203 protein-coding genes and 2 tRNA genes (1 of these 205 only partly in view) are annotated in these 199,890 nt (G+C 43.5%); 56 read left to right on the forward strand and 149 right to left on the reverse strand.

The annotated features are described in order from the left end of the window. Window positions 1–306, reverse strand: the beginning of a protein-coding gene (locus tag ABD128_RS02410) for a DUF2238 domain-containing protein (protein WP_343985980.1). The gene continues 393 nt to the left of window position 1, outside the view; only the first 306 of its 699 coding nucleotides appear in the window; it begins with the start codon at window positions 304–306; its stop codon lies beyond the left edge, outside the window. Between the two features lie 135 nt (window positions 307–441). Here ABD128_RS02410 and ABD128_RS02415 point away from each other — a divergent pair, with 135 nt between their 5' ends. Continuing rightward, window positions 442–1,173: a Z-ring associated ZapG family protein gene (locus tag ABD128_RS02415; RefSeq protein WP_343985984.1), complete on the forward strand. Its 732-nt coding sequence runs from the start codon at window positions 442–444 to the stop codon at window positions 1,171–1,173. A 106-nt stretch (window positions 1,174–1,279) separates the two neighbouring features. Further along, window positions 1,280–2,473 carry a S1C family serine protease gene (locus ABD128_RS02420; protein WP_343985987.1) on the forward strand — a complete coding sequence of 398 codons (1,194 nt, stop codon included), beginning with the start codon at window positions 1,280–1,282 and terminating at the stop codon, window positions 2,471–2,473. 102 nt (window positions 2,474–2,575) lie between these two features. On the opposite strand, the gene murA is transcribed toward ABD128_RS02420, so the two are convergent. Then, window positions 2,576–3,835, reverse strand: coding sequence for a UDP-N-acetylglucosamine 1-carboxyvinyltransferase (gene murA / locus ABD128_RS02425; RefSeq protein ID WP_343985990.1), 1,260 nt, complete (start codon window positions 3,833–3,835; stop codon window positions 2,576–2,578). Between the two features lie 28 nt (window positions 3,836–3,863). Then, window positions 3,864–4,109 carry a BolA family protein gene (locus tag ABD128_RS02430; protein WP_110201136.1) on the reverse strand — a complete coding sequence of 82 codons (246 nt, stop codon included), beginning with the start codon at window positions 4,107–4,109 and terminating at the stop codon, window positions 3,864–3,866. Window positions 4,110–4,515: 406 nt separating this feature from the next. On the opposite strand from ABD128_RS02430, the gene ABD128_RS02435 reads away from it, so the two are divergent. From ABD128_RS02435 to mgtE, 10 genes are all read left to right on the forward strand, one after another. Continuing rightward, a complete protein-coding gene (locus ABD128_RS02435; protein WP_343985993.1) occupies window positions 4,516–5,505 on the forward strand; it encodes a calcium/sodium antiporter in 990 nt (329 codons plus the stop codon). A gap of 42 nt (window positions 5,506–5,547) precedes the next feature. Then, window positions 5,548–6,528 (forward strand): KpsF/GutQ family sugar-phosphate isomerase, encoded by a 981-nt coding sequence (locus ABD128_RS02440; RefSeq protein ID WP_343985996.1) that lies wholly within the window; start codon window positions 5,548–5,550, stop codon window positions 6,526–6,528. Window position 6,529: 1 nt separating this feature from the next. Next, on the forward strand, window positions 6,530–7,069 hold the full coding sequence (gene kdsC / locus ABD128_RS02445; protein WP_343985999.1) for a 3-deoxy-manno-octulosonate-8-phosphatase KdsC: 540 nt from the start codon (window positions 6,530–6,532) through the stop codon (window positions 7,067–7,069). Next, on the forward strand, window positions 7,069–7,623 hold the full coding sequence (lptC, locus tag ABD128_RS02450) for an LPS export ABC transporter periplasmic protein LptC (protein WP_343986001.1): 555 nt from the start codon (window positions 7,069–7,071) through the stop codon (window positions 7,621–7,623). The genes kdsC and lptC overlap by 1 nt, the downstream gene beginning before the upstream one ends. Further along, the gene (locus ABD128_RS02455; protein ID WP_343986003.1) at window positions 7,620–8,465 is read left to right on the forward strand and encodes an LptA/OstA family protein; all 846 of its coding nucleotides are present in this window, start codon (window positions 7,620–7,622) and stop codon (window positions 8,463–8,465) included. The genes lptC and ABD128_RS02455 overlap by 4 nt, the downstream gene beginning before the upstream one ends. Further along, window positions 8,465–9,190, forward strand: coding sequence for an LPS export ABC transporter ATP-binding protein (gene lptB / locus ABD128_RS02460; protein WP_343986005.1), 726 nt, complete (start codon window positions 8,465–8,467; stop codon window positions 9,188–9,190). Before ABD128_RS02455 ends, lptB begins: the two co-directional genes overlap by 1 nt. Before the next feature lie 408 nt (window positions 9,191–9,598). Continuing rightward, window positions 9,599–9,886 (forward strand): ribosome hibernation promoting factor, encoded by a 288-nt coding sequence (hpf, locus tag ABD128_RS02465; protein ID WP_343986008.1) that lies wholly within the window; start codon window positions 9,599–9,601, stop codon window positions 9,884–9,886. Between the two features lie 240 nt (window positions 9,887–10,126). Next, window positions 10,127–10,639 carry a PTS sugar transporter subunit IIA gene (locus ABD128_RS02470; RefSeq protein WP_343986011.1) on the forward strand — a complete coding sequence of 171 codons (513 nt, stop codon included), beginning with the start codon at window positions 10,127–10,129 and terminating at the stop codon, window positions 10,637–10,639. After that, window positions 10,636–11,484: an RNase adapter RapZ gene (gene rapZ / locus ABD128_RS02475; RefSeq protein WP_343986013.1), complete on the forward strand. Its 849-nt coding sequence runs from the start codon at window positions 10,636–10,638 to the stop codon at window positions 11,482–11,484. The genes ABD128_RS02470 and rapZ overlap by 4 nt, the downstream gene beginning before the upstream one ends. A gap of 170 nt (window positions 11,485–11,654) precedes the next feature. Continuing rightward, window positions 11,655–13,034 carry a magnesium transporter gene (gene mgtE, locus ABD128_RS02480; protein WP_343986016.1) on the forward strand — a complete coding sequence of 460 codons (1,380 nt, stop codon included), beginning with the start codon at window positions 11,655–11,657 and terminating at the stop codon, window positions 13,032–13,034. Between the two features lie 61 nt (window positions 13,035–13,095). Here the strand turns inward: mgtE and pmbA are convergent, their stop codons facing one another. Then, a complete protein-coding gene (gene pmbA, locus ABD128_RS02485; protein ID WP_343986019.1) occupies window positions 13,096–14,466 on the reverse strand; it encodes a metalloprotease PmbA in 1,371 nt (456 codons plus the stop codon). A 168-nt stretch (window positions 14,467–14,634) separates the two neighbouring features. Between pmbA and yjgA the strand changes: the two genes are divergently transcribed. Then, window positions 14,635–15,153 (forward strand): ribosome biogenesis factor YjgA, encoded by a 519-nt coding sequence (gene yjgA, locus ABD128_RS02490; protein ID WP_343986022.1) that lies wholly within the window; start codon window positions 14,635–14,637, stop codon window positions 15,151–15,153. A 2-nt stretch (window positions 15,154–15,155) separates the two neighbouring features. Here the strand turns inward: yjgA and tldD are convergent, their stop codons facing one another. From tldD to hemA, 11 genes are all read right to left on the reverse strand, one after another. Continuing rightward, on the reverse strand, window positions 15,156–16,598 hold the full coding sequence (tldD, locus tag ABD128_RS02495; RefSeq protein WP_343986025.1) for a metalloprotease TldD: 1,443 nt from the start codon (window positions 16,596–16,598) through the stop codon (window positions 15,156–15,158). Between the two features lie 20 nt (window positions 16,599–16,618). After that, on the reverse strand, window positions 16,619–17,437 hold the full coding sequence (locus ABD128_RS02500) for a carbon-nitrogen hydrolase family protein (protein WP_343986028.1): 819 nt from the start codon (window positions 17,435–17,437) through the stop codon (window positions 16,619–16,621). Then, window positions 17,437–21,387 carry a YhdP family protein gene (locus tag ABD128_RS02505; RefSeq protein ID WP_343986031.1) on the reverse strand — a complete coding sequence of 1,317 codons (3,951 nt, stop codon included), beginning with the start codon at window positions 21,385–21,387 and terminating at the stop codon, window positions 17,437–17,439. Before ABD128_RS02505 ends, ABD128_RS02500 begins: the two co-directional genes overlap by 1 nt. Window positions 21,388–21,414: 27 nt before the next feature. Further along, window positions 21,415–22,908: a ribonuclease G gene (rng, locus tag ABD128_RS02510; RefSeq protein ID WP_343986034.1), complete on the reverse strand. Its 1,494-nt coding sequence runs from the start codon at window positions 22,906–22,908 to the stop codon at window positions 21,415–21,417. A gap of 14 nt (window positions 22,909–22,922) precedes the next feature. Continuing rightward, on the reverse strand, window positions 22,923–23,516 hold the full coding sequence (locus ABD128_RS02515; protein ID WP_343986037.1) for a Maf family protein: 594 nt from the start codon (window positions 23,514–23,516) through the stop codon (window positions 22,923–22,925). A 9-nt stretch (window positions 23,517–23,525) separates the two neighbouring features. Further along, on the reverse strand, window positions 23,526–24,014 hold the full coding sequence (gene mreD / locus ABD128_RS02520; RefSeq protein WP_343986041.1) for a rod shape-determining protein MreD: 489 nt from the start codon (window positions 24,012–24,014) through the stop codon (window positions 23,526–23,528). Further along, window positions 24,004–24,900 (reverse strand): rod shape-determining protein MreC, encoded by an 897-nt coding sequence (gene mreC, locus ABD128_RS02525; protein ID WP_343986559.1) that lies wholly within the window; start codon window positions 24,898–24,900, stop codon window positions 24,004–24,006. The genes mreD and mreC overlap by 11 nt, the downstream gene beginning before the upstream one ends. Window positions 24,901–25,045: 145 nt before the next feature. Continuing rightward, window positions 25,046–26,089, reverse strand: a complete 1,044-nt coding sequence (locus tag ABD128_RS02530; protein ID WP_110201155.1) for a rod shape-determining protein — start codon at window positions 26,087–26,089, stop codon at window positions 25,046–25,048. 251 nt (window positions 26,090–26,340) lie between these two features. Next, a complete protein-coding gene (gene prmC / locus ABD128_RS02535) occupies window positions 26,341–27,207 on the reverse strand; it encodes a peptide chain release factor N(5)-glutamine methyltransferase (RefSeq protein ID WP_343986047.1) in 867 nt (288 codons plus the stop codon). 62 nt (window positions 27,208–27,269) lie between these two features. Beyond that, the gene (gene prfA / locus ABD128_RS02540) at window positions 27,270–28,358 is read right to left on the reverse strand and encodes a peptide chain release factor 1 (RefSeq protein ID WP_343986562.1); all 1,089 of its coding nucleotides are present in this window, start codon (window positions 28,356–28,358) and stop codon (window positions 27,270–27,272) included. Between the two features lie 86 nt (window positions 28,359–28,444). Next, complete coding sequence (gene hemA / locus ABD128_RS02545; RefSeq protein WP_343986050.1) at window positions 28,445–29,713, reverse strand: glutamyl-tRNA reductase; 1,269 nt, start codon at window positions 29,711–29,713, stop codon at window positions 28,445–28,447. Window positions 29,714–29,991: 278 nt separating this feature from the next. On the opposite strand from hemA, the gene ABD128_RS02550 reads away from it, so the two are divergent. The 9 genes from ABD128_RS02550 (at window position 29,992) to ABD128_RS02590 (ending at window position 37,562) form a co-directional block, all read left to right on the forward strand. Beyond that, a complete protein-coding gene (locus ABD128_RS02550; RefSeq protein WP_343986053.1) occupies window positions 29,992–31,953 on the forward strand; it encodes a tetratricopeptide repeat protein in 1,962 nt (653 codons plus the stop codon). Between the two features lie 88 nt (window positions 31,954–32,041). Continuing rightward, window positions 32,042–32,740, forward strand: a complete 699-nt coding sequence (gene lolB, locus ABD128_RS02555) for a lipoprotein insertase outer membrane protein LolB (RefSeq protein WP_343986055.1) — start codon at window positions 32,042–32,044, stop codon at window positions 32,738–32,740. Window positions 32,741–32,743: 3 nt separating this feature from the next. Continuing rightward, complete coding sequence (ispE, locus tag ABD128_RS02560; protein WP_343986059.1) at window positions 32,744–33,616, forward strand: 4-(cytidine 5'-diphospho)-2-C-methyl-D-erythritol kinase; 873 nt, start codon at window positions 32,744–32,746, stop codon at window positions 33,614–33,616. A 13-nt stretch (window positions 33,617–33,629) separates the two neighbouring features. Beyond that, a tRNA-Gln gene (locus ABD128_RS02565) sits at window positions 33,630–33,704 on the forward strand. 66 nt (window positions 33,705–33,770) lie between these two features. Further along, window positions 33,771–34,718, forward strand: a complete 948-nt coding sequence (locus tag ABD128_RS02570; protein WP_343986062.1) for a ribose-phosphate pyrophosphokinase — start codon at window positions 33,771–33,773, stop codon at window positions 34,716–34,718. A gap of 239 nt (window positions 34,719–34,957) precedes the next feature. After that, the gene (locus tag ABD128_RS02575) at window positions 34,958–35,641 is read left to right on the forward strand and encodes a 50S ribosomal protein L25/general stress protein Ctc (RefSeq protein WP_343986065.1); all 684 of its coding nucleotides are present in this window, start codon (window positions 34,958–34,960) and stop codon (window positions 35,639–35,641) included. A 38-nt stretch (window positions 35,642–35,679) separates the two neighbouring features. Continuing rightward, window positions 35,680–36,273 (forward strand): aminoacyl-tRNA hydrolase, encoded by a 594-nt coding sequence (gene pth / locus ABD128_RS02580; protein WP_343986068.1) that lies wholly within the window; start codon window positions 35,680–35,682, stop codon window positions 36,271–36,273. Between the two features lie 26 nt (window positions 36,274–36,299). After that, a complete protein-coding gene (gene ychF, locus ABD128_RS02585) occupies window positions 36,300–37,391 on the forward strand; it encodes a redox-regulated ATPase YchF (protein WP_110201164.1) in 1,092 nt (363 codons plus the stop codon). A 94-nt stretch (window positions 37,392–37,485) separates the two neighbouring features. Continuing rightward, a tRNA-Met gene (locus tag ABD128_RS02590) sits at window positions 37,486–37,562 on the forward strand. A gap of 457 nt (window positions 37,563–38,019) precedes the next feature. Here the strand turns inward: ABD128_RS02590 and ABD128_RS02595 are convergent. The 5 genes from ABD128_RS02595 to ABD128_RS02615 all read right to left on the reverse strand — a co-directional run bounded on the left by ABD128_RS02595 (window position 38,020) and on the right by ABD128_RS02615 (window position 41,973). After that, complete coding sequence (locus ABD128_RS02595) at window positions 38,020–38,826, reverse strand: hypothetical protein (protein ID WP_343986071.1); 807 nt, start codon at window positions 38,824–38,826, stop codon at window positions 38,020–38,022. 9 nt (window positions 38,827–38,835) lie between these two features. Next, window positions 38,836–39,348, reverse strand: a complete 513-nt coding sequence (locus ABD128_RS02600; RefSeq protein WP_343986075.1) for a hypothetical protein — start codon at window positions 39,346–39,348, stop codon at window positions 38,836–38,838. Window positions 39,349–39,351: 3 nt separating this feature from the next. Then, window positions 39,352–39,663: a helix-turn-helix domain-containing protein gene (locus ABD128_RS02605; protein WP_343986078.1), complete on the reverse strand. Its 312-nt coding sequence runs from the start codon at window positions 39,661–39,663 to the stop codon at window positions 39,352–39,354. A 129-nt stretch (window positions 39,664–39,792) separates the two neighbouring features. Further along, a complete protein-coding gene (locus ABD128_RS02610) occupies window positions 39,793–40,599 on the reverse strand; it encodes a hypothetical protein (protein WP_343986081.1) in 807 nt (268 codons plus the stop codon). A 108-nt stretch (window positions 40,600–40,707) separates the two neighbouring features. After that, window positions 40,708–41,973, reverse strand: coding sequence for a tyrosine-type recombinase/integrase (locus tag ABD128_RS02615; RefSeq protein WP_343986084.1), 1,266 nt, complete (start codon window positions 41,971–41,973; stop codon window positions 40,708–40,710). A gap of 573 nt (window positions 41,974–42,546) precedes the next feature. Between ABD128_RS02615 and dcm the strand changes: the two genes are divergently transcribed. Further along, window positions 42,547–43,851, forward strand: coding sequence for a DNA (cytosine-5-)-methyltransferase (gene dcm, locus ABD128_RS02620; RefSeq protein WP_343986087.1), 1,305 nt, complete (start codon window positions 42,547–42,549; stop codon window positions 43,849–43,851). Window positions 43,852–43,951: 100 nt separating this feature from the next. Further along, window positions 43,952–45,343 carry an MvaI/BcnI family restriction endonuclease gene (locus ABD128_RS02625; protein ID WP_343986091.1) on the forward strand — a complete coding sequence of 464 codons (1,392 nt, stop codon included), beginning with the start codon at window positions 43,952–43,954 and terminating at the stop codon, window positions 45,341–45,343. Between the two features lie 12 nt (window positions 45,344–45,355). On the opposite strand, the gene ABD128_RS02630 is transcribed toward ABD128_RS02625, so the two are convergent. The 11 genes from ABD128_RS02630 to ABD128_RS02680 all read right to left on the reverse strand — a co-directional run bounded on the left by ABD128_RS02630 (window position 45,356) and on the right by ABD128_RS02680 (window position 58,460). After that, entirely contained in the window at window positions 45,356–46,969 is a 1,614-nt protein-coding gene (locus ABD128_RS02630) for a TIGR04141 family sporadically distributed protein (RefSeq protein ID WP_343986094.1), read from the reverse strand. A 126-nt stretch (window positions 46,970–47,095) separates the two neighbouring features. Continuing rightward, on the reverse strand, window positions 47,096–48,076 hold the full coding sequence (locus tag ABD128_RS02635) for an AAA family ATPase (protein ID WP_343986097.1): 981 nt from the start codon (window positions 48,074–48,076) through the stop codon (window positions 47,096–47,098). Next, window positions 48,066–48,272, reverse strand: coding sequence for a helix-turn-helix domain-containing protein (locus tag ABD128_RS02640; protein WP_343986099.1), 207 nt, complete (start codon window positions 48,270–48,272; stop codon window positions 48,066–48,068). Before ABD128_RS02640 ends, ABD128_RS02635 begins: the two co-directional genes overlap by 11 nt. Window positions 48,273–48,370: 98 nt before the next feature. Continuing rightward, a complete protein-coding gene (locus ABD128_RS02645) occupies window positions 48,371–49,093 on the reverse strand; it encodes a hypothetical protein (protein ID WP_343986102.1) in 723 nt (240 codons plus the stop codon). 13 nt (window positions 49,094–49,106) lie between these two features. Continuing rightward, window positions 49,107–50,348 (reverse strand): phage integrase, encoded by a 1,242-nt coding sequence (locus tag ABD128_RS02650; protein WP_343986105.1) that lies wholly within the window; start codon window positions 50,346–50,348, stop codon window positions 49,107–49,109. A 990-nt stretch (window positions 50,349–51,338) separates the two neighbouring features. Continuing rightward, entirely contained in the window at window positions 51,339–51,992 is a 654-nt protein-coding gene (locus ABD128_RS02655; RefSeq protein WP_343986108.1) for an SOS response-associated peptidase family protein, read from the reverse strand. Between the two features lie 218 nt (window positions 51,993–52,210). Further along, entirely contained in the window at window positions 52,211–52,576 is a 366-nt protein-coding gene (locus ABD128_RS02660) for a YbaN family protein (RefSeq protein ID WP_343986111.1), read from the reverse strand. A 178-nt stretch (window positions 52,577–52,754) separates the two neighbouring features. Then, on the reverse strand, window positions 52,755–54,137 hold the full coding sequence (dbpA, locus tag ABD128_RS02665; RefSeq protein ID WP_343986115.1) for an ATP-dependent RNA helicase DbpA: 1,383 nt from the start codon (window positions 54,135–54,137) through the stop codon (window positions 52,755–52,757). A gap of 238 nt (window positions 54,138–54,375) precedes the next feature. Continuing rightward, window positions 54,376–55,227 carry a hypothetical protein gene (locus tag ABD128_RS02670; protein WP_343986118.1) on the reverse strand — a complete coding sequence of 284 codons (852 nt, stop codon included), beginning with the start codon at window positions 55,225–55,227 and terminating at the stop codon, window positions 54,376–54,378. 200 nt (window positions 55,228–55,427) lie between these two features. Further along, window positions 55,428–56,669 (reverse strand): bifunctional alpha/beta hydrolase/OsmC family protein, encoded by a 1,242-nt coding sequence (locus tag ABD128_RS02675; protein ID WP_343986122.1) that lies wholly within the window; start codon window positions 56,667–56,669, stop codon window positions 55,428–55,430. 78 nt (window positions 56,670–56,747) lie between these two features. Beyond that, the gene (locus tag ABD128_RS02680; RefSeq protein WP_343986125.1) at window positions 56,748–58,460 is read right to left on the reverse strand and encodes a DUF3592 domain-containing protein; all 1,713 of its coding nucleotides are present in this window, start codon (window positions 58,458–58,460) and stop codon (window positions 56,748–56,750) included. A gap of 204 nt (window positions 58,461–58,664) precedes the next feature. Between ABD128_RS02680 and fabV the strand changes: the two genes are divergently transcribed. After that, window positions 58,665–59,846 carry an enoyl-ACP reductase FabV gene (gene fabV, locus ABD128_RS02685; protein ID WP_343986129.1) on the forward strand — a complete coding sequence of 394 codons (1,182 nt, stop codon included), beginning with the start codon at window positions 58,665–58,667 and terminating at the stop codon, window positions 59,844–59,846. Between the two features lie 439 nt (window positions 59,847–60,285). Here fabV and ABD128_RS02690 read toward each other — a convergent pair whose 3' ends face one another. The 5 genes from ABD128_RS02690 to mpl form a co-directional block, all read right to left on the reverse strand. Then, entirely contained in the window at window positions 60,286–60,891 is a 606-nt protein-coding gene (locus ABD128_RS02690; RefSeq protein WP_343986132.1) for an LON peptidase substrate-binding domain-containing protein, read from the reverse strand. Then, window positions 60,884–61,645: an ABC transporter permease gene (locus tag ABD128_RS02695; RefSeq protein WP_343986135.1), complete on the reverse strand. Its 762-nt coding sequence runs from the start codon at window positions 61,643–61,645 to the stop codon at window positions 60,884–60,886. Before ABD128_RS02695 ends, ABD128_RS02690 begins: the two co-directional genes overlap by 8 nt. Continuing rightward, window positions 61,642–62,577: an ABC transporter ATP-binding protein gene (locus tag ABD128_RS02700; RefSeq protein ID WP_343986138.1), complete on the reverse strand. Its 936-nt coding sequence runs from the start codon at window positions 62,575–62,577 to the stop codon at window positions 61,642–61,644. The genes ABD128_RS02695 and ABD128_RS02700 overlap by 4 nt, the downstream gene beginning before the upstream one ends. Before the next feature lie 136 nt (window positions 62,578–62,713). After that, window positions 62,714–63,337 (reverse strand): flavin prenyltransferase UbiX, encoded by a 624-nt coding sequence (locus tag ABD128_RS02705; protein WP_343986141.1) that lies wholly within the window; start codon window positions 63,335–63,337, stop codon window positions 62,714–62,716. Window positions 63,338–63,339: 2 nt separating this feature from the next. Next, window positions 63,340–64,689 carry a UDP-N-acetylmuramate:L-alanyl-gamma-D-glutamyl-meso-diaminopimelate ligase gene (mpl, locus tag ABD128_RS02710; RefSeq protein ID WP_343986144.1) on the reverse strand — a complete coding sequence of 450 codons (1,350 nt, stop codon included), beginning with the start codon at window positions 64,687–64,689 and terminating at the stop codon, window positions 63,340–63,342. 464 nt (window positions 64,690–65,153) lie between these two features. On the opposite strand from mpl, the gene ABD128_RS02715 reads away from it, so the two are divergent. Then, window positions 65,154–66,419 carry a 6-phosphofructokinase gene (locus tag ABD128_RS02715; protein ID WP_343986147.1) on the forward strand — a complete coding sequence of 422 codons (1,266 nt, stop codon included), beginning with the start codon at window positions 65,154–65,156 and terminating at the stop codon, window positions 66,417–66,419. Window positions 66,420–66,501: 82 nt separating this feature from the next. Here ABD128_RS02715 and ABD128_RS02720 read toward each other — a convergent pair whose 3' ends face one another. Further along, the gene (locus ABD128_RS02720) at window positions 66,502–67,125 is read right to left on the reverse strand and encodes an energy transducer TonB (protein ID WP_343986150.1); all 624 of its coding nucleotides are present in this window, start codon (window positions 67,123–67,125) and stop codon (window positions 66,502–66,504) included. Between the two features lie 137 nt (window positions 67,126–67,262). Here ABD128_RS02720 and ABD128_RS02725 point away from each other — a divergent pair, with 137 nt between their 5' ends. Continuing rightward, entirely contained in the window at window positions 67,263–68,729 is a 1,467-nt protein-coding gene (locus ABD128_RS02725) for a rhomboid family intramembrane serine protease (protein ID WP_343986153.1), read from the forward strand. 45 nt (window positions 68,730–68,774) lie between these two features. Here the strand turns inward: ABD128_RS02725 and ABD128_RS02730 are convergent, their stop codons facing one another. Next, a complete protein-coding gene (locus ABD128_RS02730) occupies window positions 68,775–69,830 on the reverse strand; it encodes a hypothetical protein (protein WP_343986155.1) in 1,056 nt (351 codons plus the stop codon). A gap of 555 nt (window positions 69,831–70,385) precedes the next feature. Then, window positions 70,386–72,386: a sodium-translocating pyrophosphatase gene (locus tag ABD128_RS02735; RefSeq protein WP_343986157.1), complete on the reverse strand. Its 2,001-nt coding sequence runs from the start codon at window positions 72,384–72,386 to the stop codon at window positions 70,386–70,388. A gap of 204 nt (window positions 72,387–72,590) precedes the next feature. Here ABD128_RS02735 and ppa point away from each other — a divergent pair, with 204 nt between their 5' ends. Continuing rightward, on the forward strand, window positions 72,591–73,121 hold the full coding sequence (gene ppa / locus ABD128_RS02740) for an inorganic diphosphatase (RefSeq protein ID WP_343986159.1): 531 nt from the start codon (window positions 72,591–72,593) through the stop codon (window positions 73,119–73,121). A gap of 90 nt (window positions 73,122–73,211) precedes the next feature. Here ppa and ABD128_RS02745 read toward each other — a convergent pair whose 3' ends face one another. The 4 genes from ABD128_RS02745 to ABD128_RS02760 form a co-directional block, all read right to left on the reverse strand. Beyond that, window positions 73,212–73,733 (reverse strand): hypothetical protein, encoded by a 522-nt coding sequence (locus tag ABD128_RS02745; protein ID WP_343986161.1) that lies wholly within the window; start codon window positions 73,731–73,733, stop codon window positions 73,212–73,214. Window positions 73,734–73,749: 16 nt separating this feature from the next. Continuing rightward, window positions 73,750–74,292, reverse strand: a complete 543-nt coding sequence (locus ABD128_RS02750; protein ID WP_343986163.1) for an RNA polymerase sigma factor — start codon at window positions 74,290–74,292, stop codon at window positions 73,750–73,752. A 410-nt stretch (window positions 74,293–74,702) separates the two neighbouring features. Further along, window positions 74,703–75,710: a DUF2333 family protein gene (locus ABD128_RS02755; protein ID WP_343986166.1), complete on the reverse strand. Its 1,008-nt coding sequence runs from the start codon at window positions 75,708–75,710 to the stop codon at window positions 74,703–74,705. Window positions 75,711–75,738: 28 nt separating this feature from the next. Beyond that, window positions 75,739–76,245: a copper chaperone PCu(A)C gene (locus tag ABD128_RS02760; RefSeq protein WP_343986169.1), complete on the reverse strand. Its 507-nt coding sequence runs from the start codon at window positions 76,243–76,245 to the stop codon at window positions 75,739–75,741. A gap of 20 nt (window positions 76,246–76,265) precedes the next feature. Here ABD128_RS02760 and ABD128_RS02765 point away from each other — a divergent pair, with 20 nt between their 5' ends. Then, window positions 76,266–76,949, forward strand: coding sequence for a fumarylacetoacetate hydrolase family protein (locus ABD128_RS02765; RefSeq protein ID WP_343986173.1), 684 nt, complete (start codon window positions 76,266–76,268; stop codon window positions 76,947–76,949). 6 nt (window positions 76,950–76,955) lie between these two features. Here ABD128_RS02765 and ABD128_RS02770 read toward each other — a convergent pair whose 3' ends face one another. The 6 genes from ABD128_RS02770 to dusA all read right to left on the reverse strand — a co-directional run bounded on the left by ABD128_RS02770 (window position 76,956) and on the right by dusA (window position 84,798). After that, the gene (locus tag ABD128_RS02770; protein ID WP_343986176.1) at window positions 76,956–77,852 is read right to left on the reverse strand and encodes an MBL fold metallo-hydrolase; all 897 of its coding nucleotides are present in this window, start codon (window positions 77,850–77,852) and stop codon (window positions 76,956–76,958) included. A gap of 134 nt (window positions 77,853–77,986) precedes the next feature. After that, window positions 77,987–79,111 (reverse strand): phospholipase A, encoded by a 1,125-nt coding sequence (locus ABD128_RS02775; RefSeq protein WP_343986179.1) that lies wholly within the window; start codon window positions 79,109–79,111, stop codon window positions 77,987–77,989. Between the two features lie 116 nt (window positions 79,112–79,227). Then, window positions 79,228–82,083: a M16 family metallopeptidase gene (locus ABD128_RS02780; protein WP_343986182.1), complete on the reverse strand. Its 2,856-nt coding sequence runs from the start codon at window positions 82,081–82,083 to the stop codon at window positions 79,228–79,230. A gap of 147 nt (window positions 82,084–82,230) precedes the next feature. Beyond that, entirely contained in the window at window positions 82,231–82,767 is a 537-nt protein-coding gene (locus ABD128_RS02785; RefSeq protein WP_343986185.1) for an SRPBCC family protein, read from the reverse strand. Window positions 82,768–82,849: 82 nt separating this feature from the next. Beyond that, window positions 82,850–83,812: a PIN domain-containing protein gene (locus ABD128_RS02790; protein WP_343986189.1), complete on the reverse strand. Its 963-nt coding sequence runs from the start codon at window positions 83,810–83,812 to the stop codon at window positions 82,850–82,852. A 14-nt stretch (window positions 83,813–83,826) separates the two neighbouring features. Continuing rightward, window positions 83,827–84,798, reverse strand: coding sequence for a tRNA dihydrouridine(20/20a) synthase DusA (gene dusA, locus ABD128_RS02795; protein ID WP_343986192.1), 972 nt, complete (start codon window positions 84,796–84,798; stop codon window positions 83,827–83,829). A gap of 136 nt (window positions 84,799–84,934) precedes the next feature. On the opposite strand from dusA, the gene ABD128_RS02800 reads away from it, so the two are divergent. Next, window positions 84,935–85,492: a DUF2799 domain-containing protein gene (locus ABD128_RS02800; RefSeq protein ID WP_343986194.1), complete on the forward strand. Its 558-nt coding sequence runs from the start codon at window positions 84,935–84,937 to the stop codon at window positions 85,490–85,492. A gap of 70 nt (window positions 85,493–85,562) precedes the next feature. On the opposite strand, the gene htpX is transcribed toward ABD128_RS02800, so the two are convergent. The 4 genes from htpX to dnaB all read right to left on the reverse strand — a co-directional run bounded on the left by htpX (window position 85,563) and on the right by dnaB (window position 89,606). Next, window positions 85,563–86,459, reverse strand: a complete 897-nt coding sequence (gene htpX, locus ABD128_RS02805) for a protease HtpX (protein ID WP_343986197.1) — start codon at window positions 86,457–86,459, stop codon at window positions 85,563–85,565. A 243-nt stretch (window positions 86,460–86,702) separates the two neighbouring features. Continuing rightward, the gene (locus ABD128_RS02810) at window positions 86,703–87,116 is read right to left on the reverse strand and encodes a secondary thiamine-phosphate synthase enzyme YjbQ (RefSeq protein ID WP_343986200.1); all 414 of its coding nucleotides are present in this window, start codon (window positions 87,114–87,116) and stop codon (window positions 86,703–86,705) included. After that, window positions 87,116–88,198, reverse strand: a complete 1,083-nt coding sequence (alr, locus tag ABD128_RS02815) for an alanine racemase (protein WP_343986202.1) — start codon at window positions 88,196–88,198, stop codon at window positions 87,116–87,118. Before alr ends, ABD128_RS02810 begins: the two co-directional genes overlap by 1 nt. 16 nt (window positions 88,199–88,214) lie before the next feature. Next, window positions 88,215–89,606 (reverse strand): replicative DNA helicase, encoded by a 1,392-nt coding sequence (dnaB, locus tag ABD128_RS02820; RefSeq protein ID WP_343986204.1) that lies wholly within the window; start codon window positions 89,604–89,606, stop codon window positions 88,215–88,217. A gap of 262 nt (window positions 89,607–89,868) precedes the next feature. Between dnaB and ABD128_RS02825 the strand changes: the two genes are divergently transcribed. After that, window positions 89,869–90,264, forward strand: coding sequence for a thiol-disulfide oxidoreductase DCC family protein (locus ABD128_RS02825; RefSeq protein ID WP_343986206.1), 396 nt, complete (start codon window positions 89,869–89,871; stop codon window positions 90,262–90,264). Window positions 90,265–90,368: 104 nt separating this feature from the next. Next, a complete protein-coding gene (locus ABD128_RS02830; RefSeq protein ID WP_343986209.1) occupies window positions 90,369–91,175 on the forward strand; it encodes a hypothetical protein in 807 nt (268 codons plus the stop codon). A gap of 590 nt (window positions 91,176–91,765) precedes the next feature. Here ABD128_RS02830 and rplI read toward each other — a convergent pair. The 4 genes from rplI to asnC all read right to left on the reverse strand — a co-directional run bounded on the left by rplI (window position 91,766) and on the right by asnC (window position 93,571). Next, window positions 91,766–92,230: a 50S ribosomal protein L9 gene (gene rplI / locus ABD128_RS02835; RefSeq protein ID WP_343986211.1), complete on the reverse strand. Its 465-nt coding sequence runs from the start codon at window positions 92,228–92,230 to the stop codon at window positions 91,766–91,768. 24 nt (window positions 92,231–92,254) lie between these two features. Beyond that, entirely contained in the window at window positions 92,255–92,482 is a 228-nt protein-coding gene (gene rpsR / locus ABD128_RS02840) for a 30S ribosomal protein S18 (RefSeq protein ID WP_068993015.1), read from the reverse strand. Window positions 92,483–92,496: 14 nt separating this feature from the next. Further along, the gene (gene rpsF / locus ABD128_RS02845; protein WP_110201203.1) at window positions 92,497–92,892 is read right to left on the reverse strand and encodes a 30S ribosomal protein S6; all 396 of its coding nucleotides are present in this window, start codon (window positions 92,890–92,892) and stop codon (window positions 92,497–92,499) included. A gap of 211 nt (window positions 92,893–93,103) precedes the next feature. Then, entirely contained in the window at window positions 93,104–93,571 is a 468-nt protein-coding gene (asnC, locus tag ABD128_RS02850) for a transcriptional regulator AsnC (protein WP_343986221.1), read from the reverse strand. A 161-nt stretch (window positions 93,572–93,732) separates the two neighbouring features. On the opposite strand from asnC, the gene asnA reads away from it, so the two are divergent. After that, a complete protein-coding gene (gene asnA, locus ABD128_RS02855; RefSeq protein WP_343986224.1) occupies window positions 93,733–94,725 on the forward strand; it encodes an aspartate--ammonia ligase in 993 nt (330 codons plus the stop codon). A 69-nt stretch (window positions 94,726–94,794) separates the two neighbouring features. On the opposite strand, the gene ABD128_RS02860 is transcribed toward asnA, so the two are convergent. Further along, a complete protein-coding gene (locus ABD128_RS02860) occupies window positions 94,795–95,490 on the reverse strand; it encodes a hypothetical protein (protein ID WP_343986227.1) in 696 nt (231 codons plus the stop codon). A 125-nt stretch (window positions 95,491–95,615) separates the two neighbouring features. Between ABD128_RS02860 and ABD128_RS02865 the strand changes: the two genes are divergently transcribed. The 4 genes from ABD128_RS02865 to ABD128_RS02880 are packed head-to-tail and all read left to right on the forward strand — an operon-like array spanning window position 95,616 to window position 99,222. After that, entirely contained in the window at window positions 95,616–96,833 is a 1,218-nt protein-coding gene (locus ABD128_RS02865; RefSeq protein ID WP_343986231.1) for an Nramp family divalent metal transporter, read from the forward strand. 7 nt (window positions 96,834–96,840) lie between these two features. After that, a complete protein-coding gene (gene pxpA / locus ABD128_RS02870; RefSeq protein WP_343986235.1) occupies window positions 96,841–97,602 on the forward strand; it encodes a 5-oxoprolinase subunit PxpA in 762 nt (253 codons plus the stop codon). Then, complete coding sequence (pxpB, locus tag ABD128_RS02875) at window positions 97,602–98,282, forward strand: 5-oxoprolinase subunit PxpB (protein ID WP_343986238.1); 681 nt, start codon at window positions 97,602–97,604, stop codon at window positions 98,280–98,282. Before pxpA ends, pxpB begins: the two co-directional genes overlap by 1 nt. After that, window positions 98,272–99,222, forward strand: coding sequence for a 5-oxoprolinase subunit C family protein (locus ABD128_RS02880; protein ID WP_343986241.1), 951 nt, complete (start codon window positions 98,272–98,274; stop codon window positions 99,220–99,222). Before pxpB ends, ABD128_RS02880 begins: the two co-directional genes overlap by 11 nt. A gap of 166 nt (window positions 99,223–99,388) precedes the next feature. Here ABD128_RS02880 and rlmB read toward each other — a convergent pair whose 3' ends face one another. The 3 genes from rlmB to ABD128_RS02895 all read right to left on the reverse strand — a co-directional run bounded on the left by rlmB (window position 99,389) and on the right by ABD128_RS02895 (window position 102,980). Beyond that, window positions 99,389–100,129: a 23S rRNA (guanosine(2251)-2'-O)-methyltransferase RlmB gene (rlmB, locus tag ABD128_RS02885; RefSeq protein WP_343986244.1), complete on the reverse strand. Its 741-nt coding sequence runs from the start codon at window positions 100,127–100,129 to the stop codon at window positions 99,389–99,391. A 23-nt stretch (window positions 100,130–100,152) separates the two neighbouring features. After that, complete coding sequence (gene rnr / locus ABD128_RS02890) at window positions 100,153–102,570, reverse strand: ribonuclease R (RefSeq protein ID WP_343986246.1); 2,418 nt, start codon at window positions 102,568–102,570, stop codon at window positions 100,153–100,155. A gap of 137 nt (window positions 102,571–102,707) precedes the next feature. Next, a complete protein-coding gene (locus ABD128_RS02895; protein ID WP_343986566.1) occupies window positions 102,708–102,980 on the reverse strand; it encodes a hypothetical protein in 273 nt (90 codons plus the stop codon). 161 nt (window positions 102,981–103,141) lie between these two features. Here ABD128_RS02895 and hldE point away from each other — a divergent pair, with 161 nt between their 5' ends. Further along, window positions 103,142–104,563: a bifunctional D-glycero-beta-D-manno-heptose-7-phosphate kinase/D-glycero-beta-D-manno-heptose 1-phosphate adenylyltransferase HldE gene (hldE, locus tag ABD128_RS02900; RefSeq protein WP_343986249.1), complete on the forward strand. Its 1,422-nt coding sequence runs from the start codon at window positions 103,142–103,144 to the stop codon at window positions 104,561–104,563. Window positions 104,564–104,618: 55 nt separating this feature from the next. On the opposite strand, the gene ABD128_RS02905 is transcribed toward hldE, so the two are convergent. The 16 genes from ABD128_RS02905 to ABD128_RS02980 form a co-directional block, all read right to left on the reverse strand. Beyond that, window positions 104,619–105,215 (reverse strand): Yip1 family protein, encoded by a 597-nt coding sequence (locus tag ABD128_RS02905; RefSeq protein ID WP_343986252.1) that lies wholly within the window; start codon window positions 105,213–105,215, stop codon window positions 104,619–104,621. A 610-nt stretch (window positions 105,216–105,825) separates the two neighbouring features. Beyond that, a complete protein-coding gene (locus ABD128_RS02910) occupies window positions 105,826–106,521 on the reverse strand; it encodes a sulfite exporter TauE/SafE family protein (protein WP_343986255.1) in 696 nt (231 codons plus the stop codon). Then, window positions 106,514–106,768 carry a cbb3-type cytochrome oxidase assembly protein CcoS gene (gene ccoS, locus ABD128_RS02915; RefSeq protein WP_343986258.1) on the reverse strand — a complete coding sequence of 85 codons (255 nt, stop codon included), beginning with the start codon at window positions 106,766–106,768 and terminating at the stop codon, window positions 106,514–106,516. Before ccoS ends, ABD128_RS02910 begins: the two co-directional genes overlap by 8 nt. A 2-nt stretch (window positions 106,769–106,770) precedes the next feature. Beyond that, complete coding sequence (locus ABD128_RS02920) at window positions 106,771–109,179, reverse strand: heavy metal translocating P-type ATPase (protein ID WP_343986261.1); 2,409 nt, start codon at window positions 109,177–109,179, stop codon at window positions 106,771–106,773. Continuing rightward, window positions 109,180–109,671 (reverse strand): FixH family protein, encoded by a 492-nt coding sequence (locus ABD128_RS02925; protein WP_343986264.1) that lies wholly within the window; start codon window positions 109,669–109,671, stop codon window positions 109,180–109,182. Next, the gene (gene ccoG / locus ABD128_RS02930; protein ID WP_343986266.1) at window positions 109,672–111,087 is read right to left on the reverse strand and encodes a cytochrome c oxidase accessory protein CcoG; all 1,416 of its coding nucleotides are present in this window, start codon (window positions 111,085–111,087) and stop codon (window positions 109,672–109,674) included. Window positions 111,088–111,126: 39 nt separating this feature from the next. Then, window positions 111,127–112,038 (reverse strand): cytochrome-c oxidase, cbb3-type subunit III, encoded by a 912-nt coding sequence (ccoP, locus tag ABD128_RS02935; RefSeq protein WP_343986268.1) that lies wholly within the window; start codon window positions 112,036–112,038, stop codon window positions 111,127–111,129. Then, the gene (locus ABD128_RS02940; protein WP_343986271.1) at window positions 112,031–112,198 is read right to left on the reverse strand and encodes a cbb3-type cytochrome oxidase subunit 3; all 168 of its coding nucleotides are present in this window, start codon (window positions 112,196–112,198) and stop codon (window positions 112,031–112,033) included. Before ABD128_RS02940 ends, ccoP begins: the two co-directional genes overlap by 8 nt. Window positions 112,199–112,206: 8 nt before the next feature. Continuing rightward, window positions 112,207–112,833 carry a cytochrome-c oxidase, cbb3-type subunit II gene (gene ccoO, locus ABD128_RS02945; RefSeq protein WP_343986274.1) on the reverse strand — a complete coding sequence of 209 codons (627 nt, stop codon included), beginning with the start codon at window positions 112,831–112,833 and terminating at the stop codon, window positions 112,207–112,209. Window positions 112,834–112,842: 9 nt separating this feature from the next. Then, a complete protein-coding gene (gene ccoN, locus ABD128_RS02950) occupies window positions 112,843–114,273 on the reverse strand; it encodes a cytochrome-c oxidase, cbb3-type subunit I (RefSeq protein ID WP_343986276.1) in 1,431 nt (476 codons plus the stop codon). Window positions 114,274–114,537: 264 nt separating this feature from the next. Continuing rightward, window positions 114,538–115,842, reverse strand: a complete 1,305-nt coding sequence (gene argH, locus ABD128_RS02955; protein ID WP_343986279.1) for an argininosuccinate lyase — start codon at window positions 115,840–115,842, stop codon at window positions 114,538–114,540. 9 nt (window positions 115,843–115,851) lie between these two features. Beyond that, on the reverse strand, window positions 115,852–116,796 hold the full coding sequence (gene argC, locus ABD128_RS02960) for an N-acetyl-gamma-glutamyl-phosphate reductase (RefSeq protein ID WP_343986282.1): 945 nt from the start codon (window positions 116,794–116,796) through the stop codon (window positions 115,852–115,854). Beyond that, entirely contained in the window at window positions 116,793–118,115 is a 1,323-nt protein-coding gene (locus ABD128_RS02965; protein WP_343986285.1) for an acetylglutamate kinase, read from the reverse strand. The genes argC and ABD128_RS02965 overlap by 4 nt, the downstream gene beginning before the upstream one ends. Next, window positions 118,108–119,217, reverse strand: a complete 1,110-nt coding sequence (locus ABD128_RS02970; RefSeq protein ID WP_343986287.1) for an acetylornithine deacetylase — start codon at window positions 119,215–119,217, stop codon at window positions 118,108–118,110. The genes ABD128_RS02965 and ABD128_RS02970 overlap by 8 nt, the downstream gene beginning before the upstream one ends. Beyond that, entirely contained in the window at window positions 119,214–120,425 is a 1,212-nt protein-coding gene (locus ABD128_RS02975) for an argininosuccinate synthase (RefSeq protein ID WP_343986290.1), read from the reverse strand. The genes ABD128_RS02970 and ABD128_RS02975 overlap by 4 nt, the downstream gene beginning before the upstream one ends. A 10-nt stretch (window positions 120,426–120,435) precedes the next feature. After that, window positions 120,436–121,443 carry an N-acetylornithine carbamoyltransferase gene (locus ABD128_RS02980; RefSeq protein ID WP_343986569.1) on the reverse strand — a complete coding sequence of 336 codons (1,008 nt, stop codon included), beginning with the start codon at window positions 121,441–121,443 and terminating at the stop codon, window positions 120,436–120,438. 525 nt (window positions 121,444–121,968) lie between these two features. On the opposite strand from ABD128_RS02980, the gene ABD128_RS02985 reads away from it, so the two are divergent. Both ABD128_RS02985 and efpL read left to right on the forward strand, forming a co-directional pair. Next, entirely contained in the window at window positions 121,969–123,471 is a 1,503-nt protein-coding gene (locus ABD128_RS02985; RefSeq protein ID WP_343986293.1) for a S10 family peptidase, read from the forward strand. Between the two features lie 289 nt (window positions 123,472–123,760). Continuing rightward, window positions 123,761–124,330 carry an elongation factor P-like protein EfpL gene (efpL, locus tag ABD128_RS02990; protein ID WP_343986295.1) on the forward strand — a complete coding sequence of 190 codons (570 nt, stop codon included), beginning with the start codon at window positions 123,761–123,763 and terminating at the stop codon, window positions 124,328–124,330. A gap of 43 nt (window positions 124,331–124,373) precedes the next feature. Here the strand turns inward: efpL and ABD128_RS02995 are convergent, their stop codons facing one another. From ABD128_RS02995 to orn, 14 genes are all read right to left on the reverse strand, one after another. Beyond that, complete coding sequence (locus ABD128_RS02995) at window positions 124,374–125,816, reverse strand: catalase (protein WP_343986572.1); 1,443 nt, start codon at window positions 125,814–125,816, stop codon at window positions 124,374–124,376. A gap of 226 nt (window positions 125,817–126,042) precedes the next feature. Then, the gene (locus ABD128_RS03000) at window positions 126,043–126,306 is read right to left on the reverse strand and encodes a DUF1653 domain-containing protein (protein WP_343986298.1); all 264 of its coding nucleotides are present in this window, start codon (window positions 126,304–126,306) and stop codon (window positions 126,043–126,045) included. A gap of 141 nt (window positions 126,307–126,447) precedes the next feature. Next, a complete protein-coding gene (locus ABD128_RS03005) occupies window positions 126,448–127,749 on the reverse strand; it encodes an adenylosuccinate synthase (protein WP_343986301.1) in 1,302 nt (433 codons plus the stop codon). Between the two features lie 208 nt (window positions 127,750–127,957). Then, complete coding sequence (locus tag ABD128_RS03010; protein ID WP_343986303.1) at window positions 127,958–128,146, reverse strand: DUF2065 domain-containing protein; 189 nt, start codon at window positions 128,144–128,146, stop codon at window positions 127,958–127,960. A gap of 75 nt (window positions 128,147–128,221) precedes the next feature. After that, window positions 128,222–129,109 carry a protease modulator HflC gene (hflC, locus tag ABD128_RS03015; RefSeq protein ID WP_343986306.1) on the reverse strand — a complete coding sequence of 296 codons (888 nt, stop codon included), beginning with the start codon at window positions 129,107–129,109 and terminating at the stop codon, window positions 128,222–128,224. Between the two features lie 11 nt (window positions 129,110–129,120). Continuing rightward, window positions 129,121–130,167 (reverse strand): FtsH protease activity modulator HflK, encoded by a 1,047-nt coding sequence (gene hflK / locus ABD128_RS03020; RefSeq protein ID WP_343986308.1) that lies wholly within the window; start codon window positions 130,165–130,167, stop codon window positions 129,121–129,123. Between the two features lie 95 nt (window positions 130,168–130,262). Next, the gene (gene hflX / locus ABD128_RS03025) at window positions 130,263–131,552 is read right to left on the reverse strand and encodes a ribosome rescue GTPase HflX (protein WP_343986310.1); all 1,290 of its coding nucleotides are present in this window, start codon (window positions 131,550–131,552) and stop codon (window positions 130,263–130,265) included. Window positions 131,553–131,668: 116 nt separating this feature from the next. Then, a complete protein-coding gene (hfq, locus tag ABD128_RS03030) occupies window positions 131,669–132,019 on the reverse strand; it encodes an RNA chaperone Hfq (RefSeq protein WP_425545668.1) in 351 nt (116 codons plus the stop codon). A gap of 178 nt (window positions 132,020–132,197) precedes the next feature. Then, a complete protein-coding gene (miaA, locus tag ABD128_RS03035) occupies window positions 132,198–133,103 on the reverse strand; it encodes a tRNA (adenosine(37)-N6)-dimethylallyltransferase MiaA (protein WP_343986575.1) in 906 nt (301 codons plus the stop codon). A 55-nt stretch (window positions 133,104–133,158) separates the two neighbouring features. Beyond that, window positions 133,159–134,976: a DNA mismatch repair endonuclease MutL gene (gene mutL, locus ABD128_RS03040; protein WP_343986313.1), complete on the reverse strand. Its 1,818-nt coding sequence runs from the start codon at window positions 134,974–134,976 to the stop codon at window positions 133,159–133,161. An 88-nt stretch (window positions 134,977–135,064) separates the two neighbouring features. Continuing rightward, window positions 135,065–136,393, reverse strand: coding sequence for an N-acetylmuramoyl-L-alanine amidase (locus tag ABD128_RS03045; RefSeq protein WP_343986316.1), 1,329 nt, complete (start codon window positions 136,391–136,393; stop codon window positions 135,065–135,067). Window positions 136,394–136,454: 61 nt separating this feature from the next. Then, complete coding sequence (gene tsaE / locus ABD128_RS03050) at window positions 136,455–136,949, reverse strand: tRNA (adenosine(37)-N6)-threonylcarbamoyltransferase complex ATPase subunit type 1 TsaE (RefSeq protein ID WP_343986319.1); 495 nt, start codon at window positions 136,947–136,949, stop codon at window positions 136,455–136,457. 40 nt (window positions 136,950–136,989) lie between these two features. Beyond that, window positions 136,990–138,588: an NAD(P)H-hydrate dehydratase gene (locus ABD128_RS03055; RefSeq protein ID WP_343986323.1), complete on the reverse strand. Its 1,599-nt coding sequence runs from the start codon at window positions 138,586–138,588 to the stop codon at window positions 136,990–136,992. Between the two features lie 8 nt (window positions 138,589–138,596). After that, a complete protein-coding gene (orn, locus tag ABD128_RS03060; RefSeq protein WP_343986326.1) occupies window positions 138,597–139,166 on the reverse strand; it encodes an oligoribonuclease in 570 nt (189 codons plus the stop codon). A gap of 117 nt (window positions 139,167–139,283) precedes the next feature. Between orn and ABD128_RS03065 the strand changes: the two genes are divergently transcribed. The 6 genes from ABD128_RS03065 to ABD128_RS03090 all read left to right on the forward strand — a co-directional run bounded on the left by ABD128_RS03065 (window position 139,284) and on the right by ABD128_RS03090 (window position 144,595). Continuing rightward, window positions 139,284–139,667, forward strand: coding sequence for a 4a-hydroxytetrahydrobiopterin dehydratase (locus tag ABD128_RS03065; protein WP_343986328.1), 384 nt, complete (start codon window positions 139,284–139,286; stop codon window positions 139,665–139,667). A gap of 34 nt (window positions 139,668–139,701) precedes the next feature. Then, entirely contained in the window at window positions 139,702–140,757 is a 1,056-nt protein-coding gene (rsgA, locus tag ABD128_RS03070) for a small ribosomal subunit biogenesis GTPase RsgA (RefSeq protein WP_343986331.1), read from the forward strand. A 312-nt stretch (window positions 140,758–141,069) separates the two neighbouring features. Next, entirely contained in the window at window positions 141,070–141,921 is an 852-nt protein-coding gene (asd, locus tag ABD128_RS03075; protein ID WP_343986334.1) for an archaetidylserine decarboxylase, read from the forward strand. Window positions 141,922–141,980: 59 nt separating this feature from the next. Beyond that, the gene (locus ABD128_RS03080; protein WP_343986336.1) at window positions 141,981–142,520 is read left to right on the forward strand and encodes a cytochrome b; all 540 of its coding nucleotides are present in this window, start codon (window positions 141,981–141,983) and stop codon (window positions 142,518–142,520) included. 190 nt (window positions 142,521–142,710) lie between these two features. Next, on the forward strand, window positions 142,711–144,063 hold the full coding sequence (locus tag ABD128_RS03085; protein ID WP_343986339.1) for a sigma-54-dependent transcriptional regulator: 1,353 nt from the start codon (window positions 142,711–142,713) through the stop codon (window positions 144,061–144,063). Window positions 144,064–144,217: 154 nt separating this feature from the next. Beyond that, window positions 144,218–144,595, forward strand: a complete 378-nt coding sequence (locus ABD128_RS03090; protein WP_343986341.1) for an MGMT family protein — start codon at window positions 144,218–144,220, stop codon at window positions 144,593–144,595. Window positions 144,596–144,610: 15 nt separating this feature from the next. Here ABD128_RS03090 and ABD128_RS03095 read toward each other — a convergent pair whose 3' ends face one another. The 3 genes from ABD128_RS03095 to ABD128_RS03105 form a co-directional block, all read right to left on the reverse strand. Beyond that, on the reverse strand, window positions 144,611–144,964 hold the full coding sequence (locus tag ABD128_RS03095) for a TraR/DksA family transcriptional regulator (protein ID WP_343986343.1): 354 nt from the start codon (window positions 144,962–144,964) through the stop codon (window positions 144,611–144,613). A 20-nt stretch (window positions 144,965–144,984) separates the two neighbouring features. Further along, window positions 144,985–145,323 (reverse strand): YqcC family protein, encoded by a 339-nt coding sequence (locus ABD128_RS03100; RefSeq protein WP_343986344.1) that lies wholly within the window; start codon window positions 145,321–145,323, stop codon window positions 144,985–144,987. Between the two features lie 163 nt (window positions 145,324–145,486). Beyond that, a complete protein-coding gene (locus tag ABD128_RS03105; protein WP_343986346.1) occupies window positions 145,487–147,712 on the reverse strand; it encodes a TonB-dependent receptor family protein in 2,226 nt (741 codons plus the stop codon). A 316-nt stretch (window positions 147,713–148,028) separates the two neighbouring features. On the opposite strand from ABD128_RS03105, the gene ABD128_RS03110 reads away from it, so the two are divergent. Then, complete coding sequence (locus tag ABD128_RS03110; protein ID WP_343986349.1) at window positions 148,029–148,235, forward strand: hypothetical protein; 207 nt, start codon at window positions 148,029–148,031, stop codon at window positions 148,233–148,235. 11 nt (window positions 148,236–148,246) lie between these two features. Continuing rightward, complete coding sequence (gene greB / locus ABD128_RS03115; RefSeq protein ID WP_343986351.1) at window positions 148,247–148,732, forward strand: transcription elongation factor GreB; 486 nt, start codon at window positions 148,247–148,249, stop codon at window positions 148,730–148,732. Window positions 148,733–148,760: 28 nt separating this feature from the next. On the opposite strand, the gene ABD128_RS03120 is transcribed toward greB, so the two are convergent. The 4 genes from ABD128_RS03120 to uup all read right to left on the reverse strand — a co-directional run bounded on the left by ABD128_RS03120 (window position 148,761) and on the right by uup (window position 152,791). After that, entirely contained in the window at window positions 148,761–149,804 is a 1,044-nt protein-coding gene (locus ABD128_RS03120; RefSeq protein ID WP_343986354.1) for a lipid A deacylase LpxR family protein, read from the reverse strand. A gap of 19 nt (window positions 149,805–149,823) precedes the next feature. Further along, the gene (locus tag ABD128_RS03125; RefSeq protein WP_343986357.1) at window positions 149,824–150,225 is read right to left on the reverse strand and encodes a hypothetical protein; all 402 of its coding nucleotides are present in this window, start codon (window positions 150,223–150,225) and stop codon (window positions 149,824–149,826) included. Between the two features lie 12 nt (window positions 150,226–150,237). Continuing rightward, window positions 150,238–150,819 (reverse strand): DNA endonuclease SmrA, encoded by a 582-nt coding sequence (gene smrA, locus ABD128_RS03130; RefSeq protein ID WP_343986360.1) that lies wholly within the window; start codon window positions 150,817–150,819, stop codon window positions 150,238–150,240. A 79-nt stretch (window positions 150,820–150,898) separates the two neighbouring features. Further along, the gene (gene uup / locus ABD128_RS03135) at window positions 150,899–152,791 is read right to left on the reverse strand and encodes an ATP-binding cassette ATPase Uup (RefSeq protein ID WP_343986364.1); all 1,893 of its coding nucleotides are present in this window, start codon (window positions 152,789–152,791) and stop codon (window positions 150,899–150,901) included. Window positions 152,792–152,894: 103 nt separating this feature from the next. On the opposite strand from uup, the gene ABD128_RS03140 reads away from it, so the two are divergent. Beyond that, a complete protein-coding gene (locus ABD128_RS03140) occupies window positions 152,895–153,473 on the forward strand; it encodes a class I SAM-dependent methyltransferase (protein WP_343986368.1) in 579 nt (192 codons plus the stop codon). An 83-nt stretch (window positions 153,474–153,556) separates the two neighbouring features. Here ABD128_RS03140 and ABD128_RS03145 read toward each other — a convergent pair whose 3' ends face one another. The 7 genes from ABD128_RS03145 to ABD128_RS03175 all read right to left on the reverse strand — a co-directional run bounded on the left by ABD128_RS03145 (window position 153,557) and on the right by ABD128_RS03175 (window position 162,016). Beyond that, window positions 153,557–154,324 carry a DUF4097 family beta strand repeat-containing protein gene (locus ABD128_RS03145; RefSeq protein ID WP_343986371.1) on the reverse strand — a complete coding sequence of 256 codons (768 nt, stop codon included), beginning with the start codon at window positions 154,322–154,324 and terminating at the stop codon, window positions 153,557–153,559. 64 nt (window positions 154,325–154,388) lie between these two features. Beyond that, window positions 154,389–156,239: an AsmA family protein gene (locus tag ABD128_RS03150; RefSeq protein WP_343986374.1), complete on the reverse strand. Its 1,851-nt coding sequence runs from the start codon at window positions 156,237–156,239 to the stop codon at window positions 154,389–154,391. A 426-nt stretch (window positions 156,240–156,665) separates the two neighbouring features. After that, entirely contained in the window at window positions 156,666–158,348 is a 1,683-nt protein-coding gene (locus ABD128_RS03155) for a glutamine--tRNA ligase/YqeY domain fusion protein (RefSeq protein WP_343986377.1), read from the reverse strand. A 165-nt stretch (window positions 158,349–158,513) separates the two neighbouring features. After that, complete coding sequence (locus ABD128_RS03160) at window positions 158,514–159,083, reverse strand: PqiC family protein (protein ID WP_343986380.1); 570 nt, start codon at window positions 159,081–159,083, stop codon at window positions 158,514–158,516. Beyond that, complete coding sequence (locus ABD128_RS03165) at window positions 159,080–160,051, reverse strand: MlaD family protein (RefSeq protein ID WP_343986383.1); 972 nt, start codon at window positions 160,049–160,051, stop codon at window positions 159,080–159,082. Before ABD128_RS03165 ends, ABD128_RS03160 begins: the two co-directional genes overlap by 4 nt. A gap of 46 nt (window positions 160,052–160,097) precedes the next feature. Then, window positions 160,098–160,895 carry an ABC transporter ATP-binding protein gene (locus tag ABD128_RS03170; RefSeq protein ID WP_343986386.1) on the reverse strand — a complete coding sequence of 266 codons (798 nt, stop codon included), beginning with the start codon at window positions 160,893–160,895 and terminating at the stop codon, window positions 160,098–160,100. A gap of 2 nt (window positions 160,896–160,897) precedes the next feature. Further along, window positions 160,898–162,016 carry an MlaE family ABC transporter permease gene (locus ABD128_RS03175; RefSeq protein ID WP_343986388.1) on the reverse strand — a complete coding sequence of 373 codons (1,119 nt, stop codon included), beginning with the start codon at window positions 162,014–162,016 and terminating at the stop codon, window positions 160,898–160,900. A gap of 182 nt (window positions 162,017–162,198) precedes the next feature. On the opposite strand from ABD128_RS03175, the gene xseB reads away from it, so the two are divergent. Genes xseB through dxs form a run of 3 tightly spaced genes read left to right on the forward strand, consistent with a single transcriptional unit; the run spans window position 162,199 to window position 165,219 of the window. Beyond that, on the forward strand, window positions 162,199–162,447 hold the full coding sequence (gene xseB / locus ABD128_RS03180; protein WP_343986391.1) for an exodeoxyribonuclease VII small subunit: 249 nt from the start codon (window positions 162,199–162,201) through the stop codon (window positions 162,445–162,447). Between the two features lie 8 nt (window positions 162,448–162,455). After that, window positions 162,456–163,346 (forward strand): (2E,6E)-farnesyl diphosphate synthase, encoded by an 891-nt coding sequence (gene ispA, locus ABD128_RS03185; RefSeq protein ID WP_343986394.1) that lies wholly within the window; start codon window positions 162,456–162,458, stop codon window positions 163,344–163,346. Window positions 163,347–163,362: 16 nt separating this feature from the next. Then, window positions 163,363–165,219 (forward strand): 1-deoxy-D-xylulose-5-phosphate synthase, encoded by a 1,857-nt coding sequence (dxs, locus tag ABD128_RS03190; RefSeq protein WP_343986397.1) that lies wholly within the window; start codon window positions 163,363–163,365, stop codon window positions 165,217–165,219. 634 nt (window positions 165,220–165,853) lie between these two features. Here dxs and ABD128_RS03195 read toward each other — a convergent pair. The 10 genes from ABD128_RS03195 to ABD128_RS03240 all read right to left on the reverse strand — a co-directional run bounded on the left by ABD128_RS03195 (window position 165,854) and on the right by ABD128_RS03240 (window position 173,845). Beyond that, the gene (locus tag ABD128_RS03195) at window positions 165,854–166,351 is read right to left on the reverse strand and encodes a phosphatidylglycerophosphatase A family protein (protein WP_343986400.1); all 498 of its coding nucleotides are present in this window, start codon (window positions 166,349–166,351) and stop codon (window positions 165,854–165,856) included. A 17-nt stretch (window positions 166,352–166,368) separates the two neighbouring features. Beyond that, on the reverse strand, window positions 166,369–167,397 hold the full coding sequence (gene thiL / locus ABD128_RS03200) for a thiamine-phosphate kinase (RefSeq protein WP_343986403.1): 1,029 nt from the start codon (window positions 167,395–167,397) through the stop codon (window positions 166,369–166,371). Window positions 167,398–167,422: 25 nt separating this feature from the next. Further along, window positions 167,423–167,851, reverse strand: coding sequence for a transcription antitermination factor NusB (gene nusB, locus ABD128_RS03205; protein ID WP_110201272.1), 429 nt, complete (start codon window positions 167,849–167,851; stop codon window positions 167,423–167,425). Window positions 167,852–167,884: 33 nt separating this feature from the next. Further along, on the reverse strand, window positions 167,885–168,361 hold the full coding sequence (ribH, locus tag ABD128_RS03210) for a 6,7-dimethyl-8-ribityllumazine synthase (protein WP_110201273.1): 477 nt from the start codon (window positions 168,359–168,361) through the stop codon (window positions 167,885–167,887). Between the two features lie 115 nt (window positions 168,362–168,476). Continuing rightward, window positions 168,477–169,595: a bifunctional 3,4-dihydroxy-2-butanone-4-phosphate synthase/GTP cyclohydrolase II gene (gene ribBA, locus ABD128_RS03215; protein ID WP_343986408.1), complete on the reverse strand. Its 1,119-nt coding sequence runs from the start codon at window positions 169,593–169,595 to the stop codon at window positions 168,477–168,479. 9 nt (window positions 169,596–169,604) lie between these two features. Continuing rightward, window positions 169,605–170,207, reverse strand: coding sequence for a riboflavin synthase (locus ABD128_RS03220; RefSeq protein WP_343986411.1), 603 nt, complete (start codon window positions 170,205–170,207; stop codon window positions 169,605–169,607). Window positions 170,208–170,210: 3 nt separating this feature from the next. Then, the gene (gene ribD / locus ABD128_RS03225) at window positions 170,211–171,341 is read right to left on the reverse strand and encodes a bifunctional diaminohydroxyphosphoribosylaminopyrimidine deaminase/5-amino-6-(5-phosphoribosylamino)uracil reductase RibD (RefSeq protein ID WP_343986414.1); all 1,131 of its coding nucleotides are present in this window, start codon (window positions 171,339–171,341) and stop codon (window positions 170,211–170,213) included. Window positions 171,342–171,377: 36 nt separating this feature from the next. Then, window positions 171,378–171,833, reverse strand: coding sequence for a transcriptional regulator NrdR (gene nrdR / locus ABD128_RS03230; protein WP_110201277.1), 456 nt, complete (start codon window positions 171,831–171,833; stop codon window positions 171,378–171,380). A gap of 23 nt (window positions 171,834–171,856) precedes the next feature. Further along, a complete protein-coding gene (glyA, locus tag ABD128_RS03235; RefSeq protein WP_343986418.1) occupies window positions 171,857–173,107 on the reverse strand; it encodes a serine hydroxymethyltransferase in 1,251 nt (416 codons plus the stop codon). A 135-nt stretch (window positions 173,108–173,242) separates the two neighbouring features. Then, entirely contained in the window at window positions 173,243–173,845 is a 603-nt protein-coding gene (locus ABD128_RS03240) for a transglycosylase SLT domain-containing protein (RefSeq protein ID WP_343986421.1), read from the reverse strand. A 193-nt stretch (window positions 173,846–174,038) separates the two neighbouring features. On the opposite strand from ABD128_RS03240, the gene ABD128_RS03245 reads away from it, so the two are divergent. Beyond that, a complete protein-coding gene (locus tag ABD128_RS03245; RefSeq protein WP_343986424.1) occupies window positions 174,039–174,593 on the forward strand; it encodes a response regulator in 555 nt (184 codons plus the stop codon). Between the two features lie 2 nt (window positions 174,594–174,595). On the opposite strand, the gene ABD128_RS03250 is transcribed toward ABD128_RS03245, so the two are convergent. Next, window positions 174,596–175,546: a cation diffusion facilitator family transporter gene (locus tag ABD128_RS03250; protein ID WP_343986427.1), complete on the reverse strand. Its 951-nt coding sequence runs from the start codon at window positions 175,544–175,546 to the stop codon at window positions 174,596–174,598. A 132-nt stretch (window positions 175,547–175,678) separates the two neighbouring features. On the opposite strand from ABD128_RS03250, the gene ABD128_RS03255 reads away from it, so the two are divergent. From ABD128_RS03255 to ABD128_RS03265, 3 genes are all read left to right on the forward strand, one after another. Next, the gene (locus ABD128_RS03255) at window positions 175,679–176,047 is read left to right on the forward strand and encodes a YkvA family protein (protein ID WP_343986429.1); all 369 of its coding nucleotides are present in this window, start codon (window positions 175,679–175,681) and stop codon (window positions 176,045–176,047) included. Between the two features lie 32 nt (window positions 176,048–176,079). Then, window positions 176,080–176,727 carry a class I SAM-dependent methyltransferase gene (locus tag ABD128_RS03260; RefSeq protein WP_343986432.1) on the forward strand — a complete coding sequence of 216 codons (648 nt, stop codon included), beginning with the start codon at window positions 176,080–176,082 and terminating at the stop codon, window positions 176,725–176,727. A 76-nt stretch (window positions 176,728–176,803) separates the two neighbouring features. Next, entirely contained in the window at window positions 176,804–176,965 is a 162-nt protein-coding gene (locus ABD128_RS03265) for a DUF3149 domain-containing protein (protein WP_343986435.1), read from the forward strand. A gap of 46 nt (window positions 176,966–177,011) precedes the next feature. Here the strand turns inward: ABD128_RS03265 and rplQ are convergent, their stop codons facing one another. The 33 genes from rplQ to ABD128_RS03430 all read right to left on the reverse strand — a co-directional run bounded on the left by rplQ (window position 177,012) and on the right by ABD128_RS03430 (window position 199,412). Continuing rightward, entirely contained in the window at window positions 177,012–177,413 is a 402-nt protein-coding gene (rplQ, locus tag ABD128_RS03270) for a 50S ribosomal protein L17 (protein ID WP_343986438.1), read from the reverse strand. Between the two features lie 210 nt (window positions 177,414–177,623). Continuing rightward, entirely contained in the window at window positions 177,624–178,604 is a 981-nt protein-coding gene (locus ABD128_RS03275) for a DNA-directed RNA polymerase subunit alpha (protein ID WP_343986441.1), read from the reverse strand. A gap of 24 nt (window positions 178,605–178,628) precedes the next feature. Further along, on the reverse strand, window positions 178,629–179,249 hold the full coding sequence (gene rpsD / locus ABD128_RS03280) for a 30S ribosomal protein S4 (protein WP_343986445.1): 621 nt from the start codon (window positions 179,247–179,249) through the stop codon (window positions 178,629–178,631). A gap of 18 nt (window positions 179,250–179,267) precedes the next feature. After that, on the reverse strand, window positions 179,268–179,657 hold the full coding sequence (rpsK, locus tag ABD128_RS03285; RefSeq protein WP_110201288.1) for a 30S ribosomal protein S11: 390 nt from the start codon (window positions 179,655–179,657) through the stop codon (window positions 179,268–179,270). A 14-nt stretch (window positions 179,658–179,671) separates the two neighbouring features. Beyond that, the gene (gene rpsM, locus ABD128_RS03290; protein WP_110201289.1) at window positions 179,672–180,028 is read right to left on the reverse strand and encodes a 30S ribosomal protein S13; all 357 of its coding nucleotides are present in this window, start codon (window positions 180,026–180,028) and stop codon (window positions 179,672–179,674) included. A gap of 87 nt (window positions 180,029–180,115) precedes the next feature. After that, entirely contained in the window at window positions 180,116–180,229 is a 114-nt protein-coding gene (gene rpmJ, locus ABD128_RS03295) for a 50S ribosomal protein L36 (protein ID WP_046561862.1), read from the reverse strand. A gap of 17 nt (window positions 180,230–180,246) precedes the next feature. After that, on the reverse strand, window positions 180,247–181,578 hold the full coding sequence (gene secY, locus ABD128_RS03300; RefSeq protein WP_343986453.1) for a preprotein translocase subunit SecY: 1,332 nt from the start codon (window positions 181,576–181,578) through the stop codon (window positions 180,247–180,249). Next, on the reverse strand, window positions 181,578–182,015 hold the full coding sequence (rplO, locus tag ABD128_RS03305) for a 50S ribosomal protein L15 (protein ID WP_343986456.1): 438 nt from the start codon (window positions 182,013–182,015) through the stop codon (window positions 181,578–181,580). The genes secY and rplO overlap by 1 nt, the downstream gene beginning before the upstream one ends. A gap of 4 nt (window positions 182,016–182,019) precedes the next feature. Beyond that, complete coding sequence (rpmD, locus tag ABD128_RS03310; protein ID WP_110201292.1) at window positions 182,020–182,202, reverse strand: 50S ribosomal protein L30; 183 nt, start codon at window positions 182,200–182,202, stop codon at window positions 182,020–182,022. A gap of 4 nt (window positions 182,203–182,206) precedes the next feature. Next, window positions 182,207–182,710 carry a 30S ribosomal protein S5 gene (rpsE, locus tag ABD128_RS03315; protein WP_110201293.1) on the reverse strand — a complete coding sequence of 168 codons (504 nt, stop codon included), beginning with the start codon at window positions 182,708–182,710 and terminating at the stop codon, window positions 182,207–182,209. Between the two features lie 10 nt (window positions 182,711–182,720). Beyond that, complete coding sequence (gene rplR, locus ABD128_RS03320; protein WP_343986459.1) at window positions 182,721–183,074, reverse strand: 50S ribosomal protein L18; 354 nt, start codon at window positions 183,072–183,074, stop codon at window positions 182,721–182,723. Between the two features lie 12 nt (window positions 183,075–183,086). After that, window positions 183,087–183,617, reverse strand: a complete 531-nt coding sequence (gene rplF, locus ABD128_RS03325) for a 50S ribosomal protein L6 (protein ID WP_343986462.1) — start codon at window positions 183,615–183,617, stop codon at window positions 183,087–183,089. A gap of 13 nt (window positions 183,618–183,630) precedes the next feature. Beyond that, the gene (gene rpsH / locus ABD128_RS03330) at window positions 183,631–184,023 is read right to left on the reverse strand and encodes a 30S ribosomal protein S8 (protein WP_343986465.1); all 393 of its coding nucleotides are present in this window, start codon (window positions 184,021–184,023) and stop codon (window positions 183,631–183,633) included. 18 nt (window positions 184,024–184,041) lie between these two features. Beyond that, window positions 184,042–184,347 carry a 30S ribosomal protein S14 gene (gene rpsN / locus ABD128_RS03335; RefSeq protein ID WP_110201297.1) on the reverse strand — a complete coding sequence of 102 codons (306 nt, stop codon included), beginning with the start codon at window positions 184,345–184,347 and terminating at the stop codon, window positions 184,042–184,044. Window positions 184,348–184,357: 10 nt separating this feature from the next. Further along, window positions 184,358–184,897, reverse strand: coding sequence for a 50S ribosomal protein L5 (gene rplE, locus ABD128_RS03340; protein WP_343986578.1), 540 nt, complete (start codon window positions 184,895–184,897; stop codon window positions 184,358–184,360). 24 nt (window positions 184,898–184,921) lie between these two features. Further along, window positions 184,922–185,239, reverse strand: a complete 318-nt coding sequence (gene rplX, locus ABD128_RS03345) for a 50S ribosomal protein L24 (protein WP_110201299.1) — start codon at window positions 185,237–185,239, stop codon at window positions 184,922–184,924. Between the two features lie 14 nt (window positions 185,240–185,253). Beyond that, on the reverse strand, window positions 185,254–185,622 hold the full coding sequence (gene rplN / locus ABD128_RS03350; RefSeq protein ID WP_110201300.1) for a 50S ribosomal protein L14: 369 nt from the start codon (window positions 185,620–185,622) through the stop codon (window positions 185,254–185,256). Between the two features lie 110 nt (window positions 185,623–185,732). Further along, window positions 185,733–185,990 carry a 30S ribosomal protein S17 gene (gene rpsQ, locus ABD128_RS03355; protein ID WP_343986471.1) on the reverse strand — a complete coding sequence of 86 codons (258 nt, stop codon included), beginning with the start codon at window positions 185,988–185,990 and terminating at the stop codon, window positions 185,733–185,735. After that, window positions 185,990–186,181 (reverse strand): 50S ribosomal protein L29, encoded by a 192-nt coding sequence (rpmC, locus tag ABD128_RS03360; RefSeq protein WP_110201302.1) that lies wholly within the window; start codon window positions 186,179–186,181, stop codon window positions 185,990–185,992. The genes rpsQ and rpmC overlap by 1 nt, the downstream gene beginning before the upstream one ends. Continuing rightward, window positions 186,181–186,588, reverse strand: a complete 408-nt coding sequence (gene rplP / locus ABD128_RS03365; protein WP_110201303.1) for a 50S ribosomal protein L16 — start codon at window positions 186,586–186,588, stop codon at window positions 186,181–186,183. The genes rpmC and rplP overlap by 1 nt, the downstream gene beginning before the upstream one ends. Window positions 186,589–186,599: 11 nt before the next feature. Further along, window positions 186,600–187,301, reverse strand: coding sequence for a 30S ribosomal protein S3 (gene rpsC, locus ABD128_RS03370; protein WP_110201304.1), 702 nt, complete (start codon window positions 187,299–187,301; stop codon window positions 186,600–186,602). A 9-nt stretch (window positions 187,302–187,310) separates the two neighbouring features. After that, the gene (gene rplV / locus ABD128_RS03375; RefSeq protein WP_343986476.1) at window positions 187,311–187,643 is read right to left on the reverse strand and encodes a 50S ribosomal protein L22; all 333 of its coding nucleotides are present in this window, start codon (window positions 187,641–187,643) and stop codon (window positions 187,311–187,313) included. Window positions 187,644–187,658: 15 nt separating this feature from the next. Continuing rightward, window positions 187,659–187,937, reverse strand: coding sequence for a 30S ribosomal protein S19 (rpsS, locus tag ABD128_RS03380; RefSeq protein ID WP_046561879.1), 279 nt, complete (start codon window positions 187,935–187,937; stop codon window positions 187,659–187,661). An 11-nt stretch (window positions 187,938–187,948) separates the two neighbouring features. Beyond that, entirely contained in the window at window positions 187,949–188,776 is an 828-nt protein-coding gene (gene rplB, locus ABD128_RS03385; RefSeq protein ID WP_343986484.1) for a 50S ribosomal protein L2, read from the reverse strand. A gap of 15 nt (window positions 188,777–188,791) precedes the next feature. Then, window positions 188,792–189,088 (reverse strand): 50S ribosomal protein L23, encoded by a 297-nt coding sequence (gene rplW / locus ABD128_RS03390; RefSeq protein WP_343986487.1) that lies wholly within the window; start codon window positions 189,086–189,088, stop codon window positions 188,792–188,794. Then, window positions 189,085–189,687, reverse strand: coding sequence for a 50S ribosomal protein L4 (gene rplD / locus ABD128_RS03395; protein WP_110201308.1), 603 nt, complete (start codon window positions 189,685–189,687; stop codon window positions 189,085–189,087). Before rplD ends, rplW begins: the two co-directional genes overlap by 4 nt. Before the next feature lie 17 nt (window positions 189,688–189,704). Beyond that, window positions 189,705–190,337, reverse strand: a complete 633-nt coding sequence (gene rplC, locus ABD128_RS03400; RefSeq protein WP_343986491.1) for a 50S ribosomal protein L3 — start codon at window positions 190,335–190,337, stop codon at window positions 189,705–189,707. Between the two features lie 49 nt (window positions 190,338–190,386). Further along, on the reverse strand, window positions 190,387–190,698 hold the full coding sequence (gene rpsJ / locus ABD128_RS03405) for a 30S ribosomal protein S10 (protein WP_046561884.1): 312 nt from the start codon (window positions 190,696–190,698) through the stop codon (window positions 190,387–190,389). Between the two features lie 289 nt (window positions 190,699–190,987). Then, window positions 190,988–191,275, reverse strand: coding sequence for a GNAT family N-acetyltransferase (locus ABD128_RS03410; protein ID WP_343986496.1), 288 nt, complete (start codon window positions 191,273–191,275; stop codon window positions 190,988–190,990). Between the two features lie 117 nt (window positions 191,276–191,392). Continuing rightward, on the reverse strand, window positions 191,393–191,923 hold the full coding sequence (gene msrA, locus ABD128_RS03415) for a peptide-methionine (S)-S-oxide reductase MsrA (RefSeq protein WP_343986499.1): 531 nt from the start codon (window positions 191,921–191,923) through the stop codon (window positions 191,393–191,395). 163 nt (window positions 191,924–192,086) lie between these two features. Continuing rightward, window positions 192,087–193,424 (reverse strand): DUF1501 domain-containing protein, encoded by a 1,338-nt coding sequence (locus tag ABD128_RS03420; RefSeq protein ID WP_343986501.1) that lies wholly within the window; start codon window positions 193,422–193,424, stop codon window positions 192,087–192,089. A 10-nt stretch (window positions 193,425–193,434) separates the two neighbouring features. Continuing rightward, window positions 193,435–195,117, reverse strand: coding sequence for a DUF1800 domain-containing protein (locus tag ABD128_RS03425; protein ID WP_343986504.1), 1,683 nt, complete (start codon window positions 195,115–195,117; stop codon window positions 193,435–193,437). A 161-nt stretch (window positions 195,118–195,278) separates the two neighbouring features. After that, the gene (locus ABD128_RS03430; RefSeq protein ID WP_343986508.1) at window positions 195,279–199,412 is read right to left on the reverse strand and encodes a thrombospondin type 3 repeat-containing protein; all 4,134 of its coding nucleotides are present in this window, start codon (window positions 199,410–199,412) and stop codon (window positions 195,279–195,281) included. Window positions 199,413–199,890 lie beyond the last annotated feature (478 nt).

The following is a 199,890-nucleotide window of genomic DNA, read 5'->3' on the forward strand; positions in this document are numbered from 1 at the left end:
CTCCCAACCAAACCAGCTATTTAGTTCAGAGCCAAACACAGCTTTGGTCCATGCGTTATAGGGCACATTGGCGTAGGTATAATGAGATCCTATTTCATGCAGGCAAAGAAAAATAAAAATACAGCTGTATGAAATTTTCGACAAAGGAAAGAATTTGTAGGTCGAGACTAGTCCTATGACAAACAGTATTGTCAGAACATTCTCAAGCGCCCAGTCTGCCCTGTCGTGAGGGTCTATGGCGCATATAACAAAAACAATAGTAAAAAGAATTCCTAGTATCGTGAAAAAACGTGCGTTAGGCGTCATTATTCTACTCGTACTTTGTCTTAGAATTTGTGTATCATAAGCGTAAAGTATCAAGGCCTGCAATGAAGCGTTTTATATTTTATATAACCGCATTTTCTTGCAGCATGCATTAATTCGTATACAAGGAAATTTTGAATGTCAGCAGTTCTTAGCATCATTCTTATCGTTCTAGCTGCCGTTGTTGCCTTTTTTATAGGGCGTTGGCATGGTTTATCAACTGGCTCGAAGGAGCTCACCCAAGAGCTGGAGTCAAAGGACAAAGAGCTCAATGAGCTTAAATCGGGCGTCAATGAACACTTTGACGAAACAGCAAGACTTTTCTCTAATCTGACTGAAGAATATAAAACCCTTTATCAGCACCTCGCGACCGGCGCAAATAAATTATCCGACAAAGACTTTAAACTTAAACTATCAGCCCCTGTTGGGGCGGCCGGTCTTTCTGCTGATATTAGTCAGTCTTCGAGTGAGGTAAGCGGTTCGAATGTTTTGGATGCTGAAGAACATTTAACTACGGCTAAACTAACAACAGAAGATCGCACACCGAACCACGAGGAAGAAAGCTTTATCCGTGACAGGGATGAGTCTTTAGAAGCTACAACAGAAGAAGATAACTCAGACTTAAATCACGATAAAGAAGTTACAGCAGACAAAAGTCAGTCTGTAGTAAAAGAAACGGCTCAAGCAGATCTCGATATCGAAGTCTCACCACCGAAAGATTGGGCTGAAGATGATATCGATGAAAATTATCATCCGAACGAACCGCATATTGCACAGTCTGAATTCGCAGATCTGGCAAGCGAAGAACCAGAGGCTCCGTCAGCACCAGGCTATGAGCCCAAAGAAAGCGAGCCAGATAACAAAAAATAAGCACTAAAAAGCGTGTTGGTTTAACACCGCAGGTGGCGCCCTAGCGTGTCTCGAAGGTTAAGACATCGCCACCTACTCCGCTCTAACTTAAGGCATAGAATAAACAATGAAACTACTGCAATTTATAGGCTTCATCATTAAATACCTATTAATAGGCTTGGGAATAGCAGCCCTATTTATCGTTTTCTTGCCTGAAAAGTTTTCCAAGGATAAAAGCCCTGCCGAGCATACTGCATATCAGTCACAGCTCACGCAAAAAGCTAGTTCAAAAGTCCTAAACGGCTTAAAAACAAGCTATGCAGATATGTTGGCAGAGACTGCACCCGCTGTTGTTAGTATTAAGGTTCGCTCTAAGGTGTTTTCACTAGAAAGTGGTGCTTGCGCTGATCTGGAAGCCCGCCCACCCGACACTAACGCTTGTGCCGTGCTCTCCGACGGCTCTGGTGTCATTATTGATAAACAAGGACATATCGTTACGAATGCGCATGTATTGGACAAGGCCGACACCGTCATCGTTGAGTTAAAAAGTGGCGCACAACTGAAAGCCAATATAGTCGGTGGCGATATTGAGTCAGACATTGCTTTATTAAAAGTAGATGTCGAGACGCCTCATTTTTTACCGCTACCTGAAAACGATCAAAGTCGAGTTGGCGATCTAGTATTCGCCATTGGTACGCCTAATTTAGGCTTCCATCAAACCGTAACTCAGGGCATCATCAGCGCGAAATTCTTTACTCGCGTTGCGCACTATATCCAAACTGACGCAGCGCTGCGTCCAGGTAACTCTGGAGGCGCTTTAGTCAATGCCTACGGCGAGCTCATTGGGATTACCTCACTCAGCACTTTAAGCAACCAAGGTGAAAAACTGTATCAAAGCTACGCCGTATCGGCTAATAACGTTCGCCACATTGTTGAGCAAATAAACAAACACGGCCAAGTCCATCGCGGCTGGCTTGGTTTAAGTGGCGACATGACCATTAACCTAAACTCCATTAGTTACGAGTTAGGACTCACTGCCGAGCAAAGGCAAGAATTACAAAGCCGTATTAACCAGCTACCTTTTGGCAAAGGCGTTGTGGTCACTGCAGTTGCCGCTCAAGGTCCAGCCGAGCAAGCAGGTTTAAAGCCCCTAGATATCATCACCGAAGTGAATAACAAACCGATTTATAACGCGGTAGACCTCACCTCAGCAATATGGAATCTAGAACCAGGTGCAGAAGTCACGGTTAATTATATGCGAGACGGTACTAAACATAGTCAAACCGTCACACTGGGGAAAAGAGGCTCTGTTTCTCCATAACTCGGTCAATGTTGCAAGCTGGTTGAGTTATCAGTTATTACAAAAAAGGCGCTGAACCTGAGGTTAGCGCCTTTAATTCATAACCGTTTTATAATAGCAAAACTAGCCAACTCGTTTAATCGATGCTCCGAGGTTTTGCAGCTTTTCTTCAATAGTTTCATAGCCGCGGTCAATATGATATATCCGGTCTACCAGAGTCTCACCATCCGCCACTAAACCAGAAAGCACAAGGCTTGCAGAGGCCCTCAAGTCAGTTGCCATAACCTGTGCACCCGATAGTTTTTCAACGCCGTGACAAATCGCAGTATTACCTTCGATATCGATGTCAGCACCCATACGCTGCATTTCCAGCACGTGCATAAAACGGTTTTCAAAGATAGTTTCAGTAATAATCCCAGTACCTTCAGCCACCGAGTTCAAGGCACAAAACTGAGCCTGCATATCGGTTGGGAACGCTGGGTAAGGAGCCGTTTTAATGTTTACCGCTTTTGGGCGCTGCCCTTTCATGTCTAGCTCAATCCAGTCGTCGCCAGTTTTGATTTCCGCTCCAGCTTCTTCTAACTTCGCCAAAACAGAGTCTAATAACGTCGGATCCGTATTTTTACACAAGACACGACCACGAGTAATCGCGGCGGCCACTAAATAAGTACCCGTTTCGATGCGATCCGGCTGTACGTTATGCTGGCCTCCATGTAATTTCTCGACGCCTTCAATGGTGATAACAGAAGTACCACCACCACTAATCTTCGCGCCCATTGAGTTGAGGAAATTCACTAGGTCGACAACTTCTGGCTCACGCGCTGCGTTTTCGATAGTAGTCACACCGTCAGCTAAAGTCGCTGCCATGATCAAGTTTTCAGTTGCGCCAACACTGATGGTGTCCATAAAGATTTTAGCGCCTTTTAAGCGACCATTAACTTTAGCCTTAACGTAACCCGCTTCTACCTCAATCTCAGCCCCCATTTCACGCATACCTTCAATATGCAGGTTCACAGGACGTGCGCCGATGGCACAGCCGCCCGGCAAAGAAACCACCGCCTGACCATATCGTGCAATTAATGGCCCAAGCACTAAAATTGAAGCACGCATGGTTTTAACTAAGTCGTACGGCGCTTCGTGGCTATGAATATTTGAAGCATCAATATCAACGTTAAATTTATCGTCGATCGTCAGCTGCGCTCCAAGTCGCCCTAGCAACTCCAACGTCGTTGTCACGTCATTCAAGTGTGGCAAGTTTCCGATGGAAGTCACACCATCAACCAATAAGCTGCCCATCAAGATTGGAAGCGCTGCATTTTTTGCGCCTGAAATTTTTACTGAACCATCTAGTGGACCAGCGTCTTTGATTAATAATTTATCCATCAGTAAACCTTAAATTATTGTGCTAGTCTTAGACAAAAAGCTTGGCTTTTTCCCACTCTTGCGGCGTATAAGCTTTAATAGTTAAAGCATGGATATCACCGCTGGCAATGTGTTCGTTCACTGCAGCGTAAACCATCTGCTGCTTTTTAACTGCACGCAGTCCTTCGAATTGCTCACTAACCACGATGACTTGAAAGTGACTGCCGTCGCCATCAACGCGTAGTTCGGTGGTATTAATTTCTTGCTCAATTAGTTTTTTAATATCTTCTATCATTGGATTTCTTAAAGTTGCTGATTGTGACTGATTAACCCACAGTATGGCCCCTGACTTTGACAAATTAAAGCCCGAAGTTGTCCTGAGAATTATCAAATGTGACTGTAAAGTGCCCAGATTTTACCTTAAATCCATGAATTACACACTAGGAGTAACCACATTTATCAAAACCAGTTGCCACTTGCATCATCCCTGGTGGTCAATAATACTATCAATTATAGGGATTTAGGGGCTCACAGCGACTGTAACTAGGGCATGACAAGCCTTTTGTGCCCCTGTACAATGGCGCGCTCAAATTTAAAGTTTCTGAGCAATTCATAAGCAAAGCTTCGTTACACTTTGCCGCTGTTTTTCAACAGCTTAGTAACCCTATAATCGTTAATAGAATAGAGCATTTAAGGTCCTCATGTTAGAACATATTGCCTACATAATTATTGGTACCACCCTCTTGATGTGGAGTGCAGATCGCTTTACCGACGGCGCGGCTGCAATTGCCCGAAACTTTGGCGTTTCACGATTAATCGTTGGCCTCACTATTGTTGCAATAGGCTCCTCAGCCCCTGAAATCTTTGTTTCGATTCTAGACTCCTTCAAGACGTGTGCGCCGGATAAACCCGAATGTGGCCCAGAAGTTGCCATCGGTAACGCCCTAGGTTCCAATATCACCAACATTGCCCTAGTGCTTGGTATTACAGCCTTAGTACGACCGTTAATGATAAATTCCGGGTTATTAAAGCGAGAGATCCCTATCCTCTTTTTAAGTTCGGCCGTCGTATTCTTGTTCTTTTGGGATCTTCGACTTAGCCATATCGAAGGCTTCATTCTATTAACAGGTCTCATTCTGTATTTCTTCTGGTTGGTACATGTCGGCATTCAGTCCCGAAAAGAACATGACCCGATGGTCGATGAGATGATCGAGGAGCTGCCAGAGGGGATGCCTAGTGGAAAAGCAATTTTCTGGGTAATTATTGGTCTCTTATTACTAGTCGGAAGTTCTAAGCTGTTAATCGAAGGTGCTAGTGGTATCGCCTTAGCATTTGGCGTTTCCGAGACAGTGATCGGCCTTACTATCGTTGCATTAGGCACCAGCTTACCCGAGCTTGGAGCTTCGGTGGCCAGTGTATTAAAAAATGAGCATGAAATTGCTATCGGTAACGTTATCGGCTCGAATATTTTCAACTTACTCGGCGTGTTAGGGATCCCTGCCGCCATTGCGGCTCCAGTTATTGAGAAAGATATTCTCCATATTGATTACCCATTGATGTTAGGTCTTATCATTGCCATGGCCATTATGGCTTATGGTTTTAGAGGCCCCGGTAAAATCAACCGCATTGAAGGCGCTATTTTAGTTGCTGTCTTCCTAGGGTATTATATAGTTCGGTTCTTTGTGCTTTAGTCACAAAAAACTGATAATAAGCATAGAGTTAGGGAGCTTAATTTGAGTCACACTTCTATTCAGCAACGCTATCTTGAAAGCGCTGAGCGCGTGATCAACATAGAAAGCCAAGCGATTAATCAGCTAAAAAAGCAGCTCGACGATACTTTTATCGCAGCTTGTGATCGCCTAATGGGATGCCAAGGCAAAGTCGTCATTATTGGTATGGGCAAGTCTGGCCACATTGGCGGCAAAATGGCGGCAACATTAGCCAGCACCGGTACCCCAGCCTTTTTTGTTCACCCTGCCGAAGCTAGCCATGGTGATTTGGGAATGATTGAAGAACGCGATGTGGTGATAGCGCTGTCTAACTCTGGCGAAACCCACGAAGTAACGTCTCTTATCCCTGTGATCAAGCGCCGCGCCATTCCGCTAATTAGTATCACCAGCAACCCTAACTCCAGTTTAGCCAAAGCCAGTGAAATACATATCACCGTCAAAGTCGCGCAAGAAGCATGCCCACATAACTTAGCGCCTACCGCCTCAACCACTGCCGTTTTAGCACTTGGCGATGCCATTGCGGTGAGCCTACTCGAAGCTAAAGGTTTCACACCTGACGACTTTGCTTTGTCGCACCCTGGCGGAAGTTTAGGCAAAAAGCTGCTGCTTCAAGTAGAAGATTTGATGCACACTGCCGAGAACTTCCCAGCGGTAACTCCAGAAACGTCGGTTAAAGACGCGTTGCTCGAGATGACCGACAAGCGCTTAGGGATGACCGCGGTGCTCAACCAAGATAAGTACTTACTTGGAATTTTCACCGACGGTGATTTACGTCGTGCTTTCGAGAAAGGCATTAAAGTCGACACGCCGATTCAAGACGTTATGACAACCGGATGCAAAACCATCTCAGCTGATGCCTTAGCCGTTGATGCCGTTGGCCTGATGGAACAAAACAGCATTACCTGCTTAATCGTTGTTGATGAAAAGAATAAACCTTTAGGTGCGGTTCACATGCACGATTTATTAAAAGCAGGAGTGGTTTAATATGAGCAAACCACAATATTCGCAAGAGTTAACCCGAAAGGCACGCGAGATTAAACTAGTCATTTGCGATGTCGATGGTGTCTTAAGTAATGGTCAAGTCATTATCGGCAATCAGGGTGAAGAACTCAAAACCTTCAACATTAAAGATGGTTTTGGTCTAAAAAGCCTCATGCAACACAAGATTGAAGTTGCCATTATTACCGGCCGACGCTCAGAAATTGTCGAGAAACGATGCCGTGAATTATCGATCAAGCATATTTATCAAGGCCAAGTGGATAAAAATGCAGCCTATGAAGAGCTCTGTGATAAGTTAGCCTTAGAGCCAAGCGAAGTCTGCCATATTGGCGATGATCTCCCTGACTTACCGTTAATGCGCCGTTCAGGCCTAGGTGTTACAGTAGCGGATGGGCACTGGTTTGTGCGCAAAAATGCAGATTGGACGACGCAGTGTAATGGTGGTTTTGGCGCCGTTCGCGAAGTTACTGACTTGATTCTTGATAGCAAGGGCTTGCTAGAAAAGCACCTTCAGGAGTACACCTAATGACCTTTTTGAAAGGCCGTCACATTTTATGGTTACTAGTACCAGCTACCTTTGTGGTCGCCTTTCTGTGGGACAAATCCGTTGAGCAAAAGCCAGACTTTATTCAAGCGGACAATAACCCCGACTATTATTTGGTCAACACCTCTACCCTTGAATTTGATGTACAGGGTCAGCGCACGCGCAAGTTTACCAGTGAGAAAACTTCTCACTTCAATGACTTAATGATAACGCGTCTGCAAGCACCTAAGTTTGAAATGATTTCCACCGAAAAGCCTTGGCAAATCACAGCCGATACGGCGACAAACAATGAGCTCAGCGAGCAGTTAGAGCTGGCCGGCAATGTGGAAATCAAACTAACCCCAAAAAGCCAAAATCCGAGCATGACCTTAACCATGCCAAAGCTCAAAGTCGATTTCACGACCCAAACCGCTTTTACCGACACTACTGTTGAATTGAACAATGGTATTTTTCGTCAAACGGCCAAAGGCATGAATGCGGACTTGCGCAATAACACTATTGAATTTAAATCTCAGGTCGTTTCTGAAGAACTATGAAGATACTAAAACTTATTCCTACATTGTTAGTTAGTTCACTGCTAGCCACCTCTTTCACAGCTCAAGCAGCACAGTTTGAAAAGTCACGCCTTAAAGCAGAAAGCTCTTATTTAGACGCTTCTCAGGAAACGACAACCGTTGTTTATGAAAACAACGTGGTTTATGAGCACGGTCAAATGACTATTCATGCGGATAAATTGATAAAGCGTGGCGAAGACGCAGGCACTATCACTGCTCAGGGAAACCCTGTAAAAATACACTACGTTGATGCTCTAGGCGAAACAACGGATATTGAAGCGCCGAGCATTAATTACGAGCAAAAAACTGGTGAGCTGGCGGCTGATGGCGATATTCAAATCGTGCAAAGCTCACAGCAAGATACATTAACGCTAATTGGTAACAAACTAAGAGCCAATCAGCGTATTACTGATGGGTTTAGCTTTGTCTTAACAGGCAATCCAACGCGGTTTATTCTAAAGCAACCGAATCAGGCTGAAATTACTGCGGTCGCCGATACTTTGCGCTCAAACGGTAAAGATCGAAAAACTCAACTAGTCGGCTCCGTCAACTTAAGTCAAGGCTCTTCAAACACTTCCGCAGCACTACTCACTTATGATGGGGCTACTAAGCGCATATCTGCAGACCAAAGTTCTGACGGCTCTCAACAAGTAGTCACAGAGTTTTTCTGGCAAGATGAACCTCAGCCTGAGAAAACAGAAACCGAAAAAGCATTAGAGCAAGACTCTACTGTCGACGGTAAAACTATAGAAAATACAATAGAGTTAGACAAAGAGATCCTAAATGAGACTGAGGACTCTATCCACCCAGAGGACGACCAGTAATGAGTTCTCTAGAAGCAAAAAATTTAGCTAAAAGCTATAAAACACGAAAAGTTGTTGAAAGCGTCTCGCTAAAAGTTGACCAAGGCTCTATTGTTGGCCTTCTTGGTCCAAATGGTGCGGGTAAAACCACCTCTTTTTACATGATTGTCGGCTTGGTACCGTCGGATGCGGGGCAAATCCTACTCGCTGACGAAGATATCACTGGAGCAGCAATGCACGCTAGAGCTCAAAAAGGGATTGGTTACTTACCCCAGGAGGCTTCAATCTTCCGCAAGCTTTCTGTGCAAGACAACATTATGGCTATTTTGCAGCTCCGAAAAGACTTGAGTGATGAACAAAAGGAAGAAAAACTCGACCAGCTATTAGCTGAGTTTCATATCGAACACATTCGCCTTAGCCTTGGCATGAGCTTGTCGGGTGGCGAGCGTCGTCGTGTAGAAATCGCCAGAGCGCTCGCGAATGACCCTAAGTTTATCTTACTGGACGAACCTTTTGCCGGGGTTGATCCGATTTCCGTGATAGAGATAAAAAGCATCATTATGCAACTCAAAGAGCGCGGGCTGGGTGTTTTAATCACCGACCACAATGTTCGCGAAACACTGGATGTCTGTGAGCACGCCTATATCGTTGATAGTGGCAATATTATCGCCGATGGTAACCCTGAAACCATCCTTGAAAACCCAGTTGTAAGGCAAAGATACCTAGGCGAACACTTCAGAATGTGACTCTAATCATTGAAATTCAAGAGCCAGTCCCCAAGTTAAGAATAAGCCTTGCAAGATCTCTAATCTCAAGGTAACTTGGTAGTTAAAGGGCAATATAAGGAAAAGACTGGCTTACGTGATTAGAACAAAACGCCTCAAATTCAATCCCCTTAATATTTGGTTAAATTCAAAACAACCATCATTGCTGAACCCATTTGTTTCTTTTTATCAGCAATTACCAGCCCTTTTGCAACTCTGTAGTCTCCAACTCTCCCAAGGAGGTGAATTATCGCATCGAATCAAATCCACTATAAACAAGTTTTCTTTAGCGAGCGTGGAACCTTCCCACGACCGACTATGTAGTCGTCTGATCTGTTCAGAAGATTACCAAAATCAACTATTAATCTAATTATAGAAGGAAAGTTTATTATGCAAATCAATCTAACTGGGCGTCATTTAGAAATCACAGAACCATTAAAACAATTTGTGGATGAGAAATTTTCAAAGCTAGAAAGACACTTTGAGCAAATCAATAATGTTTACGTAGTCCTAAGCGTTGAAAAAATCCGCCAAATTGCTGAAGCAACCGTCCATCTTAATGGCGCTGAAATATTTGCCAACAGCGAATCAGAAGATATGTATGCAGCGATTGATTTATTAATTGATAAATTAGACAGACAGGTCATCAAGCATAAGGAAAAATTGACTCGTCACTAAACACCCCAACTCTTATCCTTAGTCTTGACTGTATTGATAGAGTCGTTACAAGATACAAAAAATGTTAGAGTTAATTCACTCAAAATAGCTAGTAACTGTCTATGAGTGAGAATATTTAAGCCTCAACCAAAATTGTTGGGGCTTTTTTTCGCCAAGCGTTGTTATAATATTTGATAAACAACCCCATTGGTCACGAATAATACTGCGGAGCTGAAATATAATTCCCAGCAGAGATATATTATGAGCGAACAACAAAGCAAGACAATGCACATACTGGATACGCTAGCTCCCGAACGTTGCAAGCTTGGACTAGAAGCAACTAGCCGAAAAAAAGCGTTGCAATTAGTCGCCAATGAATTCAGTCAAAGCCACCCAGAGATAAACTCTTTTGAAATCCTGCAAGCTTTAACTGAACGCGAACAGCTAGGTAGCACAGCCATTGGTAACGGTATCGCCCTTCCTCACGCTCGACTCGAGTCCTGCAAAGAGCCAATCGCTCTACTCATTTCGCTACAGGAAGGTGTCGACTTTTTCGCTTCTGATAAAGAAAATGTGGATATTATTTTCGCACTTATTGTGCCCTATGAACTCGACTTTAGAGACCTCAAGGGAATTGAGCTTGTTAAAGCAGCTTTTGGAAATAAAACATTATGCGCTCAAATCAGAAATGCTCACAATAACGAAGCATTATTTGATATCATTGAAAATGCGCTTAAAGAATTCAGCAATAAAGGTAAGGAAGAAACTTCGTGAAGCTAGTTATAGTAAGTGGTCGTTCGGGTTCGGGAAAATCAGTTGTTTTAAAAGCACTTGAAGACGCCGGTTATTACTGCATTGACAACTTACCTCTAGGCCTGACTTTAAATGTGATTAATGATCATATCTTAAATAACGAACTCATAGCAATCAGCGTCGATGCCCGAAATCCTAGGGATTTAGAAAAGTTCTCCGAAGAAATGGAGAAAATTAAAAAAGCGACTCCTCACGCTAGCATTCTCTTTCTAGATGCTGACGAGAATATTTTATTAAAACGCTTTAGTGAAACCCGTCGTCGTCATCCGCTTACCAATCAAGGCTACTCGCTACGTGACGCCATCCACGAAGAAAACAAACTATTAGCGCCTGTTCGTGGTTTAGCGGATCTGGTTATCAACACTTCAGAACTAACGCCACATGAGTTACGCGAAAGAGTACGTGATCGTGTTAGTAGCAATAAAGCTCCACAGATGGATATCCGCCTTGTATCTTTTGGTTTTAAGCATGGCGCCCCAAAAGACGCGGATTTTGTTTTTGATGTTAGATGCCTACCAAACCCATACTGGGTTGAAGAACTTCGCGACTTCACGGGTAAAGATCAGGAAATTGCGGACTATTTATCATCAAGTTCACTGGTTATGGAGTACACCTGGCAACTACAAGTCTTCTTAACCACTTGGATTCCAGAGTTTAGCAAACAAGACCGCAGTTACTTTACATGCGCCATCGGTTGCACAGGGGGGCGACACCGTTCGGTTTACATGGTGGAAACCTTAGGACGCTATTTAAAGAATCATTACCCGAACATTTCCGTAGAACACAGTAGACTCAACAAGCTTTAAACGTTGCGCAGAAAAGCACCATATCTGCGCATCGAAGTTAGCACTCTTTAAGCGCTAAAAAGCCTATATTTACTGGCTTTATCAGCAATCTTCGGCCCAGATTTACAAGTTGCCTAGGTTATATAGCTGCGATAGAATAAGCAATAAAATCAATCACTAACAGGATAGCTATGGCTGAAAACCTAAACAACCAGACTCGTCAAGAGCAGCTACAGCTACTAAACTCCGCGCTTGATAGCGGACATTTAATTCCTGTTAGAAACCTCTTAGAAGAACTTCACTCAGCAGATATCGCGCATCTCCTGGAATCAACGCCACCTCGCGTACGTAATGTCATTTGGCAGCTACTTGATAAAGAGCGCGAGGGTGATGTACTGCAACATCTGAACGATGAAATACGTCAAAACTTCATCGAGAACATGCAGCCACAAGAGCTTGCTAATGCACTAGCAGACTTAGATACGGATGATGTTGTTGATATCTTAGGAGACCTTTCCAACAACGTCAGTAACCAAGTCTTGCGCTTGTTGGACGAGCAAAACCGCGCACTTATTGAGCACGCTCTAACTTATCCTGAAGATACTGCCGGCGGTCTGATGAACATAGATACCATCATGATTCGTCCACGAGTATCGGTCGAGGTTGTTTTACGCTATTTGCGCATACGTGGCAGTATGCCTCCCAATACCGACCACCTGTACGTGGTCAACTCTCGCGATGTTTTGATTGGCTCGGTACCTATCAGTTCGATTCTAACCTGTGATCCCGAAACCTCGATCACACAAATCGTCGATGAAGAAATGTTTACTATTCCTGTCGATATGTCTGATACGGAAGTTGCGCAGATTTTCGAGCGGCATGATTTAGTTTCAGCTCCTGTGCTTGATGAAGAAGGCCGCTTGCTTGGACGTATTACGATTGATGACGTGGTAGACGTTATCCGTGAAGAAGCGGATCATTCGTTACTATCTATGGCTGGTCTTGATGAGCTGGAAGATACCTTCGGTCCTGTTTTAGTGACTGCACGCAAAAGAGCTATTTGGTTAGGGATAAACCTATTAACGGTCATTCTAGCGGCTTTAGTCATTGGTCTGTTTGAAAGCACCATTGGAAAAGTGACCCTGTTGGCGGTATTGCTGCCCATCGTTCCAAGCATGGGAGGGATTGCCGGTACTCAGACTTTAACCTTGGTTATTCGAGGGATGTCGCTGGGCCATATTAGTGATGGTAACCAATCTTACTTACTGAAAAAGGAACTTGCGGTCAGTGTCATCAACGGCGTACTTTGGGCGGTAGTAATATCGTCTTTAGTCTATGCCTTTGCTTATTATAAGGGCACAGACATTAACCACTTTCACCTTGCCATTACTATCGGTGGCGCCATGTTGTTTAATTTAGTGACAGGCGTTTTGAGCGGTGCCAGCATCCCTCTAATCCTTAAGAAGTTAAACATAGACCCAGCCATTGCTGGTGGCGTTGTCTTAACCACAGTCACGGACGTAGCTGGTTTCTTCGCACTTCTTGGACTAGCGACCTATTTCTTTGGCTAGTTACAGGCAAAGTGACAAGAGCATGTGACAAGAGCTTGTCTCGCCACATGACTCAAAAACTTTATCGAGCAATCGTCATCTGTTCAATCGCAACTGAGCCCGTCAAAATACTCGAGCGATGGTCAATGTCATCACCCATGGCAACGATGGATTGAAACATCTGCTCTAAGTTTCCAGCAATTGTAAGTTCTTGAACATAGTGTTTAATTTCACCATTTTCAAACCAGAAACCACTGGCCCCACGAGAATAGTTACCGGTAACGATATTCACTCCCTGCCCCATAACCTCTGTCACCAATAAACCAGTTCCTAATTCTTTCAGGATCTCATCCAGAGCTTTTGTCGCTGAATTAATAATGATGTTATGGATTCCGCCGGCATTACCGGTAGTTTCTAGACCCAGTCGTCTTGCCGAATATCCACTCAAAAAATAACCTTCTAGAACACCTTTGTCGACAATAGTTCGTTGTTGAGTGGCGACGCCATCACTATCGAAGTTTGAGCTACCTAGGCCTTTTAATAAAAAAGGATCTTCGGCGATACTAACCCCTTGAGGCAATATCTGATGACCAAGTTTATCCAGCATAAACGAAGAGCGTTGGTATATTGCGCCCCCTTTCAACGCTCCAAGAAGGTGTGACCAAAGCCCGCGCGCCACCTCAGGGCTGAATACCACAGGATAGTTTCCTGATGGGCAAGAGCCTTGGGTTAGTTTTCTTTTTATACGTTTAGACGCTTCTGCCCCCACTTCTTGTGGCGACAATAAATCGCTATATTCTCGCCCTAAGGTGTAATACCCATCCCTTAACATCCCTTTATCGGTTTGCCCGATTAAAACATTGGATAAACTGTATCGGGTCGTACGATTCATGCCCATAAAGCCATGGCTGTTGGCATAGCATGACAAGGACCTGTGGCTGTAGAAGTTTGCGCCTTCTGACTGTTTAACGTGTTCTGCCTGCAGTGCAGTAGATTCAGCGGCTTTAGCCACCTCCAGCATATCTTCGACAGTGAGGTCATCAGGGTGATCTAGCGACAAGTCTTTAAAGTCTTTAGCCATTCGCTCTTTTTCAACTAAACCAGAGTAAGGGTCTGGCTCAGTGTGTTTAGCAATATTGCAAGCTGCCTCCAAGCCTTGTAGCGCAGCAGTTTCAGTCAAATCGTTAATAGACACTGTGCCTTTTGATTGATTGAAATAGACGTTAATGCCTAAGTGACTGTCTTGGTTAAACTCCAGCGTCTCGAGTTCGCCATTGCGAACTTCAAGGCTATTACCGATGGTGTTATAGCTCCAGACCTCAGCTTGATTTGCACCTGCTTTCGAAGCGGACTCTAACACCCTCTGAGCAATGGTTTGCATCAGTTTAGAGGTTTGCTCTTGCTGTTTAGCGATCTGCGTTAACGTTAGCTGGTTACTATTAACTTTCGACAATCCTAACTCCATCTTTACCGTTTAATCTTGACTCATTATAAAAGCCTTTAAGCATGATAAGAACCGTGTTTCAAGATTTATTTTAAGGAACAAAACTACCACTAACTTTATGAAAGCGTTATCATAGCGATAACTTGTGTCCATTATTGTAACTTTAGTAGCTAACTTATGACTGACAACATTGAGCATCATGAAGACCTAAATGAGAAGTCGAAATCTCGAGTTAAGAAGGAATTGCTTGAGTTAACGGCTTTGGGTGACAAGCTAGCTAAACTACCGAAGCAGCAGTGGGACAAGCTTCCTATTTCAGACACACTGAAGCATGCTCTCAAAGAAGTGTCTAAAATCAATCACCACATTGGTTTAAAGCGTCATATTAAATACATCGGAAAACTTCTGCGTAATGAAAATATCGAATCAATTGAGCAGCAATTGGTCATCGATAATCAGCAACATACGCTAGAAGTACAACGAGAAAAGCTTTGTGAACATTGGCGCAATCGCCTCCTAGATGAAGGCGACAAGGGGGTGTTTGAACTATTAGAAGTAGCCTCGAACCTAGACCGCCAACACTTGCGTCAATTAGTCCGTAACGCTATAAAAGAGCAAGAGCTTAACAAACCACCGAAATACCAGCGTGAATTGTTCCGCTACTTGCGTGATAACGCCGAGTTTTCAAACAGCTAAGACTACCCTGCTTGGGTTCCACCCACGGTCAGTTGATCGACTTTTAAGGTAGGCTGGCCCACACACACCGGAACGCTTTGCCCGTCTTTACCACAAACCCCAATTCCGGGGTCCAGTTGCGAATCATTACCGACCATACTGACATACTTCAATACTTCTGGGCCATTTCCAGCTAAGGTTGCGCCTTTAATCGGTGCTGTTAATTTGCCGTCCTCGATTAAATAAGCTTCGCTCGCACTAAAGACGAAATTACCCGATGTGATATCCACCTGACCACCTGCAAAATTAGGCGCATAAATCCCTTTTTTGACGCTAGCAATGATTTCCTCAGGGTTTGACTGTCCAGCTAACATCAGCGTATTAGTCATGCGTGGCATAGGTAAGTGTGCATAAGACTCGCGACGACCATTGCCTGTTGCTTGCTGCCCCATCAATCGCGCATTGTGTTTGTCTTGCATATAACCTTTTAATACGCCATTTTCGATCAAGACCGTAGACTGAGTAAGGGTTCCTTCATCATCCACATTTAAAGAGCCGCGCTGCCCTTCTAAAGTGCCATCATCCACCACCGTACAGAGTTCCGATGCCACCTTTTCACCGATTCGACCAGCATAAGCTGAGGAGCCCTTACGATTGAAGTCACCTTCTAAACCATGACCAATCGCTTCATGCAATAACACACCCGGCCAACCATTACCTAAAACCACAGGCATGGTACCAGCTGGGGCTTCGACTGCTTCAAGATTGACCACCGCTTGATGCACCGCTTGTGATGCTAAGCTTTCGAGGTCTAAGCTCATTAAGTGCTGCCAATCATATCGTCCGCCCATTCCGGCGCTACCTCGTTCACGGCGCCCTTGATGCTCTGCTACCACAGTGACATTTAAGCGAATCATCGGTCGAATATCAGCGGCTAAAGTGCCATCAATCGCCGCCACAAGCATGTGTTCATCGGCCGCCGACAGGCTGACCATTACTTGCTTCACCTTTTCATCCATTTGCCTAGCTTTAGCATCTAACTGGCGAAGCAAGGCAATCTTAAGTGACGGCTCAACATCACCCAAAACCGTATGTTCGGTATACAAGCTATGACTTGGTACTATTTGATTAAAGCTCACCGCTTTAGACTGGCCCGCACGACTAATGCTAGTAGCGGCTGCCAGTGCATTATTGAGTGCCGTTGATTCAAATTGATTGGCGTAGGCAAAGCCTGTTTTTTCGCCATCAATACTGCGAATACCCAAGCCTTTATTTAGGTTGAAACTCGCGTCTTTGACCAAGCCATCTTCAAGTTGCCAGTATTCCATGACCACTTCTTGCAAAAATATATCGGCATAATCCTGCTGATAACGACTAATAGACTCTATAGCCTGTGAAATAGTCGCCACTGACAAGTCTGACTCTCTAAATAAATGTTGTTCTACGCGATCAATAATAGTTGTCATTAGTTACCTAAATAAATGCATTAAAGCCGTCTGTGAGTGTGCACAGGGAAGCGCTTTTTAATGGTGTCAATTTGCCCAATTTCCAATGTTTGATTAATATAGCCCTCTTCATCACCAAGCGCCCCAAGTACGTCAGCCCAAGGACCTACAAACATGCTATGGCCAAAGGTTTTCCGCTTATTATCATGTACCCCTGTTTGATTAGCAGCTACCATAAAACAAAGGTTTTCTACGGCTCTTGCCTGTAGTAACAGCTGCCAATGAACCTCACCCGTTTTTAAGGTAAACGCTGATGGCGCTAAGATAACATTTACGGACTCAGCTTGATACTTTCTATAAAGTTCGGGGAACCTTAAGTCGTAGCAAACCGAAAGTCCAAACTTAATCCCACGATAATCGAAAGACCTTGTCTGATAACCAGCTAGCGTGTTATCAGACTCTGAGTAGACTTCATCGTCTTTCACCGCTACGTCAAACATATGAATCTTATCGTAATAAGTGATCAGCTCGCCTTGCTCATCCCAAACATAACATCGGGCAAAAGGTCTATCTGCCACACTAGACTGGATAGCTATGGTGCCACCAACTAGCGCGACTCTGTATTCTTTAGCGACTCGTTGCATCCATGATTGAATCGGCCCTTCTAAATGAGGCTCTACAAAGTCCAGCTTCTGCCCATTGTACTTTTCCATCAAAGCAAAAGTTTCCGGCAAAACGACCATCTCTGCGCCGTCGCTTACGGATTGCGCAATCAATTTCTCTGCCTTCTTTAGGTTGTCCTCAACAACACTTGAGGAAGACATCTGAATTAAGCCTATATTGATACTTTTATTCGCCATTATTTCTCACCACTATCTTTAGTCGTGTCTTCTTGCTGTGGCTCTTCAGCAGTAACCTTCCTATTAGCATCTGAGTTAGTCTCATCAGTCTCTTCAAGTTTCATTTCTTGTGGCTCTCTCTCTGACCCAGTCTTGGGTTCAACCTCAGGCTCAGACTCAGGCTCAGATTCATTCTGTACTTCTTCCTCATCCACCTCAGGAAGCGCCACTTCTTTAGACTTCTTGTTTAACTCGATAACCGTTGGGTTACTTAAGTCACCGCTAATTTTGTATTCAATACTAACCACAACATCAATTACTGGCTCAAACAACTTATTAACAAGCAGCATAATTAAGCCGGTAGTAGGCTCAATAGCCCACCCAGCTAATAGTGGTAAGCTTGAGCCAAGCTTTGGTACCACTGTAACATTTTGGTTAACGGTATTTTTAACAAGGTTGGTTCTTCCCTTTACCTTTACATCGGCAGCAGTACCATTAATGAAAACGTTCTCACTATAAACAACCCCATTCTTTATGGTAAACACACCCTTTATCTTGTCATAGAAAAAACCGTCTTCAAAAAGGTCGCTGAAATCCAACGATAATCGACGTCGAATACTCTGTAGTGAGAATAGGCTGAAAACTCTTGCCTGACGGTCACTCAGCTCTTTGACCGAGCCTTCACCAGTTTCCAAATCAATCGAGCCGCTTATATTCGCAATACTAATATCATGAAAACCTCCAGGCCATTCTAAGGATGCGCTACCCGTAGCATTGGTATCCTTTAAACCGTCGCCGAAGCCCCATCGTTTGAGTAAAGATCCGGTATCTAAGGTTTCAAAATTAATCTCTACCTGACTTTTATCCCCTTGCCAACGACCTTCTAAATAAGCTTTGAGCTGTCCTTCAATTTGGCTGTCACCTTGAACCAGCACCGTTCCGTTATCTAATTTTGAAACCAGCGTTAACTTACCCGTATCAATCCCATTAATTTTGCAGGCCAAGCATTCAACCTGCCAGTTATCGAGCGAAGACTTTTCAATATTAACCTCGGAATCAGAAAGCTGGCTAAAATCGTTTAATTCAATATCCAGTTTTTCTACGGTTACGTGTTTTCGGCCATCTTTATGAATCGTTAAGTTACCAAACCCTTCATTCGCTTTTACATTAAAACGTACGCTGTCATCTGCCAACAACGAGTCACTTAACTCCACATCGTGTAACGATTGGCCTGCAATCGTGAAAAGAGCTGTTTTGATAGAAATATGATCGATCCATTTAGGCCAAAAGAAAGTTCCGCCCTTTTTAACTTGCAAACTATTGAGCCATTCATTGCTGTGAATCTCAGCAAAAAAACCTTTAATCGCAACCCCGTTATTAGGAACTTCAATGCTGTGAGTCGCTAAGTCTCCTAAAGCAATAACCCCATTAATATTATCGGGTGAGTTAACGTCAAAGCTAAGTTGAGCTGAAACAGTATCACGGTAGATCGTTCTTGCGTGAATCCGGTTATTGTTACGGTATAAAGTCGATAAGAAAGAGCTTTGGCTTTCTTTTGTCTTACTAAACCAGGAAGGCCCTTTAATGGCAGTCCCCTTCAAGTCACTACGTATAATTAATGACTCAGAGCCCTCACTATCTTGACGATAGTGCAGGTTAACCTTACTTTTACCATCAACATTAATAGGCAGCTGCATATCAAATGAAGTCATAGCCATAGCCAAATCAAAGTCTGAAATTGCATCAATATTGACTAAATCATCGCCTTTCCCGTAGTCACCAACCGCTATATCAATGGTTACTGGACTTTTCCATAGCTCCCCTTCTAAACCCTTACCAAAAGCTCCTTGTTCTGTATAGCTCAGTTTCCCTCTCAGCGAGTTTAGATTCAATCCATAAGAATCTAACTGGACACTTTCACCATTGAATAGCACAGAACCACTAACAACTGCATCGCTGCCCTCGTTTAAAGGAACCTCAAGCCTAAGCTGATGCTTCAAGTTGCCAGTGAAAGTAAGGTCTAGTAATGCAGGTCCTAACCACTCTTGAAGTGGCGAGTTTAAAAAGACAAAGTTATATAACTCATAGCCAACTCTATTTTCAATATCGAGTGTTAAAGAAGTATCATCCGTAAACACCGAGTCAATGACGCCGCTAGCTTGACCGATATCGTGTCCTTTTATTTGCCCTTTATCAGAAGATAAAAAGAGCTGGTTATTTTTAAAGTGAGCTATAGCGGTAAGTTGGTCTACTTGAGGCCAATCAGGATCAAACTTCAGACTCGTATCCACTACGTTGGCTCTTAGATCAAATACACCCGAGGTGTCCTCGTAGGGGAATGCTTCGAAACCACCTCGCCAGACTAGTCTTGCAAATTCAACCTTTCCTTTTAGCAAAGATTGATCCAGATATTCTAGAGCGTTTTGACTCATTGTGGTTCTGGGCCAATACTTTTCTAAAGCCGCAATATCCACTTGCTTCGTTTCACCATACACTGAGAGAACAGCATCATCTTCCTCAAGCTGAACACTTCCATGAATCACAACTTGAGCTTCTTTATTTTTCAGTGAAAATTCATCAATTTTGATTAATGGTTTGTCTTCCACACTGACCCAAGTATTAAGAGAAAAATCATCAATAGGGATATCGCCTTTGAACACAGTTGGCCAAGACAACTGTGACTCTGTAGACTTTGCTTTTAAACGCCAACCAGAGTCTTCTTCTTGAATTTGAATGCTATTCATCAATAGCTCAGGACCGTAGGAGCTAGCAACTGTCGTAAAGTTACCAATCTCAGCACTGCCACTAATTGGGATTACCTTTGCATCCTTTTGAACAGCGCGGATATCCAGTGATACTAACTCTCCATCCGGCTGTACTTCTGAAAATATATCCCTAAGCTCTGAAGGAATAAAAGGCGATGACAGAGTGACAAAATAACCTATCGGCGTATTTTCTGCCTCAAGCGACCACTCTATGGACTGGTCATCTCCAACCTCTCTCACAGCTTTAAAAAAACTATCGAATTCTAAAAGCTGATCATCCGCAGTTCGCTCAGCCACATAAAATCTGTCGCTTGAAAAAATAGCCGTATTGTCAGTCTTGTGATAATTAATTTCCGCGTCTAATCGCGCCACTTTGGAGTTTGAGCTTTCTGCTTTAAATATGAGTCTCCCCGAAATGGGCTCCTTACCCTCATACTCAAGCCAAAACTCAGAATCCGCAATTTCAACAGGAATGTCTTCCGGTAACTTTAGAAATATCGCACTGTCCAGCACGTCAAAATCACGTAACAAACCATAAATTTTGAGCTCACTGTCCTCACTAAACGGCATTCCTTCGGACTCAATGATCAACTTGGTTTGTGAAGAAAAGTCGCTCTGAAAGTCTAAAACCAGCTGTCTCTGTTCCTTGAGTTTTTCAAAACTTACAGTACTAAACTGTATTTTCCTGACTAAGTCATTTCTTGCGACACTAACAGTGAGTCCATTAACATCAATACGTTCTTGATTAATAAATTCAGGGTGACGCTTAAGCAATAAATCAATATCAAGTGACCAAGAGTCAGTGCTTTTGGAAGGGGCTGGAATTCTAATTTTAGCATTCGCACTGTTCAGCTCTATCGACTCAGCAACAACATATCCTTTAATCAAACTTTCCCAAAAATTTAGAACTACCCTTGTACTATCAGAACTGTAACTCATTGAGCCATCGGACTGTTTCCATGAAGCATCCTTGAGGAAGACCTTTGGTTTAAATTCCGACCAATCGACTTCGAGCTCTGAATAATCAAAGGTACCGCCAAACTGCCCTTCAACTAAGGCAACCATTTCCTGCTTATCTTCAGTCCAATAAGGAAGCGATAGCTTTACAATAGAAAGTAGGACGACGAAAATAATGACCAGCACTGACACCAGCCACAAAAAGCTGGTTAATAAACGTCTCAGAATGCGAGTCAAACGTTTAGTCATTCAATTACCAGGTTACCTATAAACACCTTACATCAAAACCACATCAAACTGCTCTGGCGAATACAAACTTTCAACCTGCAACTTGATCGGTTTATCAATAGCCACCTCGAGATCTCCTAGGCTACTTGCTTCTTCATCTAACAAGCAATCCACCACTTCTTGACTCGCAAGGACTAGGAACTTTTGTGCATCGTAGGTGTTCGCTGCGCGACTTAATTCGCGAAATATTTCGTAACAGACAGTGACGGCGGTTTTGACATAGCCACGGCCATTGCACTGTTGGCAAGGCTCACACAATAAACGCTCTAAACTTTCGCGAGAGCGCTTTCGAGTCATTTCCACAAGTCCTAAAGCTGAGACCTCAGTAATCTGTGTTTTGACATGATCCTTTTCAAGAATCCGCTCCAAAGTTCGTAGCACTTGTCGTTTATGCTCTTCCTCTTTCATATCGATAAAATCAACAATGATAATGCCACCTAGGTTACGCAGTCTTAATTGCCGAGCCAAAGCTGTGGCTGCTTCAAGGTTTGTTCTAAAAATGGTTTCTTCGAGATTTTTATGGCCAACAAAAGCCCCCGTATTCACATCAACCGTGGTCATAGCTTCGGTTTGATCAATGATTAAATAGCCGCCGGACTTTAACGGGACTTTGCGCTCTAACGCACGTTTAATTTCTTCTTCGACGTTGTACAAATCGAAAATGGGACGCTCGCCTTGATACAACTCAATACGGCTCAGCATCTCCGGCAAAAACTCTTTAACAAAGGCTTGTACTCTTTCTAGCGCGGCTTGGTTATCGATTCGAACTCGCTCTACATCGTCTTCAAAGATGTCTCGCATGATGCGTAGCTCAAGCCCCAAATCATTATGTATTAAACCTGGTGCTTTAACCTGTTTAGACTTTTCCGTAATTCCGCGCCAGAGCTTTGCTAAAAAAAGAGCATCTCGAACAAGCTCTTTTTCTGTCGCCCCTTCAGCCGCGGTTCGAACGATAAATCCATTATCGAGCTCTTCATGATCTTCCAGTAATTCTTTGAGCCGAATGCGCTCGACTTGATCATCGATACGCTGCGAGACGCCAACGTGCTCAGTATCTGGCATCAATACTAAGTAACGCGATGGAATCGTGATATGGGTCGTCAGTCTGGCCCCTTTGCTCCCAATAGGGTCTTTAATGACTTGGACAATAATCTTTTGACCTTCGTGTAAAACCGACGTGATATCCGTTTCTTGTGACTGTTGCTTATCAAGAAGTTTCGAGCCCTCTATCGCTTGCTTACTTCCCTCATCTTTTTCCGTGACAATATCTGCAAGGTGTAAGAATGCTGCTTTTTCGTGGCCAATATCGACAAATGCAGCCTGCATGCCTGGCATCACGCGCTTTACAACACCTTTGTAAATATTGCTAACGATACCGCGGTTTTCAGTCCTTTCAATATGCACTTCCTGCAGCACACCATTCTCCACGATAGAAGCACGTGTTTCCTGAGGCGTTACGTTTATTAATATTTCATCGCGCATATTGATTAAGCTCCTTATACTAGCGCATGCTTAATACTGGCTTGCTCTAACAGTTGGCGAGTTTCATATAAAGGCAAGCCCACTACATTTGTATAGCTACCATTAATTGTTGTAATTAAACTCCCGCCTAACCCTTGAATGGCATAAGCGCCAGCTTTGCCCATAGGCTCTTTAGTACGACAATAGTTTTGAATAATGGTTTTACTAAGATTGGAAAAGGTAACTTCGGTTTTTACGGTAGTTTGCCACAGCTGCTCACCATGGGTGATAACCACACTCGAATAAACATGATGGGTTTGCCCACTTAAGCGCTCTAACAGTTGCTCGGCATGCTGAAGGTCATCCGGCTTACCGAGCGGCTGCCCCTGATGAACAACCGTTGTATCTGCGCCCAACACCGGCAGTTTTTCAGCATACTCACTAGACTCCATCGCCGATAACGCTTTCCCACGCGCTACTCTCTCTACATACTCTTTAGCGGACTCGCCTGCTAGTTGAGTTTCATCAAAATGATTCGCTATCTGAATAAAGTCCACGCCCAGTTGCGTCAATATTTCCTGGCGCCGTGGCGAACCTGAAGCTAAGTAAATGGTTGTGTGCTGTGACATACAAAGCCCTTAGTTAACTTTAAAATAACGTCGAATATCGCGCAAAAGGATAAATAGCCATGGCCATAGAATGGCGTTGATTGCGGCCGAAAGCCAATAGCTCAAGTCGCTTTCAGGACTTCCTGTCACTCGTGATAGCCACAGAACTAGAGCTAAATACAGTAAGCTCAAACCGCCCATGGTTAATGCCTGTTTCCAGATTGGATAAATACGAATCCGTAAATAATTTAGCTGCAAAACAAAGACCAGTAAGCACAAACTGAAGCTGTGCAACCCCAGCGTTGTGCCAATTAAAGCATCAAAAATCAGTCCCCATAAAAAAGCCCACAGCAAGCCGATGCGATGCGGTAATGCCACGACCCAATAAGCCATGACTAAAAAAAGCCAGTCAGGCCTAAAAGGATGCCACGATTCAGGCAATGGTATAACCGTCAGGATAAGGGCTATGATGAAACTGAGGATGATGACCCAGGTTCCGCGTTTACCTTTAGCTTGCATCGGAACCTCCTACTGCCTCTTTTTTATTGTCAGGTGCTTCGGTGCTAGGCTTAGCTTTCGCTTTTGTAGGATCATGATACGGCCATAATAAAAGCACATGATTAGCGCGATTAATATTAGCCGTAGGCTCTGCCAAAATCTCAGCATAAGGCTGTGCCGATTGACGCGTGACCGAAATCACTTTCGCCACTGGGTAACCATCGGGAAATTTCTGTCCAAGCCCCGAGCTTAATAAAACATCACCTTCATTGATATCAATAGTGTTCGGTAAGTGACGTAAATACAACAACTGCCCATTACCTTGGGCAATCGCGCGAACGCCATTACGATCCACACGAACCGGGATGGCGTGCTTTTGGTCGTTCAATAAAATCATGCGAGATGTCGTAGTCGAGACCTCGACAATTTGCCCCATAATCCCTTCCGCATCAACCACTGGCTGCCCCACAAACACGTCGTCCATGCTGCCCTTGTTGAGTAACAGTTCATTGGCAAACAAACTGCTATCAATATTCAGCACCTCAGCAATCACACGCTTTCCGCGTAAAGTTCGCGAAGAACCTAGTAACGAGCGCAGTCGAGCGTTTTCTGACTCGAGTCCGATTAAACGTTGGTTTTGTGCTTTGAGAATCAACAGCTCATCTTTTAACTGACGGTTTTCTGCCAATAGGTCGTTACGGCTCACAATATTGTTGTCAGCCCACGAAGCAATTTCGTTTGGAATGTTAGCAAGATAGTAAATTGGGGCTAGCGCGGTGGAAACACCTTTACGAGCACTGCTTAAGTAGTCGTAACGATAATCAAGTACCATCAATAGGGATGCGACTAACAGACTCAAGATGAGCTGAAGTACTAAAGAAGGGCCTCGAGTGAATAGATTTTTAATAGCCTACTCCTCCCGCAAGAGTATTGTTTTTATGATGTAACACAAACAAGTTGTAGTTTAGCAGTATTTCGAGCTGTCATACAAAAATCGGGCAATCTAAGTGCCCGATTTTAATGGACTTTTTTAAAGTCCTTAATCTTTAAAGCTAGTCGTCTGAGAACAAATCGCCGCCGTGTTCATCAATAGTTTCTAGAACTTTACCACCACCACGCGCAACACACGTTAACGGATCTTCAGCAACAATGACTGGCAAGCCCGTTTCTTCCATCAGCAATCTATCCACATCACGGATAAGCGCTCCACCACCCGTTAACACCATACCGCGCTCTGAAATATCAGCAGCCAGTTCTGGTGGAGACTGTTCAAGAACAGCTTTCACCGCACGAACAATACCGTGAAGAGGGTTTTGAAGAGCTTCTAAAATTTCATTGCTGTTAATAGTGAAGCTTCTAGGAATACCTTCCGCTAAGTTGCGGCCACGAACGTCTAATTCGCGAACTTCAGTTCCTGGGTAAGCCGTACCGATTTCGTGCTTAATGCGCTCGGCCGTTGCTTCACCAATGATAGTACCGTAATTACGACGAATGTATTCGATGATAGCTTCATCAAAACGGTCACCACCAATACGCACAGAATCTGAGTAAACCACGCCGTTCAATGACAAGATTGCGATTTCAGTAGTACCACCGCCGATATCCACGACCATAGAACCACGCGCTTCATTAACAGGCAAACCAGCACCAACAGCAGCAGCCACCGGCTCTTCGATTAAGTACACATCGCGCGCACCAGCCCCTAAGGCTGATTCTTTAATCGCACGGCGCTCAACCTGAGTTGAGCCACAAGGCACACAAACCAAAACTCGCGGGCTTGGACGGAAGAACGTATTGTCATGAACTTTTCGAATGAAGTGTTGCAACATTTTCTCAGTCACTTCAAAGTCAGCGATAACACCGTCCTTCATTGGACGGATTGCAACGATGCTGCCAGGCGTTCTACCCAACATTTTTTTCGCAGCCTCTCCGACCGCAGCGATAGATTTAGCTCCGCCTGAGCGATCTTGTCGAATAGCGACAACTGAAGGTTCATCAAGAACGATCCCTTGGTCACGAACATAAATCAAAGTATTTGCCGTACCTAAGTCGATCGATAGGTCGGTAGAAAAAAGGCCACGTAATTTATTAAACATCGGAGGAGGTTTCCCGCTAAAAACTTGTTTTACTCAAATTTCATTAAAATAATTGTCAATCTAAAAGGGCTAAACGCCAGCAACGACAAGGCTTTTGAGAATTTTCTCAATCGCGTTACTCTAACAATACTACTTAGTCTCGGCAAGCTTAAAAACGAATGATGGGAAAGTTTTTCCTAAGATTGCCGACTTAGCGCTAATTTTAGCACTTTGCCTATTAAAAGACCTGATTTATTTGATTTAGTTCAGCTTTACTTTGGAGCCTTTATGCCTACGGTAACCCGCTCCAAACCTGCATAATCCGCTAGAGTCACAACATCTTTAAACCTATGCTGTTGCATTATGTCGCGTACAGCTCGCCCTTGCTCAAAGCCATGCTCAAAAATTAGCCAGCCACTCGGCTTTAAGTGCTGCTGCGCTTGCTCTGTAATTTCCACAATATCGGCTAGCCCATTGTCGCCAGCCACTAGTGCACCGATTGGCTCAAAGGTTAAACCCTTTAAGTGCTCATCATTGGCATCAATGTATGGTGGGTTACTCACAATCATATCGATCTTACCCGACCAATCTCGAAGCCAATGACCCCGCTGAAAGCTGACATTACTTATTTTCAGTTGCTGACGATTATCTTCGGCGACACTCAGCGCTTGTTCGCTGATATCGAGCCCCGTTACTTTAGCCTGTGGACGCTCTGAAGCGAGGGCTAAGGCTATGGCGCCTGAACCAGTACCGAGATCAAAAATTTGATAAACTTCATCCGCAGGAATTTTACTCAAAGCGAACTCAACCAGGTGCTCTGTTTCAGGGCGAGGGATTAAGGTTGCTGGAGTGACCTTTAGCGTAAATGTCCAAAAGTCCTGTTTTCCCACTAAATAAGCCACCGGCTCACCCGCTTTACGGCGCATGATTAATCCTTTGAAGATGTCTAATTCAGTTGGGGATAGTGTTTTCTCAGGCCAGGTTTTCAGCCAAGTGCGATTTTTGTCCAGAGTATCTGCAAGCAGTATTTCGGCATCAAGCTTGGGGGTATCAATTATCTTCGAATTTGAGTTTTCAAGCTCTAAGACTTCGAGCTCCGAGATAGACCATGATAATGCTTCTTGAACTGTCTTACTCACAGTCTCTGACCTTTATTGAAATGAATAAGGCTTAGCCTCGAAGCTAAGCCCCAAAATTGGCTTTACGATTGACCAGAAAGTGCCGCTAATTGATCCGCTTGATGCTCCTGAACCAATGGCTCTAAAATTTGATCAATATCGCCTTCCATAATCTCGTCTAACTTATACAAAGTTAAGTTGATGCGATGGTCAGTCATACGCCCCTGTGGGTAGTTGTAAGTACGAATTCGATCCGAGCGATCGCCCGTTCCAACAAGGTTTCGACGCATTTCCGTCTGCTCAGACTGATGTTTCGCTTCTTCGGCCGCTTGTAGTCGCGACTGTAATACAGACATCGCTTTAGCGCGGTTTTTGTGCTGCGATCGCTCGTCCTGGCACTCTACCACTACGCCCGTCGGCAAGTGCGTAATACGGATTGCTGAGTCAGTTTTGTTGACGTGCTGACCACCCGCACCCGAAGCACGGAAAGTATCGACTTTTAAGTCCGCTGGATTAATATCAATCGCATCGATCTCATCGGCTTCCGGCATCACTGCAACGGTACAAGCTGAGGTATGAATTCGACCTTGCGACTCAGTATCAGGCACTCGCTGTACACGGTGCGCGCCCGATTCAAACTTTAGGTGTGAATAAACCATGTCGCCCACAATGCGTAGAATGATTTCTTTATAACCGCCATGATCGCCTTGGCTTTCGCTGATCACCTCAACCTGCCAACGCTTCTTTTCCGCGTATTTACTGTACATGCGGAATAAATCACCAGCGAATATAGCGGCTTCGTCACCACCAGTACCCGCACGAATCTCCAAGAAGGTATTCTTTTCGTCGTTTGGATCACGCGGCAACAGTAATTTTTGTAGCTCGATTTCTAGGCTTTCGATTGTCGCTTTCGCTTCTTTAAGCTCTTCTTGCGCCATCTCACGCATATCAGGATCATCGTCCTTCAGCATTTCCTCTGCATTTTGCAGGTTCTTTACCGCTTCTTGATACTGCTGGAAGGCTTTTACCACTTCTTCGAGCTGTGAGTATTCTTTTGATAAATCACGGAATTTATTTTGATCAGAAATAATTTCTGGATCGCCCAACAAAGCCTCAAGCTCTTCGTGGCGATCAACCAAACCTTCTAGTTTTTGACTGACAGAATCCTGCAACATGCTATTTCTTAATTCCTGTTGTGGTTAAACAAGTCGTTAGCGACATGGGATAAAACTGCTGAATAAGCCTAATGTAAGCTTACTTAATCATCGGATGCTTTATCAAGCTGAAACAGTTCACGAGTAATCTCGTGTCTATCCAGCTCTTCATCATCCTCACGCAACCAGACTAAAGGTTGGTGTAAAAACTTTTTGGTCAAACGATGCGAAAAGTGCTCTAACACGGCTTCCACATCATTACCATTCTTCAATTGCGCCTTAGCTCTTTCCAGTTCGGCCTGAGCGATGGCACCGTGCATTTGGTGTAATTCACGCACTGTATCATGTTTTTGGCGGCCCGCGTGCCACTTTTCAAAGTCGCCCACAAACTCTTGCAAAATCACGATAGCTTCTTCTGCTGCCTCTTGGCGTGCCTGGAGATTCTCCTGAATCACCCCCTCTAAATCATCAACAGAATAGAGGTAAACGTCATCGAGCTTGGCGACCGAACTTTCGATATCGCGCGGAACCGCAAGATCCACCATAAACATACTTTTACGACGGCGCGCTTTTAACGCAGTTTCAACCATACCCTTTCCGATAATCGGCAACATACTGCCGGTTGAACTGACCACAATATCGGCTTGTGGTAAATAGTGTGGGATAGCGTCTAAACCGACCGCCTTACCACCGAAATCATCAGCCAGCTTGTGCGCATTCGCTAAAGTGCGGTTGGCCATAATCATTTGCTTAACGCCGCTTTGCTCTAGATGGCGCGCAGCTAACTCGATGGTCTCGCCGGCGCCAACGAACAATACCGTAAGCTCACTAAAGTCTGAAAAAATATGACGCGCCAAGGTAACTGCGGCATAAGCCACTGAGACAGGGTTAGAACCAATCTCAGTCTCATGGCGCACCCTTTTTGCCGCCGCAAAGGTCTTTTGGAATAAGCGCTCCATGACCTGATTCACGGTCCCGGCACGTCGAGCTTTTTGGTAACAAGCTTTTAGCTGGCCGAGAATCTGAGGCTCACCTAACACCATTGAATCCAAACCGCTCGCGACCTTCATCAGGTGCCCAACGGCATCAGCGCCCTGGTGGCAGTAAACTGCCTGCTCCAACTCTTCGCCAACACCTTTTTTAGCTTCTAACCATTGCAGAAGCTTGGCTTTCAGCTCTTCGTGCTGCTTCGACTCGTTGGAGACATAAAATTCAACGCGGTTACATGTTGATAGCAAGGCTACTTCAGAGTCTTCGGTGTTTTCTTTAACTTCCGCCATGATTTGACCTAACTCATGATCAGCAAAAGCAACCTTCTCACGGATGGATAAAGATGCTGTTTTATGGTTAATTCCTAGAACAATCAAAGACATAAGTTAGGCAAAGCTATTAAAATAGGTCACTCAAAAAAGACACAATTCTGCCGAGGCAGGTAGATGGCGCGAATTATAACACTGCTTCAGTGTGTCCGCTAATCATAAAAATTCGTTAAAACTCAGCATTTCAACTGTACTGTTAAAATATTCCTGATACTCTTGAGCTAGCACTTAATTTAAGTACCTCATGAAGCACTTTATTGAAATACTTTGTGGAGTGCTTTCACAAAATGTTTATAGGAATATTTTATACTATACGGATGAATAGAAGTTTCTTGTTAAGAATCCTAATCGTTTCAACCTGCTGTTTATTGCTTGCCGCTTGCGCCACCAACCAGCCAAAAACCGTTGAAACAGCCCCAGAATCCAGTGCCCCAAAGCCACAGGAGCATCCTTCTGTTGCCAAGTTATCGGTCGAGGAACGCAGCCAGCTCTATTTCAGTATTTTGCTGGCAGATATCGCTAATAAGCAAAAACTCTATGACGTCGCACAAAGTAATTTCTTCTATGCCGCGGAACAAACAGGGAGCAAACAGCTATCCGCCAAAGCCGCCATGGTAGCTTTAATCGAGCGCGACTATGTCACAGCACTAGATGCAACTTCGTTGTGGCTTGAAGCCGATAATAAGGATAAAAACGCCTATAAAGTCGCCCTTGTCGCCAGTCTTGCACAAAATGAAATTGATGACGCCAAAGTTTATTTAGAACAACTAATGCCACTCTTGCCTGCTCATCAAGACGAAAAACTGTATGAAATTATCCAAATGGCGAGCTTTCAGGAAGAAGCCGACTTCATCAGCCTATTCGAAGTTTTGAATGAATCCCCAAGCTCACCTTATATCGCCACGGCAGAAGCCTATTTACGTTTAAAGTCAGCAACCCCAGAAAAACAATACGACCGAATTCAAAGTCTGCTCGATTATTCACTCGATAAAAAGCCAAACTTCCTTTCTGCCATAGAGCTTAAAGGTGAGGCGTATGCTTTACATTCCAACGACAAACGCGCAGCCTATCTAAGCTCCATTATCGACCAGAAGATTCTTGATACGGAACAAACTTACAAGTTAGGTGAATTACTTTATACACAGAAAAACTACCCCGCAGCGCTAAAAGCCTTAAAACAAGTGCAAGCGAAGCGCCTCAATGATGAACAAACCCAATTCCTTATCGCCAGTAGCCATTACGCATTGGACAACTTTAAAAAAGCCAACCACGGCTTTTGGCAATTAGCTCAGCAAAACTACAAAAAAGAAATCACCAGTTATTATTGCGCTGACTCAGCAGCACGCATCAACAAATTAGCCCTAGCCTACAGTTGCTACGAAATGGTGCCTGAGGGTCGCTATTATATGACCGCGCGAACTGAGTTAGCCCAACTTTATGCTGAAAATAACTTGATGCAACAGGCCATCAACACGCTACGCCATGCCCAGCGTAAGGTTGGCTTAAACGATAGACAGCGCCTGCTTGAGTTTGAAATTAATATGCTGACGCAGACTGGCGACTATCAGCAAGCGGATCGCCGTATCCAATCGGCGCTACAAGTCAGCCCTGATAAGCCGTTCCTTTACTACTTAAAGCTACAGCTTTTAAATCAAACGCAGTCTGTTCAAGAGTTCAGGCAGTCGGTTGAAGAGCTTAGCAATAATGTCACCAACTCACAGTTACGCACTGACATCATCATTATCGGCACCCACTTTTTGCAAAAGCGCAATAGCCACCTAATCGCCTACCAGCTTCTAGAGTCTGCAGTCGAGCAAACCCCAGATAATATTGATCTGCTGTACAACAAAGCATTAGCTGCAGAGCCTTTAGAGTACTACAGCTCGATGGAGCGAGATTTGCGCCAAGTGCTGAAGCTAGATCCAGAGCATTCTCACGCCCAAAATTCGCTAGGCTATACCTTAGCTGATCTCAACCGCTCGCTCGATGAGGCCAAAGCGCTCATCGAAAGCGCGTATGAGAAAGAGCCGAACAATGTGGCGATTCAAGATTCTTTAGGCTGGGTGCATTATCGCTTGGGCAACTACGAAGAAGCCCTAAAATACCTCAAAATGGCTTATGAGCAACAGGAAAGCCCAGAAATCGCTTCGCACCTAGGCGAAGTCTTGTGGACCATGAATTTACAAAGCCAAGCGATACAAGTTTGGCAAAAAGCCTTGCGAATGAACCCAAATAACCAGTATATTTTGCGCACGCTTCGACGTTTTCCCGAAGCAAACATACTCAACCCTTGATTCATCAGTTTCAAAGTTCGGCACAGCCAAACGCGAGCCATTAACTGCGAACGACTGAACAACCATCTACCAACGGCCGATGCAAAGCATGAATGTAAAAACAATAAAAACCATCCTTATCGCGAGTTGCACCGTACTATTCTTAAGCGCCTGTCAAACTGCTCCTGTAAAACAACAAACCACAGTGTGGGATGATCCTTTATGGCAAAAGCACTACAAGCTTTTAAAAACCTTCGAGTCACACCAACTCAAAGGCCGAATCGGCATCACTCATCCCGAAGACAGCTTCTCTTCTAACTTCCTTTGGCGCCAACAGGCACCAAGCGACTTCACTTTTCGGATGTATGGTGCTTTTGGCCAAACTTACATGATTTTAAAGGTGGAACCACACCTCAGTTCTTTGTCCACTGGCGATGATGAGCACTACCAAGGCACCGATGCGCGCCAACTGCTATATAGCGTTTCAGGTTGGGACATTCCAGTCGTACTGATGCAAGACTGGATTAAAGGTCTACCCACTGGAATCAATAAAAGCGATTTATTAATTAACGCCGATGGCACCTTGCAACAAATCAAATACCTCGACTATGTGGTCGATTATGTGCGCTACGAGGAAGCTGAATTAATGCTTGGCGATAAAGCATTTGTCCTAATGATGCCGAAAAAAATACGAATCGTGCAAACAAACGGTGAGCAAGGCGACAATAAAATCATCCTATCGATTCGCTCATGGGATATTATCTCAGCAGAAACACACTCCTCAAAAGCAAACCCTAGCGAGGAATAACGGATGAGCTTTAATCATGCTACAGGCGCTTTAAATAGCGAAGGCTATAGCTTTTGGCCCGCTCCTGCGAAATTAAATCTAGAACTACGGATCTTGGGTCGACGTGATGATGGTTACCATGAATTACAAACATTGTTTCAATTATTGGACTATGGCGATGAGATCTGGATAAAACCGAACGATTCGGGTGAAGTGACGCTCCAGTCCGAGTATGACGAAGTGCCGAGTGACGATAACCTTATCATTAAAGCCGCTCGATCTTTAGAACCTTATAAGCAAGATCACCAAGGCGCCGACATAAAACTAGAAAAAAAATTACCATCGGGCGCTGGTCTTGGCGGCGGCAGCTCAGACGCAGCGACAACGCTAGTTGCATTGAATAATTTATGGTCGCTTGGCCTACAAAACGAGCAACTTTGCGAGATTGGCAAAAGCTTAGGCGCCGATGTACCTGTTTTCGTCAATGGCAAGACCGCTTGGGCGGAAGGTATTGGTGAAATTTTAAGCGCCACCGAATTGCCCGAAAAGCACTATTTAATCGTCTATCCTGATGTAAAAATAAACACTTCGAAAATTTTTTCACATAGGGCGTTGACAAGAGACAATAAACCGATTAAATTACGCGCCACTCGCACAGAGGCAAGTTTAGAACTTGGTTACAACGCCTTCGAGCCTCTTGTCGCAGAGCTCTATCCAGAAGTACGGGAAGCCCTTGAGTTTCTTGGAGAATTTGGAAAAGCGACGCTGACAGGAACCGGAAGTTGTGTGTTCTTAACCTTTGACAATGAGCGAGAAGTCCGTAAAATAGCGGCACTGTGCAAGCAGCGCTGGCTAACCTTGACAGCAAGAGGTATTAATACTTCTCCGCTGATTTGAGGTACTACATTGCAGGGGTATCGCCAAGCGGTAAGGCAGCGGCTTTTGATGCCGCCATTCGTTGGTTCAAATCCAGCTACCCCTGCCATTTTTTCTTTACGCTTTAACATCAACTCTCTGCTTGTGAATTTGGGGCAAAACACAGGGCTTTCCGATGTCAGATTTAATGCTTTTCAGTGGCAACGCCACTCCTGATCTCGCTCAACGCATCTCTACCTACTTAAAAGTACCTCTAGGAAAAATCCACACGTCTAGCTTTAGCGATGGCGAATGTAATGTTGAGATCCTAGAAAATGTTCGTGGTAAAGACGTTTTCATTATTCAATCAACCTGTGCGCCTACCAATGACAACTTAATGGAGTTGATCATTATGGCCGACGCGCTAAAGCGTGCGTCAGCAAAGCGTATTACAGCGGTTGTTCCTTACTTTGGTTACGCACGTCAAGATCGTCGAGTACGTTCAGCGCGTGTACCAATCAGTGCAAAAGTTGTCGCCGACATGATTAGTGGTGTTGGTTTTGACCGCGTGTTAACCGTAGATTTACACGCCGATCAGATCCAGGGCTTCTTCAATATTCCGGTAGATAATGTCTACGCAACGCCAGTTCTTCTCGACCATATCGCATCTCAGTCAGGCAAAAACCTTATGGTTGTTTCGCCAGACGTGGGCGGTGTTGTACGCGCAAGAGCTATCGCTAAGCGTTTAGATGATGCTGATTTAGCGATTATCGATAAACGTCGCCCTCGTGCTAACGAAGTTGGCGTGATGAATATTATCGGTGACGTAGCTGGCCGTGATTGTGTCATCGTCGATGACATGGTTGATACTGCTGGCACACTTTGCCAAGCAGCCCAAGCGCTGAAAGACAATGGTGCAACAAGCGTATCTGCATACGCCACTCACCCAGTCTTATCAGGCAAAGCTATCGACAATTTGAACAACTCAAACTTAGATGCATTGGTCGTGACCAACACGATTCCTCTAAATGAAGACGCAGCTTCGTGCAGCCGCATCGAACTGCTCGACTTAGCGCCATTATTGGGTGAGTCTATTCGTCGTGTAAACACTGAAGAATCAATATCGACTATGTTTTTAGATTAAGCCTTAATTTTTAAGCGCTGAATCAAAATTCGCAAAATCCCGCTTTTTAAAGGCGGGATTTTTGTATATATCCCTAGAAACCGTGAATATTCACCGAAAAAGCCCGAAATGCTAGTAATTATTTGGAATTAAGCTAGCTTCTTAGTTCTTCAATACGGTATAATTCGCGTCCAAAATTTTGTGGTTAAGCTTGGTCGCAAGGCTTAGCCTTTTACTTACTCAACTTGTGGAGAAACACAATGAGCGATTTTACGTTAAAAGCTGAATTACGCAGCGACATAGGGAAAGGTGCGAGCCGCCGCCTACGTCGTCTTGCAGACAAAATCCCTGCCATCGTATATGGCGGTAAAGAAGAAGCTAAGTCGATCACTTTAGATCACGATGAAATCAACAACATGTTGGACGATGAAGCAGCATATTCATCAATCATCAACTTAGACATTGAAGGTGAAACTGAAGAAGTTCTAATTACAGACCTACAGCGTCACCCGTTCAAACTTAAGTTAATGCACGTTGATTTCAAACGAATCGTTCGTGGTGAAGATATGTTGGCTAACATTCCTCTACACTTAATCAACGAAGACAAAGCACCTGGTAAGAAATCTGGTGGCGTTGTGACTCAACCATTAACAGTTGTTGAGATCTCATGTCGTCCAAGTAAGCTTCCAGAGTACATCGAAGTTGACCTAAGCAGCTTAGAAATTGGTGAATCAGTACACTTAAGCGATCTTAAATTACCAGAAGGCGTTCAAATTGCTGCCTTCATGCACGGTGACATCGAAGAGCACGACCAAGCTGTAGCGAACATGTTACCGCCAACGGTTGAAGAGTCTGACGATGAAGTTGAAGCTGACGAAACTGAAGTACCAGCTAGCGAGCAAAAAGCTGACGCAGGCGATTCAGAGGAAAAGAACGAAGATTAATTCTTCGTTCAAACCGAAAGCTTTAGTTAGACTACATAATGTCTAGCATCAAGTTAATTGTGGGCCTGGCCAATCCAGGCTCACAATATCAAGATACCCGTCATAATGCTGGTGCCTGGTACGTTGAAGAACTCGCCCGCGCCTACAATATCCCCTTCAAAGTCGAAAATAAGTTCCATGGCCTTTTTGCCAAGGGATTAATAGGCTCTGAAGAGATCAAATTACTGATCCCCTCCACTTTTATGAACCTTAGCGGCAAAGCGATTCAAGCAGTTGCTAACTTTTATAAAATTGCTCCAGAAGAAATCCTAGTAGCTCATGATGAGCTCGATATCGCTCCTGGAACATTAAAGCTCAAAAAAGGTGGCGGACACGGCGGTCATAACGGACTGCGCGACACCATCAGTAAACTGGGTAACAATAAAGAATTTATACGCTTACGCGTCGGCATAGGCCACCCTGGCCACAAAAGCCAAGTCACTGGCTATGTCCTCGGCAAACCGAGCCCCGACGACCGTAACGCCATCAATTTAGCTATTGATGAAGCCGTACGCGAAACCCCAACCTTATTAAACGGTGACTGGGATCTCGCAGTACAAAGACTACACAGCGTAAAAACTGGCGCTGAATAAACCAATCAATCGTAGAGAGAAGTAACATGGCACTAAATTGTGGAATCGTGGGCTTGCCCAACGTTGGAAAATCAACATTGTTCAATGCACTAACAGATGCTGGAATCGATGCTGCCAACTACCCTTTCTGTACTATTGAACCGAATACTGGCGTTGTGCCAATCCCAGACCCGCGCCTTGACGCTTTGTCTGCTATCGTAAAGCCTGAAAAAGTATTACCAGCGACTATGGAATTCGTTGATATCGCAGGCCTAGTAGCTGGCGCATCTAAAGGCGAAGGTCTAGGTAACAAGTTCCTAGCCAACATTCGTGAAACTCACGCCATTGCCCATGTTGTTCGCTGTTTCGACAACGATGACGTAGTACACGTTGATGGCAAAGTTGATCCTTTGGCGGATATCGAAACCATTAACACCGAATTAGCGCTAGCTGACCTTGAGTCAGTCGAAAAGCGTATTCTAAAGACGGCCAAAGTCGCTAAAAGCGGCGATAAAACGGCTAAAGAAGAGTTAGCCGTGCTAGAGAAAGCCAAAGCTTGTCTCGACGAAGGTAAGGCGCTCAGAAGTTTAGATCTTGATGCGGATGAGATGAAAGTGATGCGTCGCTTCCAGCTAATCACCATCAAACCAACCATGTACATCGCCAACGTTAGCGAAGATGGTTTTGAAAACAACCCGCTTCTCGACCAAGTACGTGAGTTCGCCAAAGAAGAAGGCGCTGAGGTAGTTCCTATCTGCGCTTCTATTGAGTCTGAAATCGCCGCCCTAGACGACGAAGACAAAGCCGATTTCCTAGAAGACCTTGGGCAAGACGAACCAGGCCTAAACCGCGTAATCCGCGCCGGTTATAATCTTCTAGACCTACAAACCTACTTTACTGCAGGCGTCAAAGAAGTTCGCGCATGGCAGGTTAAAGTGGGCGCCACAGCACCACAAGCCGCCGGCGTCATCCACACAGACTTCGAAAAAGGCTTTATCCGTGCCGAAGTTGTTGCTTATGACGACTACATCGCTGGCAACGGCGAAGCAGGCGCCAAAGAAGCCGGTAAATGGCGTTTAGAAGGAAAAGAATACATCGTAAAAGACGGCGATGTCATGCACTTCCGCTTCAACGTATAAGAGAAATAAAGAAAGGCGAGTATTTTCCATTATTTTCACCCGAAAGGCTTGACATAATGGCCCGAAATCACGAAAATACGCGCCACTGAATTAAGGCTATGTAGCTCAGCTGGTTAGAGCACAGCATTCATAATGCTGGGGTCGGTGGTTCAAGTCCACCCATAGCTACCATATTTTGCTATATATATTAAAGGGTTACGAAAGTAGCCCTTTTTTATTGCCTGTGCAAAATGTCTCGGGCAATGGTGGGGCAATGGTTTGGGATCGAAATACCGCCCTATAAGGCTTCCCCCACAGTCTAAATATACTTTTTTATAGTCGGGAAGTTACAAAGGTAAACACTCAGGGTTATCAAAGGGTTCTCTTTCTCGCGCGTACTTGTCCCTAAAGTCTTTTAAGAACTGTAAAAACACTTTGTAATGAATAAGAAGTGATGTTCATACCCTTGGGGTTATCTTGCACCTTTTTTATATGTAAGAAAACACACACTAGTAAGGAAACGGTAAGGGTTCTGCTCTCGCGCGCACTTGTCGCAAAAGTCAGTATTTTAAAATTTTGAGGATAAAACAATTACTATATGGGCGCGCTCTAGGATTTAAGGCCGTAAGGTTTGAACCCTACCCCCTACCTATTCCATCGAGTCCATACCGAATTGTTCCCAGTCTTCTAACCATTCATCATTTGACTGTTTTTGCGGTGACTTCTTAGTGGTAGTAATAGATATAGAATCATTACCCTTATTACCGCATTCCCTTATTACCTTATTACCGTACTTACTGTTGCCCGTACTTTGGTTTGCCTGTACGCCTTGCTCTGTGTGGTTTTCGTCTATTTCCTTATGCGTTGGTCTTATGCGTTCCTTATGCGTTGCTTGTGCGTTGTTTATGCGTTCCTTATGCGTATGACAATCATTAAAACACTCTTTGATTTCTATATAGCTAAGGTCTACTGGCTTAAGGCTCTTTGAGTCTAATCGTTCGCCCTTAGTGTAACTGCCAGTAAGGATAACTTTTTTCAGATTTCCCATACGTTCCCAAAACCTTGTTAAACTTGCTGGTCTTGGTAAATAGCACCGCTTCCAAAACTTGTAGAACTCTGAATTTTCAGAAACGTTAAAATGTCCGTTTGGCAACCGCTCCCCTTTCTTGCCTTTCTTAGAGTTTCTCTGGCGTACAATATTTGCATTAAATATTGCATATGCTCCCTGCTCTGATAGCGATCTATTAAACTGCAAAGTCACCCCCTTGTATTTCCCTTGGTAAGCCCCTGCGCTATATGATTGATATATTAGCAACTCTGTACTTGTTACAGTTGCGATTTCAAATAGTAAAGCATCCTTATCAATGCTCTGCACCACCTCGGGCGATATGTTTAACCGCCCGTCCAAGATCTCTACCTTATGGCCGTCACTGAATAGCTTAGCTAGTTCCTCCATCGATTAGACCTATACCAGCTCAGCACCTAGCGGAACGCTAAATACACAATAAAGTGCTTTTATGGGTTTATTGTATAGCTGTGACGCTTTAGTGATTGCCTCAGTCTTGTTATTGGCAACCAAGCAAGCTCTACTTCCATCGTTAGCAGATAGAGTATAAATGCTAGGCTTAGCTAACCTGTCACCACCAAGGATTACTGCTTTATATTTTTCTATAGAATAGCTAGATAGATTGCTTAGGTAGTCTCTTACTACCTCTTTAAGCTGTTTATCCGTTATTCCATATGCTCTAGGCCATTCTGGGCGCTGTTTCCATTCCTTCTTTAAGTGGTGGCAAATAGCCTCGCCTTGTAAGTGACTTCTGCGCTCATAATCAGGATCGAGTGGGCAAATATTAGCTTTGCAACTTCTAAAGCGGTCGCAAGTGGTAGCGCAACGCTTAAACTTTGTAGTAATATGATCTTGGTTTGTATATGGGATGGCGCTGTCTATGGTGGGCGCGCCTTTCTTTTTTATATCCATGCCTTACACCTCCCCAGTATGTTGGAAAGTGTGCTTTTCAATATATGCCTTAATATCAGACAAACGATAAAAGCAACGTCTCCCCGACTTAACAAACGGCAAGCCTCGGCCTACACAAGCCCAGTACGAAAGGGTTGGTTCTTTTAAACCAAGTAATACAGCTGTGACTGCTCTAGTCGCTAAAGCATCGGGATATTGATCGGCTAAAGTTATTAGCTTGGATAGTTGCCCAGCAAGCTCGGCTGGGATTTCCTTATAAGTTGTTCGCGCGTGGTGAAGTAATGCGCTTTCATTAAGTTTATTGTCTGTATACATTGATATGACCTCATAGCGATTAACGTAATGAGTTCAGTCTATGTATAATTTCAGCTTAATATAATGGGGTTATTTAGACTATATTCACTATATTTGCCCGTGGGTAAATTCCTTAATTTTTTTATATTTTCACCCACCTTTTTTAAAGCACTCCTTCCACTCAGGCACGAAGTTTTTAACCTTATATCTTATGCTTTCTTTGTCGAACTCCTTTCCAAAGTAAATAGATGAAATTATCGCTACTTGATTATAAAAGGGTTGTCCGTAAGTAATGCAAAAGCTACGGGTAATTGTTCTAATAAAAAAAAGCTCTTCCGCATCCACAGCATTAGGACTCGATATTATGCTTTTCTCATTCATGAGTTCTTCTAATTTTTTATTATAGTGTTTCAAACTATTAAGGAGGCTGTAACTTTCGATAGATAACACTACATTAGCTAAATCACTCCCCCTTCCGTGTACCAAGTAACTAAGGCTTGCGTCTGTGTTAGTTAAGCTTTCCTCATCTAAATTAATTAAGCTTTTATACTCCGAAATTTTATTTATAATTTTTTGAGGCATTTCCTCAATTAGGTTCTGGTCTATATCTAAATTATCAATTATTGATAATAAGGTGTTTACCGCTATTTGAGCTTTCTCTAATTTTTTCCTCTTCTCGTTTTGGGTCAAACGGTTGTAAGCTTTATTAAAGTTTGTGGCTTTATCTAGTGCTATTAGGAATATATTTATATATAAAAATGCCCCCCCCATAACTGACCTATCCATCATTAAACACGGATGTAATTCACTAGCTTTATCTAACAGTGTTCGCCAAACCGCCTCCATATCTGGATGTGTAAATAACTCTTTATAAGGCTTCTTTTGTAGTGAATACTCCAAGAACCTGATATTAGAATCATCTAACTGTGATAAGGGGTTTGAACTTTTAAACTGCAACTTCTTCCCGAACAAAACACCGCCTCCTGTGCTTTCGCCTTATTAAGAATAATCAGCCAACCTATAGGCTCTAGGCTTTCGGGAGCTACCCTAGGCTGATTAAATTAGTTACTTAACCTTTCTCGCTGTTTCTAAACTCACCACCTGCGCGGTTTCTTTAATCTCTGCCAACTTTAGGATCTTATCGTTGACCCTTTGCAATGGCTCTCTTAACCGTTCAACTTCCCAAATGATATAACCGCCTGTTACGTCTTGCTCTGGTATCTTGTGGTTTACCATGCGCTTAATGGCATAAGGTGATAGCTCTAGGCTTTCCGCTACACTAATAAACGTCCTGCGTAAGTCGTGAATAGTAAAATAAAGGTCTGATAATGCTCTAATCCTTTCGACTGCCTTTTTAGGCTCTTGTAGGCTCACACCACCTCGCCCTTCAAAAACAAAGTCATTAGAGCGGTTCTGATAACGCTTTTCTAATAGCTGATACACATAATCAGTAATCGGTAAAATATGCGTCTGCCTATTCTTGGTTTGCTCAATCGTGATCGTGCGACCTTTAAAGTCCACGTTTGACCACTCAAGATTAGATGCTTCTCTACGCCTTAGCCCTGTCATTAAAACAAAGCGCAAGTAATCGGCTATGGTGGTGGGTTGTACGCCCCCTTGGGTTGTTCTTGTCTGTTCAAATAACTCAAGAGCGTTAAACCAAGGCTTTAGCTCATAGTTTTTAAGTACGCCCTGCCTTCTCTGTTCTTTGTGCCATTTCTTAGCGTGGGATAGCTTGCGTGTGGGGTTAAAAGGAAATACTGGGTTTCCGTCCTTATCTTCCCATTCATCACGGGCAAAATTAAATAAAGCTCTAACTAATCTAAAAGTGTTGTTACCTGCAACTGGGTATTTTTTGCTGATTTCATTAAACCGCTTGTTTACCATGTTAGTGGTAATATCCCCCAAGGGTTTAGCCTTCCAGTCTGATAGCCAGTTTTCCAATATTGCCCGATAGCTTTTGCGAGTATTCTCAGAAAACCTCTGGTTATCTCTGCTATCAATGTAAGCATTTAAACATTGCTCAAGGGTTGTTTTCTTAACCTCTGCTATTTCTTCTTTTTTGTTAGGGTCTATGCCCTTGTGTAAATCAGCTGTGACTTTTTGCGCTTCTTCCTGCGCCTGTTTAACTGTCATAGAAGGAAAGCGCCCGATAGTAACAAACTTATTACCACCGTCCTTCCACATGATAACGACAAAACTTTTATGACCTGTTGGAGTTACCCTAACGGCTAGATTAGTAACTTTTGTGTCCCAATATAAAACACGCCCTTTTTCTGGAGCTTCCAGCTCTGCAATTCGTGATTGATTAAACTTAATTTCGCGCTTCATGGCTTTATATCCTCAGCCTTTGTTACTGTCCCTTGTGACCTCGGGCAACGCTCGGGCAATGGTGGGGCAATGGTTTTAGATATAATCCCATATAACTCAATATAGTTCAAATACGGGTTAAATCATTATATTTCAGCTACTTATATAAGGTTATAGATTTCAGCAAAACTCAACAAAACTCAAATCCTAAAATTCATAATGCTGGGGTCGGTGGTTCAAGTCCACCCATAGCTACCATATATATCAAAGGGTTACGTCATTTTTCGTAACCCTTTTTTATTGCTTAAAAAAACGTAAGTCCACCGTAAGTCCAACGTAGATTAATAAAACACCTCTTTTTTTATACTTATCTCTTCCATAAATACCTGTTTAGAGGTTAGATAAAGTATATTTTTGGCCTAAATACTTTTCATATTCAAAGTGGCAATTTTAAGATAGAAATATATATATTCCCTTCATTCATTTTGCTGGTCATGATTAAAAATTTATAACTAAAAGTCTTAGCATTCTCAAATTGACATAAAGGGACAAAAGTGTGACTATAGGTCACAAATATGTTCCTTTTTTAAGACCATGCTAGATATAAAAGATTCCGAGCTTCTCACTAGAGTTGCTTCTATATATTCACAACAAAAAATCGCAGACACAATTAGTCACCCTAGAGAGGTTGTTAACCGCTGGTTGAAAGAGTCATCAAAAGGGCACAAAGATAACTGGCTTACTTTCGAAGAAAGAGTTTCCCTCGAATCACTTCTACCCAGTAAACCTGATAAAGATGAGTATGATTTTACTTTTATAGATTTATTTGCGGGTATAGGTGGTATAAGAAGAGGCTTTGAAAAAGTAGGAGGTAAGTGCGTCTTCACTAGTGAATACGATAAATACGCTGTAAAAACCTACCTAGCGAATTTTTACTGTGATCACGATGTGCATGGAGATATACGGGAAATCACTCAACCAAATGGCCTAAGTGAGAAACAAATACCAAACTATATAAATAAGAAAGTACCAAACCATGACGTTCTACTTGCAGGGTTTCCCTGCCAACCATTTTCAATTGCAGGAGTGTCTAAGAAGAACTCCCTTGGTCGGTCTCATGGCTTTGAAGATGAAACACAAGGCACTTTGTTTTTTGATGTTGCTAGAATAATCAAAGTTAAAAAGCCGGCCGCGATATTACTCGAAAATGTTAAAAACTTAAAAACGCATGATCGTGGTAAAACATTTAAAGTAATCACTAATGCCCTTCATGAGTTAGGCTATAGGATTGTAGATCTAGAGTATGAAGGGAAAGCTGATCCCAAAATAATTAATGGTAAACATTTTGTTCCTCAAAATAGAGAAAGAATTGTAATTGTCGCATTTAGAAAAGATCTCAAAGTAAGTACAGGATTAACTTTAACCGAAATAAAAAAGTATTACCCTACTAAAGCACCAAAGGTTGGCGATATACTAGAACCCAAAAGCAGTATAGATCCAAAGTATACTCTTACTCCCAAACTTTGGGAGTATTTACAAGGTTATGCAAAGAAGCATAAAAAAGCAGGAAATGGGTTTGGTTTCGGAAAAGTAACTGAAAAAGACCTCTCCACACGCACATTATCTGCCCGTTATTATAAAGATGGGTCAGAAATACTTGTAGACCAAGGTAAGGGAAAAAGACCGAGAAGACTTACCCCTAAAGAATGTGCCCGCCTGATGGGATTCGACTTGCCGGGTGAGTCAAAATTTGTAATTCCTGTTTCAGACACTCAAGCCTATAAGCAGTTTGGTAATAGTGTAGTGTGCCCTGTATTCGAAGCCGTAGCAAAACTAATGAAGCCATACATAATAGAAGCCGTCACGAATAAAAATTACAGGAAAGAGCTAGCTGCTTAACTGTCACAACTAGTAATTTAGGTGAGTTTAGTACTTAACAGAGGTTATGCAGTCCAGTAAGATAGAGAACTGAAATCACAGAAAATGGGGATTATAAGTCATGCCGAAAGGGACTTTCGATACAAGTAGAGCAAAAGAGCTGACATTTTCCGAGCTAATAAAGATATTTAAACACAACCGGTGCAATGAAATCTATTTAAAAGAGTTAGCCCCAAATGACAATAGCAAAAACCAACCTTACTTTGGAGCACATCTCACTGATATACCTTTTATCCCTACAGATGAACTAGAGTCATCCATCTCAAAGTCAAAGAAAACCTCTAACCTTAAAAGAAAGATCAAATACCAAGCAAAGATAAAACTTTTATGGCTCGATGCTGAAGGAAAGCATTACCCTGCTCCGCATTCGAAGTTAATATACTATCCTCAATACCCAGAAATTAGATTTTCAGGTTTCTTAAAAGGTTCATCTGTAGATGCAAGCTACTGGATGGATCCAAAGAAAGAAGGAAGAAGTAGAGGACGCTGGCTAATTCTAGGCATACAAGATACAGGTAACGTACTAGCATACTTAGTAACACCAAATTGTAATTTATCTTCTGAGCTTAGTAAGAGAAAGTTTACCGAGATTACAAGCGTATTTAAAGTAGTTCAAAACTCCACTCCAAAAGCAAATACTTCAAATAAAGAATTACTTCTGGCTGAACTAAAAGCAATACATGAAAAGGGATGGATCCAAGGTCAAAGAATATATCCAAGTGGAAAAGTTTTGCCTTATTCAGCACTAAATGGGGGAGGCTATACTCTTGAAGCCGAATTAGGTATATCACCTAACGGCATAGCGGAACCAGACTATTTAGGTTGGGAAATAAAACAGTATGGTGTAACTAGATTCCCAAGGATAGGAGCAAAACCAACTACTTTGTTAACACCTGAACCAAATGGCGGTATTTACAACACAGAAGGAGTAATAGCATTTATGACAAAGTATGGTTATAAAGATAAGTCCGGGATCAAAGACCGCTTTAACTTTGGAGGTAAGCATATTATAGGGGTTCCAAATAAAACTACAAAACTTACAATGCTACTTGATGGTTTCGATAAAGATAAAAATGAAATAACAAATCCTGATGGAAAAATAATGCTTGTTAAGGGTCGTAAAAATGTAGCAAGTTGGAGCTTCCCCAAGATATTAAATCACTGGAAAACAAAGCACTCAAAAACAGTCTTTATCCCCTGTTTACGTCGAAGCTCTTCAGACGGAAAATATCAATATCAGTTTGGCAATCAAGTTCAAATGGGTACAGGGACTGATTTTCTGTTGTTATTAAATAGCTTGACTAATGGTAGCGTCTATTATGACCCAGGCATTAAACTAGAAAATGCATCTTCAAAGCCTAAAGTTAAAAGGCGCAACCAGTTTAGAATATTACATAGGAAGATTAATAACCTATATAACACATTTGAAGATATAGATGTACAAAAGTATTAGGGTATACTCCTTTTACTTCTTAGCTGTTTTTTTATTTTTTTGTTTCTTTGCCTTATACTTTTTCTTTTCAATTTCTTGTTCATTTATATCTATTGTAGAAAGTGCTACATTAAACCCTAAAGTTTTCAATTTTTTATGAGCATTCTTTAATGAAACTTTTGAGAAAAAAGGAAGCTCAGAAGGTAACTTTTTCTTCGTAGCAATTGCAAAAACTACAGTATAGTTCGAAGGGTTAGGCCTATCCTGATAATTCTTCAGCTTTATTCTCTTAGGGAGTTTTTCATTTAACTTTTTCCTATAATCTATATCGGCAATAAATGCTTCAGAAGCTACGAACCCCTGTGCAAAAAGGTGGCTTAATGTGCTTGAGGAGCTGTAATACTTTACATGTATAAACTCATTCCCATCCTTCACAAGATCGCAATGTTCAACCTTATCGTAACTCCCCCCTATTGGAATGGTTTTCTTATCCATATTTTCAATAAATTCATATTGTCTCGCTACATGTGAATTAAATTTTGCTTCTTCACTTTCTGCATATATAGGAAATTTGAACCCATAATGAACAATGTTAGTATTTAAATACTTATTTACTTTTGATACAAAGTTATTGTTTACTTTATACCAGTCTGAATTTCTTAGTATATAGTTATTACCTTTATATTTTATCTCTGTATAAACACACCTAAAAAGAGACCAAGACTTTATTTTCTCATAGTCACCATTGTTTACATTGATAGTCCCTTTTTTTAAATCTTCTAAATTTATCTTGCCTCCTTTATAGCTAACAAATTCCTCAAGTTTTAAAACTTCATACCTAGCTGTTTTATCTCTCATATCAAAAGAATACAACTTAGTATCCCAGTCAGTAACTTCCGGTTCTCCCAGAAAAATAGAGTCATATTGTTTATTTCTTAGTTTTATATTTAACTCCTCTTCGATTTCTTCTATTTCCTTTTTATCCCTAACTTTATTTACATTTTCAATCCAGCTAAATTCATCAGGAACCTTTATATTGTATTGCTCGAATACAGTTTCTAATATCTCATTTAAATCATTTAATTCGAACTTTAGACTAAGACTTAACGAGTCTTTGCCCGCAATATAGCTTCCTAAACGTTTAATCTTCGAAGTGCCGCCAACTGCATAGACCATGTCCATTTCTGAGTCTAAATCTAAATTATAAATATCAACCTCTTTCATACTTTGTGTTCTTGAGTTAAGCGGATTATGATCATAGCTTGCCTTATCTAGGCTTCTTAGTTTATTAGGAACAACTGTGTTTAATGTGACCTTTAAACCAAAATCCCTTTCGATTGCCCACTCCCGAATTAAATGAAAGCCGGTGCCAAACGAAAGAATGAAAATCCGTCCCTCAACCTTACAAAGGAAAACTGCTCCTAAAGTCTCAGTAAAATGAAATGTGTTTTTGTTTGTTTTTGAATTAAATATTTCTGTCCACATAGGTAGGTTTGATTGTGTCCGTTTTTTTACAAACAAACTTCCTTTTGAACTATTACCGTAAGTAATGACTTGCTCTTTTTGTGCTTTATGAATATTTAAAATTTCTTTTGGTGCTTTATAGTCATTCTTTACTAAATAAATTGATAATTTATGGGTTTTCACAAAGTGCTCCTGCCTTTCTTTTTATTCCATCCACTTGAATAATGTATATCACGTCACATTTTTTTACAACAGTACATTTAATGCACAGTTGCATTGTTTCATTCTATACAAGTGAAACTCTGAAACTTAATCTAACTTCCCTTTAGCTTTTAAATACTGCATTCTCCTACTCATTGTTGATTTACTAATACCAAGTTGCTCAGCTATTTCTGTTTGATTTAGTCCTTCGCTGTGTAGCTTCTTAATTTTTCCTAAAACTACATCTTCTTTTCTTTCCCATTTCCACTGATAGCCTACTTTATCCTCTATAGCCAATCTAGCTTCAATTGGTTCTGCATCATCACCACTGAAGCCTCTGGCTTTCTCAAAGTGAACTTCAAACCGTGCTCCATCAGACTGTTTATAATCATCTGGGTGCTTTAGTGCTATAACCGTATCTAATGTGTCTTCTCTTTTGCTTGTACCACGTTGTCCCCCAGACTTCCCTGAATGATGCACAAACAATACTGACCTACCCTCAGCTCTTAGTCTTAACGCCCACGCTTCAGTTATTCTCCAACTTTCAGACTCGTTCTCATTACCAGTACGACAAAGCGTTGAAATGTTATCAACAACAACTAGATCTACATCTGTAAAATGCTTTAGCCGTGCTAATGAGCAAGGGTCTGATAGATCAGGCATTGCCCCACTCTGCTCATCTGGTGTCATTATCCGTAAGTTATCACCCGGTATTGACCCGGTGCGTTTTTGTATTTGTTTTAGCCTTGTTTGTAAGTCAGCAGAAGGCATTTCCCCATCAATATATAAAACTTTAACTGGTTTAGGTGCTTTCCAACCTAAGAACTCGCCACCTGTAGCTAATGCCACAGCTACTTCTAATGCAAAGTGTGTTTTACCCACCCCCCTTGGTGCATAAACCATTGCTAAACCTTGTCTTGGTAGCCATGGTGCTAATAGTAACTCTCTAGGTGGGATCTTCTTTCTTAGGAATTCACCGATCTTTGAGACTTTAAAAGCAGGTGCAATATCATGCTCAGCTTTTTCCCAATTGCCATCAAACTCTTCTGCTTCTCGGTTTGTATTAGGGATATGTTGATTAGGCATCATAACCTCCCTGAACCGTTTGATTATCAAGAAAGGTTGATAAGTCTTTGCTTCTATAGCGTATATATCGCCCTACTTTGATATAAGGCAATGGGTAACGATTCTCACAACGCCAAACCGCTAAAGTGTGTTCAGTAACACCCAAGATTTCAGAAACCTGTTTAGGGGTTAATAATGATTCTGATGAACTTTGATTCATGGTAAATACTCCGTTAATTAATTTAATGAACGGAGTAAAGGCTAATAAAATCCCTCTATAAATGTGCGACAGTAAACTTTTACGATCAGATCGTAAAATTACTGTATATTCTTCATAGCTTCCCTGAGTAACCTTTTAATGGTTTCTGGCTCGAAAGGTATATTCCCATCAGGCCACCACTGTATACTGTTTTCTTCAATAACTTTAGCAACGCTTGATGCACTAAAGTTTTTACCGTACTTGCAATCATCTGGATAGCTTATCAAAGCGCTAATAGCAGCTTTATATAAAACTTCTCTAGCTAACGCATTATTTTCAGCGTTCTTATGTGGTTTATTAGTATTGTTCTTACCTTTAGGTTTAGATAACCCTTTAGTGTTCTTCAAAGCTTCGATTAACCCTTTAGCTTTTAATAACCCTTTAGTGTCAGCCCATTTAAAGAACTCTTTGGTGTTAACCCTCCATAACCCTTTTCTTTTGTATCCATTAATAACCTTTAGGCTCGCATAGCGATCAGCTTCAATTAGTTCTAATATTTCTCCTGAATAGTACTCTTTTTGTAATGATTGCCAATCAGGTGGGTAAATACCATGTAATAAAGGCAACGCTTCTGTCATGACCATTAAAGTATCTTTCTTAAAGAATGACTCTGTTAACCTTACGAACTCATCAGAGTTATTTTCATAGGTTTGCAGGTTTTGTCTCGCAATACTCTCACTCCTTTCACTTTGTACTTCCGACAACTTCATTAAACTGTCTAAGAAGCCACCGCCTTCCTCTGCTATTTTCATAACCTTTTCATAATCACTGTCACTTTTCATTGTCCGCTCCTATTTAACCTAATGTTGCTACCGCATCAGCCCTGTGCTCTGGTGCTAGGTGTGCGTATCTTAATGTTGTATTCATGTCAGCATGACCGCATAGCTCTCGTACTGTATTGAGCGGTACGCCATTCATTACCAGTTTTGAGGAAAAGTCATGCCTCATGTCATGCCATCTAAAGTTAGGTATCTCTGCTTGCTTTAGTATGGAAGCCCATGACTTTTTAACGTTTGTTAATTTCGTGCCGTTATGGGATGGAAATACTAAAGCATTACTTTTATCGCATTGCTCATGCCATGCCTTTAATGCGGTGTATGCGGTATTATTAAGCGGTATGTGACGGGTTCTACTAGACTTAGCATTCTCTGCTCTTACGGTTAAAACCCGGTTATTCATGTCTACGTCATGCCATGTTAAAGCGAATAGCTCACCGCGTCTTAACCCGGTCTTAAGCGATAAAATAATCATTGGAGTCATTCGATCCCCATAAGCATGGGGTGTTAGATCGGGTAACAAGGGGTAGTTTCTTTGTTTACGCCATTCGTTACCCCTTTGACGCTCTTCTTTTAATGCGGTATCCCGGTCACTAAGTACCCTATATAACCGGGTTTCTTCACCGGGTGATAGATACCGTACTAATGGGGTAGTACCCGTTTTTAATGCCTTAAGCTTTTGTAAGGGATGCTCAGAGATAACTTCCCATTCAACTGCTTTAGTCAGCAAACCTCTAAGAGAAGCGACTTGTCTATTAACTGTGGTCGGCTTGATGCCATCGCCCAAACGATCTTTACGCCATGCCTCAACCCTTCTTACAGTTATCTCTTCTAACGGGGTATTCATGAAGCAAGCAAAACGCGAACGGATTAAGGACATAGTGCCTTTACCGTATTTATGGTGGGTTAATATCCAAGGCTCATACAGTTCATCAATAAACGCACCAAGCCTTCTATTTTTTGTAGCTTCGGCTTCCTTTCTTTGCTTAACCTTTTCACTCTGAACATCAATCCCTTTCATGATGTCTGAGTATCTTTGTTGAGCAACCGATCTGGCATTGGCTGGAGTCATGTTATCGACTGTACCAAGCCTAATTCTTCTTCTAAGGTTTTGTGAGTTTCTATAGGTAAAGTAATAGCTCTTTTTGCCAGTTGGTTGAACCCTAACTAACAGCCCTGTCATCTCATCATCATGCACTTCATAAGGACGGGGTTTTGGCTCTAATTCTTCTACTAATGCCTTGGTTATCCGTTTTTTCACCGTTTTTAAACATTTCGTAAGTCCACCGTAAGTCCAATATAGATGAATTTAGCTGAATAAAAGATGAACACCCATGAAACAAGACATCTTTATAAGATGTTGTTTTAATTGGTTTTATAGCGATTTATAAAGAAATTAGATTGATTGAATTTCATACGAATTCATGGCCAGATCGCTTTCATAATGCTGGGGTCGGTGGTTCAAGTCCACCCATAGCTACCATATTAAAAAAGGCTTACAGAGCAATCTGTAAGCCTTTTTTAATTTGTTGTGAACTCTGTAAGTTCCTACTGAGTTCAATTCATTAGCTCTTATCCTAAGCCTTAAATAAATGTACTCTGACCCCATTTATTTTTCGTTCCGCAGACACTTCCTTCAGTCGCCTTCTAGAAGTGCTGTAATCAAAAGAGCCTCGAAGTCGCTATTACTTCTTTGAGGCTGCACTTGCTCTATCTGATTTAGGGAAAGATCAAATAACAGATGCGCCGATAGAAACAACCAGCCCGAACACAAAATGTATAAGTCTAGGTACCTTCATTTTGGGGTCATCTGGCTCCATACTCTTGCCAACCACATAAGCGGGCATTGTTTTTTTCATTATAAACAAATAGACCCACTTATACCCATAAAGAAATAGAACAAAAGTACAAAGCCAACTTAGAGGGCTTGTAAAACTAGAAAACATAAAGCGGCCCAAAAGATAAAAACTAATCGCTAAAGTTAGTCCAATCCAAAACTTCATTTATTTTCCTCCTCATTAATATCGGTCGCTTTTAATGCCCCCTGTGCATTAACTTCGGTCGCAACACCTACTTGTTCAGATACATTTTTTGTTGCTTTATTAGCTTTAGTAACCTTTTGTACGGCCTCACCAAGCATCCCTGGCAATAATGTTAATCCAGCCTCTTCATATTCGCCATAAATTATGTTGTCAAGTGCTAATAAACCATCAATTGCTGCTGCAAATTAATGGGGTCAGAGTACATTTTCTTAGTCTGCTTTAATTCTAAGCGCTTCGCCATCAGCTTCTAAGTTGCCCCAGCCTTTTATTTTTACGGCTTCGAAATCCTGTTGTATTTTTGGTTGCATGAGGTCTGTGAAGGCGTCGGTATTTTTAAAGTCTGGGTCTAGCCACATCTCTAAGTCTTTTTCAGACAACATTAATGGCATGGCTTTTTTGTGGATAGTTGCTAGTTTTTTGTGTGGCGGGATTGTGATCATGGAAGCTGAATAGACTGGATTTTCGGGGTCGCCCCATTGTTTAAAGAGGCCACCAAAATAGATAGGGCTTTCGTCGGCAGGTTTTAGTAGGTGGTAAACCTTATTCATTCCTTCGACAAAACCACTCGCGGGAATAATGCAGCGGGTTTCTCGGTAAGCTTTGGTATAAGATCGTTTAAAACCTTCTCCTTCGTACCAGCGACTATTAAAGGATGTATATCTGCTTGGTTTCCATTGGCCGTCTTTTTGTTCGAGCAGGAATTGCCACATCGCTTTTGTAATCTGGTTGCCCTGCTCGCTGGCATGAATAATCTGGATTGGGTGGTAGCATCGGAAGTTCCCAAGCTCTAGCGGAACCTGTAAATCCAAAGTCTTTTCGATTTTTTTAGCAGGCTTTTTACAAAGCTCTACGAATCCACACATAGCACCACCAATTAGTTTGATTGATTACAGATTAGCAAACAGTGCGGTGACTATAAAGTGGTTCGCAGTAGGCAACTTAGGGTTATAAATCGTATTTTAGAGATCGCGGCGGTCGTTACACTCCCTCGCGAAGACGATCGGTTTTGAGGCTCTTTGTTATTTCCACTCGAGGAAACCACACTTATCGTTTTTAATAGACGCGGAAAGAGACCTCTAACTCAAGCTGTCGGTCTGGTGACGATGTAAATCCCTACGCCTAGGAATAACGCACCAAGCGATATGATGAGTATGGGTGGGGATTGTTTTATGAGTAGGATGCACCAGCTTAGTGTCATCATAATGCAAGCGAGCCATTTTCCGAGTTTTGGGATGGCTTTGTGGGTGCGCCATGCGACTAGCGGTGGGCCGAGCTTTTTGTGGTTTATTAGCCAAGCTTCTAGGCGTGGCGAGCTTTTACTGGCGGCCCAGAGTGTGATGATTAAAAATGGTGTGGTTGGGAGTAGTGGCAGAAATACTCCAACGATGCCAAGGGCCAGCGTGATGATGGCTATGAGGATATAGAGGCAGTGTTGGAGTGATAACATGGTTGTTGTAATTGTGCTGTTCGTTTTTCTTAAAAAGGGGAAGCTTTGTCACATTTCTATAGAGATCGCCACGTTCGCTTATCTCCCTCGGCAATTGCTCCTGCATTGCTGGGGCTACCCTTGGGTACTAACTCCTGCATCCATGCAGTCGTCGCGATGACGCGAAATGTTTAATCAGCTAGATTTTTCTAGCTCTAAATTTCTTACCCTTCATTTTCCCATTATTCAATAGTTGTAGGGCTGGTTCTAAAATATCGTTTTTTACGGCGACGTAAGCCCAGCTGTTGGCGACTTGAATCTTGCCAACGTCACTACCTTCGATGCGGTAATCCGCAGTTAGAGCTCCTAGGATATCACCTGGACGTAGCTTTTGCTTCTTTCCACCATCAATCTGGATGGTGGACATTGGAGCTTTATAAGTTGGTTCTTTAAGCAGCTTAGTGTCTGGGAGTGCGATTGGCTCAATATCTTGCTCAAGATATTCGGCGAGACGATTCACTTTGTGCTTTTCTTTGCCGATAACAATCGAGCAGGCATGGCCTTTGTTACCCGCACGGCCCGTTCGGCCAATACGGTGAACGTGGATTTCTGGGTCGCTGGCGATATGGTAGTTAATCACTAAGTCGAGCGCGTCGATGTCTAAACCACGAGCGGCGACGTCGGTCGCTACCATGACCGTTACACTGTTGTTGGTGAAACGAACTAGCGCTTGGTCACGTTCCTTTTGGTCAAGGTCACCATGCAGTGCCAATACGCTAAAGCCATTGCTTTTTAGGTATTGGGTCAGGTCTTTTACATGGCGCTTGGTGTTACAGAAAATCACCGCTGAATCTGGGCGGTGTTTCAACAGTAATAAACGAACCGCGACATCACGTTCGCATTCGTCGCTGATGCGGTAGAAGTCTTGGGCGATTGTCGAGCCGGTGTGCTGCTCTTTAATTTTTACTGTCACTGGCTCAACCATAATATGGTCAGCCATCGACTGGATTTCTTTGGGGTATGTTGCGCTAAATAGCATGGTCTGGCGTGCGCGAGGCACTTCCGCCACGATTGCTTCCATCGCATCTTCAAAGCCCATGTCTAGCATTCTATCGGCTTCATCCAGCACCAAAGTCGAGACTTGGTCGAGCTCTAGCGTTTGCTTTTCAAGATGGTCCATAATACGGCCCGGCGTACCGACCACAATATGCGCACCATATTTTAGCGAGTCAGCCTGTGGGCGTAGCGGCGTTCCACCGCATAGCGTTAGGATTTTCACGTTCGCAATCGGGCGCGCTAAACGTCGAATTTCTTCCGCCACCTGCTCGGCGAGTTCACGAGTAGGACACATCACCATTGACTGTACGGCAAAGTTCTTAGGCTCAAGTTTCTGCAAAATACCTAAGCCAAACACGGCTGTTTTACCCGAGCCTGTTTTGGCCTGGGCGATAACGTCTTTCCCATCCAGCACGTGTGGCAAGGCTTCAGCCTGAATCGGCGTCATCCCCTCGAAACCTAAATCTGCCAGGTTAGCGATTAGCTCTTGTTGTAAGTTGAGCGTTGAGAATGCGGTGTGACTCATGATGAAATCCTAGTGGTTTTGGTGCAATTTGAAGCAGTTTACTGCTGAATAGAATGTTTGAGAGCGAGATCTTCGATCTGGGTGAATTATATACAGCTCGGGAGTTATGTAAAAGCGATATCTTCTTATCATAGGTATTAGGTTAAGCACCACCTAGAAGTAGTGCGCATAAAAAAGCCGCACTAAAGTACGGCTTTCCGGTTTACTCAACTTTCTTAAGCTTTCTCCAACAGAGGCTCTACTGCGCTTGGTTGGCAAGCCATCTGGTGTATGTCCAACCACTTTTCTGTTGGCCATCGATTTCAAAGCTTATTTTAATTTTCTCAAAAGGAAATTCAGCTTCGTTATTAGCAAACTTTCTCTTGGCATCAATCGTGTATTCGCCAAGCTCTTCGATAGTTACGGTAACCGCTGAACTCGATTTATTAGTTGAGCATTTTCCACTATTTAATAACTCTGACACCTCAGAATCATTGTTTTTTCCTCTTAGCAATATATCCAGGCTCGTTACATGAAGCGGTGTTTTACAGCTCACAAATACGTTGTTAGGTTTAACGCTAAGTTTCTCGCCAATCAACTTATCGAATTGCGGATCGTAAGATAGGCCTAGCCATCTCGGGTTGTCGCTCATGACCCAGCCTCTGTCAGTATTAACTAAGTCATCGAAAAGTACTCGGTATTGCTTTTCATTCATCTCTACGTGTAGGTAAATATCGGCGCCTTCGATGCCTTTGGTTTCTTTAGCATTAACCTCAACCTTTACTAAAGAAGCATTTTCCCAGCCACCGTGCATTTTTCCATAAGAAAGAATATCACCAACGCTCTTGGTCACTTTACGTTTCGTTTTCTTAACTTGCTTTTCTACTTCTGATGGTGTTGGACTTTTCGAGGTGGCTTTAGCTTCGTTCGTTTTAGAGATTAACCAGTAATAATCGTCTTCATTTATGCTCAAGTTTGTAATCGAGTCTTTATCGCCACTTTGCAGTTTCTCGAAAAGATCTTTACCTAAAGACTCAGGGTCTTCAGTACCGCCACATGCCACTAGCAATGTTGAAATTATAGTTGCGCAAAAAAGTGTTTTCAGTTTCATAGGTTCCCCGATGATGTGAAGTTAAAAGTCGCTGTTATTAATAAATTATTATTTATGTTTATGATTGGCTGGCAGAATTATTGTTTTAGACCAGTTATCACGTCAGTTTTACACCAACGAGAATATATAGATTATTGATTAATATCAATTTTTTATTAGCCCTGTCGCTAATTTTCTTTAAGAGAACTCTCTTTATAAGATCACTCTCCTTTAAGATCATTCTCCTTTAGTTCAGTCTCGATAATCGTTTCGCTATGGAGTGTTTTATGTACGGGGCATAAATCTGCAATTTCTAGCATCCTTTGACGCTGCTCTTCGGTAATATCAGCTTCGATAATAATACTGCGGTGAAATTTATCTATTTTCCCACTTCTCTCCTTCCCTTCTTTATCCTCGCACTGTTCGCAGTCTTCGGCATGTACTTTGTCATGGTGAACATTCACTATCACTTTTGACACGTCCAGTTTTTTGCGACGGGCATACATATTTAGAGTCATCGCTGTGCAGGTTCCAAGCGCCGTAGACAAAAAGTCATAGGGGCTTGGGCCAAGGTTAGTACCGCCTACTTTCACAGGTTCGTCTGCTAGCAGTTGATGACCATTAGCGTTAATACGATTCAGGAAGCCTTCGCTGGTTTGAGCCGCCACCACCACATTATCCTTTGCTTCCGGTACCCTAGGTTCTTCTTTAACATCAATATAGCGAGTAGCCCATCGAGCGAGCACATGCCCCGCATACATCGAGTCTTCGGTTTTGCTTACTAGATGATCGGCTTTATCGAGCGTAATAAAGCTTTTAGGGTGTAGCGCTTTTTTATAAATAATTTCTGCTTCTTTAATCGGCACTGTGTCGTCGATTGGCGAATGCATCACCATTAAGGCTTTGTGCAAGCCGTGGATATCGATAGAGTGTTTACGCACATCATCAACGAAATCTTGTTTAAAGGTAAAAGGACGCCCCGCCAATTTAATCGTGGCTTCACCCTGCTCTTCTAAGGTTTTCAGTTCAGGCTCAAGCTGGTGTAAAACGTGCTCAGGAGTCGATGGCGAACCAATAGTAGCGACAGCTTTTGCTGAAGGGATTTCTTTGGCTGCAGCTAAAATCGCAGTCCCTCCAAGCGAGTGCCCGACGATAATTTGTGGCGCTTCGTGCTCTTCGCTGAGGTAATTTGCCGCGTCAATCAGATCATTGACGTTTGTGGTAAAGCTAGTATCCGCGAACTCGCCTTTACTCGCGCCAAGCCCCGTAAAGTCAAAACGTAAGGTAGCGATCCCTTCGTCTGCTAGGGCGTTGGCGATATTGACCGCGGAGTTAATGTTTTTGGTGCAGGTGAAGCAATGAGCAAATAAGGCATAAGCCTTAGTCACTTTATTGTCAGGCAGGTGTAGTACTCCCGATAACTCAAAGTCTTGTCGTGTTTTAAAAGTTACTTTCTTCTGCATTACAATGCTCCTCTTCGCTCATTATCATGAACCTCGCTACGAACCGAAGTCTAAGCTAATATAAACTGAGCTAAATTTTTAACGATAGCCAATATCGGACTTTAACTGTGCTATAAAATCATCCACATCATTCGAGTTTAACAAGTGTTTGGCGATGACTTCTTTTTTACCAGCGGTCGTTTTCACCGCCACATGATAGTAACGCTTATCCCCTGAACTCATGTTGCTGTCTCTAACAATATCGTCTATTTCAGCGATGTTAAATCGATAGGTCTTTGGAATTATGGCGCCTTTGCGGCAGTGCAAAACTCCTGAACTGGTGATAATTCGGCTTCTAAATAACATCACGTTCACACCAATCAGTAACACCAAAAGCCCAATTCCGCCAAACGCAATAAGGAATAGCCAGCTGGTGTCCGCGATAAATATCCCCACGCCAATTGACGTGAATATCAATCCAAATAGAAACGTCGCTATGCCTAGTCCTTTATGCCTAAAAGGCTTGAAATAATACTCTTTGCCATAGTTGTTATAGCTTTCGACGATGCCCAGATAGCGCCAGTCGCCACCCTTCGCGGTTTCTTGCGAGTCGTCGGCATGACTAAAGAGATCTTCTGTAAGTGGCTCATCGTCGAGTCTATGCGCCACCACAAACGCGGGAAGCTCAATCATTAACTTCAGATCAGGGCCTTTCTGCTTTTGCTCAACTTTTAATACCCACTCAATTTTATTACTGGGGTTTTTATCGCTGGATTCAGGTAGTCCCTCGGGGATATTGACATTAAAGTCTACTCGGTATTCATTCTGCTGAGTCTGCTTGGCTTGTAAACGCTGATCGTCCTGCCAAATGATCGTGGTCGTGGTTCGAGTTTCTTTGCCGGTACGGCGTCTGACGACCCTCTGACAGCTCAGGGTCAGCATCACTTCTTGCTGTGAAATATCGCTATTAATAATGACGGAGCCCGAGCTTTTACCGCCAATGGCGAGCGGAGTCTGCTGTAACTCTACTTTCGATTCGCCGTATTTTTTATCACGCAAATAATAAAGCACGGCAACGCCAATCATAATAAGTCCCACTAAAGTGAATAAAAACACCAGCAGTTTTAATGGCTCTCTAAGTAGGTTTCCTTCATGGATGACGGCGATGGTTGCGGGTAACGAGATTAGATTCCAGATAACGGCAAAGAAAGCTATAAACTTGAAGGCGTTTTTAGTTGTGTTCTTAAAATATTGTCCTTGCCACTCTTTGCGCCATAACCAAGGCTCTTCAGGGTGAGACTCTTTTAAAGCCCCAACTTCTTGTAAAGCTTTCGCTCCCCAACGAGACCACAACATGATGCCTAAGCCGACACCACCAAACACAAACAAAAAGATCGACTGAAACCCTAGCATGCCCCAGCGCATGGTTCGATCGAGCACGCTCTCGCTCGGCTCGTTAGGATTAACATACGCCGTCACACTTTGATGATTGTTTCTCGCGCGCTGTAATTTCCGATGTAAATCTTTCTGATACGAGCCAATATTATCAGTCCCAGGGTAGAAGTTAATTTGGTTAGACTGATGGGTGTTACCTTGATACAGGTATTGGTAAGAACCTTTTACGCCATAAGAAGTGCTGTTATCGCCAGTCGATGTCACTAGCTCCAGACTAGTAATTTTGGCATCGACCGGTTGCCAACTTTGCGCCCGCCATACATCATAGCTGGACAATAAGCCCCAGATAAATATCCCCAGACCGGCCAAGAAAAAAACACCACCAAAAACCGTTAAACAGCCCGCCCCATTCTTCATGATTGTTCTTCTTTAGATATTTGTTAATAAAGTACCAGAGTTTTAGCCGAGCAACAATTTTGATGAGTCATATAAGCTTTCTTCACTTGCTACTCATCTTATAAATGATTTGGGGTATAAAACCTAGCAAGCCAGCTGGTAGTACCCCTTTCCATTAAAAAAGCGTTACAATAGCGCCATATTTTAGTTTGGAGTTGTATTTTTATGATTATTAAGCCAAAAGTGCGTGGTTTTGTTTGTACTACGTCACACCCACAGGGTTGTATCGCTCACGTTAATGAGCAGATTGAATACGTTAAGAATAATAAGCCTGAAATTACGTCAGATAGCCCTAAGAATGTATTGGTGATTGGTTCTTCGACGGGTTACGGCCTAGCGTCGCGTATCGTGTCTGCGTTCGGTTATGGCGCTAAAACGCTTGGTTTATTCTTCGAGAAAGAAGCGACAGAGAACAAAACAGGTACTGCGGGTTGGTATAACAACCGTGGTTTCGAGCTTGCGGCGAACGAAGCTGGGCTTTGGCATAAGTCGATCAATGGCGATGCTTTCTCACACCAAGCGAAAGAAGACGCCATCAAAATCATCAAAGAAGAAATGGGTATGATCGATTTAGTGGTGTACTCACTAGCTTCTCCACGCCGCCAAGACCCTGAGACTGGCGAAGTTTATAAATCGGTTCTTAAACCTATTGGCGAAGCGGTGACTGAAAAAACACTAAACACTGATAAAGGCTTGGTTCACGATATTTCAATCGATCCTGCGACTGATGAAGATATTCAGAACACGATTAAGGTTATGGGCGGCGAAGACTGGGAGCTTTGGATGAAAGCCCTAGACGAAGCTGGAGTTTTAGCTGATGGCGTTAAAACCACGGCTTACACCTACATCGGTAAGAAGCTGACATGGCCTATTTATGGTCACGCAACGATCGGCAAAGCAAAAGAAGATCTAGATCGTGCGTCACACGCGATCCACGAGAAGCTTCAAGAGAAATACAACGGCAGCGCCAACGTGTCAGTATTGAAGGCTGTTGTGACTCAAGCGAGTTCTGCAATCCCAGTAATGCCACTGTATATTTCATTACTGTATAAGGTGATGAAGGATAATGGCGTGCACGAAGGTCCTATCGAGCAGATTCGTGAGCTTATCGTTGAGCAAATGTATGGCGATAGCGCGGTATATGACGATACTCGCCGTTTCCGCGTGGACTTGAAAGAGCTTGATGACAAGATTCAAGAGGAAGTTGAGCGCCTTTGGGAAATCGCCTCAACCGAGAACATTAACGAGATCTCAGACTATAAAGGCTATCAGCATGAGTTCTTCAAGCTGTTCGGCTTTGAAGTTGATGGTGTTGATTACGATAAAGAAACCAGTCCTATCGTTTAACTGCTCCTCATAAAGGCTTCGATTTTAAGGCACCCTCAGGGTGCCTTTTTCTTTACAGTAGTTATATTAAAACATTGACTAAAAACTAAACAAGCCATATTTGCATTAATTATACTTATCACAAGAAAGAGAATGCAGATATGAATTTAAGCCTAAGTCAGCATTGCATTAACTGTCAGTTTTCTTTACATTCTTTTATAAAACAACCACTTCCAAACGTGCATTTGTTAACATTTTACAATTTCCCCTCTAGCAAAATGTGATTATCAACGTTAATCTATAGTCATTGTTTGTTAATCATTGTCTTCCCCAAGATTCAAACGATTACTTAGATAGGTTTATCAATGCGCAAGCCATTAGCCCACCACACGGTGGGCTCTTTTTTTGTCTCAATAAATATTCGCAGACCCTTCCTACACAGAACTTCGTTCTATCGGCTTTACTTTAACCAGGCCAACATTTGATACAACATCGCTATTCGGGTTTTAAGATCGCTCTCTTCTAGAACAGCTTGTTTCTGGGATTCATTAACAGGAAGAAACTCCGTCAGTCGTTCGACTACAAAGTCCATACACTGCCAACGCTCGGGGGAGTTGAGGATTTCAACTTGAGGATGCTGAGTCAAATCTTCGAGCAAGTTAATGAGTTCATTTTGCTCGCCGCCAATTAAAGACTCTTCGAGATTGTCGATAAAAGAGACGTTTGCACTAATCAGCTGATCCGGCAAATTCGTTTGACTGTTGATAATAAAACGTTGTCGCCCTATACAAGTAATTAACAAGATTCCATCTTGTTTTTGATCGAAGTCGACAATTTCAACATAAGTCCCTAGCTTGAAGGGAGTCGCCGCCATCCCTGTTTCATTGCCTTTTTTAATAAGGCAAACGCCAAATCCTTGATTATTAGATAGTTGCCTAGCAATCATGTCCAGATAGCGTTGTTCGAATATTTGTAATCGAAGCACGCTATCCGGAAATACTACACGCTGCAGTGGGAATATAGGGAGCACATTATTGTTGCTCTGTGGTTGCTGAGTGCTATGCACGCAAACCGATTCCTCGGTTTAGTAGGTACATAGCAAAGCTAGTCAATATAGCAATGAATACCAAAATAATAGCGAATGCAATTCCGATCTGGATATCTGATTTGCCTAAGAAGCCGTAACGGAAAGCGTTCACCATATAGATAATTGGGTTTAGCTTTGAGACGCCTTGCCAGAATTCAGGTAGCAGACTAATCGAGTAAAAGACACCGCCAAGATAGGTTAATGGCGTTAAGATGAAGGTTGGTACAATTGCCACATCATCAAACTTTTTCGCGAACACCGCGTTAATCAAGCCGCCGATGGCGAATAAGACTGAGGTCAGTAACACCACACTAATCACTACCCAAAAATTGTGGATCTGGAGATCAACAAAGAAGGACGCCACAATAGTGACAATTAAACCAGTGAATAGACCGCGTAGCACACCACCACCGACATAACCCGCCAAAATAACCCAGTTAGACACGGGTGATACCATCATTTCTTCTATCGAGCGTTGGTATTTCGAGCTAAAGAATGATGACACTACGTTACCGTAAGAGTTGGTGATAACCGACATCATGATTAGGCCTGGAACGATATATTCCATATAGCCAAATCCGTCCATCTGGCCGACTCTTGAGCCAATCAAATTACCGAAGATGACGAAATATAAGGTCATTGTGATGGCTGGTGGCAACAATGTTTGCGTCCAAATGCGAGTCCAGCGAGTAATTTCTTTTATAACAATGGTTTGAAATGCGACTAAATTCATGACTTAGCCTCCCCGTGTGGATTTTCGACCAGACGCACAAATAACTCCTCAAGTCGGTTGGCTTTATTTCGCATACTTAGCACCGTAATACCGTGCTTACTTAATTCTTGAAAGACGCCATTAACACCGTCGCCTTTGTGCACATCTACTTCAATACAGGTTTCATCGCGAACACGAACAGCATAACCATTAATCTCAGGCATCGTCGCTGGAAGCCCAGTAGTATCCAATACAAAGGTTTCTACATCGAGCTTAGACAACAATTCTTTCATGCTAGTATTTTCAGCAATTTCACCATGATTGATAATGGCGATATTACGACACAAACTTTCCGCTTCTTCGAGGTAGTGCGTAGTTAAAACAATAGTTGTTTTCTTCTCGCGATTGAGCTCTTGCATGAACTCCCACATTGAACGACGTAACTCAATATCGACTCCAGCCGTCGGCTCGTCCAGAATTAACAGTTTCGGCTCGTGAATCAAGCCACGAGCAATCATCAAGCGACGTTTCATACCGCCTGATAATTCACGCGACTGAGCGTCTCGCTTATCCCAAAGCCCTAATTGTTCAAGCAATGGCTGTGCGCGTTTCTTAGCTTCTTTACGCGAGATTCCGTAGTAGCCGGCCTGTTGCACAATAATCTGCTCAACCCCTTCAAACATATTGAAGTTAAACTCTTGTGGCACGAGGCCTAACTGCGTTTTAGCAGCAGCTAAATTTTTATCAATGTCATGCCCAAAGACCTCAACTTGTCCTGAGCTTTTATTTACCAATGAGCAGATGATGCCAATAGCTGTGGACTTACCCGCACCATTAGGCCCCAGTAGCGCAAAAAAATCACCCTGTTCAACTTCAAGGTTAATGCCCTTTAAAGCCTGGGTTCCATTATCATAGGTCTTATATAAGTCTTTGATCGATAATGCTTTTGTCATTTAGTTACCGTGTTTGTTTTATTGTCCTCCTGAATTATGACCGAAGGGAATACCTTCAGGTAATCCAGAAGCTCTTTAAAAATAAATCTCATACCAGAAAAGATCCTGAGTCAAGCTCAGGATGACAGCGAGGCTATCAATTTCCGCTATAACCCCAACGATGACCGAGACTATGCTCGATATTGAGGTGATCAAGAATTCGAGCCACCATAAAGTCTACCAAGTCCTCTATCGTTTTCGGCGCGTTATAAAAGCCGGGCGAAGCAGACATAATGGTAACACCCATTCGCGATAAACGAGTCATATTCTCTAAATGTATCGTGTTATACGGCGTTTCACGCGGGACTAAAATCAGTTGTCCACGCTCCTTCATCACCACGTCGGCTGCGCGCTCGATTAGATTGTCTGAAGCGCCGTTAGCTATCGCGCTTAAGGTGCCAGTACTGCAAGGACACACAATCATTTGCTTCGGCGCACTCGAGCCGCTAGCGACTGGAGACATCCAATTATCATTAGAGAACGCGACTATTTTTCCCGGCTCAATCGACAACTGCTCACACAATTCTTGCTCGATCACACTTGGCGATTTGTTGACCTTAATCTCGCATTCGGTCGCTAACACCACTCGCGCAGCGCCAGACAGCATCAGGTAGACTTTCTCATAATGCTTAGTCAGTTCTTGCAACAGTTTTAGCGCATAGGGCGCGCCTGAGGCACCTGTTATCGCTAAGGTAATTGCCTGTTTTTGATAATTGCTCATGGTTAAGCGAGTTGCTCCAATAACTTGTCGTGAATTCCGCCAAAGCCGCCATTGCTCATGACGAGTATTTGGTCACCTGATTGTACCATTTTTGCGGTTGCTTGCAGAATCGCGTCAACGTCTTCTAATATTTGGACGCTGCTCAGTCTTTCAAGCTGCTCTTTGGGGAATTGCCAGTCGAACTCTGCGGGCTTATGGATAAGAACCTTATCTGCTTCTTTTAGCGTGGGAAGCAAGGTGTCTTTATGAATGCCCGAACGCATAGTCGCCGAGCGTAAATCTAAGATCGCAATAATTGTTTTGTCGCCAACCTTTTTCCTAAAACCGGCTAGAGTCGTTTCGATAGCGGTGGGGTGATGCGCAAAATCATCATAAACTGCCACACCGCCCGCTTCGCCCTTAAGCTCCATACGACGTTTTACATTACGAAACTCGGACAGTGCATCGCAGCAATGGTGCGCTGGAACACCTGCATGACGCGCCGCCGCGATAGACGCTAGGCCATTGATGACGTTGTGCATGCCAATTAATTCCCAGTTTACTTCGCCTTGCTTTTGCTGTGCGAAAAACACTTCGAAATGGCTGCCATCGTCTTTAAGTAGCTTAAACTGCCAGCCATCCTCAGGCCCAATCAGCTCCTTCTGCGACCAAAAGCCCATCTCAACTACTTGTTGCAAATAGGTTTCTTCCTGCGGATAAATCACTAAGCCGTTGCCTGGAACAATTCGGAGGAGATGATGAAACTGAGTTTTTATCGCTTCGATGTCTTTGAAAATATCCGCATGATCAAACTCAAGATTGTTCATGATAAGAGTGCGCGGACGGTAATGCACAAACTTAGAGCGCTTGTCGAAAAAGGCTGTATCGTATTCATCAGCCTCAACCACGAAGAATGGTGATTCGGTCATACGCGCCGACAAGCCAAAGTTCTCAGGGATGCCACCGATTAAGAAACCCGGGTTAAGATTAGAATACTCCAAGACCCAAGCGGTCATACTCGATGTGGTGGTTTTACCATGAGTACCTGACGCTGCTAATACCCACTTATCTTTAAGGATATTTTCAGATAACCACTGTGGCCCTGAGCGATAATTAAGTCCTTGCTCAAGTACATATTCTACAGAAGGGTTTCCACGCGACATGGCGTTTCCCACCACCACACAATCGGTGTGCTCGGGGATATGCTTTGGGTCAAAGCCTTGAATCAACTCAATGCCCTGCTCCTCAAGCTGGGTACTCATCGGCGGGTAGACGTTTTGGTCGCTACCGCTGACCGAAATTCCCTGCTGTTTCGCCAGCAGCGCGATGCCACCCATAAAGGTGCCACAGATACCGAGAATGTGAATATGCATGGGTAATTATGAATTCTCTGATGATACTTTGTCGACAATCATAAGCTAAGCGTCTTTTTTCGTCATCTTTTCAAGAAAGAAATCTCAAAATACGGTAAGATTGGCACAAATTCTTCCTAATACTGGCACTTAGCTCAGAATTAGTTATGCTTGGGTAACGACGCTTTTCGCTCTCCAGCGAGTTACTTTCTCTTAAATGGCTAAGAGAAAGTAACCAAAGAGAAGTCCACCCCGATATTGAGGTTATTCTTTGAATAACTTCCTTCGTAAATCATAAGTCATTTAACGTACCGTGAAATACAGCCCATCCCTGGTCTGAATTTCACTATTTGAATCATCCAAGATTCAAATTACTATGACTGATGAGTTACTCAGCTCAATATAAGGGGAAATAGGTAGTTATCTGCAACATTGCAAAATAAATTAACTCAATTAGTAATCAAAAAGTTACAGGGTAAAAATTTATGCCTAGAAAAAAATATAACGCGTTTTATGCCCAATCTGGTGGCGTAACTGCGGTAATTAACGCGACTGCTTGCGGTGTGATTGAAACTGCTCGCAAATCAAAGAACATCAATAAAGTTTACGCTGGTCGTAACGGTATTATTGGTGCTTTGCGTGAGGAGCTTATTGATACCAGCAAGGAGTCGAAAAAAGACATCGCTGCATTGAAATATACCCCTTCTGGCGCTTTCGGATCTTGTCGCTACAAGTTGAAAAGCCTTGAAGAGAACAAGGCTGAGTACGAGCGTTTAATCGAAGTATTTAAAGCACACGATATTCGCTACTTCTTCTATAATGGTGGCGGCGATTCGCAAGACACAGCCAACAAAGTCTCACAGCTTGGCGAGAAGATGGGTTACCCCATCACTTGTATCGGTATTCCGAAAACTGTCGATAACGACTTACCGATTACCGACAATAGCCCAGGCTTCGGCTCGGTCGCTAAATACGTTGCAGTGTCGATTCGCGAAGCGGCGTTCGACGTAAGATCGATGGCGGAAAGCTCGACCAAAGTCTTTGTAATGGAAGTGATGGGGCGTCATGCGGGCTGGATTGCGGCCGCTGGTGGTTTAGCTTGTGAAAAAGAAGGCGATGCGCCACACATTATTCTGTTCCCTGAAATTGCGTTCAACAAAGAAAAATTCTTGAAGAAAGTTCAAAGCACAGTGAAGAAACACGGCTATTGCGCGATTGTTGTTTCTGAAGGTGCGGCCTATAAAGACGGGACTTTCTTGGCCGACGCTGGAACCGTCGATGCCTTCGGCCACAAGCAATTAGGTGGCGTGGCTCCTGTTGTGGCTAACATGATCAAAGAAGAGTTGGGTTATAAATACCACTGGGCAGTGTGTGATTACTTACAACGTGCCGCTCGTCATATCGCTTCTGAGACAGACGTTGAACAAGCCTACGCTGTGGGTCAGGCCGCAGTAGAGTTTGCTGACGCTGGAAAGAACGCGGTCATGCCGACTATCGTTCGTAAAAACACTAAAAAGTATAGCTGGACGATTGGCGAAGCGAAGCTCGAAGACGTAGCTAACGTCGAAAAGATGATGCCTCGCAAATACATCACGCGTAATGGCTTTGGTATTACCGAAGAGTGTCGCGAGTATTTACAGCCACTGATTGTTGGTGAGTCTTACCCGTCGTATAAAAACGGCTTGCCACAATACGTGGAGCTTAAAAACGAGCTAATCAAGAAAAAGGTTAAAACCAAGTTCGAGATTTAATCGTTTCATTTGTTAAAAATAAAGGCCTCAACAGAGGCCTTTATTATTTCCTTAAAATTAACAGTTTAATTCCAATCTTCAATCAGTTCTGCTCCATATTGAACTCAATCTTTACCGTCTGCCCAGCGCTTGCAATAGGCTGGCCATTGGTCATGGCGGGCTTGAACTTCCACTTTTTTAGGGCTCGCACAGCTTCTCTATCGAAAACCCGCTTAGGCTCAGAGTTTAGAACCGCTATATTCGATAAGGTACCACTGGTATCAACGTCGTACTTCAGCAAAACCCAACCTTCCAAGCCTTTTTGTTGTGCTGAAACCGGATAATTAGGTTGCGTGCGATACAACGGCATGGCCTCTGATTCTTGGGTGAAAGCCATTTGCGGTAATTCACCAAAACCTCGTGGTAAGGAGGTTTCAACCACAGGGTCTACTGATGACCACTCCTCGATAACCGAATCAATTTCCGAGGTCTCGATAACCTCCCCTGATGACTCAGGCGACGGCTCTATCGCTGGCGGCTTGGGTGGCTCAACCTTTGACGGTTCGGGCTCAGGCTTGTCTTTTGGTAGTGTCACTGTGTCTATGATTACCACTGGAGGCTCGTCTACAACAGCCCGTTTTTCATCTTTAATTAACAAGCTCATCAAAAACAGTAACCCTGCAGTCACCACCAAAGCACTCACTACCGATATAATCATTCTCATCATATTACCCCTTTTATTGTTTTCTCAGTGATATAAACGCGGCACTAAAGAAAAGGGGTTAAAATTATTATGATTGCTTTATAATCAGAATAATTACAGCTCAAACATCATAATAACGATTGAAGGACTGATCACTTACTATGCTTTTACTACCTGCTGAAAATGCTATTTCAAAAACCAACCCGCCCTATTTAACGGTGTTATTAATATTGGCGAATATCATTGCCTTTGTGGCATTTCAGAGTAACGATAATCAAGCCTTTGCCGATGCAGGCGACTATTACGTAGAAGCTGAGTTATTGAATACAGAAAGGCAGGCTTTCGAGAATTACGCCCAAAAACATCGGTTAGAGCTATATCAGTCCATCCATAACAATCAGCTTCTTCCAGACGAATACCTCATACAGATCATTCTGGCGGATAAACACTTTACTCATTACATCACAACCCTTAGCAGCTACTCGCTCGAATGGCGTCAGAAGCGCGATAAAGTAAACGATACCTTGGACGAGACATCCATTTACAGTTACGCGTTCTACCCCTCGGACCCCAGTATTTTCACAGCTTTTACTCACATGTTTATGCATGGCGGAATCGATCACTTAATCGGTAATATGCTGTTTTTGTTTCTCTTTGGGTTTAATTTAGAGTTATTGCTCGGTCGTGGAAAAACCTTGAGCTTATACTTTGTTTCGGGACTCGCTGCGGTTACGTTTTTTGCTCTTACCACCACGGATAAATACGTTCCGCTCGTTGGTGCTTCTGGTGCTATAGCTGGGCTGATGGGCGGTTTCTGCGGCTGGTATGGCTTACGTAATATTCGCTATTTTTATTGGTTTTTTGTGATTTTTGACTATATCAAACTGCCCGCTGCTCTAGTCTTCGTCTACTTCTTGGCAAAGGAGTATATTATGTCCAATATTAGCGATGATAATGTGGCTTACATGGCACACTTTGGTGGACTTGTGGCGGGTTTTATCTGCGCTTTAATTTTCAAATATCTACTAAAGCCCCAACAGCTTGCCATTGTTAACGGTAGCGAACCTGAGCAAGAGCGATACAATCCTACTCGCGCTAAGTATGAAGAAGCGTGCTTGGCTTTCCAGCAGTTAGACTTTGAGAAGGCACGGTTATTGTTTTTACAGCTTATCGAGAAAGATCCGACGCAGATTGATTATTACACCCAACTCTTTGCGCTAGAGAAAATCAGTCCAGACTCACATCAGTTTGAAACCTTGTGTAACTTGATATTGTTACGTTCGCTTAATGATGACCGCTTTAGTCAGTTAGCCGAAAAAGTAATTGATGAAATCGTAGCTAACGGCAAGGGCTTGAAACGATTACCAGCGGATACCTTAATCGACTACGCCACTAATTTGGTTAAAAAGGGCAAGTTACACCAAGCCAAACCCATCATTAACTTCGTCGCTAAGTACTACGACTTTAATGAAAAGACACCAAAGCTATTGTTTAAGTTTGGCCTCGGTTGTGAACAAACTGGTGATCATCATACCTATAAAAAAGTGTTTACCTATTTAGGCAAAAAGCATTCAGGGACTTTTATTGGTGATGAGGCGCAAAAAGCTTTAAGCAAACCTGATGCTTAAAGCTTTTCCGCAATATAAGTAAATGGATATGACCTGCTTTTGGCTCTAAGCCGAAGGCAGCTTCTGTTGCATCGACTGACAAACCTGGCGCAGCTGTTCTGCTTCTTTTTGATGCCCACCACGAGGATACTTGCTCAGTAGTTTGTTGAGCATTTGAAGCGCTGAGTTATCGTTATTCATGACCTCAGATTCAAATCGTGCTCGCGCCAACATAAGCCAAGGTAAGTTAACGTCGGTTTGAAGCTTTTCATTAATGGCGCTTAGCTTATTAACATCTTCTTCGTAACGCTTGTGCTTCATATGGTTAATCAGCACAGTTCTAGCTCCTGCGTTCGTCGGCTTAAAGCGTGCTTCAAAGCCAATGATTTCGAGGTAGAGCCTTAGCGCGTCGCCGCCAATAGCAGCTAGCTTAGGGTTTTTATAATAATTGTTCGCGGCTTTGACAACGCCAACAGGATTGCGTCGCACTATGTTTAATCTGACCAATCTCTCGAGGGCTTTGACTGTATGCGCTTTGTCATTGGCTAAATCGTATAAAACATCCTCTGCGTCCTCGAAGCGCCCTTCCTGAATATAAACATCCGCTTTGGCCATTAACCTCTTCACGACTCCGGTGTCATCATTTTCAAGCAAGTTTTCGGCATCGATGCCATAACCAAGTTCAGTATGATATTGGAAGGCAACGTAACCGAACATGCTGAATTTTACGATATAAAAATACGCCAAAACGCCGAACAGTAACGGGTAGGCGATAGCTTGAGGCAGCCAGAAGTGAAGCTGATCTTGTGCGAACTCGAGCCCAAGATCGATCAAAAATGAAAAGCCAAAAAGCAAAAGGTATGGCCAACCCACAGCTCGAATACAGCTTGCAATCCTTGCCGGGTTTAGCGCTGAGCTGACGTGTTTTTCCATAGCTAACACTATCAGCATGGCCGGTGAGCAGAATGATAGAATAGCTATATACGGTAAGATAAATCCACCACCGAAGATAAGGTAGCCGATATAACCGAGTCCAATTAACTCTATATATAATAAAATCACCTTGAAGGTCATCGAGTCGGAATTGAAGACCAGAGCTTCATCGTAACTCGGGGCACTCATGTTACCCCGAGCACCTCGTGTTAATACCGTGAACACATAACCTATCCCTATTGAGTATAATGCTAATAAAAGGAGAAGCTGGATCATGACTAACGGTATAAAATCCGTTATCAGTCCGATAACAAACGCAATTCCCATATAGGTTAACAAGAACTTAGAGGCATTTTCTTGCCAAGGGTATTTATTAAATTCAGAAAGCTTGTTCCAGAAAGGTGTTACTTTATCACTTACGCCATAAGACTCGAGATGAGTGCGGCACAAGAGGCAGCGGGGGGCTATTTCCCTTGGGTTAATATCACAACAATTTACGCAAAACGATATGTCGCACTGATGGCAATACCACTGTGCTTTATCCTGTGTATGGTACTTACAATTCATTCCCTGTTCCTGTAATTTTTTGGTTACTGTATTAATAATAATCTCGATACTTTAGCAAAATTAGCCTAGGTTGAGAATCACAGGAAAGCCTCTAATTGAAAGTACCTTATAGAGGTAGGGTCAGATGTTAAGCATTGAGCTAGGTTCCGCCGCTGGAGCGGCAGAACCCAGACACTTTTAAAGTAGTGGTGCAATCACTAAAGACACGATCGCCATCACATTAATCAAGATATTCATGGATGGACCAGAGGTGTCTTTAAATGGATCACCGACGGTATCACCAACCACCGTTGCCGAGTGAGCTTCGGAACCTTTACCACCATGATGACCTTTCTCCACATACTTTTTGGCGTTATCCCAAGCACCACCAGCGTTCGCCATCATCAGTGCTAAAGCAACCGCACTGATTAAAGCCCCACCGAGCATACCGCCAAGCGCCTCAGCGCCTAACAAAAAGCCAACTAGAGGTGGCGCTGATACTCCGATTACACCTGGCAGCACCATCTTTTTCAAAGCCGCCGTGGTCGCGATATCAATACATTTTGTCGTATCCGGCTCTGCGTTACCTTCCAACAATCCAGGTATTTCGCGGAACTGCCTGCGAATTTCATGGATCATGGCGAAAGCTGCATCGCCCACCGCAGTCATGGTAATCGCTGCAATCAAAAACGGAATAACACAACCGATAAACAGTCCCATCAGAACCGTGGGGTCACCTAGGTGCAACACAAAGTCTTCGACGCGATGTGCCTGTAACGTTTCTACAAAAGCTGCAATAATCGCTAAAGCTGCCAACGCAGCAGCACCAATGGCAAAACCTTTTCCAATCGCAGCGGTGGTATTGCCTAGTTCATCAAGCGAGTCAGTAATCTTACGCGTATCTTCCCCAAGGCCACCCATTTCCGCGATGCCGCCCGCGTTGTCAGCTACTGGGCCATAAGCATCGATAGCCATAGTGATACCAACAGTCGCTAGCATGCCAACAGCCGCTATGCCAACGCCGTACAAGCCCGCTAATTCTGTGGATAGGTAGATTATTGCAGCAATCGTTAATATCGGTAACACCACCGACTGCATGCCCACCGAAAGCCCCGTGATCATAACTGTTGCGGCCCCTGTTTCGCCCGATTTAGCTATTTTGCGTACAGGTTTTGACGAGGTGTAATACTCAGTGACCAAGCCAATAACGATGCCACCAACAGCTCCACACAGAACTGCGAGCCAAACATTAACTGAGATACTCATTGAGCTCAGCAAGAAATAGCCTGCAATCATGAACAAGATTGCTGAGCCTATGGTTCCTACTCTCAAGGCAACTTCGGGGCTTTTGTTCGACATCATCTTAACCATGACAATGCCAATGATAGAGCAGATAAGCCCTACCGAAGCTAAAGCCAATGGCGCTGCCATTAAAGCATTTTTGCTACCCAAATCCGTACTGACTAAAGTCGCGGCAATAGCAATCGAGGCGATCATCGAACCACAATAGGATTCGAAGATATCCGAACCCATACCAGCAACGTCGCCCACATTATCACCGACATTGTCCGCAATAACGCCAGGGTTTCGCGGGTCATCCTCTGGAATTCCCGCTTCGATTTTGCCGACTAAATCCGCCCCAACGTCTGCTGACTTGGTGAAAATACCGCCACCGACACGGCTAAATAAAGCCACGCTTGAAGCGCCCATACCAAAACCATGGATATAGTGAGCACTGGTGGGATCAGAGCCAAAGTACCAATAGAGAGAGCCAAGCCCGATCAGGCCTAGCGAAGCAACGCAAAGCCCCATAATCGAGCCACCAAAGAAAGCAACACTCAGCGCTTCCGCTGCACCTTTGCTGTGTGCCGCTGTCGTGGTTCGTACATTTGCCTTGGTTGCGGTGTACATACCGATATAACCCGCTAAAGCGGATGAAATAGCGCCTACGGCAAAAGCGAGAGCTGTATTATGCCCCAGCGGAGAAAACCATAAGATAATAAGCAAAATGCCCGCAAAAATTGCGAGCATTTTGTATTCACGGTGCATAAAGGTCATGGCACCTGAGTGGATAGCGTCTGATATCTTTTTAATCGCACTATCACCTTCTGGATACTTCTTTACCACGCCATAGATAATAAACGCGATAATTAATCCCAGCACTCCTAGCGCTGGTGGCAGATATAACATCTCTTGCATAAAGCCCCCATTTACTTTTATCTCATTGAAAGTTATATAAATTTTTTTCTTAGTGTCTTCAGTCTATAGCAGTTTTATTGATTGTACAATTTGTATACAACATGATTGTCTACTAACCAATTTATTTTGTCTCCAAAGACGGCTATAATACGCGCCCTCTAGGGCTACTGCCCCAACGCACTAACACGCATAAAAGGTAAAGTAATGAGTTTGGATAACGTACCTGCTGGTAAAAACGTCCCAGAAGAAATTAATGTAATTATCGAGATCCCTGCGCACAGCGATCCTATTAAATATGAAGTGGACAAGGAAACGGGCGCTGTATTTGTTGATCGCTTTATGGCGACTTGTATGCACTACCCAACCAACTATGGTTATGTAAACCAAACTTTGTCTGCCGACGGCGACCCTGTGGACGTATTGGTGCCAACACCATTCCCACTAATTCCTGGTTGTGTCATTCCATGCCGCCCAGTTGGTGTTTTGAAGATGACTGACGAGTCTGGTGAAGACGCTAAAGTTGTGGCCATCCCTACTGGCAAGTTAAGCACTATGTACCAAGGAATCCACGACGTTAAAGAGCTTCCTGAGTTGCTTCTTAATCAGATCGAGCACTTCTTCCAGCATTACAAAGATCTTGAACCTGGTAAGTGGGTTAAGATTGCTGGTTGGGAAGGCGCTGAGTCTGCCAAGAAAGAAATTCTAGACAGCATTGAAATGTTTAAAAACAGCTAATTCTTTAGCTTAATATTTCAGCTTTGAAATAGCCCGCGACATTTGATGTTACGGGCTTTTTTGTTACTGTGAGTTATGGACCTTAGTTGGCTATACCACTAACTGACGCAGTAAGTGTCGCTCCTTTTGGTATAGCCAGAATAAGCGCTCTTGAATCTGTTCGCTTTGAGGCTGCTTAACCAGCGCTTTCCGATAATCTTGTTGCGCTTGGCGTAGACTTTTCAATGAATCGAGTGTTTCAACGGATACCATTTGTTCACCGTGCTTAATCTGATATCCCAGTCGAGCATAAAAGTAAGCATTCGCTTGCTGCAAACTACCGATGGTTAATAAATAGGAGTTAGGTGTTTTCGTTTGTTCTTTGACAGTTTTAACGATAACCGCTTTATCATCTAAATTATTGCCCTGCTCTAAATATAACGGCGACAAAGCAGCAACTAGCACGGCACAAGCAGCCACAGCATAAGTCCACCGCTGCTGTTTCTTCTTGGCTTGCTTCTGAGGCTGTCTTTCTGATTCAATAGCCTGTTCAATCTGTGACCAGCGATCTGGCGCTTTCGCCTCGCTAGGCAATTGATTAAGCTGATTTAATAAGTCGTTATCATTACTCATAAATACCTGCTTGTTGTTATTCTAACAACTCTCTCATCAATCCGCGCGCACGGTTAAGATGCGCCTTACTGGTACCAGCAGCTATGCCTAGCTGTTGGCCAATTTCCTGATGCGTCATCCCCATCAGATCGTGTAACACTAAGACATGTCTCGCCTGTGACGGTAATTGCACTATGGTCTTTTCTAGATCCATCTGGGAAGCTGTGTGAGTCGCTGCTAGACTTTGCTCAAACTCACGCTCCCAATCATGATCATGTACTAAATCTAAACTGTTTTTGCGTTTATCAGCGAGCACTGTATTCACAGCAATTCGATGCAGCCATGTTGAAAATTGGCTATCACCCTTAAACGATGATAGCGCCTGCCAGGCTTTTATAAATGTTTCCTGCATGAAATCTTCGGCATGCCCCTTGCACCCTGACATCCTTAAACACAAGAGAAAAATATGATTGGCGTGATGACGGTATAAACTTTCAAACGCACTAACCGAACCTCCTTGGGCTCTTTTAACAAGCTCAAGAATCGATTCTGGTTCTAAAGATTTAGCGTTTACTGCCAACAATATGCTTACTGCGCGGTGTTTTATTATTAGATGATGATTGCAGTAAAAGGGTTTAAACGCAAAGCAAAAAAAAGCCTCGCTATGGAAGCGAGGCAAAAAAGAGTCATTTCTAAAAAATTAGGGGAAGAACATGACTCAATTAGCGTCCATGCCAACTACTATTCAAACTAACTAGGAATAACTAAAACTATCTATGGACTAACTATAACTATGTTGACGTGAAGTTTTTGTCAACTGCCACAAAGGCCATAAATTCAATAGGTTAGGTATGCTATTGTGGTCTTGGATAATAAAAAAACCGGAATAGGATTTGGGTACCTTGGTATTATCGGCTTTTAGCTAAAGAAAGTTAAATTGATTAAGTTGATACCCATGATAGAGGTTACCTATCATGGGTACTGACTTTATTAGCCGCGCTTTAGAAGCTCAATCAGATCGATTATGGCTGCATTCGCGCGCGAGATATAAGAAGACATCACTAGCGAGTGGTTGGCAAGAAAGCCAAACTCGCTACCGTTTACAATCATCGGACTCCAAATCGTCTCTTGAGTCGCTTCCAGCTCCATGATGATTTGTCGGAATGAGGTGAGTGCATTTTTATCACGTAGCACACGTTCGAAGTCTTTTTCAGCTGCTTTTAAGAATTGAATCAAGGCCCATGTAGAGCCGCGAGCTTCCCAGAACACATCATCTATCTCCATCCATGGTGTTTTCACCGTGACAAACTGTGCTTGGCCGGTAGACTGTTCAGCAGATGGATCGTTCGCTAAGTCAGTATTCATGCGAGTTCGTCCAACGCTAGCGCTTAATCGCTGCGATAAGCCACCGAGTCGCTTACTCACTAAATAGAGCCACGAACGCAAGTTGTCCGCGCGTGCATAGAATTGAGTTTCAGTATCGGCTGGGTCCATCAAGCGATCACGATAATCCCGTAACAAATCCACGCCTTTTTGATACTCGCGTTCAGCTCTTGGGAACATCCACTTTCTATGATGAATATTAAACGCTGGTTCGGCGAACTTTAGAGCTTTATCTTCAAGTGATTGTGACTGTGAGCGGCTAATATCGTTTCTTAAGACCTGCACTATGTCACGAATTTGCACCAGAGCACCGAACTCATAGGACGGCATATTATCCATAAACACACTCGGTGGCATAATATCGTTGCTTAAGTAACCACCACTCTTGTTGAGCAAGCTTTCAGCCACGCGAGCTACAGTTTCAACCGTGACATAGCCCACTGGCGGCTCGCCTGAGTATTCTTGAATTAATACATCAGGGTCCACTGGATCTGGTTCCGAGCTCCAGATAAAGGTAAACACTAGCATTAAAATTGAAAGTAGCACGAATGCAGTGGCGAACCAGGCCCACTTTTTACGCTTTTTCGTTGCTTCTGGTTGTGCGTCAAAATTCATAATTTGTTCCTAAACCTTTCGATTTATACTACTGATTAGCATCGCGCACTTGGGCGGTAACATCAAGTGACGGTTGGTTATCAAAATGTAACCTGATGTTGTAACTTTTTGCATTGTCCGACATATCCAACCCCATAATCATAATGTGCTTAGCACCGGGCTCAAATACCGCGTCTTCCTCGATTACCACACGGTCCAGATGTTCCATTTTTGCCATACCATCGACAACCTTGCTTTCGTGCATCATAACGTGACGTGCCTTCTCCATGCTCACATCAGTTAAAGTCACTGCCTGTCCTGTATGATTTTTTATAATCATAAATGCTGCCGTATTACTCACCCCTGGTGGCATTTTTCGAACCCAAGCATCGCTAACCTCGATACCTTCTTTCGGCAACGGCTGTTCACAAGCCATTAAAATCAGCCCCAACAATACAACCGTAACTAACTTGTTCAAAACAGTTAAAATACCCAAGCGATTCATAATAATTCCATTGGCAAATTGCTTTAAAGTCGTTATTGTACGTTGAACCATAAGCAAACTCTATGCCTGTCATGACAACACTATTTCCAGAACCCAAGTCACCTCTTATTCCAATTCTAGGTAGCGAGCTGTCGTTCCCTGTGCGTCGAGTCTACTGTGTGGGTCGAAACTATGCTGCTCATGCGCAAGAAATGGGTCATGACGAACGCGAGCTGCCCTTTTTTTTCTCAAAGCCAGCAGACAGTTTGGTGGTAGAGCCTAAGTCTTTACCCTACCCACCTATGACTTCCGAATTGCACCATGAGGTTGAACTGGTCATCGCCATCAATAAAGAATTGATAGAAGCCGATGAACATCAGGCCGCCGATGGTATTTACGGTTATGCGCTCGGTATCGATTTAACTAAACGCGATATGCAAGCCGAAGCAAAACAAAAGGGTCGCCCTTGGGATTTGGCTAAAGGCTTTGACCAATCCGCCCCAATCTCTTCAATTCAACCAATAGCCAGTTTGGATGAAATCAATAATGGCGAAATCCGCTTGTCAGTAAACCAAGAGCTTAAACAAGAAGGCCAGCTCAGCGACATGATATGGTCACCAGCAGAAGTAATAGCGGAGCTTTCGAAGCATGTAACTTTAAGAGCAGGGGATTTAATCTTTACAGGCACTCCATCAGGAGTAGGCGTAGTGGAGCGCGGTGATAAAATCGAGGCAACACTCAATCAAGAGCTTAACCTCGACTTTTATATCGAATAAGAACCGCTACAGGCTTTTATAAATAAAGGTGACGATCTGATCGGGCTTGATAAATGCTTGCCCATTGTCTTGATCAAATTTCGCGCTTGGCTTCGCTTCGATAGTTTCCTTTAAACTCTTGCCCTGCTTTTTTAACTGAGCAACGGCATTTCGAAGCTCAGTTAGCATCGCTAAATACTGAGTCATATCAGCTTTGCTTGCCATTGGACCGTGACCTGGAATAATTTGCGTCTTATCATCAGCCAACGACAATCCTTTCTCCAGTGCGGCAAGATAGCCATCAATGGTACCGCCACTATCGGTGTCGATAAACGGATAGCCAATATTGAAATAGGTGTCGCCCATATGCAATACATTATCTTTGGCAAAGTAAATAATCGCATCACCATCAGTGTGTGCATTAGCCACATGATAAACACGCATTTCGTCGCCGTTGAGGTGCAGGCTGAGCTCGCTATCGAATGTAATAACCGGTAGAGCCTCTTTAGGCGAAGCTTCTACCTCTCGTCCAAAAAACGTCATAACCTGTTTGCTGTTCATTCTTTTACGAACGTTATCGTGAGCAACGATGGTAGCACCAGCTTTGCCAAAGTTCTCATTGCCACCAGTGTGGTCGCCGTGCCAATGGGTATTGATCACAAACTTGACCGGTTGCTGTGTAATATCATCAATAGCCTTGTTAATTTTTTCAGTTAAAGGCGCATATTGGTCATCGATAATGTAAACACCATCCTCTCCTACGGATAAACCAATATTCCCACCTTGACCAAACAGGACGAATAAACCGTCGGATAACTGCGTGGTTTTAATGGTGACTTCCGCTTGCTGGTTACTATGGGCCATTAAGCTAGGAGCGGATATTACCAATAGAATCCCTATAGCAATGGATAATAACTTATTCATAATCTTGACAACCTCTAAAAATACCTTTTGTCTAAACTACCACAGCTCACATATTAACCATAATTCAAGTTCACTTTTCCATAAAAAAAAGCGCCATAGCGGCGCTTTCGAATAACTTTTTGAGGACTCGTATTTTATAACCAATCCGTCAACACGAAGCCAACGCCAAGTCGGTTTACTCGTCTGTCGTAATCAATCAAACTTTCACCATAGCCATTAAAATACTGCACATAACCTCTCAACTTGCCTTCATCATCCAGAGGGAAGGTCCAATCAAACTGGAATGCACCTTTATTATCGCTACGAAGGTTGTTACGCAATAAAATTCCGAAGTTATGTTGGTCCCACTGGTAAGCTGAATACAGCTCAAAGTAGCCCATGTAATCATCGATATCAGGGTTATCATCACCATCAGGATCTAAGGGGTCATCCTTTCGCTCCTCAGGAATTCGCCACCAAGGTTTAAACGCCAATACCCAGCGATCTTGCTCAAACGCAAACTCTGTATAGATACGGTTCCAGCTTCGTGAGCCTAGGCCTGAGCGACCGTTCGACTGATGCGACACGCCCAACGAGAAGTAGGGAACCTGCCAGCCACCAAGCTTCCAATCAGTAGCCCAAGCCGCGAAAATTTCAGGCTCATGATTGGTTTCTCTGAATGGGCTGGAAACATCTTTGTTATAAGCCTGCCAGTAGGACTGTCCTGTATATGCGAAGAACAAGGAACTGTTATCACCGAATGGTTTCTCCCAAAATGGTGTTTTAAAACTGACCTGAAACTTTGCTTCAATATTGTCTACCTGGCGCTCGTCACCGGAAGTCTCTAGACTGTCTTGGTTCGGCGAATTGTTGAAAGTCACAGGTAATAAATAATTCGGTTTATGTGGAATAATTGCAAACCGGTTATCCCTAACTCGATACTCCATGCGAAGGCGTTTTTTGAGTAATGCCGAACCTTCTTTAGCGTCCTCAGCATTGTCGCCCTTTTCACTCGCCACAGTTTTATTATCTTCGTTAGTGAACAACAGCTCTTTGCTTGGTCGGTAAATCGCTAGATTACTCAGTGACTCACAATACTTTTTAATATCCCCAATAGTGGTATTGTCATCGGCAATCTCTATACGTTGCAACACACACTGATCATAGTCCATTTTTTCTTCTTCAGCGTCGGTTTCCGCTGCCAAGACTGCGCTTGAAAATAATGCTAATGACATAAAGGCCGATATAGAGCAAAGCTTTGCTAGGTAACTGTGGCTCATAATGAAAGATCCTGATGTTGTTTCGCCAAATTGTAGCAAAAAGAAGCGATTGTGCTATGGCGGATATAAAAAAAGGCCAATAAAGGCCCTTTTCTTTCGCTTTTTTACAATTAGACTTAAAGTCGGTTCGCTTCCGCGTCAACTTCAATAATGTCATAACCTAACTTTTCTAAGCTTGGTAGCACTGATTTTTTGTCACCGACCACCACGATAATCATCTCATCAAGCTTTAAGTGCTCTTGAGCAAGTTGATTTAACTCGTCAAGCTCAATTGATTGCAGTATATCGTTTTGCTCTTCAACAAAATCCTCGTCAAGGTCGTAAGTCATAATACGGCCAAGAAAACCTAGCTTTTGACGTGGTGTTTCATAGTCACGCGCATCACGCTGCCCTAAAGAGTTTTTCATGAAGGTCAACTCAGCTTCAGTCATACCGCTGTTGCTATACGTCTTTATCTCTTTTAAGAACTCGATAATAGACTTATCTGTAACGTCCGTTCTTACGCCCGCTGATGCTGTAAATGAACCATAGTTTTCATTACCGCTAAAGCCAGAACGCGCACCATAGGTATAGCCTTTATCTTCACGTAAGTTGATATTAATACGGCTATTGAAAGCACCACCTAAGTTATAATTCATTAAGCCAGCTCGGAAATACTCACCCGTAGCGTCATACGGTAGCGATCGCTTACCGATACGAATTTCAGACTGAGCGGCGCCTGGCTTATCAACAAAGTAAATAGCCTTTTGCAACTCTGGAAATGGCTTTAACTCAGTTTGCTCAACATCATCACCCTGCCAGGAGCTGAAGCGCTTTAACTTAGTGCTAAGCTCCGACTCATCCAAATCGGACACTGCCACAATAGAAGCAACTTCTGGTGAATAATAATCATTATAGAATTTCTTCACATCATCAAGCGTAATGTTGTTTACAGACTCGATAGTGCCTGAGTCGGCATATGCAAAAGCGTTATCCGCACCAAACAGTAACTTTCTATATACGTTTGAAGCGACTACTGATGGCTGTTTTGCCGCGCTTTTAATGCCTTCAATAGTTTGCTCTTTAACGCGCTTAAAGTCTGCTGGATCAAACTTAGGCTCACGAAGCTTCTCGTTAGCGATTTGTAACGTTTTGTCTAAGTTTTCAGTTAAACTTGAGATGGTTAACTGAGTATAAGTATCGCCCGAAGAGATCGACACTGAGCTACCTAGTTTCTGTAAGATGTTACTTAACTCTTCGTTCGAGTAATTCTTCGTCGATTCATTCAACATGCTGGCCGTCATACTCGCTAAGCCAAGCTTATTCAGAGGATCGTTAGATGAACCCGTTTTGATTCTCAAGCTAATCGCTGTGGTAGGTGTTTCTGTGTTAACAGCACTTAACACATCAATACCATTAGACAGTTCTGTACGCCAAATTTCTGGGACCTTGATCGTAGGATTATCGCCAGCTTTCGGCATAACACTTCGGTCGAAGTCATCTTTAGCAACGCGAATGTCCAAATCAGCTTCAGTCACTTCTTTGTACTTAGGGATTTTGCGCGGGTTTGGAGTCCAAGTATCTTTATGCGCCACCATACCTTTTTGACCTTTTGGTACAACGCTCATGATAACAGCGTGCTGACCTTTAAGGTATTGCTCATAAACACGCATCACGTCTTCTTCAGTCACGTTTTCATAACGCTCTAACTCTTTCTGAATCAGGTTCGGGTCGTTTTCAAAGGTCTGATTCGCCGCTAGCTGTGACACTTTGCCTGAAACGCTTTGTAAGCCGTAAATTAGTCGTGATTTGATGCTTGCTTTAACACGCTCGATATCATCAGCTTTTACACCGCGTTGCTCGAACTCCTTGAAGCTATCACGAATAATAGACTCGATATCCGACAAACCTTTACCCGACATAGGGTTAGGTAGCGCCAATAATACAAACTCACAGGCAAGCTCACGACAGCCGTGGCTCACACGGCTTTGAACCGCTATGCCTACTTTATCTAGGTTCTTGTATAGCAATGAAGTTCTGCCTTGACCAAGGATAGAAGCCAACACATCCAATGGCGCTTCGTCTTCATGGCGAGCATAAACTGTTGGGTATGCCATATAGAGTAACGGCAAAGAAACGTTATCTTCTAAAGAGATATAACGGTCTTCGTCTAAAGTTACGTCTACAGGTGTTGGGTCTTTGACTTCTGGACCACGTGGAATTGAGCCAAAGTACTTTTTGACCCAAGCTAGCGTCTGCTCTTCATCGATATCACCACCGATCGTAAGCGTTGCGTTGTTAGGACCATACCAGCGTAGGAAGAACTTTTTCACATCGTTAACATTTGCGCGATTTAGATCTTCCATATAACCAATCACAGGCCATGAATACGGATGACCTTCTGGATAAAGAGCTTCAGCAACCCGCTCGCCTAAGCGACCATAAGGACGGTTATCGACACGTTGACCACGTTCGTTTTTAACGGTTTCGCGCTGAACTTCAAACTTCTTTTGAGTGACCGCATCCAATAAAAAGCCCATGCGATCAGCTTCTAACCACAACATTTTTTCTAGTTGGTTTGATGGAGCTGTTTCGAAGTAGTTAGTACGATCTGAGTTAGTGGTACCGTTTAGAGTACCGCCAGCTTCAGAAATAATTTTGAAATGCTGTTCATCAGCAACGTTCTCCGAACCTTGGAACATCATATGTTCAAAGAAATGCGCAAAACCTGACTTGCCAATTTCTTCACGACCAGAGCCGACGTGATAAGTAACATCCACATGAACAAGAGGGTCACTCTTATCTTCATGCAAAATTACCGTTAAGCCATTCTCTAGCTCAAATTTTTTGTAAGGAATAACCAGTTGATCCGGTTGTTGTTCAACGGTCTCCAATAAGTTGATTCCATCCGCTACCGCTGAGTCTGTTGATGGTGACGACGCACATCCCACAAGACCCGCGACGACTAGCGCGCTGATTGTCTGTTTAAACATTCTTATTCTCCTCCTAAGTGGTCAACTCATTATACAGATTGATTGTGAAAATAAAGGCAAATACATAAATTGAAACATTTTCAATCAAACCGTTACAGACACAAAAAAGCCCTGTCTTATTGCAGGGCTAAGCTATTGTTTCTAATGTTATTTCTCAATTTCAGATTTTAAAGACTCTAGACCTTCTTCATAAGATGGCCCAAGCATGCTATCCATCATGAGTCCAAAATATCGTCCGATGATATTATCACCAAAGTCAGCATCAAAATTCCATGTAACTTTTGTCTTTTGGGCGCCTAATTCTTCCAGTTCGAAAGACGCATATCCAGGGTTTGGGTCTTCACCAAAAAACAGTTCATATTTCACAAATGACGGGTACTTGCTTTCAATAATCTTTTGCGAGCCACTCCCCACCTGTGAGTCTTCACTGTCCCAAGACATCATGGCACCTACGCCTGAATCAGGGCCGGAATACTCGTATTTCGCTTCAGGGTCTAGTTTGTACCAAGGCGACCAACTGTTGTAATCCTCAAAAGAATTCACTTGCTGAAACACCTTATCCTGCGAGGCATTTATAACTATTGAGCGCTCCACATGGACCATTTTTGGTAAGAAAAAGCCAACAATCACTAGCGCTATCGCTAGCACGGCAATGACGATTAAGAAGTTTTTTAGAAATTTCATAGCTCTCCCCAATGAGCAATTAAGACTCGTTTACTTTAGACTAAAACAATGCAAATGTGCAAGAAATAACCAGTTTAGGGTTTTAGCCGTCGCAGAGCCTTCTTTTATCCTTAACGTGTTGCTCAAGGTGAGGTGGGAATTTGTCTGGGAAGATCGGTAAGCCCAACCTTTCTCTTTTATCTTGCCAATAACCAAAGAGTCGCCCCTTAATCTTACTAGCTTCTTGCTCAATAGACTCTAACTCCTGTTGCGGATAGTCCCTGAGAAACTGCTGTATAAGTTCCTCTCTGTCATCAGCAAACAGAAAGCCTTGCATAACTTCGGCATCATTAATAAAAACCTGCATTAATAGCGCTTCATAGGCCATATTTAGCGATAAAGCTAACTTGGTATTTTCAAGATTCGCTTCGCGGGACATTTGACGCTTCAAGATATGGTGACTTAATAATTGCAACTCGATTAAACCTCCGAGCTTTCCTTGAATAGCTGAATCAACTAAATACCCAGTTCCCTGCTCTAACATAGGTAAATTAAGCTGATGGTTATTTATCCGTTCCTTACGCTCTTCCTGTGTTAAAGTTTCAGCGCGATTTAACTCATTAAAGTAAATTCCGAAGCCTCCCTTCCAAATCAACTCGCTGCCATAATGGAACATAGCATCAGCATCACCCGCATCGGCGTAAGACTTAACAGCATCCAAGGGCATCTGCTGATAATGATGCTCCCCCATCATTTCCCCCATGGAAAGATAAAAAGACTCATATATGTCACTAATTTCTTGCCAGTGTGGATGTTTTTGGTATCGCGTATGACAATCGAGCTGAGGCTCTTCACTAACTTCGTTGGCTGACTTTGTAGCTACTGCTTCTGAACGATTTATCGTTCTTTCGCCTTTTATGCGCAGAGTCGCTTCGGCATCTTGCTTAATTCTTTCTTCACTTTGAGCTTTAGACGCGATAGCAGTAGCTCCAGGCTCCTTGCTAAAGTAAACCCAAGCCGCCATCGATAATAAAATTGTTAGTATTATAATCAGTCCTTTTTTCATCCTTGCTTCTCTTTTTATCTAAATAAATTTAAAGCCTCTTCTATAACCTCATGCCCAGCACCTTTTTTATAAGCATTTTCGCTTAAGTATCTACGCCATAATTTACCCTTAGGTTGGGCATGAAAGAGGCCAAGAATATGGCGTGTCATATGGCCAAGATATACGTCTTGTTCCAGTTGGCTTTTCACATAGTCGCAATATTCTTCGGCGACTTCAATGCGACTGGGAATATCGTAATTTTGATCATAAAAACGGTTATCCACTTCAGCCAGGAAGTAAGGATTATGGTAAGCCTCGCGTCCGATCATGGCACCATCTAAATGTTGCATATGGTCATCCACCTGATCTAGCGTAGTCACGCCGCCATTAACGATAATTTCTAAATCAGGGAAATCTTTTTTAATTTGATAGGCGACGTCGTATTTTAGAGGTGGGATCTCGCGGTTTTCTTTCGGACTTAAACCACTCAGCCAGGCTTTGCGCGCATGAATAATAAAGGTTTTCACGCCTGCTTGTTTTACGGTATCGACAAACTGATACAGGTGCTCATAGGAGTCCATATCATCGATACCAATTCGAGTTTTGACGGTGGTTGGGATGTTAACCACGTCTGACATAGCCGCCATACAGTCCGCCACTAGCTGTGGCTCCGCCATCAGACAAGCTCCGAAACGACCATTTTGCACCCTATCGCTGGGGCAGCCGACGTTAAGGTTAATCTCGTCATAGCCATAGTCTTCGCAAATTTTTGCGCAATGAGCTAAATCTTTAGGATCACTACCACCAAGCTGAATGGCTACCGGATGCTCTTCTTGGTTGTACCTTAGATGACGCTCTTCACCACCATGGATAATAGCGCCTGTCGTTATCATCTCGGTATAAAGAACAGCATGCTTAGTAATACAGCGCATGAAGCGTCTTTGATGACGGTCGGTCCAATCAAGCATGGGGGCAATACAAATTTTACGGTCGACTGGTTGGCTCATAATGTTTAATATTGGCAATAATTGGGCGGTATTATATGATCCTTTGCCCTCAGACCCTAATTTCAGTTTCTATTCATAGAACTCTGGTATAAAACCTTTGTGTGGGTGTTCATTTCAATAAGAAAACAGGACTACAATGAAAACAATTATAACTTTAGGTAGCTTTGCGTTACTGACTTTATTATCAGGCTGTGCCACCCTTTCCGAAACTGAGTGTGCATCGGGAAACTGGGAACAAATTGGGTATAAAGATGGCAAGTCAGGTCGTGATTCAGACTATATTATTAAGCATGAATCATCTTGTATCGAATACGGTGTCCAACTCGACCGCGAGACTTATGAAGCAGGACGCCAACAAGGACTTGCACGTTACTGTACTGCTGACAATGGTTTCGGTCGAGGCACTCGAGGTAGCTCACCAAACCTAAGTTGCGGCTCGCAACAGTTTCCAGTCTATTTTGATGGTTACAGCCAGGGCTTAATGTCACGCCTTGAGCGACTTGAGCTGGACCTAGATGAAGCCTACAAAGAGCATGAAATTTTAACGGAAGTATTGCGACGCGTAAAAGACGAGCAGGAAAAAGATAGAATTGAGTTAGAGCTCGAAGGCGTGGACAAAGACATCGACTCTTTGCAGCGACAAATCAGTCAAACTAATGATTTAATTCATCGTTACCAAAGTTATGACAGTTAGGTCGTAGGCACTTAATAAAAACGGGGCATCAGCCCCGTTTTTTTTATACTCAACTTTTGTGCTTATGCCATTACTTATTACGAAGAGCTGCAATACGAGCGTCCAGCGGAGGGTGCGACATAAACAAGTGACCAAACTTTTCTTGGAAAGAGCCTGTTCGACCATTCTTTAAACCAAAGGCAGTAAAGGTTTCACCCATATCAGATGGCATATCGTACTCGGCCTTCAGCTTTTCCAAAGCGCCAATCATAGCGGCTGAACCTGCTAACTGTGCACCGGCTTCGTCGGCTCTGAACTCACGGCGTCGCGAAAACCACATTACCACCATGCTCGCTAAAATCGTCAGAATAATCTGCGCCACCATGACCGAAATGAAATAACCAATACCATGGCCTTGCTCGTTCTTTAGAATAACGCGATCAACGAAGTGACCAATGATTCGCGAGAAGAACAATACAAATGTGTTCACCACGCCCTGAATTAAGGTCAAAGTCACCATATCGCCATTAGCTACGTGGCCCAATTCGTGGGCTAGTACCGCACGGACTTCGTCGCGATTCATGCGCTGCAATAAACCTTCACTAACAGCGACTAACGATTTATTTTTATTCCAACCTGTCGCAAAAGCATTCGACTGTGGTGATGGGAAGATCCCCAACTCTGGCATACCAACACCCGCGTCTTTGGCTAATGTTTCAACAGTATTAACTAACCATTGTTCGGTTTCATTTCGAGGCTGGTCGATCATTCTGACGTGCATAAATTTCTTCGCCATCCACTTAGAGGCAAACAATGAAATTAATGAACCCGCAAAGCCGATAACAGCACACCAAATAAGTAACGCCGTTAAATTCAGATCGACGCCGTTTTGCGCCATGATGCTGTCAAAGCCAAAGAAGCTAAGGACAGTACCTGCTAATAATAAAATTGCAAAGTTGGTTAATAAGAACAAACCAATTCTTAACATCGAAATCTCCAGTAATAAGAACAATTAACTGTATTAATTATGGGGGCTTTGGGGGTAGATACAAGTGAAATTAAAGAGTAACGATCGTGAATTTGTAAATATTCGTGTCGAAACTAAATAAGGTAATGAAAAATCAATAACTTAATAAGCCAGTAGAAGCCTAGAATCACGACGATAGAAATAATAACTGCACTCCAGTTTTTGTGCGTTTTTTTCATAGGAAATATTCAATCTTCCAACATCTCAAGAGCTGAGATGAAGTATCACCGAACGCCTATGGCTCTGATGACGGTGCTCCCAGAGATAAAGCCCCTGCCAAGTCCCAAGCGCCAGTCGGCCATCCACAATAGGGATACTTAATGAAACGTTGGTGAGAATTGCCTTGATATGCGCAGGCATATCATCAGGGCCTTCCATTGTATGGGTGTAAAGTGGGTCGTTTTCTGGAACTAAGCGATTGAGCCAGTTCTCTAAATCCGTTTTAGCACTTGGATCGGCATTTTCCTGTATAATCAGGCTACAAGAAGTGTGTCTGACGAATAGGTGACAGATGCCAGTTTCGACTGCCTGCTCACTAACCCAGGTTTCTGCTTCACGAGTAAATTCATACAATCCCTGTCCATGAGTCGTAAGTGATAATGTTTTCTGCTTGGACATTAGTGCTCTCCACGGTAGACAAAATGAACGCGCCCAGTTACGCCACAACTTAAGGTATATGGAATAGTTCCAGCATGCTTTGCTACGATTTCAGCAGGCAACTCCTTCCCCCATAGCACAACTCTATCACCAATTTTTTCGTTATGATTAGGCCCTAACTCTACCGCTAACATATCCATAGAAACGCGCCCAACCAAAGGAACCGTGCGGCCATTGACCCAAACCGGTGTGCCATTTTCAGCATTTCGCGGATAGCCATCGCCATAACCTATAGCGACTAGTGCAATCACAGTATCTCTTTCCGCAAACCAGTGGCGCCCATAGCCTGTAGAATCACCTTTCTTAAGGTGTTTAATCGCCATGATTTGTGACTCTAGATTCATCACTGGCTTTAAACCGTAATCTGCTCCGATGGTATTGATCATTGGCGAGCAACCATAAAGAATTAAGCCAGGTCGCACCCAATCAAAATGCGCACTTTTCGCTTCTAGAATACCTGCTGAATTAGCCATCGAGCGCTCCACAACTAAGTGCTTGGTGCTTTCTAGGAAGGTTTGTATTTGCTCTGAAGTAAAAGGATCTTCAACATCATCCGCACTCGCGAAATGTGACATCAATCGAACTGGCTTATTGATACACTCAACTTCTGATAAGTCTTTTTCAATTTGCGGTAGTTCATCAACCTTGAACCCCAATCGATTCATGCCCGAGTCGACTTTAAGCCAAATGTTGATTTTTTTATCCGCCTTAAGTCGCTTTAAAGCATCGATTTGCGGGCGATGATGCACCACCAAGTGCAAATCGTTTTCTACAATTTTAGGTAGTTCTTTTTCTTCAAAGAAACCTTCGAGCAACAAGATAGGCTGCTCGATTCCAGCCTCGCGAAGCGTGTAAGCCTCTAATGGCGTGGCGACGGCAAACATCTCAGCATCAGGAAGCGCTTTCGCGATTTGCGCCAAACCATGACCATAAGCATCTGCTTTGACCACTGCAATGACACGACTGCCAGAAGCTTTTTGCTGAACGGTTTTGAAATTATGGCGCAGTGCATCGAGGTCGATGACGGCTTTCGTTGGGCGCATACGTTAAACCCTAACCTTAAAAGCCTTCACCCATAGCCTCATAATCGTTATGAGCTAAGTTATCAAAGCGTGAATATTGCCCTTGGAAACTAAGCTCAACCGATCCGATTGGACCGTTACGCTGTTTACCAATTTTAATTTCAGCAATCCCCTTACGCTCTGTTTCTGGGTTATAAACCTCATCACGGTAGATAAAGAGAATCAGATCCGCATCCTGCTCAATCGCACCCGACTCACGCAGATCCGACATTACAGGACGACGGTCACTTCGTTGCTCCAAGGAGCGGTTAAGCTGTGATAATGCGATGACAGGAACTTCGAGCTCTTTCGCAAGCGCCTTTAGAGATCGTGAAATTTCACTCACCTCAAGAGTACGGTTATCGCTCATGCCAGGAACCTGCATCAGCTGCAAGTAATCCACCATAATTAACGCAACTCCACCATGCTCTCTCGCCACGCGTCGAGCACGTGAACGCATTTCTGCTGGCGACAAACCAGCAGTATCATCAATCATTAATTTGGTGTGGTTTTTTAGCTGTAAAACGCCACTGTTAAACTTATCCCAATCTTCTTTCGATTGGATTTGGCCACCACGGATCTTGTTTTGCTCAAGGCGACCTAAAGATGAAATCGAACGCATAATAATCGATTCACTCGGCATCTCAAGACTGAATACCAACACCGGAAGGTCACTGGCCAAAGCCGCGTTTTCCACAATATTCATAGCGAACGTGGTTTTACCCATCGACGGACGCGCTGCGATAATGACTAAGTCCGCTTTTTGCAAACCCGATGTCATATTATCTAGATCAGTGAAGCCCGTCGAAAGACCGGTAACACCGCCCTTGGTTTTTTGGATTTCCTCAATACGCTCAATGGTGGACTTAAGAATATCTTCGACTTTACTTGGCCCTTCGCCACTGGTTTCGCGTGACTCAGCAATCGCAAAAACTTTACGCTCTGCCAAATCCAACAGTTCCGCTAAGCCACGACCTTGCGGATTAAAACTGGCATCAGCGATTTCATTCGACGCGGAGATCAACTGCCTCATAATCGCCTTTTCGCGGACAATCTCAGCATAAGCGCGAATATTAGCTACAGTTGGCGTATTTTGAGCCAGCTCACCAAGGTAAGCTAAACCAATATCTGTATCGCCCATCTGCTCCAAATGCTCAGATAGCGTAATAACATCCATCGGCTTCGCCATATTGGCAAGCTCAGCCATCGCCTTAAAGATTTCACGATGATTTTTAACGTAAAAGTCCGTAGACAGCAGGATCTCCTCGACCTTTTCCCATTGGTCATTATCAATCATAACGCCGCCAAGCACTGACTGCTCAGCTTCGATTGAATGCGGAGGAACTTTTAAGTCTTTGATTCTCTTGTCAGATTGTTGCGCTGATAGCATGGTTTGCTTCTATTATTAAAATGGGTGGTCAATCAATACGAGTAAAGCCAATTTGCCTACTCAAAACTATTCTATATAGTAACAGTTTTTAGGCAATACAATAAGTCTGTGGATAAGTTCTGGATAAGTTCTGGATAAGTCTAAGCCATTGATAAAGCGAGCCTAAACTCTATTTATTCCTAGTTACTTATCGCCAATACTAACATTTCCCCATCATTTAATTAATTTTTTCCGTTGCTTATTTTTCAGCTATGATAGAGCCATGAATTCAGTAATTCTTTTCGATGGCGAATGCGTTTTATGCTCAAAGTGGGTACCGTTTGTGATCAAACGTGATCCTAACGCCTACTTCAAGTTCTGCTCCGTTCAGTCCCCGAAAGGACAAGAGCTTTTAAAGTCTACAGGGATGCCCACAACAGTTTACCAGACCATGGTCTTACTCAAAAATGGCACCCCCTTCTACCGCTCGGAAGCCTTCTTTGAAGTTATAAAAGACCTGAACAAACCGTGGCCTTGGCTTCGCGTATTAAGGTTTTTTCCATTAAAACTTAGAGACTGGGTTTATAACCGAATAGCTCTTAACCGTTACAAGCTTTTTGGGAAGTATGATTACTGTATGATTCCGACAGAGGATATTTCAGATAGGTTTATAGAATAAGGGTTTACTTCCAAGTCCATTGACAATAATAAAGTAACTCATAAATAATACTATCTATCAATCTTGCCATAGCCCACTATCATAAACACAAATAAGGGATTATTATGAAACCGCTCTTCTTAATACTTTGTATCTTTTTAACTTCTTGCTCTACCACGTCGCAAAAAAGCTCTGAACTTAACTCAGCCTCTAGTAGTAAATTATCCATGTTCTACACCCCAGAAGATCTCTTTAAGAAAGAGTTTATAGAGAACACAGGGAGACTCATTTGGATAAAAGATTCCCTAGCCTGGCAAGCCACTGACATACTCATTGACGCTGTTGATATAAGCCAAATAAAAAATGGTAGGGGTTGGATTGTTCATTTAGATAAGCCTAAAGCACCGACAGTATCTTTCTACCAAGATATAGAAGGCAAATTACATGTAATTGCTGATGTGATTTTTGACAAAAACTTTCAAAACCCTACTTTACAGTTAGCACCTGACAGAAATATCTCTCTGCAAGAACAAAGCATGGTAACAGCATTAACAACTGTTAGGGCCAGCATAAAGGAGGCTTGCTCACCAACCCTCAATTCAGTGGTTTTGCCAATGGAAAATGGATGGCAGGTTTATATTTTAAGCTCGACTAAGGAGCCTGGTGTGATACCCGTTGGTGGTCATAAACAGTATATAACTTCAGCTGATGGTAAGGTTATTTTATCTGACGAAGCGTACAGTAAAAGCTGTATTAAGTTAAAAGCCCCTGCCGATTCAAAAGGGGTAATGCTCACTCATATCGTTTCTGACTTCCCTGCACCAACCCATGTTTTTCACAACCTTCAAACTGGATTAACTTTTTATGTTAAAACCGAACGGGGTATTTGGAAAATCCACGAAGGCATTATTTCTCTTTTAGAAGAAAGCTAATACACATAAGAGTATTGTACACTTCCAAAAACTCCGTCATTGCGAGAAGTGCGAAGCGCGACGTGGCAATCTATTGATAAGTATTGAGATTTGAGATTGCCGCGCTCACGATGTTCGCTCGCAAAGACGAGCCTTCTGGTTTATAAGCAAAATCAAAGCGAGTCCGCAAAAATTCCGTCATTGCGAGGAGTGCGAAGCACGACGTGGCAATCTATTGAAAAGTCTTGAGCTTAGAGATTGCCGCGCTCACGATGTTCGCTCGCAAAGACGAGCCTTCTGGTTTGTAAGTAAAACCAAAACAAGTCCACAAAAATTCCGTCATTGTAAGGAGTGCGAAACACGACGTGGCAATCTTTGAAAAGTCTTGAGATTAGAGATTGCCGCGCTCACGATGTTCGCTCGCAAAGATGAGCCTTCTGGGTTATAAGTAAAATCAAGGCGAGGAAAATACTCAATGAATGCACTATGAACTAGAAGTACATGAGCACGTTCGAAATGAGTTTTAACAAAGTATTGGCGACTATCAAACGCTAGACACAAAAAAGGCACCCTAAGGTGCCTTTTTTGAAACTCTTTAACTTAATTCAGAATTAAGCTTGAGCTTCGTCGTATTCGCCAACAACAACAACTTTGATGCTAGCTTCAACTTCTGGGTGTAAATGTAGTTCAAAGTTGTACTCGCCTGTTTGACGGATAGCGCCTTCTGGCATACGTACTTCTTTCTTTTCTAATTCAACACCTTGAGCAACAACCGCTTCTGCGATGTCTGATGTACCTACTGAACCGAAAAGTTTACCTTCGTCACCAGCATTTGCTGTGATAGTAACTTCTAGGCCAGCTAGTTTGTCAGCACGTGCTTGAGCAGCAGCTAGAACTTCAGCAGCTTTCGCTTCTAATTCTGCACGACGCTCTTCGAAGTGTTTGATGTTTTCTTTTGTCGCAGGAACTGCTTTACCAGTAGGGATAAGGAAGTTACGACCGTAGCCAGCTGCTACAGTAACCGTATCACCTAAATCACCAAGGTTGCGACGTTTTTCAAGTAAAATGACGTTCATCGTTATACCCTCTCAAAATGCCGCTTATTCGTGGCTATCAGTGTATGGCAAAAGAGCCAAGAAGCGCGCACGCTTTACAGCGCTAGCTAATTGACGTTGGTATTTTGCGCTAGTACCGGTAATACGGCTAGGAACAATTTTACCAGTTTCTGTGATGTAATTTTTTAGCATAGCTGTATCTTTATAATCGATCTCAGTTATACCTTCAGCCGAGAAACGGCAGAACTTACGACGACGGTTAAAACGTGCCATGATATGTCTCCTTATTACTCAGCCGCAGCTTCAGTTGATTCTTCTTTCTTAGCTTCTTCTTTAGCTGGCTTTTCGTCACGAGCAGGTGCTTCGTCTTTCTTAGCCATTGGAGAAGCTTCAGTGATGGCTTCTTTACGACGCATTACCATGTTACGTAACACGGCATCGTTGTAACGGAAAGCATCTTCTAATTCTTCGATAACTTCGCCATTCGCTTCAACATTCATAAGAACGTAGTGAGCTTTGTGAAGTTTATTGATAGGGTATGCAAGCTGACGACGGCCCCAGTCTTCTAGACGGTGAACTGTGCCTTCTGCATCAGTGATCATCTTGCTGTAACGCTCGATCATGCCTGGAACTTGATCAGACTGATCTGGGTGCACCAAGAATACGATTTCGTAGTGTCTCATTTAAAGTCTCCTTTCGGTTTCCAGCCACCTATAGCCCGTCTTTGAAGTGGAACTATAAGCAACAAGGAGTAAACCTGATTGTCATAAAACTTGGCCAGAGATTGACCAAGGGCGCGTATTTTAAGGATTTCATGGCTAAAGATCAACCAATTTAGGCGCTAATACACTGACTCATAGGCTATTTGGTAGATAAAGTGCATAAAAGTATCCATCACACCAATAAACCGTCGATATCCCTGTAAATTGGATTTTGCAGGGATATTAAAGTCTCGGTCGAGCGAACTTGCTCGATGGATTGAAGTTTATTGATCAGTATATGCTGAAAGCGGTCGATATCCGGCGCAACGACCTTTAACAAAACACTATACTGCCCTGTGGTGTAGTATGCCTCTATGACTTCGGGTATCTGAATTATCTGTTCTTTTACTGGCTGATAATCCCTTGCCGATTTCAAGAAAACACCAACAAAACAGCAGACATCATAGCCAAGCGCCTTAGGCTCAATCTTAACTTTTGTCCCTTGAATAACGCCAGCTTGTCGCATTTTCTCGATTCTGACATGGATAGTCCCTGCGCTAACGCCTAAACTTTCTGCAATTTTGGCATAGGGAGTACGTGCTTCTTGTAATAATTGAGCCAGAATCTTTTTATCCAAATTATCGATCTCATAATTTTTCATGAGAATCCTTCCTGAAATTATTCATACGGTAAAAATTATTATGCTTTTTTAGATTTAATATAGCAATAGAGCTTTATTGTTAGACGGATATAGAAATATCTATCAGTTAAATATAAAAATACTAATTAATAAGTATTAATCTATCGAATTAAGGACCAACTATGAAAAAGCTACCAAAAGAGGCCTTTATCCAGGATCAGAAGTTGATTCAACAGGCGAAGTCGTTCTTCTTAGAGAAGTTATGTCAGGAGTTATCGCTGCTTGAAGTTCAGGCTCCGATCCTTACCTTTCAGGGCGATGGCATCCAAGACGATCTCAACGGTGTTGAGAAGCCGGTAGCTGTACAAAGCCAGACACTGTCCCGTCCGCTAGAGATAGTACAGTCCTTAGCTAAGTGGAAACGTCAATTATTGGCTCGAAGTGATTTTGATATCGGCACAGGGATCGTCACTCAAATGCGTGCGATTCGACCTGATGAAGAAGCTCTTACTGAACGCCATTCCCTGTACGTAGATCAGTGGGACTGGGAAAAAGTCATGAGTACCGATGAAGCGTCATTGGACTACCTCAAAGAAACGGTAGAGACATTATATAAAGCTATGAGGGCAACGGATCAGCTTGTCGCTAGCGCAATGCAACGAGAGCCACTCTTACCAGCAGAGATCACTTTCATCCAGTCAGAGGAATTGATGAAACAATACCCTGATCTGTCACCGAGTCAGCGTGAGTATAGAGCCTGTAAAGAATATGGAGCTGTTTTTATCATTGGAATTGGCGGTGAACTTAGTGATGGCACCATTCACGACGGACGTGCCCCTGATTATGATGATTGGAGCAGCCCAGCGGAAGATGGTTATTATGGATTAAACGGTGACATATTAGTCTGGAACCCCGTATTAGAAGATGCTTTTGAACTGTCATCCATGGGTATTCGAGTATCACCTGAAGTTATGCTGCAACAGCTACAAATACGCAATTGCGAGCATCGCCTCAACTATCTGTGGCATCAGCAACTAATGGCTGGTCACTTGCCACAAACCATCGGTGGCGGTATTGGCCAGTCTCGACTGATGATGTTTTTATTGCAAAAAGCGCATATTGGGCAGGTCCAATTCAGTGTTTGGCCAGAAGAGCTGGAAATACCAGTTTTATAATATGCCTATATCTCGTGTCCCTTGCTGTTCACTTCAAGCGCTAACAGCAAGGGACGTTACATATATAAACTAGCTTTCTTCTTGCGGACGCACAATATAGATATGAACCTCTTTAGAGTCGCCCATATTATCCGACATAGTGGAGTATTTAGTGTAGTCAGTTTTTCTTAAAGCAGATGAGATGCTGAAGAATGCATTGACTTTATGACCCGTACCTTCGTGCAATGGCGTCACTGACATGCGACAAATCGTTGTCTTACACTCCACACCATTAAAACTCATCTCTGATAAAAGTTTAGAGTTGTTAACAATTGCGGCTAACTCTTCTTGAGCTTTATAAGACCAGTCCCCGTCGACTGCTTGCTCTTTAAAGGTCTCTATAACCGAATTTCTTTCTGCTATGGCTTTCTTGGCCTCTTCTTCAGATGGCCCGATAGAAGGCGTTTTTTTGGATTTATTTTCTGAGGCTATTTGATGCTCATTATTCATGGCAACAAGCTCTTCTAACTCTTCAATTCTCGCTTGTTGACTGGAGTTGATTGCTCTCAAGTTATTAATCTTAGCTTCCAGTTCAGACAGTTGCGACTCAAACTGCATAGTCTTGTCGTGGTCGTCTTCCGCACTCTTTGCGACAGGAGGTTTACTTATCTCGACGGCTGACGGAGTTAAAGTTTTAGGCTTATTGTTCAACTGTTTTTGGTCAAAAAATTGATAAACATTTAAACCAATAGACAGAAGCAGAGCTATGGCGAGGACCTTTTTCATTGCAAATTCCTTGTTTTATATTTTTTCCGAAACTAGTTATATCGAATCTTTTGCCCCTAGACAAGCCATTGCGGTATAAAGCTTTTCCCTGTAGTCTCATAAAAAAATATTAACCCTACACGTCTATGAAACTACCTAAAATCTCCATCGGCCCAGCGGCATTAGTCGCTGCTGCATTTATTGGACCTGGAACCGTCACCGTTGCCACTAAAGCGGGGGCTAACTTCGGCTTTAGCTTGCTCTGGGCTTTATTATTCTCGATTCTGGCCACCATGATTCTGCAAGAGATGACCGCAAGGCTTGGCGTCATCGGACAAAAAGGGTTGGGTCAGTCTATTCGTGAATTAATAAAGAACCCTGCCTTAAAAGCACTTTCCATTATATTAGTGGTTAGCGCCATCATCATCGGAAATGCCGCTTATGAAGGCGGCAATATTGCAGGCGCAACACTTGGTGTGGAAGTGGTCTGGGACTATCCGGATATTGCAGGAATCGATTTAGCCGCCCTGACTATTGGTGTTATTGCGTTCTTCGTACTCTTAACTGGAAGCTATCGCTTAATCGAAAAGGTGTTAATCGCCGTAGTTTTATTAATGAGCATTGCCTTTCTCGTCACCTTTGTCTTAACCAAACCTGACTTAGGTGAGTTGTTTGAAGGATTATTGGTGCCAAGCCTTCCCGACTCTGCAACCTTAACCGTGATTGCTTTAATCGGTACGACGGTAGTTCCTTATAATTTGTTTTTGCACTCCTCTAGCGCCAAGAAAAAGTGGAAAACCGTCGCTGACCTCAAAAAAGCTCGCCAAGATATTTATGTCTCGATTCCGCTTGGTGGATTAATTTCCATCGCTATAGTTTCTACCGCTGCCAGCGCTTTCTTCGGCAGCCAATTGGAAATTAATAGCGCAGCAGATATGGCGAAAAGTATTGAGCCTGCATTTGGCGAATTAGCACAATACATGATTGCGTTAGGATTATTTGCTTCGGGGATTTCTTCGGCGATCACAGCCCCATTAGCTTCGGCTTATGCATTAACGGGTTTGTTAAACATCCCAGAAGACCTTAGAAGTTATAAGTTCCGTGCTATCTGGATGATCATTTTAGTGGTTGGTGTAGCCGTGGCATCTTTAGGCTTAAAACCTGTTTCAGTCATTTGGTTTGCCCAAGTGGCTAACGGTTTATTGTTGCCGATCATTGCAAGCTTTTTGTTGTGGGCCATGAACCAAAACTTTTTAGGCCAACATAAAAACAATCTATGGCAAAACTTGTTAGGCATCTTGGTTGTTATCGTCTCGTTTGTTCTAGGCGCTAAGAGTCTACTCTCTGCCTTTAAGTTGTTATAATAGGTTTATGATTAGAAGCATTGATATTAATTGTGATCTTGGTGAAAGCACTAATCCAGAAGATTGGGCTCGTGATGCTGAGATTATGCCTTACATATCCTCCTGCAATATTGCTTGTGGCGGTCATGAAGGAAACCAAGCGAGCGTCAATGCTTCAATCAAAAATGCTATGTCTCATAACTTAGCGATTGGTGCGCACCCCTCCTACCCGGATAAAGAAAATTTTGGTCGAAAGTCCATGAGCCTTAGTGATCACAATTTACGAAAAACCTTACAACAGCAAATTGCCTTAGTAACTGATAGCTGTAATAGACACGGTATCAAGCTTAACCACGTCAAACCTCACGGTGCTCTGTACAATGATGCAGCTGTGAATGAATCTCTGGCTATGATATTTGCCGAAGTCGTGGCGCAAGTGTCAGGAAATATAAAGCTGATGGGCTTAGCCGATTCGGCCATGAAGGAAGCTGCTAACAAGGTTGGCATTGATTTCATCAATGAGGGTTTTATGGATCGCAATTACCAAGAGAATAAAACTTTAGTGTCTCGCACGGAGTCTGAAGCGTTACATAGCACTCTTGAAGAAAGTTTGCAGCAAGCCTTAAACTTTGCTCAAGGAAAGCCAATTTATACACCATCGGGGCAGTTACTCAGCATCAAGGTCGACTCAATTTGTCTGCATGGCGATAACCCAGACGCCGTCTCTATTGCTAAGCAACTGCAACAACGCCTCAAGGATAATCAGATACAGGTTCGTTCTGGAATATAATGTTTGATTTTAGCGTCAATCTAAACAGCGACAACTCTTTGATCATAGAGTTTTCAGGCGATATTAGCCTTGAATTGACGCGTTTTATATTAGGCTGTAAACAAAGTATTGAACAATCCCACCCTAACGGCTTTATTGAAGCTGTTCCTGCTTACAACTCTTTGTTAGTAATATTTAATCCATTGGGGTGGAAACCACAGCAAACTATACAGAGTATAGAAAAGTCACTCAGATCGACTAAAGCAGTAGGCGCTACTGATGCTAAGAAGCATGTCATCCCAGTATGTTACGACGCTTCTTTAGCGCCTGATCTAGAATACGTTGCGAACAAAACCAGTCTCTCCGTTGAGGAAGTCATCCAGCTTCACACAGCCAGTGAATACCCTGTCTACATGCTTGGGTTTCTACCCGGTTTTTTGTATCTCGGTGGGCTTAACCCTAAGCTGCACTGCGCTCGACGAGATGACCCTCGAGCCAAAGTTGAAGCAGGCTCAGTGGCGATTGGTGGCGAACAAACGGGGATTTACCCTATCGACAGCCCTGGCGGTTGGAATATTATTGGTAAAACCCCCATGAGGATATTCAACATCACTAAGAAAAACCCTGCGATTGCCAAGCCTCTAGATACCATACAGTTCACTTCTATCAGCCTTGATGAGTTTAATAGCTATGAGCATTAGAGTGTTAAAAGCTGGCGTTTTAAGTACCATCCAAGATCTGGGGCGGCCAAACTATCTAGAATACGGTGTTTCTAGAAATGGCGCTCTCGATGAATACAGTCATCAAATTGCCAACTGGCTTGTGGGTAATCCAAAATCGAATGCGACCATAGAAGTTACTCAAGTTGGGCCATCTTTAGAGTTCACTGAAGACCATACCGTCGCTGTCGCAGGCGCTAGTTTCAAGCTCACTCTTAACGATTCACCCTGCCCCATGAACACAACTTTGCACCTCAAAGCTGGCGACGTATTAACATTTGGAAAACTCTTATCTGGGGCTAGAGCATATATAGCCATAGCAGGTGAGGTGAACTTAACATCGGTGATGGGTAGTTTATCGACCAACTTACTCGCTGGCTTTGGTGGCTATAAGGGCCGAGCACTAGAGGATGGTGACGAAATAAAAATTAATCGAAAGCCATTCGATGAAACCCGAGTAACGCCTAAAGAGCTTTCTGTCGAGCACCACCATAGTCTACAGCAACATCATTTTGTGGTGCGGTTTACTCAAGGTAAGGAATATGAACTATTAACAGGGTCAAGTAAACAGTCCTTGGTTGAAAACGACTATAGCGTGAGCGGCTATAGCAACCGGATGGCGATCAAGCTTGAGTCTGACAAGGACGCCCTTCATCTATCCCAAGAGCTCTCGATGACCACAGCGCCTATCGTTTCAGGAACTGTACAACTTCCACCGAGTGGCCATCCAATCGTCATTCTAGCCGACGGACAAACCACCGGTGGCTACCCAAGAGTTGGGCAAGTCATTAGCGCCGACTTAAGCTTGCTGGCTCAACTAAAAGCTAATGATACGTTATCTTTTTACCCGGTAACTGTAGAAGAAGCTTTAACTGCCTTATCCAAAAAGAACAGCTATTTCGACTCAGTTCTCAATAACTAAAAACTAATGAGTGTTATTTAAAAAGATTTCGACCTGCCCGCTACTATCATTGATATTAAAGATAGAGCGCATATCGGATAACGCTTTATTATCCGACTTCACAATAGGTAAGCATTTAGTCCTAACGATGCAACTAACAATCCTAAAAGAACCTTCTGATTCATTCTTATTTCTGTCTCTGTCTTACAGCTTCAAACAGTGTAACACCCGTTGCTACCGAAACGTTCAAACTAGAAACTTCACCCGCCATTGGGATCTTAATCAGGAAGTCACAATTTTCGCGAGTTAAGCGACGCATGCCATCGCCTTCAGCGCCCATGACGATAGCTAATCCACCTTTCAGGTTAGCTTGATAGATATCCTGCTCCGCTTCACCGGCAGTACCCGCAATCCAGATATTGCGTTCTTGTAACTGCTTCATGGTGCGAGATAAATTTGTAACTGGAATAAATGGCACTGATTCTGCAGCACCGCAAGCGACTTTGCGTACTACGTCAGTAATACTGGCAGCGTTATCCTTTGGCGCTATGACTATATGAACACCCGCGGCATCGGCACTACGCAAACAAGCGCCAAGATTATGAGGGTCAGTCACACCATCTAAAATTAAGATCAAAGGATCTGTTTCCAAGGCATCAAGAATGTCTGGGATGTGTTTCTCATGAAATTGTTTTTCTTTTAACTTACTACATTCAGCAATCACCCCTTGGTGACGCTGCTTCGTCATATCATCCAGCTCTTCTCGATCTTTTTGGATCACTTGAATATTTTTAGATTGAGCCAGTTTAACTAACTTATGAGCACGCTGATCATGACGATTTCGCTGCACAAATAATCGTTGCACACTATCGCTGTTTCTTTTTAGCAACACTTCAACGGCATGAACGCCATACACTAATTCAGACATATAAACCTTTCAATATTGGTTAATTAACCGCGGTTATTCTTACCACTTTTACCGCGTTTTTTCTTTACGTTTTTTGAGCCTTTACTTGCTGCTCCCTTTGAGCGACCTGGTTTAGCTCCGGTTTTACCTTTAGGCTTCCCATCTTTATTCGAGGCTGACTTTTTAGACCTTTCTTTATTAGAAAGAGAGCCTGAACGTTTAGCCTTAGAATAAAGCTTTCTGCGTTCCGAACCTTTAACTTCTTCACGCTTCACTTTTTCGCGCTCAAGCAATTCAAAGTCAATGTTGCGCTGTTCAAGATCAACTTTCACGACTTTGATTTTTACTCGGTCGCCGACTCTAAAGCTTTGTCCTTTGCGTTCCCCAATTAAGCGCATCTTAGTCGCATCGAAGTGATAATAATCATCACCAAGTTCGCTAATATGGATCAAGCCTTCAACAAAAAGCTCATCCAATGCAACGAAAATACCGAAGCTGGTGACAGTCGCCACTGTACCCCAATACTCTTCGCCAACACGGGTCAACATATATTCGCACTTCAACCAGTCGACGACATCTCTCGTGGCCATATCGGCGCGGCGCTCAGTCATAGAGCAGTGTTCTGCGTATGCGACTAACTCTTGGGTTGTATAGGCTTTACCGCTTTCCGTACCAGTGACCTTATTCTTTTGTAAAAGCTCTTTGATAATACGGTGCACTAACAAGTCAGAATAACGCCTAATCGGCGAAGTAAAGTGAGTATAGGAATCAAACGCTAAACCAAAGTGCCCTTCATTTTGCGGACTGTATACTGCCTGCATCATCGAGCGCAACATCATGGTTTGGATTAACTCGTAGTCAGGACGCTCTTTAATTGCATCGTGCAACTCGCGATAATCTTGTGGCTCAGGTTTGTCACCACCGAACAAGAAGATCCCAAGCTCCCCCAGGAAAGCTCTAAACTTTTCTAAGCGCTCCTCTGATGGTCCTTCGTGGATCCTGTAAATGCCGGCCAAATCACTTTTTTCAATAAATTCAGCCGCCGCAACGTTAGCGCAAATCATACACTCTTCAATAATCTTGTGAGCATCATTTCGCGTACGCCCGACAATGTTCTCAATCTTGCGGTTTTCGTCGAAGATAATTTGTGTTTCGGTAGTTTCAAACTCAATAGCACCACGTTTGTTTTTCAGTGCTAAGCGGGCTTTGAATAAGTCATACAACTCTTCAAGCTCTTTTACGCGTGGGGCGTATTCTTTTCTTAAAGCCTCATCGCCATCCAAAATCGCCCACACTTTTTCATAGGTAAAGCGAGCATGTGAATGCATAACTGCGGGATAAAAATCTGTGTCCGTAACATTACCTAAAGAGTCCAAGTCGAGTTCAGCAACCATGCATAAACGATCGACGTCTGGGTTTAACGAACACAGGCCATTGGATAATATTTCAGGCAACATCGGAACAACATACTCTGGGAAGTACACTGAGTTACCCCGCTCAATCGCTTCTTTATCTAACGCTGAGCCCGGTTGAACATAATGACTCACGTCAGCAATCGCCACCCAAAGCTTCCAGCCACCGCCATTCTGCTTTTCACAATAGACAGCATCATCGAAGTCTCTAGCATCAGCGCCATCAATAGTAACTAGTGGTAATTGTCTTAAATCTACACGACCTTCCCAGTCTTTCTGAGTTACTTCAACAGGAAGTTCAGTCACTTCATTCGTGACTTCCTCTGGCCATTCGTGCGGAATTTGATGATTTCGGATCGCAATCTCAATCTCCATACCGGCGGACAAGTGGTCACCTAAGACCTCTTTAATAATGCCGTGAGCATGACGATTCTTTTTAGGGCGTTGTACAATTTCAGCGACTACTACCTGACCAATTTCAGCGCCAAGCGTGTCATCAGGAGAAATAATCAGATCATGTAAAATACGAGGATCATCAGAAGCTACAAATAACAGTCCGCTTTCTTCGAACAGGCGCCCGACGATGTGATTGGTTGAGCCATCTAATATCTCAACAATGCTGGCTTCGGTGCGACCACGTTTATCAATTTTCTTAACTCGCGCCAAAACTTTATCACCATGAAATACACTATGCATTTCGCGGGGTGAGATATACCAGTCGTCACCACCTTCCTCTAAAGCCAAATATCCGTAGCCATCTCTGTGGGCTAATATTTTACCGCGCACAAGATCTGTCGCGTCGACTAAACAATATTTACCCTTACGGTTGCAGATTAGTTGTCCATCGCGCTCCATTGCGTTTAAACGCTTATCAAGGGCTCTTTTTTGTTCTGGTTCGGTAATTTTGGATTGTTTCGCAATGGTATCAAAAGAGACAGGCTCTCCGGCCTTTTCCAGTACTGACAAAATAAACTGTCGACTGGCGATTGGGTTTTCATAACGTTGTGCTTCTAATTCTGCTTGTGGATCTTTATGGGTTTTCTTTGGCATATATTCTTCCTAATTTTTTGATATTGTATCTATTAACGTCCCCGCTGACCAAGTCTAATTGGAATTAAACTGATTATAAGACAAAAAAGCGACCCTGAGGCCGCCTTTACTTGTAATTTAACGACATTTTAACGTTATTAACCTTTTTTCGATTCCCGAATGTAAAATCTGGCTTTTTCAGCATTCTCTACACAGGCATCATAACTTTCAAAAGTCTGATTGGTTTTTGCCGCGGTTAGTAGGCTTGCCGCTTTAGTGTAATTCACTGTTCCAGCGAAACCTTCGCTTTTGGCAAAATTCAACTCTTTATAGGCGGTATCGACGGCCTGTCGGCATTGTTCCGCACTATACCCTTTTCTTGCTCCAGCACATGCTGTTAATACTAAAGTAGCAATAACAACTGTCATCATAATCATTAAATTTTTCACTTTAGCTCTCCTTTATGTCACTTGATGAACAAGAGTTTACCTGAAAGCCTTTGAAATTTAACAAAGTATCTCTCAACTCTTACATCAAATAGGGTAACGCGATATGATTAATATATCCTTAATATAGGCCGTTGAGATACATTTTGAATCTAACTCTTCCAAAATTTAACAATTCCAGCGTTTTAGTTATTGGCGATATTATGCTCGATCGCTACTGGTATGGTGATACAGGTCGTATTTCACCAGAAGCACCAGTGCCCGTGGTTAATGTGAATAATACTGAAGATCGCGCTGGTGGCGCGGGGAACGTGGCTTTGAACATAGCCATTCTCGGGTGCGATGTCACACTGTGCGGCATCACTGGTGATGATGAAGCAGCACAAAGCCTTGAAGAAATACTGCAACACCAGAAGGTTCGTTGTCACTTCGAAAAACGTACACACCAACAGACTATTACCAAACTCAGAGTGATGAGCCGAAGTCAGCAACTGCTCAGAGCTGACTTTGAAAAAGACTTTTCACTGACTAACGGCTTAGACATCACACACATCAGTAAGCTCATTGAGCAACACGATGTGGTGGTTCTTTCTGATTATGGCAAGGGCACATTGGCCGATCCACAACCTATTATTCAGGCGGCACTTGTTGCAGGTAAACCTGTTATTGTCGATCCAAAGGGTTCGGACTTTACAAAATACCGTCAGGCGACCTTAATCACACCGAATCAGTCCGAGTTCGAAGCGATTGCTGGGAAGCCTGGGTCTGAAGAATCGTTCTTAGAGCTTGCTAAGAAAACTCGTAAGTCACTCAATATCGACAGTTTATTAGTTACACGTTCCGAAAAAGGAATGGCGTTATTTAGCGCTAATCAAGAGCCATACTTACAACCGACACAAGCTCGTGAAGTCTATGACGTCACTGGTGCCGGTGATACTGTAGTAGCAACACTGGCGGGAGCTATGGCAGCTGGTGCGACACTGCAAGAAGCCGTACAAGTGGCTAACTTGGCCGCTGGCGTGGTTGTCGGCAAGCTCGGAACCGCAACCGTGACCACCCAAGAGTTAAGCTATGCCATGTTACAGCAACAACCACTTGAGCAAGGCGTTCTTAGCGAACTGCAATTAATCGAGTTAATAAGACAAGCAAAAGCTTCCGGTGATAAAATTGTAATGACTAATGGTTGTTTCGATATTCTTCACTCTGGTCATGTATCCTATTTAAAGCAAGCAGCGAAACTCGGTGATCGTTTAATTGTCGCCGTTAATAGCGATGAATCGGTTAAGCGACTTAAAGGTCGCAGCCGACCGATTAACCCTAGCGATCAGCGCATGACAGTTCTAGCGGAATTGGCAAGCGTCGATTGGGTCGTTGAATTCACCGAAGACACGCCACAGCGATTGATTGAAGCTCTTGCTCCTGATGTCTTAGTCAAGGGCGGTGATTATAAAGTCGAAGAAATTGCTGGCTCAGAAAGTGTCCTAGCAAATGGCGGAGACGTTATTATTTTAGATTTTATTGACGGCGTTTCCACCACTAAAATTATTGATAAGAGTAAAAACTCCTAATCTAAAAACGCCTCCACTGGTTTGCCAGCAGAGGCGTTACTTTATGTGCTCTATTTTAGCGAGTAAACATCGGGCCAACACCATTCGCCCAGAACAATACGCTGATTGCCATACCGCCAACGACTAGCACTAGGCCTACTGTGATAATTGAATTTGAGAAGAAAAACGCTTTATCTTCGTCAATATCCATCATAATTGGCGTTCCAAGAAATAGAAGTCGAACGGAATACGCAATGGCAAGTAAAGTTAATAGTAAATCCATCCAAAGTAATGGATAAGCACTAAACACACTAACAAGGAATAAGGGAATACACGAATAACTGACTAGCGCAAAACAATCAGCCAAACTTGCTTTAGAGCCATAAGTTTTGGCCATCCAATGAATAAATCGTGAATAGACGTAAGCAGCGACTAAAATAGCGATATAAGCTACTATTGCGATGCCTAGTGCGCTCTCCCAAGTGAGTTTGACTGGTGGCTCATCAGCAATTCTCCAACCACTATAAACAGCACCAATAAAGCCAAAAAATGGCGGTAACAGCGCCATTACTAATAAAAGCCTAAAGTAAACCTGAGGAATCGTGAAATTTCTCTTTTTTATGTTTTGCCATGTTTTCACTGGGTTGTACAACATATTAAATCTATTTTTCATTCTGCTTCCTCTTTATATTTGGTAGCTACAGCACGCCCCCACAGCTTACTTAACCGCCATAACTTCATTCATTAATTCTTTTTCTACTTAAAAACAAATCCTTTCTAGCATCGTTAACAATCGGTTTTATCTTTATCACTAATGTTGCGCAGCTATTAACGTTAAAAAATTGAGTTCGGGAATACTCAGCAAAGCCCAAAGCTCCCCTTTCAGCACATCACTTAGAATATCTTATTCGACAACAGTATATCTCTTAGATTTAATAATTTAAATAGGTTCTGGATTAATGTTTTAGTATATTTTCGTCACCGAATGATGGTGTTATTTAATGCTGCATTCCTTCTAAATACTCTGATATTGGATAAGTATAGAGTGCTCTTTGGACGCTTTTATTTATAGGAGGTTATTGATTCTTATGAGAAATAAAGAAAGCTAAAGGTATATCCAGGATATAGTGTGATGTGATTTATGATTTAGTTATTATCCGGTAACTTTTCGCTAGCAAGCATTTATAAAACTGTGGCCTAGCTTTAAAAAATGACATGCCTACTCCAGAGAGCTAAGCTATATCTTGCAGCTAAAAATTAACGACTTAGCTGTTAATTTATCTCTAATGATGATGGTGTTGGTTTGCTCCACCTTCGCTTGGTGGGGTTAGAGTTGAGTGAATTTGGTATGAGCCCCAGGCGATAAATATGAGACCGATACTAGTTCTTAGCCAAGGCTTTTTAAACCACTGCAACAAGTGCTTGGCAAAGACCCCTGTTATATACAGCGCTGGCAAGGTGCCTAAGCCAAAAGCCAGCATTGTAACGACACCGTTAATAGCACTACCGCTTGCTGCAGAAACCGCAAGGGCACTGTAAACCAAGCCACAGGGCAATAGTCCCCATAACAATCCGATCGAAGCGGCTTGAGAAAAATTACGAATGGGTAAAAACTTCTTTTGCACAGGTACCACATATTTCCACAGCTTACCGCCCTGCTTTTCAAGCACTGTCAGTAGGCTCCATCGCCCCATTAAATACAGCCCCATCATGATAAGTAGAACTGAAGCAGCGATCATTAATACTGGAAAATCTGTCCAGCGACTCATAACGTCGCCTAGAGCACCTGCTATGCCGCCAAGTATGGCGTAGCTGCATACTCGAAATAGCTGATAGACTAGCGATAAAGTTGCTTGTCGCGATGGTTCACAGCCTGAACTCAAAGCAACGGTAAGGCCACCACACATTCCCATACAGTGTGCGCTCCCTAATAAGCCCATGATAAAAGCTGGTAACCAAATAACGGTTAGCTCAGTCATCTTGTATATCCTTTTGCTTTCCTGCTACTTGCTCATCTTGACCAACTTCTGAGTCTTTTTCAGACTGCTCTTCACTAGATTGCTCACCATTAGTTTTTGCTTCACTAGACTCGGTATCAAATAAAATACGGTGCGCTTCTTTGTCCAAATCAGAATATTGATCTGAGTTGACCGCCCAAAAGAAAATCGCAATAGCGACCACTAATAGGAATATGGAAATTGGAATAAGTAAATATAAAGCATCCAAATTTATTCTTTTAACCTCAGAGAGTTAACTACCACCACCACAGAGCTTAGTGACATACCAATAGCCGCAATATAGGGAGGGATAAAGCCCATTGCCGCTAGCGGTATCATTGAAAAATTATACCCCAAGGACCAGCCAAGGTTTTGTTTGATGACCCTGTGAGTCTTTTTAGCTCGTGCTAAAGCGAACTCAATATTCTTTAAATCGTCAGCCATCAAATAGCAGTCCGCCGAGGTTCGAGTAATATCTGCCGAAGCGGCCATAGCAACCGAAGCATTTGCAGCTGCCATAATCGGAGCGTCATTCACACCATCGCCAACTACTAGGACTTTTTTCTGCTGGTCTTGTAGCTGCTGAATATAGGCAAGCTTGTCTTCTGGTTTCACATCGTTAAGCCAATCTTTAAAGGCAATCTTCTCAGCTAGGGTCTGTACTTGGCTAGAAGGATCACCACTTAACAGGTGCAGTTTGTAGCCTTTTGCGGTTAAGTTCCGACAAACTTCGGCGGCCTCCTCGCGCAGGGTGTCGCTCAAAGTGACTCTAGCTATAACCTTAGAGTCTTCTGTTAAATATAACGCATCAGGATCATCGCCACATTGTTCTAACAGCTGTTGGCTGGCTGCATTTTGTGAATTCCCAAAGTAATAGCTTTTGCCTAATCTACTACCTTCAACACCTTTAAAAGGTAAAAAGTTGACGCTATCCATTTCTATATCAGGAGAATGATACTTAGCAAACGCTTTAGCAATAGGATGTTCAGAGCGGTGCTCAAGAGCAGCAATCAAGGCTAACACCGTTTCTTTGTTATGGTCAGAGTAAACATCAATCGAATCCACTGAGAGCTTACCTAGGGTTAAAGTCCCCGTCTTATCAAAAACTATATCAGTGACTTCGTTCGTACTCTGTAGGAAATCTTGGCCTTTGATTAAGATATTATTTTTATTAAAAGAAAGAATTGAGCACGTCATGGCCACAGGCGTGGCTAATGACAAAGCACAAGGGCAACTCACCACTAAGACTGAAAGCGTGATCCAAAGCGCATCATCAGATCCAACGCTTATCCAATAAGCCGCGACCAACGAAGCGATACATAAGATAGCAAGTACAAAATATCGAGCAATCTTATCAGCTAGCAAGCCGATCTTGGGTTTATCCAATAAAGCTGCTTCTTGTAAGCGCAATAACTTATCCCAGTAACTACCTTTATCGCTGGCCGTTGCTTTCATTAAAAACGGTTGGTGATGATTTATGCTTCCGGCTAAGACTTGTTGCCCTTTGCCAAGAGTAGCAGGCATAAATTCGCCATTCAGCATCGAAACATCCAGTTCCGCGGTGTCAGAAACTAAGGTTCCATCTACTGCAACCTGCTTACCTGCTCTAACTAACAGTAAGTCCCCTTCCTGCACCAATGTTGTTGTAATGGCGCGGTAGCTATCCGTGTCTGGCTCGTATTTTTCGGCATAATTAATTTTATTAACATTACCCTTATAAACGCGCTCACTCACTCTTTGGCGGACTCTAAATTCGATATAACGGCCAATCAGCAGGAAAAAGATAAACATGGTCACCGAGTCGAAATAAACTTCACCCGAGTGTGTCAACAGCGCCCACATACTCGCTGAATAAGCTACGATTAAAGCTATGGTAATTGGCACATCCATATTTAACTGACGATTCTTCAATGCTGCGAATGCACTCGAGTAGAAAGGATAACCCGAGTACAGTAACACCGGTGTCGACACTAGAAAACTGACACTGCGCATGAGCCATTGGAAGTCACTGCTCATGCCACTGAAGGCACCAAGATACAGCGCTACTGCAAACATCATCACCTGCATCATGCCTAAGCCAGCTAGGCCTAAACGCTTCAGCCACTGTTTCTGGGTCTGCTTTTGCTTAAGTAATACTTCTTCTTGTTTGTAGGGAGTCGCCGAATAGCCCATCTTATGCGCTTGCTTAAGAATTCGGCTTAGCTTAATGCTTTCTGGATTCCAGCTGAGGCTGATAACTTGAGCCGATACGTTCACTTGAATCGATATCACGCCTTTTAAGCGGCTTAAGGTTCTTTCTAATAACCAGGCACAGGCACTGCATCGGATTTGATCGGCGTAGAGTAAAATATTGTTATTATTATCGGTTTTACTGACGATAAATTCTTGTTGAACATCATTCTGATCAAAGGCTTGTAGTTCATGCTCAAGATCAACGATAGCTTCTGGTTTTTCACCTGATTCGGTTCTAAATTTATAATAGTCTTCGAGGCTGTTTTGAACGATCATGTCAGCAACAGCTAAACAGCCCTCACAACAAAAGGCTCTTTCTTCGCCAGAAACTCGTAATGTCTTGTCGAACCCTTTAGGTATTGGAAGTTCGCAATGAAAACAAGTTTCCGACTTATAACTTTGCTTCATTTAATAACCTAAGGTCACCTCTAAACTACTCGGCAAGGTTACTTTTCTTTCTACTTCCCATTGCTTTTGGTAAGGGTGCAAGTTAATAAACCATTTCCCCGATATGTCATGGTTTAGTTCTGAGTAATATTTTCCTGAGGCATCTTGCTTAAGGGCTAAACTAAAGTCTTTAGTCTTTAAAGTCGCATGCTGGAAATTCAAAAACAAACTGTCTTTGATTTCTGAATCTGCGGTAACTTCAACGGTAACTCGATTATTATCGAATGACAATGTCGCCGACACTCCAAGCTCTTTAGCTTTCTGTTTTTTAGCCAGTGATTCGTTAATGGCTAAACCATCCTTGTAATAATCATCGACCACCATGCTGTCAGTGGTATTGCTAGCAATGATTAAGAGCGAAGTACCAGTAATAACCGAAGTTAGTGGGATAGCTATAACAAACCAGGGCCAAAATTGCTTGTACCATGGTTTTTCTTTTTCAACGTTTGACACTTATCGTCTCCGCTTACGCTGCACTGGGCCAATAAATTTTGCGTCTTGGACGACTTTTATTGACTCATTATCAACGGCTTGTAATGTAAAGTTCACTTCAAAGCTCGAGTCTTTTAGATAGTATGGATCTAAAGCCACTCGAACCGGAACTTCTCTTATCCCCTCGGAAGGTAAGCTAACCTGCTTAGGTCCTTGATACACTAAGTTTTCATTGCCGTTAACATTAATCGTATAAGTATGAGCGACTTGATCCTTATTAAGGATACGTAACTTATAAATATTTACGATATAACCTTCAGAGTTGGTCACATACAGTCGGTTTCTATCTTTGATTATGTCAAGTTCTAGCGGTGTTCTGAACCAAACCGACAAGATAAACAGTGTAGTAATAGCAAGTAAAGCAATACCATAGCCAATGGTTTTAGGTCTGAACAACCTCAACTTACCGCCGGCGTCATGATTATCTGAGGTATATCGAATGAGATTCTTTTCATACCCCATCTTCTCCATGACATCATCACACGCATCGATACAGGCCGCACAGGCAATACATTCGTATTGCAAACCATCGCGAATATCAATCCCGGTAGGACAAACATGGACACACTGCATACAGTCAATACAGTCACCAAGCCCCTCGGCTTGATACTCTTCCTTGCTCATGTCTTTTTTACGACCGCCTCTTTGCTCACCACGTTTTTCATCGTAAGCAATAATTAGCGTGTCTTTGTCGAACATGGCGCTTTGGAAGCGCGCGTAAGGGCACATATAGATACAGACCTGCTCACGTAGCATGCCCGCGTTACCCCAAGTGGCAAAGCTATAGAATAGGATCCAGAACCACTCCCAACCACTAAATGATAGTGTTTGTAGAGAGTCCGTTAGTTCTTTTATAGGAGTGAAGTAACCAACAAAGGTGAAGCCTGTGAATAATGCAAACACTATCCACAGTAAATGCTTGGTAGCTCGGAGTCGAACCTTCCTAAAGCTCCAAGGTTCCTTCTCCAGTTTTACCTGCTTATTGCGATCACCCTCGACTAAGCGCTCCATCCAGATAAAGGCTTCGGTCCAGACCGTTTGAGGACAGGCATAACCACACCATAAACGTCCTGCAACAGCGGTAAAGAAAAATAATGCAAGTGCGGCAATGATCAGCAACATCGCAAGATAAATAAAGTCCTGCGGCCAGTAGGTCAATCCAAATATTTGGAATTTACGGGCAGGCAGATCGAATAATACCGCTTGCTGATCATTCCATGTAACCCAGGGTAATACGTAATAAAGTCCTAACAACAACCAAACCGATAATACTCTAAGAGTATTAAAGGTACCCGATACTTTTTTCGGGAAAATCTTTTTACGCTTTTCGTAGAGATCTTTTTCATCTCCAATAACGTAAAAATTATCGTCAGACATTATATCACCCTAAGTTACAACTACTTACACGTCTTAAGCTTATTGTTCGTCTTTAGACTCTTCATCTTGCGACAAACTGTATACATAAGCTGCTACTAGATGGATTTTATCTTTTCCAAGAATATCTTTATGCTTCGGCATATTAGCGTTCACACCATAGCGGATAGTATCTTTAATCATGGTTATCGAACCGCCATGCAACCAGATATCGTCTTTCAAGTTTGGTGCGCCTAACTCTTGATTACCGCTAAGGTCATTGCTATGACACACTTGGCAGTAGGTCTGGTAAACTTCTTTACCCTCTTCCACCAAGTCTTTGCGGTAGGTTCTTTCAACTTCGTTTTCACTTAAAACATAGTGCAAGACAGCTGATAGCTTCTGCTCGCCAAGAGTTTCACCCCAAGCAGGCATCGCTCCGTTACGACCTTCAGTGATCGAATAGATGATGTCTTCAGGAGTACCGCCATAAATCCAGTCGTTGTCGGTCAAATCTGGGAAACCAATACCGCCACGAGCATCAGCACCGTGACAGCCGAAACATGTATTCGAAAAAATAGACTGCCCCATGGCCAAGGCTTCTGGCTCTTGTTGCAAACTTTCGATACTCATCGCTGAGTACTTCTTAAATAGTGGCAAATACTTTTCGTCAGCTTTTGCCATCTCTTCTTCATACTGGCTGATTTTCGACCATCCCAACACACCTTGGAATTTACCCAAGCCAGGATATAAAATCAGATACACAATCGAGAATACAATCGTGATGTAAAACATCACCAGCCACCAACGTGGCATTGGTTTATCGTATTCTTCGATGCCATCATAAACATGGCCAGTTGTTTCGTTTTCTTCGGCGCTTGCCTTTTTCTTACGCGTAAAATGCAGTAAAAGAGCACAGCCAATAATATTTATCGCAATTATCGCGATAATATAGCCACTCCAAAAATCACTCATCACGCTTCACCTCTTGCTTTTTATCTGAATGATGGCTATCTAATGCCATTTTGGCCGCATCGTCATATTGTTTTTTTCTTTTTCGAGAAAAAATCCATACACAAAGCCCAACAAACAATATCAATAATAAAACTGTTAGGATGCCTCTAAATAGACTCATATCCATCGTTACTCACCCGAATTTTGCGCATCAACTGTTGCGTGCTCGTGTCCTAACGACTGCAAATACTCAATTAGAGCATCAATTTCTAAAGTTCCTTTTACTTGCTCTTCTGCAGACGCAATCTGCTCATCGGTATAAGGAACACCTAGTTTTTGTAGTGTTCTCATTTTCGCTGCGGTTTTCTCACCCGTCAGCTCTCGTTCTGCCAGCCAAGGGAAACCTGGCATGTTTGACTCAGGTACTGGCTCACGAGGGTCTACCAAGTGACGGTAATGCCAATCGTCTGAATAACGACCACCAACACGCGCCAAATCTGGTCCTGTACGCTTTGAGCCCCATAAGAATGGACGCTCATAAACGTCTTCACCAGCTACAGAATAGTGACCATAACGCTCCGTTTCAGCACGGAAAGGTCTTACCATCTGCGTGTGACAAACGTGACAACCTTCGCGAATATAAATGTCGCGACCTTCTAACTGAACCGGCGTGTATGGCTTTAAGGTAGCCATCGGCTCAGTAGTATCTTTCATAAAGAATAGAGGCACGATTTCAGCCAGACCACCGAAGCTAATAGCAACGATGATCAGGATACCCATCAAACCAATATTTTTTTCTACCGTTTCATGCTTCATTACTAACTCCTAATGACCTGGCTGTGGGATTTTAGTGTCAGCCTTACCCGGGTTCTTGATTGTTTTGAAGACGTTATACGCCATAACAAACATACCAGCTAAGAAGAGGAATCCACCGAATAAACGGATTCCATAATACGGATAAGTTGCTTCAAGAGCCTGCACAAAGGTGTAAGTCAAAGTACCGTCAGAGTTAGTTGCTCTCCACATTAACCCCTGAGTTACCCCTGCAATCCACATCGCAGCAATATATAAAACCACACCAATTGTTGATAACCAGAAGTGTACATTGATCAAGCTAATGCTGTGCATTTTCGCTTTACCGAACAATGACGGAATCATGGAGTAAAGAGCACCAATTGAAACCATAGCTACCCAGCCCAGGGCTCCGGCGTGTACGTGACCAATAGTCCAGTCAGTGTTATGCGATAAAGCGTTAACGGTCTTAATCGCCATCATCGGTCCTTCAAAGGTCGACATACCGTAGAAAGATAGAGATACGATTAAGAATTTAATAATTGGGTCGGTACGAAGCTTATGCCAAGCACCTGAAAGCGTCATGATACCGTTAATCATACCACCCCAAGAAGGCGCTAATAAGATGATCGAGAAGACCATACCTGCTGACTGAGCCCAGTCAGGAAGCGAGCTGTAGTGAAGATGGTGAGGACCAGCCCACATATAAATGGCAATCAGAGCCCAAAAGTGAACGATCGATAAACGATAAGAGTAAACTGGGCGCTCAGCCTGCTTCGGTACGAAGTAATACATAATACCCAAGAAGCCAGCTGTTAAGTAGAATCCTACAGCGTTATGTCCATACCACCACTGAACCATTGCATCGATAGCGCCAGCGTAAGCTGAGTAAGACTTAAAGCTTGTCCAATCGATTGGTAAGGCAGCGCTGTTTACAATGTGTAAGATAGCAATGGTGATAATAAAGGCACCATAGAACCAGTTAGCCACATATATATGTGCCACTTTCCTTTTTACGATGGTGCCGAAGAAGACCCATGCATAAGCAATCCAAACAATGGCAATAAGGATATCGATTGGCCATTCAAGCTCAGCATATTCTTTAGTAGAAGTCAGCCCCATTGGTAAGGTTATGATTGCCGCGATAATAACGGCCTGCCATCCCCAAAAAACAAAAGCTGCAAGCTTGTCACTAATCAACCTAGCATAACTGGTTCGTTGAACCACATAGAACGATGTCCCCATCAGGACACAGCCACCAAAGGCAAAAATTACTGCGTTGGTATGTAAGGGTCTTAAACGACCGAAACTCAACCAAGCAGTGTCAAAGTTCAATGCAGGGAACATCAGCTGCGCAGCGATCCAGACGCCTAACGCCATACCAACGATACCCCAAACTACAGACATTACGGCAAATTGCCTAATGACCTTGTAGTTATAATTGTGCTCTTTTAATTCACTCATTGATCTCACCTTAAATAAGAGACTTCACACGCTAAAATTTTAACCATGCATCATATGCAAACAGTGCTAAAGATACTTGATCTGAGTCAAGCTTTCCATAAATTCAGCTAAACTTTTTAAGTTTTTCCATCCCACCTATAAAAGACGCGATAAAAAGGATGTTCAGCCGAATTGAAACTTATCAGACCACCATTTGGCATTAGTTTTTTTAATTAGAAATATGCTTGACAAATTTTTCTGTTTTGGTCTAACAAAGCAGAATAATCAAAGTGCACCAAGCCGTCCTTCTATTTCACTCAAAAACAAGTTTCCAGTAGCCCCTGGAGACACTCTCTCTTTAAGTGAGTCGATGGCTTTTCTACTTTCTAATTCTTGGTAATTATACTTAATATGACGATAGGCGTCTCTAAATACCATGTCATCTTCAATCACAAGCTCTACAGCCTTATCTGTCGCGAACATAGAAGCATCTACTGAAGCCTCGCATTTGCTCACATTTATCACTAAGGATTTCAGTAATGACGGGACTAACTGCAAACACTGAAGCGCAGAAGAAACCCCTCGTAATAAAGCACCTTTGGTGCTTTGTAAATCACGCTGATAGCCACTGGGTAAGGAAAGTAAGGATTCTATTTCGTTGTAAGCACCCACTAACCTAGAGTACTCTGCTCGCATTAGCTCGATAGCATCGGGGTTGTGTTTATTCGGCATAATGGAAGAGCCTGTGCAGAAATCATCACCCACCTTCACAAAGTCATACTCAGCTGTAGAAAATAGGCTCAAATCCCAGGCCATACGACGAATATCGAGTAAGGCGCTTTTAAAGCTGCTCAAAACTTGCAGTTCAATTTTTCCACGGCTATTCTGAGCATAAATCGGGTTAACTTGCTTGCGATTAAATCCAAGCGCTTTAGTCGTATAATCTCGATCCAGCCTTAAGTTCACACCATATCCTGCGGCAGTTCCAAGAGGGTTACTGTTGATTAGCTCACAGGTGCTCTTAGCGGCATAAGCGTTATCACAAAACGATTCCGAAAATGAAGCGAACCACATGCCCCAACTTGAAACAACGGCTCTTTGCAGGTGAGTATAGCCCGGCAATATATCAAGCTCGTGCTTTCTTGCCAGCGCCAGGCAGGTTTCGGCAATCTGCTGGCTAGAATTTGCCAGTTCGTTTAGCGCCTCACGGCAATAAAGCCGCGTCGCCACAGCCACCTGATCGTTTCTGCTACGCCCCGTATGAATTTTTTTGCCGGTTTCACCGAGCTCGTTTGTCAAAAACCATTCTATCGCCGAATGGCAATCTTCGAATCGACTATCGAGCACAAAGTCACCGCTCTGAAACTGCTTAGTTATCTTATCTAGTGCCACAGTGATTTTTGCTAACTCTTCACCGCTAATGACACCGATCCGTTGCAAACCCTGCACATGAGCCAAACTTGCTTGTATGTCATATAGCATTAGTTCTCGGTCGAGAATAACATCCCCTCCCGACATAAACTGTGTGATTTTTTTCTGTAACTCAGTTTGAGCTATCGTTTGCTCTTTGCTCCATAATGGTTGCGTCATAGTAAGCGCCTACTGTGTGGATAAGCCTTCGAGCTGAGGCAACTCAAAGACAAGGTTAATGTTTTGCACAGCTTGCGAAGCTGCACCTTTTAATAAGTTATCAAGCGTACACGTCAATGCTAAATGCGAACCATCTTCCGACAAGGCTAAACCGCCCAGCACCGCACCATATTCGTTGGTAACTTGTGAGATCTGTGGTGGATTGACTTGGAACTGGATAAATTCGCTGTCTTTATAGAATTTCGAGTAGCGAGCCTCTAGGTCAGGGGTGACATCATCAAGACTGACTTGCTTTTTTAGGGGTATATGCGCAGTTAAGCATATACCCCTAAAAAACTGGGCAACATGAGGAGAAAATTTAATATCTAGTCCCAAGTGATGCGTTACTTCTTGCTCATGCAAGTGGTTCGCTAAGCTATAGGGCATGATATTGTCTTGTAGCAACTTCAGGTTATTTTTATCTGAGGGTGCTGTACCTGCACCACTATAGCCCGAAATACCAAAGCAGCTGACACGCCCATCAACCAAATCTTGTACAGGCGCCACACACAGCTGCACCGCTGTGGCATAACATCCTGGATTGCTGATACGTTTTGTTATTTTGTGTGAGTACACTTCAGGAAGCCCGTAATGCCACTGCGGATCAAAACGATGGTCTGCGCTAAGATCGATGATAGTCGTGGATATGGACTCATCATCAATAAGGTCGACGAAACTTTGCGCCAACCCATTCGGTAAGGCTAAGATCACCAAATCGGGGGACAACGCGATGACTTCTTTTGGGCTCAGGTTTTGATAGTAAAGCTCAGACTTTATGTACTGACTGACTCGCTGACCATCCAGCTCACGAGAACTCGCGGCTATTAAGTCCAACTTAGAGTGCCTCGATAAAATGCTGATAAGCTCAGCTCCAACATAACCCCGCGCTCCAATTAAAACCGTTTTAATGCTCATGCCACACACTCCTGAACCACTGTTTTCGGCTTAGTCGATGCATACTCAACACACTGCTCGATTTGTGCATAATCTTTAATGCCAACCCAATACACCTTCCATTCACCGCTTCTAACAAAGCCATCCGCAACATTGGAGTAAAATTTATTAATGGGATTATCGAGAACTGCACGCCAAAATATCTTGGGATTCTTCCTAATGACCTTCTCCCACAAAGCCTTCCCTATTCCTGCACCTTTAGCATCATCACTGACTACAAATTTATCCAAATAATGCGCGCACTTAGAATGTGTTAGAACCACAGCTGCGCGGTAACACTCAGTCACATACACTTTATAAAGCTCGATCTCATCGAAGTAATTATCATCGAGCTGCTTATGAAACGATGACTCAATAAGGCACTTTAATTTAGAGGTATCCACATCTAACCAAGAAGAAGCCTCCAAGACTTTTTCTCCCATATTGACCAAAGTTCCAGAGCCTTTATCGGTAAACAACTCTTTTGCCAGATGTTCTGGTTTGGTTATCGACACCGAAGTCGCCGATGGCATCGACTCTAGAATTTCCTTAATTTTTTCGAGTTTTAGTTTCATGCCCGAATGAACCCAAGGCTGTTTCATTAAATGCTGATAATCATTAACGATACTGATATTCGGCATAATGGCCCCGCTATCATCGAGTACGCCGCCGGTTTCCGTTAAGAAAATTATTTTGTAGTGTTCTATTGCTTTAGCCAAACTGAAGGTGGCCGAATCAGCATTAACATTAACAATCTGACCTTGAGCCGTTTCACCTAGCGGGCTCACCACAGGAACCCTGCCCTTTCTAATGGTTTTTAATAGCTGCTCGCTATCGACAGCAGTAATAGTGCCGACCAAACCTAACGTATTTTCATGCTGTAATTCACACTCGAAAATTCCCGAATAAAAAGGTGTAGCATCAACACCTGCTTCTTTTAGTTGCGAGGTTAAATTATGATTCTCGCCAATAAAAACGTCTCTCGCCGCTTTTAATACTTCGGGGCTTGTCACTCGTTGGCCGTCTATAAAAACGGGCTTTATCGATTTGTGCTGTAAGCGCTGAGTTAGCTGTGGTCCGGCGCCATGAACAATAATAGGTGTTAGCCCAACTTGTTTGAGGAAAGTTAGCGATGCTACAAGCTTTGGCATTTCTTCTTGCACAATTTTCCCGCCAACTTTTATCACCGCAAACTTTAAACCCTGCTCCGAAGAAAACCGTTTTAAATACTTCCTGATCTGAGTTTCGCTATCGATTACTGTAAGTAACTTATAGACGGTGTCTTTGACTGAGTTAGCCATGATTTAAAATCCTCCAATAGGTAGCCAAAACCGCTTCCAGCTGATCAATGGCAACCCACTCATTAGGCGTATGAGCTTGCTGTATTGAGCCGGGGCCAAAAACTAGTGCTGAGAAACCGGCTTCCGAGAAAAGTGCAGCCTCTGTCCAAAAGTTCACAGCACCTCCCAATGGCAACTCTAACTCCATAGCCAACTGTTTATTCTTCTCATAACCATTTTTTGTAGGTAATGCAGGCGCTTTAAAACCAACCGCCACTTGCTCCAGACTAAGTCCAGAATGATCAAGCAGGTCGTCTAAAGTCCCCTCAACATCACAGCCAGGCAAAGGTCTAAGGCCAAACTTAACCTCTGTGTTTGGAGCAATAATATTAGGCTTAATACCGCCCTCAAGCTTACCAATGTTGAAACAAGTGCCGTTTAGATCCTCGAAGCTTTCGCTTAGTTGAGACTTAGCCCAATCAATCGCTTTATACATCCACTGGGCAGCTTGGTGGTTACTGTTTTCTGATAAGGCGCGGGGCTCAGAGCTATGGCCGCTTTCTGCAGAAAAAATTGCAGTAGCGGTTATTATTCCACGGTGCGCTAAAACAGCTTTTGCTTGAGTGGGCTCGGCTACGATGATTCCTTTATAAGCGTGCTCTTTTTCTAAAAAAGAGCGTATACATAAACTGTTACCGTGCTCTTCGTCCGACGAAAAAAGAACTGCATAATCTTCGACACCATTTTCGATACACGCCAACATACAGGCGGCCGCGCCTTTAATATCGCAAGCCCCTAAGCCGTATAACTTATTATCGTTTTCTATTAGCGTAAAAGGATCTGAGTTCCAACCATCGGTTACTGGAACCGTATCAATGTGGTAGTTGAATAAATATTGAGGTTGGCCTTTGGTTGCCAATACATTAATGGAGCCATCGCCATAATTCATTACCTCAACAGTTGCACTCGGTAGCTGACTCTGTAGGTACTCGATAATCCCTGAGGCCTTAATGTTCCTTGGAGGATTGCTGGTATCAAAACTGACCAAAGCGGTTAAATGTTTTTTAACCTGCTGCACTGTTGGCGCCGATAATCCCTGGGTTTTATTGAAAGCAACAGTCATGAAGCACCTCCTTTGGCCTGGTGAACGCTCGACCAAGTGGCAGTGCTCTGCCCAAATAGTTTTATAAAGCCTGTCGCTTCTTCTATACCCCAGTCCGCTTTCTGTGCGTACTCAACATCTTTATTGATAATCAGGTTAGAACTAATAACGGACACGGCCTCTATGTGACCAGGTGAAAGCTTGAGCTCAACCAAGCCACTGACATTCTGCTGTGTGTTTTGAAGGAACTCTTGAATATTGCTAGTGAGCGGGTCGAAATAAAAGCCTTGATACACAAGGTCAACCCACTTTTTGCTTAAGATAGGCTTGAAATGATTTTGCTGCTGCGTCAGCACAACTTCTTCTAAGGCTTTGTGTGCAACAAATAATCCTTTTAAAGCCGGCGCCTCGAAAACAATCCGTCCTTTTAAACCAATTATGGTATCGCCAGTATAAATGCCTCGACCAATTCCGTAGTCGCCTAGCAGGCTATTCAACTGCTGCATGGCACTTACGCCTTCAACCGATTCACCGTTAAGTTTCACTAGCTCGCCTTGGGCAAACTCTAGACTTATTGTTTCAGAAGCTTTACTGACCTGATGCGGCTGTTTCGTAATAATGTAAGTGTTATCTTCTGGCGCTTGCCACTTATCAATCGCACCACCAGAAACAGTAACGCCTAATAGATTTTCATTGACGCTATACTGTTTATGAACCGCTGAAACTTGATGTCCTTTTTCATTGAGGTAATCAATCTCATATTGTCTGACGTCTGTGACATTCTTTTGAATGTCACGAATTGGTGAGAGTATCTGTAAATCACTTAACGCCTTTATCGACAGATCAAAACGAACTTGATCATTGCCCATGCCAGTACAACCATGGGCAACGTATTGGGTTTTAAGTTTCTTGCACAGCTGAACGGCTTCTTTCGCAATTAAATACCGATCGGCGCATAACACTGGGTATTGATCTTGATATAAGCTCCCACCCCAAACCAAAGGCTTGATGATGGAGTCCCACAACTCTTTTTGCCCATCGACAGTCCAATGTTTTGTCGCGCCTAATGTCATCGCGGTTTGTTCTATGTCGTTGATACTTTTAGTGCTGACGCCACCGGTATTTACAAATAGAGTATGCACTTCAAATCCTTGATCCAACAAATAAGGCACGCAAAAACTCGTATCCAAGCCACCTGAAAATGCTAAAACTACTTTTTCTTTACTCACAACTTTCACCTTAAGAATGATTAATTAATGTATTCATCATGGATTTCTGCACATGCAGACGATTTTCGGCTTCTTGAATCGCAATGCAGTTTTTCGAATCGACCACGCCGTCTGTCGCTTTGATATTTCGTCTCAGCGGTAAGCAGTGGCTAAACAATGCATTATTGGTTTTTGCCATCTTGGTTTCGTCAACCATGAAGTGTTTGTATTGATCTCTGATAGGCTTTTCCTTCTGCCACTGCCCAAAATATGGCAGGGCTCCCCAACTTTTGGCATAAACAACATCAGCCCCTTCATAAGCACTGTCGATATCATGGGAAATCGTCAGTTTGTTTCCGTGTTGTGCGCTGTAGCTCTGCCCTAGCTGCATGTAATGCTCATCCAATAAATAGTCTTCATTCGGGCAAAGCACAGTCACGTCCATGCCAAACTTAGTGGCAATCATTAAAGACGAGTTTGCCACCGCGTTATTCAAGGGCTTTGGATGATAGGTCCAAGTGAGTAGATATTTCTTACCCTTTAGGTCACCAAGATTTTCTTGTAGCGCCATGATATGCGCCAACTCTTGACAAGGGTGGGTAATGGTTTCCATGTTAACCACTGGCACAGTCGAGAACTGGGCGAGACTTTTAATCAACAAATCCTGACGATCGTCTTGCCAGTTTTTAAATTTCGGGAACGCTCTTACCGCAATCAGATCACAGTACGCAGAAAGTACCTGAGCGACTTCTTTGATATGCTCCTCGGCTTCACCATCCATCACAGAGCCAAGCTCAAACTCAATTGGCCAAGCGTCTTTACCCGGCTGTAACACCACCGCCTGACCACCAAGTTGATGTACCCCAAGCTCAAAGCTAGTGCGGGTTCGTAGCGAAGGGTTAAAAAATAATAATGCTACTGATTTATTCTTAAGCAGTGGCTGAAATTTGTTTTGCTTCAGTTCCACAGCAAAGTCGATCATTTCTTGTAAAGCACTTTGCGACCAATGCTCGGTACTTAAAAAATGTTTCATGGCAATTCCTGTTAGTCATGCCATCGGAGGGGAAATTTTAGACGTGCATAAAAAAACCCAGCCGATGGCTGGGTTTTAAATTCTGTTGTGTGACGATTATTTGGACAACACGATGCTCTTCCCAGCCGATTGAATGCGGCTGCGACGTCGCTGCTGTACTGTAGCAACTTGTGCTGAATGTAAGTTTGTTACTAATATCATTTCTGTGTAAGCCTAAGTATTTACTTAATCGTCATAAGTGGTCTTAAGGGACCTTTTCGCTAGAAAGCTCTGCAAATCTACACCTAAAAATTATCGCTGTAAATATAATTCTGACAGTCTTTTGAATTCTTTTTTGAGGTTTCAGTAAGGCTCAAAACTCTAGTTTTCGCTAAGTAACTGATCTTGCTTGCTATAACCGTATGACCGTGCCCACTTTTACATCTTGTTACGATTTCAATCACCACCAGGCTCCTTCTAACTTTGTTATCTCTGATGAACTTGGTAGTCTTACCTTTTATTGCACGATTATGTATGTTTTGGGGAGACACCATGAAACAGCTTGCTTACTCTGCGCTACTTGCAGTGAGTCTAACTTTTAGCCAAATCACTTTGGCTGATGAGAAAAAAGAAACAACACCAAATCCTTATCCTGAAGAAAAAACAGTGGTCACTGAACACACCTCTAAAATTGGTGGAAAAACCATTAAGTACACCGCGACTACCGGTAACTCCTTTGTTTATAATGATAAAAATGAAGTTATCGGTTCGATTTTCTTCACTGCTTACACCAAAAAGGGCGCCGATCCGAAAAAACGCCCCGTAACTTTTACCTACAACGGTGGCCCCGGCTCTTCCTCAGTCTGGTTGCACATGGGCGCTTTAGGTCCAAAGCGTGTGGTTATGGATAAAGAAGGCTTTGCCTTAAAGCCACCTTTTGAATACATCGACAACGAATACTCCATTTTAGATCTCACCGATATTGTCTTTATTGACCCAGTGGGTACTGGTTACAGCCGCTCGCACGACAAAGGTACTGACAAGGACTTCCACGGCGTTTGGGAAGATATCAGCACCATTTCTGAGTTTATTCGTCTTTATATGACGCGAAATGATCGTTGGAGCTCTCCAAAGTTTCTAGCGGGTGAAAGTTATGGTACGACTCGTTCGGCGGGTATCGCTTACCACATGGGCCGGAAGCACGGTGTTTACTTTAACGGTGTGATGCTTATTTCAAGCGTGCTCGACTTCCGCCTTGATGATTTTAGTGATCGCAACGGCATTCTAGCCCCAGTCACTATGTTGCCAAGCTATACCGCCGCCGCTTGGTATCACAACAAGCTTAAAGCGCCTTTAAGCAATGACTTAGAAAACTCCATCGAGCAGGCTAAAGAGTTCGCCATGAACGACTATGCTTTGGCCTTACTACAAGGTGATAACCTAGAACCTCGTCGTAAACTAGCCATCGCTGAGCGGGTGGCAGACTTTACAGGCCTTTCAGTCGACTTAGTGCTAGAGAAAAACCTGCGTATTAGCTTGAATGATTTTTTACATAACGTGAAACGTAAAGAAGGTGAAACAATTGGTCGCTTAGACAGCCGCTTCACCACGCCAGAATTAGACGCCATGAATAAGCCTGGCTACCGCGATCCAAGCTATATGGCGATTCATGGTACCTACACCGAAACTTTGATGACCTATCTATCTAAAGAGCTGAACTACAAGTCTGACTTGCCTTACTATATTTTAGGCGGCAATGTTAAAAGCTGGAATTACGACGAGTTTAACCATCAAAGCAACGATATCAGCGACAAGCTCACAAGCGCTATGTTACGCAACCCTGATATGCAAGTTTACGTTGGTAACGGCTATTACGACTTCGCCACACCATTCTTTGCCACAGAATACACCTTCTCACACATGGGCCTACCGAAAGAACTTAAAGACAATGTCCATATGTCTTACTACGAGTCAGGCCACATGATGTATGTCCGTGAGCAAGACTTGATAAAGTTGAAGAAAGACTTAGCGCAGTTTTTTGAGAAGTCGCTCTAGTCTTGGGCTCTTTATCTCCCCCTTGGAGTCAGCCGAAGCCATTATAAAATCATAGAGCAAATTAGGCAGGGATGCCTAATTTAGTCAAAACGAAATAGGATGTTTCGTTTGACGGCTCGTCTTGATTTTTATTGGCAAGGGTAATCCGCAGGATCTGACGACGGGGTAGCCTTCTTTTGGTTACTTTTCTTGGCTACGCAAGAAAAGTAACAACTAAATACTACTACTTTCCAATACTCGACCAAGCCTTTACAATAAAGTCAATTTAAAAAATACAGAGACCATTCCAATGGCAAAAGCTAGTGATATCAAAAGAAACATGGCCGTTGAGCATAACGGTAAATTATTAGTGGTGAAGAATATCGAAGTCAGCAGTCCAAGCGCTCGTGGCGCAGCGACTTTGTATAAAATGCGTTTTACTGATGTGCAGGCGGGCTCTAAAGTGGAGCACACTTTTAAAGGTGACGATCAGCTTACTTTGGTTGACCTAAGCAAGCATCCTGCGACCTATTCTTATGAGGAAGGCGATACAGTTATCTTCATGGATAGCGAAGATTACAGCCAATACACCTTTAACCGCGAAGACATTGAAGAAGAGTTACTGTTTATAACTGAGGATATTCAAGACTTAAAAGTCGTTACTGCTGACGATAAAGTGGTTGGCTTGGAGCTTCCTCAGTCGGTCGAAATGGTCATTAAACAAACCGATCCTTCGATTAAAGGTGCTTCGGCGACCGCTCGAACCAAACCCGCAGAATTCGATACAGGTTTAATTATTCAAGTTCCCGAATATATTTCGACTGGAGAAAAGGTAAAAATAAATGTCGATGAAAAGAAGTTTATGAGTCGAGCGGATTAGTAAACAATAGGGCTAGATTTACTAGCCCTTTTTTGTATTTAGATTAAGTCTTAACCTTTTCCAAGTCTACACCCATGGCTTTTGCCACGCCTTCACCGTAAGCCGGATCAGCTTTGTAGCAGTTTTGCGCATGGCGAACTTTAATGTGCTCTTCCGCGCCGTCGATTGCACGAGTTGTATTCTCAAACAAGACTTGCTGTTGCTCTTTCGACATTAAGCGGAACAAGTCGCCTGGCTGGCTGTAGTAATCGTCGTCATCTTCACGGAAATCCCAGTTTTTAGCATCGCCGTTAATTTTTAATGGTGGCTCGGCAAAGTCTGGTTGCTCTTCCCATAAACCATAGCTGTTCGGGTTATAAGCTTTGGTTGCGCCATAGTTGCCGTCCGTGCGCATAGCGCCATCACGATGATAACTGTTTACTGGACACTTCGGCTGATTCACTGGAATATGTGCATTATTCACGCCTAGACGATAACGCTGTGCGTCACCATAAGAGAATAATCGACCTTGCAGCATTTTATCAGGTGAGAAGCCGATACCAGGTACAACATGCGCAGGGTTAAAGGCAGCTTGCTCCACTTCTGCAAAATAGTTTTCTGGGTTACGATTTAGCTCTAGTACACCCACATCGATAAGTGGGTAATCACCATGTGGCCACACTTTACTTAGGTCAAACGGATGAATGTGATACTTTTCGGCATCTTCTTCGGGCATGATCTGAACCCGCATTTTCCACTGTGGGAAATCGCCATTATCAATACTCTCGAGTAAATCTTTTTGGTGCGATTCACGATCCTTTCCGATCAGCTCTTCAGCTTCTTGATCCGTTAGGTTTTCAATCCCTTGTTGAGTCTCAAAGTGGAACTTAACCCAATAACGTTTGTTGTCTGGGCTTATGAAACTAAAGGTGTGGCTACCGAAGCCGTGCATATGGCGATAGCTTTTCGGGATACCTCGGTCACTCATGACGATAGTCACTTGATGCAGTGCTTCGGGAAGCAAGGTCCAGAAGTCCCAGTTAGTATTGGCCGAGCGCATGTTAGTGCGCGGATCACGTTTAACCGCGTGGTTTAGATCTGGGAATTTTAGTGGGTCGCGTAAAAAGAAGACCGGAGTGTTATTGCCCACCAGGTCCCAGTTGCCTTGTTCGGTATAAAACTTAATGGCGAAACCTCGAATATCACGCTCAGCATCCGCCGCACCGCGCTCACCGGCAACCGTCGAAAAACGTACGAAAACATCTGTTTTCTTGCCGACTGCTGAGAAAATTTTGGCTTTTGTGTATTTGGTAATGTCATGAGTAACGGTAAAAGTTCCATAAGCACCAGAGCCTTTGGCATGCATCCTACGCTCTGGAATTACCTCGCGGTCGAAGTGTGCCATTTTCTCTAAAAACCATGCGTCTTGTAATAATAGTGGTCCTCTTGGCCCGGCGGTCATCGAATTCTGATTATCTACAACCGGCGCTCCATTGCTTTGCGTCATAAAAGGGCAGCCAGTTTTTTTATCATCTTTGCTCATTAGTCGGTACTCTTCTGTTATAAGCCATATTTTCTATGGACAACGCCATGGACATTCCCATGGCTGTCTTACTCTATTACCTACTCTAACAACAAACTAACGATAGTTATATTATTTAATTATCATGATAACGATATAAATAATTAATCATTGAAGCGATATCCTTTATTCCAATCTATTCAAGCCACCACTAACTGCCGCCTAAATACTGAAATCGTTTGATGGTTTGTCCATCCCTAACAATCTCCTCATCAAACATCTCAAATGGTCGAGCCCAGAGGCCATACTCACCATATAAGGCTCTATAAACCACCAACCACTCCCCTGTTTCAGTATGTTTCGCTAGATTCAGAACTTCATATCGCTGCCCTTTAAAATGCTTGTAAACCCCTAACTTTAACCTATTACCTTCTTCATCATGTTTCTTTTCTTTGCTTTTACATTCGTCGTTCATAGTTCTCTTCTTTTCTTTTATTAACAACTAGCTCATTCACACTCTTACGCCCTATCATTAGTAAGTAGATAATACGAGCTTAACAGGCACAAAAAAAGCGACTCGAAAGTCGCTTTAAATGTCTTGCTGTTAGAGCCAGTATTAAGCTTCGAAAGGATGACGCTTAATAATAGTCTCTACTCGATCTGGGCCTGTAGAGATAATATCCACCGGTACGCCAACTAGCTCTTCAACTTTAGCAATAAAGTCGATCGCATTTTTAGGTAACTCTTCTAGCGACTGAACGCCAAAAGTCGTTTCGCTCCAACCTGGGAGCTCTATATACTCAGCAACCAGCTTTTCGTAATCATCTGCACCGTTTGGCGTGTTAACTAATTCACCACGCACCGGGCAGTTATACTTTACCGCAATCTTTACAGTATCTAAACCATCAAGCACATCAAGTTTTGTCATGCAAAGACCAGAAACACTGTTGATATCCACTGCGCGTTTTAAAGCTACCGCGTCTAACCAACCGCAACGTCGAGCTCGCCCTGTAGTCGCGCCAAATTCATTACCACGCTTCGCTAACCCAGCGCCAACATCATCAAACAATTCCGTTGGGAAAGGACCACCACCGACACGAGTAGTGTAAGCTTTTGTGATTCCTAATACATAATCGATATGGCGAGGTCCAACACCTGCCCCTGTCGCTACACCACCTGCCGTCGTATTTGACGAAGTCACGTAGGGGTAAGTACCGTGGTCAATATCAAGAAGCGTACCTTGGGCACCTTCAAACATAATCTTCTGACCATCACGACGCATATCCGCCAAAATTGCTGGAACGTCTGCGATCATTGGTTTTAACCACTCAGCGTATTCTTTACACAATGCCAAGGTTTCATCGATATCGATGGCTTCTGCCTTGTAGTACTGTGTCAAAGTAAAGTTATGCAACTCCATAACTTCACGCAATTTTTCTTCAAAATGCTCTTCATCGAATAAGTCTTCTACGCGTAAGCCGCGGCGTGAAACCTTATCTTCATAAGCAGGGCCAATGCCACGACCAGTAGTACCAATTTTCTTTTCTGGATCGCGTGCCGCTTCACGAGCAACGTCAAGCGCTACGTGGTAAGGCAGGATTAATGGGCAAGCTGCGCTGATTCGTAAACGTTCTTCAACCGGAACACCACGCTCTTTTAGCATGTCCATCTCTTTCTTTAATGCATCAGGAGCAAGCACCACACCGTTACCGATGTAACACATCACGTCATCATTCAAAATACCTGATGGAATTAAGTGGAGTACGGTTTTTTCTCCGTGAATCACTAATGTATGACCGGCATTATGACCGCCTTGGTAGCGCACCACGGCACCAGCCTTCTCAGTCAATAAATCAACAATCTTACCTTTACCTTCGTCACCCCATTGGGTGCCTAAAACCACAACACTTTGTGCCATTACTAAACTCTTACCCTACTTTTGTAGATGAATAGTTAGTTGTCCTAACACGGACACCAAACCGCGCATTTTACCTTTATCTCTAACGAAAATCCCCCTTTTTTTCTAAAAAAGGTCAAATTTCCATCACTTGTTTTTAATGCTCAATATTTGCCACTAGATATCAATAAGTTAGTTAAAATCATTAACTCTAGCTGAGGACTCTTTCCTACTCGATAACAAGAAAAACCCAGACTAGCCCTACTATCATCATCACCAGACCAACAGCACGTAACTGCCCATCCGATCGACTCGCCATATCACTGACCATCTTTTTCCAAGATTTTGGTGCAAGGGTCGGCAATAACCCCTCAAGGACTAACACCAAACCTAAGGCTATTAACCATTCTTGAGACATTTATCTTTCCCGTTATTCTAAAAAACCACCAATAAAAAAAGGCCAGCTATGCTGGCCTTAGTCCTAATCGAGAGACTAGTTACTACCTTCTGCGTCTTTAAAATATTTAAAGAACTCGCTATCTGGCTTAATCACTAAGATATCACCTGAATCTTTAAAGGATTCACGATACGCATCTAAGCTACGTAAGAACGAATAAAATTCAGGATTCTTATTGTACGTTTCCGCGTAAATTTTAGCTGCTTGGGCATCCGCTTGACCACGGATTTCACGCGCTTCACGGTCAGCTTCCGCCAATATGCGCTGAACTTCCGCATCCGTTTGAGCGATGATAATACGCTTTTCCTTCTCACCTTCCGAGCGATGCTCGTTGGCAACACGTAAACGCTCAGTACGCATACGGTTATAAATCGACTCACTCACCTCAGTTGGTAAGTTAATAGTCTTAACACGAATATCAATAACTTCAATACCCAGCTCAGGCGCTCTCTTTTTCACCTCTTCCAAGGTTAGCCCCATCACTTCTTCACGCTCACCTGAAACCACCTGGGTTCTAGTACGACGACCGAATTCTTCACGTAAAGTGTTCTCTACGGTGTTATCCAATAGACGTTCTGCAGCACGGAAGTTGGCGTTGGTTTTGCGGTAGAATTTATCAAAGTTAGAGACTTTCCACTTAATGTAGCTGTCTACGATTAAGTCTTTCTGCTCTGACGTTGAGATTCTATCGGCTTCACCATCAAACGTTTGAATACGCTTATCCATGATGATGGCTTTGTCAGCAACCGGCCAACGGAAATGTAAGCCACGGCCGTATATTTTGGCTGTGCCGTCATCGTTTTTCTTAACGTCACCAAACTGTAGAACAATCGCCGTTTCCCACTCTTTGACTTTAAAGGTACAAGTCCAGAATACGGCAAGGGCGACCACTATGATCACTAAAATACTGATTAATTTATTCATCGTTAGCCCCCTTATTGATTATTAGTTTTAGACTGTGAAGACTTTGCATTATTGCGCTGCATAATCTTATCCAGCGGAATGTACGTCATGTTGTTACCACCATCAGTATCCAGTATCACTTTAGATGTTTTACTCAATACTTGCTCAAGTGTTTCTAAATAAAGACGCTTGCGAGTCACTTCAGGGGCAGCATTATACTCAGGCAACAATTCTTTGAATCGCGCTACCTCACCGTGAGCTTTTTCTGTGATTCGAGACTTGTATGCATTTGCTTTTTGAATGGCTTTTTGCGCATCACCTTCCGCTAATGGAATCTGCTTACTGCGGTATGCTTCACCCTGATCTTGGTAAGCTTGCTGATCTTCTTCCGCTTTAATCGCATCATCAAAAGCTGGCTTAACCGACGGTGGTACATCGACGTTACCGATTAAGTTTACACGGAACACTTCAATACCCGTTTGGTATGGCTCAAGGATAGAGTTTAACTCTTTCGCCACATTTGAACGAACCAATTGCTTACCATCGGTACGCGCATCACGCAGGTTAGTATGGCCAATTACTTGACGCAAAGCAGCTTCAGTCGCATGTTTTAATGTTTCTACGGGGTCTTCTACGTTAAATTGGAACGCCATAGCGTCACCCACACGATATTGAACTTTAACCTTAACCGTCGCCACGTTATCGTCTTGCGTCAGCATCAAGCCTTCTATCTCGATATCTTTAATGCTTTCAACGTCAACAAAGTAAACCTGTTGAATCGGTGCAAAAGCAAAGTGTAGGCCCGCCGTATCGGTACGCGTATGCTCACCAAAGGTTAACACTAACGCTTGTTCTTTTTCGTTTACGATATAAGCAGACTTGAATAAATAGACTGCAATGACGATCAACAATCCAAGGATAATGCCGATACTACCGCCACCACCTTTATTGCCACCACCAAAAATGCTGCTCACTTTTTTGCCAGCTTTTTTGATCATTTCGTCGATGTCATTGTTATTGTTTGGGCGCTTTTTGCCCCATGGGTCTTGATTGTTATTACCCGGTTCATTCCAGGCCATAGACACTTCTCCAATTACGTTTAATGTTAATCACAAATAAAACAAGGGCTTAGTAGCCCTAGTTATTCGTTCTTTGATATTCTTTGCTTATAATATCATGAACTAAGAACAAACTGTTCCAAATCTTTTTCCAACTGCCGTCCTAATCGAACCCAGTCTGCTTGCTCTAGCCGAATCTCTAGAAGCATGTCACCATTATCAGCAACATCTTCTTTTTCAATAGCTTGCAATTCATACAGCAACCCTCTCAAACGGCCTTCTTGTGGCGGCAACTGTAGTCTTGCAGAGAATTGCTTTTCCTCTGCTAGCTCTTCTAGCGCTTCGAGCAGTAAATCAATTCCTTGCTCTTTTACTGCCGACGTCCACACGCGAATCGGTATACCTCCATCATCACGCTCAATACGTGGCACAGCGCCCTCTATCATATCAATTTTGTTGTAGACTTCTAAAGTACGGATTTCGTTAGCGCCAATATCCGTGAGAACCTCGACTACTTGCTCGATATTTTCATCGCGGCGTTCACTGGCCGCATCAATTACGTGCAGTAAAATATCAGCTTCTACAGATTCTTCTAAGGTTGCACGGAAAGCTGCGACAAGCTCATGCGGCAGATGCCGAATAAAGCCCACTGTGTCAGCCAAAATCACGTCACTACCTTGTGGCAGAGCCAGCCGACGCAAGGTTGGATCTAGCGTAGCGAACAGCTTATCTTCCGCCAAAACCTTAGACTCGGTTAATAAATTAAATAGGGTCGACTTCCCTGCGTTGGTATAACCTACGATTGAAACGGTTTTAATATTTGCTCTTTTACGTGAACGACGTCCTTGCTCGCGCTGACGCCCTACTTTATCAAGACGTTTCTCAATATGCTTAATTCGATCACGAACCAGTCGTCTATCGGTTTCCAGCTGGGTTTCACCAGGTCCGCGCATACCAATACCACCTTTTTGACGCTCAAGGTGAGTCCAACCTCTGACTAAGCGTGTTGATAAGTGGCGCAGTTGTGCTAATTCAACCTGAAGTTTCCCTTCGAATGTAAAAGCTCGCTGGGCAAAAATATCAAGAATAAGACCAATGCGATCAATCACCCGACATTTGGCAACTTTCTCAATATTACGCTCTTGCGACGGTGCGAGATTGTGATTAAAAATAATGACGTTAGCGTCTGTTGCTTGTTTGGCACTCTGAATTTCTTCAATTTTGCCTTTACCAATAAAATACTTGGGATCAGGAGAATGACGTTTAGCCGTAATGATATCCATCACATCTAAACCAGCGGAGCGCGCTAACTCAACAAACTCGTGTAAATCTTCTTGATTTGATTCTTGATCGAAATCGATATGAACCAAGATGGCGGAATCACCACCACTATGACGGTCAAACAATAGGCAACCTCAAAATTTCGGCAGACTTTATGAAATGAATAGTGTAGACCGACCCGCTGAAATAAACCAGCGAGTCGATAATTTGGATCTTAACTGATGATCAAAGCTTGTGTGGTTTACAGTCCACCCATAGGGCCACCGGTGTAACCACCGCCGCTACCGCTAGACATAGGACCACCCATACCACCGCTTGGACCGCCAATACCCCCTTGGCCACCCTGATCGTCACGTTGACCACCATTTTCATTCTGGTAATGTCCGCGAACGTTACGGATTGGTACCACTGTCGATATTGCGTGCTTATAAACCATCTGGCTAACAGTGTTCTTTAGTAAAATCACAAACTGATCGAATGATTCGATTTGGCCTTGCAATTTAATACCGTTAACTAGATAAATCGATACAGGTACTTTCTCACGTCTCAGTGCGTTTAAGAAAGGGTCTTGTAATGATTGCCCTTTTGACATTTCACTCTCCCGTCATTATTAATTTATGTTTATTGGATTAGCTTTTTTTATGCAAACAACGCTTTTAAAGCCAACTCTTTTTAGTACTACTACAAATCGTTTTTGGAACAAATTCCAAAGTAAAGTGTACATGAATTAATCAGGCAGATCGAGATATATCAATAGGATATGCCGTTATTTAACTCATTTTTAACAATTGCGTCACGTCTTGATATATCTTAGATTCCCCGTCTTCAGAGTTAATCCAGTGCAAATCTGACCAGCTCCTTAACCATGTAAACTGACGTTTCGCTAATTGTCTAGTGGCTATAATTCCCCGCTCTACCGCTTCCTCTAAAGTCAATTCACCCTCTAAATATTGCCACATTTGTCGATAACCAACGGAACGAATAGCGGGTAGATCGCTATTTAAGTCGCCACGTTGATATAAGGCTTTGACTTCATTAAGCAACCCTTGTTCCATCATTATTTGGAACCGCTTCTCAATTCGAGCATGTAAAAAAGCTCTATCATTGGGAGCTATGGCTATTTGCGTGACATCATAAGGAAACTCTTCTTGCTTTTGTTCTTGGTGCAATACTGATAGTGGCTTACCAGTAATGTAGTAAACCTCTAGCGCCCGCAGGGTTCTTTGTGGATCATTTTCATGGATACGATGAGCCGACTCCGGATCAACGTCCATTAACTCCTTATGGAGACTTGCTAGACCTTCTTCATTTAAACGTGTTTGTAATTGTTGTCGTATCGACGGATCAGAGTCAGGCAAATTATTCATGCCTTCTAGTAGCGCTTTATAATAAAGCATAGTTCCGCCGACCAGTAGTGGAGTCCTACCCTTAGCGGTAATATCCGCCATTTCAGCTAATGCATCTTCGCGGAACTGCGCCGCAGAATACGGCTCCGATGGGTCACAAATATCAATTAATCGGTGTGGCGCAAGGTTTAGCTCTGCAGCTGAAGGCTTGGCCGAACCTATGTTTAATCCTTTATAAACCATCGCTGAATCGACGCTGATGATGTCACATTGATGCTCTTGTACCAGGCGAATTGCAAGATCTGTCTTGCCGGAGGCGGTTGGGCCCATGATAAATATGGCTTTAGGTTTAGTATTTGTTGAAGATGGCAAGCTGTTTACCTTGTTAATGCTGCGTGTTAGCTGAGTGTAATTGAGTTTGAGAAAATGTATCTGAGGCTTGCTTAGTCATGAGCCAGCTGGCCAAATCGGACTCAGACAGTTTTTGACAGAATTTCGACTCTTTCCAATTTTGTGGGTTTAATAAATCTAGCCACGACTGATTTGAATCAGGCCACCAATGAACACTTAGCTTTTCTAATAATAACCTCTGTAATTCTTGCAGTGAAATGCTGTGCGAAACACTGGCCGTAGCGTACAGCACATCTTGGGCCAGTTGTTTAATGTTAATGTGCAATAGCGATGCTGGAACTTGACGTAATGCCACCGATTTTGGGCCGGTAACATTCAAATCGAATCCAAGTTTATTCCAAAGCTCTAAGTACCTTTCTGACACCGCTTCAACAGGGATTCCTAATCGTTCGGGAATCAATAGAGGCTTTCGTTTTAAAGTCTCTTTGCCCCACTCTTGCTGCAAAAGCTGTGCGCTGTAATCAAGCCAGAAGCCTTTAATATCAAGTAATAATACGCCTGAATCGATTGGCTGCAACAAGAAACGCTCAGACACCAGGATGTATTGGCCTTCTTGATTATTTGTATTTCTGCTTCCAGGTTTAGGCGCATAAGAGCTGTAGTGACGCTCGCGCTGAACCTGTGTTCTCGAAACTGAAGGAGTCTCTTGTTCAACCGCTACTCCTGCCTCAAAGCGCGGATGATAATACTTATCTTTAGATTGATCTTTAAAAGAATTATTTTGCGGAATATAGGCTCGTTCAACTTCTTCGACCTGTAATAATTCATCAGCAAGCAAAGTCTCGGCTTGTGGCTCTAAAGCCTCAGCCACAGCACGAGAAATAAAGTCATGCACTTGACGCGCGTCAGAAAAGCGCACTTCATGTTTGGTAGGGTGAACATTAACATCCACCTTTTCGGGGTCGAGCTCTAAATACAGCACATAAGCCGGCACACGACCCGCGGGCAACAATTCTTGGTAGGCCTGTTTAATTGCATGGTTTAACGTTCTATCACGAACGGCTCGGCCATTGACAAAGACGTATTGGCTAAAACTTGAGTTTTGGTGATGCTCAGGGCTCGACAGCCAGCCCCATATTCGTAAGCTATCAATTGAGGTATCCAGATACAGTGCTTGGCGTAAAAAGTTATTACTTACTATCGCACCAATTCTCTGTTTCTGCTGCTCTTCGGACTTTGCCGCAGGAATGCGCTTAGTGACCTTTCCATTGTGCTTTAAGGTAAAAGCAACGCTTGGCGAAGCGAGAGCTACACGCTTCATGGTTTCTTCGATGTGCACATATTCCGTCCGCTCTGCTCGCAAGAACTTGCGACGAGCTGGCGTGTTAAAAAATAAATCTCGGACTTCAACAATGGTGCCCGCTGGCATGGGTCTAGGCTGAATCTCTACAGCCATGTCGTGACCTTGAGCGATAGCTGACCAGCCAGCACTGTCATCACTGGCTGCTTGAGCCTTGGAGCTTAATGTCAGTTTCGCGACAGAGCTGATACTGGCCAAGGCTTCTCCACGGAAGCCTAAGGTATGAATTGCTTTCAAATCTTCAGTTTGAGTAATTTTACTGGTCGCGTGGCGCGCTAAAGCGAGCTCTAATTGCTCACGTTCAATACCATGGCCATCGTCTGTAATACGAATTAATCGCGCACCACCGCGCTCAATATCCACCTGAATTCGCTTGGCCCCAGCGTCAATTGCATTTTCTAGCAACTCTTTCACCACTGAGGACGGTCGCTCGACGACCTCGCCGGCAGCAATCTGGTTCGCTAATAATGGGGAAAGCTTTTTAATATGCATATCAATCACTCAGGACAATACTGTTTGGATACAAACCAAACTTAAGGTCGAACGCAGTAACTATCGACTCATTAACGATGATGAATCATTAGTTTGGAATAACAAGTTTCTGCCCGATCCGCACCGTATTTGAATTCATTTTATTTACTTTTTTAATTTCGTTAACACTTGTATTAAAGCGTTTAGCGACTTTAATGAGGCTATCACCTCGTTTCACATGGTAAATATTTTTACGGTATAGATTTGCAAACTTAGTACCATCTGGAGCGTGACTCTTAAAATACTCAACAATCCCATCTTTCACCGATGTAGCTAGCTTCTTACGGTATTGGCTGGTTTTTAAGAGCCGTTCCTCGGTCGGATTGGAAATAAAGCCTGACTCCACCAAAATTGATGGAATATCAGGATTTTTAAGGACTAATAACGAGTTCTCTTCCACATGGTTTTTGTGCATTTTCGGGGCCACACGTTTCATTGCAGAGTGCACTTTTTTTCCAACTTTGAAGCTTTCTGCAATTGAACTTTCCATCTGCAAGTCCAGCAGAACCGAACGCACCGAGTTGTCATACTCAGATAACACAACGGTACTATCAACACCGCCTAACAATTCAGACTTTTCTTCTTGTAGCTTCATCCACCGCGCGACTTCTGACTTAGCTCCGTATAGGTTTAAAACCCAGACCGAAGCACCTCTAGCCTTAGGGCTTTTAAAACCATCAGCATGAACCGACACGAATAAGTCGGCTCGATTTTTGCGAGCAATATCGGTTCTTTTACGATGCGGAATATAATAATCGCCAGTTCGCACCATAACCGCTTTAAGGCCATCCTCTGCGTTAATCGCATCGACTAACTCTTTAGAAAGCTTTAGCACAATATCTTTTTCTCGAGTTCCGCTAGGCCCTAGGGCTCCTGGGTCTTCTCCACCATGTCCGGCGTCGACAGCAATCACGATATCGCGATTCGAACCAACGGCTGACTCGGGTGGCTTAATCGCTTCGCGTTTTTCGTTCAACAAATCAATGACAAGACGGTCACTGTACTCTTGATAAGGTTTTAGGGAGAAACTTTTAGGCTCGGCACTTTTGTTTAAATCCAGAACCAGTCGCAAAACCCCTTCTCTTGGTGGTTTGCTTTGACGGACTCGTTTAACCAAGTCACTTTTAATTTCAAGTTGGTTTAAGTCAACAGAAACCCGAGAATCGGGGATATCGACGACAATACGATCAGGATTTTTAAGGACAGATAGCTCATGCTCGACAGGAGAGGTTAAATCAAAAACCACACGGGTCGATTCTGGAGATTGCCAAAACCTCATGCTTTTGATGACGGCAGCCTGTGCTGCAAAACTGGACATCAATACTGTGGCACAAAAGGTTGTGGCGAATAATGTTTTCGTCAGATGCTTTTTTATCATTGTCACTTTGCAGTTACGACTCCATTTGATTTTGGCACAAGTTCACGTAGTTTGGCTAGTTTTAGCCGATTATTTGCCGAATTTTTTGTGCAATTTCTTGCCCCAGTGCTTTATCGGTAAATATAAAGTCTGCTTTACGCCCCAAGCCTTTATATTCTAATTCAATCACAAGGTCAGCAGAGGGTATCATTCCAGCGCCTTTATCAGGCCACTCAAAGATTAATAAGGTGTCGTCTTCGTGATACTCTCGAATGCCAATATACTCAAGTTCCTCGGGGTCCGCTAGGCGATATAAATCAAAGTGATAGACGTTTTTATGTTGTAGTTGATACGGCTCAACCAAGGTATAGGTAGGACTTTTGACTGCACCTTGGTGACCCAGGCCTTGTAAAACGCCACGCACAAAAGTGGTTTTACCCGCACCTAAATCGCCATAAAGGTAGATCACGAATGACGACGGCAATAATTTAGAGAGAGCAAGCCCTAAGGCAACGGTTTCGCTTTCATCGTCCAGCAAGAAACTCAGCTTCGGTTGTTCATCTGTTTTGTTTTCCACTTAAGATTCCCAGTTTTTATCTAACATTCTTTTCTTCGTATTAATTGATGACTTGATCCAATTGATTAACCAATATCGAGCAACCCTCTATGACTTCGCTCGCGGTTACGCCACGGCGACGATTCGCAGCAACGCTAAGCGCAGCTTCATAATGAATTTCCGTCGCCAGCAATGCCGCATCCCAAGGCTTCGCCCCTTGGGCAATAAAGCTGGTGATTAAGCCAGTTAAAGCATCGCCTAATCCGGCGGTCATCATGGCAGGATGGGCACCGGCGAGAACAAGAGCTTGCTCGCCATCACTAATCACCGTGCCTGCGCCTTTTAAGACACAGATAGCACTATATTTTTTTGCCAATGTTTGAGCAACTTTAATGCGATTTTGCGTGACATAAGCTGTATCTACGCTTAACTGAGGTTCGATGCGACCTGTCGAAAACACATCTTCTTCTTGCGCGTTTAGTAGACGACACGCTTCACCCGCATGTGGCGTCAATACGCTTTGTACCGGCAATGGCACTGACGTATATTTAGCCAGCCAGTATAAACCGTCGGCGTCCAAAACACATGGAATATCAGTCGCTTGCAGTTTGGTAATCACATCTAAGAAGATTTGTTCCGCGGTCGAATCTCGCCCTAAGCCAGGGCCAAAGCCAACTGCCTGATAGCGACTCAGATCTGCCAGCTCTTGAAAGTCTGAATGGCTATTGTAACCGCGCCACATGATTTCTGGACACACGCTTAAGCCAGCAGCTTGCTGAGAATGGTGGATCCAGCCAGAAACCATCCCTGCACCAGACTTCAAAGCAGCGCTAGCGGCCAAAATGACTGCACCGCCCAAGTGCGCACCGCCGCCGATTAATAGCGCATGCCCACAATCAAACTTAGAACCTACGTCATGTCGAGTAGGAAGCTTCTCTTTGAGCTGCTGTAGGTTACAGCCATAAGCTTCAGGCTCTTCCCCGAAACTTAAGGCATGGCGCACGCCCAAGGTTTCGAGTATAAGTTCGCCTTGGTACTGCAAAGCCTGATTTAAACGCTGGCCGGTTTTCAAAGCCACAAAGCTAACCGTTGCATCGGCTTGAAATACTGTATCTTTACCATTTTTAGTCGAACAAAGCCCACTATCGGCATAAATACCGGTGGGGATATCAAGCGCTAGTTTAGGCCTTGATAACTGGTTTAGTCGTTCAAGAATTTGGCAATACTCGTCCTTTAATGCGCCTTTTACGCCAGTTCCAAGCAGAGCATCGACCACTAAGTCTGCGCTAGATAAGTCCGTATCAAGCGCTTGTTCAAGGCCAAGGATGTCGAACCTTTGATGCGAATCTTTTTTTATCGAGAGCAACTCTTGCCACGCTTTTTCCGGGTCACCCCTAAATTCTCTGTAGGGCTTTATAGCAACCAACGTCACGTCAAAGCCTGCCAACAGCGCATGCCTTGCTACAACAAGCCCATCCCCTGCGTTATTGCCAGCGCCAGTAGCAATCAGCCAGTGACCCGCTTGTGGCCACAGTCGTCTCGCTTGCTCAAAAGCACTGGCGCCCGCGCGCTGCATTAATTCATACAGCTCAATACCCTCTTGCTTTGCGAAATTTCGCTCAATCTTTTTTATGCTATCAACAGAAAATAAGGGCTGCATAGGTTTCTTTAGTCCGACTCAGCACTTGATTCAGTTAGATCAATAAAGTGCTCACGATAGTAGGCACATTCCGCGATCGACTCGCGAATATCGTCCAGCGCTAAGTGAGTCGCACTTTTTGTAAAGCCAGGAAGAATACTAGGTTTCCAGCGACGCGCCAGTTCTTTTAACGTGCTAACGTCAACATGGCGGTAATGGAAATAACGCTCTAGCTCTGGCATATGCTTCACCATAAAGCGGCGATCTTGGCAGATTGTATTGCCACACATCGGAGATTTACCTTCTGGCACCCAGTCTTTAAGAAACTCGATGGTGAGCCTTGAAGCCTCAGCTTCGTCAACGGTGCTGTCTTTAACGCGCTGAGTAAGTCCTGACTTACCGTGCTGTACCACGCACCACTCGTTCATGCTCTCTAGAGTCTCGTCATCTTGGTGAATCGCGATAACCGGCCCTTCCGCCAAAATATTCAAATCTTTATCGGTAACAATGGTGGCGATTTCGATGACTTTATCGGTTTCAGGATCCAACCCCGTCATTTCAAGATCGACCCAAATTAAATTATCTGCACTTTGTGCCACAAAACACTCCTGTTATATTGAGTTTTGCTAAAAATATGCTGCTAGTTACGTTATTATAGACAATAATTTAAACACATGTGGCGCTGGCCACAAACTTTAACGATTTTTGGAGTAATTATGGAGCAGGTAGCATCAATGCAACTTTCGACTCAACAGTGCGTACATAACGACGATTCAAAAAAGCCATTGGATAACGACACTCGCGATTCTTTGTTAAAAGAGCAGCTTCCAGAGTGGCACTATGATGCTGAAAAAGGCGAAGTATCACGAAAGTTTAAGTTTAAAAATTACTACCACACCATGGCATTTGTAAACGCTGTAGCTTGGATCGCTAACAAACAAGCACATCACCCTGATTTAGAGGTGAGCTATGGTCATTGCTTAGTGCGTTACACCACTCATGATGCTGGTAACAGCTTATGCTTAAACGATCTGATTTGTGCCGCGCACATCGACGCCTTAGACAATAATGGCTCGTTTGGCCCGAACTTACAAGATTAAACGTTAGTCGCACAACCACAGAAAAGGTCAAACTTTGGGAAAGAAACGCAAGCAAACTCCTCAAAAGAGCAAACAAAGAAAAAGAAGCTTTGCTAAGAACAGTCCAGTTAAAACTGAGACTCCCTCAATAGCGACAGATTCGAGCAAGCCGACTTCAATCGAGCCGGCACCAATAGAGAGAGACAGCCTCGGTCCTGAAGAGCATGGCATAGTCATTAGTCGTTTTGGACAGCAAGTCGATATCGCCGATCAAGACTTCAATACCATTCGATGCTTTTTGAGACGCGCCAAAGAAGTGCCTGTGGTTGGCGACAAAGCCACTTTCCAGCGACAAGATAAACTCAATACTGGCGTACTGGTGCGTTTTGAGGAACGTAAATCCCTACTGAAGCGCCCAACCCCGCATCACGGAATTAAACCTGTCGCTGCCAATATCGATCTTATCGCGCTCCTACTAGCGCCCGAGCTTGGCTTTTCCGAAATGCTGCTCGATCGCTACTTGGTGGCGGCCGAATCCAGCAATATTCCAGTTTGGCTGATTTTTAATAAGTGGGACTTGCTTGATGAGCAAGAAAAAGACGAGATCCAGAAGCGCCTGCAGACCTACAAAGACATCGGCTACCCGATATACTTTATCAGCGCCAAACATGGTCACAAAGTAGAACAGCTAGTTGAAGATCTTCGCGGAAAGCAGTTGTTATTAGCGGGGCAATCTGGTGTTGGTAAATCAACCTTAATTAAATATCTATTCCCAGATTTAGACGTAGCCACCGCCGATATTTCGGAAAATTCAGGTTTAGGAACTCACACCACAACCGCCTCGCGTTTATACCGCTTAGATCAAGAAACCTTTCTTGTCGACTCGCCGGGAGTTCGTGAGTTTGGCCTGTGGCATCTTGAAGACCATGACATCCAACAAGGTTTTATCGAGATCTATAAAATTGCCGAGAACTGTAAATTTAGAGATTGTAAGCACATCAAAGAGCCTGGCTGCGCTGTGCTTGAAGCGGCGAAAAATGGTGAGATAGCGCCATCACGCATGAAAAACTATCACCACCTTATTCAGAATTACGATCAGCAGTTCAGTTAGACGTAACCTATTGAGTACGCTTTCCCTGCCCCCTTAAAGTTAGCCGCAATGAAATGAATTTATAGTGTAAATTAGGCAGGACAGCCTAATTTAGTCAAAACGAAACAGGACGTTTCGTTTGACGGCACGTCATAAATTAATGAATAAGGGAAGCCCGAAGGGCCTAACGTCATGGGGCGTCTTTTCTTTTCGCCCTTTTCTTTGGACGAGCAAAGAAAAGGGCGAAAAGACTACCCGTAGTCTGAATACAATATTTAAGTTACAATTCAATCAATTAAAGTAACCACTACCATAGTAACGGTCAAAACCAACATGGCTGATAAATTAAAAGTCTTATTACAGTACCTTATCCCGCAGCACGGCTTGTCTTTATTGATGGGCAAAATCGCGGAGAGCAAAAACGCCACTATTAAAAACACTTTCGCTAAGTGGTTTATTAAGAAATACGGCATTGATATGAGCATTGCCGAGCGTGAAAACCCTGAAGACTATGAAACCTTCAACGATTTTTTTACGCGCAGTCTTAAACCTGACGTGCGCCCGATTACCGAAGGCGATGAGGTTATTGTTAATCCAGCCGATGGTAAAGTGAGCCAGCTTGGTCCTATTGAGCAAGGTTTTATTTTCCAAGCGAAAGGCCATCGTTACAGCGCAAAGACTCTACTTGGCGGCGATGCAGAGTTAGCAAAGCCTTTTGAAGATGGCGAATTCGCGACCATTTATTTATCACCGAAAGATTACCACCGTGTTCACATGCCGATGACGGGTAAGCTTACTAAAATGCTACATGTGCCGGGTAAACTGTTTAGCGTAAACCCTTTGACGGCGCGAAATGTACCAAACCTATTTGCTCGTAATGAGCGTGTCGTGGCCATGTTCGATACTGAAGCCGGCCCTATGGCCATGGTGCTCGTCGGCGCGACCATTGTTGGTAGTATTGAAACCGTTTGGGAAGGCACAATCACGCCACCGACTCGCGACGATATCAAAGTTTGGGATTACAACGACAAGGATATTCAGTTAGAAAAAGGTGCTGAGATGGGTCGTTTTAAGCTTGGCTCAACGGTTATTTTACTGTTCCCTAAAGACTCGATTGAGTGGGAAGCCAACATGAAAGCTTACGCGCCAACGATTATGGGAACGCCTTTGGCACAAAAGAAGTAAAGTTTATAAGGCGCAATAAATACTAGCGCTTTTTAACTCAAGCAATCGGAGTCGGGACTATGGCCTCAAACACTAACAAGTACACATTGCTGATGCGAATTCTGCATTGGCTTATTGCGCTTTTAATTCTCGGCATGATTGCTGTCGGCTGGTATATGGCAGGGCTCCCTGACGAAGACCCAATCAAATATGATATCTATCCAATCCATAAGTCAATCGGCATCAGCTTATTAGGCCTAATTGTACTGCGCCTATTGGTGCGCTTCTTCAGCCCTATTCCGAAATTACCCAGCGAGTTATCTGGCTGGGAGAAAGTACTCACTAAGGTGACACACTTTTTACTATATCTCCTGATGCTTCTTGTCCCTATTTCTGGTTACTTAATGTCTGACTTTGCCGGTTTTCCTGTGGAGTGGTTTGGTATAGAAGTGCCTGGGTTTGTCCCCGATAACATGGATAACTCAGAAAAAGCTCTTTCAGCGCATGGGATCTTGCCCTACATTTTGCTCGGCCTCGTAGTGCTTCATATCTTAGGCTCTCTCAAACACCGCTTCATTGATAAAAACAAAAACACTGACGTGTTAAGCCGTATCTTGTAACGAAAAGCCTATAACTTCTGTTAATTGGTGTACAAGTGTCAATAACTTATACACTTAATCTATACACAAATGCTTAAAGCTGTGGCATGATTTAAACAAAGGATCGTTTTATATACTAAGAGTCCGTTAATTAATTTCTCTAATTAACGCATAAAGGCTCTAGATGGATTTGTGAACAGGAGGGGCCGCAGTGAATCAATTACTGGAGCCTAGCGGACAGGCTCGCGCGACATTAATCCTCAACTATGGGGATGTTTCGACTAGACTACAGCAAAAGCTCAAAGCGAGAGGTTGGTGTGCTTACATCGCATCCAACTTGAAAGAATTTAAAAAACTGTTTAAGCAACACCGATTTGAAGTCGTTATTATCTACTTCGATAAAGAGCAAATCCCAGACTCATCAGAATTAGAAACCCTTTCCACTTTAAATATTATTACAAAGTGGATAGCGATAGTCCCTTCAGAACACTGGCTAGAAACTCATCCAAGTATATTATTCAGTCATCTGTTTTATGATTATCATCGCCAACCTCTTCGCTACGACCATTTATTAGCAACTATTGGACACGCCTTTGGTATGGCTCATCTACAAAGCCAAAAGCTTAAGCATTACAAAGTACAAAATAACCAAGATGATCTTATCGGCCACTCAAAAGAAACCGAAAGGCTTAGAAACAGAATATTAGGTTTGTCGAAAGAATCCTCAGCAGTGCTTATTAGCGGAGAGTGCGGTACTGGAAAAACATTTATTAGTCGTTTACTGCACAAGAGTTCGCTAGCTTCAGCTGGCCCCTTTTACAGTATCAGTTGCGGAGCTGCTTCAGAAGCATTGCTTAACTCCGAGCTGTTTGGGCACGAAGAAGGGAGCCTTTATCCTAATTGTGATGCAAAAGTAGGTAAGATCGCTCAGTGCCACCAAGGCTCTTTACTTTTAAAAGATATTGAGGAGCTGCCACTGTCACTTCAACCGAGCCTGGCTCAATATCTAGAGCAACAAATCTTTTTTCCCCTCGGCTCAACTATAGCCACGAGCAGTAACTGTCGCATTTTAGTGAGCAGTAGTAGCGATTTGCGTCAGCTTGTTCAGAAAAATCTCTTCAGCGAAGAGCTATATAGTGCCTTATCAACCACTACGATTGAAGTTCCCACCCTAAGTGAACGCCATCAAGACATAAAACCCCTCGCACAATATTTCTTAGCCCACTTCTGCGACGAAAATGAACAAAAAAAATTCACCCAAAGCGCTCTAGAAGCGATGCAGCAATATCATTGGCCGGGGAATGTTAGAGAACTCACGAATCGAATTCGACGCGCTATCATCTTAGCCGATGACGACATTATCAATGAAAGGCATTTGGAGTTACCCAATGATAACCACCTCCATAACCTAACGCTTAAAGATGCACGCGATAAGGTAGAGAAAGATATTGTTGTCAGAACCATTGCACAGGCAGGCTACAATCACTCTAAAGCCGCGAAAGATTTGGGGATCTCAAGAACAAGTCTTTATCGCCTGATATCAAAGCACGAGATCCTTTTATAATGAATACAGACGACTCACAATGGTAGCCAATAGGCAATATGAAAAGTCTCATGCTATATCATTAACGCTAGCAGTAAGCTTGGTAAAGAAGTACATCGTAAAACCCGTTATACTTAACGCATTAAAATGTTAACTCAAAGCTTTAGGATTTATCATGAATAGCGATATGGATAAATTTCGACAACAAGTCTATTACTGGGTCAACAAGATCCCAAAAGGCAAAGTCACTAGCTACGGTTACATAGCAAAATTAGCAGGTTACCCTAGACATGCTAGGCACGTCAGCAAAGCTCTCGGCTCGGCACCAGACAGGAAAAATCTGCCTTGGCAAAGAGTCATCGGTTCTAACGGAAAAATCGCTTTCTCACCAGACAGCGACCATTATGCCATCCAGCAATCTTTGCTCGAAAAAGAAGGGGTCAAGGTTAGAAAAGGTAAGGTAGATTTAAAACAGTACGCCTGGGAACACCCACTGCAAGAGGTTAACCCCAAGCCATCTAAAGGCATCAATGCCGAAGAGTTTTTCCGTTAATTCAGTCAGTGATTTTTACTGTTGCCTTTCAAAAATAGCCTGACAGTCCAAACACAACTCTATTTCAGGAGCTATTTCTAAGCGAGCCTCCTTGATGTCTTCACCGCACTCAGAGCAGTGACCAAACTCATCGCGCTCGATACGCTTCAAGGCTCTACGTACGGCAAGCAAGCGTTTTTCATCACGCAGATGGGCAGCACTAATCATCGCTTGTTGCTGCATCGCATCGCCTCGAGTCACTCGCCCCATACGTGCTTGATCCAGTTCAACCGCCTTACTCGCCTCTGATGATAACCCTAAAAGCTCCATAAGCTCCGACTCTAAATCCAGCAGCTGTTTTCGATACTTGTTTTTTAATGCTGAATTCATACGCCCCCTGTAAGTAGGGATTAATGCAAATGGCTCAAGTGAGACACTTCGTCAAACTTCTGGATCGCTTTAATTAACTTTTCCGCGTCCTCGGTTTCCTTAAACGCCTCTTCTGCGATAGGTGCTAGCTTAGCGGGCCCCGGCGGTAACTCGTTGCGCTCAACGCTACGCCGCATTTTTGGTAAAAAGATAAACTGAATCCACTGCTCAAGCTTTAATGTATCGACACAAAACGGCATGGTGCTTTCAAAAGCTTCTGCAGACGGACGTTTTTCAGACCATAGATCCAATTCGATTAATCGCTTTTCAATGCGATCAAAGGCTTTTAAATACTCTTCAAACCAATTAATTTGTTTCATAAGCGTTAGTTTTTTCAACTGATAACATTAATTTTACACCATTCTCAGCTTGATTACAGAGTCTTAGGCTAGGCTTTTTTCAGGCAAAACGTCAAAGGACCAGATAAAAGCCTCCCATAAAAAAGCCCGCAAAGAGCGGGCTTTTTCGACACAGAGAGTTAGATTAGAATGATAGTTTTACACCAATCTTCGCTGTTCTTGGCTTGTCTGGGCGCGCGCCATAAGGCTCACGAGCGACAATGGTGTCTTCGTCAGTGATGTTTTCGATAGTGGCATAGAATGCAACGTTATCATTGGCTTGAACTTCGCCAGAAACATCAATCAAAGTTCTTTCTTCGGTACGCTGGAACTCACCACACGCAGGCTTAGTACAAACGCTATCAGTGTAGTTAATGCTAGTCAGGATGCTCCACTTCTGGTTGTCATAACCCATCAATAGTTGCGCCTGATTTTCAGGAATGTATGGAATCGGTTGACCCGCGTCTACCGAACCCCAAACGTTACTATCGAACGAACTGTTAAACTCAGTTTCGGTGAAGGTGTAGCTTAAACGTGCTGGCCAATTTTCAGCAAACTCACCGCTAACAAGCAACTCAATACCTTTAACTTCAGCTTTACCACCGTTGAACTTGTCGCCCTCGTTGTTGATGTCACAGCCGCTGTTGGCTAGCGTACATTCGCCTAACAAGTTTTCGTAATCACTGTAGAAAGCAATTAACTCGCTAGAGTATTGTGAACCACTAAAGCGTAGCCCCATTTCGTAGTTCCAGCTCTCTTCAGGCTTGTCGCTCGCGCTACTTCCTGGAGGTGCGAAGCCTTTGTGAGCGCCGAATAATACACTGGTTGTATCGTTAATTGCCCACACAGCACCAAAGCCAGGTAATACTTCTGATACACTATTAGTGCGCACGCTAGCCGCCGCAGAGCGATCTGGCGCAGAACCCCAGTTATCACGTCTTAACTCAACGTCTTCATAACGAACGCCTGGCGTTAATGTCCAGTCGCCCCAAGTAATAACGTCGGTTAAGTAGTATGAAGTTGCTTCGGCTGAATCAATTCGGTTACCTGCATCACCCCAAACACCTGGGTCAACGGATACTAATTGACCGTTTTCTTGCTTGAAATAACCACGACGCTGGAAGCGATCGGCTTCGTCTTCATGCACACGCACACCTAACTGCATAAAGTGATCGGCACTACCAGTCATAAAGCTCCAGTCTAAGCGCGCCTGAATGCCTTCGCTTAAATAAGCTCGGTTGCCATCAACTTTATCGATTAGGTCATTACCGCTATCACCACCGTTTAGAATTGACTGGTAGTAATTCGCTAAGGCGCTGCCGCGGTTAGAGTTGATTTCGCCAACTACCGAAGACCAGCTGACGCTATTGTAACTGCCTGGGTTAGCGCTATCCTCAGTATAGAATTTACCTGTTTTATACCAGTTACGCGTAAAATCGTTCTGGTATGCAGTAACGTTTAGGTCAAAGTTATCGCTCAAATCAGCAAAGTAACTAAGAACCACTTGCTCGTGCTTACCTTTGAAGTTATCGCCTGCTGAAACACCGTACATTCTGTATGGGTTAGCTGCGAAGTCCACATCCGTTAATCCCATGTATGACTGATCAGACTCTTCATAAGAGTTTTGCAATTTTACGTCCAATTGCTGGTAAATGTTTGCGTCTGAATCTGTGTTAAAACGTAGCTTTACGATCTGATCTGACTTTTCAAAGCCAGTTTCTTGGCCCACACGGTCAATCGTTTTAAAACCGTCAGATTGATGATCGTTAACTTCAACTAAATAACCGAAATTATCAAAGCTATCGCCGTAGTAGAAGTAACCGTGTAGTTCTTCATGCTGGCCTTTTTCTAGCTTTAACTGACCTTCGCCCTCTTGTGGGATCTGGCGTGAAATTAAGTTAACCGCACCACCAACTGTGAAAGGACCATACTTGATGTTGGCTGGGCCTTTTAAGACTTCGATTCCTGTAATTCGGTCGAAAGTTGGAAAGTAATATGCTGATGAAGCTGCGTATGGTGCAGGTGCGATCAAAACACCATCTTCCATCAAACTAACACGGCCCGTACGGCTAGTACCTGTACCGCGAAGACCTATGTTAGGACGTAAACCTAGGCCATCTTCCAACTGGATATAAACACCTGGCACCTGACGCACAGCGCGATTAACGTCGCTGTATTTAAACTGCTCAAGTTCAGCTTCAGTCACGATATGTGCCGAGCCTGCGATTTTTTTAGTATTTGAGCTATCACCAATAATGGTAATCACTTCCAATTCATCGCTAGTTTTTTCTTCAGCGAGAGTTGAGGTGGTTGAAGTCATTCCTACGATAATAGCGGAAGCTAAAAGGCTTAATCGAAAAGTAGGTTTCATTGCTTTTTTCCTAACAAAATTGTTGGTTTCAGATTTTGAGCGGGATTATAAATCTAAATGAGAATGATTACCATCATATTTAGCGCTTTTTTATTATATTTTTTAAAATCCTTCAGTAGCTCTTGCTTGTAGGTATATTTATGTACATTTATCAGCTTTTTTACAGCTACTATATGAGCCATTTCTGACAAATCATCGACGATGTTTGTTCGGTACAATTCATGACATGACGATGGTTGAATAACATTTGGCTAGCCTATTGTTGACAGAGTGGGAGCTTCATATAATAGGACTCGATAAAACTAAAGGTAACTGCATGAAATACTTAACATCCATACTATTAGTGGTATTTACGTTACTCGCTACTGGTTGTAATTCTGACCCTGAAGAGCGTACTGAGCTTAGTGATTATAAGAAGCGTCAACTAGACAAAGCTAAAGCTGTTGAAGACGAAATGAATAAACGTATTGAAAATATCGATAAGCAACTCGAAGCCAGTTCTACAAAAGACGACGATAATTAATCTATACAACCATGAAACGTTCAAACCTGATAACCGCTGCTGGTGCCGTTCGACTGCGTAACGAACTGGCACATTTGTGGAAAAACTTACGTCCAGAAGTGACGAGAGCTATCAATGCTGCTGCCGCAGAAGGCGATCGAAGCGAAAACGCGGAGTATATATACCGCAAAAAGCAGCTACGAGAAATCGACCGCCGCGTTCGTTACTTACAAAAACGTACTGCTGAAATGCAAGTCATCGAACACATACCTAGCAATCAAGACAAGGTGTATTTCGGTGCCCAAGTAACGGTAGTCGACGAAGATGATTATGAGACGGTCTACCGAATTGTAGGTTCCGACGAATTTGACGTTGAGCCAAACTATATTAGCGTTGACTCGCCGATGGCAAGAGCGCTTCTGGGAAAACAGCTAGACGATGAAGTCACCGTTAAGCTACCCGAAGAAACTAAAAAACTGTGGATAGTCGATATCAAATACCCAAGCCCACACAAATAATATTTATACTATAGAAGCCTTCTATGCTTTAGAAACGATAATTAAAACTCAAAGAGCCGAAGCGGGCTTTTCCAGGGCGCTCCTCAAAAGTTGAGCTTGTTTCAGCCACAGAAAATATCATGCCCCACTGCTGCCAACTCCAGACCGCACCAGTAGAAAGTATGAACCCTTGATGTTTAAGCGTAACCGAATGGCTATCTCTAAAAGTATTACCATCAACAAATATGTCATTGAATACATAGCGAGCTTGAGCACCAAAAAACACATAAAAGTGCTCACCTTCCGCCCCTGCCAGTGGGTTTATTTCGCGCCCAGGCAATATACTCACCGCTGGGAATGACTGCTCTAAGCCTGTTCCATATCGAAACATCGCTGAAGTAGCCACTTCTGAGTTATATGTTCCAGCGCTTGCACTGGCAAAGGTTAAGAAATCCATCCCCTTGCCATTATTGTCACCCATAGTAAAGCGCCAACTGCGCTGCCCAGTGACACTAAACACAAATTCATTATGCAGCTGATGCTTCCAACCCCGTGGTTTATCAGAGCCAGTGATGTGGTGAACGGCTTTTTGCGTGTCTTTTGCGAGCGATGCCGGTCCAATCATTCCCATAACCAGGGAAAACTGATCGGCAACATCATCATCCCAAGCATATAAAGTTCCCCGCCACCCCAACAAGCCAGCATAGGGCAAATCGTTTTCAATAAGTTCCTCGGACTCGATATTTTCTGGCGTTTGCATTCCTTGAAAAACGCTATAACTCACCGCTTTTTCTTTGCTCGCACTGGCGTCGATAAACAAAAGTTCACCCAAGCCTACAAGCCAGCTTGGGGCATCACTTTCAGCATAGTCACTGTAGGGGCCGTAACCCCAGCTATATCCAATGCCGTTTGTGTAGCCACCATCTTTTCCCGCGAACAAATCATTTTCGAGGGTCAAAGTTGCGAATGAACCAACTTTTTCCTGCTTATATGTGTGGCTTTCTGTAGCATCTAGCTCTGCCAACTCAATAGCGTTGGCTGCTACTGACGATAGACAAAAGAAACCAAATAAAAAAAACTTGTGACGGTGCATAGGATTGGAGTTCCTTAACTCAGTCTTGAGTAAAGCGAGTTTTGACGCGGTGTTTGATTGTCTCAACCAATTGCTGAGTATTTTGCGACTGTTTGACGTCAGTTTTTAAAACATCCTCCACAATATCGGCAACATCATCGATGGTCACGGAGCGCTTCTCTTCAAAGCTGTGATGCTGAAACAAATTAATGTGGTGATCACTTTTACGCCCCCACTTCATGAGTTTGTTCCAATAACGCTCATCGTTGTTAGCACTCGCCAAATCGAGCAAGTAACAGATAAGACCTACCGGCATAAGTGCGAAATCTCGAATCGCATCGATCCAGAGTTTTACCTGCAACAATAATAAGTTGCGTGTTTTTCGCCATAATCCAGAAGATTTATTATTGGGGACAATCAACTGTTTTTCCCTGCGTGTCATGACTAACGACCTTTATAAAGTTTTATTATAAGCTTCGCGATTAAGCTGCTTATCCAATTCATTTTTCTTCAGCAACACATAAACCGAGCCTAAACCGCCGTGCTTTTGTTGCGCACTATGAAAAGCCATCACTAAATCATGTTGTCGGAGCCAGTGATTAACATGACTTTTCAACACAGCCTGTGGCATGCTTCGCTCGCCCTTACCATGAGTAATCAACACCGTTCTCTTGCCACGTTTTACGCACCCCTTGATAAAATAAAACACTTCATCACGGGCTTCTTTAACCGTTAGCCGATGTAAGTCTGTTTGGGCTTGTATATCATACTTACCCAGCCTCAATTTTTTGTAAACGCCATCCTGCACGCCTGCACTTTTAAATTCTAACCATGAATTCGGCTCAACCGGCTCAATGAAATCGGTACTCAAATAGTTGGGATCGTGATTAGGTTTACGTCCAATCGCAGCTTCCTGCCGAGCAAGCTGCGATAGCGAGGGTTCATTACTCGGCTTATGAAGGTTTACCCGATCATTTTTTATCGGTTTAACGCCACTAAGTTCTTTCTTGAATAAATCTAAATCATCATGAGACATATGGTTACCGCTTTACATAATCACTATTGGGCTAGGCCTTTGGTTAGATCTTTGCTTCAGTTATAAAGCCGAGGAAAAGCTACTCAAGCTCTTCCTTCATCGCTTCAAGCTCTTCCCAGCGTTCAAAAAACTGCTCTAACTGAGACTCGTAACTGTCAAGCTCTGCGGTCACAGAAGCTACCCTTTCATGGTCTTGCTGATAAAACTCCGGCTCAGCAATGGTGTTTTGAACTTGCTCAATTTGTTGCTCTATTTCGGCTATCTTGGCTGGTAACTGGTCCAATTCTCGCTGGTCTTTATAGCTTAACTTAGCTGCTTTTCGGCGCGGTTTTTCACTCGCGGACTTAGCTTTTTGTGATGACTGGGCCGCTGACTTTTTATGCTCTTTATCCTTTCTTTGGCGTAACCAATCATCATAGCCACCTACATATTCATTAACTTGTCCACTGCCTTCAAACACAATTGAGCTTGTCACTACATTATTAATAAAATCACGATCGTGTGAAACAAGAAGCATAGTGCCCGTATAGTTCTCAAGCATATCCTCAAGTAGCTCTAATGTTTCGATATCTAAATCGTTAGTGGGCTCATCGAGAATCAGTAAGTTTGCAGGCTTGGCTAATATTTTAGCCAACAATAAACGGTTACGCTCACCACCTGATAAAGCGGTAATTGGTGCTCGTGCTCGCTCTGGAGTAAACAAAAAGTCTTGCATGTAGCTGATGACGTGGCGTTCTTTGCCATTGATCATCATCATATCCTTGCCCTCAGATACGTTATCCATCGCAGACTTGGATTCGTCGAGTTGCGCGCGATGCTGATCGAAGTAAGCAATGTCTAGCTTAGTCCCAAGCTTTACCGTGCCTTGGTCTGGACTTAAGTTCCCTAGCAAAATTTTGATTAAGGTGGATTTACCACAGCCGTTAGGACCGATGATACCCACTTTATCGCCACGCATGATGAGGGTTGAGAAATCCTCAATCAGTTGGCGACCTTGGTAGCGCATACTGATATCCGTGGCCTCAATCACTTTCTTACCGGAGAGCTCAGCTTGCTGTGCTTTCATATCGACGTTACCGATGAGCTTTCGGCGTTCAGAATGCTCCTTACGCGCAGCTTCTAAGCGCCTTACTCGACCTTCGTTACGCGTTCGGCGGGCTTTTATCCCCTGGCGTATCCAGACTTCTTCTTGAGCTAACTTTTTATCAAACTCACTGTTCTGCTTTTCTTCGGCGGCTAGTCGCTCTTCTTTTCGTCGCAAATAATTGTCGTAATCACCCGGCCATGACGTTAGCTGGCCACGATCAATTTCTACAATTCGAGTAGCTAGGCTTTTTAAGAATCGGCGATCGTGAGTAATAAATAATATGCTTCCTTTGTAGGCTTTCAAGAATCCTTCTAGCCACTCTATCGACTCAATATCCAAGTGGTTGGTAGGCTCGTCTAGCAGTAAAACATCTGGTTGCTCAACCAAAGCTTGTGCTAATAACACACGACGTTTCATTCCCCCTGATAATGCCTCAAACTCAATATCAGCATCTAACCCGAGTCGGTTAATCACTGACTGAACTCTTTGATCCATCGCCCAACCATCTTCAGCTTCAATTTTTTGTTGAACACGAGCCATCTTTTCCATCGAAGCATCATCAACGTTTGTGATGAGCTGTCGAAATTGAAGCAATAGTTCACCAACGTGCCCCAAACCTGAGGACACCACCTGGAAAATCGTTCCTTTAGTATCAGACGGTACTTCTTGGGTTAATTTGGCCACTTTTACGCCTTCTTGGAAACGCAAAGAGCCATCATCAGGAATGATTTCTCGGTTAACAACTTTTAATAACGTTGACTTACCTACCCCATTTCGGCCAATAATACAGATACGTTCGCCAGGCTCGATAGCGAAATCAACCTTATTTAATAGTGCCGGTCCGCCGTAGCCGACCTCAACTTGCTGTAAAGTAACTAAAGACATTTAAATACATCATAAAAATTTTAGGCCATTTTAACTTAAAACCATGACTATCGCTTGCCCTCTTTGCCATTCCTTGGACACACACCATTATTTTCAAGATAAAATGCGCAGCTACCATAATTGTAGCCTATGCCACCTGATCTTTGTCCCAGCTGAATATCATGTCACTGATGATGCGGAAAAGGCCATTTATGATTTACATCAGAACTCCCCTGAGGATGAGGGTTATCGCAAGTTTCTAAACAGGCTTCTTATTCCTCTATGTAACAAACTGGCACCAAATGCTCAGGGCTTAGATTTTGGCTGTGGCCCAGGCCCAGCTATAAAACCCATGCTAGAAGCTCAAGGGTTTACGGTAAATAATTACGACATTTATTACTATAAGCAAGAAAATGTTTTGCAAAAGAAGTACGATTTCATCACTACCACCGAAGCCATAGAGCACTTTAATCAACCGAGAAAGGAGCTTGAGCTTTTAGACTCATTGCTGCGCTCTGGTGGCTACTTAGGCATTATGACCAAACGACCGACGAGCTTAGAGGCTTTTTCTCGTTGGCATTATAAAAATGACCAGACGCATATCTGCTTTTTCTCAGAAAAGACCTTCCAGTGGATTGCTAGCGCTTTTAACTATCAGATTGAATTTCCAGGTCCCGATACAGTGATTATGAAGAAGATGTGACTTTTGTGTTTTTAATATTTTAAGCACAAAAAAGCGGCTAAACTGCCGCTTTTTAATTTATAGTGAATATTTCCGAAGAAGCATTACTTCTTGTTGACTTCAATATCACCATTTACGGTGTCGAATTTTAGGCGCGCCCCGCCACCCTTATAGCTGCCTTCCATCTCGGCGCCAACATACTCTCCTTCATCAACCTCAATTCCGAAGTCATTACTAAGATCACCGTTGACTGTATCCGACTTGAGATCAAAGCCATCGTTTTCAGGCAAATAGATTTCGATATCACCATTCACACTGTCCCCTTTTAGGCGATTCGAACTGCTTAAGCTATCCACATATACCGTTACATCACCATTCACAGTGCCAAACTTAACGTCATTGGCAACATTTTTAATGACTATTTTACCATTGACTGTTTCAGCCCGAATTTCGCCAGAAACACCGGAAATATTGATGCTTCCGTTGATCGACTCGATTGAGTTGATGCTCACTCCTCTTGGCACTTTCAACTCAAAAGAAACCTCCCCTGAGGATCCACCCCAGCTCATAAAGCCACCAGAACTAATGTCCACCTCAATATCAAGATCTTGCTTAGAGTGCTTCACTTCAACCTTTACGTTTTTCAGATCATCAGCGCTATCAGCACGAACCGTGTAGTTTAGCTCGATCTCATCCTTATCCCAGCCTATAACCTCGATGCTACCGTTAATATTGCCTAAATTGATGCTGCCATACTTAAAAAAGTCATAAGTTTTAGAGTAGCTTTTTGTTTCATCAGCCTGAATCGCTAACGAAGCGAAGCCTAATGCCACCACCGAAAATACCCCGACCCACTTATATAGTCTATTCATGTTTTACCTCAATTATCGCCACCATTTACTATTTTGATGCGAATGGTGGCGGAAAGGTTTAGTACTATTTTTTACGATTAAAAATATCACCGAGCTTATCTTTTAACTTATCTTTCGCTTTATCTTCCAGCTCTTCTTTCTTTTGTTCGACTTTTTCTTGATATTCGGCTTTTAGTAAAGCTTCTATATCAATGCTTGCTTTCGGCTCAGCCCAAGTCCCTTTTAACTCAAACGGAAGTGCCTTCCCCTGTAGCTTTGGATATTTTTGATCAACTAACTCTTTGAGTTTGCCTTTCAACGATAGTTGGAAATTACCTGCTAAAGTTTCTTGGTTTGCATTTGTCGATGCCTTACCCACCAAATCAAACACAGGTGAGTTCAATTTAAAGTCCGGCAATTCAATCAAACCATTATTGGCTTTGATGTTACTACTCAAGTTAGCAAAGCTTGTTTTACCACTATAGTTTTGCTTATTCAGCGACTCCAAACTCAAACCCGACTGAATAAGCTTTTCGATATCGATACCGTTAAAAGCACCATCGGTTAACTGCAAGTTACCGGTACCGCTTAGATTCTGGAGCATCTGTTTTACGCCAGCCCCATTGGTTTTCATGTTTAAATCAAGCTCGCCTAAACCTGATAATTTGTCCATTTCAAAAAATGCCGCCAATAAATCACCAATTTGAATGTTATTAAAATCTGGCTGAATCGACAAAGCTAAAGGCTTCGCTGCGAAGTTGACGCTGGCTACGGTTTCCATATGCCCCTGGAAAGCATCAGCTTTAAAGGGATCAAGAAATAGCGTGGTACCTTTATTTCTAAGGTTTGCCGAAACTTGATTAAAGGTCGCGTTCTTCAAGACTAATTCACCAACCTCTAACTGGCCTTTTACGCGGGCACGCTTAAGAAAGTCAGCTATTGGCGACAGGTCTAGTGGCTTAGTTTGCTTAGGCTTATTCTGACCAGCAGTTGCCGCCATCAATCCCTCAAGCTCTAATCGCTTTGAACTCAACTTAACGTCAATGTCCTTAAAAGTACTAAACCCGGCGTTTAGCTGGATATTAATGGGTTGGTCATTAAGGCGGACTACGCCTTGATGTTGAACTTGTGTAGTTTTATTCGCCATATTGAGTTCAAGGTTACCGGTTAAAGCAATATTCTTTAACTGCTCGCTCAGCCCCTCGAGCTCAGCATCTAACTCGCTCACTTTAAATTTTTTGAAATCGGCGCCGACCCAAAGATCGCCAGATAACCCCCAATCGGTCTTAGCGCCATCTGCTTGCAAAGTTCCTGTTGCTGAAATCGGCGTACTCGACTCTGGCGCAAAGTCGTTAACTTCGAGTTTGTTCAAGTGGAAACTTTGGCTCAGCTTCTCAGCATAATCGTATTGGTTCAGTGTAAAATCTGTCAGCACCAAACTTTCTAAACTCAGACTTCCTTGCTTTGAGATTGAGGATTCTGATGCTTCTTTTGTATCGCTTGTCTTAGTAGAAGACGTTGACTCCTTTGCATTAACCAGCGATTCTATATTTGAGCGCCCGTTGTTATCGCGAAGCAGGTTTAATTCTGCGCCCGACAGCTCAATAGCGCCAACCTCAATATCACCACTAAAAAGAGGCATAAGCTTGATACTGGCTGCTACTTGCCCCACTCTCATTAGGTGTTTGTCACTTTTGAAGCTTTCTGGCTGAGATAAGGTCACACCACCAGTTTCAATTTGTAGCCAAGGGAAAAAGCTTAGTGATAATTCTTTCTCTATCACCAAGTCCGCACTGGTTTCTGCCTTTACCTTCTTAACTAATTGATTTTTAAGCTCATCGCTGTTGAAGAAAATCACAGCGACAATACCTAAAGCTAAGATTAGGACAATTAAAGTACTCACAATGCCCAATATCCATTTAAACAAACGTTTCATAATCACTCGCAATATCAATAAGTTGGGATCTATATCTTAGAGTAACGCTAGTTGAGCAAGGTTCCAACCAAATTTCTTACGATTTGTTTGAACTATTTGTAAAAACTGTGGACTAACTTAGTGAATAGATAAGATATTCTTTGTTGTTGTTAAAATTTGTTGTAAAAAAAATCTTTGTTGTTTATTAACTTGTTAGATAAGTTGTTGTTAGTCCAAAGTTCTACAATGAGCCGTGTGTTATATGTCATGTGATGATCAGTTGTAGGACGGTTTTTAAATGAGTAGCCCTAATTTGGAACCATTTAGAAACTGATTTTAAAGAGTGATGTAAAAGTTGTTAGTCAAAAGAATCAGGCCACCTCATATGGGTGGCCTTTCTTTTTTGTGCTTAACTATTTTGCTTGTAGGGCTTAACGAAACAAATTATTAACCATTCCAAGAATCACGTAACGTAACCGTTCGATTCAGAATCAAACTATCCGCATTGTGCTCATAGCGATCCGTAGTGAAATAGCCTTCACGTTCAAACTGGAATCGTGTCTCTGGCTCTGCTTCCGCCACACTCGGCTCTACCATTGCCTTAATCACTGTTAAAGAGTCAGGATTAAGCGCTTCGTTAAAGTCATCCATTGCTCCTGGGTTTGGAACATTAAATAAACGATCATAAAGGCGAACTGTCGCTTCTTTAGCATACTTAGCAGAAACCCAGTGAATCACGCCACGAACTTTACGACCTTCTGGGTTTTTACCCAAAGTCTCTGGATCATAAGTACAGTGTAGCTCTTTAACCTCGCCGTTCTGGTCTAATACCGCCTCATCGGCGCGGATCACATAAGCATTACGCAGTCGAACTTCACCACCTTTGACCAAGCGCTTATATTTTTTATTAGCACTCTCGCGGTAATCAGCACGATCGATATAGAGTTCTCGAGTAAACGGTAATTCGCGCGTCCCCATCTCTTCAATCTTAGGATGGTTCATGCCTTCCAACATTTCTTCTTTATCTTCTGGGTAGTTGGTAATTATGACCTTGATCGGATCTAACACCGCCATTCGGCGCTCAACCGTATCGTTCAAGTCATTACGTACCGCATCTTCAAGCAGAGTCATATCCGTGACGCTGTTGACCTTGCTGATACCAACCGCTGCACAGAAGTTGCGGATGGACTGTGGTGTATAACCACGACGGCGCATACCGGCAATCGTTGGCATACGAGGATCATCCCATCCATCAACCTTACCATCGTCTACCAACTGCGTCAGTTTACGCTTTGATGTGATGGTATAAGCAAGATTAAGTCGTGAAAATTCAATCTGTTGTGGGCGCGACGGAGCCGAAATATTGTCAAGCACCCAGTCATAAAGCGGTCGATTGACTTCAAATTCAAGCGTACACAAAGAGTGCGTAATGTACTCGATCGAATCAGAAATACAATGCGTAAAGTCATACATCGGGTAGATACACCACTTATCGCCCGTGCGAATATGATGTAATCGACGAATTCGGTATAGGACCGGGTCACGCATCAACATATTCGGATGCGCCATGTCGATCTTTGCGCGCAAGACCATCTGCCCATCGGCATATTTACCAGCCTTCATATTACGGAAAAGCTCTAGGCTTTCTTCCGTCGGACGATCACGATAAGGGCTGTTTTTACCTGGAGTTTGGAAATTACCACGGTTTTTAGCGATGTCTTCGGCCGGTTGCTCATCAACATAAGCCAAGCCTTTATTAATCAACTCTTCGGCGAAATTATACAAATCGTCAAAGTAATCTGAAGCATGACGGATTTCGCCTTCCCACTCGAAACCTAACCAGCTGACGTCTTCTTGAATAGAGCGCGCGAATTCTTCACTCTCTTTCGCAGGGTTTGTATCATCAAAGCGCAGATTACATGGCGCTTGGTAGTCTTCAGCAATTCCGAAATTCAGACAAATCGACTTGGCGTGACCGACGTGTAGATAACCGTTTGGCTCTGGTGGGAAACGCGTATGAACTCGCCCATCGTTCTTACCCTCAGCTAGATCTTGATTGATCTTGTTGCGGATAAAGTTCGTTGGCGTTGAATTTTCAGTGGTTTTTTCCGTTGGTTTTGTCTCTGACATATTGGAATTACTCACACAGTATCAGGTTGATTAAACTAAGCTCAAAGGCTCACCAGCCAATGATTCGGCAAATATATAACGCAAGCTAGTGATTTTAACGAGAATTAAAGGCTAATGCGATAGCAATTAGCCTAAATGTGGGGTTTGTGAGTAAAAAAAGCAAGCTTAAGGCTGTTGGATTAGTCCTGCTATTTTCTTTGCCAATTGCTGTAAAAGACGGCGCTCAGCTGACACCGCGGCCGCATAGTCATTACCATCGAGAGCTTCACGTAGCGCAAAAGAACGTACAATTGACTGGCCGTGCTTTCTGCTTAGGGTCAGCTTGGCTTCTAGAAAAGCCGAAGAGTCCTCAAAACTGGCGTCAAGTCGCTTTATGTCTAACTGAATCGAAACCTCAACCTCATCCGATTTACGCCAAGGGTACTCAAATACATTGCTAGTGTTGAGCTCCGTCGCCAAGTCATGTTGCAAAGAGCTGATAATTAAGCCGCGTAAGTCCGAAGCCCAACGGTCAAACTCTGAAAAAATGATTTGGCTCGAGTCGGTCCTAATCGCGATTTGAGGCTTCTGCAAATAATCAGCCACCGACACAGGGCCTAAACCTACGCGTAAACTTCCGGTTTTCTTAACATCACTAAATTCATTTTCCAGTAAGTAAAAATTAGCGCTGGGCGAGCGTGTCGAACAACCCGTTAAAGAAAGCGCCATAAACAAACCAATCAATAGATACTTCATTGTTTATCCTTACCGTAAATTAACGCTTCTGGGTGCCTTTCAACATAATCCGTCAAAACTCGAATCGAATGTGCGGCTTTAGAAAGCTCTTCAAGGGTTTGATTTAACTGATACTGTAATTCAGAATCTTGGCCATACGAGTGCTCTATAGAGTTAACCAATTTTTCGGTATCGTTAAGCACTCGCTCCAAACTGCTAAAGCTTCGCTCCAGGCTGGTCACAAGCTTGGGAACTCGGTTGTTTAGGCTTTGCGCTAGCGTTTGGTACTCGTCCATAGTCTGCTTAAACTCTACAGCAACTGGCTTTATTTCTTTGTTAAAAGTATCTGCCACCTGACGGTACTGAATCATGGTCGCGTTAAAACTATTCAAACTAGTCTTTAAGTCGGTCTCTGAGATTAGCGTATTCGCATTTTCCAGCAAGGTGTTCATATTATTGGCGACGTCCGCTAGAGGTAGTTTCGACACTTCATCGGCAAACAGACTTAGCGCACTCGGGGCGGTTGGAAATTCAGGGATGCCTTTTATTACACCAAGCTTTTTAATCGGGATATCTGGTCGAAACTCCAAGGCAATACGCATTCTTCCGGTAACTAAGCTTTGTGTTTCCAGAGTACCTTTTAAGCCCTTCTCGACAATCCGCTCAGTAATGTTTTCAATCTTTTCATCGTGACCATTAAGCCCCTTAAAACTGTCTGGGTAGATATTGACGTAAACAGGCGTAAAAATATCTAGCGTCTTAGGATCTGAGATCACTTCAATTTTTTTCACCGCACCGACCTTTACACCTTTGAAAACCACCGGCGAGCCTTGGTCGAGACCGGCTAAAGAGCCCTCAAAAAACATCACAAACTCTTTTACAGGCTCGTTAAAGCGAGCCTTAGCAAAAAGCACAATAGCTCCAACAAGCAGTACGATAGCGCCTAAAACAAAGCCACCTATAGCTGTCGATTGAGATTTGTTACTCATGGTTTAAAGCTCTCTTCACGTAAACACCTTTTCCTAGTCATTCTTTCTAACCACCTTCACCACGAGTTAGAAAGTTTCGTACTGTATCGTTATCGCAACTCTCCACCAGCTCATTGGGGTTGCCGGTGGTTAACATTGTTTTACTCTCAGCATCCAAAAACACCGAGTTATTACCAATGGCAAAAATACTCGCAAGCTCATGAGTCACCACCACAAAGGTACAGCCGAGGTTATCTCTTAGTTGTAATATTAAATCATCCAGCATGCGAGCGCTAATCGGATCGAGCCCCGCAGAAGGTTCGTCTAGAAACAGTAGCTCCGGCTCAAGCGCAAGCGCACGTGCTAGCCCTGCTCGTTTACGCATTCCGCCACTTATTTCCGAAGGATAGTAATCTTCAAAACCACTCAAGCCAACCAAAGCCAGCTTTAATGATGCTAAGTGCCTGGTGTCACTAGGCGACAAATCGGTAAATTCACCTAAAGGCAACTCGATATTTTCTGCTAAGGTCATAGAACTCCATAAAGCACCGCTTTGGTATAACACACCACAGCGTTGCATTAACGCTTGGCGCTTGGAGTCCTGCGTCTGCCAAAAATCAATAAACTCGCTTCCTTGTTGACTAGTCGCTTCATCGCCTCGAAACAAGACACGCCCTGCCGCAGGCTCTTTCAGCCCAACAAAGTGCTTAAGAAGTGTGCTTTTACCACAACCACTGCCGCCCATAATAATGAATATGTCCTGAGGCTTAATATCAAAGGTTAAATCCCGCTGCACCACGAAGTTATCGTACGCCATGGTTAAACCTTCAACTTTTATAATGCTGTTATCCGTTGGCAGGGTCATTATTAAATCCCTAATAAGCTAGTGATGATGGCAAAAAGCCCATCGATAACAATGATAAAGACCACGCCAGCGACTACAGCAGAAGTTGCAGCGTCGCCCACAGCCGAGGCGCTTCGTCCTGAGTGCATACCATTCATGCACCCCGTTATCGCTATCACAATACCGAAGATAAAGGCTTTTATAAGCCCAAGACTAATGTCAGTCATGTCAACGGCGTTTAATGTTTGCTGCCAATACTCAGTAAAGCTTAAACCCATAGCGCCAATACTAATCACGGCACCGCCGAGGATACCAAGGACATTGGCATACAAACATAACAGTGGCATCATAATGACCAAAGCGATAATCCGTGGCAGAACAAGAAAGTCCATTGGGGATATGCCCAAAGTTCTATAGGCATCAATTTCTTCGTTGACTTGCATGGTGCCGATTCTGGCGGCAAAGGCAGCGCCTGTTCGACCGGCCATGATAATCCCCGTCATCATGCAGCCCATTTCACGCACCATGGCGATACCGACCAAGTCAGCGACATAAATTTCAGCACCAAATTGCTTTAACTGCACCGCGCCGACAAAGGCCAAAATTATCCCAACCAAGACGCTGATCAAAGTCACAATGGGCAAAGCTTCTGGCCCAGTATCGGATAAGATGTCCCTTAAATCTGTCGCTCTAAAGCGAGCACGCCCTCGTAACAAGCGATAAAAGCTTTTAACGCTTTCGCCAAGAAAACAGAAAAAACTGATAGCTTCGCGATAATCCGTAATCGCTTTATCGCCAAGAAAAGATAGAAATGATTGTTCTTCTTTGTTTTTGCCGGAGCCTTCGCGCTCAGGAACGGTGCGCGCCAATTTCAGAAGCTCGAGAACACCTTGCGGAAAAGCTTGGAACTTTAGGCTAAGATCGCGCTGCTGCGCCTCTTGATCGAGTCGCAATAAGAGGCTGACTAAGGAGCTATCCCAAGACTCGACTAAATCACCATCGACGGTGCGAAAAGGCTCTTCTCGAAAGTCATTAATAATAGAGTCAGCAATTTGGCTATCACAATTAATAGTCCAGTGTCCCGTGAGCGTCAGCCGACTGGCGTTACCGTCACTACTGATCTGATATTGGCTACCACTCATTCGCTATTGCAAGACCCCATGTACATTAGTTAAGTTGTTGATGATAGTAAATTTTCCGAGACTGTCCTGACATAGTAGCTAACCGCGCTAACGGTAGCAACTGCTCTATTGACGCTGTCGCTTTTCTTTTTTGTTACAATATAGGACAATAGCCACCCTTAATGAATCCTCTATAAAGACCTATGCCTACAAAACAATCTTCCAAAACAAACTTCGAAACTCAACTAACCGAGTTAGAGTCTATCGTTGACCAATTAGAGTCAGGCGAATTGCCGCTGGAAGATGCATTAAAAGTCTTTGAAAAAGGGGTCAAACTGTCTCGTCAATGTCAGCAATTACTGTCTGAAGCTGAGCAGAAAGTCACTATCTTGATGGGCAGTGACTCAATGAATAGCGAAGAACAAGACTTCGACAGCTCCGAGCAAGAATAGTCTCCATCATGACTATAGAAAATCATTTGCAACAGTGGCAAAACCAAGTCGCGCAACTGCTTGAAACGCGCTTGCCACAGCCCGAAACGATGCCACATACCTTGCACCAAGCGATGCGTTACGGAGCATTAAACGGTGGTAAACGTATTCGTCCGATCTTAGTTTACGCCACTGGCGAAGCATTGGGAGCCAATATTGATGATCTCAACGCGCCTGCATTGGCCGTCGAACTCATCCATTGCTACTCTTTAGTACATGACGATTTGCCGGCTATGGACGATGATGATTTACGCCGTGGACAACCCACTTGCCACATTGAGTTTAATGAAGCGACTGCAATATTGGCTGGCGATGCGCTACACACCCAGGCATTCCAAGAGTTGTCGTCATTCGAGTTTAGCCCACAGGCAAAAACACAACAACTTGAAATGATTCGTATATTGGCAGAAGCTAGCGGCTCACTAGGCATGGGCGGCGGTCAGGCGATTGACCTCGAATCGACGCAAAAGGTCATTGACCTAGCCATGTTAGAAAACATGCACCGCATGAAAACTGGCGCTTTGATTAAAGCCAGTGTATTACTCGGCGCCTTATGTGCTGGGCCTTTAAAGCCAAAAGAACGCCAAGCATTGAATGATTTTGCCGATGCTATTGGGCTTGCTTTCCAAGTTAAAGACGACATTCTTGATATCGAGTCGGACACTGAAACTTTAGGAAAACCTCAAGGATCAGATCTGGCCAAAGACAAAAGCACCTATCCAGCACTGCTTGGATTAGAAGGTTCACGCCAAAAGCTAACAGATTTGTTACAATTAGCGCTACAAGCTTTGGCTGAGTTACCCTACAATACCCAGTTATTGGCCGATTTGGCCAAATTTATTGTCCATCGAAAATCCTAACGGATCCACCGAACCTATGAGCACTGATTTATACCCTTTATTGAAGCAGATCAATAACCCACATGACTTGAGAGAACTCAACAAAAGTCAGTTGGGTGACGTGGCCAATGAGCTTCGACAATACCTTATTAATACTATCAGTCAGTGTGGTGGCCACTTTGCCGCAGGTTTGGGCACGGTAGAGTTAACCGTTGCGCTTCATTACATATTCAATACGCCAGACGATCGTATCGTTTGGGACGTAGGTCACCAGGCATACCCGCACAAAGTGCTTACAGAGCGCCGTGAGCAATTACACACCATTCGCCAAACTGACGGGTTACACCCCTTCCCAGTACGTAGCGAATCTGAGTATGACACTTTTGCCGTAGGTCACTCGAGTACTTCTATTAGCGCGGCACTTGGTATGGCTTTAGCGGCTAAACAAAGTGGCGAAAACCGCCAGTGCGTCGCCGTGATTGGTGACGGTGCTTTAACAGGCGGAATGGCTTTCGAAGCGATGAACCACGCGGCTGACACCGATGCTAACTTACTGGTAATCCTGAACGACAATGAAATGTCGATTTCAGAAAACGTCGGTGGCATGAACCGTTACTTAGCCAAACTCTTGGCTGGACGCTTTTATCAACGTGTTCGAGAAACGGGTAAAAAAGCGTTACACGGTATTAAGCCTTTGTCTGAATTTGTCAGCCGTGCCGAAGAACACATGAAAGGCATGATGCTTCCGAGTACATTATTCGAAGAGCTAGGGTTTAACTACAATGGTCCTATTGATGGGCATGATTTACCAACGCTACTGAGCACTTTAAGCAATATTAAATCGCTTAAAGGCCCACAATTTCTGCACGTAGTCACGCGCAAAGGTAAAGGTTACGAGCCAGCAGAAAACGATCCTATCGCTTATCACGGCGTACCAATTTTCGACCCGAAAGTTGACGAGTTACCGAAAGGCGTTAAGCCAAAAACTTACTCCAATATATTTGGCGACTTTTTGTGTGATATAGCCGCCCAAGACGAGCGAGTTATGGGCATCACACCAGCAATGCGCGAAGGCTCAGATTTAATTCGATTCTCTAAAGAATTCCCAGAGCGATACCACGATGTTGGTATTGCTGAGCAACACGCCGTTACCGTTTCAGCCGGCCTCGCCTGCGAAGGCTTTAAACCCGTATGTGCTATCTACTCCACCTTCTTACAGCGCGGCTATGATCAGCTGATCCACGACGTCGCCCTGCAAAACCTCGACGTACTTTTTGCTGTCGACCGCGGCGGATTAGTCGGTGGCGACGGCGCCACGCATAACGGTGCCTTCGACCTCAGCTATCTGCGCTGTATACCGAACATGGTTATCATGGCCCCAAGTGATGAAAACGAATGTCGCCAATGTTTATATACTGGTTACTTATATGAAGGTCCAGTTGCTGTACGTTATCCACGCGGCATGGGCTCAGGCATCGAACCAGAAAAAACCTTCACCCCATTTGAAATCGGTAAAGGCCGTATCGTCAGAGAATCGAGCCAAACAGAAGGCAACAAAGTTGCCATTTTAGCCTTCGGCTCTATGGTACAAACCGCCCTCGAAGCAGCCGAAGGGATAAACGCTACCGTCGCCGATATGCGCTTCGTGAAACCCCTCGATGAACAGTTAATCCGCAACTTAGCCGATACTCACGACCAGTTTATAACGATTGAAGAAAACGCCGTACAAGGTGGCGCAGGCTCAGCCATTAACGAATTCATTCTAAACAACGAAATTCAGATCAAAGTCAGAAACCTAGGACTACCTGATCGATTCATCGAACACGGCAGTATAGGCGACTTAATGAAAAGGATTGGATTAACCGCCGATGATATCGTTAAACTGGTTTCGTAAAGGTAAACTATAGATTCGTAGGTTGGGTTAGCCGTTAGGCTTCACCCAACATCATTTCCCCTTGCTTTTGCCTTGTCATTCCAAACTCGATTTGGAATCTTGGAATCTAAGTTTAACTTTGTTTTTTCGCCCCTCGGCGAGTCACTTTCTCTTCTACGAGCAAGAGAAAGTAACCAAAGAGAAGCACGCCCCAGACGTTAGGTCCTTCGGACTTCCCTCGTTCTTAAAAGTTACTCACGCGCCGCTAAACGAAACATCCATGTTTCGTCTTAGCTAAATTAGGCGTCCTGCCTAATTTACGCTATAACTTTTCCTCGCTCGGCTAACTTTAAGGGGGATTAAAGTACACGCCAATAGACTTGCACCAAGTATCCCCTTATATTGAGCTGTTCAATTTGCAAAATATAGCAAGCAAAATTAGGACGATTTTGCTAAGAGTTTCCAGCACAAAGAAGTGCTGGAAACTCTGGTGCGTCAAGTATTTTGAAAATAGAACAGGTAGTCATGTTTACATGACCTCAATATCGGGGTGTCTTTCTTTTGGTTACTTTTCTTGGATAAGTGACCGAAGGAAATGCCCGTGGTACAAGAAAAGTAACTCGCTATAAAAGCGAAACAATTACGAAATAATATATTAACTTAAAGTAAAAAGAGCCAAATACAAAATCCCCAACGAAAACACCCCCGCCAAAATATCATCCACCATGATCCCAAAGCCTCCATGGACTTTTTTGTCGAGCCATTTGATCGGCCAAGGTTTTAGGATGTCGAAGAAGCGGAAGAGGATAAATCCGGCGAGTGCCCACTGCCAAGTCACGGGGATGGCGATCATGGTGATAATGTAGCCACTAATTTCGTCCCAGACGATTCCTGGATGGTCGTGTACACCAAGCTTTTTGGCGGTGTAATGGCATAGCCCAATGCCTATAATCGACAACACTAAGGTTGCGATTAGGTAGTAAGGAAGGGTTAAAAAAGATAATCCGTACCAAACTGGAATGGCGACAACCGTGCCCCAGGTTCCCGGTGCTTTTGGCATTAAACCTGAGCCAAAGCCAAAGGATAGGAAGTGTAATGGGTTGGTGAACACCATGCGTTTAATCAATTGTTTATCGGCCAGTGGGACAGTCATTGGGATTTTATATCCTTTTAGTTATCGTTATTAAAATGTTGCCAGCTTCTGCGCTCACTCTTAAACGGCTTACCATGAAGCAACACTTTAAGCCCATTGTCAGTAATGCTGCCTATTCGGCTGATTTTAACACCCTGGCGCGCGGCGAGCTTATTTATTTTATCGCGGTTACTTTGTGGTGCGGTAAAACAAAGCTGGTAGTCGTCACCACCGTTTAGTGCATATTGACGCGCTTGTTCGGTACCGGCTACTGTTTCCAAGGCATCAGACACCGGCAATGACTCGACGTTTAGCGTGGCGCCACAGCGACTTTTCTTTAATATATGTCCAAGATCGGCAGCAAGCCCGTCAGAAATATCAAGGCCACAACTAGAGAACTTAGTGAGCTTTCGTGCAAACTTTAATGGTGGCTCAGGTTTGGTTAAAGCATCCCATAAAGCTTGCTCGCTAGCTGAAAGAGCTTCCTTATTTACTAGAGTTTTCTGATGAAGGTCTAGAGCAGCAGCCGCTTCGCCTAAGTTACCCGTCACCCATATATCATCGCCAAACTGTGCTTTGTTACGCTCGAGCAAGCGGTCTTTTTTTACAGTGCCGTACGCGGTGATATTAATATTAAGTGGGCCTTGAGTAGTGTCACCACCCACCAGAGGAATTTTAAAGGCTTCACTGGCGCTCTTTATTCCGGCGCTAAAGCCTTGTAACCATTCCATGCTAACGTCGGGCAGGCTGATCGATAACGTAAATGCTAGCGGTCTAGCTCCCATGGCGGCTAAGTCGCTGACATTAGCTGCGAGCGCTTTATGGGCTATGAGTTCTGGCTGTAGGTTAGAAAAAAAGTGCACACCATCGACTAAGGTGTCGGTTGAAATAACTAGTTGATATTTGTTGGGAATTTCAAAAATTGCGCAGTCGTCGCCAATACCTTTGACGACGCGGGGCTTTTTAGATGATTTTGCTGAAGGTGAGTTGGCCGAGGTGTCTTTCGAATCGTCAGAGAAGTCATATTCGAAAGTAAAGTATCGTTCAATCAGATCAAATTCGGCCATACCGTTTCAACTTACATTCCTCGATTTATTCGTGAGGACGCAGTGTTTTACTAATCTTATCGAGCACACCGTTAATGAACTTGTGTCCATCGGTTGCGCCAAAAGTCTTAGCTAACTCAATGCCTTCGTTAATCACCACTCGACGCGGGATATCAATGCGGTGTTTCAATTCAAAACCCGATAGGCGAATAATGGCTCGCTCAACAGGATCGATATCCTCCATTTCGCGGTCGATAGCTGGTGCCACAACCTCATCAATATCATGAAGATCTGTTAATACACCGTTGAACAACTCTTGAAAGTAAACGATATCCACTTTTTTGCTGTTCATAGTGCTTAGGTACTGTGCTTCGATTTCGTTCAAAGCATTACCCGTCATTTGCCACTGATATATCGCCTGCATCGCGTATTCACGAGCTTTGCGGCGTGCTGCTGGTTTAAAATTTTGTTCCATATTTAGCGCTCTTATTCTCAGTTAGCTTGGGTCTTACGAACCTAGTTTACGAGTTAAATTAATCATTTCAATCGCAGTCGCAGCGGCTTCTCCACCCTTGTTCATCTTTTTCGGGTTAGCGCGCTCTTCTGCCTGCTCATCATTATTGACGGTCAAAATGCCGAAAATCACCGGTAAATTATGCTTTATCGAGACATCCATCAAACCTCGGCTGGATTCTGCACAAACATAATCGAAATGTGGCGTATCACCACGAATCACCACGCCAATCGCAATTACAGCGTCATAATTACCGTTCATCGCTACCTGTTGTGTTGCATAAGGAAGCTCATAAGCGCCTGCAACATCATAACGCGAGACGTTTTCCGCCGGCACGCCAAGTTCTGCAAACTTTTGCTCCACACCTTCAATCATCATATCGATAATCGGTTGGTTAAAACGCGCATGGACGATAGCAATCTTGCCACCTTGATACTGAGTCTTGGTAAAGTCTAATTTAAAGTCGCTCATGTGACACTGGGCTCTTACGAAGGATAATGAGGATCAAGCTGATTTGACCACGGTTATAAGGCCGTATTGTATTATAACCGTGCTCAAATCACTAATTTTTGGACTATTTTTCTAGCTACTTTTGAGGAGTGATATGCTCGACAATTTCTAAGCCATAGCCGCCTAGCGCCGTATATTGAGTTCCAGAGCTCAATAAACGCATATCTTTTACGCCAAGGTTAACTAGAATCTGAGAGCCGATACCTACCGTACGTTTCTTTTTACGTTGCTGCTCTTGGGTTAAGGCTTCACCTTGATCTTCGCGCTCGAACTGACGAACACGTTCGAGTAATTCATCGCTCGACTCAGTTTTAGCGATCAAAACAAGTACGCCTTCGCCCTCTTCCGCGATCTTTTCGATCGACTCACTCACCGTCCAGCTTTTGCTTTTGCCACGCTGCGACTCAAGTAAGTCAGAAAGGCTGTCGGTTAAGTGAACACGCACTAACGTCGGCTTATCTTTAGATGGCTTGCCCTTTACTAAAGCAAAGTGGATTTGCTCATCAATGGTGTCTTTAAAGGTATGTAACCTAAAGTCACCATGCTCTGTTGGCCAGTGACACTCGCTGATTTTATCAACCGTATGCTCTTTCTCGGTACGATATTCGATTAAGTCAGCGATAGTCCCCATCTTTAAGCCATGCTCTTTAGCAAAGACTTCTAGATCTGGGCGACGAGCCATGGTGCCATCTTCGTTAAGGATTTCAACGATCACGGCCGCAGGTTCAAAACCGGCTAAACGCGCTAAATCACAACTCGCTTCGGTATGACCCGCACGGTTTAAGACACCACCTTCCTGCGCCATAATCGGGAAAATGTGGCCTGGCTGTACGATATCTTCAGGTTTCGCGTTAGGAGATACGGCAGCTTGAACAGTACGTGCGCGATCAGCAGCTGATATACCAGTGGTTACACCTTCCGCTGCTTCAATAGACACCGTAAAGTTAGTGCTGAACTTAGCGCCGTTATTGGCAGACATTAGTGGCAAGTTAATCTGTTCACAACGTTCACGCGTCATTGGCATACAAATTAAACCTCGGCCATAACGCGCCATAAAGTTTATATCTTCTGGACGAACCTGGCTGGCCGCCATTACTAGGTCACCTTCATTCTCACGATCTTCATCGTCCATTAGGACGACCATTTTACCCTGACGAATATCTTCGATGATTTCTTCAATTGTGTTTAGCTTCATAACCCTGGCCTACTCGGCTTTGTCTGCATGCATTGAGCGCTCAAGATAGCGCGCGATAAGGTCAATCTCTAAATTAACCTGCGTCCCTACCTCATAACTATCAGCGATAGTTTCCTGTAACGTATGTGGTACTAAGTTAAGGCTGAACTGGTCTTTTTCAAGGTCATTCACGGTTAAACTTGTGCCATCAACCGTTATTGAGCCTTTAATAGCTATATATTTTAACACTTCTTGCGGCGCTTTGATTTTGTACTGAATCGAGCGCGCAGCGTCTTCGATCGACACTATCTCGCCAATAGCATCAACATGACCGCTGACCATATGTCCGCCGAAACGAGTGGTCGGCAGCATAGCCTTCTCAAAGTTCACTACCTGCTTTGGTAAATAGAACTTCATGCAGGTGACATCAATAGTCTCAACCGACACATCAGCGGCGAAACCCTGCTCAAACTTCTCAATCACCGTTAAGCAAACGCCATTACAGGCAATGCTATCGCCTAGCGCTACGTCGTCTAGCGCCAACTTGCCCGTGTTAAAAACAAAACGTGCGTCGCCACATTTATGCTCTATGCTTTCGATAAAACCCGTTGCTTCAATAATTCCAGTAAACACAATTTAGTCCACTCGGTTATAGGTTAACTTTACGTCCTGTCCGACTTGTCGCACATCCTTGAGCTCTAAATTAATTGCCTGACTCATGCTTTCAAATGGCAAGTTTGCCATCGCTCTTGCGGCGCTACCTAGTAACTTAGGCGCCATAAATACCTGAAGCTCATCAACTAAGCCACGTTGCAAAAACGCGCCTAGCAGCTCACTGCCCGCTTCAATCAGCACATCATTTACACCGTGACTGCCCAGCTCCCGCAATACGGCTTCTAAATCAACAAAACCGTCCTGACTTTTTGCGACTTGGTGCAACTCAAGATTATCGCTGGCACCGTTACTTGTCTGTAGCTCGCGCTGCGATGCAGAGACTAGCCAACACTGGCCATCATTTTTGAAAATTGATGCACTCGGCTGGACTTGATGTTTCGAGTCAATAATGATCCGAATTGGCTGCTCAAAATAGGGATTACCCGTAAATTCTGTACTTCGAACATTCATCGACGGGTTATCAAATAATACCGTGCCAGATCCCGTTATAACGGCACCACTTTGGGCGCGAAGACGCTGCACTTGAGCACGTGATTCTGGCCCTGTGATCCACTGACTTTCGCCACTTGCCATCGCCGTACGTCCGTCGATACTGACCGCTGTTTTCGCCACGACTCTCGGCAGGCCTTTGATCATTCGTTTGATAAAGCCTAAATTTAAATTTTTTGCTTCTTGCTCCATCAAGCCACTCGATACGCTAATACCAGCCTTGCGCAACATTTGCATACCACGCCCAGAAACTTGAGGATTCGGATCGGTCATGGCGCAAACCACTCTTGAAACACCCGCATCGATAAGCCCTTGTGCGCAAGGTGGGGTTTTACCAAAGTGCGAACACGGCTCTAAGGTTACATAAGCGGTCGCGCCTTTAACCTCATGACCATTCTCGCGAGCATTGTCGATGGCATTCACTTCAGCATGAGCTAAGCCTGGCTTTTGATGCCAACCTTCACCAATGATTTGTGTTTCTTGATTGATTATCTGTACTAACACGCAACCGACTCGCGGATTAGAACGAGTGGTATACCAACCCTTTCGAGCTAGTTGAATTGCTCGCGCCATGAAGCGCGCATCGTTTGAATTAAAACTCATAGTTTGTGAGCGAGCAGCCCTCAAGTGTCTCAAGTTTTACTTGTCGCTTTGTAGCTTATCGATTTCTTCGCGGAACGCTTGAACATCTTGGAAGCGACGATAAACAGAAGCAAAGCGCACATAGGCAACATCGTCTAAGGCGCGCAATGCTTTCATGATTTCTTCTCCGACCACACTCGCTGGAACTTCTCGCTCCCCTAGCGCACGGAGATTGGAAAGGATTTTATTAATAGCCGCTTCAAGGTCCTCAACACTAACCGGACGCTTTTCTACGGCTTTAGCCAAGCCAGTTCTCATCTTCAGTTCATCGAACGGCTCTCGCGTGCCGTCCGACTTGATGATTTTTGGCATGACCAATTCTGCACTTTCAAACGTCGTGTACCGTTCGCCACACGATAAACATTCACGGCGGCGACGTACCTGACTTCCATCAGCAACTAATCGCGAATCAATCACTTTCGTATCTGGGTGAGCGCAGAATGGGCAATACATGGCCGTTAATCCTTCCTATTTGGTTACTTGTATACAGGGAAACGTTTCGTTAATTCCATAACTTTAGCTTTAACGTCGCTAATGACCTGCTCATTGTTGATGTCGTCAAGAATATCACAAATCCAACCGGCAAGCTCAGTCACTTCGGCTTCTTTAAAGCCACGCGTAGTGACGGCAGGCGTACCTAAACGTAGACCACTGGTGACGAATGGTGAACGCGGCTCGTTCGGAACTGTGTTTTTGTTAACCGTGATATTGGCGCGGCCCAAAGCATCTTCTGCGTCTTTACCGGTAATATCTTTGCTGATTAAGTCGACTAAGAATAAGTGGTTATCAGTGCCGCCAGAAACGATGTTAACACCACGCTCAACAAACACTTTCGTCATCGCTTGCGCGTTAGCTTTAACTTGCTTTTGCATCGCTTTAAACTCATCGCTTAACGCTTCTTTAAAAGCCACTGCCTTTGCTGCGATAACGTGCATCAAAGGACCGCCCTGGCCACCAGGGAACACTGCAGAGTTTAGTTTCTTCTCTAAATCAGGATTACCTTTCGACAAGATAACGCCGCCACGAGGGCCAGCTAATGTTTTATGCGTGGTCGAGGTTACAACGTGAGCATGAGGAAGTGGGTTTGGGTATTCGCCAGCTGCAATTAAGCCCGCAACGTGCGCCATATCAACAAACAAGTAAGCGCCTACTTTGTCGGCAATCTCACGGAATTTGGCCCAGTCAGCAACACGCGAATAGGCTGAGAAACCAGCGACTATCATTTGTGGCTTATGCTCAAGCGCCAAGCGCTCGACTTCTTCATAATCGATATAACCTTTGTCATCAACGCCATATTCGACTGAGTTATAGATTTTGCCAGAGAAGCTCACTTTAGAGCCATGTGTTAGGTGACCACCATCATTCAGGCTCATGCCCAAAATCGTATCGCCAGGCTTAATAAGAGCCATGTATACAGCGGCGTTGGCTTGCGAGCCTGAGTGTGGCTGGACGTTTGCGTAATCCGCACCGAACAATTCCTTAACGCGTTCTATTGCCAATTTCTCAGCAATATCAACATACTCACAACCGCCATAATAACGCTTGTCAGGATAGCCTTCAGCATATTTGTTAGTCAGCACAGAACCTTGCGCTTCCATGACTCGCTTGCTGGTGTAATTCTCAGATGCAATTAACTCAATGTGAGCTTCCTGACGCTTTTCTTCTGCATCAATCGAAGCCACTAATTCCGGGTCAAAATCTCTTAAAGAGGTCGTATTACCCAACATACCTAAATTCCTCTAATGTTGTATGAAATAGTTGCGCTCATTCTAACCGATCCATTGGTTAAATGCGCCATAAATAAGGCCAATTCTACCACTTTTACTCGTGAAGTTTGAAAAGGACTGGAGCTATTATTAGACTTAAAACCAACCCCGAATATTATCATCTAATTGCGCCCTACAGCCCTTATATTGTCGGGCATATTCCAGCGAACGTCTTTTAACCTTTTCAGAGACTTTAATGAGCCATGATTTCTTACGATAAGTGCCACGCTTATAGCCGCCCCAGCCCTCGTGATAGGCTAAGTATTGAGCTCTTGCATCCCACTTTGAAATGCCGAGTTTCTTATGGGTCTGGTAGGTATACCAGCCAATAAAATCAATCGCATCATCAAACTCATCCCGCTTCGCGTTCCAGTTTCCAGTTGAGCGAATATAGGTTTCCCAAGTTCCTTCCAGCGCTTGCGCGTAACCGTATGCATTCGACGGACGCCCTGTCGGAATAATGCCAAGAAACCACTGCATATCAGGTCGAATGGTGCGGTTAAATTTTGACTCTTGATGCATGATGGCAAGTTGTACATGAATCGGCGTGCCCCATTCTTCCTGTGAGTCCAGTGCGGCTTCATACCAACTGGCCTCCGAAAGGACGTTACACAAATCATTGACATTACTCGGTTTATAGGTCGCGCATGAACTTAGAACGCTACAAATTGTCAGTATTATTAACACTTTTATTTTCAAAAACGTATCCTTTCACATTTTATAACAAGATTTTATGGGTAAATGAATTTATCGCGATTCGATCAGTGCTAAAATGCCAGCGAATCAATTATTTAAAGTGATCAATTGGAACTATTGTGTCCCATTTGCTAGCGTATATTTTTAAACCGTTTAAACAAGGCTATTTCACGCGTCAGCGTCTTAGGCAATTAATATGAGCACGATTTTATTAATCGACGACAGTACAGGCATCTTAGCAGACACTGCAAAAAAATTGGAGCAGGCTGGCTATAAGTATAATTATGTTGATGACTATAAAGTGGCCTTTAATTTTCTTCGTCTTTCTCGCCCTTCTGTACAGATCGTTGTGGTCAGCCTCAACAATGCACTGGGCTACCCGATGATGCGTAAGGTACACAGCCTAATGTCGGATCGAGCAACTATTATTGTTTATTCGAAAGACAAAGACGGAGCCATATCAAACTGGATTGCAAAACAAAAGTTCCCTTTCTATTTTAAGCATGAAGAGCAAGCTGACGAGATGTTTAACAGCATTAAACGCTCATTGTTTAGTAAAGGACAGTTTTTCACACACCAACAGCTATTAAAGCTAGCTAGGATACTTTCTAAATATACCAATCAGGCTCAACAGATGGTAAAAGAAGCTGCGCCTCAATCGAAAAGCCTGCAGGAGTTAGAGCATAAACTTGCTAGAAAGCTCGACGGCATTGATAAACAGCGACGTTTTTTATCTGATCTACAGAAGTAGCATCAATTAGGGCTCTTGCCAAAAGCCTGCTCTTCACAGCCTACAGGATTAAGCACTCCTTTACAGTTTTCAGACTCAGCCTGAATGGTTGCGTGTGTTACACCGTGTTTTTTCTGTAGTAAATCGAGCATCTTATCGATCATCAAGTCTTTATCATAGGCGTCACCAACTACTGCATGAAATGTCATTAAGGGTTCTTGCTCACTAATGCTCCAAAGGTGAATGTGGTGAATATCTTCAACTCCCTGTAACGCCATCAAATCTTGCCTAATTTGATCCGAGTCCATCTCTAGTGGCTTACCTTCAAGCAAGATGTGGGACGAGTCCTTGATGATATGAAAAGCACTGCGAAGAATAAGCATCGACACAATAACTGACAACAAAGGGTCAACCCACAAAATGCCCCACTGCCATATAATCAATGCCGCAATAATAGCGCCCACTGAACCCAATAAATCACCGATAACATGCAACAAGGCGCTCCGCACATTAATGTTAGAGGTACTAGCGCTGTGTAGAATTTTGAACACTATCAGATTAACCAGGAGACCAAGAATGGCCACCACAAGCATAGTTATGCTTTGGATAGGATTCGGTTGGTAGAATCGCTGAATGCTTTCCCAAAGAATCCAGCCGGTCAAAATAATTAATAGAATACCATTGGTGTAGGCCGCTAAAACCTGCAAACGACCATAGCCAAAAGTGCGCTTATTATCAGCCGGCTTTGAACTTAATATAATTGCGTAAAAAGCGAGCAATAAAGCGGCTGTATCGGTCAACATATGTCCTGCATCTGCCAGTAATGCTAATGAGCCAGAGATTAGTCCCCCAGCAACTTCTATTAGCATAAAACTGCCGGTCAGCAAGACAGCCCAAAGCATTTGCTTACGGCTCGCTACTGGATGCTCATGCTTTTCATCATCATTAGCGTGGCTGTGACCATGACTATGCATATACACCTCATAAGTCTTGTAGAAGAGTAAATTATCAAATCCCTAGCTAAGACTATAGCAAGTATGAGAAACCTTTGTAAAAAAGCATTATCCACACTTTCAATTTCACAGCTGTTAAAGCAGTATATGAAAATGAAAACCACAAAAGAGCAGATAATGCCTCAGTTACAAAAAGCCAGTCGGTTTTATTCCGACAAAGGCTTTTGGCACAAAGTATCTAAACTTGCCACCAAAGCGACATTAGAGGCTTTAGAAAAAGTGTTGATTCTATATTACTGCTTTAAAGATCCGGCAACACCTGCCAAGGAAAAGTCGATTATTCTTGTAGCGCTAGGCTATTTCATTATGCCCATCGACGCTATACCAGATATTCTGCCTGGTGGTCTAGTTGACGACCTCTCAGTTTTGACGATAGCAGCCGCGAAAATCACTAACTCAATAAGCGATTGGCATATAAAGCAAGCTCGGCAGAAGCTTAACAAATTGAGACACAAAGATTAAACTGTACAAATCAAACCCACCGGTACTAAATAATGCCTTTACTTCAAGAGCTCCCAGAAAAAAACATATTTCAGGCATACGGCATCTTGTTATTGCAAAATAACCATCGCTTTGTACGAAAGCTCAAAAAACACTACACACCATCAATTCACGGCCATAAAACCTGGAACAGTAGTTATTTGTTAATGGATTATTTTTTACATAACGAAATTCTTGGCTTTAAACAGAATGTACTTGAGCTTGGCTGTGGCTGGGGACCTGCTAGTATATTTTGTGCTCAGCATGCTGCAGCTAAAGTTACAGGGGTTGATCGTGATGACGAAGTATTCCCTTTTTTAGAGGTTCAAGCTGCCTTAAATGAAGTAGAAGTAAAAACAAAGCAAGCAAGTTTTGAAAAGTTATCTAAAAAAGAACTTTCATCATATGATATTTTGATCGGTGCCGATGTGTGCTTTTGGGATCAGTTAACGCAAATACACTACAACCTTATCAACCGGGCCTTCAAGGCCGGCGTGAAAAAAGTGATTATAGCGGACCCGGGGCGTGAACCCTTTTATGCTTTAGCTGAAAAATGCTTATCAAAATATCCGGATGCCGAACTGGTTGATTGGTATGCCAACGAGCCAGAATACTTTGAAGGGGAGATATTGCATATCAGAAACCCTGGTATAAGCGATTAAAACTGATCTGGATCAAGAACATATCCGGTAGCATCGTTAGACTATAGTTGTACCCTTGAAACGCAGGAGTCCAACTATGGAATTAATAAAAGAATTGTTTTCCAGCTCATTGGGAATTATGAGTGCTTTGATGATACTGTTTATGATCGGTATGGGCGTATTTTTTACTGTATTATTTGTGAAAAAAGCCTATGAAGCACAAGAGCCACAATCAGAACAACCACAAAACAGGCAATAAAAAAGCCCGCATAGCGGGCTTTTTTATAATCCATCAAGAAACTGAATTACTCTTCAGTTTCTTCAACTTCAAAGTCATCTTCTTCAACGATTGGACGGTCAACTAGCTCAACATAAGCCATAGGAGCGTTATCGCCTGGACGGTTGCCACACTTCAAAATACGAAGGTAACCACCTGGACGCTCTTGGTAACGAATACCTAACTCAGTGAATAGTTTAGCTACCGCAGCATTGTCACGTAAACGTGCAAACGCTAAACGACGGTTAGCAACAGTGTCCTTTTTCGCCAAAGTAATTAATGGCTCAGCAATACGACGTAGCTCTTTTGCTTTTGGCAAAGTAGTACGAATAAGCTCATGCTCGATTAATGACGCAGTCATGTTACGGAACATAGCTTTACGGTGTGAGCTATTACGGTTTAATTTACGACCTGATTTTTGATGACGCATATTGAGTCCTCACTCTATTTAATCCTAGCCTACTGTAGTACTAGGAAAGCTTACTAAGCAAAATTGCTTAAGGGTTTGTAGAGAACAAGTTCCCTACCTATTGAAATAATCATCAAATAATAATTACTTCGATTAAAAAAACTGGATACTCATAACTTTAGAAAAGTAGAAAGTATCCAGCTTATTTTGTTACTGACCTCAAGCGTTAGACTATTCGCCTAAAATGCTTGATGGAGGCCAGTTTTCTAAACGCATACCTAACGACAAACCACGAGAAGCAAGAACGTCTTTGATTTCAGTCAAAGATTTCTTACCCAGGTTTGGAGTCTTAAGCAACTCAACTTCGGTGCGTTGTACTAAGTCACCAATGTAATGGATATTCTCAGTTTTCAAACAGTTTGCAGAACGTACAGTCAGCTCCAGATCATCAACCGGACGTAATAGAATCGGATCGATTTCTGGCTCTTCTTTTTCTGGCTCAGCTTGTTTTTCATCTTTTAAGTCAACGAAAGCTGCTAACTGCTGTTGAAGGATTGTAGCACTACGGCGAATCGCTTCTTCAGGGTCAATAGTTCCGTTAGTTTCAAGATCAAGAACTAACTTATCCAAGTTTGTACGCTGCTCTACACGCGCAGATTCTACGGTGTAAGATACTTTTCTCATTGGGCTGAAAGAAGAGTCTACTTGTAAAACACCGATTGGCTTATCTTCGCCTTCTGGTAATTTACGAGTATTTGATGCTTCATAACCACGACCAAGAACAATTTTGATACGCATAGTTAAAGCGCCACCTTTATTCAAAGTAGCGATGTAGTGATCTTTGTTCACTACTTCTGCACCTGAAACTTCTTCAATGTCAGCAGCAGTCACGACGCCTTCGCCCTTCTTTTGTAAAGTAAGAATAACTTCTTCTTTATCTTCAAGGCGAACTGCTAACCCTTTTAAGTTCAAAAGGATATCGATCACGTCTTCTTGAACACCCTCAATTGCTGAGTATTCATGAAGTACGCCGTCGATTTCTACTTCTGTCACCGCGGCACCTGGCATTGAAGACAATAAGATGCGACGCAGTGAGTTACCCAAAGTGTGTCCAAATCCACGCTCGAAAGGCTCCAATATAACGCGGGCTTTAGTACCCTCATCTGATTCGACCTTAATTTGACGCGGAGTCAGAAATTCAGTTGCTGACATATTATCCCTCTCAAGGATTAAAAATTACTTAGAGTAAAGCTCTACGATTAGGTTTTCGTTGATGCTAGCGTCAAGTTCTGTACGCTCAGGAAGACGCTTGTACGTTCCTTCCATTTTCTTTGCATCTACTTCAATCCACTCAGGTTTATCTCGCTGTGCTGCTAGCTCTAATGCTGCAACGATACGTGCTTGTTTCTGTGATTTTTCACGAACAGAAACTACGTCACCAGCTTTAACTGTGTAAGAAGGAATATTAACCGACTCACCGTTAACCATAATTGCTTTGTGACTTACAAGCTGACGAGCTTCGTTACGAGTTGAAGCATAACCCATACGGTAAACTACGTTGTCTAAGCGTGACTCAAGAAGACGTAACAAGTTTGAACCAGTCGCACCTTTGATACGGTCAGCTTCTTTATAGTAGTTACGGAATTGACGCTCAAGAACACCATAGATACGACGAACTTTTTGTTTTTCACGAAGCTGTAAACCGTAGTCAGAAAGGCGGCTACGACGAGCACCGTGCTGACCTGGAACAACTTCTATTTTACATTTGGTCTCAATTGCACGAACGCCTGATTTGTGTCCTAGATCGACACCTTCACGACGTGACAATTTAAGTTTTGGACCTAGATATCTAGCCATTATAAACTCCCGTTATTGTTACACACGACGCTTTTTAGGCGGGCGACAACCATTGTGTGGAATAGGTGTCACGTCAGTAATGTTGGTGACTTTAAAGCCAGCAGCGTTAAGTGCGCGAACCGCTGATTCACGACCTGGTCCAGGACCCTTAACGAAAACTTCAACATTCTTCATACCCATCTCTTTTACTACTTGAGCAGCGCGATCAGCAGCTACCTGTGCAGCAAAAGGAGTGGATTTACGTGAACCACGGAAGCCAGAACCACCAGATGTTGCCCATGAAAGAGCATTACCTTGACGGTCTGTGATCGTAATGATGGTGTTGTTAAATGAAGCATGGATATGCGCCATTCCATCAACTACGGTCTTTTTAACTTTTTTCTTACTAGTACGAGGTGTTTTAGCCATTATGTTCCACCAAACTATTTCTTAATCGGTTTGCGAGGACCTTTGCGGGTGCGAGCATTAGTCTTCGTACGTTGCCCACGCAAAGGTAGGTTACGACGGTGACGAATGCCTCGGAAACAACCCAAGTCCATCAAACGTTTAATATTCATGTTGATTTCGCGACGCAAATCACCTTCGACAGTAAATTTGCTCACCTCGTTTCGTAGATTCTCAATTTGGTCATCGTTCAAATCTTTGATCTTTGCAGTAGGTTCAACCCCTGCATCAGCACAGATTTTCTGTGCACGAGGACGACCGATACCATAGATAGCGGTCAGTGCGACATCAGCATGCTTATGTACCGGAATGTTAATACCAGCTATACGAGCCATTTAACAATTTCTCCTAAATTAAATAAGCAGGCGTGAAAGGGCGGCTATTTTAGCCACTTCACGCCTAAAAATCAAACAATTATCTAATTAACCTTGACGCTGTTTATGGCGAGGGTCAACACAGATAACGCGAACACTGCCGTGACGACGAATCACTTTGCAGTTACGGCACATTTTCTTAACAGAAGCACGAACTTTCATTTGTTACTCCAACATGCTTAGCGACGAACACGACCGGATGGGCCATGCTTTTTAAGATTTGCTTTCTTCAATACCGAGTCATATTGCTGCGACATTAAATGAGCTTGTACTTGAGCCATGAAGTCCATAGCGACAACTACAATAATCAATAACGACGTACCACCAAAGTAGAACGGGTATTCAAATAGCAAAATCAGGAACTCTGGTAACAAACATACGGCTGTCATGTAAAGCGCACCCCAGAACGTAAGTCTAGTAGTCACTTTATCAAGATAGCTAGCTGTTTGCTGGCCAGGACGAATACCTGGAATAAACGCACCGGATTTCTTTAAGTTATCCGCTGTGTCACGTGGGTTTTGCGTCAATGCTGTATAAAAGAAAGCAAAGAAGATAATACCCGCCGCGTACAGCAACATATATACCGGATTACCAGGTTGTAAGTTCTGCGACAAAGTAGTTAACCAATTAACTTCGCCCGCGTTACCGAACCATGACAACAAGGTGCCTGGGAATAACACGATACTAGAAGCAAAAATAGCAGGGATTACACCCGCCATGTTTAACTTCATTGGTAAGAAGCTACTTTGAGCTGCAAATACTTTATTACCTTGCTGGCGTTTCGCATAGTTAATCGTGATACGACGTTGAGCCGTTTCAAACCATACAATGAAGTAAATCACCGCTAACGCAAAAACAGCAAATACTAGAATACCTAGTACGTCACGTTGTCCGTCGTATGCTTGTGAGAATACTTGCTGTATTGCCTGCGGGAAGCCGGCAACAATGCCCACCAAGATAATGATCGAGATACCGTTACCGATACCTCTTTCCGTAATTTGTTCACCTAACCACATTAGGAACATAGTACCTGTAACCAATGTAGCGATAGCAACAAAATAGAACGAAAAGTCAGGATTCTCAACCAAACCAGGAACCATATTTGGTAACTGTGTAGCCATACCGAACGCTTGAACTGTTGCCAGAGCAACCGTTAAGTAGCGCGTATATTGGTTGATTTTGCGGCGACCACTTTCGCCTTCCTTCTTAATCTCTTTTAAGCGCGGGTCAACATAACTTAAGATCTGCATGATAATCGATGCCGAAATATAAGGCATGATACCCAACGCTAGAACTGAAGCACGCTCCATCGCACCGCCAGAAAAGACATTAAATAAAGAGAAAATCGTATCTGAATTTAATATCTGTTTTAGTGCATCAGCGTTCACCCCTGGAACAGGGATGAAAGAGCCAAGACGGAAAACTACAATAGCAATGAGCACAAACAGCAAACGCTGCTTGAGCTCACTCAAACCACCGCTTTTAGCTAATTGCTGTGGTGATAATGCCATTATGCTTCAACCTTACCGCCAGCTGCTTCGATTGCTTTCTGTGCACCTTTCGTCACACGAATGCCACCAGAAACAGTTACAGCACGATCGATTTCACCAGACAGAATAATTTTAGCGCTTAAGATGCTATCGTTAATGATGCGTGCTTTTTTCAAAGTCAACATATCAACAACTTCACCTTCAACTTTAGCTAATTCACTCAAACGTACTTCGGCAGTTGTCAAAGCTTTGCGTGATTTAAAACCAAACTTAGGCAAACGCTGTTTTAAAGGCATCTGACCGCCTTCGAAACCAATCTTACTAAAACCGCCTGAACGTGATTTTTGACCTTTGTGACCACGGCCTGCAGTCTTGCCATCGGTAGAACCGATACCACGACCTACACGTTTACGATCTTTCTTACTACCAGGAGCTGGCATCAATGTATTTAAACGCATGATATTACTCCTCAACAGTTACCATGTAGTAAACTTTATTTACCATACCGCGAGTTGAAGGAGTATCTTCAACTTCTACAGTATGACCAATGCGACGCAAACCTAGACCACGCAAACAAGCTTTATGGGCTTCTAAGCGGCTAATGCTAGAACGCGTCTGCGTTACTTTCATCATTTTCTTTGCCATCGTCTTAGTCCAAAATCTCTTCTACTGATTTACCACGCTTGGCAGCCATCTCTTCTGGCGAAGTCATTTGGGTCAAACCGTTAATCGTTGCACGAACGATGTTAATAGGGTTTGTAGAACCAACGCTTTTTGCCAATACGTTTTGGATACCTAGCACCTCAAAAACAGCACGCATCGCGCCACCGGCAATAATACCAGTACCTTTAGATGCTGGCTGCATGTAAACTTTTGATGCGCCATGACGAGCATTTAATGCGTGTTGTAAAGTGTGGCCATCTTTAAGCTCAACTTGAATCATGTTACGACGAGCTTGTTCCATAGCCTTTTGGATCGCAACTGGCACTTCTTTCGATTTACCACGACCAAAACCCACTTTACCCTTACCGTCGCCAACAACAGTTAAGGCGGTGAAACCGAAAATACGACCACCTTTAACTACTTTAGCAACGCGGTTTACGTTGACTAATTTTTCAACTAAACCTTCTTGGTTATTCATATCTTTTGCCATGCTTCACACCTTAGAACTGTAAGCCTTTTTCACGAGCGGCATCAGCAAGAGCTGCTACGCGTCCGTGATATTTGAATCCACTGCGGTCGAAAGCAACTTGCTTTACACCCGCCTCGATAGCGCGCTCAGCAACCAAAGTACCTACGTGCTTAGCAGCATCTAGGTTACCTGTGTACTTCACATCGCCACGAACGGCCTTTTCCACAGTCGAAGCACTCGCGATTACATTACCGTTCTCACCGTTGATTACTTGAGCGTAAATGTGGCGAGGGGTTCTATTCACAACCAGGCGCGTTACACCTAGCTCATGCATTTTAGCGCGACCACTAGCCGCACGACGCAAACGTTGAATTTTCTTTTTCATGACCCTGCCCTACTATTTCTTCTTGGCTTCTTTACGAACAATATATTCGTCAACATAACGTACACCTTTACCTTTGTATGGCTCTGGCGGACGGTACGCGCGGATGTTTGCCGCAACTTGACCAACTACTTGCTTGTTTGCACCCTTAACGATGAGATCCGTTTGTGAAGGAGCTTCAATTGTTACGCCTTCTGGAATTTCAAACTCAACAGGATGTGAGAAGCCTAGGGATAAGTTCAATTTCTTACCTTGAACTTGCGCACGGTAACCAACACCAACTAACTTCAATTTCTTTTCGAAGCCGTCAGAAACACCAGTTACCATATTATTTACCAATGCACGGAATGTACCCGCCATTGCCCAGCTCTTTGCTTCAGCTTTAGGAGCAAAAGAAACTTCGCCGTCTTCAACTTTGATTTCTACATCATTATGAAGGTTTTGCTCAAGCTGGCCTTTTGAACCTTTAACACTGATCACGCCGTCTTTGATGTTGACTTCAACACCTGAAGGGATAGATACAGCGGCTTTTGCTACACGTGACATCTTAACTCTCCCCTTACGCTACAGTGCAGATGATCTCACCGCCAAAGCCCGCTTTACGCGCTGCTCGGTCAGTCATCACACCTTTAGATGTAGAAACGACTGCGATACCTAAACCGCCGATAACCTTTGGAAGCTCATCAACTTTCTTATAGATACGCAAACCTGGACGGCTTACACGTTTCAATTCGTCAATTACTGGGCGACCTTGGTAGTATTTCAACTCAACAGTCATCACAGGTTTTTTGCCTTCTTCAACGCTGTAGCTCTTGATAAAACCTTCTTTTACCAAAACATCAGCGATGGCTTTCTTAATATTTGAAGCAGGGATAGTGACAGTTTTCTTCGCAGCAGATTGGCCGTTGCGAATTCGAGTCAACATATCTGCTATAGGATCTTGCATACTCATTAGTGATTCTCCAACAGCTTACCAGCTAGATTTAACCAGACCAGGCACGTCACCCTTCATCGCATGCTCACGCAATTTATTGCGGCACATACCGAATTTACGAAGGTATCCGTGTGGACGACCAGTGACACGACAACGGTTACGTTGACGCACAGGGTTTGCGTTGCGTGGTAGCTTTTGAAGCTTCACCTGAGCTTCCCAAACTTCTTCTTCTGAAGATTCTGGGTTGTTGATGATTGCTTTAAGCTCTGCGCGTTTTGCAGCGTACTTCTCTACAGTTTTCGCACGCTTCAACTCACGCTCTATCATAGATTTCTTAGCCATAGCGTGCCTCTTATGATTTCAATGGGAAGTTAAACGCACTAAGTAATGCGCGACCTTCATCATTGGTGTTTGCCGTAGTCGTAATAGTAATATCCATACCACGAACCTTATCGACCTTGTCATAATCAATTTCTGGGAAAATGATTTGCTCTTTGATACCTACAGAGTAGTTACCATGGCCGTCGAAAGACTTAGGGTTCAAACCACGGAAGTCACGAATACGTGGCACCGCGATTGAGATAAATCTTTCTAAGAATTCCCACATACGCTCGCCACGAAGAGTCACTTTACAGCCAATTGGGTAGCCATCACGAATTTTAAAGCCCGCAACAGATTTGCGTGCTTTAGTGATGATAGGCTTTTGGCCTGAGATAGCAGTCATATCATTTACTGCGTGCTCAAGGATCTTCTTGTCCGCAAGAGCTTCACCCAGACCCATATTCAATGTGATCTTGGTAATGCGTGGGACTTGCATAACTGATTGGTACTCGAACTTTTCTTTAAGTTCTTGTACAACAGTATCTTTGTAAAAGTTGTGCAGTTTCGCCATCATTTATTACCTAAATGTTAACTATTAAATCGCTTCGCCAGTTTTCTTGAAGAAGCGCGTTTTCTTTCCGTCTTCAACTTTGATGCCAACACGGTCAGCTTTGCCAGTTGAAGGGTTGTAAATTGCTACATTTGAAGCGTCTAACGCTGCTTCTTTCTCGATAATTCCACCTTCATTGATAGAACCGTCAGGATTTTGGCTAGGCTTAGTATGCTTCTTAATAATGTTTACGCCACTCACAATCACGCGACCATTAGGAAGAACGCGGTCAACATTACCACGTTTACCTTTGTCTTTTCCCGCGATTACGATGACTTCGTCGCCGCTCTTAATCTTTTGCATGATTCTCGTCTCTCTTAAAGTACTTCAGGTGCCAAAGACACGATCTTCATGAACTTGTCGCCACGTAATTCACGTGTTACAGGTCCAAAGATACGAGTACCAATCGGCTGTTGGTTACTGTTCAAAATAACTGCAGCGTTACCATCGAACTTAATTAAAGAGCCGTCTGGACGACGAACACCTTTACGAGTACGAACAACAACTGCGTTTAGAACGTCACCTTTCTTTACTTTACCGCGTGGGATCGCTTCTTTTACGCTTACTTTGATGACATCACCAATATTGGCGTAACGACGATGCGAACCACCCAGTACCTTAATACACATTACACGACGTGCGCCTGAGTTATCCGCTACGTCTAGTACTGATTGCATCTGGATCATGGTTTTCTCCGCTTAATCCCGCGCTAAAAGGCGCAGGAGTATACCATTAAATTAGTAAAAATCCTAACCCCGAGGTGAAATTAATCACTTCAGGGTTAACTATGGTTCAATTAGCGAGCTTTCTCTACTATCTCAACTAGCTTAAAAGACTTAGTTTTTGATAGAGGACGACACTCAGCAATTTTAACCACATCACCCAATTTGCACTCATTAGCTTCATCATGAGCGTGAATCTTAGATGAACGCTTGATGAACTTACCGTATAACGGGTGCTTCACCTGACGCTCTACTAAAACAGTAATGGACTTGTCCATTTTGTCACTTATGACTTTGCCCTGTAATGTGCGTTGAATAGTATCAGTGCTCATTATGAACCTGCCTTTTGGTTGATAATGGTTTTAACACGAGCGATATCACGACGTACTTCACGCAACTTGTGTGTTTCTGTCACTTGGCCCGTAGCCTTTTCCATACGTAACTTGAATTGATCTTGAAGCAATTCAGTTAAGGTTACGTTGAGCTCTTCAACGCTCTTATCTTTCAATTCTGTCGCTTTCATTAGATCACCGTCCGCTTAACAAAGGTAGTTTTGAAAGGAAGTTTAGCGGCTGCTAAAGCAAATGCTTCACGCGCTAACTCTTCAGAGATACCTTCTACTTCATATAACATGCGGCCTGGCTGAATCTGTGCAACCCAATATTCCACACTACCTTTACCTTTACCCATACGAACTTCTAAAGGCTTTTTAGTGATTGGCTTGTCTGGGAATACACGAATGTAAACTTTACCAGCACGCTTCATGTGACGAGTCATCGCACGACGAGCCGCCTCAATTTGGCGAGCTGTCATACGGCCACGACCCGTAGCTTTTAAACCGAACTCACCAAAGCTTACGTTATGAGCTTGAGAGCCACGGTTGCGCAGTTTATGCTGCTTACGATATTTCGTTCTTTTTGGCAATAACATAATACTTACCCCTACTTCTTAGCTTTAGGAGCAGGTTTTCTACGGCGAGGTTTCTTATCTTCTTTTGGCTCTTCGATTTCTTGGCCAGGAAGAACTTCACCTTTGAAAATCCATACTTTAATGCCGATGATACCGTAAGTAGTATTCGCTTCAGACGTTGCATAATCAATGTTTGCACGAAGCGTATGCAAAGGTACACGACCTTCACGGTACCACTCAGTACGAGCAATCTCAGCACCACCTAAACGACCACTTACTTCAATCTTGATACCTTGAGCACCAAGACGCATAGCATTTTGAACGGCACGCTTCATCGCACGACGGAACATCACACGACGCTCTAATTGTTGTGCAACGTTGTCGCCAACTAGCTGAGCATCAAGCTCAGGTTTGCGAACTTGCTCAACAGAAACTTGTGCAGAAACACCAGCCATCTGAGCAATCTTGCCACGCAACTTCTCAATATCTTCACCTTTTTTACCGATAACGATACCAGGACGCGCAGTGTGAATAGTCACACGAATCGCTTTCGCTGGGCGCTCGATCTCGATGCGAGATACTGAAGCATGCTTCAATTCTTTTAACAACCAGTTACGGATGTTGATATCACTTTCCAAGTTATCCGCAAAATCGCCGCGCTCAGCATACCAAGTTGCAGTATGCTTTTTTACGATACCTAAGCGGATACCGGTAGGATGAACTTTTTGACCCATTACCTTCTCCTAGTTATCCGATACTTTAACGGTGACGTGGCTAGTACGCTTTAAAATACGGTCGCCACGACCTTTCGCGCGCGGACGCATACGCTTAGCTGTTGCCGCTTCGTCAACGAAGATAGTCGAAACTTTCAATTCGTCGATGTCAGCGCCTTCATTATGCTCAGCGTTAGCAATCGCAGACTCAAGAACCTTCTTGATTAGACGAGCCGCTTTCTTCGGGCTGAATTCAAGAATGTTCAACGCTTTTTCTACTGGTAAGCCACGAACTTGATCGGCAACAAGACGCATTTTCTGTGCCGAGATGGTGGCATTACGCAATTTAGCTGCTACTTCCATCTTCCACTCCTCGCCTTATCGCTTCTTGGCTTTCTTATCAACATCATGACCATGATAGGTACGAGTCAATACAAACTCACCTAACTTGTGGCCAACCATGTCTTCTGAAACGAAGACTGGTACGTGTTGACGACCATTGTGAACGGCAATCGTCAGACCAACCATTTCCGGGAAAACAGTTGAACGACGAGACCATGTTTTAATTGGTTTCTTAGAACCAGAGGCCGCAGCTTCTTCAACCTTCTTCAATAAGTGTAGGTCAATGAAAGGGCCTTTCTTTAACGAACGTGCCACTGTGCTATCCTCTATCGTTTATTACGGCGACGGACAATTAAACTGTCTGTGCGCTTGTTGCTACGAGTTTTCTTACCTTTAGTAGGCGTACCCCATGGAGACACAGGATGACGACCACCAGAAGTACGTCCTTCACCACCACCGTGTGGGTGATCAACTGGGTTCATAGCGACACCACGAACTGTCGGGCGAACACCACGCCAGCGCTTAGCACCAGCTTTACCCAAACTACGTAGCATGTGCTCTGAATTACCTACCTGACCGATAGTTGCGCGACCTTCAGACAACACTTTACGTGTTTCACCTGAACGTAGACGTAAGGTCACGTATTTGCCTTCACGTGCAACGATCTGAGCATAAGCACCCGCACTACGAGCTATTTGCGCACCCTTGCCAGGCTTAAGTTCGATGTTGTGAACTGTACTACCTACAGGGATGTTACGCATTGGCAAAGCGTTACCGACACGAATCGGAGCGCGCTCGCCAGAAACGATAGTATCACCAGCATTTAGGTTACGTGGAGCAATGATGTAACGACGCTCACCGTCTGCGTAGCAGATTAGCGCGATGTGTGCGCTACGGTTTGGATCGTACTCAAGACGCTCTACTGTGCCAGTAATATTATCTTTGTTACGTTTGAAGTCGATTAGACGATAGTGTTGTTTATGACCACCACCAACGTGACGAGTCGTGATACGACCATCGTTGTTACGACCACCATTTCTAGATTTCTTCTCTAATAAAGGTGCATGAGGTTTACCCTTATGCAAGTCAGGATTGACCACTTTAACTACAAAGCGGCGTCCTGGAGAAGTTGGTTTAGCTTTTACAATTGCCATTACTAATCTCCTTCGTTACTCGCCGCCAACGAAGTCAAGGTCTTGACCTGGCTTCAATGAGACGTAAGCTTTTTTCCAGTTTGGACGACGGCCTTCTTGTAGACCAAAACGCTTACGTTTACCTTTCATGTTTAAAGTACGAACGTTTTCAACTTCGACTTCAAACAAAGTTTCTACAGCTTTTTTGATTTCACGCTTATTCGCGTCTTTAGCTACTTTGAAAACGAATTGGTTGTCGTTTTCAGCTAAAATCGTCGCTTTCTCAGAAACGTGAGGCGCTAGAAGAACTTTTAAGATACGCTCTTGGTTCATCCCAACATCTCCTCTACTTTCTTAACAGCCGCGACAGTCATTACAACCTTGTCGAAGCCGATTAGGCTAACAGGGTCGATTGCTTGAACGTCACGAACGTCAACTTTATGTAGGTTACGAGAGGCTAAGAATAAGTTCTCGTCAACTTCTTCAGTCACGATCAACGCTTCTTTAGCATCGAGGTCTTTTAACTTGCTTACTAGCTCTTTAGTTTTCGGAGCTGAAACAGCAAATTCTTCTACTACAATCAAACGATCTTGACGAACCAATTCACTAAGAATGCTTTGGATCGCACCGCGGTACATTTTGCGGTTTACTTTTTGAGTGTAGTCTTGTGGTTGCGCAGCGAAAGTTACACCACCTTTACGCCATAATGGGCTACGGATAGTACCAGCACGGGCACGACCTGTACCTTTTTGACGCCAAGGTTTCTTACCACCACCGCTAACAGCGCTACGGTTCTTTTGTGCGCGAGTACCGGCACGAGCAGCAGCCATATATGCGACTACTACTTGGTGAACTAATGACTCGTTAAATTCACGGCCAAAAGCTACCTCAGAAACCTTTATTGCGCCGCCAGATGTCAAACTAAGTTCCATAGTCAACTCCTCTTGGCCTAGGCTTTCTCAGCAGGATGAATAATTACATCGCCGCCGGTAGCGCCTGGGACGGCACCTTTGATTAACAATAAATTGCGCTCAGCATCAACACGTACAACTTCTAGAGTTTGTACAGTTACACGCTCAGCACCCATGTGGCCAGACATTTTCTTGCCTTTAAATACGCGACCTGGAGTTTGGTTTTGACCAATAGAACCAGGAGCACGGTGCGCTAATGAGTTACCGTGAGTCGTATCTTGACCACGGAAGTTCCAACGCTTAATTACGCCAGCGTAACCTTTACCTTTAGAAGTACCAGTTACGTCAACTTTTTGACCTTCTTCGAAAACTTCAACTTTGACTTCACCGCCAACTTCAAAACCTTCTAAAGAGTCCACACGGAACTCCCACAAACCACGACCAGCTTCCACGTTAGCCTTCTTATAATGTCCAGCTTCTGCTTTACTGATACGGTTTGCCTTACGGCTTCCTGTAGTCACTTGAACCGCTTCATAACCGTCAACATCAGCTGTCTTAAGCTGAGTGATGCGATTTGGGTCGGCTTCTACTACGGTAACCGGGATAGACACGCCGTCTTCAGTGAAGACACGAGTCATTCCTCGTTTTATACCTACTATTCCGATAGCCATGTTTTAAACCTCAACCGAAATGGTTATAACCTTGCCGCTGATGTCTGTCTTAAGTAAGACTAATTTGAACATCAACACCAGCTGCCAAATCCAACTTCATCAAAGCATCAACTGTTTTTTCTGTTGGCTCGATGATGTCCACTAAACGCTTGTGCGTACGAATTTCATACTGATCACGCGCATCTTTATTCACGTGTGGTGAAGTCAAGATGGTGAAGCGTTCTTTACGCGTCGGTAAAGGGATAGGACCTTTTACCTGAGCACCAGTACGCTTAGCGGTGTTTACGATCTCTGAAGTTGAAATATCTATCAACTTGTGATCAAACGCTTTCAATCTGATTCGAATACGTTGCTTTGCCATTGCAAAGAACTCCACTATATTAATTAAAAGAACATAAAAAACCGCTCCACCCTACTACTGCGAGGGGTGCGGTTACCAAACTTGTTTCAGACTCAAATCGAGCCTGTTGTTAGCAAAATCAATCACTTACTTTGCAATAAAGTCTGAAATTGCTTCGCAAGAACAACCCTAATAGTGGCAGTTACGCCTACAAAGGGACGCGAATTATATGGGATCAGGAATTGGATTGCAAGGAACAACGCCAATTAATTTAAGGCTTCAAGCGTTGTTCTTAGTCGCTATGGGGTGGTTAGCTTTGCTCGGCTTTAAGGTGCGCCCAGTCTCTGTGGGTATCCATAAAGTATTTGATGTATGGGCACACTGGAACCACTTTGAAGCGTTCTTGCTCGATAGCTCTTAATACGGCTTCAACCATACTAGCACCGAGGCCTTTACCGCGAAGCGCCTCTGGCACCTCTGCATGCTCTAAATGTAACGTGGTTCCTTCTTGCTTATAGCGGACTTCGCCGTTATAACCACCGTCTAACACCACAGTGAACTTCTTTTCCATTGGGTGATGGATTGCCTGATATGTCATTACTGCCCCCTTGTGTGACTCCAGCTTACTTGCTCTGTGCCGTTAACATATACCCTGACCGCTACAGAGCACTCTCCTATTGATAGTTATATCATAAAACCACGATTAACTTCGCCTCTAGGCAGATTTAAGCTTATCGGCATGTTGCTGGCGTAGTTTACTTAGCTTAGGGTTAATCACTGCCATACAATAGGGTTGCATACTGTTATTGGCATAAAAATCTTGGTGCTCAGTTTCCGCTGGGTAAAACTTCTGCTCAGTTAATAGTTGCGTCACAATGGGTTTATTAAACAAAGGGCTCATCTCTTTGATCACCTCTTCGGCTACCTGGCGCTGCTCGTCACTGTGCAGCATGATGACCGAGCGATACTGAGTACCGATGTCAGCTCCTTGGCCATCCTCCTGAGTCGGATCGTGCGAAGTTAAAAACACCTCAACCAAATCACGATAGCTGATCTCTTGAGGGTTAAAGGTAACCTGCACAACTTCAGCGTGCCCGGTCGTGCCTGAACACACCTGGCGGTAGGTCGGCGCTTCAGTGTCGCCACCGGCGTAACCTGAAACCACGGACTCTACACCATTTAGTTGTTGCATAACGGCCTCTACACACCAAAAACAGCCACCACCAAACGTTGCTTTCGTATCCATTTCGCTCCTTATCACGATAATTCTCTACACACACCTATACTTGTTACAGTACCAACTTTGTTGGCTAAAAAGCAATGTTAGCGATGCGCTATGCCACAAGGTTACTGGAGTAAAAAAAGCCCCAAGTGGGGCTTTAAACCATTCTAGTCGAAAGTAGTGCTATCTATAGCATGAAATCCACTGCATTAGGGTCAAAGGCCGCTAAGTTCGGCATAACACCATTTATTTCATTGTCAGTTAAGCCAAACCAACGCAACGGGCTTGCCATGTACTGCTCCACAGAAGTCGTTGGAATAATACGTCCATCGTCATTAGCGTCGTCTGGCCCAGAAATTTCAAGGCTCGGTATCTGTCCATAAATATCACCACCTCGCACAGCGCCGCCCATGATCAACTGATGATTACCCCAGGCATGATCGGTACCATCACCGTTGCTGGTTAAAGTTCGGCCAAAATCCGAGCTGGTAAAGCTAGTTACACTTTGCTCTACGCCCAACTCAGCAGTAACGTCATAGAAATACTTCATGCTTTGGCTCAACTCAGTGAATAACGCTTGCTGGCGGCTAATGTGATTATCATGGGTATCATATCCTCCCATACCGACGTAAAAGATCTGGCGCTCCATACCTAGCTCCGCTCGAATCGCAATAATCTTCGCCACCATTTCCAATTTCGTGGCTAAACTGCCTTCAGGTTTCAACGTTGTAAAGTCCGGCACCGCGTCAATTTGCGAGCCCACTCTTTCCACTAGTTCCATGGTCCGAGACTGTAGCCCCTTGAATTCGTCGATAAAAGGATCTTGGTAGTTACTATCCAGTAGCGCTTTAAAAGCGGCTCTGCGATCTTGGGTCCAGTTTTTATCTGGCGCAACGTAACTGTATTGATCAAAGCCATTTCGACCTATCGCTAGGTCTAGGTTAAGCTGGCTGCTTAACCAGTTAGTGCGGCCATCGATTGAAATGCCGGTTAATAATGGATCTTGATTATTTGGCACTGCCAAGTCCATAACTCTCCCACCAAGCCCAGTCTTTTGCACTTGGGGATCGACATAGCGCCATTGATCTTGTTGATCATTGTGCGAAAAGAGCTGATCTGGCAAAGACTTACTGCGCTCTAAATATTGCTGCCGTGTGATTGGCTCGACCAAATTACCAACATTAGCCATAACTCCGAGTTTGCCACTAGTGAACAAGCTTTGTAGTTCAGCTAACTGGGGATGAAAACCAAAGCTACTGTTGCCATAAGAAATTGGCGACACGGGTAATAAATCGCCTTTTGCAATTGCCATGTTTTGGCGCGAGGCAGCATACTCATCATAATCAAAGTTGCTCGTGGGCACTATCATGTTGAAGCCATCGTTTCCACCCAACAAAAAAATGCATACCAAGGCTTTATAGTCACCCGTTGGGATGCTCAACGCCTTAGCCGTTTGTCCGAAGCTCATTAAGCCTGAAGTTGCCACTGCGGCCGAGCCAAGTTTTATAAAATCTCGTCTTTTCATGTTTAGGCTCCTAGCGCTGTACCGCGAATTCAGGTGATGTTATGACCAGAGAAATAGCTTCTGTCGCTTTTCTTTCAGGATTGTCCGCATCGATTGTCGTCAAATAATCCTTCAATACCGTTTTCATATGGTCACTCATGGTTCCTGCCAGTAATAGAACGTTGAGATGCTCGATGAGCTCATCGTCGCTGGCGCTCACCAAGTCGCGCTCGACACTGTAATCGACAATAATATCCTTGGCTTCAGGCGAAGGACGTTCAAAACTGTTCATACTTACCGAGCGCCAATGCAGATGGTTTGTCATTTTCGCCATAGTGCCTTCGGTATGTATCTCAAACTCTGGCGCCACAATATCGGCATCCCTTAAAGCCCCTGCGGGTTGATATGATGGCGAAAAAAAGTTGAACACACTAGGTGACTTAAGTGGCCCTTGCGCAAAGTCATTATCTACCCAGCGAAACTCATAGGTTCCATTGCCAGTTGTCGCATCAAACGCACGCCAAAAAGCACTTAGCCTTAAGATAGGTTCTTTCAGCTTACCGAATGGCTTGCCATGAGCAGCAACTCCCGATATCGCTTCTTCGTCTAACAGAATCGCCTTAATTACAGCCTTCATATCACCACGAACACCACTGCCATTGTCATTAAAGCGTGTTGCCACACGTTCGATGTATTCTGGTGAAGGATTGCTGGTTACGAGCTTTTGAATCAGCTGCTTGGCTACGAATGGGCCGACGTTTGGGTGATTAAAAATATGATCAAGTGCTTGCGCTAGATCTTGCTCAGGGGTTTGTCCGGCAGGAATAATACCCCCATTAATAATGCGCTTTTCGCCGTCGGCATGAAATTCTGGAAAAACCCTCATCGGACTGATGAGATCACGACTTTCACCCCACCACCAAAAACGCTCTGCATTTTGCCAAGTCCAGCCAGTGAAAACATGGGCCAAGCCTTCAATATCCGCTTGGTCATAAGTCGGGATAGTATTTCCTTGTGCATCGAGTTTTGGTGAACCGTCTAAATTCAACTCAACCAAACCGACTGTAAACAGCTGCATCAACTCACGCGCATAATTTTCGTCAGGTCGTATATTGCGCTCGAGATCAGGCTTTCTATTTCGTAACATACTCAAATACTCACCCATTACAGGGTTGAGCGTGACATCCTGCATTAAGTCGCGGTAATTGCCAAAACTGTGCTGTAAAAGAATATCATAATAGTTAGATAGCGACTGATTGCCCTCGATGCCGCCAGAGCTAACGCCATACTGGCTAACCACCCAAATTTCACTCAGTGCAAAAGCAACGCGCTGACGTAGCTGATCTTCGGCTTTTAAAGAGCGATGCCACCAAGCATCCACATACAAGCTCCAAGTGCTCTCAGGATCGTAAGTAAACTGATTGTAGTAATCGGTATGCTTGGTCACCGGAAGTGTCATTTGCCAGTCAATCCAAGCTTCATAGCCCATATCAACCACACGATTTATTGAATCGGTTGTTGCACCAAAGGTGGTTTGCTGCAGGAATCTCGAAGCTTTCCCAGAAGTTGGTGGATCTACATGTGCCGGCGGTTCTTCACCGGTGTCTGGCGACGCTGGATCATCCTCCCCCTCCGAGCCACCACTACAGGCCGCAACAAATAAAAGAAAAAAGATATATAACAAGCTACGGTAAATTAGTTTTGTTATCTGCATAAAGAGAATAGGCTCAAGGTGTAAAGCATTATCCTACAAATAACAAGGTGTAAAATCTTTCGACACTATCACACAGAGCTATGACTTAAGTCTCAAAATCGACATAATAAAAAGCCTCCAAAGAGGAGGCTTTTTATAGTGTTTAAACTGCGATACGGCTGTTAAAAATACATTCCTAGCTGCACGCTTAAGAAGAGCGCATCCCGATCGAAGCGCTCGAGCTCAGTTTTCATATAGAAGTCGTTGTCGAAATCCCACTTCAAACCTAGTCCAATAGCAAACTGTGTTACCGTTTGATCTTCATAGTTTGGTGAAATATCGTCTCCTCCAACAATCACACGGTTGGACAGCTCATTTTTAATAGTCGATACTCCAAACTTCCCATAAACACTGAAGCCTTCGTCATGGAAGGTCCATGGCGCATAATTAACCATAAAGGCAATCACTTCATAATCAATACCTGTGGTTTGAGTAACAGCTGGATCACTATTACTCAATGTCGCCGTCCCTAAGTCGTTGTAACTGAGGTCCAGAGCCCATTGCTCAGATAGCTCTACGCCCAAACTAATTTTGTAGCCGGTATCTTTATCGTCGGATGTACTCCAGCCGAATGAGCTACCCTCTGGGTCGACCTTGCTTGCACCGTAACCAATATCTGCATACCAACCATATTCATCGTCTTGAGCGGCAGTTGCAGGTGCCGCATAGAACGGCACCAAAACAGCAACCATCAAGCCAAACGCAACAGACTTGGCTTTTTTGGCTTGTTGAGACTTGCGATAAAGCATCATCAATCCAAGTAGCGCTATCAGAATCATTGTCGCGCTACCACCACCGCTAACCGCTGTTTCAATTTGACCATTATCCGTATCACAAGCATCACCAATGCCGTCGCTATCGGAGTCTCTTTGGTTAGGGTTACTAACAGCTGGGCAGTTGTCGGCATCGTCTGCGACACCATCACCATCACTATCAGCGGCCGCTTCACAAGCATCACCAATACCATTACCATCCGCATCTTTTTGCTCAGGGTTGTTGATCAGTGGACAGTTGTCAGCATCATCTTCTATAGCATCGTTATCATCATCGCTATCACATGCATCACCAACACCGTCGGCATCATTATCTTCTTGGCCTGGATTATCGACATAAGGACAGTTATCAGCGTCATTCTCGATACCATCGCCGTCGATATCGCTATCGCAAGCGTCTCCAGTACCATCACCGTCGCTGTCTTGCTGATCTACGTTGCTATTAGCCGGACAATTATCTAAGTCATCCTCAACACCATCACCATCGTTATCGGTATCACAGGCATCACCAACACCATCACCATCAACATCTTCTTGGCCTGGGTTAGCTACCGCAGGACAATTATCAGAGGTATCATCGACTGTATCATTGTCATCGTCGTTATCGCATGCATCCCCAATTCCATCACCATCGGTATCTTCTTGATTTGAGTTGCTCACGACTGGACAATTATCAAGGTCATTTTCAACACCATCATTGTCATCGTCGTTATCGCAAACATCTCCAATACCATCATTGTCAACATCGCTCTGATCTGCATTTGGTATTGCTGGACAGTTATCTACGGAATCATCAATGCCATCACCGTCTGAGTCTGTGTTGCTGTCACAAGCATCTCCTACGCCATCGCCATCAGTGTCAACTTGGGAAGGGTTGCTTATTAAAGGACAATTATCAGTGCTATCATCAACGCCGTCATTGTCATCATCGTTATCACAAATATCACCGATACCATCACCGTCAGCGTCGTCCTGATTACTATTACTATCTAATGGGCAGTTATCTGTTCCATCATTAATACCGTCATTATCATCATCAGGGTCACAAGCATTACCTATGCCATCCCCATCGGTATCATTTTGCCCTGGGTTTGCCACTGCAGGGCAGTTATCAACCCCATCATCAATACCATCCCCATCCGAGTCGTTATTGGTATCACATGCATCACCAATACCATCTCCATCAGTATCTTCCTGGCTAGGGTTACTTACAACAGGACAGTTATCAATGCCATCTTCAACACCATCATTATCGTCATCACTATCGCAGGCATTACCTTGACCATCACCATCTGAATCCTGTTGGTTTGGATTAATGATTGCAGGACAGTTATCAGCATTATCATCAACGCCGTCGCCGTCGTCATCATTGTCACAAGCGTCACCAGCCCCATCACCATCTAAATCTTCTTGACCAGGGTTTGGTACAGCTGGACAGTTGTCTATTCCATCATCTACACCGTCAGCATCCGTATCAATATTGCTATCACATGCATCACCTATACCATCACCATCTGCATCTTCTTGGCCTGGATTGCTGATCAAAGGACAATTATCGGAGCTATCATCGATACCATCCCCGTCGTCATCATTATCACAGGCATCACCAGTGCCATCACCATCAGTGTCTTCTTGGCCTGGATTAGCTACAACAGGACAATTGTCTGTCGAGTCATTTATACCATCGCCGTCATCATCGGTATCACAAGCATCACCTGTGCCATCACCATCAGCATCCGCTTGATCCGTGTTAGCCGTTACGGGACAGTTATCAAGATCATTGTTAACGCTATCACCATCGATGTCGTCATCACAGGCATCGCCGATACCATCGCCATCCAAATCCTCCTGGTTTGGATTAGGTACGACAGGACAGTTGTCAACGTCATCATCAACGCCGTCATTGTCATTATCGGTATCACAAACATCACCGATACCATCCCCGTCGGCATCTTCTTGGCCTGGGTTGTTAATTAAAGGACAGTTATCACTATTATCGTCAATACCATCGTTATCGTCGTCGGTATCACAAGCGTCGCCTTGACCATCGCCATCGGTGTCTACTTGATCAGTATTGGCTATAACCGGACAGTTATCAGCACCATCATCCACTCCGTCGCCGTCATCATCATTGTCACACGCATCTCCAGCTCCATCGCCATCTAAATCTTCTTGGCCTGGATTAGCCACAGCAGGACAATTATCTGCTCCGTCATCAATGCCGTCACCATCGGTATCTGTATTGGCATCACAAGCATCACCAACTCCATCACCGTCTGTATCTTCTTGGCCTGGATTGCTTACTAAAGGACAGTTATCAGCACCATCATCGATACCGTCGTTATCATCGTCATTATCACAGACATCACCAGTTCCATCACCATCATTATCAGCTTGATCAGCATTACTCACTAATGGACAGTTATCGACACTATCATCTACACCGTCGTTATCGTCATCGGAGTCGCAGGCATCGCCAATACCATCACCATCCGAATCTGTTTGTAAGGGGTTGTTGGCAGCTGGACAATTGTCGATATCATCATCAATACCGTCGTCATCATTATCCAAGTCACAAGCATCGCCTATACCATCGCCATCGACATCTTCTTGTCCTGGATTGGGTACAGCTGGACAGTTATCGACGTCATCTGCGATACCGTCACCATCGCCATCGACGAGTGTCGGTGCAACACAAGCAGAGTATACGTCTAATTGATTGAGTACACTTGCTAAAGCACCTACAGTAACTCGCACCTGATTAAACTCAAGAGTTGCGTCAATTGAAACTAAAGCAGCATCGCCACCACTCAATAGGCTAAGTAATAAAAGATCAGAACCGGTAAAGCTCTCTTGAGCAGTACCATTTAAGAGTGTAGTAATCGTGATAGTATCTAACAGTGTTAAATCAATTAGCGTTCCGGGTCTCTCCACTATAAAACCAACCGTATTGTTGCCTGTATAAGATTGGCTTGTTGCTTCAACTTGAATATAAGCAGTACCTGTTACGCCTACAGGTACAGAAATTCTCGCACTGTTATTAAGGTCTAAGTCAATAACATTACCCTCATTGGAGACTGAACATAAAACACACGTTAAACCGGATGTGCCATTAGCAATCTGTGCATCTGGAATAATTATAGGCTTGTAGCGCTCTGTGACTCCGCAGGCAACAACATCAGGGTCGCAAGCATCTCCGATACCGTCTCCGTCACTGTCTTCCTGTCCTGGGTTTGAAATTAATGTACAGTTGTCGTCTGAATCAAGTACACCATCGTCATCATCATCGGTATCACAAGCATCGCCTGCTCCATCACCATCTGTATCTTCCTGAATTGGGTTGTATACAGCAGGACAATTATCAGCGGTGGCGTCATCGACACCATCCCCGTCATCGTCTGCACCATAAGCACTTGCCGCCATCAGCAGTAAGCAACTGAATAGACAAGATAAGACTGAGCCAGAAGTTAATTTCATTTTCATCTCCAAAACCTATCCCTCGGACTTTATCAGGGAGAGCTTTTTCTAATTAAACTGATTAGACCTCCTTTAGAATTACCAGAATTAATGTGAAAGTAAAATGAAAGTTATGCGAAATACGTAAAAAAGAGTAAAACCCAAAAATATGTTGAGGGATTACCCCTATATTTTTTTGAATTGGCGCATTTAATGCATGTATGCATTGTAAGCTATTGTTTTAAATATCATTTCCTGTAGGTTCTCTAAGAATTATTTGATGTGGTTTTATATTTTGTGATATATAAAAATCTGGTTTGTCTGGGATAATATTAATAGAGTAACAGCAATGGACATTATTTAAAGGCATAAAAAAGGGCACCGAAGTGCCCTTGATCGCCACGGATGGCGAGAATGCAGAAAATGCACGGATGCAATCTTCTGCTAAGCTTGTCGCTTATGTCGAACTAAAATCTTACTCGTGGATTTTAGATACAACACCCGC

The organism is Kangiella japonica (genome assembly GCF_039523535.1).
GTDB classification, from domain to species: Bacteria; Pseudomonadota; Gammaproteobacteria; order Enterobacterales; family Kangiellaceae; genus Kangiella; species Kangiella japonica.

What these genes read in the sequence shown, in the direction of transcription:
- yjgA (WP_343986022.1), top strand. Translation starts at nt 14,635, where the DNA reads ATGACTGACAACATTGAGCATCATGAAGACCTAAATGAGAAGTCGAAA.
- ABD128_RS02670 (WP_343986118.1), bottom strand. Translation starts at nt 55,227, where the DNA reads ATGAAACTGAAAACACTTTTTTGCGCAACTATAATTTCAACATTGCTA.
- ABD128_RS02680 (WP_343986125.1), bottom strand. Translation starts at nt 58,460, where the DNA reads ATGAAGAATGGGGCGGGCTGTTTAACGGTTTTTGGTGGTGTTTTTTTC.
- ABD128_RS02830 (WP_343986209.1), top strand. Translation starts at nt 90,369, where the DNA reads ATGAAACCGCTCTTCTTAATACTTTGTATCTTTTTAACTTCTTGCTCT.
- ABD128_RS02615 (WP_343986084.1), bottom strand. Translation starts at nt 41,973, where the DNA reads ATGAAGCGCGAAATTAAGTTTAATCAATCACGAATTGCAGAGCTGGAA.
- ABD128_RS02725 (WP_343986153.1), top strand. Translation starts at nt 67,263, where the DNA reads ATGCTTTTACTACCTGCTGAAAATGCTATTTCAAAAACCAACCCGCCC.
- ABD128_RS02755 (WP_343986166.1), bottom strand. Translation starts at nt 75,710, where the DNA reads ATGAATTTTGACGCACAACCAGAAGCAACGAAAAAGCGTAAAAAGTGG.
- ABD128_RS03275 (WP_343986441.1), bottom strand. Translation starts at nt 178,604, where the DNA reads ATGTCAGCAACTGAATTTCTGACTCCGCGTCAAATTAAGGTCGAATCA.
- rplO (WP_343986456.1), bottom strand. Translation starts at nt 182,015, where the DNA reads ATGCGTTTAAATACATTGATGCCAGCTCCTGGTAGTAAGAAAGATCGT.
- rplF (WP_343986462.1), bottom strand. Translation starts at nt 183,617, where the DNA reads ATGTCACGTGTAGCAAAAGCCGCTGTATCTATCCCTTCAGGTGTTGAA.
- ribH (WP_110201273.1), bottom strand. Translation starts at nt 168,361, where the DNA reads ATGAGCGACTTTAAATTAGACTTTACCAAGACTCAGTATCAAGGTGGC.
- ABD128_RS03165 (WP_343986383.1), bottom strand. Translation starts at nt 160,051, where the DNA reads ATGAGTAACAAATCTCAATCGACAGCTATAGGTGGCTTTGTTTTAGGC.
- ABD128_RS02735 (WP_343986157.1), bottom strand. Translation starts at nt 72,386, where the DNA reads ATGCAAGAGATGTTATATCTGCCACCAGCGCTAGGAGTGCTGGGATTA.
- ABD128_RS03145 (WP_343986371.1), bottom strand. Translation starts at nt 154,324, where the DNA reads ATGAATAGACTATATAAGTGGGTCGGGGTATTTTCGGTGGTGGCATTA.
- asd (WP_343986334.1), top strand. Translation starts at nt 141,070, where the DNA reads ATGGCTGATAAATTAAAAGTCTTATTACAGTACCTTATCCCGCAGCAC.
- ABD128_RS02745 (WP_343986161.1), bottom strand. Translation starts at nt 73,733, where the DNA reads ATGAGTAATGATAACGACTTATTAAATCAGCTTAATCAATTGCCTAGC.
- ABD128_RS02470 (WP_343986011.1), top strand. Translation starts at nt 10,127, where the DNA reads ATGAGCGAACAACAAAGCAAGACAATGCACATACTGGATACGCTAGCT.
- rpsD (WP_343986445.1), bottom strand. Translation starts at nt 179,249, where the DNA reads ATGGCTAGATATCTAGGTCCAAAACTTAAATTGTCACGTCGTGAAGGT.
- ABD128_RS02720 (WP_343986150.1), bottom strand. Translation starts at nt 67,125, where the DNA reads ATGATGAGAATGATTATATCGGTAGTGAGTGCTTTGGTGGTGACTGCA.
- rpsK (WP_110201288.1), bottom strand. Translation starts at nt 179,657, where the DNA reads ATGGCTAAAACACCTCGTACTAGTAAGAAAAAAGTTAAAAAGACCGTA.
- dcm (WP_343986087.1), top strand. Translation starts at nt 42,547, where the DNA reads ATGCTAGATATAAAAGATTCCGAGCTTCTCACTAGAGTTGCTTCTATA.
- ABD128_RS02790 (WP_343986189.1), bottom strand. Translation starts at nt 83,812, where the DNA reads ATGAAAAAAGGACTGATTATAATACTAACAATTTTATTATCGATGGCG.
- ribBA (WP_343986408.1), bottom strand. Translation starts at nt 169,595, where the DNA reads ATGAAGCTAAACACAATTGAAGAAATCATCGAAGATATTCGTCAGGGT.
- murA (WP_343985990.1), bottom strand. Translation starts at nt 3,835, where the DNA reads ATGGATAAATTATTAATCAAAGACGCTGGTCCACTAGATGGTTCAGTA.
- mutL (WP_343986313.1), bottom strand. Translation starts at nt 134,976, where the DNA reads ATGCATATTAAAAAGCTTTCCCCATTATTAGCGAACCAGATTGCTGCC.
- rpsN (WP_110201297.1), bottom strand. Translation starts at nt 184,347, where the DNA reads ATGGCTAAGAAATCTATGATAGAGCGTGAGTTGAAGCGTGCGAAAACT.
- ccoO (WP_343986274.1), bottom strand. Translation starts at nt 112,833, where the DNA reads ATGAAGCATGAAACGGTAGAAAAAAATATTGGTTTGATGGGTATCCTG.
- hflK (WP_343986308.1), bottom strand. Translation starts at nt 130,167, where the DNA reads ATGGCCTGGAATGAACCGGGTAATAACAATCAAGACCCATGGGGCAAA.
- ABD128_RS03155 (WP_343986377.1), bottom strand. Translation starts at nt 158,348, where the DNA reads ATGTCAGAGACAAAACCAACGGAAAAAACCACTGAAAATTCAACGCCA.
- ABD128_RS03245 (WP_343986424.1), top strand. Translation starts at nt 174,039, where the DNA reads ATGAGCACGATTTTATTAATCGACGACAGTACAGGCATCTTAGCAGAC.
- ABD128_RS02895 (WP_343986566.1), bottom strand. Translation starts at nt 102,980, where the DNA reads ATGATGACAGTTGTTATTGCTACTTTAGTATTAACAGCATGTGCTGGA.
- ABD128_RS03095 (WP_343986343.1), bottom strand. Translation starts at nt 144,964, where the DNA reads ATGAATTCAGCATTAAAAAACAAGTATCGAAAACAGCTGCTGGATTTA.
- rpsC (WP_110201304.1), bottom strand. Translation starts at nt 187,301, where the DNA reads ATGGGTCAAAAAGTTCATCCTACCGGTATCCGCTTAGGTATCGTAAAA.
- ABD128_RS03260 (WP_343986432.1), top strand. Translation starts at nt 176,080, where the DNA reads ATGCCTTTACTTCAAGAGCTCCCAGAAAAAAACATATTTCAGGCATAC.
- ABD128_RS02785 (WP_343986185.1), bottom strand. Translation starts at nt 82,767, where the DNA reads ATGAAATTTCTAAAAAACTTCTTAATCGTCATTGCCGTGCTAGCGATA.
- nrdR (WP_110201277.1), bottom strand. Translation starts at nt 171,833, where the DNA reads ATGTATTGCCCATTCTGCGCTCACCCAGATACGAAAGTGATTGATTCG.
- hfq (WP_425545668.1), bottom strand. Translation starts at nt 132,019, where the DNA reads ATGTCAAAAGGGCAATCATTACAAGACCCTTTCTTAAACGCACTGAGA.
- ABD128_RS02575 (WP_343986065.1), top strand. Translation starts at nt 34,958, where the DNA reads ATGAGCGATTTTACGTTAAAAGCTGAATTACGCAGCGACATAGGGAAA.
- ABD128_RS02715 (WP_343986147.1), top strand. Translation starts at nt 65,154, where the DNA reads ATGCCTAGAAAAAAATATAACGCGTTTTATGCCCAATCTGGTGGCGTA.
- rpmJ (WP_046561862.1), bottom strand. Translation starts at nt 180,229, where the DNA reads ATGAAAGTTCGTGCTTCTGTTAAGAAAATGTGCCGTAACTGCAAAGTG.
- ABD128_RS02600 (WP_343986075.1), bottom strand. Translation starts at nt 39,348, where the DNA reads ATGGATATAAAAAAGAAAGGCGCGCCCACCATAGACAGCGCCATCCCA.
- rplP (WP_110201303.1), bottom strand. Translation starts at nt 186,588, where the DNA reads ATGTTATTGCCAAAAAGAACGAAATATCGTAAGCAGCATAAACTGCGC.
- alr (WP_343986202.1), bottom strand. Translation starts at nt 88,198, where the DNA reads ATGCGCCCAACGAAAGCCGTCATCGACCTCGATGCACTGCGCCATAAT.
- argH (WP_343986279.1), bottom strand. Translation starts at nt 115,842, where the DNA reads ATGACGCAACCATTATGGAGCAAAGAGCAAACGATAGCTCAAACTGAG.
- ABD128_RS02865 (WP_343986231.1), top strand. Translation starts at nt 95,616, where the DNA reads ATGAAACTACCTAAAATCTCCATCGGCCCAGCGGCATTAGTCGCTGCT.
- ABD128_RS03080 (WP_343986336.1), top strand. Translation starts at nt 141,981, where the DNA reads ATGGCCTCAAACACTAACAAGTACACATTGCTGATGCGAATTCTGCAT.
- ABD128_RS02435 (WP_343985993.1), top strand. Translation starts at nt 4,516, where the DNA reads ATGTTAGAACATATTGCCTACATAATTATTGGTACCACCCTCTTGATG.
- mpl (WP_343986144.1), bottom strand. Translation starts at nt 64,689, where the DNA reads ATGCATATTCACATTCTCGGTATCTGTGGCACCTTTATGGGTGGCATC.
- rplB (WP_343986484.1), bottom strand. Translation starts at nt 188,776, where the DNA reads ATGGCAATTGTAAAAGCTAAACCAACTTCTCCAGGACGCCGCTTTGTA.
- ABD128_RS02675 (WP_343986122.1), bottom strand. Translation starts at nt 56,669, where the DNA reads ATGCAGAAGAAAGTAACTTTTAAAACACGACAAGACTTTGAGTTATCG.
- rpsE (WP_110201293.1), bottom strand. Translation starts at nt 182,710, where the DNA reads ATGGCAAAAGATATGAATAACCAAGAAGGTTTAGTTGAAAAATTAGTC.
- ABD128_RS03250 (WP_343986427.1), bottom strand. Translation starts at nt 175,546, where the DNA reads ATGCATAGTCATGGTCACAGCCACGCTAATGATGATGAAAAGCATGAG.
- ABD128_RS02515 (WP_343986037.1), bottom strand. Translation starts at nt 23,516, where the DNA reads ATGTCACAGCACACAACCATTTACTTAGCTTCAGGTTCGCCACGGCGC.
- ABD128_RS03430 (WP_343986508.1), bottom strand. Translation starts at nt 199,412, where the DNA reads ATGAAAATGAAATTAACTTCTGGCTCAGTCTTATCTTGTCTATTCAGT.
- hflC (WP_343986306.1), bottom strand. Translation starts at nt 129,109, where the DNA reads ATGAATAAATTAATCAGTATTTTAGTGATCATAGTGGTCGCCCTTGCC.
- ppa (WP_343986159.1), top strand. Translation starts at nt 72,591, where the DNA reads ATGAGTTTGGATAACGTACCTGCTGGTAAAAACGTCCCAGAAGAAATT.
- ABD128_RS03105 (WP_343986346.1), bottom strand. Translation starts at nt 147,712, where the DNA reads ATGAAACCTACTTTTCGATTAAGCCTTTTAGCTTCCGCTATTATCGTA.
- ABD128_RS03255 (WP_343986429.1), top strand. Translation starts at nt 175,679, where the DNA reads ATGAAAACCACAAAAGAGCAGATAATGCCTCAGTTACAAAAAGCCAGT.
- ABD128_RS02940 (WP_343986271.1), bottom strand. Translation starts at nt 112,198, where the DNA reads ATGAGTCTATTTAGAGGCATCCTAACAGTTTTATTATTGATATTGTTT.
- ABD128_RS03005 (WP_343986301.1), bottom strand. Translation starts at nt 127,749, where the DNA reads ATGGCACAAAGTGTTGTGGTTTTAGGCACCCAATGGGGTGACGAAGGT.
- ABD128_RS03055 (WP_343986323.1), bottom strand. Translation starts at nt 138,588, where the DNA reads ATGCAGCCCTTATTTTCTGTTGATAGCATAAAAAAGATTGAGCGAAAT.
- ABD128_RS02780 (WP_343986182.1), bottom strand. Translation starts at nt 82,083, where the DNA reads ATGTTTAAACAGACAATCAGCGCGCTAGTCGTCGCGGGTCTTGTGGGA.
- rplX (WP_110201299.1), bottom strand. Translation starts at nt 185,239, where the DNA reads ATGCAAAAGATTAAGAGCGGCGACGAAGTCATCGTAATCGCGGGAAAA.
- htpX (WP_343986197.1), bottom strand. Translation starts at nt 86,459, where the DNA reads ATGTTAAGAATTGGTTTGTTCTTATTAACCAACTTTGCAATTTTATTA.
- tldD (WP_343986025.1), bottom strand. Translation starts at nt 16,598, where the DNA reads ATGACAACTATTATTGATCGCGTAGAACAACATTTATTTAGAGAGTCA.
- ABD128_RS02810 (WP_343986200.1), bottom strand. Translation starts at nt 87,116, where the DNA reads ATGTCCAAGCAGAAAACATTATCACTTACGACTCATGGACAGGGATTG.
- rpmD (WP_110201292.1), bottom strand. Translation starts at nt 182,202, where the DNA reads ATGGCAAAGAAAATGATGAAAGTAACGCAGACGCGTTCTAGCATTAGC.
- ispE (WP_343986059.1), top strand. Translation starts at nt 32,744, where the DNA reads ATGAGCTTTAATCATGCTACAGGCGCTTTAAATAGCGAAGGCTATAGC.
- asnA (WP_343986224.1), top strand. Translation starts at nt 93,733, where the DNA reads ATGAAAAAGCTACCAAAAGAGGCCTTTATCCAGGATCAGAAGTTGATT.
- ABD128_RS02985 (WP_343986293.1), top strand. Translation starts at nt 121,969, where the DNA reads ATGAAACAGCTTGCTTACTCTGCGCTACTTGCAGTGAGTCTAACTTTT.
- pxpA (WP_343986235.1), top strand. Translation starts at nt 96,841, where the DNA reads ATGATTAGAAGCATTGATATTAATTGTGATCTTGGTGAAAGCACTAAT.
- ABD128_RS02640 (WP_343986099.1), bottom strand. Translation starts at nt 48,272, where the DNA reads ATGAATCAAAGTTCATCAGAATCATTATTAACCCCTAAACAGGTTTCT.
- ABD128_RS03150 (WP_343986374.1), bottom strand. Translation starts at nt 156,239, where the DNA reads ATGAAACGTTTGTTTAAATGGATATTGGGCATTGTGAGTACTTTAATT.
- ABD128_RS03170 (WP_343986386.1), bottom strand. Translation starts at nt 160,895, where the DNA reads ATGACCCTGCCAACGGATAACAGCATTATAAAAGTTGAAGGTTTAACC.
- efpL (WP_343986295.1), top strand. Translation starts at nt 123,761, where the DNA reads ATGGCAAAAGCTAGTGATATCAAAAGAAACATGGCCGTTGAGCATAAC.
- lolB (WP_343986055.1), top strand. Translation starts at nt 32,042, where the DNA reads ATGAATGTAAAAACAATAAAAACCATCCTTATCGCGAGTTGCACCGTA.
- rpmC (WP_110201302.1), bottom strand. Translation starts at nt 186,181, where the DNA reads ATGAAAGCGACAGAATTGAAAGATAAGAGCGTTGAAGAGCTCAACGTA.
- pxpB (WP_343986238.1), top strand. Translation starts at nt 97,602, where the DNA reads ATGTTTGATTTTAGCGTCAATCTAAACAGCGACAACTCTTTGATCATA.
- rpsR (WP_068993015.1), bottom strand. Translation starts at nt 92,482, where the DNA reads ATGGCACGTTTTAACCGTCGTCGTAAGTTCTGCCGTTTCTCGGCTGAA.
- rplN (WP_110201300.1), bottom strand. Translation starts at nt 185,622, where the DNA reads ATGATCCAGATGCAATCAGTACTAGACGTAGCGGATAACTCAGGCGCA.
- ABD128_RS03175 (WP_343986388.1), bottom strand. Translation starts at nt 162,016, where the DNA reads ATGAGTGGTAGCCAATATCAGATCAGTAGTGACGGTAACGCCAGTCGG.
- ABD128_RS02860 (WP_343986227.1), bottom strand. Translation starts at nt 95,490, where the DNA reads ATGAAAAAGGTCCTCGCCATAGCTCTGCTTCTGTCTATTGGTTTAAAT.
- rlmB (WP_343986244.1), bottom strand. Translation starts at nt 100,129, where the DNA reads ATGTCTGAATTAGTGTATGGCGTTCATGCCGTTGAAGTGTTGCTAAAA.
- ABD128_RS02920 (WP_343986261.1), bottom strand. Translation starts at nt 109,179, where the DNA reads ATGAAGCAAAGTTATAAGTCGGAAACTTGTTTTCATTGCGAACTTCCA.
- ABD128_RS02625 (WP_343986091.1), top strand. Translation starts at nt 43,952, where the DNA reads ATGCCGAAAGGGACTTTCGATACAAGTAGAGCAAAAGAGCTGACATTT.
- rnr (WP_343986246.1), bottom strand. Translation starts at nt 102,570, where the DNA reads ATGCCAAAGAAAACCCATAAAGATCCACAAGCAGAATTAGAAGCACAA.
- dnaB (WP_343986204.1), bottom strand. Translation starts at nt 89,606, where the DNA reads ATGCTATCAGCGCAACAATCTGACAAGAGAATCAAAGACTTAAAAGTT.
- ABD128_RS02695 (WP_343986135.1), bottom strand. Translation starts at nt 61,645, where the DNA reads ATGAATTTAGTCGCATTTCAAACCATTGTTATAAAAGAAATTACTCGC.
- ABD128_RS02910 (WP_343986255.1), bottom strand. Translation starts at nt 106,521, where the DNA reads ATGACTGAGCTAACCGTTATTTGGTTACCAGCTTTTATCATGGGCTTA.
- ABD128_RS02500 (WP_343986028.1), bottom strand. Translation starts at nt 17,437, where the DNA reads ATGGCGAATAAAAGTATCAATATAGGCTTAATTCAGATGTCTTCCTCA.
- mgtE (WP_343986016.1), top strand. Translation starts at nt 11,655, where the DNA reads ATGGCTGAAAACCTAAACAACCAGACTCGTCAAGAGCAGCTACAGCTA.
- rplD (WP_110201308.1), bottom strand. Translation starts at nt 189,687, where the DNA reads ATGGAACTTAGTTTGACATCTGGCGGCGCAATAAAGGTTTCTGAGGTA.
- ABD128_RS02635 (WP_343986097.1), bottom strand. Translation starts at nt 48,076, where the DNA reads ATGATGCCTAATCAACATATCCCTAATACAAACCGAGAAGCAGAAGAG.
- ccoP (WP_343986268.1), bottom strand. Translation starts at nt 112,038, where the DNA reads ATGAGTGATTTTTGGAGTGGCTATATTATCGCGATAATTGCGATAAAT.
- rplW (WP_343986487.1), bottom strand. Translation starts at nt 189,088, where the DNA reads ATGAACCAAGAGCGTATCTTAAAAGTTCTTCTAGCGCCTCACGTTTCT.
- ABD128_RS03065 (WP_343986328.1), top strand. Translation starts at nt 139,284, where the DNA reads ATGGAGCAGGTAGCATCAATGCAACTTTCGACTCAACAGTGCGTACAT.
- asnC (WP_343986221.1), bottom strand. Translation starts at nt 93,571, where the DNA reads ATGAAAAATTATGAGATCGATAATTTGGATAAAAAGATTCTGGCTCAA.
- ABD128_RS02765 (WP_343986173.1), top strand. Translation starts at nt 76,266, where the DNA reads ATGACAACACTATTTCCAGAACCCAAGTCACCTCTTATTCCAATTCTA.
- ABD128_RS03410 (WP_343986496.1), bottom strand. Translation starts at nt 191,275, where the DNA reads ATGACATATCAGGCAATCCATCACCCAATGGAAAAGAAGTTCACTGTG.
- ABD128_RS02660 (WP_343986111.1), bottom strand. Translation starts at nt 52,576, where the DNA reads ATGTTATCACTCCAACACTGCCTCTATATCCTCATAGCCATCATCACG.
- ribD (WP_343986414.1), bottom strand. Translation starts at nt 171,341, where the DNA reads ATGAGTTTTAATTCAAACGATGCGCGCTTCATGGCGCGAGCAATTCAA.
- rplQ (WP_343986438.1), bottom strand. Translation starts at nt 177,413, where the DNA reads ATGCGTCATCAAAAATCAGGTCGTAAATTAAACCGTAATAGCTCACAC.
- glyA (WP_343986418.1), bottom strand. Translation starts at nt 173,107, where the DNA reads ATGTTGGGTAATACGACCTCTTTAAGAGATTTTGACCCGGAATTAGTG.
- ABD128_RS02705 (WP_343986141.1), bottom strand. Translation starts at nt 63,337, where the DNA reads ATGAGCAATTATCAAAAACAGGCAATTACCTTAGCGATAACAGGTGCC.
- ABD128_RS03420 (WP_343986501.1), bottom strand. Translation starts at nt 193,424, where the DNA reads ATGAAAAGACGAGATTTTATAAAACTTGGCTCGGCCGCAGTGGCAACT.
- rng (WP_343986034.1), bottom strand. Translation starts at nt 22,908, where the DNA reads ATGCGCGATGAAATATTAATAAACGTAACGCCTCAGGAAACACGTGCT.
- ABD128_RS02995 (WP_343986572.1), bottom strand. Translation starts at nt 125,816, where the DNA reads ATGACGCAAAGCAATGGAGCGCCGGTTGTAGATAATCAGAATTCGATG.
- rpsJ (WP_046561884.1), bottom strand. Translation starts at nt 190,698, where the DNA reads ATGGCAAAGCAACGTATTCGAATCAGATTGAAAGCGTTTGATCACAAG.
- ABD128_RS02775 (WP_343986179.1), bottom strand. Translation starts at nt 79,111, where the DNA reads ATGAGCCACAGTTACCTAGCAAAGCTTTGCTCTATATCGGCCTTTATG.
- ABD128_RS02645 (WP_343986102.1), bottom strand. Translation starts at nt 49,093, where the DNA reads ATGAAAAGTGACAGTGATTATGAAAAGGTTATGAAAATAGCAGAGGAA.
- greB (WP_343986351.1), top strand. Translation starts at nt 148,247, where the DNA reads ATGAAACGTTCAAACCTGATAACCGCTGCTGGTGCCGTTCGACTGCGT.
- ccoN (WP_343986276.1), bottom strand. Translation starts at nt 114,273, where the DNA reads ATGAGTGAATTAAAAGAGCACAATTATAACTACAAGGTCATTAGGCAA.
- ABD128_RS03265 (WP_343986435.1), top strand. Translation starts at nt 176,804, where the DNA reads ATGGAATTAATAAAAGAATTGTTTTCCAGCTCATTGGGAATTATGAGT.
- rpsF (WP_110201203.1), bottom strand. Translation starts at nt 92,892, where the DNA reads ATGAGACACTACGAAATCGTATTCTTGGTGCACCCAGATCAGTCTGAT.
- rplE (WP_343986578.1), bottom strand. Translation starts at nt 184,897, where the DNA reads ATGGCGAAACTGCACAACTTTTACAAAGATACTGTTGTACAAGAACTT.
- rplC (WP_343986491.1), bottom strand. Translation starts at nt 190,337, where the DNA reads ATGGCTATCGGAATAGTAGGTATAAAACGAGGAATGACTCGTGTCTTC.
- ABD128_RS03000 (WP_343986298.1), bottom strand. Translation starts at nt 126,306, where the DNA reads ATGAACGACGAATGTAAAAGCAAAGAAAAGAAACATGATGAAGAAGGT.
- argC (WP_343986282.1), bottom strand. Translation starts at nt 116,796, where the DNA reads ATGAGCATTAAAACGGTTTTAATTGGAGCGCGGGGTTATGTTGGAGCT.
- lptC (WP_343986001.1), top strand. Translation starts at nt 7,069, where the DNA reads ATGACCTTTTTGAAAGGCCGTCACATTTTATGGTTACTAGTACCAGCT.
- lptB (WP_343986005.1), top strand. Translation starts at nt 8,465, where the DNA reads ATGAGTTCTCTAGAAGCAAAAAATTTAGCTAAAAGCTATAAAACACGA.
- smrA (WP_343986360.1), bottom strand. Translation starts at nt 150,819, where the DNA reads ATGTCTCATGATGATTTAGATTTATTCAAGAAAGAACTTAGTGGCGTT.
- dbpA (WP_343986115.1), bottom strand. Translation starts at nt 54,137, where the DNA reads ATGAGTCACACCGCATTCTCAACGCTCAACTTACAACAAGAGCTAATC.
- ABD128_RS02970 (WP_343986287.1), bottom strand. Translation starts at nt 119,217, where the DNA reads ATGACTGTTGCTTTCAATAAAACCCAGGGATTATCGGCGCCAACAGTG.
- ABD128_RS03140 (WP_343986368.1), top strand. Translation starts at nt 152,895, where the DNA reads ATGCGCAGCTACCATAATTGTAGCCTATGCCACCTGATCTTTGTCCCA.
- hemA (WP_343986050.1), bottom strand. Translation starts at nt 29,713, where the DNA reads ATGTCTTTGATTGTTCTAGGAATTAACCATAAAACAGCATCTTTATCC.
- ABD128_RS02825 (WP_343986206.1), top strand. Translation starts at nt 89,869, where the DNA reads ATGAATTCAGTAATTCTTTTCGATGGCGAATGCGTTTTATGCTCAAAG.
- rpsQ (WP_343986471.1), bottom strand. Translation starts at nt 185,990, where the DNA reads ATGAGCACTGATACTATTCAACGCACATTACAGGGCAAAGTCATAAGT.
- rpsH (WP_343986465.1), bottom strand. Translation starts at nt 184,023, where the DNA reads ATGAGTATGCAAGATCCTATAGCAGATATGTTGACTCGAATTCGCAAC.
- thiL (WP_343986403.1), bottom strand. Translation starts at nt 167,397, where the DNA reads ATGGCCGAATTTGATCTGATTGAACGATACTTTACTTTCGAATATGAC.
- ABD128_RS03010 (WP_343986303.1), bottom strand. Translation starts at nt 128,146, where the DNA reads ATGTCTCAAGAATGGTTAATAGCCTTAGGTTTGGTGTTAGTCCTTGAG.
- rplI (WP_343986211.1), bottom strand. Translation starts at nt 92,230, where the DNA reads ATGAACGTCATTTTACTTGAAAAACGTCGCAACCTTGGTGATTTAGGT.
- miaA (WP_343986575.1), bottom strand. Translation starts at nt 133,103, where the DNA reads ATGGGCCCAACCGCCTCCGGCAAGACAGATCTTGCAATTCGCCTGGTA.
- kdsC (WP_343985999.1), top strand. Translation starts at nt 6,530, where the DNA reads ATGAGCAAACCACAATATTCGCAAGAGTTAACCCGAAAGGCACGCGAG.
- ABD128_RS03120 (WP_343986354.1), bottom strand. Translation starts at nt 149,804, where the DNA reads ATGCACCGTCACAAGTTTTTTTTATTTGGTTTCTTTTGTCTATCGTCA.
- ABD128_RS03100 (WP_343986344.1), bottom strand. Translation starts at nt 145,323, where the DNA reads ATGAAACAAATTAATTGGTTTGAAGAGTATTTAAAAGCCTTTGATCGC.
- rplR (WP_343986459.1), bottom strand. Translation starts at nt 183,074, where the DNA reads ATGAAAAAGAAAATTCAACGTTTGCGTCGTGCGGCTAGTGGTCGCGCT.
- ABD128_RS02530 (WP_110201155.1), bottom strand. Translation starts at nt 26,089, where the DNA reads ATGTTTAATAAATTACGTGGCCTTTTTTCTACCGACCTATCGATCGAC.
- ABD128_RS02595 (WP_343986071.1), bottom strand. Translation starts at nt 38,826, where the DNA reads ATGGAGGAACTAGCTAAGCTATTCAGTGACGGCCATAAGGTAGAGATC.
- ABD128_RS02760 (WP_343986169.1), bottom strand. Translation starts at nt 76,245, where the DNA reads ATGGTTCAACGTACAATAACGACTTTAAAGCAATTTGCCAATGGAATT.
- ABD128_RS03125 (WP_343986357.1), bottom strand. Translation starts at nt 150,225, where the DNA reads ATGACACGCAGGGAAAAACAGTTGATTGTCCCCAATAATAAATCTTCT.
- pth (WP_343986068.1), top strand. Translation starts at nt 35,680, where the DNA reads ATGTCTAGCATCAAGTTAATTGTGGGCCTGGCCAATCCAGGCTCACAA.
- ABD128_RS02965 (WP_343986285.1), bottom strand. Translation starts at nt 118,115, where the DNA reads ATGGCTAACTCAGTCAAAGACACCGTCTATAAGTTACTTACAGTAATC.
- ABD128_RS03160 (WP_343986380.1), bottom strand. Translation starts at nt 159,083, where the DNA reads ATGAAGTATCTATTGATTGGTTTGTTTATGGCGCTTTCTTTAACGGGT.
- ABD128_RS02905 (WP_343986252.1), bottom strand. Translation starts at nt 105,215, where the DNA reads ATGAAAAATAGATTTAATATGTTGTACAACCCAGTGAAAACATGGCAA.
- dxs (WP_343986397.1), top strand. Translation starts at nt 163,363, where the DNA reads ATGAGCACTGATTTATACCCTTTATTGAAGCAGATCAATAACCCACAT.
- ABD128_RS02770 (WP_343986176.1), bottom strand. Translation starts at nt 77,852, where the DNA reads ATGAATAAGTTATTATCCATTGCTATAGGGATTCTATTGGTAATATCC.
- nusB (WP_110201272.1), bottom strand. Translation starts at nt 167,851, where the DNA reads ATGGAACAAAATTTTAAACCAGCAGCACGCCGCAAAGCTCGTGAATAC.
- ABD128_RS03110 (WP_343986349.1), top strand. Translation starts at nt 148,029, where the DNA reads ATGAAATACTTAACATCCATACTATTAGTGGTATTTACGTTACTCGCT.
- ABD128_RS02655 (WP_343986108.1), bottom strand. Translation starts at nt 51,992, where the DNA reads ATGTGTGGATTCGTAGAGCTTTGTAAAAAGCCTGCTAAAAAAATCGAA.
- ABD128_RS02880 (WP_343986241.1), top strand. Translation starts at nt 98,272, where the DNA reads ATGAGCATTAGAGTGTTAAAAGCTGGCGTTTTAAGTACCATCCAAGAT.
- ABD128_RS02605 (WP_343986078.1), bottom strand. Translation starts at nt 39,663, where the DNA reads ATGTATACAGACAATAAACTTAATGAAAGCGCATTACTTCACCACGCG.
- ABD128_RS02455 (WP_343986003.1), top strand. Translation starts at nt 7,620, where the DNA reads ATGAAGATACTAAAACTTATTCCTACATTGTTAGTTAGTTCACTGCTA.
- ABD128_RS02800 (WP_343986194.1), top strand. Translation starts at nt 84,935, where the DNA reads ATGAAAACAATTATAACTTTAGGTAGCTTTGCGTTACTGACTTTATTA.
- ABD128_RS02730 (WP_343986155.1), bottom strand. Translation starts at nt 69,830, where the DNA reads ATGAGTGCCCCGAGTTACGATGAAGCTCTGGTCTTCAATTCCGACTCG.
- ABD128_RS02415 (WP_343985984.1), top strand. Translation starts at nt 442, where the DNA reads ATGTCAGCAGTTCTTAGCATCATTCTTATCGTTCTAGCTGCCGTTGTT.
- ccoG (WP_343986266.1), bottom strand. Translation starts at nt 111,087, where the DNA reads ATGTCTGACGATAATTTTTACGTTATTGGAGATGAAAAAGATCTCTAC.
- ABD128_RS02570 (WP_343986062.1), top strand. Translation starts at nt 33,771, where the DNA reads ATGTCAGATTTAATGCTTTTCAGTGGCAACGCCACTCCTGATCTCGCT.
- secY (WP_343986453.1), bottom strand. Translation starts at nt 181,578, where the DNA reads ATGGCATTATCACCACAGCAATTAGCTAAAAGCGGTGGTTTGAGTGAG.
- msrA (WP_343986499.1), bottom strand. Translation starts at nt 191,923, where the DNA reads ATGGATACGAAAGCAACGTTTGGTGGTGGCTGTTTTTGGTGTGTAGAG.
- ispA (WP_343986394.1), top strand. Translation starts at nt 162,456, where the DNA reads ATGACTATAGAAAATCATTTGCAACAGTGGCAAAACCAAGTCGCGCAA.
- xseB (WP_343986391.1), top strand. Translation starts at nt 162,199, where the DNA reads ATGCCTACAAAACAATCTTCCAAAACAAACTTCGAAACTCAACTAACC.
- ABD128_RS02700 (WP_343986138.1), bottom strand. Translation starts at nt 62,577, where the DNA reads ATGACAAAAGCATTATCGATCAAAGACTTATATAAGACCTATGATAAT.
- uup (WP_343986364.1), bottom strand. Translation starts at nt 152,791, where the DNA reads ATGTCTTTAGTTACTTTACAGCAAGTTGAGGTCGGCTACGGCGGACCG.
- ABD128_RS02505 (WP_343986031.1), bottom strand. Translation starts at nt 21,387, where the DNA reads ATGACTAAACGTTTGACTCGCATTCTGAGACGTTTATTAACCAGCTTT.
- rpsM (WP_110201289.1), bottom strand. Translation starts at nt 180,028, where the DNA reads ATGGCTCGTATAGCTGGTATTAACATTCCGGTACATAAGCATGCTGAT.
- hpf (WP_343986008.1), top strand. Translation starts at nt 9,599, where the DNA reads ATGCAAATCAATCTAACTGGGCGTCATTTAGAAATCACAGAACCATTA.
- ychF (WP_110201164.1), top strand. Translation starts at nt 36,300, where the DNA reads ATGGCACTAAATTGTGGAATCGTGGGCTTGCCCAACGTTGGAAAATCA.
- mreD (WP_343986041.1), bottom strand. Translation starts at nt 24,014, where the DNA reads ATGCAAGCTAAAGGTAAACGCGGAACCTGGGTCATCATCCTCAGTTTC.
- ABD128_RS03425 (WP_343986504.1), bottom strand. Translation starts at nt 195,117, where the DNA reads ATGCAGATAACAAAACTAATTTACCGTAGCTTGTTATATATCTTTTTT.
- ABD128_RS03045 (WP_343986316.1), bottom strand. Translation starts at nt 136,393, where the DNA reads ATGATAAAAAAGCATCTGACGAAAACATTATTCGCCACAACCTTTTGT.
- ABD128_RS02420 (WP_343985987.1), top strand. Translation starts at nt 1,280, where the DNA reads ATGAAACTACTGCAATTTATAGGCTTCATCATTAAATACCTATTAATA.
- dusA (WP_343986192.1), bottom strand. Translation starts at nt 84,798, where the DNA reads ATGAGCCAACCAGTCGACCGTAAAATTTGTATTGCCCCCATGCTTGAT.
- ABD128_RS03090 (WP_343986341.1), top strand. Translation starts at nt 144,218, where the DNA reads ATGAATAGCGATATGGATAAATTTCGACAACAAGTCTATTACTGGGTC.
- ABD128_RS02430 (WP_110201136.1), bottom strand. Translation starts at nt 4,109, where the DNA reads ATGATAGAAGATATTAAAAAACTAATTGAGCAAGAAATTAATACCACC.
- fabV (WP_343986129.1), top strand. Translation starts at nt 58,665, where the DNA reads ATGATTATTAAGCCAAAAGTGCGTGGTTTTGTTTGTACTACGTCACAC.
- rplV (WP_343986476.1), bottom strand. Translation starts at nt 187,643, where the DNA reads ATGGAAGTAGCAGCTAAATTGCGTAATGCCACCATCTCGGCACAGAAA.
- ABD128_RS03195 (WP_343986400.1), bottom strand. Translation starts at nt 166,351, where the DNA reads ATGACTGTCCCACTGGCCGATAAACAATTGATTAAACGCATGGTGTTC.